Origin of the sequence: Enterobacter cloacae complex sp. S1 (assembly GCF_014930525.1) — a bacterium.
GTDB lineage: Bacteria > Pseudomonadota > Gammaproteobacteria > Enterobacterales > Enterobacteriaceae > Enterobacter > Enterobacter hormaechei_C.
In genome coordinates this window covers 115,343-308,354 of the sequence record NZ_JADBRE010000017.1, presented here as the reverse complement: position 1 = coordinate 308,354, position 193,012 = coordinate 115,343, and the positions used below count along the sequence as shown (strand labels likewise).

General features: G+C 56.8%; 180 protein-coding genes, 2 tRNA genes and 3 pseudogenes (1 of these 185 only partly in view). 102 read left to right on the top strand and 83 right to left on the bottom strand.

Annotation, left to right across the window (positions count from 1 at the left end; translation table 11 throughout):
- Nucleotides 1-100 precede the first annotated feature (100 nt).
- A tRNA-Gln gene (locus tag IM290_RS13180) sits at nt 101-175 on the top strand.
- Nucleotides 176-271: 96 nt separating this feature from the next.
- On the opposite strand, the gene ubiF is transcribed toward IM290_RS13180, so the two are convergent.
- On the bottom strand, nt 272-1,447 hold the full coding sequence (gene ubiF / locus IM290_RS13175; RefSeq protein ID WP_003858670.1) for a 3-demethoxyubiquinol 3-hydroxylase: 1,176 nt from the start codon (nt 1,445-1,447) through the stop codon (nt 272-274).
- A 135-nt stretch (nt 1,448-1,582) separates the two neighbouring features.
- Here ubiF and miaB point away from each other — a divergent pair, with 135 nt between their 5' ends.
- From miaB to rihA, 10 genes are all read left to right on the top strand, one after another.
- Complete coding sequence (gene miaB, locus IM290_RS13170) at nt 1,583-3,007, top strand: tRNA (N6-isopentenyl adenosine(37)-C2)-methylthiotransferase MiaB (RefSeq protein WP_015571130.1); 1,425 nt, start codon at nt 1,583-1,585, stop codon at nt 3,005-3,007.
- A 163-nt stretch (nt 3,008-3,170) separates the two neighbouring features.
- Nucleotides 3,171-4,217, top strand: a complete 1,047-nt coding sequence (locus IM290_RS13165; RefSeq protein ID WP_003858674.1) for a PhoH family protein — start codon at nt 3,171-3,173, stop codon at nt 4,215-4,217.
- Nucleotides 4,214-4,681, top strand: coding sequence for an rRNA maturation RNase YbeY (ybeY, locus tag IM290_RS13160; RefSeq protein WP_193041715.1), 468 nt, complete (start codon nt 4,214-4,216; stop codon nt 4,679-4,681). Before IM290_RS13165 ends, ybeY begins: the two co-directional genes overlap by 4 nt.
- Before the next feature lie 84 nt (nt 4,682-4,765).
- Nucleotides 4,766-5,644, top strand: a complete 879-nt coding sequence (corC, locus tag IM290_RS13155) for a CNNM family magnesium/cobalt transport protein CorC (protein WP_003858679.1) — start codon at nt 4,766-4,768, stop codon at nt 5,642-5,644.
- Between the two features lie 5 nt (nt 5,645-5,649).
- Entirely contained in the window at nt 5,650-7,188 is a 1,539-nt protein-coding gene (gene lnt, locus IM290_RS13150) for an apolipoprotein N-acyltransferase (protein WP_193041716.1), read from the top strand.
- Nucleotides 7,189-7,571: 383 nt separating this feature from the next.
- Nucleotides 7,572-8,477, top strand: a complete 906-nt coding sequence (locus IM290_RS13145) for an amino acid ABC transporter substrate-binding protein (protein ID WP_003858681.1) — start codon at nt 7,572-7,574, stop codon at nt 8,475-8,477.
- 155 nt (nt 8,478-8,632) lie between these two features.
- The gene (gltJ, locus tag IM290_RS13140) at nt 8,633-9,373 is read left to right on the top strand and encodes a glutamate/aspartate ABC transporter permease GltJ (RefSeq protein ID WP_063855159.1); all 741 of its coding nucleotides are present in this window, start codon (nt 8,633-8,635) and stop codon (nt 9,371-9,373) included.
- Nucleotides 9,374-10,048, top strand: coding sequence for a glutamate/aspartate ABC transporter permease GltK (gene gltK, locus IM290_RS13135; protein WP_003858686.1), 675 nt, complete (start codon nt 9,374-9,376; stop codon nt 10,046-10,048).
- Complete coding sequence (locus IM290_RS13130; protein WP_017382465.1) at nt 10,048-10,773, top strand: amino acid ABC transporter ATP-binding protein; 726 nt, start codon at nt 10,048-10,050, stop codon at nt 10,771-10,773. Before gltK ends, IM290_RS13130 begins: the two co-directional genes overlap by 1 nt.
- 119 nt (nt 10,774-10,892) lie before the next feature.
- Nucleotides 10,893-11,834 (top strand): pyrimidine-specific ribonucleoside hydrolase RihA, encoded by a 942-nt coding sequence (rihA, locus tag IM290_RS13125; protein WP_045142398.1) that lies wholly within the window; start codon nt 10,893-10,895, stop codon nt 11,832-11,834.
- 56 nt (nt 11,835-11,890) lie between these two features.
- Here rihA and IM290_RS13120 read toward each other — a convergent pair whose 3' ends face one another.
- Entirely contained in the window at nt 11,891-12,373 is a 483-nt protein-coding gene (locus tag IM290_RS13120; protein WP_003858689.1) for a zinc ribbon-containing protein, read from the bottom strand.
- 214 nt (nt 12,374-12,587) lie between these two features.
- Here IM290_RS13120 and leuS point away from each other — a divergent pair, with 214 nt between their 5' ends.
- The 14 genes from leuS to lipA all read left to right on the top strand — a co-directional run bounded on the left by leuS (nt 12,588) and on the right by lipA (nt 27,532).
- Entirely contained in the window at nt 12,588-15,170 is a 2,583-nt protein-coding gene (gene leuS / locus IM290_RS13115) for a leucine--tRNA ligase (RefSeq protein ID WP_193041717.1), read from the top strand.
- A 14-nt stretch (nt 15,171-15,184) separates the two neighbouring features.
- Nucleotides 15,185-15,754 (top strand): LPS assembly lipoprotein LptE, encoded by a 570-nt coding sequence (gene lptE, locus IM290_RS13110; RefSeq protein ID WP_006809628.1) that lies wholly within the window; start codon nt 15,185-15,187, stop codon nt 15,752-15,754.
- A complete protein-coding gene (gene holA, locus IM290_RS13105) occupies nt 15,754-16,785 on the top strand; it encodes a DNA polymerase III subunit delta (protein WP_015571137.1) in 1,032 nt (343 codons plus the stop codon). The genes lptE and holA overlap by 1 nt, the downstream gene beginning before the upstream one ends.
- Nucleotides 16,778-17,443 (top strand): nicotinate-nucleotide adenylyltransferase, encoded by a 666-nt coding sequence (gene nadD, locus IM290_RS13100; protein ID WP_193041718.1) that lies wholly within the window; start codon nt 16,778-16,780, stop codon nt 17,441-17,443. The genes holA and nadD overlap by 8 nt, the downstream gene beginning before the upstream one ends.
- A gap of 268 nt (nt 17,444-17,711) precedes the next feature.
- Entirely contained in the window at nt 17,712-18,029 is a 318-nt protein-coding gene (gene rsfS, locus IM290_RS13095; protein ID WP_003858696.1) for a ribosome silencing factor, read from the top strand.
- A gap of 3 nt (nt 18,030-18,032) precedes the next feature.
- Nucleotides 18,033-18,500 carry a 23S rRNA (pseudouridine(1915)-N(3))-methyltransferase RlmH gene (gene rlmH, locus IM290_RS13090; protein WP_003858701.1) on the top strand — a complete coding sequence of 156 codons (468 nt, stop codon included), beginning with the start codon at nt 18,033-18,035 and terminating at the stop codon, nt 18,498-18,500.
- 28 nt (nt 18,501-18,528) lie between these two features.
- Nucleotides 18,529-20,430 carry a peptidoglycan DD-transpeptidase MrdA gene (gene mrdA, locus IM290_RS13085; RefSeq protein WP_193041719.1) on the top strand — a complete coding sequence of 634 codons (1,902 nt, stop codon included), beginning with the start codon at nt 18,529-18,531 and terminating at the stop codon, nt 20,428-20,430.
- Nucleotides 20,431-20,432: 2 nt separating this feature from the next.
- Entirely contained in the window at nt 20,433-21,545 is a 1,113-nt protein-coding gene (gene mrdB, locus IM290_RS13080) for a peptidoglycan glycosyltransferase MrdB (RefSeq protein WP_015571139.1), read from the top strand.
- Nucleotides 21,546-21,561: 16 nt separating this feature from the next.
- Complete coding sequence (gene rlpA / locus IM290_RS13075; protein WP_193041720.1) at nt 21,562-22,656, top strand: endolytic peptidoglycan transglycosylase RlpA; 1,095 nt, start codon at nt 21,562-21,564, stop codon at nt 22,654-22,656.
- A 139-nt stretch (nt 22,657-22,795) separates the two neighbouring features.
- Nucleotides 22,796-24,007 (top strand): D-alanyl-D-alanine carboxypeptidase DacA, encoded by a 1,212-nt coding sequence (dacA, locus tag IM290_RS13070; protein WP_003858714.1) that lies wholly within the window; start codon nt 22,796-22,798, stop codon nt 24,005-24,007.
- A 107-nt stretch (nt 24,008-24,114) separates the two neighbouring features.
- A complete protein-coding gene (gene ybeD, locus IM290_RS13065) occupies nt 24,115-24,378 on the top strand; it encodes a DUF493 family protein YbeD (protein ID WP_003858718.1) in 264 nt (87 codons plus the stop codon).
- 94 nt (nt 24,379-24,472) lie between these two features.
- Entirely contained in the window at nt 24,473-25,114 is a 642-nt protein-coding gene (lipB, locus tag IM290_RS13060) for a lipoyl(octanoyl) transferase LipB (protein ID WP_017382471.1), read from the top strand.
- Between the two features lie 291 nt (nt 25,115-25,405).
- Nucleotides 25,406-26,359, top strand: coding sequence for a YbeF family transcriptional regulator (locus IM290_RS13055; RefSeq protein ID WP_047746789.1), 954 nt, complete (start codon nt 25,406-25,408; stop codon nt 26,357-26,359).
- Between the two features lie 207 nt (nt 26,360-26,566).
- Nucleotides 26,567-27,532 carry a lipoyl synthase gene (gene lipA, locus IM290_RS13050; RefSeq protein ID WP_006809637.1) on the top strand — a complete coding sequence of 322 codons (966 nt, stop codon included), beginning with the start codon at nt 26,567-26,569 and terminating at the stop codon, nt 27,530-27,532.
- A gap of 80 nt (nt 27,533-27,612) precedes the next feature.
- Here lipA and tatE read toward each other — a convergent pair whose 3' ends face one another.
- Both tatE and IM290_RS13040 read right to left on the bottom strand, forming a co-directional pair.
- Nucleotides 27,613-27,816 (bottom strand): twin-arginine translocase subunit TatE, encoded by a 204-nt coding sequence (gene tatE / locus IM290_RS13045; protein WP_003858723.1) that lies wholly within the window; start codon nt 27,814-27,816, stop codon nt 27,613-27,615.
- 125 nt (nt 27,817-27,941) lie between these two features.
- On the bottom strand, nt 27,942-28,730 hold the full coding sequence (locus tag IM290_RS13040; protein WP_047717940.1) for a deaminated glutathione amidase: 789 nt from the start codon (nt 28,728-28,730) through the stop codon (nt 27,942-27,944).
- 67 nt (nt 28,731-28,797) lie between these two features.
- Here IM290_RS13040 and crcB point away from each other — a divergent pair, with 67 nt between their 5' ends.
- A complete protein-coding gene (crcB, locus tag IM290_RS13035) occupies nt 28,798-29,181 on the top strand; it encodes a fluoride efflux transporter CrcB (protein ID WP_017382474.1) in 384 nt (127 codons plus the stop codon).
- Between the two features lie 219 nt (nt 29,182-29,400).
- Here the strand turns inward: crcB and cspE are convergent, their stop codons facing one another.
- The 7 genes from cspE to IM290_RS13000 all read right to left on the bottom strand — a co-directional run bounded on the left by cspE (nt 29,401) and on the right by IM290_RS13000 (nt 36,864).
- On the bottom strand, nt 29,401-29,610 hold the full coding sequence (gene cspE / locus IM290_RS13030; RefSeq protein ID WP_002439184.1) for a transcription antiterminator/RNA stability regulator CspE: 210 nt from the start codon (nt 29,608-29,610) through the stop codon (nt 29,401-29,403).
- A gap of 190 nt (nt 29,611-29,800) precedes the next feature.
- Complete coding sequence (gene pagP, locus IM290_RS13025) at nt 29,801-30,376, bottom strand: lipid IV(A) palmitoyltransferase PagP (protein ID WP_032647688.1); 576 nt, start codon at nt 30,374-30,376, stop codon at nt 29,801-29,803.
- Between the two features lie 161 nt (nt 30,377-30,537).
- Nucleotides 30,538-33,654, bottom strand: coding sequence for an efflux RND transporter permease subunit (locus IM290_RS13020; protein WP_193041721.1), 3,117 nt, complete (start codon nt 33,652-33,654; stop codon nt 30,538-30,540).
- Nucleotides 33,651-34,850 carry an efflux RND transporter periplasmic adaptor subunit gene (locus IM290_RS13015; protein ID WP_193041722.1) on the bottom strand — a complete coding sequence of 400 codons (1,200 nt, stop codon included), beginning with the start codon at nt 34,848-34,850 and terminating at the stop codon, nt 33,651-33,653. Before IM290_RS13015 ends, IM290_RS13020 begins: the two co-directional genes overlap by 4 nt.
- The gene (locus tag IM290_RS13010) at nt 34,847-36,103 is read right to left on the bottom strand and encodes a TolC family protein (protein WP_193041723.1); all 1,257 of its coding nucleotides are present in this window, start codon (nt 36,101-36,103) and stop codon (nt 34,847-34,849) included. The genes IM290_RS13015 and IM290_RS13010 overlap by 4 nt, the downstream gene beginning before the upstream one ends.
- Before the next feature lie 11 nt (nt 36,104-36,114).
- The gene (locus IM290_RS13005) at nt 36,115-36,408 is read right to left on the bottom strand and encodes a copper-binding protein (RefSeq protein WP_017694319.1); all 294 of its coding nucleotides are present in this window, start codon (nt 36,406-36,408) and stop codon (nt 36,115-36,117) included.
- 54 nt (nt 36,409-36,462) lie between these two features.
- Entirely contained in the window at nt 36,463-36,864 is a 402-nt protein-coding gene (locus IM290_RS13000) for a hypothetical protein (RefSeq protein ID WP_063136445.1), read from the bottom strand.
- A gap of 340 nt (nt 36,865-37,204) precedes the next feature.
- Between IM290_RS13000 and dcuC the strand changes: the two genes are divergently transcribed.
- The 7 genes from dcuC (at nt 37,205) to ptsP (ending at nt 45,906) form a co-directional block, all read left to right on the top strand.
- Nucleotides 37,205-38,572, top strand: a complete 1,368-nt coding sequence (gene dcuC, locus IM290_RS12995) for an anaerobic C4-dicarboxylate transporter DcuC (protein ID WP_017382481.1) — start codon at nt 37,205-37,207, stop codon at nt 38,570-38,572.
- Between the two features lie 94 nt (nt 38,573-38,666).
- Nucleotides 38,667-39,476, top strand: a complete 810-nt coding sequence (gene rna / locus IM290_RS12990; protein ID WP_032103114.1) for a ribonuclease I — start codon at nt 38,667-38,669, stop codon at nt 39,474-39,476.
- A gap of 173 nt (nt 39,477-39,649) precedes the next feature.
- Complete coding sequence (locus IM290_RS12985) at nt 39,650-39,973, top strand: PTS fructose transporter subunit IIB (protein ID WP_017382483.1); 324 nt, start codon at nt 39,650-39,652, stop codon at nt 39,971-39,973.
- 27 nt (nt 39,974-40,000) lie between these two features.
- Nucleotides 40,001-41,251, top strand: coding sequence for a PTS fructose transporter subunit IIC (locus IM290_RS12980; RefSeq protein ID WP_017382484.1), 1,251 nt, complete (start codon nt 40,001-40,003; stop codon nt 41,249-41,251).
- Between the two features lie 11 nt (nt 41,252-41,262).
- Nucleotides 41,263-42,375 carry an aminopeptidase gene (gene ypdF, locus IM290_RS12975; RefSeq protein ID WP_193041724.1) on the top strand — a complete coding sequence of 371 codons (1,113 nt, stop codon included), beginning with the start codon at nt 41,263-41,265 and terminating at the stop codon, nt 42,373-42,375.
- Entirely contained in the window at nt 42,348-43,388 is a 1,041-nt protein-coding gene (ypdE, locus tag IM290_RS12970; RefSeq protein ID WP_193041725.1) for an aminopeptidase, read from the top strand. The genes ypdF and ypdE overlap by 28 nt, the downstream gene beginning before the upstream one ends.
- Nucleotides 43,389-43,410: 22 nt before the next feature.
- Nucleotides 43,411-45,906, top strand: coding sequence for a phosphoenolpyruvate--protein phosphotransferase (ptsP, locus tag IM290_RS12965; protein ID WP_193041726.1), 2,496 nt, complete (start codon nt 43,411-43,413; stop codon nt 45,904-45,906).
- 3 nt (nt 45,907-45,909) lie between these two features.
- Here ptsP and IM290_RS12960 read toward each other — a convergent pair whose 3' ends face one another.
- Both IM290_RS12960 and IM290_RS12955 read right to left on the bottom strand, forming a co-directional pair.
- Nucleotides 45,910-46,764: an AraC family transcriptional regulator gene (locus tag IM290_RS12960; protein WP_063136447.1), complete on the bottom strand. Its 855-nt coding sequence runs from the start codon at nt 46,762-46,764 to the stop codon at nt 45,910-45,912.
- Nucleotide 46,765: 1 nt separating this feature from the next.
- Nucleotides 46,766-47,386, bottom strand: a complete 621-nt coding sequence (locus tag IM290_RS12955; RefSeq protein WP_193041727.1) for a flavin reductase family protein — start codon at nt 47,384-47,386, stop codon at nt 46,766-46,768.
- A gap of 262 nt (nt 47,387-47,648) precedes the next feature.
- Here IM290_RS12955 and rnk point away from each other — a divergent pair, with 262 nt between their 5' ends.
- Nucleotides 47,649-48,059, top strand: coding sequence for a nucleoside diphosphate kinase regulator (gene rnk, locus IM290_RS12950; protein WP_006809650.1), 411 nt, complete (start codon nt 47,649-47,651; stop codon nt 48,057-48,059).
- A 137-nt stretch (nt 48,060-48,196) separates the two neighbouring features.
- Entirely contained in the window at nt 48,197-48,286 is a 90-nt protein-coding gene (gene yldA / locus IM290_RS21775; protein ID WP_015571155.1) for a small membrane protein YldA, read from the top strand.
- A 10-nt stretch (nt 48,287-48,296) separates the two neighbouring features.
- Here the strand turns inward: yldA and IM290_RS12945 are convergent, their stop codons facing one another.
- Entirely contained in the window at nt 48,297-49,535 is a 1,239-nt protein-coding gene (locus IM290_RS12945) for a zinc-dependent alcohol dehydrogenase (RefSeq protein WP_193041728.1), read from the bottom strand.
- A gap of 181 nt (nt 49,536-49,716) precedes the next feature.
- Between IM290_RS12945 and uspG the strand changes: the two genes are divergently transcribed.
- A complete protein-coding gene (gene uspG / locus IM290_RS12940; protein ID WP_006809652.1) occupies nt 49,717-50,145 on the top strand; it encodes a universal stress protein UspG in 429 nt (142 codons plus the stop codon).
- 59 nt (nt 50,146-50,204) lie between these two features.
- Here the strand turns inward: uspG and ahpF are convergent, their stop codons facing one another.
- The gene (gene ahpF, locus IM290_RS12935) at nt 50,205-51,770 is read right to left on the bottom strand and encodes an alkyl hydroperoxide reductase subunit F (protein WP_017382489.1); all 1,566 of its coding nucleotides are present in this window, start codon (nt 51,768-51,770) and stop codon (nt 50,205-50,207) included.
- Nucleotides 51,771-51,958: 188 nt separating this feature from the next.
- A complete protein-coding gene (ahpC, locus tag IM290_RS12930) occupies nt 51,959-52,522 on the bottom strand; it encodes an alkyl hydroperoxide reductase subunit C (protein ID WP_014882974.1) in 564 nt (187 codons plus the stop codon).
- A 621-nt stretch (nt 52,523-53,143) separates the two neighbouring features.
- Here ahpC and IM290_RS12925 point away from each other — a divergent pair.
- From IM290_RS12925 to IM290_RS12915, 3 genes are all read left to right on the top strand, one after another.
- Nucleotides 53,144-54,064, top strand: coding sequence for a LysR substrate-binding domain-containing protein (locus IM290_RS12925; protein ID WP_193041729.1), 921 nt, complete (start codon nt 53,144-53,146; stop codon nt 54,062-54,064).
- A gap of 126 nt (nt 54,065-54,190) precedes the next feature.
- Nucleotides 54,191-55,414 (top strand): phosphoadenosine phosphosulfate reductase, encoded by a 1,224-nt coding sequence (locus IM290_RS12920; RefSeq protein ID WP_193041730.1) that lies wholly within the window; start codon nt 54,191-54,193, stop codon nt 55,412-55,414.
- Complete coding sequence (locus IM290_RS12915; protein ID WP_193041731.1) at nt 55,399-56,025, top strand: ParB/RepB/Spo0J family partition protein; 627 nt, start codon at nt 55,399-55,401, stop codon at nt 56,023-56,025. Before IM290_RS12920 ends, IM290_RS12915 begins: the two co-directional genes overlap by 16 nt.
- Here the strand turns inward: IM290_RS12915 and IM290_RS12910 are convergent, their stop codons facing one another.
- Nucleotides 56,026-57,186, bottom strand: coding sequence for a pyridoxal phosphate-dependent aminotransferase (locus IM290_RS12910; RefSeq protein ID WP_193041732.1), 1,161 nt, complete (start codon nt 57,184-57,186; stop codon nt 56,026-56,028).
- 122 nt (nt 57,187-57,308) lie between these two features.
- Between IM290_RS12910 and IM290_RS12905 the strand changes: the two genes are divergently transcribed.
- From IM290_RS12905 to IM290_RS12895, 3 genes are read left to right on the top strand one after another with little or no spacing between them, the layout of a single operon-like run.
- Nucleotides 57,309-57,923 carry a methylthioribulose 1-phosphate dehydratase gene (locus tag IM290_RS12905; protein WP_058689213.1) on the top strand — a complete coding sequence of 205 codons (615 nt, stop codon included), beginning with the start codon at nt 57,309-57,311 and terminating at the stop codon, nt 57,921-57,923.
- Complete coding sequence (mtnC, locus tag IM290_RS12900) at nt 57,920-58,609, top strand: acireductone synthase (RefSeq protein ID WP_193041733.1); 690 nt, start codon at nt 57,920-57,922, stop codon at nt 58,607-58,609. Before IM290_RS12905 ends, mtnC begins: the two co-directional genes overlap by 4 nt.
- Nucleotides 58,606-59,148, top strand: coding sequence for an acireductone dioxygenase (locus IM290_RS12895; RefSeq protein WP_193041734.1), 543 nt, complete (start codon nt 58,606-58,608; stop codon nt 59,146-59,148). Before mtnC ends, IM290_RS12895 begins: the two co-directional genes overlap by 4 nt.
- An 85-nt stretch (nt 59,149-59,233) precedes the next feature.
- On the opposite strand, the gene IM290_RS12890 is transcribed toward IM290_RS12895, so the two are convergent.
- Nucleotides 59,234-59,458, bottom strand: coding sequence for a helix-turn-helix transcriptional regulator (locus IM290_RS12890; RefSeq protein ID WP_032652941.1), 225 nt, complete (start codon nt 59,456-59,458; stop codon nt 59,234-59,236).
- A gap of 106 nt (nt 59,459-59,564) precedes the next feature.
- Here IM290_RS12890 and IM290_RS12885 point away from each other — a divergent pair, with 106 nt between their 5' ends.
- Nucleotides 59,565-59,831 (top strand): helix-turn-helix transcriptional regulator, encoded by a 267-nt coding sequence (locus IM290_RS12885; protein WP_032652939.1) that lies wholly within the window; start codon nt 59,565-59,567, stop codon nt 59,829-59,831.
- Nucleotides 59,832-59,867: 36 nt separating this feature from the next.
- Here IM290_RS12885 and mtnA read toward each other — a convergent pair whose 3' ends face one another.
- Nucleotides 59,868-60,896 (bottom strand): S-methyl-5-thioribose-1-phosphate isomerase, encoded by a 1,029-nt coding sequence (mtnA, locus tag IM290_RS12880; protein ID WP_193041735.1) that lies wholly within the window; start codon nt 60,894-60,896, stop codon nt 59,868-59,870.
- Between the two features lie 104 nt (nt 60,897-61,000).
- On the opposite strand from mtnA, the gene mtnK reads away from it, so the two are divergent.
- Nucleotides 61,001-62,200, top strand: coding sequence for an S-methyl-5-thioribose kinase (mtnK, locus tag IM290_RS12875; protein ID WP_193041736.1), 1,200 nt, complete (start codon nt 61,001-61,003; stop codon nt 62,198-62,200).
- 52 nt (nt 62,201-62,252) lie between these two features.
- Here the strand turns inward: mtnK and IM290_RS12870 are convergent, their stop codons facing one another.
- The 4 genes from IM290_RS12870 to IM290_RS12855 form a co-directional block, all read right to left on the bottom strand.
- A complete protein-coding gene (locus tag IM290_RS12870) occupies nt 62,253-63,494 on the bottom strand; it encodes an LVIVD repeat-containing protein (RefSeq protein WP_193041737.1) in 1,242 nt (413 codons plus the stop codon).
- Between the two features lie 92 nt (nt 63,495-63,586).
- Complete coding sequence (locus tag IM290_RS12865) at nt 63,587-64,651, bottom strand: sugar ABC transporter substrate-binding protein (protein WP_193041738.1); 1,065 nt, start codon at nt 64,649-64,651, stop codon at nt 63,587-63,589.
- 19 nt (nt 64,652-64,670) lie between these two features.
- Nucleotides 64,671-65,666, bottom strand: coding sequence for an ABC transporter permease (locus IM290_RS12860; RefSeq protein ID WP_193041739.1), 996 nt, complete (start codon nt 65,664-65,666; stop codon nt 64,671-64,673).
- On the bottom strand, nt 65,663-67,165 hold the full coding sequence (locus IM290_RS12855; RefSeq protein WP_193041740.1) for a sugar ABC transporter ATP-binding protein: 1,503 nt from the start codon (nt 67,163-67,165) through the stop codon (nt 65,663-65,665). Before IM290_RS12855 ends, IM290_RS12860 begins: the two co-directional genes overlap by 4 nt.
- Before the next feature lie 159 nt (nt 67,166-67,324).
- On the opposite strand from IM290_RS12855, the gene IM290_RS12850 reads away from it, so the two are divergent.
- From IM290_RS12850 to IM290_RS12840, 3 genes are all read left to right on the top strand, one after another.
- Entirely contained in the window at nt 67,325-68,413 is a 1,089-nt protein-coding gene (locus tag IM290_RS12850) for an oxidoreductase (RefSeq protein WP_032652934.1), read from the top strand.
- A 356-nt stretch (nt 68,414-68,769) separates the two neighbouring features.
- Nucleotides 68,770-69,072 (top strand): type II toxin-antitoxin system RelE/ParE family toxin, encoded by a 303-nt coding sequence (locus IM290_RS12845; RefSeq protein ID WP_022647393.1) that lies wholly within the window; start codon nt 68,770-68,772, stop codon nt 69,070-69,072.
- On the top strand, nt 69,047-69,451 hold the full coding sequence (locus tag IM290_RS12840; RefSeq protein ID WP_193041741.1) for a helix-turn-helix transcriptional regulator: 405 nt from the start codon (nt 69,047-69,049) through the stop codon (nt 69,449-69,451). Before IM290_RS12845 ends, IM290_RS12840 begins: the two co-directional genes overlap by 26 nt.
- On the opposite strand, the gene IM290_RS12835 is transcribed toward IM290_RS12840, so the two are convergent.
- The 7 genes from IM290_RS12835 to entC form a co-directional block, all read right to left on the bottom strand.
- Nucleotides 69,448-69,645 (bottom strand): YbdD/YjiX family protein, encoded by a 198-nt coding sequence (locus IM290_RS12835; RefSeq protein WP_006809671.1) that lies wholly within the window; start codon nt 69,643-69,645, stop codon nt 69,448-69,450. The two genes, IM290_RS12840 and IM290_RS12835, sit on opposite strands and share 4 nt — an antisense overlap.
- Before the next feature lie 114 nt (nt 69,646-69,759).
- Nucleotides 69,760-71,865 (bottom strand): pyruvate/proton symporter CstA, encoded by a 2,106-nt coding sequence (gene cstA / locus IM290_RS12830; protein ID WP_015571172.1) that lies wholly within the window; start codon nt 71,863-71,865, stop codon nt 69,760-69,762.
- Between the two features lie 149 nt (nt 71,866-72,014).
- Complete coding sequence (entH, locus tag IM290_RS12825; protein WP_015571173.1) at nt 72,015-72,428, bottom strand: proofreading thioesterase EntH; 414 nt, start codon at nt 72,426-72,428, stop codon at nt 72,015-72,017.
- The gene (entA, locus tag IM290_RS12820) at nt 72,428-73,180 is read right to left on the bottom strand and encodes a 2,3-dihydro-2,3-dihydroxybenzoate dehydrogenase EntA (RefSeq protein ID WP_193041742.1); all 753 of its coding nucleotides are present in this window, start codon (nt 73,178-73,180) and stop codon (nt 72,428-72,430) included. The genes entH and entA overlap by 1 nt, the downstream gene beginning before the upstream one ends.
- Nucleotides 73,180-74,034: an isochorismatase gene (locus tag IM290_RS12815; protein WP_193041743.1), complete on the bottom strand. Its 855-nt coding sequence runs from the start codon at nt 74,032-74,034 to the stop codon at nt 73,180-73,182. The genes entA and IM290_RS12815 overlap by 1 nt, the downstream gene beginning before the upstream one ends.
- 10 nt (nt 74,035-74,044) lie before the next feature.
- Nucleotides 74,045-75,655: a (2,3-dihydroxybenzoyl)adenylate synthase EntE gene (gene entE, locus IM290_RS12810; RefSeq protein ID WP_193041744.1), complete on the bottom strand. Its 1,611-nt coding sequence runs from the start codon at nt 75,653-75,655 to the stop codon at nt 74,045-74,047.
- Nucleotides 75,656-75,664: 9 nt separating this feature from the next.
- Nucleotides 75,665-76,840: an isochorismate synthase EntC gene (gene entC / locus IM290_RS12805; RefSeq protein ID WP_193041745.1), complete on the bottom strand. Its 1,176-nt coding sequence runs from the start codon at nt 76,838-76,840 to the stop codon at nt 75,665-75,667.
- A 187-nt stretch (nt 76,841-77,027) separates the two neighbouring features.
- Here entC and fepB point away from each other — a divergent pair, with 187 nt between their 5' ends.
- Nucleotides 77,028-77,987, top strand: a complete 960-nt coding sequence (gene fepB, locus IM290_RS12800) for a Fe2+-enterobactin ABC transporter substrate-binding protein (RefSeq protein WP_193041746.1) — start codon at nt 77,028-77,030, stop codon at nt 77,985-77,987.
- Nucleotides 77,988-78,064: 77 nt separating this feature from the next.
- On the opposite strand, the gene entS is transcribed toward fepB, so the two are convergent.
- Complete coding sequence (gene entS / locus IM290_RS12795) at nt 78,065-79,291, bottom strand: enterobactin transporter EntS (protein WP_017382514.1); 1,227 nt, start codon at nt 79,289-79,291, stop codon at nt 78,065-78,067.
- Nucleotides 79,292-79,400: 109 nt separating this feature from the next.
- Here entS and fepD point away from each other — a divergent pair, with 109 nt between their 5' ends.
- The 3 genes from fepD to fepC are packed head-to-tail and all read left to right on the top strand — an operon-like array spanning nt 79,401 to nt 82,191.
- Complete coding sequence (fepD, locus tag IM290_RS12790) at nt 79,401-80,405, top strand: Fe(3+)-siderophore ABC transporter permease (RefSeq protein WP_193041747.1); 1,005 nt, start codon at nt 79,401-79,403, stop codon at nt 80,403-80,405.
- On the top strand, nt 80,405-81,394 hold the full coding sequence (gene fepG / locus IM290_RS12785) for an iron-enterobactin ABC transporter permease (protein WP_074135033.1): 990 nt from the start codon (nt 80,405-80,407) through the stop codon (nt 81,392-81,394). The genes fepD and fepG overlap by 1 nt, the downstream gene beginning before the upstream one ends.
- Entirely contained in the window at nt 81,391-82,191 is an 801-nt protein-coding gene (gene fepC, locus IM290_RS12780; RefSeq protein ID WP_032647637.1) for an iron-enterobactin ABC transporter ATP-binding protein, read from the top strand. Before fepG ends, fepC begins: the two co-directional genes overlap by 4 nt.
- 89 nt (nt 82,192-82,280) lie before the next feature.
- On the opposite strand, the gene entF is transcribed toward fepC, so the two are convergent.
- From entF to fes, 3 genes are read right to left on the bottom strand one after another with little or no spacing between them, the layout of a single operon-like run.
- Nucleotides 82,281-86,138, bottom strand: a complete 3,858-nt coding sequence (entF, locus tag IM290_RS12775) for an enterobactin non-ribosomal peptide synthetase EntF (protein WP_193041748.1) — start codon at nt 86,136-86,138, stop codon at nt 82,281-82,283.
- Nucleotides 86,135-86,347: an MbtH family NRPS accessory protein gene (locus IM290_RS12770; protein ID WP_015571182.1), complete on the bottom strand. Its 213-nt coding sequence runs from the start codon at nt 86,345-86,347 to the stop codon at nt 86,135-86,137. Before IM290_RS12770 ends, entF begins: the two co-directional genes overlap by 4 nt.
- 10 nt (nt 86,348-86,357) lie before the next feature.
- The gene (gene fes / locus IM290_RS12765; RefSeq protein ID WP_193041749.1) at nt 86,358-87,557 is read right to left on the bottom strand and encodes an enterochelin esterase; all 1,200 of its coding nucleotides are present in this window, start codon (nt 87,555-87,557) and stop codon (nt 86,358-86,360) included.
- Nucleotides 87,558-87,703: 146 nt separating this feature from the next.
- On the opposite strand from fes, the gene IM290_RS12760 reads away from it, so the two are divergent.
- Nucleotides 87,704-89,953 (top strand): TonB-dependent siderophore receptor, encoded by a 2,250-nt coding sequence (locus IM290_RS12760; RefSeq protein WP_017382520.1) that lies wholly within the window; start codon nt 87,704-87,706, stop codon nt 89,951-89,953.
- An 81-nt stretch (nt 89,954-90,034) separates the two neighbouring features.
- The gene (entD, locus tag IM290_RS12755; protein WP_193041750.1) at nt 90,035-90,724 is read left to right on the top strand and encodes an enterobactin synthase subunit EntD; all 690 of its coding nucleotides are present in this window, start codon (nt 90,035-90,037) and stop codon (nt 90,722-90,724) included.
- Here entD and IM290_RS12750 read toward each other — a convergent pair.
- The 4 genes from IM290_RS12750 to sitA are packed head-to-tail and all read right to left on the bottom strand — an operon-like array spanning nt 90,660 to nt 94,061.
- Nucleotides 90,660-91,499, bottom strand: a complete 840-nt coding sequence (locus IM290_RS12750; RefSeq protein ID WP_023303259.1) for a metal ABC transporter permease — start codon at nt 91,497-91,499, stop codon at nt 90,660-90,662. The genes entD and IM290_RS12750 overlap by 65 nt on opposite strands.
- Nucleotides 91,493-92,344: an iron/manganese ABC transporter permease subunit SitC gene (sitC, locus tag IM290_RS12745; protein ID WP_015571185.1), complete on the bottom strand. Its 852-nt coding sequence runs from the start codon at nt 92,342-92,344 to the stop codon at nt 91,493-91,495. Before sitC ends, IM290_RS12750 begins: the two co-directional genes overlap by 7 nt.
- Nucleotides 92,341-93,147, bottom strand: a complete 807-nt coding sequence (sitB, locus tag IM290_RS12740) for an iron/manganese ABC transporter ATP-binding protein SitB (protein ID WP_017382524.1) — start codon at nt 93,145-93,147, stop codon at nt 92,341-92,343. The genes sitC and sitB overlap by 4 nt, the downstream gene beginning before the upstream one ends.
- A 2-nt stretch (nt 93,148-93,149) precedes the next feature.
- The gene (gene sitA / locus IM290_RS12735; protein WP_193041751.1) at nt 93,150-94,061 is read right to left on the bottom strand and encodes an iron/manganese ABC transporter substrate-binding protein SitA; all 912 of its coding nucleotides are present in this window, start codon (nt 94,059-94,061) and stop codon (nt 93,150-93,152) included.
- A 212-nt stretch (nt 94,062-94,273) separates the two neighbouring features.
- Here sitA and IM290_RS12730 point away from each other — a divergent pair, with 212 nt between their 5' ends.
- Genes IM290_RS12730 through IM290_RS12720 form a run of 3 tightly spaced genes read left to right on the top strand, consistent with a single transcriptional unit; the run spans nt 94,274 to nt 95,687 of the window.
- Nucleotides 94,274-94,834: a type IV secretion protein Rhs gene (locus IM290_RS12730; RefSeq protein WP_193041781.1), complete on the top strand. Its 561-nt coding sequence runs from the start codon at nt 94,274-94,276 to the stop codon at nt 94,832-94,834.
- On the top strand, nt 94,831-95,187 hold the full coding sequence (locus tag IM290_RS12725) for a putative T6SS immunity periplasmic lipoprotein (RefSeq protein ID WP_193041752.1): 357 nt from the start codon (nt 94,831-94,833) through the stop codon (nt 95,185-95,187). Before IM290_RS12730 ends, IM290_RS12725 begins: the two co-directional genes overlap by 4 nt.
- Nucleotides 95,187-95,687, top strand: coding sequence for a type VI secretion system tube protein Hcp (locus tag IM290_RS12720; RefSeq protein ID WP_193041753.1), 501 nt, complete (start codon nt 95,187-95,189; stop codon nt 95,685-95,687). The genes IM290_RS12725 and IM290_RS12720 overlap by 1 nt, the downstream gene beginning before the upstream one ends.
- 90 nt (nt 95,688-95,777) lie before the next feature.
- Here IM290_RS12720 and IM290_RS12715 read toward each other — a convergent pair whose 3' ends face one another.
- Nucleotides 95,778-96,224, bottom strand: coding sequence for a SymE family type I addiction module toxin (locus IM290_RS12715; RefSeq protein ID WP_193041754.1), 447 nt, complete (start codon nt 96,222-96,224; stop codon nt 95,778-95,780).
- A gap of 384 nt (nt 96,225-96,608) precedes the next feature.
- Entirely contained in the window at nt 96,609-98,642 is a 2,034-nt protein-coding gene (betT, locus tag IM290_RS12710) for a choline BCCT transporter BetT (protein ID WP_023296083.1), read from the bottom strand.
- A gap of 128 nt (nt 98,643-98,770) precedes the next feature.
- Between betT and betI the strand changes: the two genes are divergently transcribed.
- From betI to betA, 3 genes are read left to right on the top strand one after another with little or no spacing between them, the layout of a single operon-like run.
- Entirely contained in the window at nt 98,771-99,358 is a 588-nt protein-coding gene (gene betI / locus IM290_RS12705) for a transcriptional regulator BetI (protein WP_017382531.1), read from the top strand.
- A gap of 13 nt (nt 99,359-99,371) precedes the next feature.
- Nucleotides 99,372-100,844 (top strand): betaine-aldehyde dehydrogenase, encoded by a 1,473-nt coding sequence (betB, locus tag IM290_RS12700; protein ID WP_193041755.1) that lies wholly within the window; start codon nt 99,372-99,374, stop codon nt 100,842-100,844.
- A gap of 13 nt (nt 100,845-100,857) precedes the next feature.
- On the top strand, nt 100,858-102,522 hold the full coding sequence (betA, locus tag IM290_RS12695) for a choline dehydrogenase (RefSeq protein WP_047063308.1): 1,665 nt from the start codon (nt 100,858-100,860) through the stop codon (nt 102,520-102,522).
- Nucleotides 102,523-102,646: 124 nt separating this feature from the next.
- Here the strand turns inward: betA and IM290_RS12690 are convergent, their stop codons facing one another.
- Nucleotides 102,647-103,345 carry a GNAT family N-acetyltransferase gene (locus IM290_RS12690; protein ID WP_193041756.1) on the bottom strand — a complete coding sequence of 233 codons (699 nt, stop codon included), beginning with the start codon at nt 103,343-103,345 and terminating at the stop codon, nt 102,647-102,649.
- 200 nt (nt 103,346-103,545) lie between these two features.
- Here IM290_RS12690 and IM290_RS12685 point away from each other — a divergent pair, with 200 nt between their 5' ends.
- From IM290_RS12685 to IM290_RS12665, 5 genes are all read left to right on the top strand, one after another.
- Nucleotides 103,546-105,114 carry an ABC transporter substrate-binding protein gene (locus tag IM290_RS12685; RefSeq protein WP_193041757.1) on the top strand — a complete coding sequence of 523 codons (1,569 nt, stop codon included), beginning with the start codon at nt 103,546-103,548 and terminating at the stop codon, nt 105,112-105,114.
- Nucleotides 105,115-105,212: 98 nt separating this feature from the next.
- Nucleotides 105,213-106,226, top strand: coding sequence for an ABC transporter permease (locus IM290_RS12680; RefSeq protein ID WP_023303249.1), 1,014 nt, complete (start codon nt 105,213-105,215; stop codon nt 106,224-106,226).
- Nucleotides 106,226-107,059, top strand: coding sequence for an ABC transporter permease (locus tag IM290_RS12675; protein WP_193041758.1), 834 nt, complete (start codon nt 106,226-106,228; stop codon nt 107,057-107,059). The genes IM290_RS12680 and IM290_RS12675 overlap by 1 nt, the downstream gene beginning before the upstream one ends.
- Nucleotides 107,052-107,888, top strand: coding sequence for an ABC transporter ATP-binding protein (locus IM290_RS12670; protein WP_193041759.1), 837 nt, complete (start codon nt 107,052-107,054; stop codon nt 107,886-107,888). The genes IM290_RS12675 and IM290_RS12670 overlap by 8 nt, the downstream gene beginning before the upstream one ends.
- Nucleotides 107,875-108,579 carry an ABC transporter ATP-binding protein gene (locus IM290_RS12665; RefSeq protein ID WP_193041760.1) on the top strand — a complete coding sequence of 235 codons (705 nt, stop codon included), beginning with the start codon at nt 107,875-107,877 and terminating at the stop codon, nt 108,577-108,579. Before IM290_RS12670 ends, IM290_RS12665 begins: the two co-directional genes overlap by 14 nt.
- Nucleotides 108,580-108,720: 141 nt before the next feature.
- On the opposite strand, the gene IM290_RS12660 is transcribed toward IM290_RS12665, so the two are convergent.
- From IM290_RS12660 to budA, 4 genes are all read right to left on the bottom strand, one after another.
- Nucleotides 108,721-109,194 carry a cold-shock protein gene (locus IM290_RS12660; protein WP_017382537.1) on the bottom strand — a complete coding sequence of 158 codons (474 nt, stop codon included), beginning with the start codon at nt 109,192-109,194 and terminating at the stop codon, nt 108,721-108,723.
- Nucleotides 109,195-109,331: 137 nt separating this feature from the next.
- On the bottom strand, nt 109,332-110,102 hold the full coding sequence (locus tag IM290_RS12655) for a (S)-acetoin forming diacetyl reductase (protein WP_193041761.1): 771 nt from the start codon (nt 110,100-110,102) through the stop codon (nt 109,332-109,334).
- Nucleotides 110,103-110,122: 20 nt separating this feature from the next.
- On the bottom strand, nt 110,123-111,844 hold the full coding sequence (gene alsS, locus IM290_RS12650; RefSeq protein ID WP_154123198.1) for an acetolactate synthase AlsS: 1,722 nt from the start codon (nt 111,842-111,844) through the stop codon (nt 110,123-110,125).
- Complete coding sequence (gene budA, locus IM290_RS12645) at nt 111,816-112,595, bottom strand: acetolactate decarboxylase (RefSeq protein ID WP_026080550.1); 780 nt, start codon at nt 112,593-112,595, stop codon at nt 111,816-111,818. Before budA ends, alsS begins: the two co-directional genes overlap by 29 nt.
- A gap of 105 nt (nt 112,596-112,700) precedes the next feature.
- Here budA and IM290_RS12640 point away from each other — a divergent pair, with 105 nt between their 5' ends.
- Nucleotides 112,701-113,582, top strand: coding sequence for a LysR family transcriptional regulator (locus tag IM290_RS12640; RefSeq protein ID WP_003858850.1), 882 nt, complete (start codon nt 112,701-112,703; stop codon nt 113,580-113,582).
- A 548-nt stretch (nt 113,583-114,130) separates the two neighbouring features.
- On the opposite strand, the gene IM290_RS12635 is transcribed toward IM290_RS12640, so the two are convergent.
- Together IM290_RS12635 and IM290_RS12630 are read right to left on the bottom strand one after the other, a co-directional pair.
- A complete protein-coding gene (locus IM290_RS12635) occupies nt 114,131-114,799 on the bottom strand; it encodes an epoxyqueuosine reductase QueH (RefSeq protein ID WP_023296073.1) in 669 nt (222 codons plus the stop codon).
- 136 nt (nt 114,800-114,935) lie between these two features.
- Nucleotides 114,936-115,538 carry a site-specific integrase gene (locus IM290_RS12630; RefSeq protein WP_023320086.1) on the bottom strand — a complete coding sequence of 201 codons (603 nt, stop codon included), beginning with the start codon at nt 115,536-115,538 and terminating at the stop codon, nt 114,936-114,938.
- A gap of 409 nt (nt 115,539-115,947) precedes the next feature.
- On the opposite strand from IM290_RS12630, the gene IM290_RS12625 reads away from it, so the two are divergent.
- Both IM290_RS12625 and IM290_RS12620 read left to right on the top strand, forming a co-directional pair.
- Complete coding sequence (locus tag IM290_RS12625; protein WP_049157769.1) at nt 115,948-116,451, top strand: DUF1543 domain-containing protein; 504 nt, start codon at nt 115,948-115,950, stop codon at nt 116,449-116,451.
- A 182-nt stretch (nt 116,452-116,633) separates the two neighbouring features.
- Entirely contained in the window at nt 116,634-116,924 is a 291-nt protein-coding gene (locus tag IM290_RS12620; RefSeq protein ID WP_193041762.1) for a DUF2623 family protein, read from the top strand.
- Nucleotides 116,925-116,971: 47 nt separating this feature from the next.
- Here the strand turns inward: IM290_RS12620 and IM290_RS12615 are convergent, their stop codons facing one another.
- Complete coding sequence (locus tag IM290_RS12615; RefSeq protein WP_080895896.1) at nt 116,972-117,403, bottom strand: molybdopterin-binding protein; 432 nt, start codon at nt 117,401-117,403, stop codon at nt 116,972-116,974.
- A gap of 383 nt (nt 117,404-117,786) precedes the next feature.
- Between IM290_RS12615 and IM290_RS12610 the strand changes: the two genes are divergently transcribed.
- The gene (locus IM290_RS12610; protein WP_033486526.1) at nt 117,787-118,098 is read left to right on the top strand and encodes a type II toxin-antitoxin system HigB family toxin; all 312 of its coding nucleotides are present in this window, start codon (nt 117,787-117,789) and stop codon (nt 118,096-118,098) included.
- Nucleotides 118,095-118,514, top strand: a complete 420-nt coding sequence (locus IM290_RS12605; protein WP_045349893.1) for a type II toxin-antitoxin system HigA family antitoxin — start codon at nt 118,095-118,097, stop codon at nt 118,512-118,514. The genes IM290_RS12610 and IM290_RS12605 overlap by 4 nt, the downstream gene beginning before the upstream one ends.
- Nucleotides 118,515-118,566: 52 nt before the next feature.
- Here IM290_RS12605 and IM290_RS12600 read toward each other — a convergent pair whose 3' ends face one another.
- On the bottom strand, nt 118,567-119,457 hold the full coding sequence (locus IM290_RS12600) for an oxidoreductase (protein WP_193041763.1): 891 nt from the start codon (nt 119,455-119,457) through the stop codon (nt 118,567-118,569).
- Between the two features lie 105 nt (nt 119,458-119,562).
- On the opposite strand from IM290_RS12600, the gene IM290_RS12595 reads away from it, so the two are divergent.
- The gene (locus IM290_RS12595; RefSeq protein WP_015571201.1) at nt 119,563-120,684 is read left to right on the top strand and encodes a YbdK family carboxylate-amine ligase; all 1,122 of its coding nucleotides are present in this window, start codon (nt 119,563-119,565) and stop codon (nt 120,682-120,684) included.
- Here the strand turns inward: IM290_RS12595 and IM290_RS12590 are convergent.
- The 3 genes from IM290_RS12590 to IM290_RS12580 form a co-directional block, all read right to left on the bottom strand.
- The gene (locus IM290_RS12590) at nt 120,614-123,769 is read right to left on the bottom strand and encodes an efflux RND transporter permease subunit (protein ID WP_193041764.1); all 3,156 of its coding nucleotides are present in this window, start codon (nt 123,767-123,769) and stop codon (nt 120,614-120,616) included. The two genes, IM290_RS12595 and IM290_RS12590, sit on opposite strands and share 71 nt — an antisense overlap.
- A 9-nt stretch (nt 123,770-123,778) precedes the next feature.
- The gene (locus tag IM290_RS12585) at nt 123,779-124,843 is read right to left on the bottom strand and encodes an efflux RND transporter periplasmic adaptor subunit (RefSeq protein ID WP_193041765.1); all 1,065 of its coding nucleotides are present in this window, start codon (nt 124,841-124,843) and stop codon (nt 123,779-123,781) included.
- A gap of 106 nt (nt 124,844-124,949) precedes the next feature.
- Nucleotides 124,950-127,658 carry a cation-transporting P-type ATPase gene (locus IM290_RS12580; protein WP_015571204.1) on the bottom strand — a complete coding sequence of 903 codons (2,709 nt, stop codon included), beginning with the start codon at nt 127,656-127,658 and terminating at the stop codon, nt 124,950-124,952.
- Nucleotides 127,659-128,146: 488 nt separating this feature from the next.
- Here IM290_RS12580 and IM290_RS12575 point away from each other — a divergent pair, with 488 nt between their 5' ends.
- A complete protein-coding gene (locus IM290_RS12575) occupies nt 128,147-128,395 on the top strand; it encodes a DUF1158 domain-containing protein (protein ID WP_003858875.1) in 249 nt (82 codons plus the stop codon).
- Here the strand turns inward: IM290_RS12575 and IM290_RS12570 are convergent.
- Nucleotides 128,381-129,949 carry an alpha/beta hydrolase-fold protein gene (locus IM290_RS12570; RefSeq protein WP_193041766.1) on the bottom strand — a complete coding sequence of 523 codons (1,569 nt, stop codon included), beginning with the start codon at nt 129,947-129,949 and terminating at the stop codon, nt 128,381-128,383. The two genes, IM290_RS12575 and IM290_RS12570, sit on opposite strands and share 15 nt — an antisense overlap.
- Nucleotides 129,950-130,072: 123 nt before the next feature.
- Between IM290_RS12570 and IM290_RS12565 the strand changes: the two genes are divergently transcribed.
- Nucleotides 130,073-132,217, top strand: coding sequence for a TonB-dependent siderophore receptor (locus IM290_RS12565; RefSeq protein ID WP_193041767.1), 2,145 nt, complete (start codon nt 130,073-130,075; stop codon nt 132,215-132,217).
- A gap of 106 nt (nt 132,218-132,323) precedes the next feature.
- Here the strand turns inward: IM290_RS12565 and IM290_RS12560 are convergent, their stop codons facing one another.
- Together IM290_RS12560 and IM290_RS12555 are read right to left on the bottom strand one after the other, a co-directional pair.
- Nucleotides 132,324-132,665 carry a RamA family antibiotic efflux transcriptional regulator gene (locus tag IM290_RS12560; protein WP_003858880.1) on the bottom strand — a complete coding sequence of 114 codons (342 nt, stop codon included), beginning with the start codon at nt 132,663-132,665 and terminating at the stop codon, nt 132,324-132,326.
- 32 nt (nt 132,666-132,697) lie between these two features.
- Entirely contained in the window at nt 132,698-133,801 is a 1,104-nt protein-coding gene (locus tag IM290_RS12555) for a RomA family MBL fold metallo-hydrolase (protein ID WP_193041768.1), read from the bottom strand.
- A gap of 191 nt (nt 133,802-133,992) precedes the next feature.
- On the opposite strand from IM290_RS12555, the gene IM290_RS12550 reads away from it, so the two are divergent.
- From IM290_RS12550 to nfsB, 3 genes are all read left to right on the top strand, one after another.
- Nucleotides 133,993-134,583 (top strand): TetR/AcrR family transcriptional regulator, encoded by a 591-nt coding sequence (locus tag IM290_RS12550; protein ID WP_003858882.1) that lies wholly within the window; start codon nt 133,993-133,995, stop codon nt 134,581-134,583.
- Entirely contained in the window at nt 134,573-134,941 is a 369-nt protein-coding gene (locus tag IM290_RS12545) for an MmcQ/YjbR family DNA-binding protein (RefSeq protein ID WP_003858883.1), read from the top strand. Before IM290_RS12550 ends, IM290_RS12545 begins: the two co-directional genes overlap by 11 nt.
- A 120-nt stretch (nt 134,942-135,061) precedes the next feature.
- The gene (nfsB, locus tag IM290_RS12540; RefSeq protein ID WP_003858884.1) at nt 135,062-135,715 is read left to right on the top strand and encodes an oxygen-insensitive NAD(P)H nitroreductase; all 654 of its coding nucleotides are present in this window, start codon (nt 135,062-135,064) and stop codon (nt 135,713-135,715) included.
- A gap of 36 nt (nt 135,716-135,751) precedes the next feature.
- On the opposite strand, the gene IM290_RS12535 is transcribed toward nfsB, so the two are convergent.
- The 3 genes from IM290_RS12535 to IM290_RS12525 form a co-directional block, all read right to left on the bottom strand.
- On the bottom strand, nt 135,752-136,039 hold the full coding sequence (locus IM290_RS12535; RefSeq protein ID WP_015571209.1) for a helix-turn-helix transcriptional regulator: 288 nt from the start codon (nt 136,037-136,039) through the stop codon (nt 135,752-135,754).
- Nucleotides 136,020-136,376, bottom strand: a complete 357-nt coding sequence (locus IM290_RS12530; RefSeq protein ID WP_193041769.1) for a type II toxin-antitoxin system RelE/ParE family toxin — start codon at nt 136,374-136,376, stop codon at nt 136,020-136,022. The genes IM290_RS12535 and IM290_RS12530 overlap by 20 nt, the downstream gene beginning before the upstream one ends.
- A 138-nt stretch (nt 136,377-136,514) precedes the next feature.
- A complete protein-coding gene (locus tag IM290_RS12525; RefSeq protein ID WP_017382554.1) occupies nt 136,515-137,384 on the bottom strand; it encodes a helix-turn-helix transcriptional regulator in 870 nt (289 codons plus the stop codon).
- 107 nt (nt 137,385-137,491) lie between these two features.
- Here IM290_RS12525 and IM290_RS12520 point away from each other — a divergent pair, with 107 nt between their 5' ends.
- On the top strand, nt 137,492-138,928 hold the full coding sequence (locus tag IM290_RS12520) for an MFS transporter (RefSeq protein WP_193041770.1): 1,437 nt from the start codon (nt 137,492-137,494) through the stop codon (nt 138,926-138,928).
- 67 nt (nt 138,929-138,995) lie between these two features.
- A complete protein-coding gene (locus tag IM290_RS12515; RefSeq protein WP_015571212.1) occupies nt 138,996-140,240 on the top strand; it encodes a mechanosensitive ion channel family protein in 1,245 nt (414 codons plus the stop codon).
- Here IM290_RS12515 and IM290_RS12510 read toward each other — a convergent pair whose 3' ends face one another.
- The 9 genes from IM290_RS12510 to IM290_RS12470 all read right to left on the bottom strand — a co-directional run bounded on the left by IM290_RS12510 (nt 140,241) and on the right by IM290_RS12470 (nt 151,541).
- Complete coding sequence (locus IM290_RS12510) at nt 140,241-141,212, bottom strand: LacI family DNA-binding transcriptional regulator (RefSeq protein ID WP_015571213.1); 972 nt, start codon at nt 141,210-141,212, stop codon at nt 140,241-140,243.
- Nucleotides 141,213-141,287: 75 nt separating this feature from the next.
- On the bottom strand, nt 141,288-142,430 hold the full coding sequence (locus IM290_RS12505; protein ID WP_193041771.1) for a Gfo/Idh/MocA family protein: 1,143 nt from the start codon (nt 142,428-142,430) through the stop codon (nt 141,288-141,290).
- Complete coding sequence (locus IM290_RS12500) at nt 142,423-143,448, bottom strand: sugar phosphate isomerase/epimerase (protein WP_017382558.1); 1,026 nt, start codon at nt 143,446-143,448, stop codon at nt 142,423-142,425. Before IM290_RS12500 ends, IM290_RS12505 begins: the two co-directional genes overlap by 8 nt.
- A 15-nt stretch (nt 143,449-143,463) precedes the next feature.
- Nucleotides 143,464-144,699 carry an MFS transporter gene (locus tag IM290_RS12495; protein WP_063138404.1) on the bottom strand — a complete coding sequence of 412 codons (1,236 nt, stop codon included), beginning with the start codon at nt 144,697-144,699 and terminating at the stop codon, nt 143,464-143,466.
- 288 nt (nt 144,700-144,987) lie between these two features.
- A complete protein-coding gene (gene pheP, locus IM290_RS12490) occupies nt 144,988-146,376 on the bottom strand; it encodes a phenylalanine transporter (RefSeq protein ID WP_193041772.1) in 1,389 nt (462 codons plus the stop codon).
- Between the two features lie 102 nt (nt 146,377-146,478).
- A complete protein-coding gene (locus IM290_RS12485; protein WP_193041773.1) occupies nt 146,479-148,452 on the bottom strand; it encodes a PhoX family phosphatase in 1,974 nt (657 codons plus the stop codon).
- Between the two features lie 127 nt (nt 148,453-148,579).
- Nucleotides 148,580-150,763: a TonB-dependent siderophore receptor gene (locus tag IM290_RS12480; protein ID WP_017382561.1), complete on the bottom strand. Its 2,184-nt coding sequence runs from the start codon at nt 150,761-150,763 to the stop codon at nt 148,580-148,582.
- 200 nt (nt 150,764-150,963) lie between these two features.
- Nucleotides 150,964-151,239, bottom strand: coding sequence for a DUF1471 family periplasmic protein YahO (gene yahO, locus IM290_RS12475; RefSeq protein WP_015571217.1), 276 nt, complete (start codon nt 151,237-151,239; stop codon nt 150,964-150,966).
- A 225-nt stretch (nt 151,240-151,464) separates the two neighbouring features.
- Nucleotides 151,465-151,541 (bottom strand) — tRNA-Arg (locus IM290_RS12470).
- 303 nt (nt 151,542-151,844) lie between these two features.
- On the opposite strand from IM290_RS12470, the gene IM290_RS12465 reads away from it, so the two are divergent.
- From IM290_RS12465 to fimZ, 3 genes are all read left to right on the top strand, one after another.
- Nucleotides 151,845-152,507: an EAL domain-containing protein gene (locus IM290_RS12465; protein ID WP_193041774.1), complete on the top strand. Its 663-nt coding sequence runs from the start codon at nt 151,845-151,847 to the stop codon at nt 152,505-152,507.
- A 24-nt stretch (nt 152,508-152,531) separates the two neighbouring features.
- Nucleotides 152,532-153,248 (top strand): response regulator transcription factor, encoded by a 717-nt coding sequence (locus tag IM290_RS12460; RefSeq protein ID WP_017383240.1) that lies wholly within the window; start codon nt 152,532-152,534, stop codon nt 153,246-153,248.
- A gap of 809 nt (nt 153,249-154,057) precedes the next feature.
- Entirely contained in the window at nt 154,058-154,690 is a 633-nt protein-coding gene (fimZ, locus tag IM290_RS12455; protein ID WP_003858901.1) for a fimbria biosynthesis transcriptional regulator FimZ, read from the top strand.
- A 50-nt stretch (nt 154,691-154,740) separates the two neighbouring features.
- Here fimZ and sfmF read toward each other — a convergent pair whose 3' ends face one another.
- The 6 genes from sfmF to fimA form a co-directional block, all read right to left on the bottom strand.
- On the bottom strand, nt 154,741-155,262 hold the full coding sequence (gene sfmF / locus IM290_RS12450) for a fimbria assembly protein (RefSeq protein ID WP_193041775.1): 522 nt from the start codon (nt 155,260-155,262) through the stop codon (nt 154,741-154,743).
- A 9-nt stretch (nt 155,263-155,271) separates the two neighbouring features.
- Nucleotides 155,272-156,279: a type 1 fimbria D-mannose specific adhesin FimH gene (gene fimH, locus IM290_RS12445; protein WP_017383238.1), complete on the bottom strand. Its 1,008-nt coding sequence runs from the start codon at nt 156,277-156,279 to the stop codon at nt 155,272-155,274.
- Nucleotides 156,272-158,830 carry a fimbrial biogenesis usher protein gene (locus IM290_RS12440; protein ID WP_015571221.1) on the bottom strand — a complete coding sequence of 853 codons (2,559 nt, stop codon included), beginning with the start codon at nt 158,828-158,830 and terminating at the stop codon, nt 156,272-156,274. Before IM290_RS12440 ends, fimH begins: the two co-directional genes overlap by 8 nt.
- Before the next feature lie 14 nt (nt 158,831-158,844).
- Complete coding sequence (gene fimC / locus IM290_RS12435; RefSeq protein WP_015571222.1) at nt 158,845-159,537, bottom strand: type 1 fimbria chaperone FimC; 693 nt, start codon at nt 159,535-159,537, stop codon at nt 158,845-158,847.
- A gap of 34 nt (nt 159,538-159,571) precedes the next feature.
- Nucleotides 159,572-160,114: a type 1 fimbrial protein subunit FimI gene (fimI, locus tag IM290_RS12430; RefSeq protein ID WP_017383235.1), complete on the bottom strand. Its 543-nt coding sequence runs from the start codon at nt 160,112-160,114 to the stop codon at nt 159,572-159,574.
- A gap of 69 nt (nt 160,115-160,183) precedes the next feature.
- Complete coding sequence (gene fimA, locus IM290_RS12425; protein ID WP_015571223.1) at nt 160,184-160,747, bottom strand: type 1 fimbrial major subunit FimA; 564 nt, start codon at nt 160,745-160,747, stop codon at nt 160,184-160,186.
- A 310-nt stretch (nt 160,748-161,057) separates the two neighbouring features.
- On the opposite strand from fimA, the gene folD reads away from it, so the two are divergent.
- The 5 genes from folD to IM290_RS12400 all read left to right on the top strand — a co-directional run bounded on the left by folD (nt 161,058) and on the right by IM290_RS12400 (nt 165,622).
- Nucleotides 161,058-161,924, top strand: coding sequence for a bifunctional methylenetetrahydrofolate dehydrogenase/methenyltetrahydrofolate cyclohydrolase FolD (gene folD / locus IM290_RS12420; protein WP_006809817.1), 867 nt, complete (start codon nt 161,058-161,060; stop codon nt 161,922-161,924).
- Between the two features lie 2 nt (nt 161,925-161,926).
- Nucleotides 161,927-162,139: a ribosome-associated protein YbcJ gene (gene ybcJ, locus IM290_RS12415; protein ID WP_017694378.1), complete on the top strand. Its 213-nt coding sequence runs from the start codon at nt 161,927-161,929 to the stop codon at nt 162,137-162,139.
- Nucleotides 162,140-162,421: 282 nt separating this feature from the next.
- Complete coding sequence (locus tag IM290_RS12410) at nt 162,422-163,921, top strand: PTS transporter subunit EIIC (protein ID WP_003858916.1); 1,500 nt, start codon at nt 162,422-162,424, stop codon at nt 163,919-163,921.
- 83 nt (nt 163,922-164,004) lie between these two features.
- Nucleotides 164,005-165,021 (top strand): Mal regulon transcriptional regulator MalI, encoded by a 1,017-nt coding sequence (gene malI, locus IM290_RS12405; protein ID WP_023303216.1) that lies wholly within the window; start codon nt 164,005-164,007, stop codon nt 165,019-165,021.
- A gap of 73 nt (nt 165,022-165,094) precedes the next feature.
- A complete protein-coding gene (locus tag IM290_RS12400) occupies nt 165,095-165,622 on the top strand; it encodes a metal-dependent hydrolase (RefSeq protein WP_059294740.1) in 528 nt (175 codons plus the stop codon).
- An 89-nt stretch (nt 165,623-165,711) separates the two neighbouring features.
- On the opposite strand, the gene cysS is transcribed toward IM290_RS12400, so the two are convergent.
- Nucleotides 165,712-167,097, bottom strand: coding sequence for a cysteine--tRNA ligase (gene cysS, locus IM290_RS12395; RefSeq protein ID WP_193041776.1), 1,386 nt, complete (start codon nt 167,095-167,097; stop codon nt 165,712-165,714).
- 175 nt (nt 167,098-167,272) lie between these two features.
- Between cysS and ppiB the strand changes: the two genes are divergently transcribed.
- The 5 genes from ppiB to mnmH all read left to right on the top strand — a co-directional run bounded on the left by ppiB (nt 167,273) and on the right by mnmH (nt 171,341).
- Nucleotides 167,273-167,767, top strand: coding sequence for a peptidylprolyl isomerase B (gene ppiB / locus IM290_RS12390; protein ID WP_000256009.1), 495 nt, complete (start codon nt 167,273-167,275; stop codon nt 167,765-167,767).
- Nucleotides 167,768-167,770: 3 nt separating this feature from the next.
- On the top strand, nt 167,771-168,493 hold the full coding sequence (lpxH, locus tag IM290_RS12385) for a UDP-2,3-diacylglucosamine diphosphatase (RefSeq protein WP_047637546.1): 723 nt from the start codon (nt 167,771-167,773) through the stop codon (nt 168,491-168,493).
- A 119-nt stretch (nt 168,494-168,612) separates the two neighbouring features.
- On the top strand, nt 168,613-169,122 hold the full coding sequence (gene purE / locus IM290_RS12380; protein ID WP_006809824.1) for a 5-(carboxyamino)imidazole ribonucleotide mutase: 510 nt from the start codon (nt 168,613-168,615) through the stop codon (nt 169,120-169,122).
- Nucleotides 169,119-170,186: a 5-(carboxyamino)imidazole ribonucleotide synthase gene (purK, locus tag IM290_RS12375; protein ID WP_003858922.1), complete on the top strand. Its 1,068-nt coding sequence runs from the start codon at nt 169,119-169,121 to the stop codon at nt 170,184-170,186. Before purE ends, purK begins: the two co-directional genes overlap by 4 nt.
- Before the next feature lie 84 nt (nt 170,187-170,270).
- On the top strand, nt 170,271-171,341 hold the full coding sequence (gene mnmH / locus IM290_RS12370; RefSeq protein WP_015571228.1) for a tRNA 2-selenouridine(34) synthase MnmH: 1,071 nt from the start codon (nt 170,271-170,273) through the stop codon (nt 171,339-171,341).
- A 125-nt stretch (nt 171,342-171,466) separates the two neighbouring features.
- Here the strand turns inward: mnmH and IM290_RS12365 are convergent, their stop codons facing one another.
- The 3 genes from IM290_RS12365 to ybbA form a co-directional block, all read right to left on the bottom strand.
- Nucleotides 171,467-172,612: a porin gene (locus IM290_RS12365; RefSeq protein ID WP_193041777.1), complete on the bottom strand. Its 1,146-nt coding sequence runs from the start codon at nt 172,610-172,612 to the stop codon at nt 171,467-171,469.
- Nucleotides 172,613-172,794: 182 nt separating this feature from the next.
- The gene (gene ybbP, locus IM290_RS12360; RefSeq protein ID WP_193041778.1) at nt 172,795-175,209 is read right to left on the bottom strand and encodes a putative ABC transporter permease subunit YbbP; all 2,415 of its coding nucleotides are present in this window, start codon (nt 175,207-175,209) and stop codon (nt 172,795-172,797) included.
- Nucleotides 175,206-175,892, bottom strand: a complete 687-nt coding sequence (ybbA, locus tag IM290_RS12355; RefSeq protein ID WP_017383226.1) for a putative ABC transporter ATP-binding protein YbbA — start codon at nt 175,890-175,892, stop codon at nt 175,206-175,208. The genes ybbP and ybbA overlap by 4 nt, the downstream gene beginning before the upstream one ends.
- Between ybbA and tesA the strand changes: the two genes are divergently transcribed.
- From tesA to IM290_RS12340, 3 genes are read left to right on the top strand one after another with little or no spacing between them, the layout of a single operon-like run.
- Nucleotides 175,863-176,495: a multifunctional acyl-CoA thioesterase I/protease I/lysophospholipase L1 gene (gene tesA / locus IM290_RS12350; RefSeq protein ID WP_003858933.1), complete on the top strand. Its 633-nt coding sequence runs from the start codon at nt 175,863-175,865 to the stop codon at nt 176,493-176,495. The genes ybbA and tesA overlap by 30 nt on opposite strands.
- Nucleotides 176,476-177,285, top strand: a complete 810-nt coding sequence (locus tag IM290_RS12345; protein WP_006809829.1) for an SDR family oxidoreductase — start codon at nt 176,476-176,478, stop codon at nt 177,283-177,285. The genes tesA and IM290_RS12345 overlap by 20 nt, the downstream gene beginning before the upstream one ends.
- Nucleotides 177,286-177,343: 58 nt before the next feature.
- On the top strand, nt 177,344-178,198 hold the full coding sequence (locus tag IM290_RS12340) for a co-chaperone YbbN (RefSeq protein WP_003858935.1): 855 nt from the start codon (nt 177,344-177,346) through the stop codon (nt 178,196-178,198).
- Between the two features lie 51 nt (nt 178,199-178,249).
- On the opposite strand, the gene fetB is transcribed toward IM290_RS12340, so the two are convergent.
- Nucleotides 178,250-179,032, bottom strand: coding sequence for an iron export ABC transporter permease subunit FetB (gene fetB, locus IM290_RS12335; RefSeq protein ID WP_017383223.1), 783 nt, complete (start codon nt 179,030-179,032; stop codon nt 178,250-178,252).
- Complete coding sequence (gene fetA / locus IM290_RS12330) at nt 179,025-179,696, bottom strand: iron ABC transporter ATP-binding protein FetA (RefSeq protein WP_015571235.1); 672 nt, start codon at nt 179,694-179,696, stop codon at nt 179,025-179,027. Before fetA ends, fetB begins: the two co-directional genes overlap by 8 nt.
- A gap of 142 nt (nt 179,697-179,838) precedes the next feature.
- Between fetA and IM290_RS12325 the strand changes: the two genes are divergently transcribed.
- The 3 genes from IM290_RS12325 (at nt 179,839) to IM290_RS12315 (ending at nt 182,211) form a co-directional block, all read left to right on the top strand.
- Entirely contained in the window at nt 179,839-180,693 is an 855-nt protein-coding gene (locus IM290_RS12325; RefSeq protein ID WP_015571236.1) for a hypothetical protein, read from the top strand.
- 154 nt (nt 180,694-180,847) lie between these two features.
- On the top strand, nt 180,848-181,762 hold the full coding sequence (locus IM290_RS12320; RefSeq protein ID WP_003858941.1) for an SPFH domain-containing protein: 915 nt from the start codon (nt 180,848-180,850) through the stop codon (nt 181,760-181,762).
- The gene (locus IM290_RS12315; RefSeq protein ID WP_015571238.1) at nt 181,759-182,211 is read left to right on the top strand and encodes an NfeD family protein; all 453 of its coding nucleotides are present in this window, start codon (nt 181,759-181,761) and stop codon (nt 182,209-182,211) included. The genes IM290_RS12320 and IM290_RS12315 overlap by 4 nt, the downstream gene beginning before the upstream one ends.
- On the opposite strand, the gene cueR is transcribed toward IM290_RS12315, so the two are convergent.
- Both cueR and IM290_RS21805 read right to left on the bottom strand, forming a co-directional pair.
- Complete coding sequence (gene cueR, locus IM290_RS12310; protein ID WP_017694388.1) at nt 182,208-182,618, bottom strand: Cu(I)-responsive transcriptional regulator; 411 nt, start codon at nt 182,616-182,618, stop codon at nt 182,208-182,210. The two genes, IM290_RS12315 and cueR, sit on opposite strands and share 4 nt — an antisense overlap.
- Before the next feature lie 86 nt (nt 182,619-182,704).
- A pseudogene (locus IM290_RS21805) lies at nt 182,705-183,171 on the bottom strand (tyrosine-type recombinase/integrase); the annotation flags it as partial.
- On the opposite strand from IM290_RS21805, the gene IM290_RS12305 reads away from it, so the two are divergent.
- Nucleotides 183,166-183,375 carry a replication endonuclease gene (locus IM290_RS12305; RefSeq protein WP_129259051.1) on the top strand — a complete coding sequence of 70 codons (210 nt, stop codon included), beginning with the start codon at nt 183,166-183,168 and terminating at the stop codon, nt 183,373-183,375. The pseudogene IM290_RS21805 and the gene IM290_RS12305 sit on opposite strands and share 6 nt — an antisense overlap.
- 1,636 nt (nt 183,376-185,011) lie before the next feature.
- Here the strand turns inward: IM290_RS12305 and IM290_RS12300 are convergent.
- Both IM290_RS12300 and IM290_RS21630 read right to left on the bottom strand, forming a co-directional pair.
- A complete protein-coding gene (locus tag IM290_RS12300; protein WP_129259053.1) occupies nt 185,012-186,784 on the bottom strand; it encodes a DUF262 domain-containing protein in 1,773 nt (590 codons plus the stop codon).
- Between the two features lie 430 nt (nt 186,785-187,214).
- Nucleotides 187,215-187,463 (bottom strand): annotated as a pseudogene (locus tag IM290_RS21630) (hypothetical protein); the annotation flags it as partial.
- Nucleotides 187,464-187,638: 175 nt separating this feature from the next.
- On the opposite strand from IM290_RS21630, the pseudogene IM290_RS21625 reads away from it, so the two are divergent.
- The 5 genes and pseudogenes from IM290_RS21625 to ybaK form a co-directional block, all read left to right on the top strand.
- Nucleotides 187,639-187,970 (top strand): annotated as a pseudogene (locus IM290_RS21625) (hypothetical protein).
- Between the two features lie 4 nt (nt 187,971-187,974).
- Nucleotides 187,975-188,859 carry a type VI secretion system-associated protein TagO gene (locus IM290_RS12295; protein ID WP_193041793.1) on the top strand — a complete coding sequence of 295 codons (885 nt, stop codon included), beginning with the start codon at nt 187,975-187,977 and terminating at the stop codon, nt 188,857-188,859.
- 275 nt (nt 188,860-189,134) lie between these two features.
- On the top strand, nt 189,135-191,633 hold the full coding sequence (gene copA, locus IM290_RS12290; RefSeq protein ID WP_193041794.1) for a copper-exporting P-type ATPase CopA: 2,499 nt from the start codon (nt 189,135-189,137) through the stop codon (nt 191,631-191,633).
- Between the two features lie 50 nt (nt 191,634-191,683).
- Complete coding sequence (locus IM290_RS12285; RefSeq protein ID WP_017383220.1) at nt 191,684-192,478, top strand: TraB/GumN family protein; 795 nt, start codon at nt 191,684-191,686, stop codon at nt 192,476-192,478.
- Nucleotides 192,479-192,676: 198 nt separating this feature from the next.
- Nucleotides 192,677-193,012, top strand: the 5' portion of a protein-coding gene (gene ybaK, locus IM290_RS12280) for a Cys-tRNA(Pro)/Cys-tRNA(Cys) deacylase YbaK (protein ID WP_010428207.1). It continues 144 nt past the right edge of the window; 336 of the gene's 480 nt are visible here — the first part of the coding sequence; it begins with the start codon at nt 192,677-192,679; its stop codon lies beyond the right edge, outside the window.

The following is a 193,012-nucleotide window of genomic DNA, read 5'->3' as shown; positions in this document are numbered from 1 at the left end:
GCCAAGCGGTAAGGCACCGGATTCTGATTCCGGCATTCCGAGGTTCGAATCCTCGTACCCCAGCCACTTTAAAGTCGTTAAGCAGTTTGTTTAACGCAATTGGGGTGTCGCCAAGCGGTAAGGCTCTGGTTTCTGATACCAGCATTCCGGGGTTCGAATCCCTGCACCCCAGCCACTTAAAACAAACAAGCCCGCTCTGCGGGCTTTTTTGTTTTTGTTGTTCAGAATAGTGCGGCCTGATGCCCTCTCCCACGGGGAGAGGGAATAAAGATCAGAGTCCGAGGGCATATTTCAGGGCCTGACGCTTCAGACCACCGGCGCGTTCCGCTGCCATCAATCCAATATTGCGCACTATACGCACCGGACCAACATCGTTGCTGAACCCAGCATAGAACAGATCCATCCCCGACTGCATAATGAAGTTATCCGCCATACGGCGCGTCTGGTAGCGCTTCAGTACCTGATGGCTGGCCCAGGCTTCCGCGTGGGCGCGAGCGTTACCCAGCACATCCAGTAACGCATCGACGTCACGGTATCCCAGATTCACCCCCTGCCCCGCCAGCGGATGAATGGTGTGCGCCGCGTCCCCCACCAGCACCAGTCCTTCACGGGCATACTGCAACGCATGGCGTCGCATCAGCGGGAATGCGCCGGCGGCAACCGGGGTCACGTTGCCCAGACGGCTCGGGAAGTGCTGGCGGATTTCGCGCTGCAACTGATCCATGGACAGCCCCTGCAACTGTCGAATGCGCGCCGGTTTGTCGTACCACACCAGCGAAGCCCAGTTATCAAACAGCGGTAAGAATGCATGCGGGCCGTTCGGCGTAAAATGCTGCCAGGTGCTTTCGCCCGGCGCGTTTTCTGACTGCACGGTGATCAGCATGCAGGACTGCTGGTACTGCCAGGCATGGATCCCAATGCCTGCCATCTGCCTGACCTGCGAGTTCGCGCCATCCGCCCCCACCACCAGTTTCACGGCCAGCTCATCGTCGTTGTCCAGCGTCAGGAGATACCCGCCCTCATGACGATGCAGGCCTTTCAGCGAGTCCGGAACGCGCAGCGTCACCTTCGGGTGCGCCTCCAGCGCCTGCCAGAGTGCCTGCTGGAGCACGTTGTTTTCCACCATATAGCCCAGGCGCGGCAGTTTCAGCTCGGCGGCATCAAACGACACGTGAGCATTTTCCCACTCCCAGGTTTCAAGACGGCTGTATGGGTGCGCGCGCATCGCCAGCACCGCCTCCCAGACGCCCAGCCCGCGAAGCAGATCAACAGAGGCCGCGCTGATGGCGGAAATACGCACGTCCGGTTGGCTGGCAGGATCGAATGCCGGCGGAGCCGCCTGTTCAATAACGGTTACGTCAAATCCCTGCTGCGCCAGCCCCAGCGCCAGTGCGCCGCCGACCATACCGCCGCCAACAACGGCAACTTCGGTGTTCAGGAGTGTCATGGTCACTATTCCTTATTGGAGAATACCTTAAGTTTACCGGATTTTTGCGGCCCTGAGGTTGACAACCTTCATACTGGTCACAACCGCACCAAAGCATTACAATACGCGGCTTGCAATCCTGAGCTGAGCAAGTCGATGACTAAAAAACTCCATATAAAAACCTGGGGCTGTCAGATGAACGAATACGATTCATCGAAGATGGCCGATCTGCTGGATACCACCCACGGATACCAGCTGACTGAAAATGCGAAAGAAGCCGATGTGCTGCTGCTGAACACCTGTTCAATTCGTGAAAAAGCACAGGAAAAAGTTTTTCATGTGTTAGGCCGCTGGAAGCTTCTCAAACGGAAAAATCCGGACCTGATTATTGGCGTGGGTGGCTGCGTCGCATCGCAGGAAGGTAAGCTGATCCGCCAGAGAGCCCCCTATGTGGATATCGTTTTTGGCCCTCAGACCCTGCACCGCCTGCCAGAGATGATTAATCAGGTTCGCGGCAGCCGTAGCCCGGTGGTTGACGTGAGCTTCCCGGAGATCGAGAAATTTGACCGTCTGCCTGAGCCGCGCGCTGATGGCCCGACCGCCTTCGTCTCCATCATGGAAGGCTGCAACAAATACTGTACTTACTGCGTGGTGCCTTACACCCGCGGTGAAGAAGTGAGCCGCCCGGCAGACGATATTCTGTTTGAAATCGCGCAGCTTGCCGCGCAGGGCGTTCGTGAAGTGAACCTGCTGGGTCAGAACGTAAACGCCTGGCGCGGGGAAAACTACGACGGCACCACCGGCAGCTTTGCTGAACTGCTGCGTCTGGTGGCGGCGATTGACGGCATCGACCGCATTCGCTTTACCACCAGCCATCCGATGGAATTTACCGACGACATTATTGACGTCTATCGCGATACGCCAGAGCTGGTGAGCTTCCTGCACCTGCCGATCCAGTGCGGTTCTGACCGCGTGCTGAACCTGATGGGTCGTCCACATACGGTGCTCGAGTATAAGTCCACCATCCGCAAGCTGCGTGAAGCGCGCCCGGATATCCAGATTAGCTCCGACTTTATCGTCGGCTTCCCTGGCGAAACCGCTGATGACTTCGAGCGCACCATGAAGCTTATCGGCGAGGTGAATTTCGACGTCAGCTACAGCTTTATCTTCTCTGCGCGCCCGGGCACCCCTGCGGCCGATATGGTTGACGATGTGCCGGAAGAAGAGAAAAAGCAGCGTCTGTATATTCTACAGGAGCGTATCAACCAGCAGGCCAACGCCTGGAGTCGTCGTATGCTCGGCACTGTCCAGCGTATTCTGGTGGAAGGCACCTCCCGTAAGAGCGTCATGGAACTGTCTGGTCGAACCGAAAATAACCGCGTGGTGAATTTTGAAGGCACCCCGGACATGATCGGTAAGTTTGTGGACGTCGAGATTGTCGAAGTACTCACGAACTCGCTGCGCGGGAAGGTGGTACGCACTGAGGACGAAATGGGTCTGCGAATTGCACAGACTCCGGAATCCGTTATCTCTCGCACCCGCAAAGTCAACGATTCTGGCGTGGGTATTTACCAGCCTTGATCCTTCTGGCCTGCCTGTCCGGCAGGCCTTGTATTTCCTCTCATCGCCCCCAATATCTACCGCAACGCTTGCGCCTTTATTCTGTGGCGTGAATAATTTCGGTAATGACCGTTTTATTACGCCGTGTGGCCACAGGTCAGTTAACCAATTAAAGAGGAACAGTTTGAACATAGATACGCGTGAAATTAGCCTTGAGCCCGCAGACAACGCTCGCCTGCTGAGCCTGTGCGGGCCGTTTGATGACAACATCAAACAACTGGAGCGACGTCTGGGTATCGAAATCAATCGTCGCGATAACCATTTCAAACTCACCGGACGCCCAATCTGCGTCAACGCCGCGGCGGATATTCTCCGCAGCCTGTATGTTGATACCGCCCCGATGCGCGGTGAGATCCAGGATATTGAACCTGAACAGATCCACCTGGCCATTAAAGAGGCACGCGTGCTTGAGCAGAGCGCGGAGAGCGTGCCGGACTATGGCAAAGCCATCAACATCAAAACTAAACGCGGCGTGATTAAGCCTCGTACCCCGAACCAGGCGCAGTACATCGCCAACATTCTCGACCACGACATCACCTTCGGCGTGGGTCCGGCGGGTACGGGTAAAACCTATCTGGCCGTTGCCGCTGCGGTCGATGCGCTCGAGCGTCAGGAGATCCGCCGTATCCTGCTGACCCGGCCTGCTGTTGAAGCCGGTGAAAAACTGGGCTTCCTGCCGGGCGATTTGAGTCAGAAAGTAGATCCCTACCTGCGCCCGCTGTATGACGCGCTGTTCGAAATGCTCGGCTTCGAGAAAGTTGAAAAGCTCATCGAGCGTAACGTGATTGAAGTTGCTCCGCTGGCCTACATGCGTGGCCGTACGCTTAACGACGCGTTCATCATTCTGGATGAGAGCCAGAACACCACCATCGAACAGATGAAGATGTTCCTGACGCGTATTGGCTTTAACTCGAAAGCGGTTATCACCGGTGACGTCACCCAGATTGACCTGCCGCGTAACACCAAATCGGGTCTGCGTCACGCCATCGAAGTCCTGGCCGAGGTAGAGGAAATCAGCTTTAACTTCTTCCACAGTGAAGACGTGGTACGCCATCCGGTCGTTGCGCGTATCGTTAACGCTTATGAGGCCTGGGAAGAGGCAGATCAGAAGCGCAGGGCCGAACTGGCCGCAGAACGTAAGCGCGAAGCGCAGGAGCATGAACAGAAATGAGTCAGGTGATCCTCGATTTACAGCTGGCCTGTGATGATAATACCGGCATGCCAGAAGAGGCACAGTTTCAGAAATGGCTGGATGCCGTTATCCCCCAGTTTCAGGAAGAATCAGAGATCACGATTCGCCTGGTGGATGAAGCAGAAAGCCATGAGCTCAACCTGACCTACCGCGGGAAAGATAAGCCGACCAACGTGCTCTCTTTCCCGTTCGAAGCCCCTCCGGGCATTGAGATGCCGCTGCTGGGCGATCTGATCATCTGCCGTCAGGTGGTTGAGCAGGAAGCCAAAGAGCAGCAAAAGCCGCTGGAAGCGCACTGGGCACACATGGTGGTGCACGGTAGCCTGCATCTTCTGGGTTACGACCATATTGAAGATGACGAAGCGGAAGAGATGGAATCCCTCGAGACAGAGATAATGCTTGCTCTGGGCTATGAGGATCCGTACATTGCCGAGAAAGAATAGTCAGTCACTGACTACCATGCCGCCGCGCAGGGACATAGCGCGGCGGTTAATATTGAACTAACAAGAGAACCCTTAACAAACGCCATGAGCGACGACAATTCACACAGTAGCGACACGACAACCACTAAAAAGGGATTTTTCTCCCTCATTCTGAACCAGCTTTTCCACGGCGAACCGAAAAACCGTGATGAACTGCTGGAGCTGATTCGTGATTCCGGGCAGAACGACCTTATCGACGAAGATACGCGCGAAATGCTCGAAGGGGTGATGGACATCGCCGACCAGCGCGTCCGCGACATCATGATCCCCCGCTCGCAGATGATTACCCTGAAACGCAACCAGACGCTGGACGAGTGCCTCGATGTGATTATCGAATCGGCTCACTCACGTTTCCCGGTCATCAGCGAAGATAAAGATCACATTGAAGGGATTTTGATGGCGAAAGATCTGCTGCCGTTTATGCGCAGCGATGCCGAAGCCTTCAGTATGGAAAAGGTGTTACGCCCGGCCGTGGTTGTGCCGGAAAGTAAACGTGTGGATCGGATGCTGAAGGAGTTTCGCTCCCAGCGCTATCACATGGCGATTGTTATTGATGAATTTGGTGGCGTTTCCGGTCTGGTCACAATCGAAGACATCCTTGAGCTGATCGTGGGCGAAATCGAAGATGAGTATGACGAAGAAGAGGATATCGACTTCCGTCAGCTGAGCCGCCACACCTGGACCGTGCGCGCGCTGGCCTCCATTGAAGACTTCAACGATACCTTTGGCACCAGCTTCAGCGATGAAGAAGTGGACACCATTGGTGGTCTGGTGATGCAGGCCTTCGGCCATCTTCCGGCCCGCGGAGAAACCGTTGACATCGATGGTTACCAGTTCAAGGTCGCAATGGCTGACAGCCGACGTATTATTCAGGTTCACGTCAGAATGCCGGACGACTCACCGGTGCCAAAACTGGAAGATTAATGTAAATGGCATTTGCCCCACTCTTTGAACGCCAGCGCGTCCGTTTGCTGCTGGCGCTGTTACTCGGAGCCAGCGGTACGCTGGCTTTTTCTCCTTACGATATCTGGCCGGCCGCTATTCTCTCCCTGATGGGGCTACAGGGTCTTACCCTGAACCGTCGTCCGGTACAGGCCGCGGCCATTGGCTACGTCTGGGGGCTGGGGCTGTTCGGCTCTGGTATCAACTGGGTCTACGTCAGTATCGCGCAATTTGGCGGAATGCCGGGGCCGGTTAACGTCTTCCTGGTTGTGCTGCTCGCCGCCTATCTCTCGCTCTACACCGGCCTGTTCGCGGGCATCCTGTCTCGCCTGTGGCCAAAAACGACCTGGCTGCGCGTGGCGATAGCGGCGCCCGTTGTCTGGCAAATCACCGAATTTCTGCGCGGCTGGGTACTGACCGGCTTCCCGTGGTTGCAGTTCGGCTATAGCCAGGTAGACGGCCCGCTGAAAGGCCTGGCCCCGGTCATGGGCGTGGAGGCGATCAACTTCCTGCTCATGGCGGTCAGCGGCCTGCTGGTGCTGGCTCTGGTGACACGTAACTGGAAGCCGCTGGTTGCCGCGTTAATCCTGTTTGCCCTGCCCTTCCCGCTGCGTTATATCCAGTGGTTTACGCTGGAGCCCGCGCGCGCCACGCAGGTTTCTCTGGTCCAGGGCGATATCCCACAGTCCCTGAAATGGGATGAGAATCAGCTGCTGAACACGCTGAAAATCTACGCCAACGCCACTGAAAAGGTGATGGGCAAATCGCAGCTCATCATCTGGCCTGAGTCTGCGATCCCGGACCTGGAGATCAATCAGCAGCCCTTCCTGAAGATGATGGATGATCTGCTGCGCGCGCGCGGCAGTACGCTGATCACCGGAATTGTGGATGCGCGTCTCAATCAGCAGAACCGCTATGACACGTACAACACGATCATTACGCTCGGTAAGGACAGCGAATACAGCTATACCTCCACCAATCGCTACAACAAAAACCACCTTGTACCGTTTGGCGAATTTGTTCCGCTGGAGTCTATTCTGCGCCCACTGGCACCGTTCTTTGATTTGCCGATGTCCTCATTCAGCCGGGGCCCTTACGTTCAGCCGCAGCTGCATGCGCACGGTTTTGCCCTGACGGCCGCCATTTGCTACGAGATTATCCTCGGCGAGCAGGTGCGCGATAATTTCCGCCCGGACACCGACTATCTGCTGACCATCTCAAACGATGCGTGGTTCGGTAAATCGATTGGCCCGTGGCAGCACTTCCAGATGGCGCGAATGCGCTCTCTGGAGCTGGCGCGTCCGTTGCTGCGCAGCACCAATAACGGCATTACCGCCGTGATTGGTCCGCAGGGTGAAATCCAGGCCATGATCCCGCAATTTACCCGTGAGGTGCTGACTACTAACGTCACGCCAACTACCGGGCTTACGCCTTACGCGCGCACCGGGAACTGGCCGCTGTGGATTTTGACCTTGCTGTTCGGCTTTGGCGCAGTACTGATGAGCCTGCGTCAGCGTCGTAAATAACCTTACCTTCTGTTGCCGGGTAGCGGCTACGCCTTACCCGGCCTACTCTCCAGCGCCGCCACCACCCGACAATTTTCTCCCAAACTTCAATTCTGGCACGCCTGTTGCTTTGTTTATTCACATCAACGCTGTCTGGCTTAACGTGCAACTTTGTCGCACCAGCGTAGATCATCGGTAGCACCGAAACGGTGCAACGAGGGATTATTGCCTCTGAATGGTGCGGCGCGCTTCGCAAAAATAAACAATAACGCAGCAAAATCTTTACATTAAGCCAGACTAAATGTTAACAAGCTTGCATAACACTGCACTCGCATTGCGCGAGATATAACAACATCACAATGGGTATCTATGCGTCACTGGCGCTGATAAGAAAGGAGTTGGGTATGCAATTACGTAAACTGGCCACAGCAATGCTGGTTATGGGAATGTCTGCGGGGGTTGTCCACGCTGAAGACGCTCCGGCAGCAGGAAGCACTCTCGACAAGATTGCCAAAAACGGCGTGATCGTGGTCGGCCACCGTGAATCTTCTGTCCCGTTCTCTTACTACGACAACACGCAAAAAGTCGTGGGCTATTCACAGGATTACTCCAACGCCATCGTTGAAGCCGTGAAGAAAAAGCTGAACAAACCTGACCTGCAAGTGAAGCTGATCCCCATCACTTCACAAAACCGTATTCCTCTGCTGCAAAACGGCACATTTGATTTTGAATGTGGCTCAACCACCAACAACCTTGAGCGTCAGAAACAGGCCGCTTTCTCGGACACCATCTTCGTTGTGGGCACCCGCCTGCTGACGAAGAAAGGCGGCGACATCAAAGATTTTGCTGACCTGAAAGGCAAAGCGGTTGTCGTGACCTCCGGTACCACGTCCGAAGTGCTGCTGCACAAGCTGAACGACGAGAAGAAAATGGACATGCGCATCATCAGCGCGAAAGACCATGGCGACTCCTTCCGTACCCTGGAAAGCGGCCGTGCTGTCGCGTTTATGATGGATGACGCCCTGCTGGCGGGCGAACGCGCGAAAGCGAAGAAACCAGACAACTGGGAAATCGTCGGTACCGCCCAGTCGAAAGAAGCCTACGGCTGTATGCTGCGTAAAGGTGACGAGGACTTCAAGAAACTGATCGATGACACCATCGCTCAGGCGCAAACCTCCGGCGAAGCGGCAAAATGGTTCGACAAATGGTTCAAGAACCCAATTCCACCAAAAAACCTGAACATGAACTTTGAACTGTCTGACGACATGAAAGCGCTGTTCAAATCACCAAACGACAAAGCTCTTAACTAATTAGAACGACAGGGGCGGGATCTCCTGCCCTCTCGATTGTCGGGAAGCATGGACAGACTATACGTTGAGTGGTCGTTCCCCACTCAGCGCAAAAATTGAGCTTCTCACCAATCTTCGAGGGTAGCGCTGCTACCCTTTTTTTTCTGGAGTTTACTATGTCAATTGACTGGAACTGGGGCATCTTTCTGCAACAAGCCCCGTTCGGCAACACCACCTATCTCGGCTGGCTGTGGAGCGGCTTTCAGGTTACCGTTGCGTTATCGATAACGGCGTGGATTATCGCGTTTCTTGTCGGTTCGCTGTTCGGTATTCTGCGTACCGTCCCTAACCGTTTTCTCTCTTCGATTGGCACGCTCTATGTGGAACTGTTCCGTAACGTTCCGCTGATCGTGCAGTTCTTTACGTGGTATCTGGTGATCCCGGAACTGCTGCCGGAAGATCTTGGCATGTGGTTTAAGGCCGAGCTGGATCCTAACGTACAATTTTTTGTCTCCTCTATGCTGTGTCTGGGGCTGTTCACCGCTGCGCGCGTCTGCGAGCAGGTACGTGCCGCCATACAGTCACTGCCGCGCGGGCAAAAGAATGCGGCACTGGCAATGGGCCTGACTCTGCCCCAGACCTACCGTTACGTACTGCTGCCTAACGCTTACCGCGTCATCGTTCCGCCGATGACGTCCGAGATGATGAACCTGGTAAAAAACTCGGCTATCGCCTCAACCATCGGTCTGGTGGATATGGCGGCACAGGCGGGCAAACTGCTGGATTACTCCGCTCACGCCTGGGAATCCTTCACGGCGATTACGCTCGCCTATGTTCTGATTAACGCTTTCATCATGCTGGTGATGAACCTGGTTGAACGCAAAGTACGCCTGCCGGGCAATCTGGGGGGCAAATAAATGTACGATTTTGACTGGAGTTCCATTGTTCCCTCCATGCCCTATCTGCTGGATGGACTGGCAATCACCTTAAAGATCACCGTTATCGCCATTATCGTCGGTATCGTCTGGGGCACCCTGCTGGCAGTGATGCGCCTGTCGAGCTTTAAGCCGCTCGCCTGGTTTGCCACGGCTTACGTTAACGTATTCCGCTCCATTCCACTGGTCATGGTGCTGCTGTGGTTTTATCTGATTGTTCCCGGCTTTTTACAGAACGTACTGGGACTGTCGCCAAAGACCGATATCCGCCTGATCTCTGCCATGGTGGCGTTTTCCATGTTTGAAGCCGCCTACTACTCAGAGATCATCCGCGCAGGTATTCAGAGTATCTCTCGCGGGCAGTCCAGCGCTGCGCTGGCGCTCGGTATGACGCACTGGCAGTCCATGAAGCTCATTATTTTGCCGCAGGCGTTTCGCGCCATGGTTCCGCTGCTGCTGACGCAGGGCATCGTCCTGTTCCAGGATACCTCCCTGGTCTACGTGCTGAGTCTGGCAGACTTCTTCCGTACCGCCTCCACCATTGGCGAACGTGACGGAACGCAGGTTGAGATGATCCTCTTCGCGGGCGGGGTCTATTTTGTGATTAGTTTAAGCGCATCGCTGTTGGTCAGTTGGCTGAAGAAAAGGACGGTATAATGATTTCCCTGAAAAATGTTTCTAAATGGTATGGGCACTTTCAGGTGCTGACCGACTGCTCAACAGAAGTAAAAAAAGGCGATGTGGTAGTGGTATGCGGCCCGTCCGGTTCCGGTAAGTCCACGCTTATCAAAACCGTTAATGGGCTGGAACCTGTCCAGCAGGGCGAGATTGTCGTTAACGGCACCAAAGTAAATGACAGGAAAACCAACCTTGCCCAGCTTCGCTCCCACGTAGGGATGGTGTTCCAGCATTTTGAGCTGTTCCCTCACCTGTCCATCATTGAGAACCTGACGCTGGCGCAGGTCAAGGTGCTGAAACGCGACAAAAAAGCGGCGCGCGAAAAGGGGCTGAAGCTGCTGGAACGCGTCGGGCTGTCTGCGCATGCGAATAAGTTCCCGGCCCAGCTTTCGGGCGGCCAACAGCAGCGTGTGGCAATCGCGCGTGCGCTGTGCATGGATCCGGTGGCAATGCTGTTTGATGAGCCGACGTCCGCGCTCGACCCTGAGATGATCAACGAAGTGCTGGACGTCATGGTGGAGCTGGCGCACGAAGGGATGACCATGATGGTGGTGACGCACGAAATGGGCTTCGCCCGTAAAGTGGCCAACCGCGTGATCTTCATGGATGAAGGGAAAATTGTTGAAGACTCACCAAAAGAAGAGTTCTTCGCAAATCCTAAATCTGAACGTGCAAAAGACTTCCTCGCCAAAATCCTGCATTAATCTTTTTAGTGCGCAATCTGCGGATTGCGCACTGCTTCACGCTTTAGATCTCTTTTTCTATTCGGCGTCACATCGCAGCGTTAACCTTGTCACAAATAATGCTGAGAATGGAGAACGCTATGGCACAGCCAATTATTCTCGACTGCGATCCGGGTCATGATGACGCGATCGCACTCGTCCTTGCTCTTGCTTCCCCTGAACTGGACGTAAAAGCTGTCACCTCCTCCGCCGGGAACCAGACGCCGGATAAAACCTTACGAAACGTGTTGCGGATGTTGACGCTGCTGAAACGCACCGATATTCCGGTCGCAGGTGGCGCCGTTAAGCCACTGATGCGCGAGCTGATCATTGCGGATAATGTTCACGGTGAGAGTGGGCTGGATGGCCCGGCGCTACCGGAGCCGAATTTCGCACCGCAAAACTGCACTGCCGTCGAGCTCATGGCGAAGGTGCTGCGTGAGAGCGCAGAGCCCGTGACGCTGGTGGCGACCGGCCCGCAGACCAACGTAGCGCTGCTGCTGAACAGCCATCCTGAACTGCACAGCAACATCGCCCGTATCGTCATCATGGGCGGGGCAATGGGGCTGGGGAACTGGACGCCAGCAGCAGAGTTCAACATCTTCGTTGACCCGGAAGCCGCGGAAATCGTCTTCCAGTCGGGCCTGCCGATTGTGATGGCGGGGCTGGACGTGACGCATCGGGCACAGATTATGACAGACGATATTGAACGCTTCCGCGCCGTGGGCAACCCGGTTGCAACGACCGTGGCCGAGCTGCTCGACTTCTTTATGGAGTATCACAAAGCCGAGAAGTGGGGCTTCCACGGCGCCCCGCTGCATGACCCATGCACCATCGCCTGGCTGCTGAAGCCGGAAATGTTTACCACGGTCGAGCGTTGGGTTGGTGTGGAAACACAGGGGAAATATACCCAGGGAATGACGGTGGTGGACTATTACTCATTGACGGGAAACAAGCCGAATACGACGGTAATGGTGGATATCGATCGGGAAGCGTTTGTGGATTTACTGGCGGAGCGGCTGGCTTATTATTCTGCGGCCTGATGCCCTCACCCCGACCCTCTCCGACAGGGAGAGGGTGCAAACAGTTTTGCTTTTACCTACGGCTCAAACGGCCGACGCTGGAACTGGTCGTGCCCGCACTTCGGACACAGCGACAGCACCTCCGGCGTATAAACGGCGATATGGTGGTGGCACTTCTCACACACCAGGTTCCCCAACCCCACTACTTCGCCGCTGTGATAGACACCGTGGTGGTTTAAATCCTGAAACACCTCACGCCATTCCAGCTGAGTTTTATCGGTAATATCCGCCAGCTCCTGCCACAGGCTCTCTTTGATGACCCGCATAAAAACGCTGTCGGCGATCTCGTCCTGGCTCTCTTCATAGCTTCGCGCGAACTCCTCCAGGTCACGGCGCACGGCGCGCGTCACCTCTTCCACTTCGGTTCGCGTTAACTCACCCGTTTGCGTCACGCGTGCGCGTGCCTGTTCGACCAGCGCGTCGATATCACGCTCGCCGTTACGCAGCCGTTCCGTCAGAGTCGCTACCAGTTCACGGTAAAATTGAGCAACCTTGTTCATCATTTTGCCTCCCGGGTAAGTAACTGTCTCTAATAATAGACCTTATTTCGCCGCCGCTTTGTCAGGTGAAGCACAGACCCGGTAAATTCCTGCAAAGTGCATTTGCGTGAAAGGCTGTTTTGACGCGGGCGTTTGGGCTATGCTATGCGGATCTGAATTACCACATCCATTGGCTACATTTGTAGCTGTATTGAACACAGGACCACTGGCTGCCATGCAAGAGCAATACCGCCCGGAAGAGATAGAATCAAAAGTCCAGCAACACTGGGACGAGAAGCGCACCTTTGAAGTAACCGAAGACGAGAGCAAAGAGAAGTATTACTGCCTGTCGATGCTTCCCTATCCTTCTGGTCGACTACACATGGGCCACGTGCGTAACTACACCATCGGTGACGTGATTGCGCGCTACCAGCGTATGCTGGGCAAAAACGTTCTTCAGCCTATCGGCTGGGATGCGTTCGGCCTGCCTGCTGAAGGCGCGGCGGTGAAAAACAACACGGCACCGGCTCCGTGGACGTACGACAACATTGCGTACATGAAAAACCAGCTGAAAATGCTGGGCTTTGGCTATGACTGGAGCCGCGAGCTGGCAACCTGTACCCCGGAATACTACCGCTGGGAGCAGAAATTCTTCACCGAGCTGTATAAAAAAGGCCTGGTGTACAAGAAGACCTCTGCCGTTAACTGGTGTCCGAATGACCAGACCGTTCTCGCGAACGAGCAGGTTATCGACGGCTGCTGCTGGCGCTGCGACACCAAAGTAGAGCGTAAAGAGATCCCACAGTGGTTTATCAAAATCACCGCCTACGCTGACGAACTGCTGAACGATCTGGATAATCTGGACCACTGGCCAGATACCGTTAAGACCATGCAGCGCAACTGGATCGGCCGTTCCGAAGGTGTGGAAATTACCTTCAACGTTGAGAACTACGACCAGACCCTGACCGTCTATACCACCCGTCCGGACACCTTCATGGGCGCGACCTACCTGGCCGTGGCCGCAGGTCACCCGCTGGCGCAGAAAGCGGCAGAAAACAATCCGGAACTGGCGACCTTCATCAACGAATGCCGCAATACTAAAGTGGCCGAAGCCGACATGGCGACGATGGAAAAAAAAGGCGTTGATACCGGCTTTAAAGCCATTCACCCGCTGACGGGCGAAGCGATCCCTGTCTGGGCAGCCAACTTCGTACTGATGGAATACGGCACAGGCGCAGTGATGGCCGTGCCGGGTCACGACCAGCGCGACTACGAATTTGCCACCAAATACGGCCTGACCATCAAGCCTGTTATTCTTGCCGCTGACGGCTCTGAGCCCGATCTCTCTGAGCAAGCGCTGACTGAAAAAGGCACCCTGTTTAACTCCGGTGAGTTCAGCGGCCTGAGCTTCGAAGAAGGCTTCAACGCCATCGCCGACAAGCTGGCCTCCCTGGGCGTGGGCGAGCGTAAAGTGAACTACCGTCTGCGCGACTGGGGCGTTTCCCGTCAGCGTTACTGGGGTGCGCCAATCCCAATGGTGACTCTGGAAGATGGCACCGTGATGCCAACGCCGGAAGATCAGCTGCCGGTGATCCTGCCGGAAGACGTGGTCATGGACGGCATCACCAGCCCGATCAAAGCCGATCCTGAGTGGGCGAAAACCACCGTCAACGGTCAGCCAGCGCTGCGTGAAACCGACACCTTCGACACCTTTATGGAATCCTCCTGGTACTATGCGCGCTACACCTGCCCGCAGTACAAAGAAGGCATGCTGGATTCCGATGCAGCAAACTACTGGCTGCCGGTAGACATCTACATCGGTGGCATTGAACACGCCATCATGCACCTGCTCTACTTCCGCTTCTTCCACAAACTGATGCGTGACGCAGGCCTCGTCAACTCCGACGAGCCGGCAAAACAGCTGCTGTGTCAGGGTATGGTGCTGGCAGATGCGTTCTACTACGTTGGCGCGAACGGCGAGCGTAACTGGGTTTCTCCGGTTGATGCGATTGTGGAGCGCGACGAGAAAGGCCGTATCGTGAAGGCGAAAGACGCCGAAGGTCATGAACTGGTGTATACCGGCATGAGCAAGATGTCCAAGTCGAAAAATAACGGTATCGACCCGCAGGTAATGGTTGAGCGTTACGGCGCTGACACCGTGCGTCTGTTCATGATGTTCGCCTCCCCGGCAGATATGACGCTGGAATGGCAGGAATCCGGCGTTGAAGGGGCAAACCGCTTCCTGAAACGCGTCTGGAAACTGGTGTACGAGCACACCTCTCAGGGTGATGCGCCAGCGCTGAACGTGGCTGCACTGAGCGAAGATCAGCAGGCGCTGCGTCGTGATGTTCATAAAACCATTGCGAAAGTCACCGATGATATTGGTCGTCGTCAGACCTTCAATACCGCAATTGCGGCTATTATGGAACTGATGAACAAGCTGGCGAAAGCCCCGCAGGACGGCGAGCAGGATCGCGCCTTAATGCGTGAAGCGCTGCTGGCGGTCGTTCGCATGCTTAACCCGTTCACGCCGCACGTTAGCTTCACCCTGTGGCAGGAGCTGAAAGGCGAAGGCGATATCGACAACGCGCCGTGGCCAGTGGCGGATGAATCCGCTATGGTGGAAAACACCACGCTGGTGGTGGTGCAGGTTAACGGTAAAGTGCGCGGTAAAATTACCGTCGCGGTCGACGCAACCGAAGAACAGGTTCGCGAGCGCGCAAGCCAGGAGCATCTGGTCGCGAAATACCTTGAGGGCGTTACCGTACGTAAAGTGATCTACGTACCTGGTAAACTGCTGAATCTGGTCGTTGGCTAAGCGCGGGAGGAAACGTGCGACAACTGGCAACAATACTCTTATCTCTGGCGGTGCTGGTCACCGCTGGCTGCGGCTGGCACCTGCGCAACACCACGGCAGTGCCTGCTCAGATGAAAACAATGATCTTCGACTCATCCGATCCGAACGGACCGCTGAGCCGGGCCATTCGTAACCAGCTGCGTTTGAACGATGTTGAGCTGATCGAGAAGGGAACCCTGCGTCAGGATGTTCCTTCGCTTCGCGTCCTGAAATCAACGCTGTCACAAGATACGGCCTCGATCTTCCAGGATGGGCGGACGGCGGAATATCAGATGGTGCTTACCGTTGATGCGGCCGTCTTGATGCCAGGTAAAGATATTTACCCTATCAATACCAAAGTCTACCGCTCGTTCTTCGATAACCCGCAGACGGCGCTGGCAAAAGACGCCGAACAGCAGATTATCATCAAAGAGATGTACGATAAGGCCGCGGAACAGCTGATCCGCAGACTGCCTGCCATTGCCGCGTCGACGAAAAAAGGCGCTGACGTCATCGAAACACCGGATGCCAGCACGCCGGATATGCCAACGTCTCTGGGTAACTGATGATCAGGTTGTATCCTGAACAACTCCGCGCGCAGCTCAACGAAGGGCTGCGCGCGGCCTATCTGCTACTCGGCAATGACCCCCTGTTACTTCAGGAAAGCCTTGATGCGGTTCGCCATGCGGCAGCCGCGCAGGGTTTCGATGAGCATCATACGTTCCAGATCGATAACAGTACCGACTGGAACGCTATCTTCTCGCTTTGTCAGGCCATGAGCCTGTTTGCCTCTCGTCAGACAATCCAGATCCTGCTGCCAGAGAATGGACCTAACGCTGCTATCAATGAACAGCTGGCCATGCTGGTAAGTTTGTTACACGACGATCTGCTGCTTATCGTACGCGGCAACAAACTCACAAAAGCGCAGGAAAACGCGGCCTGGTTTACCCGGCTAGCCCCCAGTGCGGTGCTGGTCACCTGCCAGACGCCAGAGCAGGCGCATCTGCCAAAATGGGTTGCCGCGCGAGCAAAGCAGCACAATTTGCAGCTGGATGAGGCCGCCAGTCAGCTCCTGTGCTACTGCTACGAAGGCAACCTTCTGGCACTGGCGCAGGCGCTGGACAGGCTCGCCCTGCTGTGGCCCGATGGTAAGCTGACGCTGCCGCGCGTGGAACAGGCGGTGAATGATGCCGCGCACTTTACCCCCTTCCACTGGGTTGATGCGCTGCTGTCGGCGAAAAGTAAGCGTGCCCTGCACATCCTGCAACAGCTGCGCCTGGAAGGGAGTGAGCCGGTCATCCTGCTCCGTACGCTCCAGCGCGAATTACTGCTGCTGAACAACCTTAAACGCCAGTCAGCACACACGCCCCTGCGCGCCTTATTCGACAAACATCGCGTCTGGCAAAACCGTCGGGCGATGACCACGGAGGCGATAAACCGCCTGAGCCAGGAGCAGTTGCGTCAGGCAGTACAACTTCTGATGCGCGCCGAACTGACGTTAAAACAGGATTACGGCCAGTCTGTCTGGGCGGAGCTGGAGAGCCTCTCTTTGCTGCTCTGCCATAAGGCGCTGGCAGACGTATTTATCGATGGGTGATATGCATTCTTTACAGGCAATGTATGGCGGGACCTTCGACCCGGTACACTATGGGCATCTTAAGCCGGTAGAAATCCTCGCGAATTTGATTGGGTTGCAGCGGGTAATCATCATGCCCAACAATGTTCCGCCGCACCGTCCTCAGCCAGAAGCAACCAGCGAGCAGCGTAAAGCGATGCTCGCGCTGGCTATCGCCAATAAGCCTCTCTTCACGCTGGATGAGCGTGAACTGCGCAGGGATACCCCTTCCTGGACATCGCAAACGCTGCGGGAGTGGCGCGCTGAGCAAGGGCCCATGAAACCGCTGGCGTTTATTATCGGCCAGGATTCCTTGCTCAACTTTCCCAGCTGGTACCAGTACGAAACCATTCTGGAAAACAGTCATCTGCTGGTCTGCCGCCGTCCGGGCTACCCGCTGACCATGCGCGACGCACAGCATCAGCAGTGGCTTGACGCACATCTGACGGACAATATAGAAGACCTGCACAGTCTCCCCGCCGGGAAAATTTACCTCGCTGAAACGCCGTGGTTCAATATTTCCGCAACCCTCATCCGCGAGCGTCTCCAGCAGGGTTTAGACTGTGACGATCTCCTCCCCTCGCCCGTGCTGGCCTATATCCATGCGCACGGTCTGTATCAGAAAAGTACAGATGTCTGAGCATCGCCGGCGAAATTGTCCGTTAATGATTATCCTGCCTTGACAGGCTAAGCCATACTGATATCCTCCGCTGCCAGACTTTCCCGCCGATCGCTGCTTTACAGAAATTGTTTTACAAAAATGGCGATGCAATATCTGGCGGAGGGTGGGATGATACCCGCCTTCAAAAGCCGGGCGGTGACATTTGTCCCGCGACTGGCGTCAGTTCAGGTATACTGACTGACCACGAATTCATAGTTGTACAATCTCATACACCCAGGGGGAAAACTTGCAGGGTAAAGCACTCCAGGATTTTGTTATCGACAAAATTGATGACCTGAAAGGTCAGGACATCATCGCTATCGACGTTAAGGGTAAATCCAGCATCACCGACTGCATGATCATCTGCACCGGGACCTCAACTCGTCACGTTGTTTCGATTGCTGACCATGTTGTTCAGGAATCGCGCGCGGCAGGGCTGCTTCCGCTGGGCGTTGAAGGTGAAGCGACCGCTGACTGGGTGGTTGTCGATCTCGGCGATGTGATTGTCCACGTCATGCAGGAAGAGAGCCGTCGCCTGTATGAGCTGGAAAAACTCTGGGGTTAATGCGTGAAGTTGCAACTGGTCGCCGTCGGCACCAAAATGCCGGACTGGGTACAAACCGGTTTTACTGAGTATCTGCGTCGTTTCCCAAAAGATATGCCGTTCGAACTGGTGGAGATCCCAGCAGGAAAGCGCGGCAAGAACGCAGATATCAAACGTATTCTCGATAAAGAGGGAGAGCTGATGCTGGCTGCCGCAGGCAAAAACCGCATCGTGACCCTCGATATCCCGGGCAAACCCTGGGATACGCCGCAGCTGGCGCACGAACTGGAGCGCTGGAAGCAGGATGGTCGGGACGTCAGTCTGTTGATTGGCGGACCAGAGGGGTTATCTCCCGCCTGCAAAGCGGCAGCAGAACAAAGTTGGTCACTCTCGGCGCTGACGCTGCCCCACCCGCTTGTACGGGTTCTCGTGGCAGAAAGTTTGTATCGCGCATGGAGCATCACTACCAACCACCCTTATCACCGCGAGTAATGACTGACCAGGGTAATTTAAGCAGCGGATGAAACTACAGAATTCTTTTCGCGACTATACGGCTGAGTCCGCGCTGTTTGTGCGCCGGGCACTGGTCGCCTTTACGGGGATTTTGCTGCTTACCGGCGTGCTGATCGCCAACCTCTATAATCTGCAAATTGTCCGCTATACCGATTACCAGACCCGCTCAAACGAAAACCGTATCAAGCTGGTGCCCATCGCGCCCAGCCGCGGCATTATCTACGATCGTAACGGCACGCCGCTGGCGCTTAATCGCACCATCTACCAGATAGAGATGATGCCCGAGAAAGTGGATAACGTGCAGGATACCCTGAACGAGCTGAGAAGCGTTGTCGACCTGACTGATGACGATATCGCTGCGTTCAAAAAAGAGCGCGCACGTTCTCACCGCTTCACCTCCATTCCGGTAAAAACCAACCTGACGGAAGTGCAGGTCGCCCGTTTTGCCGTTAACCAGTACCGTTTCCCCGGTGTGGAAGTCAAAGGCTATAAACGCCGCTACTATCCTTACGGCTCCGCGCTGACGCACGTCATTGGTTACGTCTCCAAAATCAACGATAAAGACGTCGAACGCCTTGATAAAGACGGCAAGCTGGCTAACTACGCCGCAACCCATGATATTGGCAAGCTGGGGATCGAACGTTATTACGAAGACGTGCTGCACGGTCAGACCGGGTATGAAGAGGTTGAAGTTAACAACCGTGGCCGCGTGATCCGTCAGCTGAAAGAGGTTCCCCCGCAGGCGGGGCATGACGTCTATCTGACGCTCGACCTGAAGCTACAGCAGTATATCGAGACGCTGCTGGCGGGTAGCCGTGCTGCGGTTATTGTGACCGACCCGCGTACCGGCGGCATTCTGGCGATGGTTTCGATGCCAAGCTACGATCCGAACCTGTTCGTGGATGGCATCTCCAGCAAGGATTACTCCGGCCTGCTCAACGATCCAAACACGCCGCTGGTGAATCGCGCGACGCAGGGGGTTTATCCTCCAGCTTCAACGGTTAAACCGTATGTTGCCGTGTCTGCGCTAAGCGCGGGTGTCATCACCCGTAATACCAGTCTGTTTGACCCCGGCTGGTGGCAGTTACCTGGCTCTGAGAAACGCTACCGCGACTGGAAAAAATGGGGCCACGGCCATCTGAACGTGACCAAATCACTGGAAGAGTCGGCGGATACCTTCTTCTATCAGGTTGCCTACGACATGGGTATTGACCGTCTGTCTGAATGGATGAGCAAATTCGGCTACGGGCATTACACCGGCATAGATTTGGCGGAAGAGCGTTCCGGCAACATGCCAACCCGCGAATGGAAGCTGAAGCGCTTTAAAAAACCCTGGTATCAGGGTGACACCATTCCGGTAGGGATCGGCCAGGGCTACTGGACGGCAACGCCGCTGCAAATGAACAAGGCGATGATGATCCTCATTAACGATGGCGTTGTGAAAGTGCCGCACCTGCTGCAAAGCACCGTTGAAGACGGCAAAAAAGTGCCGTGGATACAGCCGCACGAGCCGCCGGTGGGTGACATTCATTCCGGGTACTGGGAAATCGCGAAAGACGGCATGTACGGTGTAGCCAACCGCCCTAACGGGACGGCGCACAAATATTTCGCTGGCGCACCGTATAAGGTAGCCGCGAAATCAGGTACGGCTCAGGTCTTCGGTCTGAAAGCGAATGAAACTTATAATGCACATAAAATTGCCGAACGTCTGCGTGACCACAAGCTCATGACGGCGTTTGCCCCTTATGATAACCCGCAGGTTGCGGTGGCGATGATTCTTGAGAACGGCGGCGCAGGCCCGGCGGTGGGTACCATCATGCGTCAAATCCTCGACCACATCATGCTGGGTGACAACAACACCGAACTGCCAGCTGAAAACCCGGCAGCCGCTGCGGCGGAGGACCAATAATCATGACGGATAATCCGAATAAAAAATCGCTGTGGGACAAGATCCACATCGACCCTGCCATGCTGCTGATCCTGCTGGCTCTGCTGGTCTATAGCGCCCTCGTTATCTGGAGCGCCAGCGGCCAGGATATCGGCATGATGGAGCGTAAAATCGGCCAGATCGCCATGGGTCTGGTCATTATGGTGGTGATGGCGCAAATACCGCCGCGCGTGTACGAGGGCTGGGCGCCCTATCTCTATATTTTCTGTATCATTTTGTTGGTGGCAGTAGATGCTTTCGGCGCCATCTCGAAAGGGGCGCAACGCTGGCTGGATCTGGGGATTGTCCGCTTCCAGCCGTCGGAAATCGCCAAAATCGCCGTCCCGCTGATGGTGGCGCGCTTTATTAACCGCGACGTCTGCCCGCCGTCGTTGAAAAATACCGCCATTGCGCTGGTGCTGATTTTCCTGCCGACGCTGCTCGTGGCCGCACAGCCGGACCTCGGTACTTCAATTCTTATCGCCCTCTCCGGCCTGTTCGTCCTGTTCCTGTCCGGCCTGAGCTGGCGTCTGATTGGTATCGCCGTGGTGCTGGTTGCCGCGTTTATCCCCATCCTCTGGTTCTTCCTGATGCATGATTACCAGCGTCAGCGCGTTATGATGCTGCTCGATCCCGAGACCGATCCGCTGGGCGCAGGCTATCATATTATTCAGTCGAAGATTGCGATTGGCTCCGGAGGCCTGCGTGGTAAAGGCTGGCTGCACGGTACGCAGTCGCAGCTCGAATTTTTACCGGAACGCCACACCGACTTTATCTTTGCCGTTCTGGCTGAGGAGTTAGGGCTGGTTGGCATCCTGGTGCTGCTTGCACTCTACGTGCTGCTGATCATGCGAGGTTTGTGGATCGCCGCGCGCGCGCAAACCACCTTTGGTCGCGTGATGGCAGGCGGATTAATGTTGATTTTGTTCGTTTATGTCTTCGTAAATATTGGTATGGTGAGTGGTATTCTGCCGGTTGTTGGCGTACCGCTGCCGCTGGTAAGTTACGGGGGCTCGGCACTGATCGTGTTGATGGCCGGGTTTGGTATCGTCATGTCGATCCATACCCACAGGAAAATGTTGTCCAAAAGCGTATAAAAATAAGGGGATCGCAATGCGTAAGCAGTGGCTGGGGATCTGCATCGCAGCAAGTTTACTTGCCGCCTGTACAAGTGATGATGGTCAGCAACAGGCAACCGTCGCGCCGCCGCAGCCTGCGGTCTGTAATGGCCCGATTGTTGAGATTAGCGGTGCCGATCCCGTTTATGAACCGCTGAACGCCAGCGTGAATCAGGATTATCAGCGCGACGGTAAAAGCTATAAAATCGTTCAGGATCCTTCCCGTTTCAGCCAGGCTGGCTTTGCTGCCATCTATGACGCTGAGCCCGGCAGCAATCTGACCGCGTCGGGTGAAACCTTCGATCCGATGCAGATCACGGCGGCACACCCGACGTTGCCTGTCCCGAGCTATGCACGCATCACTAACCTGGCGAATGGCCGAATGATCGTGGTGCGTATCAACGATCGCGGTCCTTACGGCACCGATCGCGTGATCTCCCTGTCCCGCGCGGCTGCCGACCGTCTGAACACCTCAAACAATACTAAAGTGCGTATCGACCCGATTATCGTGGCGCAGGATGGTTCACTGTCTGGCCCGGGCACGGCCTGTACCACGGTCGCGAAACAGACCTATGCCCTGCCCGCTCGCCCGGATCTGAGCGGTGGTATGGGGGGCGCTTCAACGCCGGCAGAGCCCGCACAGCCGCAGGGTGAAGTGCGTGCTATCAGCAACGATACGCTGCAAAGTGAAGACGCGACCGGCGCCCCGGTGAAAAGCAGTGGTTTCCTTGGCGCACCCACCACGTTAGCGCCGGGCGTGATTGAATCAAATGAACCTGCGCCCGTCGCTGCTGCACCCGCTACACAACCCGCCCCGGTGACCGCGCCTGCTGCTACGCAGACTGCGGCGCCTGCGACGGCGAGCGGCAGCTACGTGGTTCAGGTTGGCGCCGTCAGCGATCGGACCCGTGCAGAGCAATATCAGCAGCGTTTAAGCAAGCAGTTTGGCGTGCCAGGCCGCGTTGAGCAAAACGGTGCGGTATGGCGTATCCAGATGGGTCCGTTTGCCAGCAAATCGCAGGCAGCGTCCCTGCAACAGCGTTTGCAGAGCGAGGCGCAGCTCCAGTCGTTTATCGCTGTTGCAAAATAATTATTCGGTGGTATCCGAAATGTCAGTTTGTGTAAAGCACGTTAACACTCTCATGATGAAAGTCGGATGCCTGCCCGTATAGCATTTGCTATAGTAAGGCACTTTTTTTAATTCCATCACGGATGTCGTAGTTCTGACCATGAAGACCACTTTTTCTGCTCGTTTTGTGCAGCGCATGGCGCTGACCACGGCCCTTTGCGCTGCTGCGTTCTCCGCAGCTCACGCGGACGACCTGAACATCAAGACCATGATCCCTGGCGTTCCGCAGATCGACGCGGAATCCTACATCCTGATTGATTACAACTCCGGCAAAGTTCTGGCAGAACAGAACGCCGATGCCCGCCGCGATCCGGCCAGCCTGACCAAAATGATGACCAGCTATGTTATCGGCCAGGCCATGAAAGCAGGCAAATTCAAAGAAACCGACCTGGTGACCATCGGTAACGATGCGTGGGCAACCGGCAACCCGGTGTTCAAAGGTTCATCGCTGATGTTCCTGAAGCCAGGCATGCAGGTTCCGGTCTCTCAGCTTATCCGTGGCATCAACTTGCAGTCCGGTAACGACGCCTGCGTGGCCATGGCCGATTTTGCAGCGGGCAGCCAGGACGCATTTGTGGGCCTGATGAACAGCTACGTCTCCGCGCTGGGCCTGAAAAACAGCCACTTCCAGACCGTTCATGGCCTGGACGCCGAGGGTCAGTACAGCTCCGCGCGTGACATGGCGCTGATCGGTCAGGCGCTGATCCGCGATGTGCCAAACGAGTACTCTATCTACAAAGAGAAAGAGTTCACCTTCAACGGCATTCGTCAGACCAACCGTAACGGCCTGCTGTGGGACAATAGCCTGAACGTCGACGGCATCAAAACTGGCCACACCGATAAAGCCGGCTATAACCTGGTGGCCTCCGCCACTGAAGGCCAGATGCGTCTGATCTCTGCCGTGATGGGGGGACGTACGTTTAAAGGACGCGAAACGGAAAGCAAAAAGCTGCTGACCTGGGGCTTCCGCTTTTTCGAAACCGTGAACCCGCTGAAAGCGGGTAAAGAATTTGCCTCTGAACCTGTCTGGTTTGGCGATAACGACCGCGCTTCCCTGGGCGTGGACAAAGATCTCTATCTGACGATCCCACGCGGTCGTATGAAAGATCTTAAAGCCAGCTACGTGCTGAATACCACAGAGCTGCACGCCCCGCTGCAAAAGAATCAAGTCGTGGGTACCATTAACTTCCAGCTGGATGGCAAAACCATCGATCAGCGCCCGCTGGTGGTGCTGGAGGAAATTCCTGAAGGCAATTTCTTCGGCAAAATCATTGATTACATTAAGCTGATGTTCCATCACTGGTTTGGTTAAAAATTGAACACTTGAAAGTGTGATTTTGATCCCCATATACTACGTATCAGTAAAACTCCCGCCCCGTGGCGGGAGTTATTATTTTTTATACACACGCCGGAGCTGACATGAAAACCAAACTTAACGAACTGCTTGAATTCCCTACCCCTTTTACTTACAAAGTAATGGGTCTGGCGAAACCTGAGCTGGTTGATCAGGTGGTTGAAGTGGTACAGCGCCATGCGCCGGGTGACTACTCTCCATCAGTCAAACCGAGCAGCAAAGGTAACTACCACTCGGTCTCAATCACCATCACTGCGACACACATTGAGCAGGTTGAGACGCTGTACGAAGAGCTCGGCAATATCGAAATTGTTCGTATGGTGCTGTAGTCCCTCTGCGGTTACCCGGTTTGCCGGGTAACCCACTTCCCCGCTGTGATATACTCCCCGTTACCTATTCTCCCTTGTCTTCGGAGACGTCCTTTTGTACCAGGATAAAATTCTTGTCCGCCATCTTGGGCTACAGCCTTACGAGCCAGTCTCTCAGGCTATGCATGACTTTACCGATATGCGCGATGACACCACCCCTGATGAAATCTGGCTGGTTGAACACCTGCCGGTGTTTACTCAAGGCCAGGCAGGAAAAGCCGAACATTTATTGATGACGGGTGATATCCCGGTGATCCAGAGCGATCGCGGTGGACAGGTAACCTACCACGGGCCGGGCCAGCAGGTCATGTATGTCCTGCTTAACCTGAAACGCAGAAAGCTGGGCGTGCGTGAGCTCGTGACCTTACTGGAACAAACCGTGGTGAACACGCTCGCTGAGTACGGTATCGATGCTCACCCTCGCGCCGATGCCCCGGGCGTCTATGTTGGAGAGATGAAGATCTGTTCGCTGGGGCTGCGTATCCGTAAAGGTTGCTCGTTCCACGGCCTGGCGCTGAATATCAATATGGATCTGACCCCTTTCCAGCGCATCAACCCATGCGGGTATGCCGGTATGGAAATGACGCAAATGCGCCAGTGGGTCGATACCGCCACCCCTGAGAATATCCGCCCCGTGCTTCTGAAGAAGTTTTTAGCGCTGCTTAACAATCCTGACTACGAATATATTGCTGCTTAACACACTTCCGGCAGTGGTTCGGTTATTTGACCAGCCACTGCTTAATTGCCGCATTTACGCTTTACAATAAACCGCATATTCTATATTTTCGAGTCGCCCATATATTAGCGTCCCATATTAATTAGAACCTTAATAGTACCATCACCGGGTATCGTGTAACGTGCGTGATAATCACCCAACTGCTTGTTTTCGATAAACAAGGGAAACTTGCGAAACACTTTACGAATCTCTGCAAGCATAATAAATAAATTCAACTATCATTCATATTGTGAATGGATACGGAGTAAGAGCGTGGAGCCTACTAATTTACCAGCCAAACGCCTGAATGAAACCAGCGGCGAAGATAAGCCGCAAATTTTCCGGACTTTACGTAATATTGATCTCAATTTATTGACTATTTTTGAGGCGGTATATGTCCACAAAGGTATCGTTAATGCTGCGAAAATTCTTAATCTCACGCCCTCCGCTATTAGCCAGTCAATTCAAAAATTGCGCGCGATATTTCCCGATCCCTTATTTATTCGTAAAGGCCAGGGCGTAACCCCCACCGCGTACGCCACCCATCTGCATGAGTACATCAGCCAGGGTCTGGAATCGATTCTGGGCGCGCTGGATCTCACCGGCAGTTACGATAAGCAACGAACCATCACCATAGGCACCTCTCCCTCTGTGGGCGTTCTGGTCATGCCCGCTATTTACCAGGCTGTTAAACAGCATGCGCCACAGCTGCTGATCCGCAACGTGCCCGTTAACGATCCGGAAACTCAGCTGGCACAATTCCAGACGGACCTGATCATCGACAGCAATAGCTTCGCGGCCAGGGCATTAGGGCATAACGTTCTCTATACCGACTCTCTGGCGCTCGTGTGTCGTCAGAGTCATCCTGCTTTGGGCGCAGCTTTGACGCCTGAAAATTTGCGTCATTACGAACATGCAACCTTTATGTCCGAGGGGCAGGGTCCGGATCCGCTGCGCCAGCGTATTGACGAACTGTTCCCGGACCGTCTGATCAGCTTCAGCAGTTACAATATGTTTACCCTTGCGGCCCTGATTGGCAGCAGCGATTTGCTCTGTATTATGCCTGTGCGTCTCTTCACTCTGCTTCAAAAATGCTGGCCGCTGGAGAGTGTTCCATTGAGTCAACTTACGACGGAATCTGTTGAAATCTCACTGCATTACAACAAGCTAAGCCTGCGCGATCCGGTGCTGGAAAACGTCATTAACGTGATCCGTCAGGCTTTCTGATCCCGCCTTTCAGCACAAGCCCCTGCCGCATGCGGGGCAAAAGGCACAAAACAACAACTATTTTACAAATTGGCGACCTGGCAGGCTGCTTTATCGCCCCTTTAAATGATATACTGCCTGTCGTTCGTTCAAAAATAGTTGATAATTACAACATTCCCTTGAATTGAAACGCTTTCCTTCGATATTCGCAACTGGAACACGCACGCTATGAGTAAACCCATTGTGATGGAACGCGGTGTTAAATACCGCGATGCCGATAAAATGGCCCTTATCCCGGTTAAAAACGTGGCTACAGAGCGCGAGGCGCTGTTAAGAAAACCGGAATGGATGAAAATCAAACTTCCGGCCGACTCTTCGCGTATCCAGGGGATCAAAGCGGCGATGCGCAAAAATGGCCTTCACTCTGTCTGTGAAGAGGCCTCCTGCCCTAACCTTGCTGAATGTTTCAATCACGGTACCGCGACATTTATGATTCTGGGTGCCATCTGCACCCGCCGCTGTCCGTTCTGTGACGTTGCCCATGGCCGACCTGTTGCGCCTGACGCAAACGAACCGCAAAAACTGGCGCAGACGATTGCCGATATGGCGCTGCGTTATGTTGTTATCACCTCCGTTGACCGTGACGATCTGCGCGATGGCGGTGCTCAGCATTTTGCTGACTGCATTACCGCCATCCGCGAAAAAAGCCCGAACATTAAGATTGAGACGCTGGTGCCAGACTTCCGTGGCCGTATGGATCGCGCGCTCGATATCCTGACCGCGACGCCACCAGACGTGTTCAACCACAACCTGGAGAACGTACCGCGTATCTACCGTCAGGTACGTCCCGGTGCAGACTACAACTGGTCGCTGAAGCTGCTGGAGCGCTTTAAAGAAGCCCATCCGCATATTCCAACCAAGTCCGGCCTGATGGTCGGCCTGGGTGAAACCAACGCTGAGATCATTGAAGTGATGCGCGATCTGCGCCGCCACGGCGTCACCATGCTGACGCTGGGCCAGTACCTCCAGCCAAGCCGTCACCACCTGCCTGTACAGCGTTACGTGAGCCCGGATGAGTTCGATGAAATGAAAGCCGAAGCGATGGCGATGGGCTTTACCCATGCCGCGTGCGGTCCGTTTGTTCGCTCCTCTTATCACGCCGATATGCAGGCGAAGGGCGAAGAAGTGAAATAAAGCTGTAAAATTTATTTACAGTAAAACAAAAAACCGGCCTCGTGAGCCGGTTTTTTTATGCAAGCCTTGCAGCATTGCCATTACTCTTTGTGTGAAAGCTTCTGTGCAGTGATGTCATCTTCGGCACTTTTCTTCGCTGCCGCGTCGTCATCGTTCATTGCTTTCTTAAAGCCCTTAATGGCAGCACCCAGGTCTCCACCCAGCGTGCGTAACTTCTTGGTACCGAACAGCAGGACGACCAGTGCGGCAACCACCAGCAGTTTGGTAATACTAATCTCACCCATAAATACCTTCTTTACATGAAACAGGCTGCATTCCGCCAAAAAAACTGAACGTATTAACGGTCATTTGGCGCGTGCACACAATAGCAATCTGTAACAAGGTGAATCAAGCATTGTTGAAAAAAACATCACATTAATTGCGGTGGCGCAAACCTGCGGTTGCGCAGAACAGGTAATTGCTGACGCGCAAGCGCTATTCGGGCGGAAATTATCTCCGTCAGCAATAACGCAGGCGTCTCCGCTGCTGCCGCAACCGTCACCCCCAGCGGATCGACAACCCTGCTCTGCCCGATATTTTTGTTACCACATTCACCCGCGGCTACCACGTAACAAGTGGTATCCAGCGCGCGTGCTGCCAGCAGCGTTGCCCAGTGATGCTCCTTAAGCGGTCCTTTGACCCACGCGGCGGGCAGAACCAGCACCTCGGCCCCCTGCAATGCCAGGTTCAGCGCCAGCTCGGGAAAACGGATATCGTAGCAGGTCATCAGGCCAATCTTAAAACCCTCGACCTCAATCAGCGGCGGAATTACACTCCCCGGATCGACCAGGCGCGACTCCTGAACGCTGAACGCATCATACAGATGAAGTTTGGCGTAGCTCGCGACGATGGCACCCTCACGTATCGCCACCAGCGTGTTTACCGCGCGCCCCGGCGAGGACGTAATATGGACCGTCAATATGGTGGTGAGCGTGTTGCCAACGCTTTCGGCCAGCAGTCGTTTCAGAAACGCCCCTTCCAGCGTTTGCGCAGACTTTACCGACAGGTCTGGATCGCCATCATCACGGGCCAGTAACGCCTCGGGAAGTACCAGCAACGACGCCCCCTTTTGCTTCGCCTGATGCATCAGGGAGACGCATTTTTCCGCGTTTTCATTCCAGTCCGGCGTCACCGCGAACTGCCCTACTGCAACATACATAATTGTCTCCCGGTTCAAAACAGCGTTACACTTGACGCACTTACACAGCAAATAGCAGGTATTGACAGTGTTACAACTACTTATAGCCGTTTTTATTGGTGGAGGCACGGGTAGCGTTGCGCGGTGGCTCTTAAGCATGCGGTTTAACCCTCTGCATCAGGCCATTCCGATGGGGACACTGGCGGCAAATCTGATCGGGGCGTTTATTATTGGGATGGGGCTGGCCTGGTTTAATCGTATGACCAACATCGACCCTATGTGGAAGGTTCTGATTACGACCGGTTTCTGCGGCGGTTTAACAACGTTTTCTACCTTCTCTGCGGAGGTGGTCTTTCTGTTTCAGGAAGGCCGGATGGGCTGGGCGCTGACCAACATTGCCGTTAACATGCTTGGCTCGTTTGCGATGACTGCGATCGCATTCTGGTTATTTTCCTCCGCCAGCGGACATTAAGCGCGGCAACCTTAATGTTGGCTTAATTTTTCTCTGCCACTCTTGGCTCAATATTGAACGAGGGTGATAGCATGAAAGAAACTCTGTCAGGCGTGGGTATGGTATTGCTAAGCGTCGCGATCGTCGCCAGCTTCCTGAAGATCCATCTTATTGGTTGATTCAGAACGAAAAAAACCCGCTCATTGAGCGGGTTTTGAAATTCTTGCTGACGCGTCTGAATTACAGAGCGATTACGTTAGCAGCAGAAGGGCCTTTGGCACCGTTAGTGATTTCGAACTCTACGCGCTGACCTTCAGCCAGAGTTTTGAAACCATTAGACTGGATTGCAGAGAAGTGTACGAACACATCTTTGCTGCCATCTTCAGGAGTAATGAAACCGAATCCTTTGGACTCATTAAACCACTTAACGTTACCTTTAATCTTAGACATCAAAATTACCTTTACATTAAAAAACGACACAAATGCTGTGTCGGGTATCAGTACAACAATTGTGAGGCGTTTTGTCCAGCGGATATTTGATAAAAAGTGACAAAAGTCGCGTTAATTTTCGCTGTACGATTTTTATCCTTTACATTTCAATGCCTGTGCGTTTTTTGGCCGATTTAACAGAAAAATTCAGTTAAAACTGAAACCGCATCCAGGCAAAGTAAACGTTACCGTTGTTATAGGTACCCGGTATGTAGGTCATCTGAAACGTTGCCGGACCATAGCCGATGGAGGCAAGCGGCAGCAGTACCGGAACAGGAATGTATTTCCAGTTATCACGCGCCGTGAACCCTGCCGTATAGCCCAGCCCCAGACGGAAGTTGTCGTCCGATAACGGACGCCAGGTTTTTTCCCAGCCATATCCGCCAATAGGCTCCCATTTATTGTAGGAGTCCTTAAACGCCATCAGGTACAGGCCATGCCAGTTACCTTTTTCATCCCAGCGAGACTGACCGAAGCCGGCCCCCCACGGACGCTCGTTATAACGGTCAGTTTTTTCTTTATCGTAGGCAAAACGTGCATGCCACGTAATGGCCGGAATATAGAGATCGTAATGCTCAGGTTCATTCCATGTTTGCGCGACGTTATCCGTGAAGGTGGTGAACCAGCCTTTATCCGCTGTGTTGCTCTCTGCATTAACAGCAGACGCAAACGATAACTGCCCAATAATAAACAACAAAATCAGGGGAAATTTAATTCTTACAATCACAATGCCATTACCATATTTAGTATTCGGTGCAGACCTTAACACAGAATACTTGAATGAACGCTTAACAGCATGGGTGTTATTCCTAATTACCATCCCGTCTCTGGGAATAATCTGAGGATACATAAACTGCATGCCTGAATAAGCACATGCAGTTGACATATTTAACGTTGATGTAACAATTTGTAGAGTGCAGGAATAACTAACATCGACAATAACGGTGCCGTTACCATGCCACCAATCATCGGTGCGGCAATACGTTGCATCACCTCCGAGCCACTCCCGCTGCCCCACATGATGGGCAGCAGTCCCGCCATAATAGTGGCGACCGTCATCACCTTCGGACGCACGCGCAGCACGGCACCTTCGTGGATCGCCCGCATCAGCACCGTATTTCCCCCTTCTGGCTCCAGCCTGTGATATTTATCGAGCGCATGATTCAAATAAAGAACCATAATTACGCCGAATTCTGCCGCCACTCCGGAAAGGGCGATAAAGCCAACGGCCCCCGCCACTGACAAATTATATTCAAGCAGCCACAGTAACCACACGCCCCCAATAAGCGCGAAAGGCAATGTCCCCATTATTATCAGGACATTTGATATCCGCCTGAAGGTTAACCATAAAAGGACGAATATAATCATCAGCGTGACAGGTAAGACTATTTTGAGCGTCGCGGTCGCCCGTTCCAGATATTCAAACTGCCCGGACCAGGAGAGAGACACGCCCTGCGGCAATACCACCTTCTCCTCCACCCGTTTTTGCATTTCATCCACGGCGGACTTCAGATCGCGCCCGCGCAAGTCCACGTAGATCCAGCTGGAAAGGCGCGCGTTTTCACTTTTTAGCATCGGTGGGCCTTCCGTCACGACGATATCGGCCAATTCCCCCAGCGCCACCTGGTTACCGCTGGCGGTCACTACCGGCAACACCCGCAACGTGCCGACGTTATCACGCAAATCGCGGGGATAACGCAGGTTGATGGGATACCGCTCGCGTCCCTGGATCACCTCGCCAATGTTTTCACCCCCGACCAGCGTGGAGACCAGGCTTTGCAGTTCATCGACGGAAACGCCGTAGCGCGCGGCTTTTTGCCGGTCGATACGAATATCCACGTAGCGTCCGCCTTCCAGACGCTCCGCCAGCGCAGAGGAGACGCCAGGAACGTCCTTCACCACCTGCTCAATCTGCCGGGACACGCGCTCAATGTCGGCAATATTATTGCCGTTCACCTTAATGCCGACCGGGCTTTTGATCCCGGTTGCCAGCATGTCCAGGCGGTTACGGACAGGCGGCACCCACACATTGGCAATACCCGGCAGCGACACGGTTTTATCAAGCTCCTCCACCAGCTTTTGCGGCGTCATTCCTGGCCGCCACTGCTCGCGGGGCTTAAAGTGAATGGTTGTTTCCAGCATGGTTAATGGCGCGGGATCGGTTGCCGACTCCGCGCGACCGGCTTTGCCAAACACGCTCGCGACCTCCGGTACGCTTTTGATCAAGCGGTCCGTCTGCTGAAGCAGCCGCGATGCCTCGCGAGCAGAGATCCCCGGCAGCGTGGAGGGCATATAGAGTAAATCCCCTTCATCCAGCGGCGGCATAAATTCGCTTCCCAGGCGGCTCAGCGGCCAGAGCGTGGCGATCAGCAGCAGACATGCCAGTGCCAGCGTCATTTTCGGGAAGGTCAGTACCTTGTCCAGCAGCGGCTCATACAGGCGGATCAGGAGGCGGTTGATCGGGTTTGCCTTCTCATCCGGGATTTTCCCGCGAATGAAAAAGCCCATTAGCACCGGCACCAGGGTGATCCCAAGCCCGGCGGCCACGGCCATCGACCAGGTTTTGGTGAACGCCATCGGCGAGAACATTCGCCCCTCCTGCGCTTCCAGCGAAAAAACCGGTATAAATGACAGCGTGATGATTAACAGGCTGCAAAACAGCGCTGGTCCCACTTCAACCGCCGCCTTTTCCGCCAGACGCCAGTATTCCCCCGGCGCGGGCTCCTTGCCCGGATTATCATGCCGCCACTGCTCCAGCACCTTGTGCATGTTTTCAATCATCACAATTGCCGCATCCACCATCGCCCCGATGGCAATGGCGATCCCGCCGAGCGACATCATATTCGCGTTAATGCCCTGATAGTGCATCACCACAAAAGCACCGAGGATCCCCAGCGGCAGAGAGACCATCGCCACCAGCGCGGAGCGCAGGTGGAACAGGAACAGCGCGCACACCAGTACCACCACGGCAAACTCTTCGAGCAGCTTGTGCGTCAGCGTTTTGACCGATTCCTCAATCAGCGTGGAACGATCGTAGACCGGAACAATCTCGACGCCCTGCGGCAGCGTTTTTTGCAGCTCGCTCAGTTTCGCTTTTACCGCACGAAGCGTTTCCAGCGCATTCTGCCCGTAGCGCATCACGATCACGCCGCCAGCGACCTCCCCTTCACCGTTAAGCTCCGCCACGCCCCGGCGGATCTCCGGGCCAATGCCAATGGTGGCGACATCTTTCAGCAGGACAGGTACGCCATCGCGGGTGGCGATCACCACATTGCGAAAATCCTCCAGCGAGCGCAAATAGCCCGTTGTCCGCACCATATACTCCGCTTCGCCCATCTCCAGCAGGGCGCCGCCGCTCTCTTTATTGGCGGCCTGCACCGCGCCCGATAGCTGGCTGTGAGTAATATTCAGCGCGCGCATCTTCGCCGGGTCCGCCACGATCTGATACTGACGCACCATTCCGCCAATGCTTGCCACTTCAGATACATTCGGTACCGTCTTAAGCTCGAACTTAAGCGTCCAGTCCTGAAGGGCCCGCAGATCTGCCAGGCTGTGTTTTCCACTACGGTCGATCAGCGCATATTCGTAGATCCAGCCCACGCCCGTCGCATCTGGCCCCAGCGACACCTTCACGCCTGGCGGAAACTGCGCCTGTACCTGGCTTAAATATTCCAGCACCCGGGATCGCGCCCAGTAGAGATCGGTGCCATCCTCAAACAGCACATACACATAAGCGTCACCAAACATTGAAAAACCACGCACGGTTTTAGCACCCGGCACGGACAACATGGAGGTTGTCAGGGGCCAGGTCACCTGATCTTCAATCACCTGCGGCGCTTTTCCGGGGTAACTCGCTTTGATAATGACCTGCACATCAGACAGATCGGGCAACGCGTCCAGCGGCGCGCGCTGCACCGCCCACCAGCCCCAGCCGGCCATCATCAGCGCGGCCAGGATCACCAGCAGGCGGTTACGCAACGAGGCGCGAATCACAGCGGCAATCATGGAGTCACCTCCGGCATCACGCTACGCAGGCTGGCTTCGGAATCAATGAGGAATTGCCCGGACGTCACCACCTTATCGCCCTCTTTGACCCCGGACAGGATCGCCGTCCAGCCCTGCGCCGTCAGGCCGGTTGTCACCGTCACAGGCTGGAAATAACCGTCCCCGGTGGCCAGCAGCAGACGCGCAGACTCTCCGCTGTTAATCACCGCCTCTTCCGGCACCGCCAGCACCGGCGGGCCTTTCATCTCTTCCGCACGCCTGACGGAGAGGTACATGCCTGGCTTAAGCTTATGTGCGGTATTTTCCAGCACGATACGGGCTTTCAGGGTTCTCGTGGTCGTCTCCATCTGCGGCAGCAATTCGCTGACCGTGCCGTGGAATTGCTCCCCCGGCCAGCTTTCTGACGTTGCTACCACGTTGCTGCCCACTGCCAGAGACTGCGCCTGCGTTTGCGGGTAGTCGACCACCAGCCAGACAGGATCGAGGCTGGCGATCTCAAACAGCGGCGCCGTTGCGGTGATTTGCGCCCCTTCCCGCACGTCCAGCTTCACCACATAGCCCGCCCGGTCAGCGCGCAGGGTGAGCGTGGTCTGCGGCTTACCGCTACGCTCCAGCAAACGAATGACCTCTTCCGGCATAAACTGCAACGCCAGCCGCTCGCGTGCGGCGCGGGTCAATGCGGCATCGCCAAGCTGACGAACTGCGAGGTACTCCTGCTGGGCGGTGGTCCATTGCGGGATCCACAGTTGCGCCAGCGCCTCTCCGGCTTTCACCTGCTGCTGTGGCGCATTAACAAACAATTTTGACACCACGCCATTGGCCGGGGCTGACACCACCGAGACGTTACGTTCATCCGTTGCAACCGTGGCAAAGGCCGAGAACGGCGAAACCAGCTGGCGCATCTCAACGTTGGCGGTTTTCATCCCCAGGTTTTGCTGCTGTTGAGTGCTGATGACCACGCCTGACGCCGCCTGTGCTTCATCGGCGTAGCGCGGGACCAGATCCATATCCATAAAGGGGGATTTACCCGGCTTATCGAAGCGCTGACCGGGCACCATAGGGTCGTACCAGTAAAGCACCTTACGTTCAGAGGGTTGTGCAGCCGCAGCCGGCTGATGCGCCTGCTTCTTTCCGACAAAATAGCCGCCAGCGGCAGCTATCGCGATGGCAATCGCCATTAACGTTGTTTTTTTCATTGCGCCAGCTCCTGCGGGATCAGCCAGTTCACGGCAGCCCAGGTTCGCGCCATTTCGCGCTCCGCCTGGTTCACCGCCAGTTCCGTATCCAGTACGCCACGACGCGCCTCCAGCAGGGCCGGAAGCGCCGACTGTCCAGAGCGATATTGCGCCGTCAGTACCGCCAGCCGTTGACGCTGCAACGGTAGTACCTCGTCCCGCTGTCGCTGCCACACCGTTTGCGCAGCCTGATACTGCGCCACCAGCGTTTGCACCTGGGCAATGTGTTCGCGTTTGAGCAGCGTGAGTTGATCCACCGCCTGCATTGAGCGGGAAACATCGGCGGCGTAATCCTTGTCCTGACGTTTTGACTGGAACAAAGGCAGATCCACGCTGAACATCACGCCAGCCATATCGTCATAGCCTTCGGCGCGGTGGGCGTAATAGACCTCCACATCCACATCGGGTATCGCCGCCACGGCAGATTGCGCTGAACGCGCTTTCGCGGTCTCGGCTTCACGTCGTGCGGCCACCACTTCCGGGTGCCTGACCATCCCCTCCTGCAACGTTTTTTCATCGGCAGGAAGACGCTGATAGCGCGGCAGCGGACCGCGAACCGCCGTAATCGCGTGCCCCGTAAGCTCCAGCAGACGGCTTTGCGCCAGCTGCACATCCCGCTGCGCCAGCGTCTCTTTGTCGCGCATGGCGCTGAGGATCATTTGCAGGGCCAGTACGCTGTCCGGCGTGGCGCTTCCCGCCCCGACGCTCGCCTTCTGCACGCCCCGCTGGCGTTCCGTTTCGCGGACCAGCGTTCTGGCCGTGTTCAGCGCCTGCTGGGCCAGCGCCAGATCCAGCCAGGCCTGGGCGGTATCACGCTGAAGCGCGGCGCGGACGGCCTCGGATTTTGCCAGCACGCTTCGCGCCTGCGCCTGAAAGGTCTGCGCTTTACGTTCCCGCTTCTCTGAGCTGACGTAGCTTTGCATGATGCCAACCTTCTGCATGGTCATCCCTTCGCGCGTCAGCCGCCGATCGTTGCTGCCCTGTACCGGCACGTTTTCGATACCGAATTTCAGTTTTGGGTCAGGTAATTGCGTGGCGGAATCCGCCATCGCATCCAGCGCCTGCGCTTCGTTACGGCTGGCAGAGAGTTCTGCCGAGTAGCGCTGGGCTTCGGTCAGGGTGTGTTCGAGCGTCCACGGCTCCGCCTGCGCGGCGGAGGTTAACAGGCCGAACAACACCCCACCGAGCCACAGGCTCAGTGTGTGTTGTTTCATGGTGACCTCGCTTAGCGCGCTGGCGTCAGCGAGATAATCTGGAAACCGTCACCCGCACGCTCAAGCGTGAAGGTCACTTCATCCCCTGGTTTGGCGTCATTCAGCGTGGCGCCGGCAGATAAAGTAAACGGCATGGTCATTGCTGGCCATTTTAGTTCCGGTATGGCCTCGTGCCGGAGCATGACGGCGCTGTCAGAGATCGACTGAACCACGCCGTGGCCCTGCCAGGTCTGGTTTGCCTGAACGGTATAAGAAGCGAAAGAGACGGACGCGCCAACCAGCGCGGAAAGGAATATAGTACGCATGAAAAAACTCCTGTTAAACGTTAAGTAAATGAAAATCAACGAATTAACAGGTTTTTACTCCCGAAACCGGCAATAGCGGATCGTTGCCGGCGGCCCCACAGCAGGAGGGGTAACGGACCACGCAGGATGGCTTGCAGACGAGCACTCTGGGGTCGTTAAGGTCAGGGTCATGGCGGCAGGCAGCGCCACCAGATGCGGCTGGGCAGGATCTTTTTGTACCTGATCCGGCACACAATGTTTTTCACACAGCGGTGAAGCACCGGCAGCATAATGCGGCCCCGGTTGCGCCATCATCTCCATATGCTGGATGGTGGCTACCTCACCGCGCAAATCCATTGAACATTGATGGGAGGCGACGGCCACCTGACTCTGGATCAACAGCCAGCCAAACGCCAGCAAAAACATCAGCAGATGTTTTTTGATAAAGCGCAGGCGATATGTCCAGCTGGCGTGCATATTCAGATCGTCGGATAGGGTAAAAGTGAACCGAGTATAAGCAGGCAAAAGAATGAAAGAGAAGTGGTTTTAAAGAGATTTACGTTTTAAATCGATTGTCGGCAAGTAATACTCAAAACCTTAACACTTCACCATCATTTTAATGACATATAATATCTATTCATCAGGTCAATAACGTCTTAATATAAATGACGCAGGGTTAGCAAAAATATCGTCATCAGTGCCTTTAGTAGTCTCTTTCTTGATTTTAATCAGCAAGGACTGGACATTTATTCGGCACATTTCAGCTTCTTTTTTATTGATTATTTGTCTCTCGGGCAGCAAGGATACAGGGGAAATCATGCTTACTTTTCTCGAACTCCTCATTGGAGTCGTGGTCATTGTTGGTGTAGCACGCTACATCATTAAAGGTTACTCAGCCACCGGCGTGCTATTTGTCGGCGGCCTGACGCTGCTGATCATTAGCGCGCTAATGGGTCATCAGGTTTTACCCGCCAGCGAAGCCAGCACCGGATATACCGCTACCGATATTGTGGAATATATAAAAATTCTGCTGATGAGCCGCGGCGGCGATCTGGGCATGATGATCATGATGCTCTGCGGATTTGCTGCCTATATGACCCATATCGGCGCGAATGATATGGTGGTAAAGCTGGCTTCTAAGCCGCTGCAATATATTAATTCCCCCTATCTGCTGATGGTCGCGGCCTATTTCCTGGCCTGTCTGATGTCATTAGCCGTTTCCTCAGCAACGGGTCTTGGCGTGCTGTTAATGGCAACGTTGTTCCCGGTAATGGTTAACGTCGGGATCAGCCGTGGCGCAGCGGCGGCTATTTGCGCCTCTCCGGCGGCGATTATTCTCTCCCCTACTTCCGGTGACGTAGTGCTGGCCGCAAAAGCCGCGGAAATGTCGTTGATTGACTTCGCCTTCAAAACCACACTGCCGATCTCCATCACCGCTATTCTCGGCATGGGCGTGGCGCATTTCTTCTGGCAGCGCTATCTCGATAAGAAAGAGAACGTCAGCCACGAAATGATGGACGTCAGCGAAATCACCACTACCGCCCCGGCGTTTTATTCCATCCTGCCCTTCACGCCGATTATTGGCGTGCTTATTTTCGACGGCAAATGGGGCCCGCAGCTGCACATCATCACTATCCTGGTGATCTGTATGCTGCTGGCGGCCATCCTGGAATTCGTTCGTGGTTTTAACACCCAGAAAGTGTTCACGGGTCTGGAAGTTGCCTTCCGCGGTATGGCGGATGCCTTCGCGGGCGTGGTGATGCTGCTGGTTGCCGCGGGGGTGTTTGCCCAGGGGCTGAGCACCATCGGCTTTATTCAGAGCCTGATCTCGATCGCTACCTCGTTCGGCTCGGCCAGCATTATCCTGATGCTGGTGCTGGTGGTGCTGACCATGCTGGCGGCGATGACCACCGGCTCCGGTAACGCGCCGTTCTACGCCTTTGTTGAGATGATCCCTAAGCTGGCGCACTCCTCCGGCATCAACCCGGCTTACCTGTCCATTCCAATGCTTCAGGCTTCCAACCTGGGTCGTACCATTTCTCCGGTATCGGGCGTGGTGGTTGCGGTTGCGGGGATGGCGAAAATCTCTCCGTTTGAAGTGGTAAAACGCACGTCAGTGCCGGTGCTGGTTGGCCTGATTATCGTTATTATCGCCACCGAAGTGCTGGTTCCCGGCGCTGCCTAAGCGAAATTCCTGATTTCCAAAAAGCGCCTGCGGGCGCTTTTTGTGCTTTAATAACCCCCAGAAATTAATCGCGCCCAACCAATCAGGAAAGCAAATGTTCAGGAAGGATATCGTTATCCCGTCTGGCGCAGTAGCGCTTGCACTCTGTGTCTTCTCAATTCAGGCAGATCCGCTTAAGCCAACCCAGTACGGCGATTTCGATCGCTACGTTCTGGCCCTTTCCTGGCAAACCGGATTTTGCCAGAGCATGGTCGAACGTAACCGTGACGAACCGGAAGAGTGTCGCCTGCAAAAAGAGAGCAGCAACAAAATCGATTTTCTGACCGTCCACGGCTTATGGCCCGCGCTGCCGAAATCTATTGCCGCTCGCGGAGTGGATGAACGCCGCTGGATGCGCTTCGGCTGTGCCACTCGTCCGGTTCCGAATATGCCGGAAGCAAAAGCCAGCCGCAAATGTGACGCCGCAGAGACCGGACTATCGCTAACCGGCGCGGCGAAGCTGAACAGCGTGATGCCCGGCGCGGGCGGCAACTCCTGCCTTGAACGTTATGAATACGCGAAACACGGCGTCTGCTTTGGTTTTGATCCCGACGCTTACTTCGGCACCATGGTGCGCATGAACCAGGAGGTGAAGCACAGCGCGGCAGGAAAATTTCTGGCGGAAAATTATGGCAAAACCGTCCGCCGCAGCGACTTCGATGCAGCCGTGGCCAAAAGCTGGGGGAAACAGAGCGTAAAAGCGTTCAAGCTTACCTGCCACGGCAATCCGGCTTATCTGACCGAGATGCAGATCTCGCTGAACGCCAGCACCATCAACAACCCGCTCTCTGCCGGCTCCTTTGCGCCACAGCCGCATCCGGGCAACTGCGGCAAACAGTTTGTCATTGATAAAGCCGGTTACTGATGCTGCGCCGGGCACCTTTTTGCCCGGTTTTTCATTGATTTCCGTGATATGACGATTAACCTCACACTTCCGCTCACACGCATCATTTTTCCAGCAAAAGCATTATTAATCCGGTAAACATCACTGAAACCTCCCCGCCATAATCATGGCGTTATCTACAGGAGGAATTTCACATGGCTAAAAAACTGATTGCACTGTGCGCCTGCCCGATGGGCCTGGCACATACCTTCATGGCAGCCCAGGCGCTGGAAGACGCGGCGACGGAAGCCGGTTATGAGGTAAAAATTGAAACCCAGGGCGCGGACGGGATCCAGAATCGCCTGACCCCGCAGGATATTGCCGACGCTGACATTATTATCCACGCCATCGCGATCACCCCGGAAGACAATGAGCGCTTCGAAACGCGCGACGTGTATGAGATTACGCTTCAGGACGCCATTAAAAACGCGGCTGGCACCCTGAAAGAGATCGAAGAGATGATTGCAGCAGAACAATAATAATCCTCACACCCAGGGGTTTTCGTCATGGCTATAAAAAAACGCAGCGCGGTTCGCCCGGACAGTCACGAGGGTGACACACTTGCCATCAAATCCGCACCGGTTGCCGCCGGTGCGTCTTTCTGGAAAGAGCTTCCACAGCACATTATGTCGGGGATATCCCGCATGGTGCCAACGCTTATCATGGGCGGGGTTATCCTCGCCATTTCACAGCTCATCGCCTACGTCTGGCTGGAGATCCCGCCTGACACCGGTATTCTCGACGCGCTTAACTCTGGCAAATTCACCGGTTTCAATCTCTCGGTATTGAAATTTGGCTATCTGACCGAATCGTTCGGCGGGCTGCTGTTCAGCTTCGCCATCCCGATGTTTGCCGCCTTTGTCGCCAACTCTATCGGCGGAAAGCTGGCCTTCCCGGCCGGGTTTATCGGTGGCCTTGTCGCCACGCAGCCGACGCTGGTGCTGAACTTTGATGCGGAAAAACTGACCTGGCTTGCCACCAAACCCGTGCCCTCCACGTTTATTGGCGCGCTGATTATCGCCATAGCCGCAGGCTATCTGGTCAAATGGCTGAATAGCCGTATTAACGTACCGCAGTATCTGCTGGCCTTTAAAAGCACCTTTCTGATCCCAATCCTCTCGGCGCTGTTTGTGATGCTGGCGATGTATTACATCATCACGCCGATTGGCGGCTGGCTGAATGCAGGTATGCGGACCGTACTGCTGGCGGCGGGTCAGGCGGGCTCCATGATGTATGCCATCGGGATGGCGGCGGCCACGGCGATTGATCTTGGCGGCCCCATTAACAAAGCGGCGGGATTTGTTGGCCTTGGGCTGACAACCGATCATGTCCTGCCCATCACCTCCCGCGCCGTGGCGATTGTTATTCCGCCCATTGGTCTGGGGCTGGCCACGCTGATTGACCATCGTCTGACCGGCAAACGCCTGTTTAGTCCGCAGCTTTATCCGCAAGGCAAAACGGCCATGTTCCTCGCCTTTATGGGCATCAGTGAAGGGGCCATCCCGTTCCTGCTGGAAAATCCGCTTGCGACGCTGCCGGCGTATATGGCGGGCGCGATTGCGGGTGCAATGACCGCCACCGCGCTCGGTGCCGTGCAGTGGTTCCCTGAATCGGCGATCTGGGCGTGGCCGCTGGTCACCAATCTGGGGGCGTACATGCTCAGTATTGTGGTCGGGGCGGCGATCACCGCGCTGTTGGTCGTGATTATTCGTAACAGTTTGCACAAGCGCGGAAAACTCGCTATCGACACGCTGTAACGGGGTGAAACATGGAACTACTGAGAAAGCTTCGTGCCTGGCTGGCTGCGGAAAAACTGGACGGCGTGCTCATCTCTTCGCGCCAGAATAAACAGCCGCACCTGGGCATTTCAACCGGTTCGGGATATGTGCTGGTGTCACAAACCGCGGCACATATCCTGGTGGATTTCCGTTACTACAGCGATATCGCTTCACGAGCGGCGGGCTATGAAATGCACCTGCTTAACACGGAGAACCCGTTTGCGCAGGCGGTGAACCAGATTATTGCGAAGGACAATCTCGCCCGTCTTGGCTTTGAGGGTGAATACGTGAGCTGGCAAACAGGCGTGCTGTGGCGCGATACGCTGAATACCACCCTTTGCAGCACCTCGCTAGACGCGCTGCGGCAGATAAAAACCGCTGACGAAATCGACCGTATCCGTGCAGCATGCGGCATTGCCGACCGCGCCGCACAGCACATCCGGCGTTTCATTCAGCCCGGTATGCGCGAGCGTGAAGTCGCTGCCGAGCTGGAGTGGTTTATGAAGCAGGAGGGTGCGGACAAGCCCTCTTTCGACACCATTGTCGCCAGCGGGCCGCGCGGTGCGCTGCCCCACGGCAAAGCCTCTGACAAAGTGATTATGCCTGGCGAGATGATCACCCTTGATTTCGGCGCCCAACACCAGGGGTATTGCTCGGATATGACAAGGACCTTTCTTGTCGCCGGGCAAAACACGCCGCCGGAGGAGCACCCTCTCTATGCGGTGTACCAGATCGTTCTGGCGGCACAACAGGCGGCCATTGATGCCATCCGCCCCGGCGTTTCCTGTCATCAGATCGATAGCGCCGCACGTTCCGTGATTGAACGTGCAGGTTACGGTCCGCAGTTCGGGCATAACACCGGTCATGCCATTGGTATTGATGTCCATGAAAATCCACGTTTTTCCCCTACCGACCGCACCCCGTTGCAGCCCGGCATGGTGCTGACCGTTGAGCCGGGGATCTACCTTGAACACCAGGGCGGGGTACGAATTGAAGATGTGGTGCTGGTGACGGAAACGGGCGCCGAGGTGCTTTATACCTTCGACAAACAGCTATTGCTGACGGGAGAACAAGAGTGGACAGAGATTTACTGCGCGCCCTGAGCGAAGCAGACGCCGTTGCGGCCTCAGAGCAAGAGGTACGCGACATCCTGCTCAGTGAGGCGCAAAAATACCATAAAGAGGTTCAGTTTGATGGGCTGGGTTCCGTGCTTATCCGCGTCAACCAGAGCCGGGGCCCGAAGGTGATGGTCTGCGCCCATATGGATGAAGTCGGTTTTATGGTGCGTAGCGTCTCGCGCGAAGGGGCCATTGATGTCCTGCCCATCGGCAACGTGCGCATGATGGCCCGCACCCTTCAGCCGGTGCGCATCACCACGCGTAACGGGGAAAAAATACCGGGACTGCTGGATGGGGATCTGAAAGGAGAAAACGTTGACAATTTGCGTGTCGACATTGGCGCGACGTCGGCGGAGGAGGTGTTCGCCGCCGGTATCGACGCAGGCGACCGCGTGACGTTCGATACACCCTTTCAGACCCTTCCTCACCATCGGGTGATGGGTAAAGCCTTCGACGATCGTCTCGGCTGTTACCTGCTGATCGCGCTGCTGCGCGAGCTGCACCAGACGCCGCTCGACTGCGAGCTGTGGCTGGTGGCCAGCTCAAGTGAAGAGGTCGGCCTGCGCGGCGGCCAGACCGCCACGCGCGCCATTCATCCTGATATCGCGCTGGTGCTGGATACCGCCTGCTGGTCAAAAAATTTCGATTATGGCAGCGCCAACCATCGCCAGATCGGTGCGGGCCCGATGCTGGTGCTGTACGACAAAACGCTCATCGCCCCAGCCAAACTGATTGCGCTGGCTGAGACGATCGCGCGCTCGCAGGGGATCCCGCTGCAAAAAGACATGTTCAGCAACGGCGGAACGGACGGCGGGGCGATCCATCTCTCCGGCACTGGCGTGCCGACTCTTGTGCTTGGTCCCCCGACCCGACACGGGCACTGCGCGGCATCCATTGCCGACGAAAAAGACATTCATCACACCCAACAACTGCTTGTCGCGCTTGTGGCAGGCATGAACCGTGAGACCGTGGATCATCTGACGGACTTCAGATGCTGATCTCACGCGGCCAGGAGGAAGTATGCTTTCAATTGAATTTTTCTGCCCACTGCCCAACGGCCTGCATGCGCGTCCGGCCTGGGCGTTAAAAGAGCAGTGCAGCGCATGGCGCAGCGACATCCGCTTTATCAACAGACGGCTTAACACTCACGCGGATGCCAAAAGCTCGCTGGCGCTGATTAGTACCGGTACGCTGTTTAATGACAGCTGCGTGCTGGAAATTAACGGCAGCGACGAGGAGCAGGCCCGACGCGTGCTGGAGGCGTATCTCACCGGCGCGTTTATCGACAGCGACAGTATTCCCTCCGGCGACGCGCCGTACGTTGCGCATCCCCTGCCCCGTTCGCTTGTAAGGCTTGCTCCCCACCTTCAGCACGGCATTACGCTCGCCAGTGGCATCGGGGCTGGCACTCTGCGAGGCTGGCAGAGCGATAACCTCAAACGTTATTGTCAGATCCCCGCCTCGCCGGAAGATATTACCCGCCTGGAACACAGCCTGGCGACGCTGGCTGAACAGCTCAACCACCGTCTGCGCGGGCTGGACGGCGAGAGTAAAACCATTCTCAGCGCGCATCTTTCGCTGATCCAGGATGAGGAGTTTGGCGGCACCATACGCCGACTGATCGCCGAGGAACGGCTAAGCCTTGCGGAGGCGATCATTCGTAATATGGAGCTGATCTGCGACAAGCTGTCGCTCTCCGCCAGCGACTACCTGCGTGAACGCGTCAGCGATATTCGCGACATCAGCGAGCAGCTTCTTACCATTACCTGGCCGGAGTTGCAGCAAACCTCCGCATTCACCCTCAGCGCCCCCACTATTCTGGTGGCGGAAGATCTGACGCCCAGCCAGTTTCTCAGCCTCGACACGCAGTACCTGAAAGGCATGGTGCTTGAAAAAACAGGCCGGACGTCGCATACGCTGATCCTGGCACGCGCGGCCTCCGTGCCTGTGCTGAGTGGTTTAACGGTCGCCTCGCTGGCGCCGTTGATGGGAAAAGAGGTCATTCTGGACGGCATCTGTAGCGTGCTGGTCGTTGAACCCAACGACGCGGTGAATGATTACTATAGCGTGGCGCAGCGCCTTGCCGACCGACGCCACCAGCAGCAGATCAAAGATGCGGGTCTTCCAGCACTCACCCGCGACAACGTACCGGTAGAGATTGCCGCCAACATCGGCAGCGCGCTGGAAGCGCCCGGGGCGTTTGCCTGCGGCGCGCAGGGTATCGGGCTGTTTCGCACTGAAATGCTGTATATGGACAGAGACTCCGCGCCGGACGAGCAGGAGCAATTCGAAGCCTATCAGCAGGTGCTGCTCTCCGCGCAGGGCAAGCCGGTCATCTTTCGCACAATGGACATCGGCGGCGATAAGCAGATCCCTTACCTGAACATTCCCCAGGAAGAAAACCCGTTCCTCGGCTATCGTGCCGTTCGTATTTATCCCGAATTTGCCGATCTCTTCCGCACCCAACTGCGCGCGATCTTACGCGCAGGCGCCAGCGGCAATGCGCTGTTGATGATCCCGATGGTGCACAGTCTCGATCAGATTTTATGGATCAAACAGGAGCTGCAAAACGTTCGTGACGCCCTGGCCTCACAGGGGTTACGTCACACCGCACACCTGCCGCTGGGGATCATGGTTGAAGTGCCTTCAGTCTGCTTTATCATCGATCACTTCTGCGAAGAGGTGGATTTCTTCAGTATCGGCTCGAACGATATGACTCAGTATCTCTACGCTGTCGATCGCAACAACCCGCGCGTTTCGGGGCTGTATAACCCCATCACACCGTCTTTTTTACGCATGGTTCGCCAGATCGTCACCGCAGCGCATCGTCACGGGAAATGGGTCGGCATTTGCGGGGAACTTGGCGGAGAGCAGCGCTACCTCCCTCTTCTGCTTGGTCTGGGCTTAGATGAGTTCAGCATGAGCGGGCCGCGCATCCCTGCGGTAAAAACCCAGCTGCGTCAGTTGGACATGGCAACCTGCCGGGCGTTGGCGGAAAAGGCCTGCGACAGCCGCAGCGCAGAGGAAATTGAAGCCCTGCTGGCGGATTTCACACCGGAAGCGCCGCCGCGTCCCTTGCTGGCCCTGGAGACTATCGTGGTCAATGAGCCGCTGACCTCAAAAGAGCAGGTACTTCAGTTCTTATGCGGAAATCTTGCGATTCATGGCAGGACCGAAAACCCGCTGGAGCTTGAAGAAGATCTCTGGCAGCGCGAAGAGATTGTCACCACCGCCGTCGGGTTTGGCGTGGCGATCCCTCACACCAAATCGCAATGGATACGCCACTCCAGCATCAGCATTGCACGCCTGGACAAGGCGATTGACTGGGAGTCGGATTTGGGCGACGTCGAGCTGGTGATCATGCTGACGCTCGGCGCTCAGGAAGGGATTAATCACGTGAAGGTCTTTTCCCAGCTGGCGCGAAAGCTGGTCAATAAAACGTTTCGCGAGTCGCTGTTTGCAGCAACGACGCCGCAAAGTATCCTGGATCTGCTGAACGCTGAAATCACGTTCTGACTGTCACTGAAAGCGTGCGCGATACTCCCCCGGCGTCAGGCCAAACTGGCGCCGGAACAGACGGCTAAAATAGTCGCTATCGGCATAGCCGCAGCGCTTCGCCACTTCCCCCACCGGCAGGTGGTATTTTTGCAGGATGGTTCTCGCCTTCGCCATACGCACCCAACGAACGTAATCCACAAAACTCATCGTCCCCTGTTGGGAGAACAGGCGTGACAGATGGTTAGCCGAAATATTAAACAGCGCGGCGACGCTGTCCCGCGACAGGGATTCAGCATAGTTTTCCTGCACCCAGTTACAAATGCTCTGATAGAGGAAATCCCCACGCGACAGTCCCGGTTCAGGCAGCGACGACACCACTTTCCGGCACCAGTGCAGCAGGCTCAGCACCAGCGGTTGAATAATGGCCTGATCCTGCGGGGAAGCGCTCAGGTGCGTCAGGGCCATCAGCATCGCAGCACATTCGCCTCGTTCAGGATGAGGAAGCTCAACGTGTCGCTGCGCAGGCACGGAGCGCCCATGACGGGTATCATGAAACACCAGCCCCAGCCACGACGGCGCAAAAAGAATGCTCAGCAGCATGACCGGTCGTTCAAACACCGGGACGCTGGCGGCCTGGGCGGGAAGAAACAGCATTTCCCCTTGGCAGAGGGTCTGGTGCCCGGTAACCAGTCTGTTGCCATATTCCCCGCGAAGAACGACATCAAGCCGTGGCCAGTCGCGGCTCACGCTTCCGACAGCGTCAGACGCGCCACGTTGAGCAAACCAGACTCGCCCCAGCTGCTGTGGGTTGAGCACCAGGCCGCTCAACAGATCGGCAAAAAACTGCTGATCGGCGGGCAACAGGGTTGCGCGCATATCACCCCCTGCGCGCATCCGGGCGTACCAGATCGAAGCGATGGCTGTCACTGATGGCGTAGTAGGTCGTCGGTCCACCCGCACGCAGAATGGGCTGCGCTTTCGCGGTCTGGTATATCCCCTCTTCCAGCAAACTCTCGGCGATATGGACGCCCACGACTTCGCCGAGCACCAGCCAGGTATCAATCGGTGTCCCATCCGCGCCGGTAAGCTGAATGCACTGTGACAATCGACACTCGAAATTAACCGGGCTTTCCGCCACGCGCGGCGAGCTCACAAGCTGGCTGGCTACGGGCGTCAGGCCGGCAAAGGTAAATTCATCCTCGCCATGAGGGAGCGTGGCGGAGGTTTCATTCATCGCCTCGGCCAGATCGCGCGTTGCGAGGTTCCAGACAAACTCCCCCGTTTCGGTAATATTCCGCACGCTATCCTTCCAGCCGTTGCTTGAAAAACCAATGATCGGTGGGCGATAGTTAAAGCAGTTAAAGAAGCTATACGGGGCAAGGTTCAGTTGACCGGCCTTATCACAGGATGAGATCCAGCCAATCGGACGTGGACCGATAATGGCGTTCAGCGGGTCGTGCGGCAGGCCGTGCCCCTGAGACGGTTGGTAAAAGTACATATCGCTCTCTCTACGCTGGGGCTGCAACGCGCATTGCCCGGGTTCAGTCTTTCCAGCGTAACGAAATTTCCGTTCAGCGTGAATCGGGACGCCGGGTTTATTGCCAAAAATTCATATGGCGCATGATTGTGACCTTCATCACTTCAAACTTACGGTTTCAGACAGTATCATCAGATAAGTTAAACCCTCGCTGCCAGACGGCGAGGGTTTTCTTTTGGATTGGTTTCTGCGTTACACGCAGCATTAACGACATGGAGTAAAAATGTCCAGACCTACGATTATCATCAATGAACTCGACGCAGAACGTATTGACCGACTGTTGGAGAAACCAGAATTCGCCTCGCTGCCGGTAGCCGATGCGCTGAACGAAGAGCTCGACCGGGCGCAGATGTGTACGCCTGAGACCATGCCGCATGATGTGGTCACCATGAACAGCCAGGTGAAGTTCCGCAACCTGACCACCGGAGAGGAGCTCACTCGTACGCTGGTCTATCCGGCGCAGATGACCGACAGCAGCACGCAACTGTCGGTGCTGGCACCCGTGGGCGCAGCGCTGCTTGGACTGCGCACGGGCGATACCATCCACTGGGAACTCCCGGGCGGCGCCTCAGCTCACCTGGAAGTGCTTGAGCTGCTCTACCAGCCCGAAGCCGCTGGCGATTACCTGCGTTAATCCCTTCTGAACAAGCGACCCCGCTTTGCACAGAGGATGCACCCGCATCCTCTTTCCGCAAATTCACCCTATTGTGCTATACCGGACAAAAACCGCTTAATCCACGCTTAGTCTGTTGTAGTGCCGTGGGGACGGTCATGGGTGAGATACTTGTTATCACACTGGTTTTTCTCATCATCCTGGCGATCCTCGTCGTGGCGGTGCTGTACCTTGAGCGCCACTGGTGAGTGAGGAACCTCACACAACGCCGCCGGGGAAGGCATTCACCAGTCCCTTCACTTTCTGCTGCGCTGCCTCCGGGGTGTCTGCGCCAGGCACCAGGATCACCTTGCGGCATTCCTCCTCCCGTTTTTCGAAGATCTTATAGGCGCGTTCCGCATCAGCCAGCGGAAGATAGTGGGTCACAATATCTTCTGGGGTAAGCAGCCCTTTTTCGATGAGCGGCAGCAGCTCTCCCAGCCAGGCATGGACGTGGGTCTGCCCCATCTTAAAGCTCAGCCCTTTATCGAAGGCATCGCCAAACAGGAAGCCGTGAATAAAACCGGCGTACACGCCCGGCACGCTGACCACGCCGCCGCGCCGCACCGCAGCAATACACTGGCGCAGGGCTTTGCCGCTGCTGCCTTCAATTTTCAGGTTACTGAGGATCGTTTCCGTGGTGCTGCCTTTGGCCTCAAACCCGACGGCATCAATCACCGCATCCACTCCTCGCTGTCCGGCCGTTTGCTCAATGATTTTCTCCGCCGCGTCGTTATCGTCATCAAAGTTAATCGGGATCGCGCCGTAGCGCTCCTGGGCAAACCGCAGTCGATAGGGATGATGGTCAACCACGAAAATCTGCTCTGCGCCTAGAAGCCGCGCGCAGGCAATGGTCAGTAACCCCACCGGCCCGGCCCCGAATACGGCGACGCTGGAGCCTTTCTGGATCTGCGCATTTTTTGCCGCCTGCCAGGCGGTAGGCAGAATATCTGACAGGAAAAGCGCTTTGTCGTCAGACAGCAGCTGGGGCACTTTAAACGGCCCCATGTTGCCTTTCGGGACGCGCACATACTCCGCCTGTCCGCCCGGCACGCCGCCGTAAAGATGGCTGTAGCCAAACAGCGCGGCAGGGGCGGGAATTTGCTTTTTGTTCAGCGCCGCGCCCTGCCCGCGGTTCGTGTTTTCGCAGGCCGCGTACTGTTGCATCTGGCAAAAGAAGCAGTCACCGCAGGCAATCACAAACGGGATCACCACCCGGTCACCTTTCTGCACGTTTTTCACTTCGCTCCCGCACTCCACCACCTCGCCCATAAATTCATGACCAAAGATATCGCCGTGCTGGACCTTGGGAATTTTTCCGCGATAAAGATGCAAATCAGAACCACAGATCGCCGTGGCCGTTACGCGCAGGATGATATCGTCAGGCTGTTCGATGCCCGGATCGGGGACATTATCGACCCGAACATGATGTGGTCCGTGATAGGTGAGAGCTTTCATGCAACCTCCGAAAGGGTGTGGGTAAGCTTATAAAAGGGTAGCTACCTCTCGGGATCTGCCCCGGAATCCGGCTGTTTTGAGATTTATCCTGGCGAGATAAAAAAGTGCTGTCGGGATTACAGAAACCTTTTATATTTTGTGGTTGAATGATTTCAGCGTTTATAAACAAGGAGAAACGGTTATGTATCAAACAATCATTATGCCGGTTGATGTTTTCGAAATGGAACTGAGTGATAAGGCTGTACGTCACGCGGAATTTCTCGCGCAGCAGGACGGAGTTATTCATCTTCTGCATGTTTTACCGGGCTCTGCCAGCCTGAGCCTGCATCGTTTCGCTGCTGATGTGCGTCGTTTTGAAGAGCATTTACAGCATGAAGCCGAGACACGCCTGCAAACCATGGTCGGGCACTTCAGCATTGATCCTTCCCGCATCAAAACCCACGTCCGGTTCGGTAGCGTGCGCGACGCCGTTAATGAGCTGGCGGGGGAATTGAATGCCGACGTGGTAGTGATTGGATCACGTAACCCTTCCATCACCACTCACCTGCTGGGGTCGAACGCCTCCAGCGTGATCCGCCACACCCACATTCCGGTGATGGTCGTGAGATAAAAAAAGAGGCCACCTTTTGGTGGCCTCTGGCATTGCAGGTGTCGTCTTGCTTTCTTTTATTATGCAGTTTTGGTGCGGATCAGATAATCAAACGAGCTCAGCGACGCTTTCGCACCTTCGCCAGTGGCGATGATGATCTGTTTGTACGGCACGGTGGTGCAGTCGCCCGCCGCAAATACGCCCTTCACGCTGGTTTCGCATTTCGCATCAATGATGATCTCGCCCATGCGGTTGCGCTCAATCGCGCCTTCCAGCCAGGTGGTGTTTGGCAGCAGGCCAATCTGAACAAAGATCCCTGCCAGCGCCACGCTGTGGATATCGCCACTCACGCGGTCACGGTATTCCAGACCGGTCACTTTGCTGCCGTCGCCTTTCACTTCTGTCGTCTGGGCATTGAGCACAATATCGACGTTATTCAGGCTACGCACCTTATCCTGCAACACCTGGTCCGCTTTCATCTCCGGGGCGAATTCCAGCAGGGTAACGTGTTCAACAATTCCCGCCAGATCGATAGCCGCTTCCACACCGGAGTTACCGCCGCCGATCACCGCTACGCGTTTACCTTTGAACAACGGGCCGTCACAGTGCGGGCAATAGGTCACGCCTTTGGTGCGATACTGATCTTCGCCCGGGACGTTCATGTTGCGCCATTTCGCGCCGGTGGCAATGATCACGCTGCGCGCCTTCAGCACCGCGCCGGAGGCCGTTTCAATCTGGTGCAAACCACCCTCGACCGCGGCCGGAACCAGTTTGCTGGCGCTCTGGCTATCAATGACATCCACGTCGTAGTCGCTGACGTGCGCTTTCAACGCCCCGGCCAGCTTCTGGCCTTCGGTTTTCGGCACGGAAATGTAGTTTTCAATGTCAACGGTATCCAGAACCTGACCACCGAAACGCTCGCCCATCAGACCGGTACGGATCCCTTTGCGTGCGGAGTAAACCGCTGCCGCCGCGCCCGCCGGGCCGGAGCCAACAATCAGTACGTCGTACGCATCACGTTGGTTCAACTCTTCCGCCGCACGTTTTTCTGCGCCGGTATCCACTTTGGCGACGATTTCGGTCAAGGTCATACGCCCCTGGCCGAACTCCTGACCATTCAGGTAAACCGCCGGAACGCCCATCACGTTGCGCTCGGTGATTTCGTTCTGGAACGTACCGCCGTCAATCGCCGTGTGCTTAATGCGTGGGTTGAGGACTGACATCAGGTTCAGCGCCTGCACCACGTCCGGACAGTTATGGCAGGAGAGTGAGTAATAGGTTTCAAACTCAAAATCACCGTCGATATCGCGTATCTGCTCCAGCAGCGCCTGCGCTTCTTTTGACGGATGACCACCGGTCCACAGCAGCGCCAGCACCAGGGACGTAAATTCGTGCCCCAGCGGAGAGCCCGCAAAACGCGGCCCCTGGTCAGACCCAGGGTTGGCGATCAGGAAAGAAGGTTTACGAACTGCCAGCGTGTTGTCTTCTTTGAAGGTCACTTTCGGCGACAGCTCAGCAATCTCTGTCAGCAGCGCTTTGATTTCTGCCGATTTCGCGCTGTCGTCCAGCGTGGCAATCAGCTCAACAGGTTTGGTCAGTTTCTCAAGGTAGGCCTTGAGCTGGGTTTTCATGTTAGCGTCGAGCATTATTCTTCCCTCTCTTAAAACGTCATCATGCAAGCCGCCTTATACGGGCTGCCTGAATGCAACTTGCATCATGGTGCTGGAATGAAATGGGCGCGGGGAGCGCCCATTGATTGCCGGGTGGCACTTCGTTTACCCGGCCTACGATACTGTAGGCCAGTGCAAGCGTAGCGCCGCCAGGCTTTACAGACTTAGATCTTGCCAACCAGGTCCAGAGATGGAGCCAGCGTCGCTTCGCCTTCTTTCCATTTCGCCGGGCACACTTCGCCTGGGTGAGAAGCAACGTACTGAGCCGCTTTCACTTTGCGCAGCAGGTCAGATGCATCACGGCCGATACCTTCAGCGGTAACTTCGATAGCCTGGATAATGCCCTGCGGGTCAACAACGAAGGTCGCGCGGTCTGCCAAGCCTTCATCTTCACGCATGTTGTCGAAGTTACGGGTCAGGGCGCCAGTCGGGTCGCCGATCATCGCGTATTTGATTTTCGCGATAGTTTCAGAGCTGCTGTGCCACGCTTTGTGGGTGAAGTGGGTATCGGTAGAAACAGAGTAAACGTCTACGCCCAGCTTTTGCAGTTCTTCGTAGTGGTCTGCCACGTCGCCCAGTTCGGTCGGGCAAACGAAGGTGAAGTCAGCCGGATAGAAGAAGAACACGCTCCAGCGGCCTTCGGTATCTTTCTCAGTTACTTCGATGAACTCACCGTTTTTGAACGCCTGGTTTTTGAAAGGTTTAATTTTGGTGTTAATCAAGGACATCTGTACTTCCTCCGTGTTTTCGTTGAGATGTAAGGTAACCAACTTTGTTCATCGGGGCTAATGCGTATGCTTTATCAAATCAATCAGCCAAACCTTACAACAGCAACAAGACAGCAAGGTGAACCTTTTACAGGAAAGCCTGAAAGTAAAAAGGCCGCCTCAACGGGCGGCCCTGATACCTGAATTCCCCGCAGGTACATTCAGTGCCAGCCGAAGCTGGCGTTGCGTTGCGCTCTACATACCTTGTATCAAGGCCGTAACAGCGGTTTGATTACAGCATCCGTGCGCGCATTGAGCAATGCATAAGAGGGATAGTCCTGCCTATGGTTGTGATAGGCTGAACCGAACAGGCTTCTGAAACGTTATAAATTTAATTTCATTATAAATTTCGCGCTATATATAAATGCCAGTTGTTATTCAAATAATTCAATCACACTTCAAAGATAAAATTATCTTAATAAGTCTTGAAGTTGTGTTTCAATAATCCAAAGCCGTGATATATTAAGATCACTTAATTTTTAAATTAAGCGAGTTACCCCCACGGATTGTTAAAGGTAACTTCCCTCTGTCGTACTCCATGATGTGATAACGACAGCAAGCACAGCACACTCAGGACGAAACATGGCCAACCTCTACGACCTAAAAAAATTCGATCTCAATCTGTTAGTCATCTTCGAATGCATTTACCAACATCTCAGTATCAGTAAGGCTGCCGAGACACTTTATATCACGCCATCCGCCGTGAGCCAGTCGCTGCAACGTCTGCGTGGCCAGCTCAATGATCCCCTTTTTATCCGTTCAGGTAAAGGGATTACGCCAACCACGGTGGGCACTAACCTGCATCATCATCTTGAACAAAATCTCAACCAGATTGAACAAACTATCAACATGATGCATCACTCTGAGATCAAGAAAAATTTCGTCATTTATTGCTCTCAAATGGTATCCCCCGGCTATATGCTCGAACCGATGAAGCTGTTAATGTCTGAGGAAAATTATGAGATAGAACAACGCGATATGCTTATCTCTCCGGAATCCGCAGAGGACCTGCTCGCCTACCGTAAAGCGGACCTGATTTTCACAATTGCCCCGGTGAAAAATCGCTCTGTGGTGTGTGTTCACTTTGCCACGGTGCCAATAACGTTAATCTGCCGGGAAAACCATCCAAGACTCACCGATACGGTCAGTCTCGAGGCGTTATACCGGGAGAAATTCACCTTTTACCAGAGTACTCACCCGGGCATTAAAGAGTTCCAGAATCGTGCCAATGACGTTTTCCCGGAAAGAAATATTGCTTTTCGCACGGACTCCATCAGCTCGCTTATCTCCATGGTCAGTTCATCTGATCTGTTAGGCTTCATACCCATATCAATCTATGAAGCCTATAAAGAGACGTTAAAATTAAAACGGGTCGCCGCCCCTTTTGAATTGCCCGAAATAAATGTCTATATGCTTTACAGCCGTTCATCTCTGAACAGCAGCGTTTTTTCAACGTTCATTGAGAAAATGCATAAACTCTGTCTTTCCACTCCGTCTGCGTAAAATCATTTACATGGTGAATATAAAAATCGCAAACTAAAAAAATGATTCCGTGAAAATAATGAAAAATGATTTCATAATATCGTCTTAATTTCTTCCAGACATTTAACACGCAGGATGCGATTAACCATGTCGATCTATAAAATCCCTTTAGAGGAAAACGTCTTAGACGCTTCTGCGGAACGCATAGACTGGACGCTAAACAATTTCCCCAGGGTATGCGTTTCCTTTTCCGGTGGAAAAGATTCTACCGTGATGTTGCATCTCGTTGCCCAAAAAGCACGGCAATTAAAGCGAAAAATAGATGTCATCTTTCTGGACTGGGAAGCACAATTCTCGTCAACCATTCAGCATGTTGACACGATGAGAACGCTGTATCGGGATGTTATCCATCAGTTCTGGTGGGTAGCGCTTCCGCTCACGACCCAGAACGCCCTGTCACAGTTTCAACCTGAATGGCAGTGCTGGGAACCCGGGACAAACTGGGTTCGCCAGCCACCGGAAGATGCCATTACCGATTATCACTATTTTGATTTTTATCAGCAGGGAATGACATTTGAAGTCTTCGTGCGCGAGTTTGCCGAATGGTATGCGCAAAAACGTCCTGCCGCCGTCATGGTGGGGATCCGCGCCGATGAATCCTACAACCGTTTTCTGGCTATCGCGTCGGCACGTAAGCAGCGCTTTTCTGACGATAAACCCTGGACGACCGTCGCGCCAGGTGGTCACTCCTGGTATATCTACCCTCTGTACGACTGGAAAACCGCCGATATCTGGACGTGGTTCGCGAAATCAAAATGTTGCTATAACCCGCTATACGATCTGATGTACAAGGCGGGGGTGCCGCCACGCTATATGCGCATCTGCGAACCGTTTGGCCCGGAACAGCGCCAGGGCTTGTGGCTCTATCATGTCATTGAACCCGAACGCTGGGCAGCGATGTGTGAACGCGCCTGCGGGGTGCGCAGCGGCGGTATTTATGCCGGGCACGACAACCATTTTTATGGCCACCGGAAGATCCTGAAACCAGACCATCTTGGCTGGCGCGAATACGCCATGCTGCTACTCGACAGCATGCCGCAAAATACGGCGGAACATTACCGCAATAAAATCGCGGTGTATCTCCACTGGTATCAAAAGCGAGGCATGAACGATATTCCTGATACGCAGGAGGGTGACATTGGCGCCAAGGATATTCCCTCATGGCGACGTATCTGTAAGGTTTTACTTAATAACGATTACTGGTGCAGGGCCCTGTCATTTAGCCCAAATAAACCAAAACACTATCAGCGCTACAGCGACAGAGTGAAGGCAAAACGCAAGGAGTGGGGCATTTTATGCGACAGCGAATAATCACCGAAATTGACATCTACCTTCAATCACTTCCCGAAGAGGATCGAATAAATGCCATTAACGCCTTCCGTCAGGCAATACATAAAAACAGTCCTTTTCGTGAGCAACCTATAGACTGTGTGCTCTGGGTTAAACAGGACGCGATTACCGCCAACGATTACAACCCCAATAACGTTGCCCCACCGGAAAAACGATTACTCAGCAAGTCACTGGAACTTGATGGATTCACCCAGCCTATCGTTGTGACCGAAAGCGAACAGCAGCAGTATGAAATCGTGGACGGTTTTCACCGCCATGAAATTGGCACAGCCCGGGCGGTTTTGAAGCGCCAGCTCAAAGGGTACTTACCCGTCACTTGCCTGCGCCAGGAGCGACAGGACAAACATAACCGAATGGCGGCCACCATTCGCCACAATCGGGCTCGTGGGCGGCATCAAATCAACGCCATGTCAGAGATTGTTCGTGAACTGGTTCAGCTCGGCTGGGACGACGAGAAGATAGGCAAGGAGCTTGGGATGGATAGCGACGAAGTGCTGCGCCTCAAACAAATCAACGGTCTGCTCGAACTCTTCGCAGACCGTCGTTTTTCTGAAGCCTGGACGGTGAAATAGTCAGAGCGCGTTTAACCGCGCTGCCGCTGCCAGCAGCGTCGATTCCTGCTTCGCAAAGCAAAGTCGGATCAGCTTATGCGGGAAGGGATCGGCGCAGAACACTGACAGCGGAATGGCCGCCACGCCCACCTCTTTCGTCAGCCACTGGCAGAAACTCACGTCGTCCAGATCGGAAATCGCGCTGTAGTCGGCCAGCAGGAAATAGGTCCCTTCACAGGGTAAAATCTCCAGACGGCTTTTGCTCAACGCAGCCACAAACCGATCCCGACGCGCACGGTAGAAATCCGGTAGCTCACGGTAGTGTCCGGGTTCGCTGCGCAGCATATCCGCCAGCGCCAGCTGAGCGGGTGTGTTCACCGCAAACGTCAGATACTGATGCACTTTACGCAGCTCAGCGCTGATGGCGGCGGGCGCCACGCAGTAACCGACCTTCCAGCCGGTCATATGGTAGGTTTTGCCAAATGACGATACCGCGATTGCACGCTCACGAAGCTGCGGATGCGCCAGCACGCTGGCATGCCCCTCTTCGGCGAAGCAGATATGCTCATACACCTCGTCGCTCAGAACATAGATTTCACGTTCGGCGATGGCCTGCCACAGGGCGGCAAAATCGCTCTTCAGCCACACCGTCGCCGATGGGTTGTGCGGCGTATTCAGGATCACCAGCCGGGTTTTATCGCTCAGCAGCGCGGCAAACGCCTGCCAGTCCGGACGAAAATGAGGCGGCTGGAGCGCCACGCGTTTCACCACGCCGCCGGCCAGTTCAATCGCCGGGGCGTAGCTATCGTAGCTTGGGTCAAAACAAATAACCTCGTCGCCGGTACGCACCAGGGCGGTTATCGCCGCATACAGCGCTTCGGTCGCCCCTGCGGTTACCGTGATATCGCTGTTCGCATCAGGTTTATAGCCATACAGCTCAGCCGTTTTATCCGCAATGGCTTCACGCAACGCCTGCACGCCTGTCATCGGCGCGTACTGGTTTGCCCCCTGCGCCACGTGGTACGCCAGACGCTCCTGCAAATAGCGCGGGCCGTCAAAATCCGGGAACCCCTGCGAGAGGTTAATGGCGTTGTGCTGCTGCGCCAGAGCGCTCATCTGCGTAAAAATCGTCGTGCCGAGATTTGGAAGTTTACTTTGCGGGATCAACGGGTTATTGCTCATTGTAGTGTGCCTGCCTGTAATACTTATGTTGCTGACACTATAACACGATGTTAGTCTTTGGCAATCAAGACGCTTAGACGTCTAAACGATATAAATATTCCTGACCGAGAGGGTAAAAGGAAATGACAGACAACCTGCAACTCACACACCTGGTCGAGGCCTGCCGCTGGATTGGCGCTAAAGGCTGGGCGCCCGCTACCGGCGGCAATATGTCCGTGCGTCAGGATGAACACCTGTGCTGGCTGAGCGAATCCGGAAAAGATAAAGGCAGCCTGACCACCGCCGATTTTCTACAGGTTGAAATCGCCACCAACCGTGCGCCGTCTGGCCGTAAACCGTCGGCAGAGACCGGGCTGCATACCCTCATCTATAGCCTGTTTCCCGAGGCTAACGCCGTCCTGCACGTTCACACCGTCAATGCCACGGTGCTGTCGCGTCTGGTCAACGAGGCCGAGCTGAAGATCACCGGTTTCGAGATGCAAAAATCCCTTACCGGGCAGACCACGCACCAGGATACGGTGGCCATCCCGGTGTTTGATAACGACCAGGACATCGACGCCCTCGCCTCGCGCATCGCCCATTACGCGCAGGAACGCCCGCTTAATTATGGTTTTCTTCTGCGCGGCCATGGCTTAACCTGCTGGGGACGCGACGTGGCCGAAGCCCGCCGTCATCTGGAAGGTTTAGAATTCTTATTTGAATGCGAAATGCGTTTACGACAATGGGAGAGAGTATGATTCGCGCGATTGTGACGGATATTGAAGGGACCACCAGCGATATCCGTTTTGTCCATGATGTTTTGTTCCCCTACGCGCGTGAGCGGCTGGCGGCCTTCGTGACCGCGCAGCAGTACGCCGAGCCGGTCAAATCGATTCTGGACAACCTGCGTGATGAAATTGGCCACCCGCACGCCAGCGTCAGCGATCTCATCAACGTGCTGTTTACCTTTATGGATGAAGACCGCAAATCGACGGCGCTCAAAGCCCTGCAAGGCATCATCTGGCAAGACGGCTACGTGAACGGCGACTTTACCGGACACCTCTATCCGGACGTGCTGCCTGCGCTGGAAAAATGGAAGGCACAAGGCATTGATCTCTATGTTTATTCCTCTGGCTCCGTCGCCGCGCAGAAACTGTTATTTGGCTACAGCGACGAAGGTGATATTACTCATCTGTTCAGCGGCTATTTTGATACCCACATCGGCGCCAAGCGCGAGGTGCAGTCTTATCAAAACATTGCGGCACAAACGGGCATCGCCCCGTCGCAGATCCTGTTCCTGTCCGATATTCATCAGGAGCTGGACGCGGCTGAACGGGCAGGTTTTCGCACCCTGCAGCTGATTCGCGGCGATGATGACGGCGCAAGCCATCATCATCAGATCCACCAGTTCGACGAGATTAATCCGGAGCAGATCCCTTCATGAGCGCATTGACCATTTATTCTGATAAAGACGCCAGCCAGCCTCAGTGGCACAGCACCGACGCCGCCGAGATCGCCCAGCAGCTCAACGCTAAAGGGGTGAGGTTCGAACGTTGGGCGGCGGATCGTGACTTAGGCCAGGATCCCGCGCCCGAAGCCGTGATCGCGGCGTATCAGCACGCGATCGACAAGCTGGTGGCCGAGAAAGGTTACCAGAGCTGGGACGTGATTAGCCTGCGCGCCGACAATCCGCAGAAAGAGGCGCTGCGCGCGAAGTTTCTGAATGAACACACTCACGGCGAAGACGAAGTGCGCTTTTTCGTGGAAGGGGCGGGATTGTTCTGCCTGCACATCGGCGATGAGGTGTATCAGGTGCTGTGCGAGAAAAACGACCTGATTTCCGTTCCCGCGAGCACGCCGCACTGGTTTGATATGGGCTCAGAGCCGAACTTTACGGCGATTCGTATTTTCGATAACCCGGAGGGTTGGGTCGCACAGTTTACCGGGGATGCGATTGCGGATGCGTATCCACGCCTGGCATGATCTTTTCCCCCTCTCCCTTGTGGGAGAGGGCTGGGGTGAGAGGAAACATACGGCTCTGGTGGTCAGTTCCATATTCAGACATTAATCAAATACTGGCGATAATCCTCTGTACATCAGCGCCAACCAGCCTCGCCAGATGCACAAACTCCACCACGTCTAACCTGCGTTCACCACTTTCCACTTTAGCGATAAACGATTGGGGTTTCCCCAAAGCCTCCGCAAGCTGGGCCTGAGTAATCCCCTTCTCTTTACGAGCTTTCTTCAACGCATTGATAACAAGCTGGTATTCTTCTGAATAAACTGAGGCCATTGTTCCGATTCCATACAAATATCCTGAAATCGAATATCCACCTATTGCCTTTTTATCCCAAAACAGGTTAATTGAGTACGTAACGCAAACCTGTAAGGAGTAAAGAATGCAACGTCAAAACTGGCATCCTGCCGATATTGTTGCGGCATTAAAGAAACAAGGAACAAGCCTGGCAGCGTTGTCACGCAAGGCCGGCCTTTCTTCATCCACATTAGCAAACACACTCTCGCGCCCGTGGCCAAAGGGCGAATTGATTATCGCTCAGGCGTTGAACATTCCACCGGATGTGATATGGCCGGAAAGATATTTTGGTAAAAATGGTGAACGCATATTCCGTCAGATGAGAGCGACCAGGAAAAAAACGTGTCTTTGACATGAACAGCGTTTTCCCCCCCTTCGGGGAAGCCCATCAGTTCATGCTGCTCACGAATTTCCCTTTCGCTACCTCGTCCGGTGTGACCACGCCTGTATCCAGCACCCAGCCGCTAATCAGCGAGGCGGGGGTGACGTCAAACGCCGGGTTATAGACCTGCGCCTCTTGCGGCGCCCACTGCACCGCGCCAAAGCTCCCCGCCACGCCCGTCACTTCACTGGCCGCGCGCTGCTCAATCGGGATTGCGTCACCGTTCGGGCAGTCCGGGTCGAGGGTCGTTTGCGGGGCAGCGACGTAGAACGGAATGCCGTGAAACTTCGCCAGCACCGCCAGGGAATAGGTGCCGATTTTGTTCGCCACGTCGCCGTTGGCAGCAATGCGGTCTGCACCCACCCACACGGCGTCCACCTGCCCTTTTGCCATCAGGCTGGCGGCCATGGAGTCGGTAATCAGCTGATACGGTACGCCCAGCTCGCCGAGTTCCCACGCGGTCAGCCTGCCGCCCTGCAATAGCGGACGGGTTTCATCCACCCAGACGTTGCTTACCTTGCCTTCCTGATGCGCGCGAGCAATCACCCCCAGCGCGGTACCGACGCCCGCCGTCGCCAGCCCGCCGGTGTTGCAGTGGGTCAGCAGACGGCTGCCGGGCTTCACCAGCGCGCTGCCCGCTTTCGCAATCGCGTCGCAAAGCCGTTTGTCTTCGTCAATCAGCCGCAGCGCTTCGGCCACCAGCGCCGAAACATAATCTTCCTGCCACAGCGCATTCTTCATGCGATCGAGGTTGTTCATCAGGTTCACCGCCGTCGGGCGGGAGGCGCGCAGGGTTTCCAGCGCCACCGCCAGCTCGTCGCGGCTTTTGCCGCTTTCCGCTAACAGCGCCAGCAGAAGGCTTGCAGAGAGACCAATCAGCGGCGCGCCGCGCACCCGCAGGGCGTGGATATGCCCGACCAGCGCCACCACCGTCGAGGCATCCAGCCAGCGTTTCTCCTGCGGAAGCGCCTGCTGGTCGAGAATAAAGAGCTGATTATTCGCCACCCGCAGGCTGGTCGTCTGTAATGTCTGCATGTCGTTAATTCCCTGTTGCGTTGTTGTATCACATTGTGTCAGGATGAAATCCAGATGTATAGACGTCTACATGTCTTTATTAGCAAACCCGTGAGGAACAGGCCATGTCGCAATACCGTACCTTTACCGCTAAGGACGCCGTGGAGTATGCCAGGCAGTTTGGCGGCCTTGATGACCCATCATCGCTGGTGGAGGCGCAGGAGGTAGGCGACGGCAACCTCAATCTGGTATTTAAAATTTTCGACGGCGCGGGCGTGAGCCGCATCATCGTTAAGCAGGCGCTGCCCTACGTGCGCTGCGTCGGGGAGTCCTGGCCGCTGACGCTGGACCGCGCCCGTCTTGAGGCGCAAACCCTGGTTGAGCACTACCAGCACAGCCCGCAGCACACCGTGAAAATCCACCACTTCGACCCGGAGCTGGCGGTGATGGTGATGGAAGATCTCTCCAGCCACCGCATCTGGCGCGGCGAGCTGATCAACAACATTTACTACCCGCAGGCGGCGCAGCAGCTGGGCGAATACCTCGCGCACGCGCTGTTCCACACCAGCGATTTCTACCTGCACCCGCACGAGAAAAAAGCGCAGGTGGCGAAATTCATCAACCCGGAGATGTGCGAGATCACCGAAGATCTGTTCTTCAACGATCCGTACCAGATCCACGAGCGCAACAGCTACCCGGCCGAGCTGGAAAATGACGTAGCGGCCCTGCGCGACGACGCTCAGCTTAAAATCGCCGTGGCCTCCCTCAAGCACCGCTTCTTCTCGCAGGCTGAAGCCCTGCTGCACGGCGATATTCACAGCGGGTCGATTTTTGTGGCCGACGGCAGCCTGAAGGCCATCGACGCTGAGTTCGGCTATTTCGGGCCGATTGGCTTTGACGTTGGCACCGCCATCGGCAACCTGCTGCTGAACTTCTGCGGCCTGCCGGGGCACCTCGGCATTCGCGATGCCGCCGCCGCGCGCGAGCAGCGCCTGACCGATATTCAGGAACTGTGGAACACCTTCGCGGAGCGCTTCCAGGCGCTGGCAAACGAGAAAGCCCGCGACGCCGCACTCAGCGCGCCGGGCTATGCCTCCGCGTTCCTGAAAAAGGTCTGGCATGACGCCATCGGGTTCTGCGGCACCGAGCTGATTCGCCGCAGCGTCGGGCTTTCCCACGTGGCGGATATCGACACCATCCAGGATGAAGCCATGCGCCACGAATGCCTGCGCCATGCAATATCCCTCGGTAAAGCGCTGATTGTCATTGCCGACCGCATCGACAGCGCGGAAGAGCTGGTGGCGCGAGTGCGGCAGTACAGCTGATTTTCTCCCTCTCCCTGTGGGAGAGGGCCGGGGTGAGGGCATCAAACCGCACTCACCCCAAATACTCAATCACCGACATCCCGCCGTTATAGTCCGTGCTGTAAATAATCCCCTGCGCATCCACAAACACGTCGCACGACTGGATCACCTGCGGGCGGTTGGGCCGCGTATCCATCATCCTCTCCGGCGCCGCGGGCACCAGCGCCCCCGTTTCTACCGGGCGATACGGATTGGAAATGTCGTACGCGCGCACGCCCGCGTTCTGGTACGTCGCGAAGATCAGCGTCGAGCTGACGAAGCTTCCCGGCCGGTTCTCGTGCAGGTTGTGCGGGCCGAAATGCGCCCCTTTCGCCACGTAGTCGGTTTCATCCGGCTGCGGGAAGGTGGCAATACTTACCGGGTTCGACGGCTCGCGGATATCAAACAGCCAGATCAGCTTTTCGCCGTCCTGCTGGTTATCCAGCACCGCCTCGTCCAGTACCACCAGCAGGTCGCGATCCGGCAGCGGCAGCGCGGTGTGCGTCCCACCACCAAACGGCGGGCTCCAGTTACGGTGGCTAATGAGCTTAGGCCGGGTGCGGTCCTTCACGTCCAGCAGCGTCAGGCCGCCGTCGCGCCAGCTGCCGTAGGCGGTATCCCCCGCGATAATCGCGTGGTGCAGCGCGTAGCGCTTCCCATCCGGCCAGTCCGGCTTCTCCCCTCCGGCCTGGTTCATCCCGGGCAGCCACCAGCGCCCCGCCACTTCAGGCTTACGCGGGTCCGCAAGATCGATGGTCAGGAAGATATAGTCGGTAAAGCCGTCGATCAGCGCTGAAACGTAGGCCCAGCGGCCGCCGACGTACCAGATGCGGTGAATGCCGATGCCGCTCAGCGACAGAAAACCGATTTCGCGCGGCCTGTCCGGCGTGGAGATATCAAAGACGCGAAGCCCGGCGCTCCAGCCTTTATCCTGCACGTCGCTGACGGTCTCCCCCACCTGGCGCGTGTAGTAGACCTTCTCATCGGCAAAACGCGCATCGGCAAACAGATCCCGGGCGTTGATCACCAGCAGCAGATCGTCGTGCGCCTGGAGGTGTACGTTCCAGGTACCCGGCGGCGCGGGCACGTAACCTGCGGCTTTTGGTTTTTTCGGATCGCGCACGTCGACAATGGAAAAGCCCTGCGACACCATATGACCGATATAGGCGAAACCACGGTGCACCATCAGCTGTACACCGTCCGGACGACCGCCCTGGTCGCTATGGCCAATCAGCCGCATATTGCGGCTGTATTCGGGAGGGGGTAATTGAGACACCTTATGCTCCTTACGCCCGGTGGCGCTGCGCTTACCGGGCCTACAGGTGCGAAATGTAGGCCGGGTAAGGCGCAGCCGCCACCCGGCTTGGTTTACTTGTTTTTAGCGGCAAGCGTCGCAAACCACGGCGCGATAAAATCTTCCGTCTGGCCCCAGCCCGGAATGATTTTCCCCAGAGACGCCACGTTCACCGCGCCCGGCTGGGCGGTCAGCAGCGCCTGCGGAATAGCCGCCGCCTTGAAATCGTAGGTGGCAGGCGTCGCTTCTCCGGCAATCTTATTGGCGATCAGGCGTACGTTGGTCGCGCCAATCAGCTTCGGATCTACCGCCACGCTCACCTTCCACGGGCTAGCCGGCTCGCGCATCAGCTGGAGATCCTGGTTGGAGATGTCGATGCTGTAGAGCTTGATCTCGGTGCGGCCGTTCTCTTTCAGCGCCTTATACGCGCCCTGACTGAAGGCATCCCATGTCCCCCAGATGGCGTCGATTTTACCTTTCGGGTATTTCGCGAGGATCGCCCCCACCTTGTTGGCGGTGTCGCCCTGCACGTCAGAGGAGACCGCGCCGATGGACTCCAGCTCTTTAATCTCCGGATACTGTTTTTGCAGTTCTTTGTAGGCCGCCTGACGGCGCTCCATCGGCGGGAAGCCCGCGACCCACAGCTTGACGATATTGGCCTTGCCGTTGAAATCTTTCGCCAGTTGACCAAAAGAGAGGTTGGTCAGGGAGGCATCGTCCTGCTGGGTAACGGTTACGCCCGGGATCTCGCCGTTCACGGCGGTATCAAATACCGCGACTTTGATCCCGGCATCCACCGCCTTCTTCACCAGCGCGGTGGAGTACGGATCGCGCCCCTGAGAGAGAATAATCCCGTCGTATTTCTGGCTGATGGCCTGGTTCACGAAATCCTGGAATCTGGCGTCGTCCCCGTTACTTAAAAACGTGCTGACCTTAAAGCCGAGCTTTTTCCCTTCCTGAATCGCCCCGGCAACAAACTGCGTGGTGTTGTCGTCCGAGCCCAGGTTGCGGATCACCGCAATGCGAATGGGTCCGTCATGGCTGGCAATGGCGGCCGGAACCGGCGCGGGCGTAGCCGCCAGGCCCGGCAGAGAAGTGAGTAACCCAAGAGCCACCAAAGAGAGCGCAATCTTTTTCATTTATTATCCCGTTGTGTTGTCAGCGTTTTTGTATGTAAGTAATCGCCAGTGCCATCGCGAGCACCAGCCCTTTTATAATGTCCATGGCGTAATACGGCACGGAGAGCATCACCAGCCCGTTCGACAGCACGCCGAGGATCACCGCCCCCACCAGCGTGCCCAGCGCGTTCGGCTTGCCGGACCCGGCCAGCGAGAACCCGATCCACGCCGCCGCCACCGCATCCATCAGGTAGCCGCCCCCCGCATTCACCTGCGATGAACCGATACGCGAAGCCAGCAAAATTCCGCCCAGTCCCGCCAGCAGCGAGGCGATCACGTAGGCCGCCACCTTGTAGCGCGTGGTGCGAATACCGGAGAGACGCGCGGCTTCCGGGTTGCCGCCAATGGCGTACATCCGGCGTCCGTGGGTGGTCAGCGACAGGCCAAGCTGCGCCAGAATCGTCACCACCAGCATGACGATCACAATGGTCGGCACCTGCCCCAGCAGGCTGAACGCCGCCGGAATGGTCCCTTCCGCCATGTCGCCGCTCGGCAGCACCATGTTCTCGGTAATCGACCCGCCGTAGCTGTAGGTCATCGCCACGCCCTGAATCACAAACAGGCTGGCAAGCGTTGCGAGCATGTCCGGAATGCGCAGAATGACGATCAGGAAGGCGTTAAACAGGCCGACCAGCGTGCAGAGCGCGAGGGTCAGCAGAATCGACTCGGTGGTGCCGAAGCCGTGCCAGACGAAGAGTGAAACCACCAGCGCGTTCGCCAGCGACGCGGTTGACCCCACCGACAGATCGAACCCGCCGACGGTCAGCGAAATCGAGACGCCGATGGCAATCACCGTTACGATGGCAATCGAGCGCAGAATGTTGATGATGTTGTTCGGATCGAGGAAGCTGTCCGACGCCAGGCCAAACACCGCCACCAGCGCGACGACGGTCAACAGCATGCCCCATTTATAAAGAAAATCGAATAGTTGCTGACGGCCAGATGCCGCCGCCGTCACTGACAGAGCCTTGCTCACGACGCCGTTCCTCCGGTTGAATAATAAAGTAGTGTCTCTTCCCGGGCCTCGGCTCCGGCGATTTCCGCCACGATGCGTCCGTCCCACAGCACGCAGATGCGGTCGCACAGCCCGACCAGCTCAGCGAACTCGCCCGAGGCGTAAATCACCCCTTTGCCCTCGCGCGCCAGGCCGTCGATCAGCTGAAACAGATCGGTTTTGGCCTTCACGTCCACGCCTTTGGTCGGCTCGTCGAATATCAGCACGCTGGCGTCATTGCGCAGCCATTTCCCGATGGCGACCTTCTGCTGGTTACCGCCGGAAAGCCGACGCAGCACCTGCCCCGGCCCGCGCGTGCGCACGCCGACGCGGGCAATCACCTCTTCTGCCCAGCGCCACGCCTGACGATGACCAAACAGGCTCCAGCGCGAGAAGCTGTTATCGGCGCACACGGCAAGGTTCATGCTCACCGGCTCGTCGATAAAAATGCCCTCTTTGCGCCGCTCCTCCGGCACCAGCGCCAGACCGCGCATTACCGAGTCTGCCGGATCGCGCGGTTTCCAGGCCTGATGGTTCAGCTCGCCGCGCGCGACGCGGCTTAAGCTGGCGCCAAACAGCGCCTTGCAGAGTTCCGTTTTCCCCGCCCCCGCCAGCCCGGCAATGCCGAGGATTTCACCTTTGCGCAGGTGCAGGGAGATATCTTTCAGCAGCGCATCGTCGTGCAGCCCTTCCACCCGCAGTAGCGTCTCCTCACCGTGCGGCGGGCGCGGGGGCGGATAGATATCGCTCAGCTCATGGCCGAGCATCTTCTCAACAATCGCTTCGCCGCTCAGATCCGCCATCGGGCCGGACTCAATCAGCCTGCCGTCGCGCAGCACCGTCAGGGTGTCGCAGATGGCCTTCAGCTCGTGAATGCGGTGAGAGATAAACACCACGCCGATACCCTGCTGTTGCAGACGTCTTACTACCGCAAACAGACGCTCACTCTCGTGCGCGTCCAGCGGCGCGGTGGGCTCATCAAGAATGAGAAAACGGCAGTGGTGCGAGAGCGCCCGCGCCAGCAAAATCTGCTGTTTTTCAGCCAGCGTGCAACTGTCGATGGAGCGGCGTACGTCGAGCGAAACATCCAGCTGCGCCAGCGCCTGCCGCGCCTGCTGACGAACCGCGCGCCAGCTGTAGCGGTGCCCCGGATAAGCCAGCTGGTCGAGCATGATGTTTTCGGCAATGCTTAACCCGGGGATGAGCGCCACATCCACCTCCTGCTGCACAAGGTGGATACCCAGCCGTTTGGCGTCCAGCGGCTCGCGGATACTTACCGGCTGGTTGTTAATGCAGATTTCGCCTTCATAACGATCGTGCGTCCCGCACAGCACCGCCATCAGCGTCGATTTCCCCGCGCCGTTGGCGCCGGTCAGCGCATGCACCGACCCGCCGTTCAGGGTGAAATCCACGCGCGACAGGGCCTGAAAGCCGGAAAAGGCCAGGCTGATACCGCGCATCTCTAGGCGACTGGAAACCATCCGCGTAAATCCTTCATTACTCTTCTGATTTAGCGAATTTTTCACAGCTCTTGTTGACTGACAACGACGGAAAAGGCATAAGTTAAAGCAAAATATTATTAGCCATCCGGATGTCCAGACATAACATCGGGTTAGCGCTTGCTAAAAAAGGACAACTTCATGAGCAACACCGATATCCGCGTCGTGCCCGGCCCGGCGAACTACTTCTCTCATCCGGGAAGCCTTGCCCACCTGGATGATTTCTTTACTCCGGAACAGCTTTCCCGCGCGGTGTGGATCTACGGCGAGCGGGCAATCGAGGGCGCACGCCCTTATCTGCCGCAGAGTTTTAACGCGACGGGGGCAAAACATCTGCTGTTTAAGGGCCATTGCAGCGAGAGTGACGTCACCCATCTGGTGAACGAGTCGGGTAGTGAAACCAGCGTGGTGATTGGCGTGGGCGGCGGTGCGGTAATGGATACCGTCAAGGCCGTGGCGCGTCGTCTGGGCGTGCCGTTCGTAGGCATTCCCACTATCGCCGCCACCTGCGCGGCGTGGACACCGCTCTCCGTCTGGTACAACGATGCCGGTCAGGCGCTACAGTTTGAGATTTTTGACGACGCCAACTTTCTGGTGCTGGTGGAGCCGCAGATCATCCTTAACGCCCCGGCGGAATACCTGCTGGCGGGCATCGGCGATACGCTGGCGAAGTGGTACGAAGCGGCGGTGCTCGCCCCTCAACCTGAGAGTCTGCCGCTGACCGTGCGTCTTGGCCTGAACGGTGCGCTGGCGATCCGCGACGTGCTGCTGGAACGCAGCGAAGAGGCGCTTGCGGATCAGCAGCGCGGCGAACAGACGCAGGCGTTCCGGGACGTGGTGGATGCGATTATTGCCGGAGGCGGAATGGTCGGCGGTCTGGGTGAGCGCTATACCCGCGTGGCGGCGGCGCACGCGGTGCACAACGGCTTAACCGTGCTGCCGCAGACGGAAAAATACCTGCACGGCACCAAGGTGGCCTACGGCATTCTGGTGCAGAGCGCCCTGCTCGGTCAGGACGACGTGCTGGCGCAGCTGGTGGCGGCGTACCAGCGCTTTAACCTGCCTACCACGCTTCGCGAGCTGGACGTCGATATTCACAACCGCGACGAGCTGGATAAGGTCATTGCCCACACCCTGCGCCCGGTGGAGTCGATTCACTATCTGCCGGTGACGTTAACGCCTGAGGTTCTGCGCGCCGCGTTTGAGAAGGTGGAATCCTTCAGCCGTTAATTGCGCCGACGGGCTATACCGAATGATGATTCTCTCCACTCTTGCAACGAGGTCATCATGCAGATCGATTTAACAGGAAAAAGGCGCGGGTTACCAGCGCCAGCCGTGGGCTGGGGCCGCGGGGCAAATTTCCGGCACCGGTCTGGATGTCGACGGCGGTCTGAACGCCTGATCGCATCTTTTTCTGCAAGCCTCTGTCGCCCGGCAGAGGCCTGTTCGAGCCGCCTCGACGATTCGCGTTTTGCCGCTTTCTCGCGGTTGTTCTCCGCTCTACAGTACCTCATTAGAAATTCGGAATTTATCTAATAGTCTTATTATTTCCTTATATTTTGCGTGGGCGTACAGTGGAGGTACGGATGAAGATTGTGTGGTCTAAAACAGCAGAGAAGCAGTTTTCTAAAATCGATCCTCGATATCAGAACCGCATTAAATTCAGGCTGGAGAAGATGGATGATAAAACATCACCTGTCGCGGATATCAAGAAATTATCTTCTCCCGAAAACCACTACAGGTTGCGATTAGGTGATTACAGGGTCATTTACACCTTCGGAGATCCGCCGGGTGATATCTGCTACGTAGTGGCAGTAAAACGCCGAACAACCACCACCTACCTTCATGAGGAGCATACGGAATATGACTATTCAGTTCATCAAGGATGAAGAAGGAAAAAAACAGTATGTTGTCATACCCTACGGTGAATATTTTCGCATGCGTTTAGCCATGCTTGAGTACGATGACGATGATGAAAACGACTGGGAAGACATCCCTTACGAATCAGACATCTACGATAACGTGGGTTTACCGGGTGAAGTGTGCGACATCATGCATAACGAGAACGTCAGCCTACAGGCCGCCTGGCGCATTTTACGCGGTATGTCCCAGCAGGAGGTGGCGGAGAAGCTCGGCATCAGCCAGTCCGCCGTGTCACAGCTTGAAGCGCTGGACTCCCGACCGCAAAAGCGCACCCGCGAAAAGCTGGCGGTAATTTACGGCTGTAAACAGGAGCAGATCAGTCTCTATTTACCAAAAGAGGGTTAACAGCACTTCGCCCCGCCCTTGCCACCGTAGCGGGCGTCCTGGCGGTCGCGGAAAAATTCTTCGTAGGTCATGGGCGTCTGGTCCGGGTGGTTGACGCGCATATGCTCGACGTAGTTGTCGTAATCCGGCACGCCAATCATCATTTTAGCGGCCTGGCCCAGGTATTTACCTGCTTTGGAAAGCGTGTCGAACATAGTCAGTTTCTCGTTTGTTTTCCCCTCACCCTGACCCTCTCCCCAAAGGGGAGAGGGAACTTTAACACCCTCTCCCCTTTGGGGAGAGGGCTGGGGTGAGGGGGTTTGGTAATGTTAATGCGCCCCTTTCGCCTGGGTGACAATCTCGTCCAGGTTCTCAGGCATTGGCTCATACGGCGTCTCTTTCGCCGTCGGTTTGTCGACTTTCAACGCCGCCAGCGCGGTTTTCAGAGAATACAACGCCAGCACCACAACCACCACCATAAAGAAGATGGTCAGCCCGGCGTCCAGACGGTTGTTAAACACCAGCTGCGACAGTTGAGATTCGGTGTACTGTGCCGGGATCTTACCGCTGTCGATCATCGCCTGGAACTTGTTGGCGATCGCCAGGAAGCCCACCTTATTGTCCGGGCTGAAGGCTTTCTGCCAGCCCGCGGTCAGGGTACAGATCAGCAGCCACGCCGTTGGCACCAGCGCCACCCATGCGTAACGCTGGCGCTTCATCTTGAACAGAACTACCGCGCAGAGCATCAGGGCCATGCCTGCCAGCATCTGGTTGGCGATACCGAACAGCGGCCACAGGGTGTTAATCCCGCCCAGCGGGTCGACCACGCCCTGATGCAGGAAGTAGCCCCACGCCAGCACGCACAGCGCCGTCGCCAGCAGGTTAGCCGGGAGTGAATCGGTACGCTTCAGGTTCGGGGAGATCACCCCCAGCAGATCCTGCAACATAAAGCGCGCCGCACGCGTACCGGCATCCACCGCCGTCAGAATAAACAGCGCCTCGAACAGAATGGCGAAGTGATACCAGAACGAGACATCCATCAGCCCGCCCAGCGCGCCGTGAAGGATGTAGGCCATGCCCACCGCCAGCGTTGGTGCCCCGCCTGCGCGGGAGATAATTGACTGCTCACCGACCTCATTAGCGATATGCGTCAACGTTTCAGGGGTAATCGCAAAGCCCCAGCCGCTGACCACCTGCGCGGCAGAGGCAACCACGTCAACGGTGCCGGCCGGTGCCAGTACCGCCATTGGGCTGTTCATCGCAAAGTAAACGCCCGGGTCAATAATACAGGCCGAAACCAGCGCCATAATCGCCACGAAGGATTCCATCAGCATGCCGCCGTAGCCAATCAGGCAGGCCTGATTTTCATTCGCCAGCATCTTCGGCGTGGTCCCGGAGGCAATCAGCGCGTGGAAGCCCGACACCGCGCCGCAGGCGATGGTGATAAACAGGAACGGGAACAGGTTGCCGGTCCAGACCGGGCCGGTGCCGTCAATAAATTTGGTCAGCGCAGGCATGGTCAGGGTCGGGCGCATAATCAGAATGCCGATCGCCAGCCCGACGATGGTGCCGATTTTCAGGAAGGTGGAGAGGTAGTCACGCGGGGCCAGCAGCAGCCACACCGGCAGCACCGCCGCCACAAAGCCATAGCCCACCAGCATCCAGGTCAGCTGCACGCCGGTGAAGTCGAAGAACGGCGCCCAGGTCGGGCTTTCCGCTACCCAGCCGCCGGAGATAATGGCAAACACCAGGAACACCAGGCCAATAACTGAAACTTCACCAATGCGCCCCGGACGCAGATAGCGGATATAGATCCCCATAAACAGCGCCAGCGGAATGGTGAAGGCGACGGTATAGGTTCCCCACGGGCTGTGGGTCAAGGCTTTCACAACGATCATCGCCAGCACCGCGAGGATGATCACCATGATCATAAAGGTCGCCACCAGCGCAATCACCCCGGCGGTTGCGCCCATCTCCTCTTTCACAAGCTCACCCAGCGAACGACCGTCGCGGCGGGTGGAGACGAACAGCACCATGAAGTCCTGCACCGCGCCCGCCAGCACCACCCCCGCGAGGATCCAGATCATCCCTGGCAGGTAGCCCATCTGCGCGGCCAGTACCGGCCCCACCAGCGGGCCTGCCCCGGCAATCGCCGCGAAATGGTGACCGAACAGCACTTTTTTATCGGTCGGCACGTAGTCCAGACCGTCGTTATGACGCACGGCCGGCGTCATGCGCGTGCCGTCTACGCCCAGTACCGTCTTAGCGATATAGCGGCCATAAAAACGGTATGCGATCAGATAAATGCAGACGGAGGCGACGACGATCCACAGCGCGTTGATCTGCTCCCCCCGGTTGAGGGCGATATAGCCCAGGGCAAAGGCTCCCACCACGGAGAGCACCGCCCACGTAAGGTATTTCCCTGAGTTGTTCATAGTTGTTGTCCGTTGTTGTGAAACAGTGAGATGTTACATTTTGTTTCTAGAACAACGGATAAAATTTAACAACTTTGAAACGCAATAATGCGTGGTCAAACCAGAGATTTACACCACAGTGTTAAGCCGATCACTTTCAGCTGAATGACTTACCCCAACACCATCGTACTCAACCGACAGGTACAGCACCGCCGCCCCTGCTCGTCGAACACCACGATCTCCCAGCTCTGGCTGGAACGGCCCAGATGCAGCGGCTGACACACGCCGCGTACCTTACCGTGAGAGACCGCGCGGTGGTGCGTGGCATTCAGTTCCGTGCCCACCACGTTCTGCCCGTCACGGGTCATCAGAAAACCGGCCATTGAGCCCAGCGTTTCCGCCAGCGCCGCCGAGGCGCCACCGTGCAGCAGGCCAAACGGCTGGTGGGTGCGGGCATCCACCGGCATCTCTGCTTCCAGCGTATCGTCCCCGAGGCGGGTATAGACGATGCCAAGGTGCCCCACCATCGTATTCAGGCTGGTGGCGTTCAGCTCCTCGAGCGTTAAATGACGTTTCCAGATCATTACGCCCCCAGCGTGGAGCCGCCGTCCACCACGATATCCTGCAAGGTGATATGGCTGGCGGCATCGGATGCCAGGAACAGCACGGTCGCAGCAATCTCCTGTGGACGGGCAATTTTACCGAGCGGAATGCCGAGCTTGAACTGCTCGCCAAAGCCGCGAATGCGCCGCTGTTCCGCATCATCGCTGGTCCACAGGGTGCGCTGCATGTCGGTATCCGTTGAACCCGGCGACACCAGGTTACAGCGTACGCCGCTGCCCGCCAGTTCCAGCCCGACGGTCAGCGCCAGGCTTTTCAGCGCCGCTTTCGACGCGCCGTAGGCGCTCATGCCGATGCGCGGCGTGTGCGCCGCGTCAGAGGCCACCGTCACAATCGCCCCCCCCTGCTGATGACGGAACTGGCCCATCGTCTGCTGGAACAGGTTGAACGCGCCGCCGACGTTGACCGCAAAGGTCTGCTGCCAGTCCTCCTGCGAGAGCTGATCCGTCACGCCCATACGTAGAATGCCCGCCGCGTTAACCAGCACATCGAGCCGCTCAAGGCTGCTGAGCAAACGCCCGCAGACGTCACTCGCCTGCGCCGCATCCGCCACGTCCAGCGTTTCGGTGGCAAACGGATATTCGCCGTGAGGGAAAGCCAGATCGAACCCGGTCACCTGCGCCCCGGCCTCCACAAATGCCAGCGCGGTCGCATAACCAATGCCCTTGCCCGCGCCCGTCACCCAGACCGTTTTACCGGTGAAATCAAAAGCCATCACTTCACCTCGCGGGAGAGCAGCGCCCACCAGGCATCGAGGGTCGGATTTTTTGCCAGCATCACGAAATCAATGTCGGCGTGCACTTTGCGCCAGCGGGCGGCCAGCGCCATCATCCTCACTGAATCCAGACCGTAGTCGATCAGGTTTTCGTCATCCATTGGCTCGTCGGACTCGTCCAGCAGCGGCAGGATCAGCTCACGCAGCGCGGCTTTCGTTGTCGGAACGGACGGCAGCAGTTCGTCGGTCATCACCACGCGGCCCGAACGTCCTGCCACATATTTCAGCGACATCAGGTGCTCGTCGCGGGTGAAATCCGCCAGCGCGTCGGCGATAAAGAACGGTTTGATGTCGCGCATAAAGGCGTCGGTGGCGGTGGTCATGCAGCCGATGTGGGCGTACACGCCGGTGATCAAAAGCTGGTTGCGCCCGGTCTCTTTAAGCATCTGCTCCAGCGGCGAGCGGTGAAACGCGCTGTAGCGCCACTTCACCAGCACGGTGTCCGCTTCGTCCGGGGTCAGCTCAGCGACGATGCGCTGCTGCTCCGGCGAGCGAGTCAGGCCCGGCCCCCACATATCGTTCAGCAGGGCGCGGTCTTCATCGCTCTGATCTTTCGGCTGCGCGGTGTAGTACACCGGAATATTGTGCTCTTTGCAGTATGCGCGCAGTTTAGCGATGTTCGCCACTACCTGCTGCATCATGTCGCTATTTTCGCCCCAAAAGTTCAGGAAGTACTCCTGCATATCGTGGATCAGCAGCGCGGCGCGCTCCGGTTCAAACGCCCAGTTCACTTTACTGGTCGGCAGTTCGGCGGCGGTTGGCAGCGCGTATGCGGTTAATTTTGGAATGGCCATTCTCTGTTCCTCAGCCCCGGGCGCGTTCAGCAAGCCACAGGCGCAACTGTTTCTTATCAACTTTGCCGACCGGCGTGAGCGGAAGCGCATCCACGCTCTCCACGCGGTCCGGCAGCTTAAATTCGGCGACGCCCTGCTCGCGCAGGAAGCGGCGCACCTCCACCGCGCGCAGGGGCTGTTTCACCACCAGGTACGCGCAGCTTTTTTCGCCCAGCAGGCTGTCCTCCATGCTCACCAGCGCGGCGTGGATCACCGCATCGTGGCGCAGCAGCAGGTTTTCGATCTCTTCGGCGGCGATCTTCTCGCCACCGCGGTTGATCTGATCTTTCTCGCGCCCCTGCACGGTGATGTAACCCTGCTCATCGATGGCGATCAGATCGCCCGAGCAGTAGAAACCGTTGGCATCAAAGGCGCTGGCGTTGTGTTCCGGGCTATTGAAATAGCCGCGGAAGGTGTAAGGGCCGCGCGTCATCAGACGCCCGACTTCCCCGCGCGGCAGCGGGTTACCGTCCTCGTCCGCCACCCACACTTCATCGTCCGGGCACATCGGGCGGCCCTGGGTATTGATGATGCGCTCCGGCGCATCGTCGAGGGCGGTGTAGTTCACCAGCCCTTCCGCCATGCCAAACACCTGCTGAAGCTGGCAGCCAATTTCCGCCGGAATACGTGCCGCAAGCGTGGAGGAGAGACGTGCGCCGCCTACCTGGAGCAGTTCGAGGGATTTCAGCTGGGCGTTCCCCGCGCCGTCGGCAATCGCCTGCAACCACAGGCTGACCGCGGGCGGCACCAGTGAGGTGACGTTTATCTGATGCTGCTCAATCAGCGGGAAGCAGAGCGTGGCGCTCGGATCGTTAGCCAGCACCACGCAGCCGCCCGCCGTGAAGACGCCTAACGATCCCGGCGAGCTCATGGCGTAGTTATGCGCCGCGGGAAGCGCGTTCAGATAGCGGGTGTGCGCAGTGATACCGCAGATTTCGTTGCTGCGACGGATGCTGTAGTCGTAGTCGTTGTGCGTACGCGGGATCAGCTTCGGCGTGCCGGTGCTGCCGCCGGAGAGCTGGAAGAACGCCACTTCGTCGGCGGGCGTCGGGTTCGGGATGAAATTGTCCGCCGGGCGTGCAATCGCCGCCTCCAGCGCGTGTTCGCCCTTATCGCCGCGTAGCAGCACAACGCGTACCGAGCGATGCGCATCCACAAAGGTATTGAGAAAATCATCACCCGCGAACAGCGTGTGGTCGCGGTCGGCAATCAGCACGGCGGGTTTGATCTGCTCCGCGTAGGTGTTGAGTTCGCTGCGCTGATGGCTAAAGAGCGCGTTGACCGGTGCGACGCCGATTTGCAGCAGCGCGAAGAAGGTGATGTAGAACTCGGCCACGTTGCCGAGCTGCACCAGCGCTGTCTCGCCGCGATGCAGCCCCTGCGCCTGAAGGGCTGACGCCAGATTCGTCACCGCCTGATTAAACGCGCGGTAGGTGATGCGGCGATCGCCGTCAATTATCGCGACCGCATCGTTGTCCGCATGGTCCGTCAGGATGTGGGTCAGCGGCAGATCCTGCCAGTAGCCTTTTTCACGGTAGCGGCGGGCAAAATCCTCAGGCCAGCGGGTAAAAGGGATGGTCATGAGTATTCCTTAGTGCAAACCAAACACGTTGAGCATGGTGGAGAGCTTCACGCCCGTCTCGCGCCACTCGCCCACCGGGGAGGAAGCAGGCACAATGCCCGCGCCGGCAAACAGGCGAACGGTATTTTGATGCAGCCGCGCGCAGCGGATAGTTACCACCCACTCGCCGTTACCTTCGCTGTCGCACCAGCCGACGATGCCGCCGAACAGCTCACGATCGAACGGCTCCAGCTCGGCAATCAGCTCTTTTGCCGCCTGATGCGGGAAGCCGCTCAGCGCTGGCGTCGGGTGCAGCAGGCAGGCCAGCGTCAGGGCGTTCTCGTTTTCACGCGCGTCACCTTCTACCGGCGTCGCCAGATGCCACAGCGTCGGGGTGGTGATGAGCTGCGGGGAAGCCGGCATGGTCAGATGATGGCTGCGCGGTTCCAGAATGGTTTTCATCGCCTGCGTTACCAGGTCGTGCTCGTGACGGTCTTTTTCGGAGGCCAGCAGCTTAGTGCCCGCTTCGCGATCCAGCACATCGTCCGGCTGACGGCGCGCAGAGCCCGCCAGCGGCAGCGAGCTAAAGTGCGCGCCCTCTTTACGCAGCAGCAGTTCCGGGCTGGCGCCCAGCAGCACGCCGCCGTCTTCCAGCGGTACGTGGAAGTTAAAGCTCGCCGGGTTCTGGGCGATAAGACGCTCCATCAGCGCGCTGCTATCAATCTGTTTGTCGGTGGCGATATCAATCAGGCGCGACAGCACCACCTTATTCACCTGCGGCGTGGCGGTGAGCGACGCGGCGCGAGCGACCATCTCCTCGAAAACCGGCTGCGGCGGGATCTCGGTGCGTTGTTGCACGTTCAGCGTCTGCGCGCCGGAGGCGTAGCGTGCGGACTGCTGACGCGCCGGGCGGGAGAAGGTTTGCCAGCGTTGCGGAATAAACAGCGATGACGATTTGCGGGTATCGAAGGGGATCGCCCCTACCATCACCGGATGGGCAATGCCGCTGTTTTTCGCATTCCGGAAAGCCTGAGCTAATTTCTGCTGAAAGGGGCCCGCCGGATCGTCACCGCCGACGGCGGGTTCAGAAAAACGGGCAAAACAGCCTGACGTGGTAAAACTGCGATAGGGCGACATAAAGAAAAAGCTGTCTGATTGCAGCGTGGTCGCGGTGTGCTGAAGGTCCTCAGCCAATGACGTATCCATATCATCCTCCTAAAATGATAAAAGCAGTAATAATGATTATCATTTATATTTTCGTCGGCTAACCTAATCCCACATCGCCCTGGTGTCAACCGCAGAGCAAACAACTTGTGCGACTAACGCTTGCATACCTTCCCCGCAATCATGAAAATGAGAAGCATTAACTTCAACAAAAACAGGATGCCGTTCTGTGAAACTCCCTGCCGTTTGCCGTAATGCCTTTCTTTTAACAGGACTTTTTGTTTTAGGACTAACCTCAGCGACGGCCGCCGACTGGCCGCGTCAGGTCACAGACAGCCGCGGCGTACATACGCTTGAGAGCAAACCGACGCGCATTGTCTCCACCAGCGTGACCCTAACCGGCTCCCTGCTGGCCATTGACGCCCCGGTTATTGCCAGCGGAGCCACCACGCCAAACAACCGCGTGGCGGATGCACAGGGCTTTTTACGTCAGTGGGGCGATATCGCGAAACAGCGTAAGGTTTCCCGGCTGTACATCGGCGAGCCGAGCGCCGAAGCCGTCGCGGCCCAGATGCCGGACCTGATTTTGATCAGCGCCACCGGCGGGGATTCCGCGCTGGCACTCTACGATCAGCTTTCCGCCATCGCCCCGACGCTTATCATTAACTACGACGACAAAAGCTGGCAGGAACTGCTGACCCAGCTGGGGACGATCACCGGGCAGGAAACACAGGCCGCAGAGCGCATCGCTGCCTTCGATAAACAGCTCGCCCAGGTGAAGCAGCAGATGAAGCTGCCGCCGCAGCCGGTGAACGCCATCGTCTACACCGCCGCGGCGCACACGGCGAACCTGTGGACGACAGACTCGGCTCAGGGCAAACTGCTGCACCAGCTGGGCTTCACGCTGGCGGCGTTACCTGATGGATTGCACACCTCGAAAAGCCAGGGCAAGCGTCACGACATTATTCAGCTGGGCGGGGAAAACCTGGCGACGGGGCTGAACGGCGAAGGGCTGTTCGTGTTTGCCGGCGACCAGAAAGACGTGGACGCGATTTACGCCAATCCGCTGCTGGCGCATCTGCCGTCGGTCAAGAACAAGCGCGTCTGGGCGCTGGGAACGGAGACGTTCCGCCTGGATTATTACAGCGCGTTGTTGGTGTTGCAGCGTTTGAATTCAATTTTTAAATAAGAGGCACGTTTCCCGTAGGCCCGGTAAGCGCAGCGCCACCGGGCGTTTTGTCGGGTGGCGGCTACGCCTTACCCGACCTACAGGTTCTGCCTGAACCGACGCAACTCCACCAAAACCGCCAATAAAATCACGCCAACCACGGCTAACACAAACCCGCTGCTGCTCGCCGACGCCACCGGGGTCATTATCGCCCCCAGCCCGCCGAGGATCGCTGCGCCAATCGCATCGCCCGTGACGTTCTGCGCCGTCCACAGGCCGTTAATGCGCCCGAGCATCCCTTCCGGCGTCTGGGTCTGGATCAGGGTGTACTGTAAAAGAGAGCTGACCGCGCTCAGCCAGCCAAAAATCACCAGACACATCACCCCCAGCGCCCACACCGGCATCAGGCTGAAGAAACCAATCGCGATAAACGAGGCCAGCGTCGCCACCAGCATGATTAACCCCGGTCTCGCGCTCTGCGCCAGGTTTCCGCTGGTCAGCGCCCCGCACGCGGCGCCGAGCGGAATGGCGGCGTACAGCACGCCAATCTCTGAGGCGCTCATCTGCCACTCGCCCGCCAGCGCCGGGTACAGCACGCGCACGGCGCTCGCCATCGTCAGCAGGCCGCCGAGCAGCGCAATGCCGCCAATCAGCGGGTTGCTGAACAGAAAACGAATCGCGGCCATCAGGGACTTCAGCGGATGCTCGCGCGGCTGCGGCGGCGGTGGCAGGAGCGGCAGACGCAGCAGCGTCAGTGTGGTGATAAAGGTTCCCGCCGCGGCAAGGCCGTAGTTCCACGCCACGTTGCCGGTCGCCAGCAGCAGGCCGCCGACCATCGGCGAAATCACCGATCCCAGACGCACGGTGAGCATGGTGATCGCCCCCGCCTGCATCAGGTTCTCGCGCCCGACCAGCGCGGGCGTGGCCGCCAGCAGCGCCGTCACGCCTAACGAGGCAAAAAAGCCGTCCCACAGGCCCAGGGCATAAATCGCCATCAGCGACGGCTCCGGCAGCATTGCGTTCAGACACAGCCCGACAAAGCCCACCCCGCAGGTGCCGCGCGCCAGCAGGATCAGTTTTTTACGCTCGTAGCGGTCCGCCAGTACGCCTCCCACCATCAGGCCGATAAACATCGCCCCGCCGGTTAAGGTGACGGATAACCCCACCAGCCAGCTGGAGTGGGTCATGGTCTGGATCTGTACCGGCACGGCGACCCCGAGCAGGCCGAGGGATAAAATGGAGATAAAGCGGGCGATAAAAACCGCTCGAAACGCCGGGTGCGTTTTCAGCAGGCTGAGGTTGAGCAGCCAGGATTTTTGATTCATGACAAGGCCTTGAGGTATCGGTCTACCATTTCCATGGGCGCACATGCTAACATAGCCAAATAAGATAGATAACGATAATTACTATCATTATCACATCATGGACGTTGCTATGTCGTTTTCCTCTTCCGCGGTGCGCGCCGTAGCCGTGCCCGTTTTATTGCTGCTGTTGATCCTTGCGATTGCACTCAGTTTGCTGGTTGGCGCGAAGCCGCTGCCCGCGTCCGTTATTGTCGATGCGCTCTCCGGTACCTGCCAGAGCGCCGACTGCATTATCGTGCTCGACGCCCGCCTGCCCCGCACCCTTGCCGGCCTGCTGGCCGGTGGCGCACTCGGGCTTGCCGGTGCCCTGATGCAAACCCTCACCCGCAACCCGCTGGCGGACCCTGGCATTCTCGGCGTGAACTCTGGTGCCAGTTTCGCCATTGTGCTCGGCGCGGCGCTGTTTGGTTTCACCTCTCCGTCTGAACAGCTGGTGATGGCCTTCTGCGGCGCGCTGGCCGCCTCGCTGGTGGTGGCCTTTACCGGCAGCCAGGGCGGCGGACAGCTCAGCCCGGTACGTCTGACACTGGCGGGCGTGGCGCTCGCGGCGGTGCTGGAAGGCTTATCGAACGGCATCGCCCTGCTCAACCCGGACGTGTATGACCAGCTGCGCTTCTGGCAGGCCGGTTCGCTGGATATCCGTACCCTTGATACCCTGAAAGTGGTGGCATTCCCGGTGTTTATCTCTGCCGCCGTAGCGCTGTGTTTAAGCCGGGCGCTCAACAGCCTGAGCCTCGGCAGCGACACCGCGACCGCCCTCGGCAACCGCGTGGCGCGTACGCAGCTGACGGGCCTGCTTGTCATCACCGTGCTGTGCGGCAGCGCGACCGCCGTCGTCGGGCCGATTGCCTTCATCGGCCTGATGATGCCGCACATGGCGCGCTGGCTGGTGGGGGCGGATCACCGCTGGTCGCTGCCGGTCACGCTGCTGGCGACCCCTGCCCTGCTGCTGTTTGCCGACGTACTGGGCCGCCTGCTGGTGCCGGGTGAATTGCGCGTCTCGGTGGTCAGCGCCTTTATCGGCGCGCCGGTGCTGATCTTCCTGGTACGACGCAGACGCGAGGGTGGCGCATGATGGCCCCGTCCCGTAGATTACTCACCAGCGTCGTCCTGCTGGTCGTCGCCAGTCTGCTGCTGGCGGTCTGGAGCCTGCAAAGCGGTGCCGTAACGCTTGATTTCGCGCAGGTCTTTCACGCTCTCACCGGCAGCGCGCCGCGTAACATCACCATGGTGGTCACCGAATGGCGACTGCCGCGCGTGGCGATGGCGATCCTGGTTGGCGCGGCGCTTGGCGTCAGCGGCGCAATATTCCAGTCGCTGATGCGTAACCCCCTCGGCAGCCCGGACGTGATGGGCCTGAATACCGGCGCGTGGAGCGGCGTGCTGGTGGCGATGGTGCTGTTCGGGCAGCATCTCATGGCCATTACCTTTACGGCGATGGCGGGCGGCATTCTCACCTCCCTGCTTATCTGGGCCCTGGCCTGGCGCAACGGCATCGACACCTTCCGCCTGATCATCATCGGGATCGGCATCCGCGCGATGCTGATGGCGTTTAACACCTGGCTTCTGCTACAGGCGTCGCTGGAAACCGCACTCTCCGCCGGGCTGTGGTACGCCGGTTCCCTCAACGGTCTGACGTGGGGAAAAACCTGGCCCGCCGCGCCGCTGATTATCCTGATGTTTATTGGCGCGTTGCTGCTGGTCAGGCGCATGCGCCTGCTGGAGATGGGCGACGACAGCGCCTGCGCGCTGGGCGTGAGCGTAGAGCGCTCGCGCCTGATGCTGATGCTGGTGGCGGTCTTGCTGACCGCAGCGTCTACCGCCATCGCCGGGCCGATCTCGTTTATTGCCCTTGTCGCGCCGCATATCGCGCGGCGACTTAGCGGCACCGCGCGCTGGGGATTAACCCAGGCAGCGCTGTGCGGCGCAGTATTACTGCTGGCCGCCGATCTCTGCGCTCAGCGGCTGTTTACGCCTTATCAACTGCCGGTGGGCGTGGTGACCGTCAGCCTCGGCGGGATTTACCTCATCGTCTTGCTCGTTCAGGAGTCACGCAAGAAATGACAGATTCAACACCCCGCTTGCGCGGCGAAAACTTGACCCTCGGCTATGGTAAAAAAATCATTGCCCGGGACTTATCCGTTGCCATTCCGGACGGCCACTTCACCGCCATCATCGGGCCAAACGGCTGCGGCAAATCGACATTGCTGCGCACGCTGAGCCGCCTGATGTCGCCGGTTGAGGGCAGCGTGTTCCTCGACGGGGAGCAGATCCAGCGCTTCGCCAGCAAAGAGGTGGCGCGCCGAATTGGGCTGCTGGCGCAAAACGCCACCACGCCGGGGGATATTACCGTGCAGGAGCTGGTCTCCCGCGGGCGCTATCCGCACCAGCCGCTGTTTACCCGCTGGCGCAAGGAGGACGACGAGGCCGTGAAGCGCGCGATGCAGGCGACGGGCATCACCGATCTGGCCCAGCAAAGCGTCGATACCCTCTCCGGCGGACAGCGCCAGCGCGCGTGGATCGCGATGGTGCTGGCGCAGGAAACCTCGATCATGCTGCTGGACGAGCCGACGACCTGGCTGGATATCAGCCATCAGATTGACCTGCTGGAGCTGCTGAGCGAACTGAACCGTACGCAGGGGTACACCCTGGCGGCAGTGCTGCACGACTTAAACCAGGCGTGCCGCTACGCGACGCATCTGATTGCGTTGCGCGACGGCGAGATTGTGGCGCAGGGCGCGCCGAAGGAGATTGTGACGCCGGATCTGATCGCGCGGATCTACGGCATGCGCTGCATGATTATTGACGATCCGGTGGCGGGTACGCCGTTGGTGGTGCCGTTGGGCAAGCGTGCGGTCTGATGCCCTCACCCCGGCCCTCTCCCACGGGGAGAGGGAGCAAACCATCCCCTCTCCCCGTGGGAGAGGGTTAGGGTGAGGGGCTTTAAACGTTACCCCAAAATTTCCTTCAGTACCGGCCCAATCTTTTCAAACGCCTGCGGTGAAATGATATCCACGTGGGCGCAGTCCTGGCTGTACACCTCCAGCTCACCCACCCACGGCGCCCATGCGGCCTGCGGATCCAGGGTTCGCGTTCGCTCGGCGACAAACAGCGTCGCTTTACCGTCAAACCGCGCGCTGTGCGCCGTGGTGAGCAGCCGCACCGCGTCCGCATAGTTGCCTTCAATGGCGTTAAACAACTCGCTGGAGCCCTGCCCCTGCTGGGCGGCAATAAACGCCTGACGTTCGCGCTCAATTTCCGCCAGCACCTCCGGATCGAGGCCGTTGGCCTCTTTCTCCGCCCAGTTCTGGGTTTCCGGTGGCCAGGTATCCAGCAGGCCGAGGAACGCTACGTCTTCACCCTGCTCGCGCAGACGCGCCGCAATGCCCTGCGCCAGCGTGCCGCCGAGGGAATAGCCGAACAGATAATACGGCCCCTGCGGCTGTTGCTTACGCAACGTGTTCAGATGATGTTCGATCACCGCATCGAGATCCGCACACTGCTGCATCGGCCCCTCAGGCCGGGGAGACTGAATGCCGACGATTGACCAGCGCGGGCTGAGGTAGCGCGCCAGGAGGCTAAACTGCCAGGCAAAGCCGGACGCCGGATGGAAGCAGAACAGCGTGGGGCCGTTGCTTTCACGCAGCGGGAGAACGGTTTCATACCCCAGACGCTGCGCCTGCTCGTCGCTCATCTGCGAGTCCAGCAGGGCGCTAAGCTTGCTCACCGTCGAGGCGACCATAATCTGCCCCGGCGTGACCTTGCGGCTGAACGCACGGCTGAGCTGAGCCGCAAGGCGCATCGCCAGCAGCGAGTGGCCGCCGAGGGCAAAGAAATCGGCCTCGATATCGTTCACCGCGCAGCCCAGCAGGGCAGAAAACGCCTGCGCCACGGTGACTTCAGTTTGCGTCTCGGGCGCGCGACCGGAAGTTTTGCTGGTCAGCTCCGGCAGCGGCAGCGCCTTGCGATCCAGCTTGCCGTTGGCGCTTAACGGCAGCGCGCTGATTTGCAGCAGCACCACCGGCACCATATGCGGCGGCAGCTGGGCTTTGAGTGATGCAAGCAGCGCGTCGCGATCCAGCGGTAAGCCGGATTCAGAGACAACGTATCCCACCAGCTGGCGGGCATCGCCGCCCGTGGCAGCCGCCTGGTTGAACACGCAGGCGTGCGCCACCGCCTGGGCCACATCCGGCAGCGCGAGCATCGCCCGGTCGATTTCGCCCAGCTCAATGCGCTGGCCGCGGATTTTCAGCTGATCGTCGCTGCGGCCCAGATATTCCACCGCGCCGTTGTCCAGCCAGCGGGCAACGTCCCCGGTGCGGTACATTCGCTCGCCGGGGGCAAACGGATCGGCGATAAAGCGGCTGGCGGTAAGGTCGGGGCGTCCCAGATACCCCTGCGCCAGCTGGATGCCGGTGAGATAGAGATCCCCCGCCACGCCGAACGGCACCGGGCGCATCATCGCGTCCAGAATGCGCAGCCCCGTATTCCACACCGGGAAGCCAATTGGCACGCTGTTGCCCTCCACCGCCGCCAGCTCGGGGCCAAACGCCGGATACCAGCTCACATCCACCGCCGCTTCGGTCGGGCCATAGAGGTTGTGCAGCGGCGCATGGGTGAGCTGTTCCCACTCGCGACACAGCGCAGTCGGCAACGCCTCGCCGCTACAGAACACCTGCTTCAGCGTCCTGCAACAGTCGACGTTTTCCGGCGTCAGCGAGGCGACGAACGCCGCCAGCATCGACGGCACGAAGTGGGTGGTGGTTACGCCATATTCTGCGAAGAAGCCCTGCATTGCCTGCGGATCGCGGTGCGCGTCCGGCTCGGCCATCACCAGCTTCGCCCCGGCGATAAACGGCCACCAGAACTCCCACACCGACACGTCAAAGCTGCACGGCGTTTTCTGCGCCACCACGTCATGCGCCGCCAGTGGATAATGATCCTGCATCCACTTCAGGCGGTTAACGATGGCGGTATGGCCGACCATCACCCCTTTTGGACGCCCCGTCGAACCGGAGGTAAAGATGATGTACGCGGTCTGCTCCGGCTTCGCCAGGCGCAGAGGTTCAGCATCGGTGGCCGGTAATAGTGTGTTGTAACTAAAGGTGGCGATCGGCAGATCGTTAAAGCGCGGAAGCTGCTCGTCGGTGGTAATGAGCAGCGACGGCTTCGCGTCCTCCAGCATCATCCGCAGACGGTCATCCGGGTAACCGGTATCCAGCGGCAGCCAGGCGGCGCCTGCTTCAACAATCCCGTGCAGCGCCAGGGTCAGGAACACCGAGCGCGGGAGCGCCACCGCCACGCTGTCGCCCGGCTTCACGCCGCGCGCGCGCAGCAGGTTTGCCAGCGCGACCACCTGCTCGCGCATCTGGCGGTAGTTCAGTTCAGTATGGGCATCCGCCAGCGCGGGGGCGTCCGGCGTTTTGCTCGCCTGCTCCGCCACAAGATCCGCCAGCGTGGTAGACGGCAGCGCCAGCCCGGTATCGTTGATGCGCGCCAGCCGGGCGTATTCCTGCTCTGATACGGTTTCCACGTCGCCACAGCGCAGGTCCGGATTGGCGGCAAACTGCGTCAGCATTGCGTTCAGGCGCGCCGCGTGCCCCTTCAGCGTCGCCTCGTCGTAACGCTGCCCGTTGGCGAGGATCTCAATGCTCAGTCCGCCCTGCTCGTCCGGGAACAGCGCCAGCTCCAGATCGTTCACCGGGCCGGTTGCCAGCGTGTGGGTAATGGCCTCCACGCCGTCGATATTCAGCTGATAATCGAACACCTTGACGTTCAGCACCGGACCAAAAAGGGCTTCGTCGCCTGCGGCACGTCCGCTGTCGCGCACGATCTGCTCGGCGTCGTAACGCTGATGGCGGCGCATCTTTTTCAGCTGGTTCGCCAGGCGCAGCGCCAGTTCCGGCAGGCTCTCGTGCGGGCGAATATTCACCGCCAGCGGCAGGACGTTGAGCACCGGTCCGGTCGCGGTCAGCGCGGCGGAGCCCATACGGCGCATAAAGATAAACCCGGCGGCGTAGTCCAGCCGTCCGGTCAGGCGGCCCAGCCACAGCGCCACCAGCGCAAGGGCCAGATCGGTACGCTGCGCCTGGCCTGCCATCTGTGCAAGCTGGCTGAACGCACGGCCGTCCATCGCAATTTTCAGGCGCAGGATATCGGTGGTGGCGGCGCGTCCCGGCAGCGGCGCGGAAGAGAGCGAGACCGGAGAAGGAAGCTGTTTGCGTTGTTCGGCCCAGAAAGCACCGTCGCGCTGATACGCCTCGCTGTCGCGATAGCGCTGATACTCCTCCACCACCTCGGCGAACGGGGTGAACGGGGAGGCCGGTGTGGATTCACCTTTCTGCCACGCAGCGTAAATGGCGGTGATCTGACGGGTAATAGCAGGGAAGCTGAAGCCATCTACCACCAGATGATGATACCGCTGATACCAGTACCAGTGGCTTTCTCCCACCTGGATCAGCTGGTGAAACGCCAGCGGCTGACCGCTGTCGACGCGCAGGTTCTGGTTGAGATCGGCCTCCATCAGCGCCACGGCGGCGTCGTGGGAGTCAACGCGCACGATGGACGGCTCCGGCAGGAGCATGGCCTCATCGATCCACTGCCACACCTCACCGTTATCTTCGGCAAAACGCATCCGCAGGGTGTCGGCCTGCATCATGCCTTCAGCGATGGCTTTTGCCAGCAATGGCGCATCGATAGCGCCTTTCAGCTCGGTGTAGTGCGCGACGCTCCAGGCGTTTGGCAGGGAGGAAAGCTGCTCTGCCATCCAGATCCCCGGCTGGGCGGCGACAAGAGGGAGACGGTTCATGCGCGCTCCCCCGCAAAACATGACGGCTCAAGCGTCTGCCACTGTTCCGCCAGCCACTGCTGGCACGCCTCCTGAGATTGCGGTTCGCAGACCACGCGCCAGCCCGCGGGCAACTCGCACTGCTGCGGCCACAGGCTGTACTGCCCCTGGTCATTTTGCAAAATGGCGAACTGTCCCTGCGGATTATCGAAAGGATTGCTGAATTCCATACAGACTCCGTTATTGAATAAGCGGCTGCCAGAGGGTCATCAGCCCCTGCGTCAGCCCACCGCGCCAGCAAAGCGCATCGTGTCCGCCGTCAACCTGACGCCAGAAAACCGGTTGCTGAGTGTATAGTTCGGCGAGGATCGCCTGGTTTGCGCGCAAAATAAGCGGCTCGTTGCGCCCGGCCTCAAGGACGATGCGCAGCCCGCGAGCGGTTTTGTCACCCGCTTTGAGTTGTTCGATGAGCAGCCCGTCCTGCTGCGCGCCGCGGTGCGGCCACCAGTAGGATCCGGACTGGCTGAGGATGCAGCCAAAACGCTGCGGCCAGTTGAGGCCCGCATAGAGGGAAGAGAGCCCGCCGAAGCTCTGACCCGCCACCACGGTATGGTCGGCGCGGTCGCTGAACGGGGCCATGCTTTTCACCTGCGGGAGAAGTTCGTCCTGCACCGCCAGCCAGAAATCAGGGTTACACGGCAGCTCGCGGCTGCGGTGTGCGGTGTCAATCACGTCGATTAAGACATAGACCGCAGGCGGCAGTTTGCCTTCATGGGTGAGCGACGCCAGCGCAGGCCAGACGGGCATGCTTTCGGCCCAGAACTGCCCGTCGAGCAGCACCGCCAGCGGGCGCTCGGGGCTTTCATCCCCGGTGGTAAAAATCCACACGCGGCGACGGTTCTTCAGACGCGCGCTGTGCCACTCAATGCAGACAGGCTTTTTGTAAGGTGTATCGGGATGGTTCCAGCCGGGCTGTACGGGCGCCTCCGGCATCTCCAGCGCCGAGACGGCGTGCCCGCGCCCGCCGCGCCAGCTCTGGGCATTCAGCGGGTCGGACACCGCGTGCGGCAATAGTTTGCGCCAGCCTTCGCGCAGCGCCATGCGGTCCGGCTGATCGCCTTCAAACACTGCGCTGGCAAAATCGTTTTCATTGTCGGAGGGGATAAAACAGTAGCTGCCGCGCCATTCCGGGCTGAACTCGCCCTGCCACTGCCAGACGTCGGTATCCGGGATACGTTCAAGGGACTGCGGACGGGCATTTTGATGGTGATCGGTCACACCGGTGACGTAGAGCCAGACGCGTTTAACCGTCGACATTTTCTGCGTTCCCGCCGGGTCCCGCCACCAGAATGTCACGCGATAGTTTTCCTGATGACGTTCCCGTTCCGGCCCGTCTTTCGCCTGCCACCACGCTTCACTTCCGGTTGTTAACGCCGTCACCCTTATAACCCCATGTTTAACAGTCTTTTTTGTTTCAGAGCAAATTTTATTGATAATATTATTGATAACTATTTGCATTTGCAATAGCGTAATGCCCGCGCTGTGGGAAGCGCGCTCATTAAATAACCATAAAAGCGGGACGTACAATGAATAAGAAGATTCACTCTCTGGCCTTGCTGGTCAATTTAGGGATTTATGGTGTCGCGCTGCCCGTCATGGCAGACGACAACACCGCCTCCGCGCAGCATGAAGACACCATGGTGATCACCGCCGCCGAGCAGAATTTGCAGGCGCCGGGCGTGTCGACCATCACCGCCGACGAGATCCGCAAAAACCCGCCCGCGCGCGACGTGGCGGAAATCATCCGCACCATGCCGGGCGTTAACCTGACCGGCAACTCCACCAGCGGCCAGCGCGGGAACAACCGTCAGATTGACATTCGCGGCATGGGCCCGGAAAACACCCTGATCCTGATCGACGGCAAGCCGGTCACCAGCCGCAACTCCATCCGTCTGGGCTGGCGCGGCGAGCGTGATACCCGCGGCGATACCGGCTGGGTCCCGCCGGAGATGATCGAGCGCATCGAAGTGATCCGTGGCCCGGCTGCTGCCCGCTACGGTAACGGTGCGGCGGGCGGCGTGGTGAACATCATCACCAAAAAATTTGACGACCAGTGGCACGGCTCCTGGAACACCTACCTGAATGCGCCAGAGCATAAAGACGAAGGTTCCACCAAACGCACTAACTTCAGCTTGAGCGGCCCGCTGGGTGGGGATTTCAGCTTCCGCATGTACGGTAACCTGGATAAAACCCAGGCCGACGCCTGGGACATTAACCAGGGCCATCAGTCTGACCGTACCGGCGCATATGCCGACACGCTGCCGGCAGGCCGTGAAGGGGTCGAGAATAAAGACATCAACGGCGTGGTGCGCTGGGACTTCGCGCCGATGCAGTCCCTGGAGTTTGAGGCGGGATACAGCCGCCAGAACAACCTTTACGCGGGCGATACCCAGAATACCAACAACGACAACAGCTCAAGCGGGCTGGTGAAGAAGAACTACGGTAAAGAGACTAACCGTATCTATCGTCAGAACTTCGCCGTGACCTGGAACGGCGGCTGGGATAACGGCATCACCACCAGCAACTGGGCGCAGTACGAGCACACCCGCAACTCTCGTCTGGGCGAAGGGCTGGCGGGCGGTCTGGAAGGATTGTTCAACAGCAATAAATTCACCGACACCGACCTGGCCGACGTGATGCTGCACAGCGAAATCAACCTGCCGATTGATTTCATTGTGAACCAGAACCTGACGCTCGGCACCGAGTGGAACCAGCAGCGCATGAAGGACTCGACCTCCTTCACGCAAACCCAGCAGGGCGGCACCATTCCGGGCATGAGCGAAGACCGTAGCCCGTACACTTCAGCGGAGATCTTCTCCCTGTTTGCCGAAAACAACATGGAGCTGACCGACAGCACCATGCTGACCCCTGCCCTGCGCTTCGACCACCACACCATTGTGGGTAATAACTGGAGCCCGTCCCTGAACCTGTCGCAGGGTCTGGGGGATGACTTCACCCTGAAGATGGGCATCGCGCGCGCCTATAAAGCGCCAAGCCTGTACCAGACCAACCCGAACTATCTGCTGTACAGTAAAGGCCAGGGCTGCTACGCCAGTTCCGACGGCGTGGGCTGCTACATGATGGGTAACGACGATCTGAAAGCGGAAACCAGCATCAACAAAGAGATTGGCCTGGAGTGGAAACGCGACGGCTGGCTGGCGGGCGTGACCTGGTTCCGCAACGACTACCGCAACAAGATTGAAGCGGGCTATGCGCCGATTGGCCAGACGTCCACCGGCAAAGTCACCACCGATATCTACCAGTGGGAAAACGTGCCGAAGGCGGTAGTAGAAGGTCTGGAAGGCTCCCTGAACGTGCCGGTCAGCGATACCATCAACTGGACCAACAACATCACTTACATGCTGCAAAGCAAGAACAAGGAGACCGGCGATCGTCTGTCGATCATTCCTGAGTACACGCTGAACTCAACCCTGAGCTGGCAGGTGCATCAGGACGTATCGCTCCAGTCGACCTTCACCTGGTACGGCAAGCAGCAGCCGAAGAAGTACAACTACAAAGGTCAGCCGGTCACCGGGTCTGAGAAAGACGAAGTCAGCCCGTACAGCATCGTGGGCCTGAGCGCGACCTGGGACGTGACCAAAAACGTCAGCCTGACCGGCGGCGTGGACAACGTCTTCGACAAGCGCCAGTGGCGTGCGGGTAACGCCCAGACCACGGGTAATACCACCACCGGCGCGTATATGTACGGTGCGGGCGCGTATACGTATAATGAACCGGGCCGTACCTGGTATATGAGCGTGAATACGAGGTTCTGATAAAGGCAGTGACTTCCCCCTCTCCCCATGGGAGAGGGCCGGGGTGAGGGCATCAGGCCGCACAATACTGAAGGGAAAACCATGCACACCACCCACAGCACATTTTCTCTCGCCGGCCACACCCTCCACCGCATCACTTTCGACCCCGCCACCTTTACCGACGCCGATCTCCTCTGGCTCCCCCATCACGCGCAGCTTGCTGACGCCGGACGCAAACGCAAGGCCGACCACCTGGCAGGCCGCATCGCCGCCGCGCACGCCTTACCTGACCACACCATGCCCGCCATCGGCCCCAGCGGGGAACCGCTCTGGCCGCAAGGTATTTCCGGCAGCATCACCCACAGCGGCACGCAGGCGATAGCCGTCGTCACGCAATACCCGGCGCTTATCGGCATCGATTGTGAAACGATCCTCTCCGAAAACGAAGCCAGGGAAATCAAAGACGGCATTATTGATACGCAGGAAGAACCTGTGTTTTCCCGCCTGGGATACCCGTTCGCCCTCGCCCTGACGCTGGTCTTCAGCGCCAAAGAGAGCCTGTTCAAGGCCCTCTTTCCGCAGGTACAGGCCTGGATGGGTTTTGACTGCGCCCGCGTTACCATGCTCGACGACAAGACGCTCACGCTGGCGTTGACCCGTCAACTTGCAGGCTTTAAGGAAGGCACCGCCTTCCCCCTGCACTGGCAGCAGCACGGCGAACAGGTCATCACCCTGCTGTCACACGCTCCTGGCGACGAGCCTTCACGCTGGTCACCACAAACGTCACGATAAACACCATCGCGAACAGGACCACAATGGTCGGCGCAGGCGCGCTGTCGAGATAAAACGACGCATAAACGCCGCTTACCGACACCAGCGCTGAAACGGCGACCGCCACCAGCAGCGCCATGTGAAAGCGTCGGGTAATCAGCACCGCCACGGCGCCGGGCGCAATCAGCAGGGAAATCGACAGAATGATCCCCACCGCTTTCAGCGTCGCAACGATGGTCAGCGAAACCATGCACAGTAAGCCGTAGTGCAGCCAGCGGGTGCGCAAGCCACTCGCCTGCGCCTGCTGATAGTCAAAGCAGAACAGCAGAAAATCGCGCCACTTCAGGCCAATCACCAGCGCAATCAGCCCCGCGACGAGACCGCTTTGCAGAATGTCCATCCCGTTAATACCCAGCATATCGCCGAACAGAATGTGGTCGAGATGCACCTCAGGTTTGACGGCGATATAGAGGATCAGCCCGGCGCCGAACATGCCGGAAAAGACGATCCCCATGACCGTATCCTGTTTGATGCGGCTGTTATCCTTCAGATATCCGGTGGCGACCGCGCAGAAAAGACCGGCTACGAACGCGCCCAGCGCCAGCGGCAGGCCCATCATCCAGGCCAGCACGACGCCGGGAAACACCGCGTGGCTCATGGCGTCGCCCATCAGCGCCCAGCCTTTCAGCACCAGAAAAACCGACAGCAGCGCGCAGGGCACGGCCACCATGAGTGAAATCAGCAGCGCGTTGTTCATAAACGCAAACTGGAACGGTTCGAGAAGCAGCGTCAACATGGGTGTGCCTCCCGCGCCCGACGGCGGCTGGCAAGCAGTCCGTGCTTCGGCGCAAAGACGAACGCCAGCAGGAACAGCAGCGTCTGGGCGACCACGATAATGCCGCCGGTGGCGCCGTCCAGGTAATAGCTGGCCCACGCGCCGAGGAAGCTGGTGATGCTGCCAATGGCGACCGCAATCATCAGCAGGCGCGGGAAGCGGTCGGTCAGCAGCCACGCGGTCGCGCCGGGCGTGACCACCAGACAGATCACCAGAAATGCGCCGACGGTTTGCAGCGCCGCCACGGTAGAGACCGCCAGCAGCGTGAAGAAGAGAATTTTCAGGCGTTCAGGACGCAGGCCGATGGCGCGGGCGTGGTTCTCATCAAAAAAGGTCACCATCAGATCTTTCCATTTGAACAGCAGGATAACTATCGACACCACGCCGATAATCGCCAGCTGGACGATATCTTCCGGGGCGATAGCCAGAATATTGCCGAGGACGATGGTCTGAATGTTCACCGAGGTCGGGTTGAGCGAGACCATAAACAGCCCCAGCCCGAAAAACGAGGAGAAGATCAGCCCGATAATGGCGTCCTCCTTCAGGCGGCTGCGCTGGTTGAGAAACAGCATGCTGCCCGCCGCCAGCCCGCCCGATAAAAACGCCCCCAGCGAGAACGGCAGCCCGAGCATGTAGGCCCCCGCTACGCCCGGCACGATGGAGTGCGACAGCGCATCGCCGATCAGCGACCAGCCTTTGAGCATCAGATAGCAGGAGAGAAACGCGCACAGCCCGCCCACCATCGCCGAGACCCACATCGCGTTGAGCATGTACTCGTAGCCGAAGGGTTCGAGAAGCACGTTCATTTGGCCTCCTGACGGTGCGTGACGAAGGGGCGTTCGTCGTCGGTAATAATGCGATCTTCCGAGCCGCTGAGCACCACGTGGCGCAGCACGCCGCTAAAGGCGCGCTCGAGATTCTCGGCGGTAAAGGTGGTTTCCGTCGGGCCGCTCGCCAGCACGGTGCCTTTGACCATCACCGTGTAATCGCAGAATTCCGTGACCGAGCCCAGGTTATGGGTCGAGACCAGCATCGTTTTGCCCTCGTCGCGCAGCTCCCGCAGCAGGCTGATGATCCTGGCTTCGGTTTTGACGTCCACGCCGGTAAACGGCTCGTCGAGCAGGATCACCTCGCCCTGCTGGGCAATCGCCCGCGCCAGAAACACGCGCTTCTTCTGCCCGCCGGACAGCTCGCCAATCTGCCGATGGCGCAGCTCGAGCATATCTACACGCTTCAGGGCGTCGGTGACGATCTGCTTATCGCATTCTTTGGGACGACGCAGAAACCCCATATGCCCGTAGCGGCCCATCATCACCACGTCCTCGACGAGCACCGGAAACGACCAGTCGACCTCTTCCGACTGCGGCACGTAGGCGACCAGGTTCTGACGCAGCGCCCGGTGAGGCGGCAGCCCCAGAATGGAGATGGTGCCGCTCGCCGCCCGCACAAACCCCATCACCGCCTTAAACAGCGTGGACTTGCCGGAACCGTTCACCCCCACCAGGGCGGCAATCGATCCGCCCGGCACGCTGAACGATGCGTCGCGCAGCGCCGTGTGGCCGTTGCGGTAGGTCACGGTCACGTCGGTTACAACAATCCCCTCGTGCATGGTTACTCCTTCATCCCGTCACGGATGCCCTGCACCAGCGTGCGGGTGGTGACGTTCAGCAGATCGATATAGGTCGGCACCGGGCCGTTTTCCGCGCTCAGAGAGTCGACGTACAGCACGCCGCCATAGTGGGCGCCGGTTTCACGCGCCACCTGACGGGCGGGCTTATCCGAGACCGTGCTTTCGCTGAACACCGCCGGAATGTGATGTTTTTTCACCAGATCGATAACCTTGCGCACCTGCTGGGGCGTGCCCTGCTGATCGGCGTTGATCGGCCACAGGTAAAGCTCCTTCAGGCCCAAATCCCGCGCCAGATAGGAGAACGCCCCTTCGCTGGTCACCATCCAGCGTTTGTCTTCCGGTATCTCCGCGACCTGCTTGCGCAGCGGTTCGAGAGTGGCGGTGATCGTCTGCTTGTAGGCTTCCGCATTGCGCTGGTAGGTCTGCGCGTTGGCCGGATCGTACTTCACCAGCGCGTCGCGGATGTTATCGACGTAAATCAGGGCGTTGTCCGGCGACATCCACGCGTGCGGATTGGGCTTGCCGTTATAGGGCCCTTCGCTGATGCCCATCGGGGTGATGCCTTTGGTGACAATCACCTCCGGCACGCCGTTCAGATGCTGATAAAAGCGCTGGAACCACAGCTCCAGATTCATGCCGTTCGCCAGGATCAGCTGTGCCTTCTGCGCGCGTTTGATATCGCCCGGAGTGGGCTGGTATTCGTGAATTTCAGCGCCCGGTTTGGTGATGGAGGTGACCTCTGCGGCATCCCCCGCCACGTTTTTCGCCATATCAGCAATAACGGTAAAAGTGGTGATGACCTGGAACTTTTCAGCCGCCAGCGCGCCGGTAGTGGTCGCGGTCATGAGCAGCGCGCCGAGCAACAGACGCTTCAATCCTTGCCGTGGATGCATCGCAGAAGTCTCCTGAGGTGATTAAAATCAAAGCAAAATTAGCCTGTGCTATAAGGTATAGCACAGGCTATGTTTAAATGAAAATAATTATCATTAAAGTTGTGTCAATGAAGGGTGTGACGGGGAAGTTTTAGGAAAAGTGCGTTCTTTTTCCTCTGCAGTTCAGGCGTATGATTGAAGACCAATACCCATATAAAAAAAATGGAATTGTTATGCCTGTTAATGAAAGGATCCACCCCACTTCGGGAACCCCAATTAATCCAGGCGGGGTCCGACAGCTCACGATCGGTGAAATCGCCCTTGCGAAGACGCTTTACGGTTACAGCATCCGTTATCATCTGGTGTGGGTACACAGGGAAAGTTATCTTCCTTTTAATTTACAACCTGTAAATGTTGCTATGACTCCCAACGGGGAAATGTGGTTTAGAGAAGACACATATTCTCCGGATTTTTCATTAGAAAAATTGTTAGATAAAAAACACCTATTCATGCATGAAATGATGCATGTCTGGCAAGCCCAAAAAGGGATGTTTGTCAGAACAAGGGGATTATTCTCTGGTATTGCTGACTACACCTATAGCTTTGATAAAGCAGATCTATTGCATTACGGATTAGAACAGCAAGCATCGATCGTAAGTGACTACTGGTTATTACAGTTTTATGGGTTTGAAAAATATACATTCCTGCCAAAATATCGAGATATTAATTCGAATGAACCCGTTTATTCTCTGCTGCAAAAATATAAAAATATTCTGAAAGGATTCCCAGGATGAAAACTATAACGCTCATCTCACCATTATGTATTCTCCTGACGGGGTGTCCTGGTTGCCCGCCGTTGTCTCATCCCAGAGCTACTTTTATTGATGGTAACCATGTTTGCTTTAGTATTAATAAAAACGATATCGTGAACTATTACACCATTGATTCCAGCAAAGGCCCCGACATTACTACCATCACAAGTTCGGGAAGGAATAAAATCAGTTGGTCTTATCCTAACAGTTGCATAGATGTGAATTGGGAGTATGGCTATACATATGTTATTAGCTATGGTTTAAATAATAAAAATTATCATCACGAATTCTTTATTGATAATGACGGACAGCTTACTAATTTAGGAGAATTATAATGTCATTACCCGCTTACTTATTTCTCTACGATGAGAACGGAATGCAGGTTCAGGGCGACTGTATGATGCCAGGCCGGGAAGGTGCTATCGAAATTATGAACAGCAGTTACGGCATAAAACAGGCAGTGGACAGCCATACCGGGAATATGACCGGAACACGGCAGCATAGTCCGGTTACCGTGCATAAGCAATTAGATAAAGTGAGCCCTTATCTTGCCGTTGCCGCCTGCGAGGGCAGACGGCTGCAAAAAGCCATTATCAAATATTATGAAATTGTTGAAGCGGGAGCAGAAAGAGAGATCTACACCATGACGCTTGATAGCGTGGTGATCTCATCTCTGGATTTCACGCACGTTTATTACCCAGGCAGCTCAGCCCCGAATATGCATGAAGTTGTTGGGCTTCGATTCCGGGGCATTCAGTGGAATTATGTGAAAGGTAATATTCTTTATGGCGATGCATGGATGAAACCAGCTCAGAAAGAGAAGAGTACCGCATAATTTACCTGGCTCATAAAGATCAATGCATGCTGCCGCTCAGAAACGGCGATCCTGGCATTCCCTGGATCGCCTCGTTAATTTTTACCGCTACTATTTTCTACTTTCGTTCACGGGCAAATCCCCCGTATCAATTAACGCTCCCGGAAACGTCTCCAGCCACTTCATCATCTTCAGTTTGTTGGTATACGTTGCGCTGACGCCTTCCAGACAGCCCCACAGCTCACGGGAATTTTGCGGCGTAATCACAATACAATCTGGCATCACGCGGATCTTCACGGCTATTCCTGCTTTAAACCCTGCGCGGGTTAACCACGCGCCGGTTAACGGCAGATAGTTGCGCTCCATTCGAGTATAAAGTTCTACACAGGCGGAATCCGCCGCTCCTCTTTCATGAAGATACGCAGAGTGAACCGGCTCGTCATGCAACGCCCGGATGCGTTTTTTGCGTAGCTTCTCGCGGTTTTCTTGCTGAATCTCTAGATCTGCATTTTCTGTTTGGGCAATAGCCCGCTCTGGCATAGAATTCTTCACAGCCATAATCAACTCCTGGTTAGTTGTTTGTGGTTAGCGGTATGGAGGTGGTCGCACACCTTTGTACCGCGATTCCTTTTCTTACCTTTTTACCTATTCTTTCAAGATCTCAGTGCTGGCTTAACTGCCGCTATTATACTGCCATGGATAAATGTACAGGGGTCGAATATTAGGGAAATGCGAGGCGGCTCGAGTAAATAAATAAAGAAAAATAAAATGGTGAATATAAAGAAAGGAAATATTGCCCTTCAGATCCAATGCTCATTAAACGCCTGATGGCGCTTCGCTTATCAGGCCTACGATAAACCGGTTTTGTAGGCCGGGTAAGGCATCGCCGCCACCCGGCATGAGGGCAGCGGCGCTGCCTTTGTAGGTTCTTCAGATCAAGCCTCAAACATCCGGGAACATCACGCTATTCCCCGGTGCTTCCCTGTGCAGATGGATAAAGTTCAGGTGCCGTTCATACTGGTCCAGAATGTCCGTGATCACCTGCTCCTTGCTGTAATCCATCAAATCATTCCCCTGGCTGCCTTCCAGCAGGAAGGTCTCCAGCCGGTAGTAGGTCGACTTCCCGCTGCGCGCCCGGTAGGTGAACCCGGGCACCGAATACTGCTGCGGCCAGATCTGATAGACAAAGTTCTGCTCGTCGCCCATGTGCACCAGCAGATCCAGGTGCCCCAGATTTTCGCCCTCTTCCGGGGGCAGGTTTTTCAGCTCCACGTAGGCGCCACGCAGCTTCAGCTCCTGGGCCACCTCTTCCATCGCCGGGAAGCAGACCGTCTCCATCATCTGGCTGGTGTAGCGCGTGCCGGGGTAGTTCATCAGGCGCGAGAGGCGTTTCTTCCAGCTCAGCCTGTCCTGCGCGCCCAGCGGACGCGGGGCGGTGTCGCGGCTGGCGCTGACGCGGCGGTAGTCTTCCACCTTAAGCGATTTATACAGCCCGGCCATCACGAAGAAGATCACGAAGCTGAACGGCAGGCCCATGATCACCGTGGTGTTCTGCAACGCCGAGATACCGTTGGTCATCAGCATGCCGAGCGTCAGCAGGCCGATGGCGACGGACCAGAAGATGCGCAGCCAGTTCGGCGCGTCGCTGTTAATGTCCTTAAGCTTCGAGGTGAAGTTCCCCAGCACCAGCGCGCCGGAGTCCGCCGAGGTGACGTAGAACAGCAGGCCGGTAATGGTCGCTACGGAAGCGCTAAAGGTAAACGCCGGATACTGCGCCAGCAGGCTGTAGAAGCCGCGCTCCGGGTGCGCCATCGCTTCCTGGGCAAAAGTCGCATTGCCGTGGATGATCTCGTGCAGCGCGCTGTTGCCGAAAATCGACAGCCACAGCAGGGTAAAGGTGAACGGGATGATCAGCGTGCCCATCACGAACTGACGAATGGTGCGGCCACGCGAAATGCGCGCGAGGAAAAGGCCGACAAACGGCGACCACGCCACCCACCACGCCCAGAAGAAGAGCGTCCAGTTGTTCATCCACTCTGTCGGACGGTCAAAGGCGAAGCTGTTCAGCGTCATGCCCATAAAGCGGTTCACGTAATCACCCACGTTCAGCACTAAGGCATTGAGCAGGAACGAGGTGTCGCCCATAAACAGCACGAACAGGATCAGCCCCAGCGCCAGCGCGACGTTCAGCTCGGAGAGCACGCGAATCCCTTTATCCACGCCGGAGGTCACCGAGATGGTGGCGATAATCACCGACAGCGCAATCAGCGCCGCCTTCGCCGCCATCGAATCCGGGATATCAAACAGCACGCTCAGGCCGTAGTTGAGCTGCACCACGCCGATGCCGAGCGTTGTCGCGATACCAAAGATGGTGCCGATCACCGCCGCAATGTCGACGCTGTGGCCTATCGGGCCGTTAATCTTTTTACCGAAGATCGGGTAGAGCGCGGAGCGGATGGTGAGGGGCAAATTATAACGATAGCTAAAGTATCCGAGCGCCATGCCCATCAGGGCGTACATCGACCAGCCCGTCAGGCCGTAGTGGAAGAGCGTCCAGACCATCGCCTGGCGCGCGGCCTCCATCGTCTGCCCTGCCCCTTCCGGCGGCTGCATATACTGCGTGACCGGTTCCGCCACGGAGAAGAACATCAGGTCGATGCCGATGCCGGCGGCAAACAGCATCGCGGCCCAGCTCAGCAGGCTGAACTCGGGCTTGGACTGCTCTGGCCCGAGCTTCACCGAACCGAAGCGCGAGCAGGCAATGCAGACCACGAAGACGATATAGAGCGTCGCGGCCAGCAGATAGTACCAGCCGAAGGTCTTCGACACCCAGTTCAGGGTGCGCCCAATCCACTCGGCAGAAAAATCACGAAAGAAGATGGTCGTCAGGGAAAACAACAAAATCAGCCCGGCGGACGTATAAAAAACGACCGGGTTGATTTTGTCTTTTTCTCTGTCTTGTGAAAGGTCTGTCATCCAGTATCCCCACTGTTTTTGCAACTATTGAAATCCAAAATCGCAACAATTAAGACACATTTTATATTGAACGTCCAATCAAAAACCGCTTTAATAGATTACCAACGCTGATGAATGGAGTGGCAAAAATGCCCAAAGTGGGGATGCAGCCGATCCGGCGCAGGCAGCTAATCGATGCCACGCTGGAAGCAATTAATGAAGTGGGAATGCATGACGCAACCATCGCGCAGATCGCCCGTCGGGCGGGCGTATCCACGGGGATCATCAGCCACTATTTCAAAGATAAAAACGGTCTGCTGGAAGCGACCATGCGTGACATCACCGGTCAGCTGCGCGACGCGGTATTAAGCCGTTTACGCGCCCTGCCGGACGGCAGCGCAGAGCAGCGCTTGCAGGCGATTGTCGGCGGCAATTTTGATGAAACCCAGATCAGCGGCGCGGCGATGAAGGCCTGGCTGGCCTTCTGGGCCAGCAGCATGCATCAGCCGATGCTCTACCGTTTGCAGCAGGTCAGCAGCCGCCGATTGCTCTCTAACCTGGTGTACGAGTTCCGCCGCGAGCTGCCGCGTGAACAGGCTGAAGAGGCGGGCTACGGGCTTGCCGCACTGATTGACGGGCTGTGGCTGCGCGCCGCGCTGAGCGGCAAGCCGCTGGATAAAACCCTGGCCCAGTCGCTTACCAGCCACTTTATCAGCCAGCATTTACCGACCGATTAACCGAGGAGAATTTATGTCCCGAATGGCAGAACAGCAGCTTTATATCAATGGTGGTTACACATCGGCCACCAGCGGTCGCACCTTCGAGACCATCAACCCGGCGAACGGTGAAGTTCTGGCAACCGTGCAGGCCGCCGGGCGCGAAGACGTGGACCGCGCCGTGGAAAGCGCACAGCGCGGGCAGAAGATCTGGGCGGCGATGACCGCCATGGAGCGCTCGCGCATCCTGCGCCGCGCCGTCGATATCCTGCGCGAGCGCAACGACGAGCTGGCAACGTTGGAAACCCTCGACACCGGTAAAGCGTATTCCGAAACCTCGACCGTCGACATCGTTACCGGCGCGGACGTGCTGGAGTACTACGCGGGGCTGATCCCGGCGCTGGAAGGCAGCCAGATCCCGCTGCGCGACACCTCGTTCGTCTACACCCGCCGCGAGCCGCTGGGCGTGGTGGCGGGCATCGGCGCGTGGAACTACCCGATCCAGATCGCCCTGTGGAAATCTGCCCCGGCGCTGGCGGCGGGCAACGCGATGATCTTCAAGCCGAGCGAAGTGACGCCGCTTACCGCCCTGAAACTGGCGGAGATCTACACCGAAGCAGGCGTGCCGGACGGCGTGTTTAACGTCCTGCCGGGCGTGGGCGCAGAGACCGGCCAGTTCCTGACCGAGCATCCGGGCATCGCCAAAGTCTCCTTCACCGGTGGCGTGGCCAGCGGCAAAAAGGTGATGTCGAACTCGGCGGCCTCGTCCCTGAAAGAGGTGACGATGGAGCTGGGCGGTAAATCTCCGCTGATAGTATTTGACGATGCGGATCTGGATCTCGCGGCAGATATCGCCATGATGGCGAACTTCTTCAGCTCCGGTCAGGTGTGCACCAACGGCACCCGCGTGTTCGTGCCCGCGAAGGTCAAAGCCGCGTTTGAGCAAAAAATCGTTGAGCGCGTGGGCCGCATCCGCGCGGGCGACCTGTTCGATGAAAACACCAACTTTGGCCCGATGGTCAGCTTCCCGCACCGCGACAGCGTGCTGCGCTACATCGCCAAAGGCAAAGAGGAAGGCGCGCGCGTGCTGTGCGGCGGCGACGTGCTGAAGGGTGACGGCTTTGACAACGGCGCGTGGGTGGCCCCGACCGTGTTCACCGACTGCACCGACGAAATGACCATCGTGCGCGAAGAGATCTTCGGCCCGGTGATGTCCATTCTTACCTATGACACTGACGAAGAGGCCATTCGCCGCGCCAATGATACCGACTACGGTCTGGCGGCGGGCATCGTCACCGCCGATCTGAACCGCGCCCACGGCGCTATTCATCAGCTCGAAGCGGGCATCTGCTGGATCAACACCTGGGGTGAATCCGCCGCAGAGATGCCGGTCGGCGGCTACAAACACTCCGGCATTGGCCGTGAGAACGGCGTCATGACGCTTCAGAGTTACACCCAGGTGAAGTCCATCCAGGTTGAGATGGGTAAATTCCAGTCCATATTTTAACCGGGAGGTTTATTTGCAATTTGACTACATCATTATCGGAGCCGGCTCTGCCGGCAACGTACTGGCAACACGACTGACTGAAGATCCGAACACCACCGTCCTGCTGCTTGAGGCGGGCGGGCCGGACTACCGCTTTGACTTCCGCACCCAGATGCCTGCCGCGCTGGCCTTCCCGTTGCAGGGCAAGCGCTACAACTGGGCGTATGAAACCGAGCCTGAGCCTTTCATGAACAATCGCCGCATGGAATGCGGACGGGGTAAAGGGCTGGGCGGCTCGTCGCTGATCAACGGCATGTGCTACGTGCGCGGTAACGCGATGGATCTGGACAACTGGGCGAAACAATCGGGTCTGGAGCACTGGAGCTACCTCAACTGCCTGCCCTACTACCGCAAGGCAGAGACCCGCGACGTGGGGCCGAACGACTACCACGGCGGCGACGGTCCGGTGAGCGTCACCACCTCTAAGCCGGGCGTGAACCCGCTGTTTGAAGCGATGGTAGAGGCGGGCGTGCAGGCGGGCTACCCGCGCACCGACGACCTTAACGGCTATCAGCAGGAAGGCTTTGGCCCGATGGACCGTACGGTCACGCCGCAGGGCCGACGCGCCAGCACCGCGCGCGGCTATCTGGACCAGGCCAAACCGCGCCCGAATCTGACCATCCGCACCCACGCCATGACCGATCACATTATCTTTGACGGCAAGCGCGCGGTGGGCGTCGAGTGGCTGGAAGGCGAAAGCACCATTCCGTCAAAAGCGACGGCGAAGAAAGAGGTGCTGCTGTGCGCGGGCGCCATCGCGTCTCCGCAGATCCTCCAGCGCTCCGGCGTGGGCAACGCTGAACTGCTGAAGCAGTTTGATATCCCGCTGGTACATGATTTACCCGGGGTGGGTGAAAACTTGCAGGATCACCTGGAGATGTACCTTCAGTATGAATGTAAGGAGCCGGTCTCCCTCTACCCTGCCCTGCAATGGTGGAACCAGCCGAAGATTGGCGCGGAGTGGCTGTTTGGCGGCACAGGCGTGGGCGCGAGCAACCACTTCGAAGCGGGCGGGTTTATCCGCAGCCGCGAGGAGTTCGAGTGGCCGAACATTCAGTATCACTTCCTGCCGGTGGCGATTAACTACAACGGCTCGAACGCGGTGAAAGAACATGGCTTCCAGTGCCACGTTGGCTCCATGCGCTCGCCGAGCCGCGGCCACGTGCGCATCAAGTCGCGCGATCCGCACCAGCATCCGGCGATCCTGTTCAACTACATGTCCCACGAGCAGGACTGGCAGGAGTTCCGCGACGCGATCCGCATCACCCGCGAGATCATGCACCAGCCTGCGCTGGACAAGTATCGCGGTCGTGAAATCAGCCCGGGCATCGAATGCCAGACCGACGAACAGCTGGACGAGTTCGTGCGCAACCACGCCGAAACCGCCTTCCACCCGTGCGGCACCTGCAAAATGGGCTACGATGAAATGGCGGTGGTTGACGGCGAAGGCCGGGTTCACGGGCTGGAAGGGTTACGCGTAGTGGATGCGTCGATTATGCCTCAGATTATCACCGGCAACCTGAACGCCACCACCATCATGATTGGCGAAAAGATTGCCGACGCCATTCGCGGGCGCGAGCCGCTGGCGAAGAGCACGGCGGCGTATTATGTGGCGGATGGGGCGCCGGTTCGCCGCTGAGTGCGAACTTCTCCCCTCACCCCGGCCCTCTCCCAAAGGGAGAGGGTGTCATCGTCCCCTCTCCCTTTGGGAGAGGGTGTCATCGTCCCCTCTCCCTCTGGGAGAGGGTTAGGGTGAGGGGAAATTATTGCCGAAATGCTTCAAGCCGCTTAACCTGCCGTCCTTCCCCGTCAAAATTCTCCGCCGCCAGCCAGGCGCGCAGCTCTGCATCGCGCTGCGGCCATTCGCCGTCAATAATCGAAAGCATATCGCTGTCGCGGTTGCGTCCTTTACGCACCAGCTTCTGGCGCAGGCGCCCTTCCCAGACAAACCCCAGCCGCTCCGCCGCGTTGCGTGAGGCGATGTTCATCGAATCGCACTTCCACTCCAGCCGGCGATATTGATGCTCAAAGGCATTTTTCAGCAGCAGCCACACCGCTTCGGTACCCACGCGGGTGCCCTTCATTCTGCGCGACCAGGTGACGTGGCCGATCTCAACCGAGCCCTGAAAGCGTTCTATCGCCATATAGCTGACCAGCCCTACGGCCTTTTCGGTGCGCAGATCGATAACGGCAAAGGGCACCAGGTCGTCATCCAGCACCTTTCCCAGCACCCAGTGCGCAGTGGCCTCAACGCTCACAGGCTGGGTGCTGGCAAGCCACGTCCAGTCGCTGTCGTCACCCAGCGCATAGGCTTCAAACAAATCAGCCGAATGGCGGTCAGCATCCAGCGGCTCCAGGCGGCAATACTGCCCGGTGAGCAGGGTACGGGTTAACGCGCGGGCGCATTTCCAGTCCGGGACAATATCATTAACGATTTGACCATGTTGATTGATTTCGGGCACGGCGCTGGCTCCCTGAAAGGTAAGGAGTTTGTTATAGCAGGTTAAAAAGCGAACGAAAAGAGAGGTGACTCATAACCAGACCGAATGCGTTATTCCCGGAGGGCATAAGCAAAGCAGAATTTCGACTTTGAGGAAATCCTCAGCCAGCCTACCGTAACGGTGCATAAAACAATCACAATATATTTTCTTCAGGGATCGCTATGAATAAAAAACTGCTGCCGTTACTGGTGCTGGCTGCGCTCTCAAGCGCTGCTCACGCCGCTACCCCGCCCAACACGCTGGTTGTCGCCCAGGGTCTGGATGATATCGTGAGCCTTGACCCGGCCGAAGCCAACGAGCTTTCCAGCATCCAGACCGTGCCGAGCCTGTATCAGCGTCTGGTTCAGCCGGACCGCGATAATCCGGAAAAAATCACCCCGGTTCTGGCGGAAAGCTGGGACGCGGACGCGGCAGCAAAAACCCTGACCATCAAACTTAAGCCCGATGCGAAATTCGCCTCCGGCAACCCGCTGCGCCCGGAAGACGTGATTTTCTCATACACCCGCGCCGTGACGCTGAACAAATCTCCGGCGTTTATTCTCAACGTGCTGGGCTGGGACGCGAGCAACATCGCAAGCCAGCTTAAAAAAGTGGACGACCATACCCTCCAGCTTCACTGGACGGCGGACGTCAGCCCGTCGGTGGCGCTGAATATTCTCTCCACGCCGATTGCCTCCATCGTCGATGAGAAGCAGGTTGCGGCGAATGTTAAGGATAACGACTTCGGTAACGCCTGGCTGAAAATGCACTCGGCGGGCAGCGGCGCGTTCAAAATGCGCGTCTATCAGCCGCATCAGGCCATCGTGCTGGAAGCCAACGAATCCGCCCCCGGCGGCGCGCCGAAGCTGAAGAGCATCATCATCAAAAACGTTCCCGACCCGGCCTCCCGCCGCCTGCTGATCCAGCAGGGTGACGCGGACGTGGCGCGCGACCTGGGTGCAGACCAGATTAGCGCCCTGGACGGCAAGCCGGGCGTGAAGGTGCTGAGCATTCCGTCCGCCGAGCAAAATTACCTGGTGTTTAACACCGGCAACAGCGCTAACCCGCTGCTGAATAATCCAGCGTTTTGGGAAGCCTCGCGCTGGCTGGTGGATTATGAAGGCATCACCAAAAACCTGCTGAAAGGCCAGTATTTTGTTCATCAGAGCTTCCTGCCGGTCGGCCTGCCGGGCGCGCTGGAGGACAATCCGTTCACGTTTGACCCGGCAAAAGCAAAAGCGATCCTCGCCAAAGCGGGCATCAAAGACGCGCATTTCACGCTGGACGTAGAGAATAAACCGCCGTTCATCACCATCGCGCAATCCATGCAGGCGAGCTTCGCTCAGGGCGGCGTGAAGGTGGATCTGCTGCCCGCGGCGGGTAGCCAGGTGTACGCCCGCGTGCGTGCGAAACAGCATCAGGCGGCCATACGTCTGTGGATCCCGGACTACTTCGATGCACACTCCAACGCCAGCGCCTTCGCATGGAATGACGGGAAATCCAGCACCGTGGCCGGGCTTAACGGCTGGAAAATTCCGGAGCTGAACAACGCTACGCTGGCGGCGGTTGCCGAGCCGGATCCGGCAAAACGTCTGGATCTGTATAAGAAGATGCAGGAACAGTTACAGCATAACTCGCCGTATGTGTTCGTTGACCAGGGCAAAACCCAGATCGTGGTGCGCGATAACGTGAAGGGGTATCAGCAGGGGCTCAACGCGGATATGGTCTGGTACGATCGCGTTACGAAGTAGCCCTTGTTGCCGGGTGGCGCTGCGCTTACCCGGCCTACGTTCCTGGTTTTTGTAGGCCGGGTAAGGCGAAGCCGCCACCCGGCATAAAGAGATTTCCCATGCCACATCTTTCCACCCGCGTGCTTCAGGGTCTGCTGACTCTCCTGCTCACGCTGTTCGGGCTACTGCTGGTCACGTTTGCGCTCTCTGCCTTTTCCCCGGTCGATCGCGTATTGCAGATCGTCGGCGATCACGCCAGCCAGTCCACTTACGATCAGGTTCGCCACCAGCTTGGGCTGGATCGGCCCCTGCCCGTGCAGTTCTGGCACTACCTGCAAAACCTCGCTCACGGGGATTTAGGCACCGCCAGCGCTACCGGTCAGCCGGTATTGCAGGACCTGCTGCACGCTTTTCCCGCCACGCTGGAACTGGCAACGCTGGCGCTAATTATCGGCACAGTACTCGGCGTGATTGCGGGTGTACTGTGCGCCCGCTACGCCGGTTCGCCACTGGACTTAGCGATCAGAACGCTCACCCTGCTCGGCAATTCGGTGCCAATATTCTGGCTCGGACTGCTGATGCTGGCTCTGTTCTACGCGAAACTACAGTGGAGCGCTGGCCCCGGCAGGCTGGACGACATCTGGCAATTCACCGTCGAACCACGAACCGGATTTGCGCTGGTTGATACCTGGCTTTCCGGCGACCGCGAGGCGTTCCGCAACGCCATCAGCCACCTGGTGCTGCCGGTGCTGCTGCTGGCCTACTACTCGCTGGCAAGTATCACCCGCCTGACGCGCTCCGCCTGTCTGAGCGAGATGAACAAAGAGTACATATTGCTCGCCCGCGCCAAAGGCGCCGGAGAGATGACCATCCTGCTGCGTCACGTGCTGCCGAACATTCGCAGCACCCTATTGACGGTGATTGCCCTGGCCTACACCAGCATGCTGGAGGGCGCGGTATTAACCGAAACCGTCTTCTCGTGGCCGGGCATCGGGCGCTACCTCACCACCGCCCTGTTCGCTGGTGACACCACCGCGGTGATGGGCGGCACGCTGCTGATTGGCGTCTGCTTTGTTCTGATCAATAACCTTACCGACCTGCTTGTGCGGGCGACCGATCCCAGGGTGCGCTAATGCCGTTTTATCTCTTCTTACGCCGCCTGCGCCGCTCTCCTGCTGCGTTTTGCGGGCTGATCGCCATCGCGCTGCTGGTGCTTATTGCCCTGTTCGCGCCGTGGCTTGCATCGCATGATCCCAACTGGCAGGACGCCGCCGCGCGTCTGCAACCGCCCAACGCGCAGCACTGGCTGGGTACCGACAGCTATGGGCGGGATCTGCTCTCCCGATTAATCTACGGCACCCGTCCGGCACTGGGGCTGGTGGCCTTAGTCACCGTTATTACCCTCCCCGCCGGTCTGCTGGTGGGGATTTTGTCAGGCTACTACGGCGGCTGGATGGAGCGCATCCTGATGCGCTTTACCGACGTGGTGATGTCGATGCCGCGCCTGATCCTCGCCTTCGCGTTTGTCGCGATGCTCGGCCCCGGTCTGGTGAACGGCGCGCTGGCGCTGGCCTTAACGACCTGGCCTGCCTATGCGCGCCAGGCGCGCAGTGAAATCCAGCGTCTGCGCCACAGCGATTATCTGGCCGCCGCGGAGATGATGGGCATTCGCGGCCCGCGCCTGCTGGTCGGCCATATTCTGCCCCTGTGCCTGCCCTCCGCGATTGTACGGCTGGCGCTGGATCTGGCCGGGATCATTCTGGCCGCCGCCGGGCTAGGCTTCCTTGGCCTGGGCGCGCGTCCACCGATGGCGGAATGGGGCGCGATGATAGCCGACGGCATGCAGGTCATTTTTGACCAGTGGTGGATTGCCGCCATTCCAGGCGGGGCGATTCTGTTTGCCAGCCTGGCCTTTAACCTGCTGGGCGATGGCCTGCGCGACGTACTGGAGCCACAGCATGACTGAACACCGCATCATCGTCGATGCGCTGAATATCGACTACCCCGCCGCGCGCGTGGTCAACAACCTGAGCTTTACGTTAGGCAACGAGCGGCTGGCGCTGGTGGGAGAATCCGGCTCCGGCAAGTCCATGTCTGCCCGCGCCCTGATGGGGCTGGTGCGCAAGCCCGGCATCGTGAGCGCTAAGCGGCTTAACGTGCTTGGCAACGACCTGCTGACCCTGAACAGCCGCCGCTGGCAGGCGCTGCGCGGCAACGGCATTGCGATGGTTCTACAGGACCCGCGCTACGCGCTAAACCCGGTGAAAACCGTCGCCGCCCAGCTTGATGAAGCGCTGACCCTCCATCAGCGCCTGCCCCGCGCCGAACGCCTGGCGCGCATTCACGATATCATCCGCGCCGTGGGGCTGAACGAGCACGTGCTCCAGCGCTATCCCGGCGAACTCTCCGGCGGCATGGGCCAGCGCGTGATGATCGCCATTGCACTCATCAACAACCCGCAGGTGCTGATCGCCGACGAACCCACCTCCGCGCTGGACGCCCGCCTGCGCAACCAGATCCTGGAGCTGCTGGTGGAGCAGTGCGAGGCGCGGCAGATGGCGATGCTGTTAATCAGCCACGATTTGCCGCTCGTCGCGGAACACTGTGACCGCGTGCTGGTGATGTATCAGGGTGAGAACGTTGATGAAATGGCGGCGAGCCAGTTGCCGCAGGCAACCCATCCCTACACGCGCACGCTATGGACCTGCCGCCCGAACGCCGGGACGTTTGGCCAGATGCTGCCGACGCTCGACCGTTCGCAACCGTGGAAGGAGGCCGACAATGGCACTCGTTGAGGTTAACCAGCTCCGGGTGAGTTTTGGTGAAAAAACGGCGGTTTCCGCCGCCAGTTTTGCGATCGAAAAAGGCGAAACCTTCAGCCTGATCGGTGAATCCGGCTGCGGCAAATCGACTCTTCTGCGCGTGCTGGCGGGGCTGCTGCGCGAGTGGCATGGCCACATTTCCGTCCTCGGGGAAAATTTACGGCCAGGACGACGTTTTGAAGGCGCGCTTCGCCGTAACGTGCAGATGGTGTTCCAGGATCCGTGGGCGTCTTTGCACCCGAACCACACCATTGCCCGCACCCTGTCGGAGCCGTTAAACATCCACGGCGAAACCCAGGTTGCCGAAAAGGTGGCGGATGCGCTGCAACAGGTGGGTCTGGCTGCCGACGCCGGCAGGCGTTACCCGCATCAGCTTTCCGGCGGACAGCGTCAGCGCGTGGCCATCGCCCGCGCGCTGCTGCTGCGCCCGCAGCTTCTGTTGCTGGATGAACCGACCTCGGCGCTGGATATGTCGGTGCAGGCGGAAATTCTCAATCTTTTGAACCGCCTGAAAGCCGAGCACGGCATGACCTACCTGCTGGTGAGCCACGATGCGGACGTGATTGCGCATATGTCCGACCGGGCGGCATTTATGGCGCACGGGGAGATCCAGCGGGTATTTGACCGTGAAGCAATGTTGCGGGGAGAGCACAGGATGGGGTAAGTGCGCGCGGCGGTGCCCGGTGGCGCTACGCTTACCGGGCCTACGTTTCGTGCCGCGTTGATATGTTGCGTATAAATCCGACGGCGCGTGCCGCACGCATTTCGTAGGCCGGGTAAGGCGTAGCCGCCACCCGGCAAAACGTTACTTCAGCAGCTTCACCGTGGCATCAATGTCGATCTCATCTTCAGTGAAGATCATCGTCGTGTTCTGGAAGGTGGTGATCGCCAGCTTCTTCACCGTGCGCATTTCGCCCGGCTTTTTCTCGGTTTTTGGTTTGATGCTGTTCATCAGCAGCCCCACCGACAGCACCGCATTCTCTTTGTCGATTTTGGTCTCAACGGGCTCTTCCTCGCTGAACACCACGAAGGATTTAATTGAGGTGAGCTTCACGCGCTCGCCCGCAATATAGAGATGCTTACTCTCCGGGATCACCTTCACCGCATACGCGGAAAGGCCTTTGCTGTTGGTGGTTGGCTCGAAGGTCACCGCCGCATCTTTTTTAATCAGATCAGGGTTGGCGACCTTAATCACATGAAAATAGCGGTTGTCGCCGTTTTCATCTTTGATAAATCCAAAGCCTTTATCTTTAAACCACGTTGTGATTGTACCGTTCATCGCTGTTACCGCCTGTCAGATCTTAAGACTAAAGTTTTGCAGCGCGCAGTGTAATGCACAATGGCTGACGAGACAAAAAAAAGCCCCTGCACGGGAGCAGGGGAAAGTTCATGTCAGAGCTTTTTAGTATTGTGTATTTAGTTGAACACCATCCCACCATCAATCAGCAGCGACTGACCGGTCATGTAGTCGGAATCCGGCCCGGCGAGGTAAGAGACGCAGGCGGCCACGTCTTCCGGCTCGGACAAACGGCCAAGCGTGATGCGTTTGGCAAAGGTTTCCGTCCCGTAGCCAAGCGGTTTACCCGCCGCCTCGGAGACCTGACGGTCGATTTCCGCCCACATCGGCGTTTTGACGATCCCCGGGCAGTAGGCGTTAACGGTGATCCCCAGCGGCGCGAGATCCCGCGCGGCGGTCTGGGTTAAGCCACGCACCGCGAACTTGCTGGAGCTGTAGACCGCCAGCTCCGGGTTGCCGGTATGGCCCGCCTGAGAGCAGGCGTTGATAATTTTGCCGCCGTGCCCCTCTTTGCGAAAGGCGTCAATCGCGGCCTGAATGCCCCAGATCACCCCTTTCACGTTGATGTTGTAGACCTTGTCGACAATTTCCGGCGTGATGGATTCGATGGGCGTGGACGGTGCCACCCCGGCGTTATTGACGATGACGTTAAAACCGCCCAGCGCGGTGCGGGCTTTTTCCACCGCCGCGAACACCTGCTCGCGGTCAGAGACGTCCACCTTCACGGCGACGGTCTTCCCGCCGTTACGGGTGATCTCATCCGCGACCGCTTTCGCCGTCTCTTCGTTGTAATCCGCAATAGCAACGGCAAAACCATCCTTCACCAGGCGAAGCGCGATCGCTTTGCCAATCCCCTGGCCGGAGCCGGTTACGAGAGCCACTTTTTGCATTTCTCTGTCCTTATATTGATTCACAAAATCTGGCTGAGATGGAGCTGGCCCATCAGCAGCGGGTTATCGCTGTAGTCGACGGGAATGGCCACCACGGCCGGGCCATCGACATCCATTGCCGCACGCAGCGTCGGTTCGAGCGCATCCGCGCTCTCGACGGCAAAGCCTTTCGCACCGAACGCGTCGGCATAGACTTTGAAATCGACCGGGCCGAACTCGACGCCGGAAAGCCTCTGGTATTTTTTCTCTTCCTGGATGGCCACCATGTTGTAGGCGTTATCCACCCAGATGATGTGCAGCACGTTGGCGTTGAGGCGTACGGCGGTTTCCAGCTCCATGCTCGACTGCAAAAAGCCGCCGTCCCCGGAGACCGAGACCACCTTGCGCCCCGGGTTGACCAGCCACGCGCCAATCGCCCACGGCAGCGCCACGCCCATGGTCTGCTGACCGTTGGAGATCATCACCTGACGCGCCCGGAAGCTGTAGAGGTAGCGGGCGATCCAGATATGGAAGCTGCCCATGTCGACGGTGAGCGTCACGTCGTTGTTCACGATGTCCTGCATGGCGCGCACGATGCGCAGCGGATGCAGGGCAAACTGGTTAAGCGATGCGCCGCGACGGTCGAGGAGGTCCCGCTGATGCTGGCGATCGACAAGAATTTCCGAGGCGCGCTGGCTGAGTTCAAGTTTGTGCTCGATTCGGCTGGCAAGCAGATTCAGCGTGGCGGCAATATCCCCGACCAGTTCCAGATCGGGAACATACTTGCGCTCCTCATAGGCGGGCAGCACGTCAATGTGCACCAGCGTCGCGTCGCCGCTGTTCCACATGGACGGCTCGTATTCCACCGGACTGTAACCGATACAGATGATCAGATCCGCCAGATGCAGCAGCCGATCGCCCGCCTGGTTGTTAAACAGACCGACGCGTCCGGCGAAGCGGGTGAAGTGTTCCTGATTCACCGCCCCGGCGGCCTGATAGGTGCTGGTGACCGGAATACGGCTTCTCTCCAGCAGCTTATGCAGCGCGGCGCTGTTGGCGGGCTGGCTGGCCATCAGGCCGAGTAAGATGACCGGGTTTTTGGCCTTCGCGATAAGCTTCGCCACGTCGTTGATGGCTGACTCCGGCGCCGGGCCCATCAGCGCCGCGGTGCTGGCGGGTAAAATCGCCCCCGTGGTGGGCTGGTCGACAATATCCTGCGGCAGGCTGACAAACGCCCCGCCCGGCCTGCCCTGCTCGGCAGCGCGAAACGCGTTCGACACCACCTCGGCAATCGCGTCCGGTGAATTGACTTCGACGGCGTATTTGGTCACCGGGCTGAACATGGCGACGGTATCCATGCTCTGGTGCACCAGTTTCGCTTTATCTGCCCGCTTCACCGCCCCGCCCAGCGCCACCACCGGGTCACCTTCGCTGTTGGCGGTGGCGATGCCGGTGATCAGGTTGGAGCAGCCCGGCCCGGAGGTGACCAGCGCGACCCCGGCCTTACCGGTTAGCCGCCCTACCGCTGCCGCCATAAACGCCGCGTTCGCCTCGTGACGCACCGGGATAATCTCGATGGAGGAGTCCAGCAGGGAGTCAAAGACCTTGTCGATTTTTGCGCCCGGTATGCCGAACACCTGCTTCACACCCTGCGCTTCCAGCTGGCCGACAACCATATCGGCGCCGTGCGCCCACTGACGTGACTGTTTCTCACTGTTCACGGTAGTTCTCCTGTTAGTTTTCGACGGCGCGGATAGCCGCATCAAGGTTGCTGGGGTGCAGGTTGGCCTGTAAAAACGCGCTGTCGGCGGGCAGGTCAATCATCAGCTTGTGGATTTCGCCGAAGGTGAGCACGCCGTTCTCCAGCTGATAGTCGAGCAGGTGGCCCCCGCCCTGACGGTCGTCGGTGATAAAGTGTTCGTGATAGCCCGCCACGTTAATGCCCTGCATATGCTGCGGGGTGCGGAACCCGACCAGCACGCCCTCGCGCTGGTTAAAGCGGAACACCGGCTGGTCATCCAGCACGTCGGTCATCGCCCGGTACGGCGGTGTCTGGCGCGGTACGGTGCGGGTGTGCGCGTGGCGGAAATTGCCGTCGATGCGCAGCGCACAGAACAGGTTATCGGAGGGGATTTGCTGGTCGATCACGTCGTGGATCTGCTGACGGCTGACCGGCCCGTCGAAGGCTTTGCGGTACTGCGGCTGGAACCAGGTCATCACCGCGAACGGCGTTTTTTGCTCCGGCTTCGCGGCGCGGGCGCTGCCGTCGGCGCGCAGCTGGTACACCTGGCTGCTGAAGGCAATCATTTCACCGTCCAGCTCGTTAAAGGTACCGAGACCAAAATCACCGTGTGCCAGCAGGTCGGCGATGGTCGTCTCCCCTTCGTAGACGCCGCTTAGCAGGGCGCTCATTAGCGATGTCTGATAGATCACGCTGTCAGGATGCTGAGCCGAGAACCCACGCAGGGTCTCGCATAAACTCGCCTCACAGTCGCATGCAGATGAATGCATCATCATGCCCGTCCTCTTCAACTTTATTTATAAAGGTTAAATAAATGTTGACCCGATTCAGCAGAGAGTTCCAATATAGAATCCATGCTGGTTTGAGACGTTTTTGATATGGAACTTCGTTATCTGCGCTATTTTGTCGCGGTAGCACGCGAGCGACACTTCACCAGGGCGGCCAAAGCGCTGGGTATTTCACAGCCTCCTCTGAGTCAGCAGATCAAACGGCTCGAAGAGGAAGTGGGCACGCCGCTGTTCAGGCGCCTGACGCGGGGCGTGGAGCTGACCGAAGCGGGAGAGGCCTTCTATGAGGACGCCTGTAAGATCCTGGCGCTGAGCGATGCCGCGCTGGAGAAAGCCAGGGGCATCGCGCGCGGGCTGAACGGCAGCCTGTCGATTGGCATCACCAGTTCAGATGCTTTTCATCCCAAAATCTTCGCCCTGATACGTCAGTTTCAGGTGCAGAACATGGCGGTGCAGGTTCACCAGGTGGAAGCCAATATGTCGTCGCTGACGACGATGCTGGCGGAGGGTGAGCTGGATATCGCCTTTGTGCGCCTGCCGTGCGAGAGCAGCAAGGTGTTTGAGTTAAAAATCCTCGATCGGGAGCCGATGGTGGTGGCGCTGCATCGCGATCATCCTCTGGCGGCATGTGGCGATCTGGCGCTGGATGAGCTGCGGGATACGCCGGTGGTGCTGTTCCCCCAGGAGGTAGCACCGGGGCTGTATGACCGCGTTTACGGCAGCTGCGAGCGGGCCGGGATCGATATGCAACACACGCTGCAATCCTCACAACTTTCCTCTTCCCTGAGCATGGTCTCCGCTGGCGGCGGGTTCGCGCTGGTGCCGAAATCCATGGCCGCTATTTCTCCGCCGAATGTCACCTACCATGCGCTGCGCTCACCGGAGCTTTATACCGATATCGCGCTCTGCTGGCGGCGTTTTGAGCGTTCGCGGACGGTGAAGCGGTTTCTGGCGATGATGAGCGAGGGGTAGCTACGGTGTGGCTGTGCCCGGCGGCGCTGCGCTTGCGCGGGCCTACGGTTCGTGTCGCGGGTTGGTTGGCTTGTTGGCGGTTTTGTAGGCCGGGTAAGGCGCAGCCGCCACCCGGCAATGCCCTTTGGAAGCCGCCTCGCAAACTTTTAAGCAACCTTATGTAATTCAGGGGCATCCCTTTTCATCCCTTCTTCACCTGCAACTTCCCGATTCTGCGGATCTCTTTGAACTGTCTGGCACCTGTGCGGCGTACGTGAGCGTACTGGTGGAAATGGACGATGCGGTGACATTTTCTACGCTCTGTAAGCAACTGCTGGGTTGTTAGCGGAGTTTGTGAAGGAGCCTTATATAACGGCTCACTGAGTCGGCCTTACACAAAGGACAACGTTGTTTGATGAATGACGGTTAAGAGCGTTCAGCAGGCTTCGATGCCAGATCGACTTTCAGCCATCTCATGACTAAAAATTACTGTTCGTGCCGGGTGGGGCATGCAATTGTTAGAGGAATGCACAGGAAGGCGGTCACGCCACAGAGGGCGTGACATAAAATCAGGCCTGGTCGTCTTCTTTACCGTAGTAAAGCTTACCGATCTGAATGAGAGGACGGCCCTGGGATTTGCGGTGCAGGTTGCTGTCACGCAGTGAATAAACGCAGCCGCAGTATTCCTGCTGGTAGAACTGCTCGCGCTTGCTGATTTCAATCATGCGCGACGAACCGCCCTGTTTCCGCCAGTTATAGTCCCAATAGACCATACCCGGATAGTGGGCGGCGGCTCGCTGACCGCAGTCGTTGATTTGCTGCATATTTTTCCAGCGAGAGATGCCCAGTGAGCTGCTAATCACGTTGAAGCCATTTTCAGCGGCGTAAAGCGCAGTCCGCTCAAAGCGCATGTCAAAACACATGGTGCAGCGAATGCCGCGCTCGGGTTCCCATTCCATGCCTTTGGCGCGCTCAAACCAGTTATCTGTATCGTAATCCGCATCGATAAACGGTACGCCGTGCTGTTCGGCAAAGCGAATATTCTCATCCTTACGAATCAGATACTCTTTCTGCGGATGAATGTTCGGATTGTAGAAGAAGATGGTGTAGTCGATCCCTGAGGCCTGGATCGCCTCCATTACCTCACCAGAACACGGAGCGCAACAGGAGTGCAGCAGCAGTTTATCAGCCCCGTTTGGGAGTTCTAGTTTAGGGCGTTTGAAATCAGCGGTAGTCATAAATTTATTTGATGAGGTAATGAGGACTGAAAACAGTGTAGCATCAGAGCTGTGCTATCGGGAATGGCGGCCAGTCTCATACATATCCCGCAATGCCTGTTATTGACACAGGGCTGCTGTTGCAGCCCTGACAACCTTAGACTTCAATCGATTCAGAGATCTCTAACGCATCATCGACTTCGATGCCTAGATAACGGACAGTGCTTTCCAGTTTCTTATGGCCCAACAGAAGTTGGATCACCCGGAGATTCTTGGTTTTCTTGTATATCAGGTAAGGTTTTGTTCTTCTCATGGAATGTGTGCTGTAAAGCGAAGCTTCGAGACCAAGCTTTTCTACCCACCCATGAAAAATTCGGCTGTATTGTCGGGTTGATATGTGCCGGTTAGTTCCGATCCGAGACCGAAACAAGAAGTCTTTACTGTGCAAATTGCCAAGCTTTATCAATGCAGCAACAGCTTCTCTTGTCCCTTTGGTTATCTCAAATTGCACAGGGCTACCGGTTTTCTGTTGCAGCACCGTTGCTCTGCTTGAAACCGAGCTACCATATGCAACATCAGATACTTTCAGGTTCACCAGATCGCAGCCTCGTAGCTTACTGTCTAAGGCCATATTGAACAGAGCTAAATCACGCGTTTTACCTTCCAGTTCAAGCCGGATTCGGATCCCCCAGATATGAGATATCTGAAGTGGTCTTTTTTGGCCTATGATACGGTCTTTATTCCACGGTGACGTGTTCATACTCAAATCTCCTGCAATGTGGGAGATTTGAGTATGGTTGTCTCTTATGAGCGAAGAACGGAATTTCAAGTGAGCTTTTTATTACCTTGTGCGATTCGTCTTCCGGGACCAAAGCAGACCATCGACAGGTGAGTGTCACGGTAGCAGCCAGCACCAGCGTAGCACCAGCAGGGAAAGCTAGTGGAGGCGTCAGCAGAGGTATCATCACCAGTCTTTCACCCATCAACCGTTTATAGCCGATGGCTCGCGTCTGCCGCCATACCACCGGCATTCCGATAAAAATGATAATTCTGAGCGCCAACCCTCATACCAGAATCTTGAATTTATCGTCATCAAAACCTGTCGTACAGTTGTAGTCTAATTCGTTGTATAGTTAAATATATAGCGAAATTATTATTCCAGAGGATGTATGAATTTGTATATGTTTTATGTCGGCGGCAACGCCGGTAAATCAAATATTGAAGTGCATGACATTCAGTTTGTTGCAGCCAGCGCTCCTGAGGATGCATGGCCAGCGTTGCGCGAAGCATGGTTTGGCGATAGTGATAAAATTCATATTGATGGTTATAGCCGTGTTACCTGGGCCGACGGGTTTTCGATCTCGCTTTCTCCGGAGCCTCCCCAAACCACGCAGAGATTATTTTTCGTCAATGCGGGCGGTTACAGGCCGGATACACTTGCCGAACTGCATGAATACGATCTATTCGTCGCCGAAAATGCCCGCCAGGCTAAAGAAAAAGCGTTGCAGACGCTCCTCTGCGATGTCGAACAACAGCATAAGGACAATTTAAAAGAAGTTGACGACTGCCTGTTGCTTGAAAAGGTCGGAGAATTGTTTATTCATCTGACACCCTGTGAAACAGGATGTCGCGATCTTCCGGAGTGGCAGGGATATCTACCTATAGGAGCCTGACACTGCTACAAGAGACGCTTCACTTCGTCCCTTATCAGTATTGCTCAGGACACCTTTCAATGGTGTGTTCGTAAAGTCTCTAAGGTAATTCTAAAGCAACATTGCTGGGGAAGTTCTTACGAGGTACTTCAAAAAAAAACCAATCGTTATATAATTTATTATATGACGATTGAGGGGATGGTATGAATAATCATTTTGGAAAAGGCCTGATGAAGGGTGTGAACATGGCTAGTCCCTGTTCTGAAACGATGCCTGGGAAATTTTGTAATGACTATATACGTGGGTTTGTAATCGGCTATTGCTATCAGCTGGAACAGAAAACTGGGGAGAAAAGCGTTGCAGCTCTTGAAGCGGGAAGACTGACGAGACAGTACAATCTTGACAGGGAGATCATGGCAGAATTCTTTCTGGAATTCAGGACGGATAAATTTTTACACTATTTTAACATTGGGTATTCTGGTGGCTCGAATTAGGACGCTTGCAATGAAACGTCCAGTGTAGCATTTTTACCTGTTGGTTTTTAGGTTTTTTTCACCGCAAGCAGTACAGAAGAAGCTTTAATCAGGGCAATAATTCTTTTGCCTTCGCTGATATCCATCTCCTTCATGCTTTCGTTCGTAATGACTGCGGTAAGATTTGAGCCGTCATCTGTCAGAATATGAACGGTTGCGTTTACTGCGCCTTTTTCAAGTGAGGTGACCTGGCCTGAAAACTGGTTACGGGCTGAAAACAATAATCCGTTATCCTCAGAAGCAAGAATAATCCATGGGGCTTTAATCAGTGCAACTACCTCTTTTCCTTGCTCCAGACCGAGCCTGATTCTACTGTTACTGGTTACCACAGAAACAAGAGTTCCCCCTTCATTAAGGGAGATTTCAATTTCATCGTTAACGGAGCCGGAATGGACTGCGGATACTGTGCCGGACAATTGATTACGTGCAGAAACTGACATGCCATTCTCCTTAATGTAGGAAGGTGATAGTCATGTGTAGTGTATATGAAATCCGACACATCACGTATGATAAAATGTCCGCTTCTGGCACATAGCGGACGCATCTTTCACACGCTTCTAAATAACCTGGTTAGCAAAACTATCTCCACGGAACTCCTTCCCAGCAAGCAATTCCTGAATACGCTTCGCAAATCACATAAATACTTCAGGCCGAGATACTTCTGGCACTTTAATGGCATACCACTCCAACTTAAAGTGCTCGCACTCAATGCAAAGTTCAATTGTCACGATCATGTAGAAACTGCAATTTCATCGAAGTTTCCGCATTGTCAACCCACCAACCACCATCTATAATATTTCCAACCTGGAAACAAGGGGCAAGGATGCACATAGTCTCAAGAGCGCCTTTCGACACAGCGGCCAGACATTATCCCAATCAAGCACAAGCCCTGGACGATCTTTACCGGGTACTAAAAAAGGAACACTACCCCTCACCAGACGAGATGCGAAAGCGCTTTCCTAGCCTGGACCGGATGAAATACCGGGAAAAATGGTGGGTCATTGATGTGGGTGGCGGGCATCTAAGAGTGATGTTTTTTGCTGATTTTGAGCGTGGAAAGATCTTCATCAAACACATCAGCACTCACGCAGACTATGACAAGCTCACGGACTACTACCGGAGAACGAAAGAATGAATTATGCAGCAGCCATCAAAGCGGCAAACGCTCTGACAAACGAGCTCCCTTTCCTGGGTTCAAGCCCGTCGCGGCAAGACTACGAGGATGCGCTGGCGCTGGTGGAGTATCTTATCGAGCACGACCCCGATAACCCGCTGGTAGATATGCTCACTGCCAAAATCGATAAGTATGAAAACGCGTCCCCGGAGTTTGCAGAATTTAACGCGCGTATTGCCAGCATTCCGTCAGGCGTTGCGTTACTGCGAACGCTAATGGATCAGTACCAGCTCACTCAGAGTGATTTCGAGAACGAGATTGGTAAGAAGTCTCTGGTAAGTCGGATCCTTAACGGACAGCGCACGTTAACGCTAGATCATATGCGAGCGCTGGCGAAGCGTTTCGGTTTGCCGGTGAGCGCATTTGTGGGGAACTGATGCGAAGTTTTCACCCAGACCAATTCCCCAGACGTTAATACCACTATATCTCTCACCCCGGCCCCTCGCTCCCCGCCGCCAGCAGCGGCACCACCACATCGCTGATGGGCACCGCAATCCCGTGCCTGCGGCCATAGCGCTGGATCACGCCGTTGCGTATGTCCCACTCCATCGGGCGATCCGCCTGACGGTCGGCAAGGATCGAGGTGCCCAGGTCCTCAGGCGCGCGCTGGAAGTTCGCCAGAATCTCCTGGGCCACCGCATCGTCCAGCTTCGCCCCTTCGGCGCGGGCGACGGTAAGCCCCTCGCGCAGGTAGCCCAGCGCCAGCTCGCTGATATCCTCGCGCCTGAACATTCCGGCGCGGCGATTGGCCAGCACCATCAGCCCGGCGACCGCGTTTTGCAGCAGCTTGCGCCAGGCGACGGTAGTGAAATCTGTCGAGAGCTCAACGTCACAGCGCGTGCCGCGAAGCGCCGCCACCACCCGCTGCGCCTGCGGCACGTCCGGCAGCGTAAGGCGCGGTTTTGCGCGCAGCCAGACGGAGGCATCCGGCTCGCGCTGGGCAGGGAACCAGACCACCGAGGGCAGCACCGTTGCGCCATTGACCAAAGGCGCAAGCTGGGCTTTCTGCTCCACGCCGTTTTGCAGCGCGCAGACCACGGTGTTTTCATCGCACAGAGCGCGCAGCCACCCGGCGCTGTCGGCATTTTGCGTCGTTTTGACCGCCAAAAAAACGAGGTCAACGGGGCGCGTAATGACGCTGGGATCGGTGAGTACCGGACCGGGCACCACAATTTCACCCTCATCATGACGCAGGCGCAGTTCCGGATGCGCGGTGCGCCCACACAGCAGCGGCGTGCGGCCCGCTTCATGCAGCACCGCGGCGATGGTGGTCCCTATCGCACCGGGTCCTGTCAGCGCAATGGTTGGATAGTCAGACATGGATCACTCCCCCTTTTCTAAGCCTGCTATCAGTTATACCACCCTGAGACGAGCGCGCCACGCCCATTGTCTATACTCAACTCATAACAGACAACGGAGTGCGCCATGCCTTTACCCGACTTCAAATCCTCTGAACCTTATACCCTCGGCATTGAGCTCGAACTCCAGGTGGTTAACCCGCCGGGTTACGATCTGAGCCAGGACTCCTCTGCCCTCATCGCCGCCGTCAAAGACGACATCAAAGGGGGGGAAGTCAAACACGACATCACCGAAAGCATGCTCGAAATCGCCACCGGCGTGTGCCAGACCATCGACCAGGCAGCGGCGCAGTTTTCAGTGATGCAGCAGAGCATCCTGCGCGCGGCGGAAGATCAGCATATCCAGATCTGCGGCGGTGGGACGCATCCGTTCCAGAAATGGCAGCGGCAGGAAGTGTGCGACGACGAGCGCTATAACGTCACGCTGGAGCGCTTTGGCTATCTGATTTTGCAGGCGACGGTGTTCGGCCAGCACGTACACGTCGGCTGTCGGACCGGGGACGACGCCATTTACCTGCTGCACGGCCTGTCGCGCTTTGTGCCGCACTTTATCGCCCTGGCCGCCGCATCACCGTATATGCAGGGCACGGACACGAAGTTCGCCTCATCGCGTCTCAACATCTTCTCGGGCTTCCCGGATAACGGTCAGATGCCGTGGGTCAACAGCTGGCAGGAGTTCGAGGGGCTGTTCCGCCGCCTGAGCTCCACCAGCATGATCGACAGCATTAAGGATCTGCACTGGGACATCCGCCCCAGCCCGCACTTCGGCACCGTCGAGGTGCGGGTGATGGATACGCCGCTGACGCTCAGCCACGCCATTAACATCGCCGGGCTTATTCAGGCGACGTCGCACTGGCTGCTGACCGCGCGGCCGTATAAGCATCAGGAGCGGGATTTTCTGCTCTATCGCTTTAACCGTTTTCAGGCCTGTCGCTACGGGCTGGAAGGCATTCTGACGGACGTACATACCGGCGAGCACAAAACCGTGGCGGAAGATATCGCCTGGCTGCTCGAGCAGGTTGCGCCGTCGGCCGAGAAGCTCGGCGCGACAAGCGCAATCAATGAGATTGCCCTGCTGTTAAAGCAGGGCAAGAGCGAGGCGCAGCGCATGCGGGACTTTATCGCCGATGGCGGCTCGCTGATTTCTCTGGTGCAGAAGCACTGTGAGCTGTGGGCGACAAGTCCGTAAGGCCGTGGCCCCACTCGCGCAGGCGCTGGAACAGCACGAACAGCGCCGGGATGAACACTATCCCCACCACGGTCGCCACCAGCATGCCGCTGAACACCGTAGTGCCGATGATGCGGCGGCTCTGGGCACCCGCCCCGGTCGCCAGCATCATCGGCAGGACGCCGATGATGAACGACACGGCGGTCATCATTACCGCGCGGAAGCGGCGCGATGCCCCCTCCCGTGCGGCATCGACAATCGCCATTCCATCCATGCGCCGGGCGCGGGCAAACTCCACGATAAGAATTGCGTTCTTGGCGGCGAGGGCTATCAGTAGCACCAGACCAATCTGCACATACACGTCGTTGGCGTAGCCCGCCAGCCACAGCCAGACCAGCGCCCCGCCGATGGCGAACAGCACCGAGAGCATCACGCTCGCCGGCAGCGTCCAGCTCTCATACTGGGCGACGAGAAACAGCCACGCCATCACCACCGCCGCCAGCACAATCCATATCGCCTGATTGCCGGTCTGCTGCTCCTGATACGACATGCCGCTCCAGGCGTAGTCGTACCCGGCTGGCAGGTTTTCCGCCAGAATCTCGCCCATCGCCGCCATTGCGGTGCTGCTGCTCACCCCTTCCGCTGCCGAGCCGCTCACCGATACCGACGGGAACTGGTTGTACTGCTGTATAAATGGCGCGCCGACGGTCGGCGTGATGGTGATGAGGTTGCTCAGACGCACCCGCTCGCCGCTGTTGCTGCGCACGAACAGCTCGCTGATTTGCTCCGCGCGCTCGCGCCACTGCATCTCGTTCTGCATCACTACGTGGTAGACGCGGTTGTTGACGCTGAAATCCCCGGCGCGCGTGCCGCCAAAGGCGGTTTGCAGGCTGCTGAAGATGCGTGACACCGGCACGTCGAGGCGGGCCGCGCGCTCGCGGTCAACGGTGAGCGTCATCTGCGGTACGTTGCTGCTCCAGGTGGTGAACACGCGGCTCAGCTGCGGGTGCTGGTTGGCTTTCGCCAGCACCACACGCGTCACGCGCTCCAGCTCCGCCGGGCTTTGCCCCGCCTGCGCCTGAATGCGCAGGTCGAAGCCGGAGGCGTTGCCCAGCCCCGGCAGCGTCGGCGGCGCAAAGGTCATGATGGTGGCTTCCGGCAGGGCCAGCAGCTGGCGCTGAAGGATGCCCATCACCTCATCCAGCGGCGGACGCTCGCTCCAGTCTTTGAGCATGATGGAGATAAACCCGCCGTTCGATGCGCTGGTGCCGTTGAGGATGTTAAACCCGGAGACCTGAATCACGTCTTCTACCGCCGGGTTGTTAGCGATCAGCTCGCGCGCGGTGGTCATCACCGCTTCGGTGCGCTCCAGCGAGGCTGCCTCCGGCAGCTGGACGCTGGCGAAGAAGTAGCCCTGATCCTCCTGCGGCAGGAAGCCCTTTGGCATCGACATGAAGCTGAATACCACCACCGCCGCCGCACCCGCGGTGGCCAGCAGCGCCAGCCACGGGCGCAGGTTTAAAACGTTCACGATGCGGGTGTAGAAACCGCGCGTGGCGTCCAGCCCGTGGTTAAAGGCGCGATAGAGTGCCGCAGGTTTCTCCGGTCGCGGGCGCAGCAACAGCGCGCACAGGGCGGGCGTAAGAGTCAACGCCACCAGGCTTGAGAGCGTGACGGCAGTCGAGAGCGTCACCGCGAACTGGCGGTACAGCTCGCCGACAATCCCCGGCAGGAGCGCCACCGGCACAAACACCGCCAGCAGCACCAGCGTGGTGGCAATCACTGGCCCGGCAATCTGGCGCAGCGCCAGCGCGGTCGCCGCCGTCCGGCTCTGCCCTTCCGCCATCAGCGTTTCGACGCTCTCCACCACCACGATGGCGTCATCCACCACCATGGTCAGCGCCAGAATGATAGCGAACAGGCTCAGCGTATTGGCGGAGTAGCCGAGCGTATAGAGCACCGCGAAGGTGCCCACCAGCGACACCGGAATGGCAAGGGCAACAATCAGCGTCGCGCGCCAGCTTTGCAGGAACAGGGACACCACGACCACCACCGCCAGCATCGTCAGCGCCAGCGAGACGCCAATCTCTTTGATGGTGGCGGCCACAAACGAGGTGGTGTCGAATTTGACTTCATAGACCAGATCGTCCGGGAAGCGCGTGGATAACCGTTCCAGCTCCGCGCGCACCGCATCGGCCACGCGCAGGGCGTTAGCGGACGGCGTCGGGTAGATGCCGAGGTAGGCGGAGTCGTGCCCGTTCAGCTGCGCGCCAGAGCTGTAGCTACGCGAGCCAAGCTCGATGGTGGCGACGTCCTTCAGGCGCACCAGCTGCCCCATCTCCCCGGCGCGGATAATGATGTTGGCAAAGTCGTCGGCCTGGTTTAAGCGCCCCAGCCCGTTAATGGTCAGGGTCTGCTGCTGGCCGTTAAACACCGGCGGCGTGCCGACCTGGCCTGCCGCCCCCTGCACGTTCTGCTCGCGCAGCGCCTGCGCCACGTCATCGCTGGTCACGTTCAGGGCGTTCATGCGGTCCGGACGCAGCCAGATGCGCATGCTGTAGTCCCGTGCGCCAAACATCTGTACCTGCCCGACGCCCGGCAGACGCGACAGCGCCTCGCGCACCTGGGTGCTGGCGTAGTTGCTGACGAACAGCGGCGTGTGGGTGTTGTTCGGTGAGTAAAGGCTTACCCCCATCATCAGGTTGGTGGCGCGCTTGCGCACCTGCACGCCGTTTTGCTGTGCCTCGGTCGGTAGCTGCGCCACGGCCTGCGCCACGCGGTTCTGCACGTCGATGGCGGCGAGATCCGGGTCGGTACCTGCCGCAAAGGTAATGTTCAGGCTATAGCTACCCTCGTCCGAACTGGTGGACTCCATATAGAGCATATGATCCACTCCGTTCAGCTGGGTTTCCAGCGGCGTGGCGATGGCCTCCGCCACGTCAGCCGAGCTGGCGCCCGGCCATGACGCTGACACATTCACGACCGGCGGGGTGATCTGCGGGTACTGCTCCACCGGAATAATCCTCAGCGCGATGGCCCCCAGCAGAGTGATGACCAGCGCAATCACCATCGCAAAGCGCGGGCGTTTGATGAAAAACGTCAGCATGATGGCTCCTTAATTCAGTATCTGGACGGCAACGCCTGGCTGCACGCGCTGCGCACCGTCAGTAATCGCTCGCTCACCGGGCTTCAGGCCGGAGGCAATCTGGAACTGCTGGCCGATCTGTCCGGCGACCTTCAGCGGACGCATTTCGGCTTTATCCTCGGCGTTAACCACCCATGCGAAGAACCCGTGGCCATTCTGCTGTACGGCAGCGGCGGGCAGAGTCAGCACTGGTTGCTCACTTGACGGACGCAGGTAGACGTTCACGTTGCCGCCGGGCAGCAGCTGATGGCGCGGGTTGGCGAACTCGGCGCGCAGCATCACGCTGGCGGTTCGCGGGTCGATGCGGTTGTCCACGGAGGTGAGTTCCCCGCTGATGCGCTGGCCGTTGCTGTCAATCAGCGCCTGCCAGGCCTGCTTCATGGCGCTGATATCCGCATGCTGTCCGGCTTTAGTGGCAAACGTGCCCTCTTCCAGCGCAAAGGCAATGCGGATGGGATCGAGCTGCACCACCTCCACCAGCACACCGCTGGCAGGATTCACCAGGCTGCCGACGTGAAAGTTGCTGTGCCCCACGCGCCCGTCAATCGGTGAGGTAATGCGCGTGTAGTTGAGGGTGACGCTGCGGGTGTCGAGCCGGGCTTTCGCCTGCTCCAGCGCGGCGCTCGCTACGTCGCGCTGCATGCGGGCGTTGTCCACGTCGTGGCGGCTGATGGCGTTGCTGCTGCCCAGGCTTTCGAAGCGTGACAGCTGCTGCTGCGCCTGACGCAGCGTGGCTTCGGCGCTTCTCACTTCGGCCTGCGCCAGACGCAGGGCGGCGCGCGGCTCGGCGTCGTCCAGTTCGAACAACACGTCGCCTTTTTTCACGTACTGCCCGTCGCGGAAGTGGATTCTGGTGATGACGCCTTCCGTGCGGGCGCGCAGTTCAACGGTGTGGATAGCTTCGATGCGACCCGGGATCTGACGCTCGGCGGCGTGGGCGGCCTGCTCCACGGTGGCGACACGCACGGGAATGGCCGCGGCGAATGCGGGTGGCAGGGTGCAGGTGAGGAGCGCGAACAGGAGTGGGAATTTCATGGGAGTACCTCGGCGTTGTTTTCCCTCACCCCGGCCCTCTCCCACAGGGAGAGGGAGGTCAGAGTTCCCTCTCCCTGTGGGAGAGGGTTAGGGTGAGGGCAAAAGGTTATGCAGCCTTACGGAACCTGCGGGTCAGTCGCTTCTCGATTTCGACGACGAAGAACATCACGCCCGCCACCGCCAGCGTCACGAACCAGTAGCGCAGCGGCAGCGCTTCGGTGCCGAACAGCATCTGCATAAACGGCAGGTAGATGATCGCCGCCTGGAGCAGGAACAGTACGCCCGTTACCAGCCAGATCCCTTTGTTCGCCAGCAGGCCGCGGTTCAGGGAGAACCCGTCGGTGTTGCGGCAGTTAATCATGTATACCCACTGGGCACAGACCAGCATCTGCAACAGCACGGTGCGGATGAACTCCGCGCTGTGGCCGCGCGGGGCCAGCCAGGCTTCCAGCGCAAAGGCGGCGATGGCAATCATGGTGCCGACGAAGGCCACGCGCCAGACGGCGTAGGCGTCCATCACGTGCTGCCCGGTCTGACGCGGCGGGCGGCGCATAATGTTGCGCTCGGCGGCCTCGAAGGCCAGGCCGAAGGAGAGCGTGGCGGAGGTCGCCATGTTCATCCACAGGATCAGCACTGGCGTCAGCGGAATGATGTTCCCCGCCAGCAGCGCAATCACAATCAATAGCCCCTGCGCCAGGTTGGTCGGCATGATGAACAGGATGGTCTTCTTCAGGTTGTCGTAAACGCGACGCCCCTCTTTTACCGCGCTGGCGATGGTGGCGAAGTTATCGTCCGTCAGGACCATGTCCGCCGCCTCTTTGGTCACTTCCGTGCCTTTGATGCCCATCGCGATACCCACGTCCGCCTGGCGCAGCGCCGGGGCATCGTTCACGCCGTCACCGGTCATGCCGACGATTTCGCCTTTGTCCTGCAACGCTTTCACCAGGCGCAGCTTATGCTCCGGGCTGGTACGGGCGAAGATGTCATACTTCACCGCCGCTTCCGCCAGCTCGGCGTCGTCCATCTTCTCCAGCTGGTAGCCGGTAACCGCCTGCTCGCTGTTGGTGATCCCCAGCATCTGGCCGATGCTCATCGCCGTCTGCGGGTGATCCCCGGTGATCATCTTCACGCGGATCCCCGCCTGCTGGCAGGCGTTAATCGCTTCAATCGCTTCCGGACGCGGCGGATCCATCATCCCGGCAATGCCGAGGAAGATCAGACCGTGGCTCAGGTCGTCGTGAGTTAATGCCTGCTCGCCGTTCGCTGGCTTGAACGCCGCGGCGACCATGCGCAGCCCCTGACGCGCATAGCGCTCCATCTCCGTTTCCCAGTACGCGCGGTCAAAGGCTTGCGCACCGTTGCGGGTCTGCTGCTGCTCACACAGGGCGAAAATCACGTCCGGCGCGCCGGTAATCAAAATCTGCTCCTCACTGCCAATCTGGTAGTGGGTGCTCATGTACTTGTACTGAGAGTCGAACGGGATCTTGTTAACCAGCGTGGTCACGACCGGCTCGAGGTGGGCCTTGGCCGCCAGCACCTTCAGCGCGCCCTCGGTTGGCCCGCCGGTGATGCCCCACAGGCCACGCTCGTCCTGAATCAGCTGGCTGTCGTTACACAGGTCGATGGTGCGCAGGTACTGCTCCAGCACGGTGCCCGGCTGGATCTGCACCGGCTCGTCGCTGCCTTCGAGGTAGATGTTGCCCACCGGCTCGTAGCTGTTGCCGTCCACGCGATAGCAGGTGTCGGCGGTGATGATGGCTTTCACCGTCATCTCGTTCATGGTCAGGGTGCCGGTTTTATCCGAGCAGACCACGGTCATCGCGCCCAGGGTTTCAACCGTCGGCAGCTTGCGGATAATCGCCCGCTTGCGCGCCATCGCCTGCACACCCAGGGAGAGGATAATGGAGATAATCGCTGGCAGACCTTCCGGTACGGAGGCTACCGCCAGGCTAATCAGGGAGAGCAGCAGCTCGCCCATCGGGATCTCGCGGAACACCAGGCTGAAGACAAACAGCGCGGCCATCATCGCCAGAATGATGGCGAAGATCGCTTTGCCCAGCTTGTCCATCTGCACCAGCAGCGGGGTGCGGTGTTTTTCAATGCCCGCCATCATCTGGTTGATGTGGCCGAGTTCGGTCTCCTGGCCCGTGGCAATGACCACGCCCACGCCGCCGCCCGCGCTGACCGTCGTACCGGAAAAGACCAGGTTCGTGCGGTCGCCCAGCGGTAATTCGCCGTTCAGCGGGCTCGTGTGTTTATCCACCACGGTGGATTCACCGGTCAGAATTGCCTCTTCCACGCGTAAATTATGCGCTTCGATTAAGCGCATATCCGCCGGTATACGATCTCCTGCGCGCAACACAATAATATCGCCCGGGACGATTTCCGTCGTCGGGATAGTTTCATGGTTGCCGTTACGAATAACGCGCGCCTCGCTGGAGAGCATATTGCGAATACTCTTCAGGGATTTTTCCGCGTTACTTTCCTGAATGTGGCCAATTAAGGCATTGATTACCGCCACGCCCAGAATAACCAGCGTATCAACCCAGTGTCCCATTACTGCCGTTAATACGGCGGCTGCCAGCAGGACGTAAATCAGGACATCGTTAAAATGCGCGAGAAAACGCAGCCAGCCCGGCTTGCCTTTTTTCTCCGGCAGCGCGTTCGGGCCATGCTTCTGTAAACGCGCCTGCGCCTCGGCACGGTCCAGGCCATTAGCCTGGCTCTGCGCCTGAGCAAGCACCTGCTCTACGGTCTGCTGGTACGCCTGCCCGCCTGCGGGTGGCATATTCTGCGAGAAATTTTTTTTGGTCATGGTATTTTTCCTTCAATATCCGGTGGACGGAAGCCGGAATTCCTTTCTGGCTTTAAATAATTCATTTTTAAGTCTTGCGGGTTAAATTGATCTACCGCAATATATTGACTACCCGGTTATTCAAAACTGATTAAAATTATTTCGACGCGTTGATTTTTACAAAATATTTCTAAACCAACACTAAACGAGGAGGAAGCATGTTTGGTATTTATCGCGGACGGCGTCTGGCGTTATACATTGTCGCAGCCATTGTTATTGCGACGTTAATTGGATATAGCACCTATAGCTTTGTAAAATTATTTTCGTGAGAAAGACGTTTATTTACATAACGCGATATTAATTTAATCGCCCCGAAAATATTATCTATTTTCTGTTATTAATTCGCAGAATAACGGTGGCCTTTTACCCAATTTTGCCAGCGGGGATGATATTGCTTTACGTTTCAGGATGCCGGACAATGACATTTTTAACTGACGATTAACATTACGATGAAACACCCGTTAGAATCGCTGCTCACCGCAGGGGGCATTTTGCTGATGGCCCTGCTCTCCTGCCTGCTGTTACCCGCGCCGTCGCTGGGTCTGGTGCTGGCGCAGAAGCTGGTTCAGACCTTTCATATGGTCGATCTGAATCAGCTGTACACCATTCTGTTCTGTCTGTGGTTTTTGGTGCTCGGCGCCATCGAATTCTTTATCCTGCGTTTCATCTGGCGCCGCTGGTTTTCACTGGCGTCGTAAGCCAGTGAGATCGCGCATCCCGTGGATCAGCGCTTCACACCAGGCCGCGTAGTCGTGGCCGCTGGATGAGGGGTGGAAGCTGACGCGGTAGCCTTTATTCCTCAGCACCTGTTCAAAATCCTGCGTGGTGCGATAGATGCCGCCGCCCGGCCCCGTGGTTTCAAACTTCCCGGCCTGTAACCAGAAACGCACCGGATACGGTCGAGACTGTTGGTATTGACGCGTCAGCCAGCCGGGGGCGTCACCTTCTGGAGCCCACCAGTAAGAACCGGAAAGGCTCAGCACGTTGCCAAACAGGCGCGGATAGCGCAGCGCCACCCATGAAGAGGCAATTCCCCCGTAGCTTGATCCTGCCAGTACGGTTTTCTGCCGCTGCATGCCGATGCCCTTCCCCCGCAGCCACGGCAGCAGCTCGTGCGCCATAAAGTCAGCAAAATCCGGGTTTGGTGGCAGCTCGTTGCCGCGACGGGCGTGATCGAGGCTGTCGATAAACACCACGTTAATCGGAGGCAGGTGATGTCGGGCAATCAGACCGTCCAGCACGTTGGCAAAATGGTATTCGTCCTGATAAACCTGTCCGTCGAAAAGGATGAGCGTCCAGCGTGCAGGCTGTGCGCCGCGCGGTTGGTAGATCATCACGTCGCGGGCATTGCCGAGAATGTTGCTGCTCAGCCTCTGGCGGCTCAACGTCCCGTGCACCAGCGGCTGTGCCGTAGCCCGAACGGAGCAGTAGCGCGCCGGGCTGAGATCGAGCAGAGAATAGCGATTCCAGCGATCGGTCTTCTGCTCCCCAAAGCTATTCGGGTTAAGCGGATCGGCCTGCGCGCTCACCAGGATGGCGCGGCGTTGATCGCGGGCAGAGCCTTCAACGATCGGCACATCGGGGGCGAGCTTGTACTGCATCACCGTATCAGCGGGGACCACGTAGCTGCGGAACCAGACGTCGCTGTTGCCCAGGCGGAACAGCGGATCGTGATCCCCCGCCGGCGAGCCGAGAATGAAGACGTTATCCCGCGCGCCGCGCCACAGAAAGGTCACGCGCTTATGGCTCGCATCTACCGGCTCCACCATCGGCGTTCCCTGTCGACGCTGCGCCTGCCAGAACGCCTCGGTACTTCCACCGGCAGAAATGACGTTTGCCAGCGCCTTCAGCGTCGGGCTTTCTGGCGCCAGCATCTGCACGCGTGGTAACGGAGAGGTCTCTTTCATCCGCCACTGAAAACGCCACGGCTTGCCAGCTTCGCCGTGTAGCACCAGCGAGGTGTTCTGTTTCACCGGCAGGGCAAACAGCAGCGTGTGTTCCCCGTCCGCAGGACCGTTTTCGATCAGCGTGCGGATGCGACGGTTTTGCCCATCCAGCAGGCGCGCATCCGTCACGCCATGCAGCGTGGCGGAAACGTAATTTTCATCCAGCTCGGGCAGGGAGAAGCAGACTTCGCCGCTGGCATCAAACTTTCCCTGAACATCGCCCTGCCGGGACGACTGCTCGCACGTTGCCGCCACGGCGGGCAGCGCGCCGATCCCCAACAGCAACCCACTCCATACCCTCTTCATTACCGCTTGTTCCCCAACGAAATTTGTTAACAACGCTAATGCAAATGGTAATAATTTGCAATATCATCAACGGCGTTTTACCGGTGTTTTTATGGCGATAGCAACCAAGGACGTTCAATAAAAATGTTTAAAAATAATAAGATAATGCAGCTCTGGCTGCTGAGTCTGGCGACGACCAGCGTCGCGGCTCAGGCAGAAACGAAAGAAGAAACGATTACGGTGACGCAGGGCGTGAGTGAAGAGCCCACTGCGCCCGTAAAAGGCATTGTGGCGACGAAAACGCTCTCCGCCACCAAGACCAGCGCGGAGATCGTGAAGACGCCGCAGTCGGTATCGGTGATCACCCGCGATCAGATGAACATGCAGGACGTCACCTCCGTTTCGCAGGCGCTGCGCTACTCGGCGGGCGTGTTTACCGAGTACCGGGGCTCGTCTAACCGTAACGACGAGGTGTTTGTGCGCGGCTTTAGCTACGTGCCGAAATTCCTCGACGGCTTAAGCTTTGGCGCAACGGCTTCCTCACAGACGGGCACAGTTGACCCGTGGCTGCTGGAGCGCGTGGAGCTGGTGCGCGGCCCGGCGTCGGTGCTGTTTGGACAGGTGAATCCGGGCGGATTAATCAGCATGACCAGCAAGCGCCCGACGGCGGAGGCCATTCACAACGTGCAGTTCCGCACCGGCAATAACGATCTCGCCGAAGGTGCGTTTGATTTCGGCGGCAAGCTGAGCGACGACGGCCGCGTGCTGTATCGCGTGAACGGTATCGCCCGTACGCAGCATAATCAGGTGGACGATTATAAAGAGACGCGGATGGCGATCGCCCCGGCGATCACCTGGTACCCGAACGATCAGACCCGCTTTACGCTGCTGACCAGCTACCAGAAAGATCCGGATGCCGGATACCGCAACTTCCTGCCCGCCTACGGCACGGTGAAAAGTGCCGACGGGAAGTACATCCCGCGCGACTTTAACGTCAGCGATCCGAATTACAATCAATCCTGGCGCGAGCAGACGATGATTGGCTACGAGCTGGAACACCAGTTCGCCGACAACCTCACCTTCCGCCAGAACGCCCGTTACGCCACCATCAAGCAGAAATATCGTTATCTGGTTTACGCCAACAGCGCGGCCAACAGCACGGTGTTGACCCGTCGCGCCCAGCGTGAAGAGCGCACGACCAATGAATTTGGCCTTGATAACCAGCTGGAATATCAGCTGGAGACCGGAAGCGTCAACCACACCCTGCTCGGCGGGTTTGATTACAAGACCAGTAAGGATAAACAGCTGCTGGCGCGCGGGAGCGGCTCACAGTATGACCTCGACTGGACAAACCCGGTTTACGGCGTGAACGTGGATGAAAGTACCTTCAAAACGGCCACCGACGAGCAGCAAAATCTCGACCAGATGGGCCTGTATCTTCAGGATCAGATGAGCTTGAACAACTGGGAGTGGCTGGTTTCCGGGCGCTACGACTGGAGCGAAGTGCGTACCAGCGACTTCACCGATAACAGCTTTACGCAGCAGAACGACAGCAAATTTACCTGGCGCACTGGCCTGCTGTACGCGTTTGATTCTGGCCTGTCGCCGTACGTCAGCTACAGCACCTCGTTTGAACCGAACCTGCAAACCAACCGTGCGCCGGGCGTTGCGCCATTCAAGCCTACTACCGGGGAGCAGACCGAGATTGGCGTGAAATATCAGCCGGTCGACACCACGCTGATGACTCTCGCGCTGTACGATTTAACTCAGGACAACGTAGCGACCTATAACAGCGCTGAAGGCTGGTTCGAAAATGCGGGCAAGGTGCGTTCGAAAGGCGCTGAAGCGGAAATCCACGCCACGCTGTTGGATAACATCAACCTGATTGGCTCCTACACTTACACCGATGCAAAAACCGAAAGCACCACGGTGGCGGGAACTGAAGGCAAAACGCCTGCGCGCATTCCAGCGCATATGGCATCGGCGTTCGCCAGCTATACCGTTCCGGGCGGAGCGCTGAAGAGCCTGACCGCTGGCGTGGGGATGCGCTACATCGGCACCAGCTACGGCGATGCGAAGAACACCTTCAAGGTGCCATCGGTGGATCTGTATGACGCGATGCTGCGCTACGATCTGGGCGAGATGAACCGCAGCCTGAAAGGGGCAAGCGTGCAGTTCAACGTCAATAACGTGGCAGACACGAAGTATGTGGCGTCATGCGCAAGCGATACGGCGTGCTTCTACGGGATTGGCCGGACGGTGACGGCGACGGTGAATTACAGCTGGTAAGCATGGTGCTGACTGATCCCCTCACCCCGGCCCTCTCCCCAAAGGGGCGAGGGTGTAATCGTCCCCTCTCCCCTTTGGGGAGAGGGTTAGGGTGAGGGGATGTTTTTCAGTGCGCCCGACCGTGGTTTTCTTTGCGATACGCCCCGGGCGGCTGGTTGAAGGTGCGGGTAAAGATGCGGGTAAACGTCTGCTGCGAGTCAAACCCGTAGCGCAGGCAGATATCGTACACGCGCTCGTCTGACTCACGCAGATCGCGCGCCGCCATCAGCAGCTTGCGTTCGCGGATGTAGCGCCCCAGACTTTCGCCTTTGTACTGCATAAACAGCCGCTGTAAATGCCATTTTGAGTAACCCGCATGGCGGGCAATCTCTTCGATGCGTAACGGCTGGTGTAGGTTGTCATCAATCCATTCGACAATCGTATCAATAACCTGAGCGGAAATCGTCATACTGCTCTCCCCCTCTGCTTCTCGCTTAAACATTATTCCCACCACTCGCGAAATTGTTGCGTGGTATCACTCACCCGCACGGGCTCGCCCAGCTCCGGCGTCAGCAGCCGGTAGTTTTTATCCTTACTGGCTTTCGCCAGCTGGATCAGTGGATCGTTCCAGGTATGTTTCGCCAGCACAAAACGCCCGTTATGTCCCGGTACGACCGCTTTGGCATTGAGATCTGCCGAGGCCTGCGCCGTTTCTGCCGGGTGCATATGGATGTACTTCCAGTCCTGGTCGTACTGGCCGTTTTCCATAATGGCTAAGTCCACTCCGCCAAACTGCTCGCCAATCGCTTTGAAGTGCGGGCCGTAACCGGAGTCTCCGCTGTAGTAGACCTTTCGCTCTGGGGTGACAAACATAAAGCTGCCCCACAGGGTCTGGTTACGCTTAATGCCGCGCCCGGAAAAATGGCGCGCCGGCAGAACGTGCACCGTCAGCGTATCGCTGATATGCACCGACTGGTTCCAGTCCCGCTCGTCGATAATCTCAGGGTTCATCCCCCAGTAGCGCAGATGCGACCCCACGCCCAGCGGGATGACCACGCGCTTAACCTTCGGCAGCAGCGCCTTGATGGTGGCGTAATCCAGATGGTCATAGTGATCGTGGGAGATAATCAGCAGGTCGATCTCCGGCATGCTCTCCGCACGCCACGGGTACTCCCCCGCAAACGCTTTATTGAGGAAGGAGAACGGTGCGGCGTAGCTACTCAGAACCGGATCGATCAGGATGCGTTTCCCCGCCAGCTGCATATACCAGGAGGAGTGGCCGAGCCACACCAGCGTGTCCTGTTCAGGCGACAGGCTCGCCAGATCGGTTTTCACCAGCGGCAGCGGCTGCGCAGGACGGGCGTTTTCGGTTTTACGGGTAAGGAACTGCCACCACGCCACCAGCATATTTTGTTGCCCGGTAAAGCCCGGCGTAGGGAGCGTGTTATGGAATTGCCCGTCGCGATAGTGCGGAGAGGCTTCCACTTCAGAGAGCTGCGCACCCTGCGGTGGCTGGCCAAATCCGGCATTCAGTACAAACGGTAAACTGGCAGCTGAAGCAATAATCATGACTAACACCACGCAGATGAATAGAGGCTTTTTCATTTCCTGACCCGCCTACGCGCCCCATCCGATGGTTTGCGCGGGTGACACTTGATTATGAGTGAGTAAGCACTCATTATAGATAGGATGATTACGCCGTCAAGAAGGTTTTCGTTCTTTGACATTCCGCGTTGCAGCGTATCAAGGCTCGTGTTTCAATCAGGGCTTTTACAATTGACGGGAGGAAAAATTTAGTGGCACGTCCGAAGAGTGAAGATAAAAAACAGGCCTTACTGGAAGCAGCAACGGCTGCGTTTGCGCAGTCAGGTATTGCCGCCTCAACGGCGTTAATTGCCCGTAATGCGGGCGTCGCTGAAGGGACACTGTTTCGCTACTTTGCTACCAAAGACGATCTGCTGAATGCCCTCTACCTGCATCTGAAGCAGGATCTCTGCCAGACCATGCTGGCGAATCTCGATCGCACCATCACCGAGCCAAAAGAGCATACCCGCAATATCTGGAACAGCTATGTAGACTGGGGCATTCGTAACCCCCTGGCGCATGCGGCTATCCGCCAGATTGGCGTCAGTGAAAAGCTGAACGCCGAAACCGAGCAGGCGGTGAAAGACATGTTCCCTGAACTGCATGAACTGTGTCGTCGTTCGATCCGCCCGGTGTTTATGTCTGACGAGTTTAAGACCTTCGGTGATGCAATGTTCTTATCGCTGGCTGAAACCACCATGGAGTTTGCCGCGCGCGATCCGTCCCGTGCCGTCGATTTTAAAGCGCTGGGCTTTGAAGCCATGTGGCGCGGGCTTGCTGAGGAAGATAACCATGGACAGTAAATCCTTGCAGGAACATGCCAGACGCGTCGCGCTGGAGATGCCTTTTACCGAACATTGCTGGCCGTTTGGCCCGGAGTATGACGTGTTTAAGGTGGGCGGGAAAATTTTTATGCTGATGGCGACCGCACACGGTCGGGCCCACGTCAGCCTGAAATCCGATCCGGAAAAATCGCTGCTCAATCAGCAGATCTACCGTGGCGTGGAGCCCGGTTACCATCTGAATAAAAAACACTGGATCTCACTTTATGGCACGGACGACATCACGCCTGAACTGGTCACCGACCTGATTACGGATTCGTGGAATCTGGTCGTTGATAAACTGCCGAAAAAAGATCAGAAGTGGATTCGGCCAGCCTGATTGTTCGTCTGAGACGAACAGAATAAGCGCTCGAATCGCACTTATCTTTTCCCGCTTCGCGCGGTAATCTGCTTTCCTTTCACGCCCGCCCGCGGGCGAATTTCATCACCAGGAGTTGTTATGGATATTATTTCTGTCGCCCTGAAACGCCACTCTACCAAGGCGTTCGACCCAGCCAAAAAACTGACCGCAGAAGAAGCGGAAAAAATCAAAACGCTGCTGCAATACAGCCCGTCCAGCACCAACTCCCAGCCGTGGCACTTTATTGTTGCCAGCACTGAAGAGGGTAAAGCGCGCGTGGCAAAATCCGCGGCGGGCACCTATGTGTTTAACGAACGCAAAATGCTGGATGCCTCTCACGTGGTGGTGTTCTGCGCGAAAACCGCGATGGACGATGCCTGGCTTGAGCGCGTTGTCGATCAGGAAGAGGCTGACGGCCGTTTCGCCACGCCAGAAGCAAAAGCCGCGAACCACAAAGGCCGCTGCTATTTTGCCGACATGCACCGCGTGGATCTGAAAGATGACGACCAGTGGATGGCGAAGCAGGTTTACCTGAACGTCGGCAACTTCCTGCTGGGCGTGGCCGCGATGGGCCTGGATGCGGTACCCATCGAAGGGTTTGACGCCGCGATCCTCGACGAAGAGTTTGGCCTGAAAGAGAAAGGCTTCACCAGCCTGGTGGTGGTCCCGGTCGGGCATCACAGCGTGGAAGATTTCAACGCCACGCTGCCGAAATCTCGCCTGCCGCTGAGCACGATTGTGACTGAATGCTAAGCGCTTCTGGCACGCCGGCTATCGGCGTGCCCGTTTTCAGTAAAGCGTTATCTGCGGATGCTTTACCCCGCACACCAGCGCATAACGCGTTAATGTATCGAGACTCGCCCGGGTAATATTTGCTTCCATTCGTGATACCGTCGGTGCGCTGACGCCCATCCGCTCCGCCACCTGGGCGCGCGTCAGACCAGCATGATTGCGCCATTGCGCCAGCATCTCCCGCAGGCGTTCCTTGCGCTCTTCTGCATCAAAGGAAGCCTGAACTTCTGAATCGCTTAACAGTTCAGCTCTGAGTTCGTCCCAGTCAATAATCTTTTTGCTCATCCAACATCTCCTGTTGTCGTTTCAGTGCCAGACGGAGTTCAGCAGAGGGCGTTTTTTGCGTCTTCTTGATAAACACCCGCAGCAGAAAAATGGTTCTTTCCCGCTGATAAACGTAGATCCCACGAGTATGGATCAGCCCGACGGTTCGGATTTCGAACAAACCATTGGGTAAGGGTTTGCTGTCAGGTTCACGCAATAAGGGTTTGCTGTCAGGTTCACGCAATACTGTCGGGTTGTTGCGTAATTTATCAAGCTGGCGAATCAGCTTCGCCTGTACTCCCGCAGGCAATGAGAGGATCTCCTCCCTGACTGCCGCATGAACGATAAGTCTGAACACTGTATTTCATCCCTGATAATATTAGCATGTAAGGCAATTTGCATTAAAGGCTAATTTTGCCTTTCGTGATTCACCTTACCAGCTTATTCCAGGCAGGACCGGATCCGCGTTGATTCCCTGAAAGCCCCTCGCAAAAACTTATTTCCCCTGCTCCGCCAGCCACGCCATCGCCCTCTCCCCTGCCTCATCCACGGGTAAATAGACCAGCAGCCGCGATCCGTTTCGCGGCGCAGAGTACCAGTACATCTGCTGGAGATGAAAATCCCCCAGCTCGGGATGGGTGAACAGCTTGAGCTGGTTCTCCACGCCGCGCACGTCGTTACGCTGGTGCCACAGGGTTTTGAACTCTTCGGACACCGCAAAAAAACGCGCCAGCTTCGCTTCCCAGAGCGGGTCGCCCCGGTGCTCAGCCATGGCCGCGCGGAAGTAGGAGACGAAAATCGGCAGCACGTCGTCACGTTTGCCGAGCCGCGCGCGCCACGCCGGATGGGTGAGGAACAGGTAAATACAGTTGCGATCTTCCGGCGGGATGGCGTTGAAATCGACGCCCATCAGGTGGCCGAAGCTGTCGTTCCACGCCACGATATCGAAATTCGGTTTCTGAATACTGGCAGGTTTCGGCATCAAGGTATCCAGCAGGCGACGCGTGCCTTCGCTGATCCCCTCGCAGCACACCGCCTGCGGGGCTTCGCCCGGCGGCAAACCGGCGAGCACAAAAAGATGCCGGGCTTCGGTCGGGGTGCATTGCAGCGCTTTTGCGATGGCGGCCATCACCGCGCTGGACGGATTGACGTCCCGGCCCTGCTCCAACCAGGTGTACCAGGTCACCCCCACGTCGGCGAGCATCGCCACCTCTTCCCGGCGCAGGCCCGGCGTGCGGCGGCGGCCGCTGCGCGGTAAGCCGAGCCGCTGCGGATCGAGGCTTTCGCGCCGGGCTCGCAAAAACGCGCCCAACTGCTTGCGGGTGTCATCCTGGAGAGAGGTGACAGGTTCAGACATCAGCGCCATAACATCTCCTGCATGGTAGTGTCAGTACCAGTATAAGCAAGAACTGGTACCCGTTTATCAGATGGTTGATGCTACGACTCTACGCTGTTTGACGCAATGGAGTCACCATGAATACGTCAGTTGTTTCACCGGGTCGTGCGGGCCTGATATTGCTGTTAACCGGCCAGATGCTGCCGCTGATTGATACCTCAATCACCAACGTGGCGCTGGATTCCATCACCCATTCGTTACACGCCACCGCCACCGAACTGGAGCTGATCGTCGCCCTCTACGGCGTGGCCTTTGCCGTCTGCCTGGCCCCCGGCAGCAAGCTGGGTGATAACCTTGGCCGCCGTCGCCTGTTTATGTGGGGCGTGGCGTGTTTTGGCCTGGCCTCGCTGCTGTGCGGCATGGCGGGCAATATCGAACAGTTGCTTGGCGCGCGCATTATGCAGGGTGCGGGCGCCGCGCTGATCATGCCGCAAATTCTCGCGACGTTGCATGTGACGTTAAAAGGAACGGCACACGCCAGAGCGATCAGCCTGTTCGGGGGTATCGGCGGAATTGCGTTTATCGTCGGCCAGATGGGTGGCGGCTGGCTGGTGTCGGCGGACATCGCCGGGCTGGGCTGGCGCAACGCCTTCTTTATCAACGTGCCGATTTGTCTGGTGGTGCTGGCGCTGAGCCGTCGCTACGTTCCGGAAACCCGCCGCGACTCGCCGTCGCGCATTGACTGGACCGGGACTGTCCTGCTGACGGCAATACTGTGCTGTCTGCTGTTCCCGATGGCGCTCGGCCCGCAGTGGCACTGGTCGTGGCCGCTGAAGGCCGCACTGCTGGCGATTGTGCCGCTGGCCTGTTTGATGGTGCTGAACGCGCGCAAAAAAGAGCGTGAGAATGCCCACCCGCTCATCGCGCCGCGCCTGTTGCAGTTGCGCAGCATCCGCTTTGGCGTGCTGATCGGGATACTCTTTTTCAGCGTCTGGTCCGGGTTCATGTTCTGTATGGCGCTGACCATGCAAAGCGGTCTGGGGATGGCGCCGTGGCAGTCCGGGAACAGCTTTATCGCGCTTGGCGTCACCTATTTTATTTCTGCCTGGTTCGCCCCACGCCTGATTGCCCGCTACAGCACCAGCGCCATCCTGCTGACCGGGCTTGCGATTCAGCTTGTCGGCCTGGTGGCGTTGATCGCCACGTTCCGTCACTGGGGAATGCAGAATACCGCGCTGACGCTGGCCCCGGCCACCGGGCTGGTGGGTTACGGGCAGGCGCTGATTGTAAACAGCTTCTACCGTATCGGGATGCGCGATATTCAGCCTGACGACGCGGGGGCCGCGAGCGCGATTTTAAGCACGCTGCAACAGGCTGCGCTGGGGCTTGGCCCGGCCATTTTCGGCGCGATTTTGCTGCACGGGCTGCAAAATCATCACGGAGATTATACCCAGGCGGTCAACGTCTTCCTGATGGTGGAAACGGCCATGATGGTGGTGCTGGCGCTGGTCACGCTGCGTATGCGTCATCGTCTGTGTTTACCGGTCGTCAAGGCCTGTCCGGCGACAAAATAAAACTGCCTGAATTTGCATAATAGATCCGCAGCCGCCATTATGGGGCTGCATCAATACAGGAGACGTTATGCAGGAATTAATTGCTCAGGTTGAAGAGTTAGGGATTGAAATTAATCACACCACCTCTTTAGTGATTATCTTTGGTATTATTTTTCTTACGGCCATTATCGTTCATTTTATTCTGCACAAAGTGGTGCTGCGCGCATTCGAGAAACGCGCCCAGGCCAGCAGTCATTTATGGTTGCAGATCATTACGCAGAACAAATTATTTCACCGTCTGGCGTTTACCCTCCAGGGGATAATCGTCAACGTTCAGGCGGTTCTGTGGCTGCAAAAAGGCAGCGAAGCGGCGGAATTACTCACCACCTGCGCGAAATTGTGGGTGATGGTTTATGCCCTGCTCTCCTTCTTCTCGTTGCTGGACGTGATTTTCAATCTGTCGCAGAAAATGGCTACCGCCTCGCAGCTGCCGCTGAAGGGGATATTCCAGGGCGTTAAGCTGGTGAGTGCCATTCTGGTGGGGATACTGATTATCTCCCTGCTGATCGGTCAGTCACCCGCCATTCTGATAAGCGGCCTGGGTGCGATGGCTGCCGTTCTGATGCTGGTCTTTAAAGACCCGATACTGGGCTTAGTGGCGGGCATTCAGCTCTCCGCCAACGACATGCTCAAGCTCGGCGACTGGCTGGAGATGCCGAAGTACGGCGCCAACGGCACGGTGACCGACATCGGCCTGACCACCGTTAAAGTGCGCAACTTCGATAACACCATCACCACCATCCCGACCTGGGCGCTGGTGTCCGATGCGTTCATCAACTGGAGCGGCATGTCCGCCTCCGGTGGTCGCCGCATCAAGCGTAGCCTGAATATCGATACCACCAGCATTCATTTCCTCGACGAGCAGGAGCAGCAGAAACTGATTCAGGCGAAACTGCTGAAGCCGTATCTGGCGGCGCGTCATGAGGAAATTAACCTGTGGAATCAGCAGAACGGCGAAGGGGAATCGGTATTAAACCTGCGCAAGATGACCAATATCGGCACCTTCCGTGCCTACCTGAATGAATATCTGCGTAACCACCCGCGCATTCGCAAAGATATGACGCTGATGGTGCGCCAGCTCGCGCCGGATGCCAACGGGCTGCCGATTGAAATATATGCCTTTACCAACACGGTGATCTGGGCGGAATACGAAGATATTCAGGCCGACATCTTCGATCATATTTTCGCGGTGGTAGATGAATTTGGCCTACGTATTCACCAGTCGCCAACCGGAAACGATATTCGCTCGCTGGCTGGCGTCATCGCCAGATAATCAGGAGCTGGCGCGGGAAATAAAGCGCCAGTCCATCATGACCCTTTCCGTGGGCGCATCCGGGTTGTCGATCTTATTTAACAGCAGATTGACCGCCTTGCGCCCGATATCCCGCGACGGCTGTTCAATAGTGGTGAGTGAAATCATCTCCGCCAGCTCAGTGCCGTCAAAGCCGACCACCGCGATATCTTCTGGCACCCGCAGCCCTGCCTGCTGAATGGCGCGCAGCGCCCCCGCCGCCAGCGTATCGGAAACGGCAAACACCGCATCCGGCGGGTTTGCTTTTAACAGGTTTTGCATCGCCGCCATGCCCGCACCAGAGCTGAGCTCACTGGCGTACTCCACCGCCTGATAGTCCAGATCCCGCAGGTGTATGACGCTCTTATAGCCGCGCTCGCGCAGACGGGCATATTTGTAGCTGAGGTCGTGGTTGATCAGCGCAATGCGTTTGCGTCCCCCGTCCGCAAGCTGGCTGACAACGTGCTGGGAGGCATCAACATCATTAATCCCCACGCAGGAGACCGCGCCCGCATCGGCGTATTCAGCGCACTGCACCCACGGCGCGTTGCCAATCAGCGCGGCCAGCTCCGGCAGTTTCGAGAATGCATCCATGGTGATAATGCCGTCGACGATTTTGCCGGAGAGCAGGCTTAAGCCCGAGCGGGAGCGCTCAATATCCGAGCCGGAGTTGCACAGCAGAATGCGATAGCCGTTCTTTTCTGCCTCGGCTTCGATGCCCTTCACCACTTCGGCGCAGAACGGGTTGGCGATGTTCGAGACCATCACCAGGATCATATAGCTGCGGGCGGTGCGCAGCTGACGCGCCAGCAGATTGGGCTGATAGTTACTCTCCTGGATCGCCTGCAAAACGCGCTCGCGGTTTTTCGCCTTCACGGTATCGCTGTTATTCAGTACGCGGGAGACCGTTGCCACGGATACCCCGGCCAGTTGAGCGATTTTCTGAATTGACATAGCGACGATACATCCTGCGGTTAGCGTTTTGTGCAGGCTACCATAAATTGATTGCCCGGCGAACCGGGCAATACGTCAGTATTCCACGCGCACCCAGCGCTGCTGCTGATGACTTTTCACAATCGCATCAATGATATACATCACACAGGCGCCATCGTGGAAGGTGGCAAACTGCGGATTATCCGGCATCGCGCCCGCCTGCACGGCACGGTAAAACTGCGCCATCATATTTTTAAAGGCATCCGGCCAGCCTTCAATGTGCCCGCCGGGGAAGTGGGCGCTGTCGGCCACGTCACGGTTCATCAGGCCCGGATCGTCGCTGAGTATCTGGTTTGCCCGGGCGCGATGGCCGACCCACAGCTGCTGCGGGATTTCCTGATCCCACGCCACCGACTGCCCGCTACCGTTAATTTCAAAGGTCAGGCGATTTTTTCGCCCCGCGCTCACCTGCGAGACGCTAAAGCTGCCCTTGCTGCCGTCGTCAAAGCGGAACAGCACCGAGCCAAAGTCTTCGGTGGTGACCGGTTTGTCTTCATACTCCGCCTGTTCGTCATGGGAGAAGGTCTGATGACCGCCCGCGCTGGCCTTGCGCGTTGGCCAGACGGTGGATAAATCAGCCATCACCTCGGTAATGCGCCTGCCGGTCACATACTGTACCGTATCGCACCAGTGGGAGCCGATATCCGCCACCGCCCGTGACGCGCCGCCGAGCGCGGCATCCACCCGCCAGTTGTAGTCGGTTTCCAGCAGCATCCAGTCCTGCAGGTAGCTGCCGTGCGCGGCGAACAGCCGCCCGACGCTGCCCGCGCGCATCATGCTCGCCGCCTGGCGCACCATCGCAAACTGGCGATAGACAAAACTCACGCCATGCACCACGCCTGCCTGCTCCGCCAGCGCCACCAGCTCGCGCGCCTCGTCCGGCGTCATGCACAGCGGCTTTTCGGAAAACACGTGCTTGCCCGCGCGCAGGATCTGGCGGTTAATCTCCGCGTGCAGGTGGTTCGGCGTGCAGTTGTGCACCGCGTGCAGATTAGGGAGCGCGAGCAGTTCCTCCACGCTGGCACAGGCGTGCGGCACATTGAGCTGGCGCGCCTTTTCCTGCGCCTTAACGAGCGAGCCGTCACAGAGCGCGACCACCTGCACAAACCCGAGACGCCTGAGCGCCTCGATATGCGCCGGGCCAATAAACCCGCTACCGATAATCCCGACGTTAATCATGGCTGCCCCCTGCGGCGAAATCATCAAACGCCCGTCCGGAAACCGGGATGATATGACGGCGGATAAATTCACTGCCCTCACTCGCGCCGGTATCGCCATCCTTCAGGCAGCACTCCCACTCCAGCACCGCCCAGCCGTCGTAGTCGTACTGGGTCAGCTTGCTGAAAATGCCCTTAAAGTCGATCTGTCCGTCGCCGGGCGAGCGGAAGCGTCCGGCGCGGTTGATCCACGGCTGGTAGCCGCCGTAGACGCCGCTGCGCCCGCTGGGGCGGAACTCGGCGTCCTTCACGTGGAACGCTTTAATGCGCGCATGGTAGATATCAATAAAGGTCAGATAGTCCATCTGCTGGAGCAGCATATGGCTTGGATCGTAGAGAATATTACAGCGCGGATGGTTATCGACCAGCGCCAGAAAACGCTCGAAGGTGACGCCGTCGTGCAGATCTTCCCCCGGATGCAGCTCAAAGCAGACGTCCACGCCCTGCTCGTCGAAGGTATCCAGAATCGGCCGCCAGCGGGCTGCCAGCTCCCCGAATGCATCCTGAAAACGCTGCTCGTTGTGCGGCGGCCACGGGTAGAAAAACGGCCAGGCCAGCGATCCGGAGAAGGTGGCGTGTGCTTTGAGGCCTAATCGGGCCGAGGCGACCGCCGCCTGCTTCAGCTTTTCCGTCGCCCACGCCTGACGCGCCGCCTCGTTACCCCGCACGGAAGCAGGGGCGAAGTGGTCAAACGCCTCGCTGTAAACCGGGTTTACCGCAACAAGCTGCCCTTCCAGATGGGTCGACAGCTCGCTGATGACCAGCCCATGCGCGGCCAGCCTGGCGGTGATGTCGTCGCAGTAGGCCTGACTCTCTGCGGCTTTCTCCACATCAAAAATATGCGGATGGTTGCAGGGGATCTGCACCGCTTTGTAACCCTTCCCCGCCGCCCATCCTGCCAGCCCGTCGAGCGTGTTGAAGGGCGCTTCCCCGCCAATAAACTGCGACAGAAAAATGCCCGGTCCTTTCATTGTCCTCATACCACCTCCTGAACGTTACGCCTTGTCATCGTCATACTTAAACGTGAGAAGGAAAATCAGCGCGATCGCCGCGGCAGCCACCGCCGGGATCCACCAGAATGTGACCCACGCCTGCGGCACGGTCTGTCCTGCCACCAGGCGGTTGTAGAGCGCGCCGGAAATCTGAGAGCCGAGCAGCATGCCGATGCCGTAGGTGAACATCACGATCATGCTCTGGGCCTGGCCTTTCACCTTTTCGCCCGCCACGCGGTCGGTGTAGATAAAGCCGACGACAAAGAAGAAATCGTAGCAGACGCCGTGCAGCAGAATGCCGAGATACAGCAGGATGCGCCCCTCCTCGCTGACGCCCAGCGCGAACATGGCATAACGTACGAACCACGCCAGCATGCCGATCAGCAGCATATATTTCACGCCCAGACGGCGGAACAGCAGAGGAATAACCAGCATGAAGACGATCTCAGACATCTGCCCGAATGACATGGCGGTGCTGACGTCGGCAATGCCGGCATCCGCCAGATACGAGGCGGTGTAGGCGTAATAGGTGCCGAGCGGGACGGAGATCAGCATCGCGCAGACGGAGAAGACGAAGAAGTGGCGGGTTTTAAGCAGCGCGAAGGCGTCCGCGCAGAAGAGATCCCGCACCTTAACCGGCAGGCCTTTTGCCGGCGCTGGCGTGTGCGGCAGCGTCAGGCTGTAGACCGCCAGCAGCACGGAGCTGACCGCCGCCACCTGGAAGATGGTGACGCTGGACGCCACGCCGGTGACGCCGATGAAAATACCCGCCGCGATCCAGCCGATGGTGCCGAACACGCGCACTACCGGGAAGGTTTTATCCACGTTCGCCAGGCTGTGAAACGCAATGTTGTTGGTCAGCGCCAGCGTCGGCATATAGCAGAGCGTGTAGCCAAACAGCAGGCCAATCAGCAGCGCGCCGTTCTCAGCAATCAACGCCCCCGGCACGAACCAGAGGATCGCCGCGCCCGCGAGGTGCATCACCGCCATCACCTTCTGCGAGGCAAAGAAGCGGTCCACCAGCATCCCGAGCACGAACGGCGAAAGAATGGAAGCGATGGGTCCGGCAGAGAACGCGTCGCCAATCAGCAAAGACATGTTGTGCCGGGTCATCACCAGGCCAAGCGTGACCGACCAGCTACCCCAGATAAAAAATTGCAGAAACATCATCAGCGACAGACGCGGCACCAGCAGCCGGTGCTGCGTTATCGCCTTTTCACTACTCTCAGTTGACACCATGATAAGCCTCACCCGGAAAAAGTAATCGATTACAAATTCGCTCAAATGAAAAGTAATCGATTACAAAATAAAGATCCTGTGGATCAAAACAGAATTGGGAGGGGAGTCACGATAAAGGTGAAGGGGAGGTGCCGGGTGACGGCTGCGCCTTACCCGGCCTCCGAACATGTAGGCCCGGTAAGCGCAGCGCCACCGGGCGTGAAGGCGGGCAGTGTGGTGCGGTCTGGTTTGGTGCGGTCTGGTGCCCTCACCCCGGCCCTCTCCCACAGGGAGAGGGAGAAAACCGCGCTACTTTTTGCGTGAAAGCTTAAACGCGATAAACAGGAACACCACCCACACCGGCAGCAGCATCGCTGACAGGCGCATCTCATCCATGGTGCACATCAGCACCAGAATCAGGACGAGGAAGGCGATACAGAGGTAGTTCCCCGCCGGATAGAGCAGCGCTTTAAACTGCGTCTCGCGCCCCTTGCGTCGCATCGCCGCGCGGAAGCGAAGGTGCGCCAGGCAGATCATGATCCAGTTCAGCAGCAGCGTGGCGACAACCAGCGCCATCAGCAGGCCAAACGCCTCTTTCGGCAGCAGATAGTTAATCAGCACCACCAGCGAGGTGATAGCGCCAGAAAGGAACAGCGAATTGATCGGCACGCCGCGACGGCTGACGCGGGTGAGGAACTTCGGCGCGTTGCCCTGTACGGAGAGGCCAAACAGCATGCGGCTGTTGGAGTAAACCCCGCTGTTGTAAACCGACAATGACGCCACGAGAATGACGAAGTTGAGCGCCGAAGCCACCACGTTGCTGTTCAAATCGTGGAAGATCATCACGAACGGGCTACTGTCAGATTTCACTTCTACCCACGGATAGAGCGCCAGCAGCACCACCAGCGAGCCGATATAGAACAGCAGGATACGGTACACCACCTGGTTGACCGCTTTCGGAATGCTTTTGTGCGGATCGCGCGCTTCAGCCGCGGTGATGCCAATCAGCTCCAGCCCGCCGAAGGAGAACATAATGACCGCCAGCGACAGGATCAGCCCTTTCCAGCCGGTCGCCAGAAAGCCGCCGTGCTGCCACAGGTTGTCGATGCTTGCACGCTCGCCGCCGTGACCGGAGAACAGCAGCCACAGGCCAAAGCCGATCATGCCAATAATCGCCAGCACCTTGATCAGCGCAAACCAGAACTCGGTCTCGCCATACAGGCGCACGTTCACAAGGTTAACGGCGTTAATGATGATGAAGAAGGCCGCGGCCCAAATCCACGTCGGCACGTCCGGGAGCCAGTACTGCATATAGATGCCGGCGGCGGTCAGCTCTGCCATGCCCACCAGCACGAACATCACCCAGTAGTTCCAGCCGGAGAGGAAGCCTGCGAACGGCCCCCAGTATTTATAGGCAAAGTGTGCGAAGGAGCCGGACACCGGCTCTTCAACGACCATCTCGCCGAGCTGGCGCATGATCAAGAAGGCGATAATCCCGGCGATAGCGTAACCCAGCAGAACCGCCGGGCCAGCCATTTGAATGGCGGGGCCGATGCCGAGAAACAGCCCGGTACCGATCGCGCCGCCAAGGGCAATTAACTGAATATGTCGATTTTGCAAACCACGTTGCAGCGTCGGACTCTGATCCGACGAAGCTTCAGCGCTACCATGGCCTGAAGCGGATGACGCGTCTTTCACGCCCTACCCCTGTCTCTTTTTTAGAAGGGGCACGTTTTAACACTTCATGCTGGTGGTAGCAAGCTTAACGCCGGGCCAGCGCATGCGCCCGGCGGATAAACGTCACGACCCGATGATCCCGCCGTCAGCTTTGGTAATCACCACCGTTGACGATCGCGGACGCCCGTTCGGGCTGGTGTCTGGCCAGTTGGAAACAGCGCGCGGATTGGCCGGGTCGGTAATATCATCCCCGCCCTCCCCCGGATGCTGAATGTTGATAAACAGCGTGCGGTTGTCCGGCGTAAACGCAATGCCGGTGATTTCACATCCGCGCGGCCCGGTCAGAAAACGGCGATACTCGTTGGTGCCCGGAATGGTGGCGACCATCTGGTTATTGCCCATCCCCTCGTACGCTTTCTTATTGATGGTGCTGGAGGAGACGTCGGTCTGGATCCACAGGACGCCCTGGTGATCGAACGACAACCCATCCGGGCTGCCGAATGCCGCGCCCTGCATGGAGCCTTTGGCCTTCGGATCGTCGCCGTCGGTACGCCCGGCCATAACCAGAATATCCCACTTAAAGCGTGCGGCGGCAGGATCGGCACCCTCTTCGTGCCAGTGCATGATGTGACCAAACACGTTATTGGCGCGCGGGTTGGCGGCATCGACCGGCGCCTTCCCCTCCTTCCCGCGATCGCTGTTGTTGGTGAGCGTACAGTAGACGCTGCCGCTGGCGTGCGGATCGACGGCAATCCACTCGGGACGATCCATTTTCGTTGCCCCCACCGCGTCGGCCGCCAGGCGGGTTTTGATCAGCAGATCGCCCTGGCTTTCAAAACCGTTGCTTTTATCCAGGCCATTTTGCCCGAAGTTCAGCGGCAGCCAGTCGCCGCTCCCGTCTTCGTTGAACCTGGCGACGTACAGCGTGCCGGACGTCAGCAGCTGCATATTGGCTTCCCGGTTCGCGGGATCGTATTTTTTGTCGGAGACAAACTTATAGATGTACTCAAACTTCTGGTCGTCGCCCATGTAGACCACCACGCGATTATCGGCGGCGAGCGTGACGGCGGCCCCCTCATGCTTGAAGCGGCCCAGCGCGGTGTGCTTGCGCGGCGTGGAGGTCGGGTTGTAGGGATCGATCTCCACCACCCAGCCGAAACGGTTGGGTTCGTTAGGGGTTTTATCGACGCTGAACCGCTCATCCACCTCGTTCCAGCGGTAGGACTCATCGCTGTCGCTAATGCCGTAGCGTTTTTCCAGCGGATTGAGATCGGCTTTTTTCACAAAAATGTCCGACCAGTTCTCCTCGCAGGTGAGATAGGTGCCCCAAGGCGTGTGGCCGTTGGCGCAGTTCTGCATGGTGCCCAGAACGCGTTCCCCCTGCGGATCGGCGGCGGTTTTCATTAAATCCTGATGCCGCGCCGGGCCGGTAAGCTGCATCGGCGTATTGACGGTAATACGCCGGGCGAAGGAAGACGGACGCACCACCTCCCAGCCGCTGCCCGTTTTTTTCACTTCCACCACCGACACGCCCATCGCGTTCTGCCCCTTGCGGGCTTTGTCGAGGCTCCAGTTCGCCGTACCGTCGATAAACAGCATCCCGTTATCGATGTATTCATGGTTCAGCGCCAGCAGGCCATGCTCCGGGTTTTGCGCCCCCTGCGGCAGACTAAACCACGCCATGCCGTCGTGGTGCATGCCCGCCTGCACAGCCTGTTCGTCTGAGGTATTGCTGGCGTCCGGCTTAAATGCCGGCATGTTGTCTTTGATCCCCGTCGGATCACCCCAGCGATAGAACGGGCGGGCAATATAGCCTTCTGGCACCCTGACCGTGTCTTCCGTGGAGACGTCGATGCTGGTAAAGCCCAGGGAAACTGCTTTTGCCAGCGCGGAAGGCTTCGATACCGCGGCAATGGCATTTTCGGGTGTGATCAGATACGGGAATGATACGGCGGCCCCCGCTACGGCCCCCATCTGGAGAAAACGGCGGCGGGAGAGGAACACCTCTGCAACCTCGGAGAATACCGGGTTAGCGCTGCGGTTACTGATATCGTCGCGATGTTCTTTTTTAAATACGGATTTGAGGGGTCTGCCCATAGCGGCTTCCTGTCATTGGCCAAGAGGTAAGGATGTGGCGACCAGTGTAAGAAGCTTTTATTACAATTTTATAACACGACAACGAAGGGATTGGGGCGTCCCTGCCCCGGATAACGAGGTGGAACGCTTAGAACTCGTAGCCAACCGAGACCTTAAAGGTACGCGGCTCGCCCTGAGTGATGTAAGTACCGGAATCGTCCACGCTTGACCAGTAGTTCTCGTTGGTCACGTTGTCGATGCCTGCCCGCACGGTCATCTGGTTTTCATTGTGGTTCACCGCGAAGCGATAGCGCATGCCCAGATCCAGCGTGGTGTAGCTGTCCAGCTTTTTGGTGTTCGCAAGATCGGCATACTGCGTGCCGGAGTGGTTAACGCGCGCGGTAGCCGTCAGGCCTTCAATCGGCTTGATATCGTACTCTGCGCCCAGCACGGCGTAGAAGCTCGGAATACCGATCGCATCGTTGCCCTGATTGACGCCGTTTTTGGTTTTGGTCAGCTCGGCCTGCAACCAGGTGGCGCTGGCGTTCAGGCGCATCCCAAGCATTGGCTCGCCGAAGACGTTCAGCTCCACGCCGCGGTTACGCTGTTCTGCATCCAGGCCGTAGTGACCGCTGTCGTCAAGGATCGCCGACGGCATTTTGATCTCAAACAGTGCCAGGGAGCCGCCCACGCGGCCAAAGTCCGCCTTTACGCCCACTTCGTTCTGCTTAGAGTGCACGATACCGGTGCTCTGGCCGTAGTTAGTAGCAGTGTTCGGCGCAGTTTCACCGGGCTGTAACGCCTCGGTGTGGTTGGCGTAGAGGGAAATTTCCTCCCACGGTTTATAGACTACGCCGTAGGTTGGCATCCAGCGGCTGCCGTCGAAACCGTCCGCGTCGTTTTCCGCGCCGGTGATTTTGTTGTACCCGCGGATGACAACTTTCTGATGACGTGCGCCTGCGGTGAACAGCAGCTTGTCGTCCAGTACGCCCAGCGTATCGCTCAGCAGCCAGCCCTGGGTACGGGTGCGCCCGCTGGTCAGCGGATCGCTGTATTTCCCGCCTAAGCCGTTGAAGTTAGTGCTGTCCGGCATATCAACGCCGGTGTTGTGATAGATGTTGGTGGTCGGGTTATCCGCCGCGGCTGACATCTTCCACGCAATTTTTTCGTTTTTGGTCATCGCCGAATACCCGACGTTGACCTTGTGCGAGACAAAACCGGTGTCAAAGTTACCGCGAATGCCCGCCATGCCGCTGACGGAATCGCTGATGCGGTTGGTATCAAGGCGGCTGACCGTCGCATTACCGCTCTTATCGAGGAGCTTCGGCGCGCTGTAGATCCCTTCTTCGTGCGCGTGCTGCGCGCCGAGACCGGTATACGCCGTCCAGCTATCGGTGATGTCATACTCGCTGCGCCACATCCCGAACTCGTTTTCGATATCGCTGTAGGCCCACTTCTGTGAGAAGTTACGATCGTTCTTCGGCGGTTCAGGCACAAAGTCCACCGCCGAGATGTTGACGCTGGTTGGGCTGCCGTGGAAGGTTTTTTTCTGGTAGCCCAGGTCCAGCGAGGTGCGGAAGCGGTCGCCTTTGTAATCCAGGCCGGTGGAGAGCAGCGTGGTGCGTCGGCGGTCGTTCGGCACGCCGGTTTCCCCTTCGCGATGCACGAGGTTCACGCGCGCGCCAAACTGGTCGTTATCGCCAAAGCGACGACCCGCATCCAGCGTGGTGCCAATCTGGGAATCCGAGGTGTAGTCAACGCCCACTTTCGCCTGCGGGGTGTCGCCCGCGTGTTTTGGCTCAAGGTTGATCATCCCGCCCACGCCGGAGCTTGCGGCGCCGTTCATCAGGGAGTTGGCCCCTTTGAAAATCTCGATACGGTCGACCATCTGGGCATCCACCACCTGACGCGGCAGCACCCCGGACAATCCGCCAAAGGTCATATCGTCGCCGTCAAACTTCAGGCCGCGAATGCGGAAGGTTTCCGCGCTGTTGCCGTAACCCTGAACAAATTGTACGCCCGCGTCGTTGGCAACCACGTCAGCAATGGTTTTTGCCTGCTGATCTTCCACCAGCTTCGAGGTGTAGCTGATGATGTTGAACGGCACGTCCATGGCGTTCTGCTGACCGAGCATCCCCATGCGCCCGCCGTTCGCCACCTGGCCGTCGAGGAAGGCTGGAAGCAGCTGGTCACCACCGGGTTTGAAATCACTCCCCGCCGTGGACTGGACCACGATGGTGTCCTCTTTTTTCTCATCCGCCGCAAAGGCGGAGTGTGTAACCGCGCCGATGGCAATCGCCAGCAGCGTTTTGTGCATTGTGGTGTTGTTCATAATGAGCTCTTAACGTGCGCGCAAAAATGACCCGTTGTCGGGCCTTAAAAGTTATTAAAAGAAATGCAAATGAGAACTATACGCATTATGAATACGTAATCAAGTGTCAACGGACATCTCTGAGCGAGAAGAGACAAGAAACAAGGCTGGCGGGAGGTGTGGCGCGCAACCACCCCGAAACAGGGGTGGTTGCTAAGGCATTATTTTTTCTTGAAAATATCGGCGGTACCGTGAATTTTGTTGTTGGTATTACCGGAAGTCAGCACCAGCACATCAGCACCTTCTTTATCGGCTTTCTCGATCAGCTCTTTTTTCGCGTCGTCTACCGAGACTTCATTGGAAGTGCTAACCGTACCGATTTTTTCATACTGTGATTCCACTTTCTCAAACTCGTTTTTCGTCAGCAGTTCAGCCGCAAAGGTATTGGTGGTAAACAGAAATGCAGCGCCCATCAAAATAGCAGTCGTTTTTTTCATAACCTTTTTCCTTGAGATTAATCAGCAACTACAAAAAGCCCCACGAGTAAGAGTGAGGTGATATGAGCATGGTAGAGGAATAGCAAAATTGCCACAGTGTAAAAAAAATACTGTTATAACAGTCAATTGTGCTGTGAAAAATGTGCGTTAACGCTACTTTCGGAATGGGTGTTTCATGGGGAAAATCAGCAGGGCGTCACGCAGGCGGCAATCTGTGAAATTTAATGGCACGCCCTGTAGGATTCGAACCTACGACCTACGGCTTAGAAGGCCGTTGCTCTATCCAACTGAGCTAAGGGCGCACGGAGAAGAGTGTACTTCGCGGTGGTGAAACGCCTGGAATTATACGGTCAATGCGTAGTGAGTCAATGCCTTTTCCGCCTTCTCTGGCGATAATGACTAGCTGATTGTAAATACGGCTGTTTTTTCAACATTTATCCCTCTTTTACGGGCTGCGAAAAGGCTTAGCCGCTTTTAAGTAACGCCTGCTGTTTTCCTGTTTACTTCACCTTCACACTGTCCAGCGGTAACCCGGCCGCCTGGAGGCTGGAAGTGAACAGGACGACGGAGTGACAGCGCCAGACCAGACAGGTTTTCCCTCGTGCGTGCAGCACATCTCACACGATATTACAGGCATTAAGCTTGAACCCATTGTCGCCCTCTCCTCTTCGCACACGGTGGGGGCCGAAGTGCTCAGCGTGCTGTCGCCGCATCAGCAAAGCGAAAGCTTTTTCCAGGACTGGTCCGCCGCCCGGGCGCTTATGCTGCTGGAAGCACAGATCGCCGCGTTAAAAAACCCCTTCCCCTGTGACAACCTTTTCATAAATTTGCCGATAACCGTTCTGACCATACCGGAAATGTTCCAGCGTTTACTGCAACTTAACAGCCCACCGCTGAACATTGAACTCGTGGAGCCTGCCTCGTTCTTTACACTCTCAGACCCGGCGCGTCTGAGGGTGAGTTGTGCGCTTCAGCAGTTGACCGCGCGAGGACACCGGATCTGGCTGGATGATATTGATGAAGCGTCAGGACAAGCATTTTTATCCTGCCGCCTGCCATTAAGCGGAATAAAAATCGATAAGATCGCTTTCTGGCGTTTACGTGAAACGCCGGCGCTGACACAGCTGGTCACCCTTTGTTCAAAAATCGCTGCGAATGTGCTTATTGAAGGCATTGAAACAGAACGGGACCGTACTTGCGCGCTTCATGCTGGCGCGCGCTTCGGTCAGGGATATTATTGGCCATCCTGGAGATGGCAGGAGGACTGAACGGTCATCGCCAAGAGGGAAGCTATGCGAATGACAGTGCGCCGTTACCGGCGTCGTCGGACAGGAAGTGATTCACTGGGTTCTACGCACTCGCCTTTTGCTCTCCCATTTTTTGATCGTCTCGAATATTTGAGCCAGTCAATCAACCAGACCCGCAAAACCGATGCTCCCTTTATCATTCTGGTCACACAGGATAATTTTTTCCGTTCCGGTTTACTGAGCGGGCAGTCGCCCCTGAGCAATTGCTGCGACTATTCCACGCTGGAAGCCGCCCTCAGTGATTTAAATCACTGGCCTTCATCGCGTCTGGTAATAGACATTGAGAGCCGCGCCTCGCCGCTCATCGACCTGCTGGACCGATTACGCCGCCACAGCCTGTTCGCCCCCTACCTGACACCCTACCTGCTCGTCCGCGCCGATGATTATGATGCTCGCCTGTTTTGTAAAGCGGCTGGCCCTTTTCATGTGCTTGAACGCCAGCTAACGGCGCTGGCTATGCAACAAACCTTGCTGGAAGCACCGTCACCCGCCGGCAACCGCAAAGAGTGGTTTTCACGGGATGAATGGCCGATCTTACAGGCGCTGTCGCAGGGGAGCTCCTTGCGGCAGATCGCGCAGTTACAGAACCGCCCCTACAGCCGCATTATTTACCGTCTCAGCTGCATCCTGGCGAAACTTGGGCTGAATCATCGTCATGAGTTGCTACATCTTCTCAACAACCTCTCAGATTTCACGTATTAACGTATTCAGTAACTTCTTAATTCCTAAAGACCTTTAGGAAATTACTTAGGATGTATGTTAAATTTTTGTGTTTTTTAACAAAACTTTCGATTTTATAACTATTCCTAATTCCAGGTCTTAAACCATGCGAAATGCTGCCGGTACGCTCAACGAGAGTGATTTTATCCATGCGTTAAGGTTCTGGCGCTTCAGTTAACAGGATGATAATGGTGTAAAAACAAGCGATTCACCTGTAAAAGAATGCGATGAGAGGTGAAGAAAACAGCAGATAGTACTGTTCTGTTGTTGGGAACGGCAATTTGCCATGAGGCGTTTGAAACGGAGAGATGACGCACGAAATGGCGGATTTCAGGGATGGCAGGCAGGCGGGATACTGGTTGTCACAGCCTGCTCGCTGTTAACATTCATTTAACATACAGTAAAATCGTTTATTTTTTGTTATTACATAAAGATGAAAGTGTGTGGTAAATGCAATATCAGGACATTTTTGCTAATTTTAAAAAGTTAGTGATTCAGATCCAGAACATAATAATCAGCAATATATGGATATTAATTTACAGGCTTTTCGGACAATACTTAAACGGTATAATAAGACGTGTTTGACACGCGAATAAGAAAAATCATTTTGCCATAACCAGCCTTATGAGATAACTGCGCTGAGGCATTGATATCACCACTACGTAAACAAGGATGCTTTCGCTCTTCCCAGGGACATTTACCGTACAAGGATCTGCGCAATTATCCTTCCGGCTTTTCGAGAGTTTTAACAAAACTCAGCATAACGCTTTTAACAATCTGAGGCATAAAAAATGAAACCGGCATCCGTTATCATTATGGACGAACACCCTATCGTCAGAATGTCGATAGAAGTCCTGCTACAGAAAAATAAAAACATCCAGGTCAAACTGAAGTCAGGCGACAGCCACGAGGTGCTTGACTGTATACGCAACCACCCCATTGACCTGGTCATTCTCGATATTGAAATGACGGGCACGGATGGGTTCGTATTACTGAAAAGAATCAGGAACTTAAATAAAGACATTAAGGTTCTTTTCCTCTCTTCGAAATCTGAAGCCTTCTACGCAGGACGCGCCATCCGCGCCGGGGCAAATGGTTTTGTCAGTAAGCGAAAAGATCTGGGGGAAATTTATAACGCGGTGGAAATGATCCTGACGGGCTATTCCTTCTTCCCCTCAGAAACATTGAGTTTTATAAACCACCTGGGCTCGCGGACGGGCGCCGCCGTGGATATGCCATTATCGAATCGTGAAGTGACGGTTCTGCGATATCTGGCGAACGGATTATCTAATAAGGAGATTGCGGATCAATTATTACTTAGCAACAAAACAATTAGCGCCCATAAGTCTAATATCTTTTCCAAGCTGGGCGTGCAAAGTATCGTTGAATTAATTGATTACGCGAAAGCGCACGAATTACTATAATCCGACCCTCTCCCTGCAACATATAACCGTTACAGGGAGAGTGGATACGATTAATTATAATTAATCATGAAAGTTGCATCGGCGTCAGCCCGTCCCGGCTGCGGGTTATCCGCCGTGGCGATATAATTGGCATAAAACGACAGTTCGGCATTTCCCTGCGCATCTACCGCCACCATCTGGCTGGTCTGCTGCAACGCGAGGCGCGTTTTATCCCGGTCGAGGATCTCCACGGCCACGTTGCTGGCCGCGCTGGCATCATTCAGCGCCAGCAGGCTATTATCATGCCCGTCCATCTTCCCCGTAAATGTGACCGAAGCCGCCCCCGGCGGACATCCGGTCAGCTTCAGGGTGAACGGTACAGGCTGCGTCCGGCTCCCCGTTGTGCGAAGCTGTTTCGTGGGCCAGGTGCCGAGCGTGACGGTTTTATTGCTGTCGTCCCCCTCCGCCACGCAGGTAAAATCCACGATATTGCCGTAGAGCTGAATGTTAATTTCCCCAAGCGCCGTCTCTGCGTGTGCAGGGGAGCAAAGCGCAAAGAGCGCGACGGCTAAATACCGCATTCCGTTTCGCATACCTGCTCCTTAGTCGTAGTCGACGCGTAAATAGCCGCGAGAGGTAAAACGCCCCTCGGCAGGTTTTTTACCGGTTACGCTGACGGGCCACGCGCGGATCCCCACCTGCGCCTGAGCGCTGTCGTCCAGACGGAACGGGATTTTGCTGGTCAGGTTGTTGGGCGTCAGCGGCACGCCATTACTGTTGGCAATCACAAAACCCACATCCGCGTTATCGGAAACCAGCGTACTGCCTGAAACCTTCTCCGCTTCAACACGCATCGTGAGCATGGCGTTCGCCTCGACGTTGGTGCATTTGATGCCGATGGTTTTGCTTTGCGCTGAGATCCCCTCCGGCTTATTCCCGATGCCCGCTTTACTGAACAGGGAGGCGCCGATGTCTCCGAAATCGAACTCCACCACATTCCCGGCATTAATTTCACAGCTCTGAGGTACCTGAATAGTCCCGCTGTAGCTGATGGTATAAACCGGCGTGGTGAGCGGATCCGAGGAGGTCGTGGTGACGTAAACCCGGAACATGGTCGCCCGAGGGATCACCACCATATTGATAAAGCGTCGGGTCACTTTAAGCCGGAAGACGAGGCTGGAATCCTGTACGCCAAACGGTTTGTTTTTAGACACATTCGGGTGGCTCCCCATCTGAATGTAGCTTTTGGGCGGATAAAACGTGCCAGCGTAGCTGTCGGTGATTTTCATCGCCCCGTCCAGATAGTCGTTTAGCTTCAGATACTGGTAGCCATCGCTGGTGCCCGTAACAGGGAAATCGGTAACATAGCTGCGCTTGGTGGTGTTCCCGGACGTTCCCTTAGGGCAGACGGCGTTGACGCCCACCCACTGGGACTTCTCGCTGAGCGTGACAATCTGTCCCACCTGGTTATTGGAGCTGTTAAATTTATCCGTCAGGTCGTAATACACCTCCGTCGGCACGCCATTTTCATTGACGCAGACCGTGGCGAACGCCTCAGATAGCGGCAAAAACGCCAGCAGGGATAGCCCCAGATAATGGATTTTATTCACAGCGGATCCCCTTAAGTGTGATCGCCTGTTGCAGGCTTTGTTCTGGCAGGCTGTAGGGCGCACGACACTGGGACTGTTTCCCGTCTCCCCACTGAATCAGCAGTTCTCCGCTCAGCGGCAGCCCGCTCAGGTAAATCTGACCGTCATCTCCCACCATGCTGGTTACGCCGCTCTGAGTCTCACGCACCACCGCCCCAAACGGTACAGGCTGGTTATCACGCTTCACGGTGAGCAGCGCACGCACGCCGATGCGGGTGTCAAAACTGGCGCGCACCAGCGCACCGTTCGTCGGCACGACGCTGGAAACGTTATTTTCAATGTCGGTGTTGTTGCTCATGGTGTTGGTGTCGAGCGCCACGCGGTTGTAACGGTACACCGTGGCGTAAGGCATCACCGCATAGCCACGCCAGTCTGTTTTGACGCCGGTCTGGTTTTCGACGCTCACGCCTGACGCGCCCGGCGCTTTGATCAAGACGTTGGTATCGCCCAGCGGCTGACTGAATGTGATGCCGTCTGAATGCCCTACCACGCCGCCGGAGAGCTGCCAGTTGAGGTCGTGCTGATCCCGGGCGTAGTTGTAGCCCACGCCCAACGTGCCGTACGTTGCCTGCCAGTTAGCGCTGGCGCTGCCGCTGGCACCGTTATTGCTGGTGTGACCCTGCGTGACGCTGTAGTTCAGGTTACGATCCTGGAGCAGCGTTCCGCTGATCCCGGTCTGCCAGCTGGTATCACCGTCGCTGTTGCGGCTGGCTGAGGCCGTGGCATAGGCCCGGTCGATCGCGTTATCGCGACGGTAGCCGTGACGGGTGAACAGGCTGAACGGGACGGAGACGTTGAACGAGGCGATCCGGTCGGTTCCGTCAATGCCGACGGCCTTGTTCCACGACCAGGATAAGGCGTAGCTGACCCCTTTCACCCCGCCCGCGTAGCCAAGCTGATACCAGACGTTGGATTCGCTGGTGCCCCAGTAACTCTGCTGGCTGCCCGACACGTACACCGAGCCGTAATCGCCGAGAGACTGGGAGATATTGAGCTGGAAACGCCCTTTTTTATTCAGCGTCAGGTTGTGATAGCTCTGCACGTCCGGCACGCCGTCATCGTCCTGATCGTCGCCATACTGGTAGCCTTCCATTGTGCGCCAGGCCACATCGTCGAGGGTGTAGAAGCCTTTGGTCGAGTAGCGATAGCCCAGCAGCTGGAAGTTGGTGCCGAATCCGTTAAGGGATTTTGCGTACAGGAACCGCAGGGACTGCCCTTCATGGCGGCTGTCATCGGCAAGCTGGCTGCGGGCATGGGTGAGATCAAGTGAAACCGCCCCCCAGTCACCGAGGTTTTTACCCGCGCCAATGGCGATGGCGGTATAGCGCGAGGCCAGCTGCGTTCCGCCGTACAGCGTGTAGCCGTCGGCAAGACCCGCAATCATCGTACCCTGAGTAAAGAACGGCGTGTCCTGCTCGCTGTTGCCGCTGCGATAGTCCCCTGCCACCAGATCGTATTTCCAGCGTCCTTCACGCTGGAGCAGCGGAACGGTGGAATACGGGACGGTGTAGCGCTGCTGGCTGCCGTCCTTCTCTTCCACCGTCACCTCCAGGTCACCGCTTGAGGAGGTCGGGTTAAGATCAGTTATCGCAAAAGCCCCCGGCTGCACATAGCTCTGGTAAATCACGTATCCGTTCTGGCGGATCACCACTTTGGCAGGGGTGCGGGCGATTCCGCGCACGGTAGGCGCGTAACCTTGCAGGCTGTCCGGGTACATACTGTCGGACGAATAGAGGCGACCACCGCGAAAACCAACGCTGTCGAAGACATCGTTACCGGTGTTGCTGTCGCCAAGCACCAGCTCGCTTTTCAGCGGGATGATCGTACGCTGCGCCCAGGTACCAATATTTTGCCAGCTGCTGTGCCGCTGGCCGTTGCTTTCGGTATAACGCCACGCGCCGTTATTGCGTAATCGCCAGGCGCCATAGTTCAACCCGCTTTGCAGGTTCAGATAGTAGCTGTCGTCGTCGCTGCCCCGGTTGCCGGTAAAGCTGTAGTTCAGCAGCGCGGCGGGGATGCCTTCATCCCACTGTTCAGGCGGAATATACCCGCGGGCGCTGTTTTGCATCGCCACCTGAGGCAGGCTGACGTTCAGGCGCAACGAGGCGAAGTTGAACGCCGTTTCGCTGCCCGGAATAGCCGTGGTGAGCGGAACGCAGGTATCGCCCTGCACGTTGCTCAGTTCCGGGAAGGCGGCGATATTGACGCCAAAGCGATCGAGCATCGCGCGCGTAATGCACGGCGACAAACCGCCCGCGACCGGCGGCGTGTTGTCAGCTTGCTCAAACCGCACGTCCTGCGTGCCGATAAACTCATCGTTACGCCAGATATCGACGCGATAGACGCCCGGTGCCTGCTGGTGGCCTTTTTCAAAACGCGACAAATCCGCCACGTTCGCCGTGTCATCGGAGAGAAACGCCGGGTTAAAGTAGCTTTCGCCCCAGCCAGCGAGTGGCCAGAGCGTTGCCATCAGTGCCAGCGCAACCGGGCAGTAACGCCATTGAGTGTTCATCGCCCTGTCTCTGCTCACAGGCTGACGCTACGCGCCGGCGTAATGGCGCCATAGTCATTCACACTCTGCCAGGAGAGCGTGCCGCTCGCAGCGGCAGGCAGCACCTGCTGTGCCGAGCTTTTAGGGGCAACCATCAGGTTATCCAGCGTCTGACCGCCGAGCTTCAGATTGACCAGCGTGACGTAATACGGCGAGGCATTGCTCACCTTAAGATGGTTGCCGACGCGCTCAAAGCGCAGCTGTGAGAGCGCCTCTTCCGGCGGCATCGCCAGGTTAGCCGGGCGAACAAACAGCTTGATACGTGACAGAATAGCCAGTTGCAGGACGTTGTTGCCGTCCTGATGTTTTTTGCTGACGGAGGGAATCGCTTTGACGTTCATGTAAAAGAGTGATTCGCGATCGGCAGGCAGCGCCGGGCCTGCGTAGATAATGCGCAGGGTGTTTTCGCTGGCCGGCTCGCTGACAAACAGCGGCGGCGTGACGGCAAAGGTTTTTTCCTTTTGCCCGTTGGCATTTTCTATCCACGCGTTAATTAAATAGCGCTCTTGTTTATTGCTGTTGGTGATCGCCAGCGACGTTTGTTTGGCATCGGCCGGATAAATAACGCGCGTCGCGCCCAGCGCAATCCCGCCGGACGCATTCGCGCTGGCAGAAACCATCATCAAAATAAAAGCTAAAAACAGTCCAGGTTTAATCAGGGTGTTCATCACAACCGTACCTTTAATAATTAGTTCGCAGGCGTCAGGGATAAATCAACGTAAACCAGACATTCGACTGAATAGTGCCTGGTACAAGGTGTTCGGAAATTGCCCGGTAGCGGGCGCTGAAATGAAATACCAGCTCGCGGGTGTCAATGGGTAACCAGCTCACCGCCGTCGCGTTCGGGATGATCTGACGTTGCTGTTCGTCAAAAAGCGCCAGCCCGACACCGCTGCTGACCGCATTTTCCCCCGGCCGCGATGTCGCCAGGAAAACCTGCGGGTCTTCTGCCGGTGTCACTCCCTGGAACTGGATCCCCACGGTGCGGGAGACGTCCACGCTGCAATCCAGCAGACGTACGGTGAAAGGCACATTAACCGTGGAAAAGCTGCCGACGCCGGAAAAGGCGTTTGTGCGGTATTGCCCCATATCCACGCGCATATTCTGGCTGTCCGGGGCCACGGCGCAGCCGCCGTTAACCAGCTCTCCCCTGAGGTGTACTTTGCCGCCGTCTATGACCACGGTATGTGCGTTTACCGCTGAGGCAATCGCAAGGGCACACAGCAGTATCCCAGTCCTTGTCATCCTTCGCTCCCGGTATAGGCGATCAAAAGACCTCTTCCCTGAGGCCAGCCACATCCCTGTACTCAGGCATTACTCGTATTTCATTACGAATGTTGCGTCCGCGTTTGCCTGGCCTGGCTCGGTGGTCGCCGCCGTGGCTTTATAGCGCGCGGTGAAGTTCAGGGTGTTAGTCCCTTCAATCAGGTTCTGCGCCGCAGAGAAGGTGGCGCCGTCCGGGGTCAGCGTGGAGGATTTGCTGTCGAGGATCTCAATACCTACGCCCTTCGCGGAGTTGTCGTTATTACCGGAGCTTACCGCCAGCAGCGTTTTGTCGGTGGCATCGATCTGGCCGGTAAACGCGACAGCAGCGGTTTTCGCTACCGCAGGATCGCAGTCGTTCAGTTCGATGGTGAACGGAATATTGGAGGTGGTGTCACCTACTTTAGTGAATTTCGCGGTACGGTACTGGCCAAGATTAACCGTCTGCTCTGAAGAGTCAGTATTCACTGAACACGCGGCATTCACTAATTCACCTTTAAAATGCACCGTACCACCGTTTACAGATACAGGCGTGGTAGTATCTTCTGCGTGAGCGGCACCCGCGACCAGGGCCAGAGTTGCAATAACAGTAGAAGCAATGTTGCTGAGTTTCATGTCTATTCCTTTAAAATGTAAATAACCCTTCCCGCGCATATTCGGGAATAAGAAATACGATCAATTAAAAAATTGAAGGCTTATTTCGGAGAGGACAAAGTAGCTCAGGAATTTATTTTGTAATATGTCAAAACGCTGCCATTTTGCCAGGTCACATCCTAATCACCTCTAAGAAATTGACCATGCCCTGAGAAGGGATTTTGCGGGACATCGATGAAATCTCGTAAAGGGTGACTGACAGCGGCGCTCGCTTCTGACAAAATACAGGCAATCCCCCCTTTCTAACGTTACAGACGGAATCTTCTCTCTGATGGCAGCAAAGATTATTGACGGTAAAACGATTGCGCAGCAGGTGCGCTCTGAGGTTGCGGAAAAAGTGAAGGCGCGTAAAGCCGCCGGATTTCGCGCCCCCGGGCTGGCCGTTGTGCTGGTTGGCAGCAACCCGGCTTCGCAAATTTATGTCGGCAGCAAACGCAAAGCGTGTGAAGAGGTGGGGTTCGTCTCCCGCTCTTACGATCTGCCGGAAACCACCAGCGAAGCGGAACTGCTGGAACTGATCGACACTCTGAATGCCGATAAAGAGATCGACGGCATCCTGGTTCAGCTGCCGCTGCCTGCGGGCATTGACAACGTGAAGGTGCTGGAGCGCATCGCGCCGGACAAAGACGTTGACGGTTTCCATCCGTATAACGTAGGCCGACTGTGCCAGCGCGCGCCGCGCCTGCGTCCGTGCACCCCGCGCGGCATCGTGACGCTGCTGGAGCGTTATAACATTGATACCTACGGCCTCAACGCCGTGGTGATTGGCGCCTCCAACATCGTGGGCCGCCCGATGAGCATGGAGCTGCTGCTGGCGGGCTGTACCACCACCGTTACCCACCGCTTCACTAAAAACCTGCGTCACCACGTCGAAAACGCCGATCTGCTGATCGTTGCGGTCGGCAAGCCGGGCTTTATTCCGGGCGAGTGGATCAAAGAGGGCGCAATCGTCGTGGACGTGGGTATTAACCGTCTGGAAAACGGCAAAGTGGTCGGCGACGTGGTGTATGAAGATGCCGCAGCGCGCGCATCCTATATCACTCCGGTCCCGGGCGGCGTAGGCCCGATGACGGTCGCAACACTGATTCAGAATACCTTGCAGGCGTGCGAGGAGTATCACGACGTAGAGGACGCGTAATCATGGCAACTTTTTCTTTGGGTAAACACCCGCACGTTGAGCTGTGCGATCTGCTGAAGCTGGAAGGCTGGAGCGAAAGCGGCGCGCAGGCGAAGATCGTCATCGCCGACGGGCAGGTAAAAGTAGACGGCGCAGTGGAAACCCGCAAGCGCTGCAAAATTGTCGCGGGTCAGACCGTGAGCTTCGCAGGACAGAGCGTGACCGTGACGGCCTGAGCTGTCTGATGCCCGGTGGCGCTGCACTTACCGGGCCTACGTACTGTCTCCATTTGTAGGCCGGGTAAGGCGAAGCCGCCACCCGGCAATTTCTCTCACAATCCCCTCACACCCATCACGGTTAATTATCGATCAACTTCAAATAATCACTATTCCCTCTGGCGAAATGTGAAAATTAAGTTGCGCGATTTTCAGACTTTCCCCACGATAAGTAGAACGTTCTACTAAAACGTTCTACTTACAATAACAGCGTGAAAAAAGCGCTATTCGGGGGAAATCAGCATGAGCCTGATATCAGGGTTTGTTAAATCGCTGTCTAAGTTATCGATGATTGGTCGCGCCTTAATGCTGCCAATTTCACTGCTTCCCGCTGCGGGCCTGCTGCTGGCCTTCGGCGATAAGTTCCATCTGCCGCTGATGATGAACGCCGGCGGGGTTATCTTTGATAACCTGCCGATGCTGTTCGCCATCGGCTCTGCCGTCGGACTGGCTTCGGAATCCGGCATTGCCGCACTCTCTGCGGCGGTCTCCGTGTTTGTCACCAACATCACCATCAGCACCGTGCTGAGCATCACGCCGGAAATGGCCTCTCAGGGCGGGAAATATGCCATGGTCGTTGGCATTCCGACGTTGCAGATGGGCGTCTTTGGCGGCCTGATCTGCGGTATTCTTGCGGCCTGGTGCTACAACCGCTTCCACACCATGCAGCTGCCGGAGTTCCTCGGCTTCTTCTCCGGCAAGCGCTTTGTGGCGATTGCGACGGCGTTTCTGTCGTTCCTGCTCGGCCTGCTGCTGCCGTACGTCTGGCAGCATATTCAATCCGGGATCGACGCCCTGTCCGTGGTGGTGAACGGCGATAACCAGGCGGCCTCGACCTTTATCTTCGGGCTGGTGGAGCGCGCGTTGATCCCGCTCGGCCTGCACCATATCTGGTATCCCTCCTTCTGGTATTCGTTCGGGGATTACACTACCCAGGCGGGTCAGGTGATCCACGGTGACCAGACCATCTGGTTCAAGATGCTGGAAGAGGGAGTGAAATCCTTCAGCAGCGACACCTACCAGAACGCCGGGAAATTCATGCAGGGCGAGTTCCCGCTGATGCTGTTCGCACTGCCCGCGGCGTGTCTGGCGATGTACCACGAAGCGCACACGAAGAATAAGAAAATCGCGGCCGGTATTCTGTTCTCTGCGGCCCTCACCTGCTTCCTGACGGGCATCACCGAGCCGGTAGAGTTCACCTTTATCTTCGTGGCGCCGATCCTTTACGTCTTCAACGCCATCATGGCGGGCCTGGCGTACATGACCATGTACCTGCTGCATGCGCACATCGCCAAGTCGTTCTCGGCGGGCTTTATCGACTACCTGTCGTTCGGGATCCTGCCGTCGTTTAACGGCTATCAGACCAACTTCCTGAGCGCCATTATCATCGGCATTCCGATGGCATTGATCTACTACTTCACCTTCCGCTTCGTGATCCGTCGCTTCGACGTGAAAACGCCGGGCCGCACCGAAGTGACCGCCAGCGCGAATGACAAGTCCGATTCCGAACTTGCCACCGAAATCATCGGCCTGCTGGGCGGTGCGCAGAACATTGATTCCGTCGGCTCCTGCATCACACGTCTGCGTCTGGAAGTGGCGAAGAGCGAAGCGGTGGACCGGGACGGGCTGAACGGGCTTGGCGCGCGCGGCGTGGTGTTCGTTGGCGATAACGGAATACAGGTGATTTTCGGGGCCAGAGCACAGTTTATCGCCCAGACCATGTCCACGATGATTGGCAAATAATAAGATGCCTGAAGGAGGCGTCTCCTGTACGCTGGGGGACGTCTCTTATCTGGCTGATAATCGGGAAATTTCAGGGAGCGGTTTTGAAGAAAGTCAGCATTATTGATGTCGCAAAGCATGCGGGCGTGTCGGTTTCTACCGTTTCGCTGGTGCTGCGCCAGAAAGGGAAGATCTCAGAGGCGACGATCGGGAAGGTCAATGCCGCCATCACAACGCTGGGCTATGTTCATAACGTCGCCGCTGCCAATCTTCGCGCCAACACCTCCAACTTAATCGGCCTGATCCTGCGCGACTTCAGCGACAGCTTTTCCATCAAGGTGATGGCGAGCATCGTTCAGGAGCTGGAGAAACAGGGTTATATGGTATTTCTCGGTCAGCCGCTGAACGACGGCGAACATCTTGAGCGTACCCTGCTCTCGTTTAAGCAGCAGGGCGTGGCGGGCGTCATCTACCTGGCGTCGGACACCCGCGCCGCCTCTCTTCCGGAACACATTCGTCACTGCCCGCTGCCGCTTGTGGCGGTTTCGCAGTCGTTGCTGGAAGAGAAATGCAACCTGGTGATGCGCGATAACCGCCAGGCGGCGAACCTGGCCGCGCGTTATCTTATCGAGCGCGGGCACCGTAACATCGCCTACATTGGCGGGCGCGACGGGTGCCGTATCCGCGAGCAGCGCCTGCTTGGTTTTCGCAGCGCGATGACGCAGAGCGGCCTGGTCTGGCGTGAGGAATATTCTCCCGCCTGTACCGATGACACGCAGGCGGCGGCCATGGCGACTCGTCAGCTGCTGGAGAAGAACAACACGATTACCGCCCTGCTCTGCCATTCACCGGACGCGATGATCGGTTCAATCTCAGGTATTCACCAGGTGGGGCGCACGGTGGGTAAAGACGTGTTTTTAACCCAGCAGGTGGCGCTGATTGGTTTTGAAGATATGCTCCACGTTAATCTCACGTCGCCGTCACTGACTTACGTTTCGTCTGCCAGCGAAGAGACCGGCCGCCAGGCGGCAGGGCTGATGATCCGCAGGCTGAAAGAGCCGGATCTGCAAACGCAGCGCATTACCCTCTCCGGGCAGCTTATCGCGCGGGAATCGGCGTAAAATCAGAATTTAGCACAGGTTTGCTGCGGCGGATCTGCTGCTATATTCCCATGATTTGCCATGGATAAATGCAATGCCTACCGTTATCACCCACGCTGCCGTACCTCTGTGTCTGGGCTTAGGGCTCGGAACCAACGTCATCCCACCCCGCCTGCTGTTTGCCGGGATCGTCCTCGCCATGCTGCCCGATGCCGACGTACTGGCGTTTAAATTCGGTGTTGCCTACGGGAATATTTTCGGCCACCGCGGTTTCACTCATTCGCTACTGTTTGCCCTGGTGGTGCCGATACTCTGCGTGCTGGCAGGCCGACGTTGGTTCAGGGCCAGCCTGACGCGGTGCTGGCTGTTTTTAACCGTGTCATTGCTGTCGCACAGCCTGCTGGATTCAATAACGACAGGCGGGAAAGGCGTCGGCTGGCTGTGGCCATGGTCTGATGAACGCTTCTTTGCGCCGTGGCAGGTGATCAAGGTCGCGCCGTTTGCGCTGTCGCGCTATACCACGCCGTACGGGCATCAGGTAATCATTTCAGAACTACTGTGGGTGTGGCTGCCGGGGATGGTGCTGATGGGGTTGCTGTGGTGGAGAAAACGTGCGCGCTGATGCCCTCACCCCGGCCCTCTCCCACGGGGAGAGGGAGAAAACCTAACAATTCCCTCTCCCTGCGGGAGAGGGTTAGGGTGAGGGGAAAATTACTTACGACGCCAGGTGGTTCCCTGCGGGCCATCTTCCAGAATAATACCCATCTCGGTCAGACGGTTACGCGCCGCATCCGCCGCCGCCCAGTCTTTCGCCTGACGCGCTTCGAGACGTGCTTTGATCAGTGCTTCAATTTCCGCCACTTCACCGTCGTCCGCCTGCGCGCCGCTTTGCAGGAACAGGTCCGGCTCCTGCTCCAGCAGGCCGAGCACGGAAGAGAGCTTACGCAGATGAGACGCCAGCGCATTGGCCACCGCCATATCTTCTGACTTCAGGCGGTTCACCTCACGCGCCATGTCGAACAGCACGGAGTAGGCTTCCGGGGTGTTGAAGTCGTCGTTCATGACCTCAACGAAGCGGGCCTCGAACGCCTCACCGCCTGCGGCCGGAACAGATTTATCGGTGCCGCGCAAGGCGGTATACAGACGCTCCAGCGCAGCGCGAGCCTGCTTCAGGTTCTCTTCGCTGTAGTTCAGCTGGCTGCGATAGTGGCCAGACATCAGGAAGTAGCGCACGGTTTCCGCGTCGTAATACTTCAGCACGTCGCGCACGGTAAAGAAGTTGCCCAGCGATTTCGACATCTTCTCGCGGTCAACCATCACCATCCCGGAGTGCATCCAGTAGTTCACGTACTCGCCGCCGTGAGCGCAGGTGGACTGCGCGATTTCGTTTTCGTGGTGCGGGAACATCAGATCCGAACCGCCGCCATGGATGTCGAAATGGTTGCCCAGCTGCTTGCAGTTCATCGCGGAACATTCAATGTGCCAGCCCGGACGCCCTTCGCCCCACGGGGATGGCCAGCTCGGTTCGCCCGCTTTGGACATCTTCCACAGCACGAAGTCCATCGGATTGCGCTTCACGTCAACCACGTCCACGCGCGCACCGGCCTGGAGCTGGTCCAGATCCTGGCGGGAAAGCGCACCGTAGGTTGGGTCCGTCGGCACCGAGAACATCACGTCGCCGTTGTCCGCCACATAGGCGTGACCGCGCTCGATCAGCTTTTGGGTGATATCAATGATTTCATGGATATGGTGGGTCGCACGCGGCTCGCTGTCCGGGCGCAGAATATTTAAGGCATCAAAATCCTTGTGCATTTCGGCGATCATGCGATCCACCAGCGCGACAAAGCTTTCGCCATTTTCATTAGCACGTTTAATGATTTTGTCGTCGATGTCGGTGATGTTGCGCACGTACTTCAGGTTATAGCCCAGGAAGCGCAGGTAGCGTGACACCACGTCGAACGCGACAAAGGTACGGCCATGGCCGATATGACAGAGATCGTAAACCGTAATACCACACACGTACATGCCGACTTCCCCGGCATGGATAGGTTTAAATTCCTCTTTTTGGCGCGTCATTGTATTAAAGATTTTTAACATCGAAGATTCCATGTAAACACGTGTGTGGATTGTTTGTTCCTTATAATACCCATAATTCGGAGTACGGTCAGCACACAATGCAAGGTGATCGTGTCCTGTGGTTATGCTATAACAAGCCCCTATATGTGACCCGAGCACGGGTCGACGCACCACAATAACGGAACAGGATGCAAAAATGGTTACTTTCCACACTAATCATGGCGATATCGTAATCAAAACCTTTGATGACAAAGCGCCTGAAACAGTTAAAAACTTCCTGGACTACTGCCGCGAAGGTTTCTACAACAACACTATTTTCCACCGTGTGATCAACGGCTTTATGATCCAGGGCGGCGGTTTCGAGCCTGGCATGCGCCAGAAAGAGACGAAAGAAGCGATCAAAAACGAAGCGAACAACGGCCTGAAAAACACCCGTGGTACGCTGGCAATGGCCCGTACTCAGGCGCCACACTCTGCGACCGCACAGTTCTTCATCAACGTAGCGGACAACGACTTCCTGAACTTCTCTGGCGAAAGTCTGCAAGGCTGGGGCTACTGCGTATTCGCAGAAGTGGTTGAAGGGATGGACGTGGTCGACAAGATCAAAGCCGTTTCTACTGGCCGCAGCGGTATGCACCAGGACGTTCCTAAAGAAGACGTTGTGATCACAAGCGTGACCGTCAGCGAGTAATTCGTGGCGACACTCTTTATTGCGGATCTGCATCTGCAAACAGAAGAACCGGCGATAACCGCCGGTTTTCTGCGTTTTTTACGCGGTGAAGCGAAAAGCGCCGACGCGCTGTACATTCTGGGCGACCTGTTTGAGGCCTGGATAGGCGACGACGATCCGAACCCGCTGCACCGTGAGATGGCTGCGGCCATTAAAGTGCTGGTGGATTCCGGCGTCCCCTGCTATTTCATTCACGGCAACCGTGATTTCCTGATCGGCCAGCGCTACGCCCGCGAGAGCGGTATGACGCTGCTGCCGGAAGAGCAGGTGCTCAACCTCTATGGCCGCAATATTCTGATCATGCACGGCGACACGCTCTGCACTGACGATACCGGCTACCTGGCGTTTCGCGCCAAAGTTCACACCCCGTGGATCCAGAAAGTGTTCCTCGCCCTGCCGCTGTTTATCCGCAACCGCATCGCCGCCAGAATGCGCGCGGGCAGCAAGGCCGCCAACAGCAGCAAATCGATGACCATCATGGACGTCAATCCGCAGGCGGTGGTGAAGGTGATGGAGAAGCATCGCGTTCAGTGGTTGATCCACGGCCATACCCATCGTCCCGATGTGCATTCCCTTATCGCCAACGGCGAGCCCGCCCATCGCGTGGTTTTAGGCGCCTGGCACAGCGAAGGATCGATGGTCAAAGTTACGCCGGAAGGTGTCGAACTGATCGCCTTCCCGTTTTAACGCCTCCCCGTCTTTTCGCTCATTCCCCGACCACGCAACCGTTTTCCTTGCCGGTATTACATGCTATTCTCTGTGCCCTCGAAAGCAGTGTGTTCCGCACCACAGGAGTTTTAAGACGCATGTCTTCCCGCAATAATCCGGCGCGTGTCGCCATCGTGATGGGGTCCAAAAGCGACTGGGCTACCATGCAGTTCGCCGCCGAAATCTTTGAAATCCTGAATGTTCCGCACCACGTCGAAGTGGTTTCCGCGCACCGTACGCCGGATAAACTGTTCAGCTTCGCCGAAAGCGCCGAAGAGAACGGTTACGAGGTGATCATTGCCGGTGCGGGCGGCGCAGCACATCTGCCGGGCATGATTGCCGCCAAAACGCTGGTGCCGGTACTCGGTGTTCCCGTGCAAAGCGCCGCGTTAAGCGGGGTGGATAGCCTTTACTCTATTGTCCAGATGCCGCGCGGTATTCCTGTCGGTACCCTGGCGATTGGTAAAGCAGGTGCGGCAAATGCCGCTCTGCTGGCCGCGCAGATCCTGGCGACGCATGATAAAGATTTGCACCAGCGTCTGGCGGAGTGGCGTAAAGCCCAGACCGATGAGGTGCTGGATAACCCGGATCCGCGGGGTGCAGCATGAAGCAGGTTTGCGTTCTTGGTAATGGTCAGCTTGGCCGGATGCTGCGTCAGGCCGGTGAGCCGCTGGGTATTGCCGTCTGGCCCGTCGGGCTGGATGCCGAGCCGGAAGCCGTGCCGTTCCATCAGAGCGTGATCACCGCCGAAATTGAACGCTGGCCGGAAACCGCCCTGACCCGCGAGCTGGCGCGCCATAACGCCTTTGTGAACCGCGACGTCTTCCCGATCATTGCCGACCGTCTCACGCAAAAACAGCTTTTCGACAAGCTCGGCCTCGCGACCGCGCCGTGGCAGCTGCTTTCCGATAAGCGCGAGTGGGATGACGTGTTTGCGATGCTGGGAGACCTGGCGATTGTGAAGCGTCGCGTCGGCGGCTACGACGGCCGCGGGCAGTGGCGCCTGCGCGCGAACGACACCGCCGAGCTGCCGGACGACTGCTACGGCGAGTGCATTGTTGAGCAGGGCATTAACTTTAGCGGTGAAGTGTCGCTGGTTGGCGCGCGCGGGCATGACGGGCACACCGTTTTTTACCCGCTAACGCATAACCTGCATCAGGACGGGATTCTGCGCACCAGCGTCGCCTTCCCGCAGGCCAATGCTGACCAGCAGGCGCAGGCGGAAGAGATGCTCTCTGCCATTATGCATGAGCTGGGCTATGTGGGCGTGATGGCGATGGAGTGTTTCGTCACGCCGTCGGGTCTGCTGATCAACGAACTTGCGCCGCGCGTGCACAACAGCGGCCACTGGACGCAAAACGGCGCCTCCATCAGCCAGTTCGAGCTGCACCTGCGCGCCATCACCGATCTGCCGCTGCCGCAGCCGGTGGTGACCAGCCCGTCGGTGATGATCAACCTGATCGGCACCGATCTGAACTACAACTGGCTGAAGCTGCCGCTGGTGCACCTGCACTGGTACGACAAAGAGGTGCGTCCGGGGCGTAAGGTCGGCCATCTGAACCTGAACGATACCGACACGGACCGCCTGAGCGCCACGCTGGAAGCGATTGTTCCCCTGCTGCCGCCAGAATATGCGAGCGGTATTGTCTGGGCGCAGTCAAAACTGAAGTAAGTATCCCTCGCCGGGGAGTTGACCTTCCCCTTCCCCGGCGTACAATCCCCGCCCATTGCTGCTCAGTTTTCTTCTGGAACCACCATGAACGATGGAACGGACTATCGCGCGATCCTCGCGTCCGATACCCCTTTAATCGACGTTCGCGCGCCGATCGAATTTGCCCAGGGTGCGATGCCCGCCGCACTCAACCTGCCCTTAATGAACGACGACGAGCGTGCCGCCGTCGGCACCTGCTATAAACGCCAGGGTCCGGACGCCGCGCTGGCGCTCGGCCATAGCCTGGTCAACGGCGAGACGCGCGAGGCGCGCATCAGCGCCTGGCGGGAAGCCAGCCTTGCCCATCCTGAGGGCTACCTTTGCTGCGCGCGCGGTGGCCAGCGCTCACACATCTCCCAGGCCTGGCTGAAAGAGGCGGGCATCGACTACCCGCTGATCCGCGGCGGCTATAAGGCCCTGCGTCAGACGGCGATTCAGGTGACCATTGAGCAGTCACAAAAGCCGATGGTGCTTATCGGCGGCTGTACCGGTAACGGTAAAACGCTGCTGGTTAAGCAGCATGCGCAGGGCATCGATCTGGAAGGGCTGGCGCACCATCGCGGCTCGTCGTTTGGCCGCACGCTCACCCCGCAGCTTTCTCAGGCGAGCTTCGAGAATCACCTTGCGGTTGAGCTATTGAAAAAAGACGCCGCGCGCTGGGTGCTGGAAGATGAAGGCCGGATGATTGGCTCTAACCACCTGCCGGAGTGCCTGCGCGACCGCATGGCTGAAGCGCCTGTCGTGGTGGTTGAAGATCCGTTTGAGATCCGTCTTGAGCGCCTGCGCGAAGAGTATTTCGTCCACATGTGGGCCGACTTTTCTGCCGCCTGCGGTGAAGAGGCGGGCTGGAAAGCGTACAGCGAATATCTGCATCACGGCCTGTACGCCATTCGTCGCCGTCTGGGGCTGCAACGCTTTGCGGAATTTACCGCCCTGCTGGATGCCGCGCTTGTCGAGCAACAGCGTACTGGCAGCACTGACGCGCACTTCAGCTGGCTTGTGCCGCTGCTGAAGGACTATTACGACCCGATGTACGGCTATCAGCTGGAGAAAAAGGCGGAGAAGATTGTGTATCGCGGGACGTACGAAGAAATTGCTGAGTGGCTCGATCGCTGAAAAATAAAGCCGGGTGGCGAGGTAAAAGCAAAACGGCAACCTGGGTTGCCGTTTTTAATGTTTTTTCCCTCTCCCCGTGGGAGAGGGTCAGGGTGAGGGCATCAGGCCGCACCCTACATGACAACTTAGAAGTCGTAACGCAGACGCACCAGGTTCATATCGCCCAGGTTGTCGGTGCTGGAGGTGAACACGTGTTCGTAATCCACGCGGAAACCGTAATCCAGCTGGAAGCTGATACCCACACCGTTGTCGATGCGCTGGTAGTTACGGCCATTCACGTACTCAATACGGTCGCCCATGAAGTACGGCTGGATGGATTTCACCGCATACTGACCAACCAGGAACTTGTAACCCGCAAAGTATTCAATACCCCATGCATCACCGGCGAAGTAGTCGTTAACGGACACTTTTTTGGTGGTCAGGAAGTTTTGATACCAGCCGCCGCCTGCGGAGAAGGTCCAGTTATCCGGCGTCCAGCTCAGGGCGGTACCAAGGATATTCTGGTCGTAGGATTTGCTGTCGCCGTTGTCCGGGTTACGCATGTCCGCGCGGGTGTAGTTCCACGCTGCGCCCCAGGTCAGATCGGTAGTCAGGTGATAATCGATACCCAGTGAACCGCCGCCTTTACGTTTGTAACGCAGGCCGTTGCCCGGCAGGTATTCGCTGTCTTCAAACAGGTAAGAGGCGTAGATGTCAGCATCGCCCACGGTTTTCTTGTACTTCAGCATCTGGCGTGAACGGTAAGAGCCGTCATAGTCGCCGTTGATCCCGTTACCTGGCGCCTGACCGATCATGTCGTAGTCCCAGATATCGGTTTTTGCGCCCACTACGTCATAGTACACGCTGTTCTGCTGGCCGAAGGTCAGCGTACCCCAGGTGTCGCTCTTCAGACCGGTGTAGAGCATACGACGAGAGGTGTCGTGCGCGCCGTCGGCGTAGTGATGATCCCAGTTGAACTGCGCCGGAATATTCACACCCAGCTCGTAGTAGCTGATCCAGCTGATGTCATCGAACAGGTAGTAATCCGCAGCGAAACGGAAGCGGGTGCCGCCGTCAAAGCCGTTGCGCTTGTAGCTGTTTTTGCCGTCATCACCGGTCATATTCTGGAACTGAGGACGAATACTGCCGCCAACGGTAAAGTTCAGGCGGCTCAGCGGGTTACCCGCCTGCGGATCCTGTTTCAGAAGGGTGATTTCCGCCTGAGATGCGAAAGAAGCCAATGCCACTGCTGCGCCGATCGTTGTCGCCAGCGCTGTTTTTCTTATAGTCATTCTTTTTCCTTGATAGACACGCTGCTAAATATTTAGCTGGTGAATATTAACCGGAAAAATTCGGGCTGTGTGGGCGGGTTTTTAATGTTTTGTGCTACTAAATGCAGGGGCATTAACGATTTGTGCCGTTAAGCAATGACGCACCAGCAGAAATGCCGGTGCGTCATCATCACGTCAGTAAACTAGCTGACAAACTGGCGGAATAGCGCTTTACCTTTCAACAGCCGGGTTCCGAGCCAGCCGCCGCACAGGGACAGCAGCACGGCGCCGCAGACGGGCAGCGTGAGCCACAGCCGCCAGTCGGGCTCCCACGGGAAGTCGAAGACCTTGCTCTGGAGTACCGCCAGCGCGGTTTCAGCCCCGATGGCCGCCACCAGGCCCGCCACCAGCCCGAGCAGGGCAAATTCGCTCCACAGCGTGGCGCGCAGCAGCCGTTTACTGGCTCCCAGCGTGCGGTAGACCACCAGCTCCTGATGACGCTGACGCATGCCCACCTGCACCTGCGCCAGCAGCAACAGCACGCCGCAGACGGTCACCAGCACTACCATCACCTCCAGCGCGCGGCTCACCTGCTCCAGCACCTGCCCGACCTGTTTGAGGATCGCGCCGATATCCAGCAGGCTCACCGTCGGAAATTCCCGGTTAAGCTGCGTCAGCATGCCGTTGCCGTTTTCCCAGCGGAAGCTGGTGAGCCAGCTCTGGGGCTGTCCGTCCAGCGCACCCGGCGGGAAGATGAAGAAGAAGTTTGGTCGCAGGCTTTCCCAGTCCACTTTACGCAGGCTGGTAACTTTGGCGGTGAAATCCTGGGTATCACCGGTGAAGGTCACGCTGTCGCCGAGGTTCACGTTCAGGCGTGTTGCCAGCCCCTCCTCCATCGACACTTCCCCCGCTTTCGGCGGCCAGGTGCCGGCAACGATCGGGTTATGGTCCGGACGTTTCGCCTGCCAGGTCAGGTTGAGTTCGCGATTGAGCGCTTCATCCTTATTTCCCTCCGTCGACTGGCCGTTGATCTGCGTCAGGCGGGCGCGCACGATCGGATAGAACGATTCCGGAATAATGTGATGCTCAGACAGGAAACCCTTCAGCGGCGTCACCTGTTCGGGAGCAATGTTGATCAGGAAATAGTTCGGGCTTTCCGGCGGAAGCTGTTGCTGCCAGCGATCCAGCAGATCCCCGCGCAGCACCAGCAGAAGCGCCAGCAGCATAAACGACAGCGAAAATGCCGAGAGCTGGCTGAGGGTAGACCACGGCTGGTGCAGCAGTCGGTTAACCGCTAACCGTATGGGGAGTGATTTAACTGTCAGCTTTCTCAGGACATTAAGCAGTATCCAGCCCACTACGCCGCACAGCAGCGCCAGCACCACCGCGCCCGCCAGCACCGCCCACAGCAGCGTACTGCCGCCCATCAGCCAGGCCAACAGCCCGACCGCCACCGCAATAATCACCGGCAGATAGAACTTCAGCGGCCAGACGCTGGCCACCACATCGCGGCGCAGCACGCGCAGCGGCTGGGTGGCGAGCAGCAGCCGGTACGGGCGTAACCCCACCAGCAGGGAGATCGTCGTCATCGCGCCGATGGCCCACAGCCACGGCCAGAGGCTGGCAGGCGGTAATGCGGCGGGCAATACCGGTTTGAGCAGCACCATCAGCAGCTTTTCAAACAGCAGCCCGATGGCTCCGCCGGTCAGAGCCGACAGCGCCAGCACCATCAGCCACTGGCCGACAATCAGCTTGCGCAGCTGCGCGCGGCCCGCGCCGAGGGTTTTGAGGATCGCCACCAGATCGTAACGGCTGCGGCAGTAGTGCCCCATCGCCACGGCAACCGCCGCAATGGCAAGCAGCAGAGTTAACAGCGCCGACAGCAGCAGGAACTGCTGGGAACGTTCGAGGGATTTGCCGAGCGCCCCGTCATCCTGCTCCAGCCCGTACCAGCGGTGTTCCGGCTTGAGCTGCGGCAGGAGCCATTTTTCGTACGCCTCCAGCTGCGCAGGCGTCCCGCCAAACTTATACCGCCAGGTGACACGGCTTCCCGGCTGGACGGCGTTGGTTTTCGCCACATCAGCGGTGTTCATCAGCAGGCGCGGCGCAAGCTGGAACGGATTAAATCCAGAGTCGGGCTCCTGCACCACTTCCCCGGCAATTTTGAGTGTCGCGTCGCCGACGTCGATACTGTCGCCGGGTTTCAGGTTCAGCAGCGCCATCAGTCGCGATGCCAGCAGGACCGTACCGGCCGTCGGTTTTAGCCCCGGCGGGCTGGTTTGTAAGTCACCGTACATCGGGTAGATGTCATCCACGGCTTTTACGCTTGCAAGCTGCGGCGTGTCGCCCGCAAAGGTCATAGTCTGAAAGGTGATCTGCTCCCCTACCTTCAGCCCCTCTTTGCGCGCTTCCTCAATCCAGCCCGGCGGCACGGGGCGAGAACTTTGCAGAGCCCGGTCCCCGGCCATAAATTCCCGACTCTGCTGGCTAAGCCCTTTCTCCATACGATCGCTGACGCTGCCGAGCGCCAGCACGCAGGCCACCGCCAGGCTCAACGCCAGCCAGACAATCAGCAGCGAGGGCGAGCGCCACTCGCGCCAGAACCAGCGGGCAATCATGCTTCCTCCTGAAGAATACCGTTCACCAGCCGCAGGCGGCGGTCGCAGCGGGCGGCCAGCTGCGGATCGTGGGTAACCAGAATCAGCGTGGTGCCGTGCTCGCGGTTGAGGGAAAACAGCAGATCGGCAATCTTGTCTCCGGTTTTACGGTCAAGGTTACCAGTGGGTTCATCGGCAAACAGCACTTCAGGGCGCCCGTTAAACGCCCGCGCCAGCGCCACGCGCTGCTGCTCACCGCCGGAAAGCTGTGCCGGAAGATGGTCGAGACGTTTGCCTAGCCCCAGCTGTTCCAGCAACGCCTTCGCGTGATCGCGGCTTTCACGAGTATTGTCACCACGCAGCAGGCCGGGCAGCTCAACGTTTTCCAGCGCGTTCAGCGTCGGGATCAGCATGAATGACTGAAAGACAAACCCGATATGCCGGGCACGCAGCGCGGCGCGGGCCTCTTCATCAAGCGCGTGGAGGGGCTGGCCGACCAGGTTCACTTCACCACTACTGCCATCGTCCAGACCAGCGAGAATGGCCAGCAGTGTGGACTTACCGGAACCGGATTCACCAATCAGGGCGATGGTTTCGGCACGTTTGACAACGAGTTCAACTCCGGTGAGGATGGAAAGCTCGTGTTCTCCCTGACCGACGGACTTCTTAAGACGATGAACTTCAACAATGTTTTCCGCTGGCATTTGCCCTTCCTGTTTTTGATGCTGATGACCTTCCGCGCGGCGGCTGCGGACACGTTATTGATTCTGGGCGACAGCCTGAGCGCGGGCTATCGTATGGCCGCCAGTGCGGCCTGGCCCGCCCTGCTCAATGATAAATGGCAGTCCCGGGCGTCTGTCGTGAACGGCAGCATCAGCGGCGATACGTCGCAGCAAGGCTTATCGCGCCTGCCTGCCCTGCTTAAGCAGCATCAACCGCGTTGGGTGCTGGTTGAACTGGGCGGTAATGATGGTTTGCGCGGCTTCCAGCCTCAGCAAACGGAGCAAACGCTGCGGACCATTTTGCAGACCATTAAGGCCGCCAATGCCCAGCCGCTGCTGATGCAAATTCGCCTGCCCGCCAACTACGGCCGTCGGTATAATGAGGCGTTTAGCGCGATCTATCCTAAGCTTGCCAAAGAGTTTGATATTCCGCTGCTGCCATTTTTCATGGAAGAGGTCTATCTGAAACCCCAGTGGATGCAGGATGATGGCATTCACCCCAATCGCGATGCCCAGCCGTTCATTGCCGACTGGATGGCAACCCGGCTGGCTCCTTTAGTAAAACATGACTCGTCAAACAGCTGAGAACCTGACAGGTAAAGTTATGCAAAAATCGGTCTTAATAACAGGATGTTCCAGCGGAATTGGCCTTGAAAGCGCCCTTGAACTGAAACGCCAGGGGTTTTGGGTACTGGCAGCCTGCCGCAAACCCGAGGATGTCGAACGCATGCGAGGGCTGGGATTTACCGGCATTCTGCTGGATCTCGATTCGCCAGAGAGCGTAGAGCAGGCCGCCGATGAGGTTATCGCCCTGACCAACAACCGTCTTTACGGTCTGTTCAACAATGCGGGCTACGGCGTGTACGGCCCGCTACAGACTCTCTCACGGGAACAGCTGGAGCAGCAGTTCTCCGCAAACTTTTTCGGGGCGCATCAGCTTACCATGCGCCTTCTCCCCGCCATGCTGCCGCACGGCGAAGGGCGCATCGTGATGACCTCCTCGGTCATGGGCCTGATCTCCACGCCGGGCCGCGGGGCTTACGCCGCCAGCAAATATGCGCTTGAAGCCTGGTCCGATGCGTTGCGCATGGAGCTGCGCCACAGCGGTATTAAGGTCAGCCTGATTGAACCGGGCCCGATCCGCACCCGCTTTACGGAAAACGTTAACCAGACGCAGGCGGACAAACCGGTCGAAAACCCCGGCATCGCGGCGCGTTTTACGCTTGGGCCAGAAGCCGTCGTTGCCAAAGTGCGCCACGCGTTTGAGAGCGATACCCCTAAAATGCGCTATCCGGTCACGCTGGTAACCCATGCCGTCGGCTGGTTGAAACGCCTGCTGCCGGGGCGGATGATGGACAAAATTTTGCAGGGTTGAGTTGAAGCGACGACGCTTACCCCCATGTAAAGAGTAAACCGATAAAAGAGAATGCCGCATGTCCGTACAGAATATCGTCAACATAACTGAAGCTAACCTGCAACAGACGCTCGAACAGTCAATGACTAAACCGGTGCTGTTCTACTTCTGGTCTGAACGCAGCCAACACTGCCTGCAACTGACGCCGGTCCTGGAAAGCCTTGCCGCGCAGTACAACGGTCAGTTCATTCTGGCGAAGCTGGATTGTGACGCCGAACCAATGGTGGCTTCCCAGTTTGGCCTGCGCGCGATCCCAACCGTCTACCTGTTCCAGAACGGTCAGCCGGTGGATGGCTTCCAGGGTCCGCAGCCGGAAGAGGCGATCCGCGCCCTGCTGGATAAAGTTCTGCCGCGCGAAGAAGAGCTGAAAGCGCAGGAAGCCATGGCGCTGATGCAGGAAGGCAAGTACGACGAGGCGCTGCCGCTGTTAAAAGACGCGTGGCAGCTGTCGAACCAGAACAGCCAGATTGGTCTGCTGCTGGCAGAGACCCAGATTGCGCTGCACCGCCCTGAAGACGCGGAAGCCGTGCTGAAAACGGTGCCGATGCAGGATCAGGATACCCGTTATCAGGGTCTGGTGGCGCAGATTGACCTGCTGAAACAGGCGGCCGATACCCCTGAAATTCAACAGCTTCAGCAGCAGGTTGCGGACAACCCGCAGGATGCCGCGCTGGCAAGCCAGCTGGCGCTTCAGCTTCATCAGGTGGGGCGTAACGAAGAGGCGCTGGAGCTGCTGTTTAGCCATCTTCAGAAGGACCTGGGCGCCGCAGACGGACAGGCGCGGAAGATGTTCCAGGAGATCCTGGCCGCGCTGGGTACCGGTGACGCGCTGGCGTCGAAATATCGTCGTCAGCTGTACGCGTTGCTCTACTAGTAAAAAAATGCCCGGTGGCGCTAACGCTTACCGGGCCTACAAAAGCCGATATTACCCCGTCTTTTTCAACTGCGTCACCACCAGCTGGTGGCGCGCGTTGTAAAACTTCCGATAGGTCAGGTAGCAGGCAATGATGGTGGACAGGCTCGCCGTAGAGAGCAGCATAAACGTCACCATAATCTGGTATTTAATGGCTTTTACCGGATCGATACCGGCAAAAATCAGCCCCGACATCATGCCCGGCAGGCTCACCAGACCCACCGTTTTGGCGGAATCCACCGTTGGGATCAGCGAAGAGCGAATGCTGTCGCGGATCAACCTCGCCGAGGCCACCTTCGGCGTCGCGCCCAGGCTTAGCTTCTCCTGAAGCTGCTGCTGTTCACTGCTGAACCGTTGCCCCAGATTGTTGTAGCACAACCCGACCGCCACCATCGCATTGCCCGCAATCATCCCGGAAATGGGGATCACCTGCATCGGCGTAAATTCTATCGAGCCGGAGAGTACCAGTACCGCCAGCGTTAACGCGGTCCCGGTAGTGATGGCGATCAACGACGAAATGAACGCTTTATCGATGTATTTACTGCGTTTCTGCGCGTTCCATGCCGCGTTAAAGCAGATAAACAGCACCATCAACAGGGTCAGCACGGCATGATTGACGTTGAAGATGTATTTCAGCACATAGCCGACGATGATGAGCTGAATGACCGCGCGGGCGATACTCCAAAGAATATCTTTTTCCAGCCCCAGCTTTTCCCGGTAGCTGACCACAATCGCCACCAGCACCAGGACCATCGACAGCGCCAGCGATTCGTTGGTTATGTTATGTTCACCCACGGTGAGCCTCCTCCATTTTCCCGCCCTGCGGCCTGAGCGTGATGACATCATCCGCATGGGTAATTTCATTTGAATCATGCGTCACCCACAGCACGGCAATATTCTGCTCCCGGGCGTAGCGATGGATAATGTCATTGACGTTGCGCTTGTTAGCGTCATCCAGCGCGCTGGTGATTTCGTCCAGCAACAGCGCCTTCGGCAAGAATTGCAGGTTACGGATCAGCGAGACGCGCTGCTTTTCCCCTCCCGACAGTTCGGCGATCGATTTGGTCAGCGTCTCCGGCGAAAGCCCGAACCGGGTCAGATCGTCGGTAAACTTTTTCGGATCAGGCGTTTGGTTGCGGATGTGCCAGGGGAAAACCAGATTGTCGTACACCGTGTCGCCAAACAGGGACGGCGTTTGCACGCAGTATGACACCTGCTGGCGATAGCTTTCCGGTGAAAGCGTGGCGATATCTTTTCCTGCAAACAGGATGGTTCCCTCCGTTGGGCTCAGTAGCGAAGCCACGATTTTCAGGAGGGTGCTTTTGCCGCAGCCGGAGGGGCCAGTTATCAGTTTAAATTCGCCCGGAGAGAGACAAAAATCAACGTGCTGAAGGATGGTGTTATCACCCACACGAAAGCCAACATCCCTGATATCCAGAAGATTTTTTTTATTATTCATTCCGATTCCGTTAACCGCTGTAATAAGAACAGCCTTTAGCATAATCCTTTCCGCTACGCAGCGCGAATAGCCTTAACCTATAGCAAGTGTTAAACTTTTTGCTCGCTAATTGTCACCTCTATAACTACAGGAAGTCAGCAACATGACACATATCTTTTATGAGTTCTCTTCCCTGAAGCCTGGTGTTCCTGATGTGGAAACATTAATGGAAGTCATCAATTCTTCTGAACTCACGCGTTTTGTCATGGGTGCAGAGGTGGTCGATTTTGTTAAGAAGGCGCTCATCGTTAACACCACAATCGGTAGCTTTAAAAACTGCTATTTTGCATTCGATGATGGAGCGTACTTTCTCGAGTTTGACGGCAAGGGTAAATCCAGACGCTTTACTGAGGTGCCGGACTGGTTCGTTTCCCCCGCGGAATTTGCCCGCTCGCAATGGCTGATTAACCATGATCTGGCCGATGTGAAGGCGACGGCGTTTATTGACGTGCTGATGTCCTATCCGCTTAAAGAGCGCCGGGCGCACTGCAATCTGCTGTTTGGTCTGGATCTGCATAAGGTCAATGTGGTTCCGGCGCCTACAGCCCCTGCCGGAAAAATGGGCAATAAAAACGGAAAAACCACCAAGCCTCGCGTCACAGACCTCGGCTCTTTTGAGCTTTTTACCGCGTTCTTTGCGCGTATGAAAACCGCCGTCAATGCTAATGAATTCCCTACCCTACAGGTACTGACCGGCCAGGAGGATCTTACAAAAGCGCCGCACAGCTTAAAGCAAGGGATCAGAACCTGGTTTAAAGCGATTACCGGCGATCTGCCGCCGAACAACAAACGTGTCGGGGCGGGCAATGCGGTATTGTTCTGCGCTCCCGTTCGCGAGCAGATCCAGCAGATAGAGGCCATCGGCCTGGAAAAATACTATCAGGGCTTATCAAAAGCCATCGCTGACGCCGGGGATGGGTTTATCACTGACTTCAGCTATACCTGGTCTGAAAAGTAACGCTTTGCGCCCCGCATCCCGAACGGGGCGTTTTATTTCTGCCAGTCCGGTTCCCACCTCTTTACAGGGGCGAAATCCTGTTCGTTAGCCGATATACTTACGTTCAACAAATACGCAGTTTTTCTCGTTACGGCATGCAAAACAGGAGGTTTTTATGCTCATCGTTGTTCCTGTCCTTATATTCGTTGCGCTGGTTATCGTGGGCGCAGGCGTCAAAATTGTCCCGCAGGGTTACCAGTGGACCGTCGAACGCTTCGGTCGCTACACCAATACTCTTCAGCCGGGTTTAAGCCTGATCGTCCCGTTCATGGACAGAATTGGGCGTAAGATCAATATGATGGAGCAGGTGCTGGATATCCCTTCCCAGGAAGTCATCTCCAAGGATAACGCCAACGTCACCATCGATGCGGTGTGCTTTATTCAGGTGATTGATGCGCCGAAAGCGGCCTATGAGGTGAGCAACCTGGAGCTGGCGATCGTCAACCTGACCATGACCAACATCCGTACCGTGCTTGGCTCAATGGAGCTGGACGAAATGCTCTCCCAGCGCGACAGCATTAATACCCGCCTGCTGCACATTGTGGATGAAGCCACCAATCCGTGGGGGATCAAAGTGACACGCATTGAGATCCGCGACGTGCGCCCACCGGCAGAGCTGATTGCTTCCATGAACGCGCAGATGAAGGCCGAGCGTACCAAGCGTGCCTATATTCTTGAAGCCGAAGGGGTGCGTCAGGCTGAAATCCTGAAAGCGGAAGGGGAAAAACAGTCGCAGATCCTGAAAGCCGAGGGCGACCGTCAGTCTGCCTTCCTCCAGGCGGAAGCGCGTGAACGTTCGGCAGAAGCGGAAGCCCGCGCGACGCAAATGGTCTCCGAGGCGATTGCCGCGGGGGATATCCAGGCCGTGAACTACTTCGTCGCGCAAAAATATACCGATGCGCTGAAGGAGATCGGCTCCGCGAACAACAGCAAGGTGGTAATGATGCCGCTGGATGCCAGCAGTCTGATGGGATCTATCGCCGGAATTGCCGAGTTGATCAAAGACGGCGGAAACGAGCGTAAAAAATGATTGAGCTCATCGTTGCACATCCTCATGCGTTCTGGCTAAGCCTTGGCGGCTTACTGCTGGCCGCCGAGATGCTTGGCGGCAACGGTTATCTGCTGTGGAGCGGGGTTGCCGCGGTGATTACAGGGCTGGTCGTCTGGCTGCTGCCTGTCGGCTGGGAGTGGCAGGGCGCGCTGTTTGCCGTGCTGACGCTGCTGGCCGCCTGGCTGTGGTGGCGCTGGCTGAACAAACGGGTGAAGGCGCAGAAGCCGGTCGACGCGCACCTCAACCAGCGTGGGCAGCAGATCGTGGGTAGACGCTTTACGCTTGATAACGCGCTGATCAACGGACGCGGTCATATGCGCGTGGGGGACAGTTCGTGGCCGGTGGTGGCCGACGATGACCTCAGCGCCGGCACGCGGGTTGAGGTCATTGCGGTGGAAGGCATTACCCTGCGGGTTAAAGCCTGTTAGACGTGGGTTTTACGGTGGCAGCAGCCGGAAAGATTGTCGATAATCGGGCACTCGGCGCTGTCATCTCCCGGGCAGGATTCTGCCAGCTGTAACAGTTGCTCACGCATCGCCTGTAATTCGATGATATGGCGTTCGATCTCCGCCACTTTTTCCAGCGTACGTTTTTTCACGTCGGCACTGTGGCGTTTCGGATCGTTAAACAGGTTAACCAGCTCGCCGCACTCTTCAAGGTTAAATCCTACCTGTCTTGCCTGGCGCAGTAACGTCAGTTCATCAAGATGCAGCTGCGTATAGCTGCGGTAGCCGTTCTCACTGCGCAACGGTGGCGTCACCAGCCCTTTTTCCTCATAAAAGCGAATCGCTTTGCTGGTTAAGCCGGTTTTTTTCGCAACATCGCTGATATTCACATTTCCCCCTTGACCTTCCCCTTGATGGTGGGATTCTGACAGGCGCATCTCCGTAAGCTACTGCGCCAAATCAGTATTTGGCAGACTTAACTAACCCGTCCCCCCGCTTTGCCTCCAGAGTGTGGACACAATGTGGACATTCCGCTGAGAGGATTATAGCTCACAGCGTCCAGTAAATAATCTGGTGCGAAGTGTGCATAAACCATCGTTTGAGAAATATACGCATGACCCAAGATTCGCTGTAAAGCAATGATGTTGCCCCCTTCATCATAAAGTGCGTTGCGAACGTGTGCCGTAAAGCATGGGCCGCCTGTGCATCTGGCAAATTGGGTTTTGCTTCTTTCATCCTCAAGCGGAACGTTTTATAACTTACCCGAAAAAGCCGCCCTGATTCCCTGTCTTTGATTTTCCTGGCGATATCATCCGATAGCGGAACAACGCGTCTTTCACCGTTCTTTGTCAGGGTAAACATAACCCTAATACCGACAATATTTTCCGCTTTCAGACTGTATGCTTCCCCCCTAGCCATCAGTAGAATCGCAATGCGGTGGTAAGCCCACGCCGATCACAGCGGTATCTCGATCAAATATGGCATCAAATTTGTGCTGAACTCGCACTCCGCGAACTTCCTGTTTTCGGTCTTTGCGTCGCTGAATCCCATTATGACGGTACTCAGTACTGGCATGGCCTGTTGTTTACAGCACCAGAGCACAATGCGGAGTTGAAAGAGGTTCATGGAAGACTACGCAACGCTTGAGGATGCGGAATAGTAAACTGTTTAGTATGGTAAACAGCCCGGCTGTGAACTCAAGTCGTTTGATCCGGCGTTGGGTAGCACTACGGGTAATGTCGTCAAATACATCTAAAAAAACAGTGATGTTTACGCTCTGGACGGCAACAGCGATCACGAAAATGGACGCCCTATGAAGGAAACCTCTAAGTACGCAACGGCCTAGGCGTCATGTTGGGGTATACGCCAATTCCAGTTTTTATGGGGAGCGCAATTATCAGTCTGGCTTTAACTGCGTCGCCTGAGAAATCAGGAGTTAGCTGACAAAGTTAGCGCTATCTTTGGCGAGTTGCATCGCGCCACTCACGCGTGAGATTGGCAGGGTTACATCACTTTGCAGGGTGGCCCTTTTGTTTCCCTCTCCAAACTTGTTCTCCGCGCCTGGTAACAATACAAAAACGAGCCGACCAGCTACGGCGAATATCAGTAGGCTATTAAGGTCCTGGTTATACCTGCGTCCAGCATTTCATTCGTAGAAATGGGTCCCCATTCTTATCGCATTGTGAGGTTGAAACTCAAATCTTCAGACCGCATAGATACGGGTTTTGACCTTAAGGGCGCGTCTGCGTCCTCTTGGACTCGTGTCAAAAACTGTACAGAATATGAAAAATATACAAATAGAGCGGGCTAAATTCACCACAAGAAGAACCAGAGCAGTATGAAATTGGTCAAATTAGCCGTGAACAGAAAAAGCGGCTTAATGAAAGTATTAGAAACTACAAACCAGAACGGCAGAAATTACCTGCTGATGAATTAGAGACGCTTGCAAATCATATGTCCGCTTCAGATTGCGATAAATCAGACCAAAATTACATGAAAGTGTCGTCGGCTATCCGCGATGAGTTAGCAACTCAGCGCAGTAGTGTTGTGAGGGCTGCGTTAATAACTGATCATCGTCGTTATCAGCTTTCCTCATTTGGGGATTAAGTCCATACCTGATATTGATGCACTTCGGCGCGGGGCCTCGCTTTCTTTTAGGAGCATCTTGTTTACCTGAACGATGGTTATTTAGTGGAAAAGACTAAAGCGATGTACTGTAAGGCAAGTGATTGTGATGCAGAGTTAAGTAACCTATGGCGATGTAAAGCTCTGCCAAGCTTGTACAGCGAAGCTGAAGGCGAAGGAGTTCTCGAACCAGTGCCGCGATGAAGTTAAGCATAGAGTAAAAGCGCAAAGGAAACGGGAGAATAACGTCCTCCTTGAAAGACTAAGGATTGCGCACATAATTGGGGGTAGACGTGGGCAAGTACTTTAATGATTATGAGCCAGAAGCTGACTATCAAAACTGACTTTATTATCACGTGTCGTCTCATGAAGAACGCGATTCGCAAAGTCAGTATATACCTCCACGTGAAGAGCAAAAAGATAGCGTTCCTAAACCTGAGGTTATACAAGCCGAATGGTAAGTAGTTAATGTGTTTAGTGATTACACTGAACAGAAGGCATAAGTTTAAGCAGCGGAGCTAAATTATTTCAACTCTATAGATAATATTTGTACTAAATCATTAAAAGAATGATAGCGATAAAATGCAAGGAAAAAATAATTGACGTTTTTAAAAAATGCACTACGGAGGCATGTGACACCTTCATAGTGCTTAAATGATTATGAGTAGTATGATCTATGCAAATTACTGATTGCTTCACCTTCAGTAATTAAATGCGTAGCTGATCCTTGTCTTATATAATAACTATTTTCAAAGTGGCAGACTTCTCCAACACTTTTTATTTCGATTTTCAAAACATGCAACCCTTCGTATGAACATAATGAAATATCTTTCAGTATTTGCTGTTTTAATGCATCACTAAATTTAAACGATTCGATTTTTTGTTTTATGAACAGGAAGTAATTATCTATGTTTTTTGAATGAATTATGGCTTCATGATCAATTCCATTGATGAAGTATCCATTAGACTCAATAGGTGTAACACCATATAATTTTTTAACTCTTTCTGCCGTAGCTTTGGTGTCGGATATGCCTACCAAGATATAACCATTTGCTTCCCTACCGATATTATTAATTGCTACAGCCGTTTGAACAATATTAATAAAACAATCTTCATCTATTTTGTTTTCGCCTGACAGGATGAATAAACCCTGTTTAAAATCATAATTTGGCTGTTCTGTTCTTGAATTATTAAGTAGGGTTCTTATCAGCGTTTGCCATGCATGATTGATAAATTTACGTTCTGACTCTTTAAAATATCGTTTAATTAAAGCGCATAAGTCTTCGACACTTTTCTGACGAGCGCTAGCTGCCCAGCGACCACCTTCTGTTTGTACCATTGAACGTTGTACACTGTCCCCGAGCTGTGCGATAAATTTCTGTTCATCATCAAGTTGCATGTTTTCATTTATTACTAATTCATACAAAGCAAGAAAAACCGCTTGATAGTAACGTGGGCATTCTTGAGATGAAGACGTATTGCCTAGAATATGTGTTCTGAAATTCAAATCGTTATCATCAAATAGCTTTTGAATCATCTCATATACGATGAGATAATTATTTATAATTTTCTCCGCACTATTTGTCTGAATATAATTCTCTAATTGGGTTCGTGTATGGATTGCATGAGTCGTCGAACCTTCACCGTAAAATGTATCAAGTGATGATGACCCCGATGTAGGCTTGTCATCTAAGAAAATATAACCTAAGATGTTTGCGACTAACTCTTCGTCGTCAGAATCCCTGATACTAGGCCTACTAATTATATGATTTCTAATATAGAAATGGTTATCAATATTTATTCCATAATCAAGACCGTCATTGCAAATGGATATGTTATGTATTTTATTAAGTCCCATTATATCGCTATGAGTAGTATCACCTCTTATAATGGTTGAGATTTTTCTCACTAATTCTGAAAAATTACTTACGCAACCCGCGCTCCGTAGTTCTTGTTTCGATAAAATCTTACCATTGGAATTTATACGGCGAAATACTTCGTCAATGTGATCCTCAGTTGAGGAGTATTCCGATATGGCAAATCTATAGCGAGCAATTAATGCGGAGCTTTCACGAGATAACACTGGTTCTTTTTGTTGAATTTTGCCACTATCTTTTAGTTCTTTTGTTAATGCAATAGCATCTAAATCAAAGTATTTGCCATTTAACGAGAATCGCTGTTCAATAAAACTCATTAAAGCTTCTAGTCTTTGCATACCATCGAGAATTTCTCTTTTGTTGTCAATGGAAACGAATAATAGCAAAGGGATAGGATACTGTTGAGTCATTGATGAGATCAATGCGGTTTTCTCGTTAAGGGACCATACTAACTTTCTTTGGTATCTTCGATTTATAATTAATTTATCTTCTAAATACCATTCATATAATTCTTCTGCTGTCTTGGAGTCAATATCTAAGTTTTCATTAGCCATTTGATGTATCTCGAATATTTAGTAAAGAAACAGATAGGACACGTATTGGATTAAAATACATTGAATTTGTAACTGAAGTCAATCTGATGGACAAACTTCCAACTGCACAATTATGCATAAAACTGCACAATAAAATTGGTCGTCTTTTGGTCCTATAGCGACAGTATCTCCTCTATCTAGCGGTGAATCTGCAAATGCACATAAACACGCAAGTTTGTCAGGCGCAGGTGACGGGGGAACAGCCCACGCGAAAGAGGTGAGGGAGGAGATGCATTTAAATGCCATTTTTCGGCCTTTCCTGCCTTTTACGCTTCTAGGTGTACGCGGGGTCAATTGCAGTTTGCGGCTGCCAGTGTGGCGCTTATGGGTTCAGTGTGAGGGGCGATAAATTTAGTGCAGAACGGTTGGTCGGTTATGCGGTGATTGAAAATTACTCAAGGAGAACTGCCGCAGGATGCGCGGCGGGTAGAATGGGTCCCTCGTCTTTGAGCAGAGCGTAGGAATTGAAGCGTATCACTTCCTGACCGAGCCAGTCATGAATGCCTTCATTGCTTCCATCACCGAGCGATCCATTGCCTTCTGGTATTGCGCCCATCAACTGCGGCGGAATGAAGCGAGCGGCGCTCAAATCGTTGCACGTTGCCGATTTGATGTTAAGAAACTCATCCTTTGCTGATATCCCACGCGATGCCTTTCCCTCCTTGCACTATGGAAATAATCAATTCAACCTGATTATTTAACAAAAACCCTGCGCTGTAATGATGCTTTTCTCTTGTCAATGCGCCCAAATCCGATAAAATCAAAATTATTTGTAACAAAAAGACAATATTTTATTAATCATAGAAGATAGGTTTATGGCATTGGTTAGCTGCCCAGAGTATCTTAAGGATGTAAGTGATACAGCATTGCGTTGCCGTCATGTGGGAAGCAACTTAAAAAGCCACGACGTTCACTTTTTGGAAAAGTCATCAAGTGGTCTTTTATATTGTTCAACTTATTTATAATCTACTGCCTCTTCGCAGGATTAGTTGGTAGTGGTGATGTAATAAATCACGCAACTTCCGATGCAGAAAGATCTGGGGCTGCAATTGGTACAGGTCTAGGTTTAATGGCAATCGTTAGTGTTTGGGTTATAGGCAACATAATCATCGGTAACCTTGTATTCCTGATAAGACCAAAAGGATGATTAAATGAAAAAGCTTTTTTTAAATTTAATAGCATCATTTGTGGCACTCAATGCAGCGTCTGTGTACGCAGGAAGTGAACATAAAAACTTCAATGCAGTCCTTGAATGTCGGGGTATGGAAAATAATGCTGAACGACTTTCTTGTTACGACAAATCAATACCGCCATCACGAACACAAAATGCTGAGAAATTCGAGAGTAGGGATCAATGCCCCGAGGAGAAAGGCGACGGTAAACGACTATCTTGTTACGATCGCTTCTTCTCACCAACGTTTAAAACTACAACAAGCTCGATAAACACGTCAGCAAAAAATGATTATCAGCAACCTGACCGAGCGAAGTTGTTAGAGTGCCAAAGTGAAATTAATGGCACTAAAAGGCTGGCATGTTTCGACAAGTTATTCCCGCAGACTACATCCGCAGAAACTGAGGCTGCGCAAGATACTGTTTCTAACCCTGGCAAGTGGCAAACATCGATTAGCACCTCACCGGTAGACGACTCAAAAAACATAATCCTCTCACTTAACAGTAATGATTACATTCGAACACCTTTTGGTGAAAGTGTGATTCCAACAATGTATGTAGCCTGCCGCGAAAAGAAAACGGAGGTATTCATTAACTGGGATGTGTACCTGGGCCTTGAGCAAACGAGCATGCTCTACCGCCTGGATAAGCAGAAAGCAGTTGAAAAAGAATGGTCTATCTCAACTGATACCAAAGCGGTTTTTTACAAGGGTAGTGACATTGATTTCATTAAATCTCTAGCTAAAGCAGACAAAATGTTCACCAGAATCACCCCATACAATGAAGCCCCGGTGAGTGCAACCTTCGATCTGAAGGGCCTTTCAGATGCAATGAAACCGCTTCAAAAAGCTTGTGGTTGGAAGTAAACCAAGTTTATGTCATTAAACAGAGCTACCTTCAGACGATGAAGAGTAACTTGTTATGAAAAAAGCCCCGCTCAATAAGCGGGGCTTTGTCATTGTAATGTGGACACTTTTGTCGAAGTGTGGACGCTATGTGGACGCTGATTTTAAAAATCCCTTTCAATCAGCAATTTAAATTCTTGACCTTCCCCTTGATGGAAGGTTTAACCTTCATAACAGTTAGCGAAAAGCAGAGTGAAGGTCAACAATTGACCAGAACATTATACGGGAGTTTTGTTATGTCTCACACTATTGACCTGACACTGGACGGCCTCTCCTGCGGCCACTGTGTCAAACGCGTTAAAGAAAGCCTGGAGCAGCGTCCTGACGTGGAAAGCGCTGAGGTGACTATCGATCATGCCGCCGTGACCGGCAGCGCCAGCGCCGACGCGCTGATTGATACCATTAAACAGGCCGGTTACGGGGCGGAGTTAAGCCACCCAAAGGCTAAACCGCTGGCAGAGTCATCATCCCCGTCGGAAGCACTGACAGCGGCCACTCCTGAGCTTCCGGTAGCTGATGACATTGATGACAGCCAACAGCTGCTGATCAACGGCATGAGCTGCGCCAGCTGCGTCTCCCGGGTACAGAACGCCTTACAGGCGGTACCGGGCGTCGCACAGGCACGGGTAAACCTGGCGGAGCGTACTGCGCTGGTGATGGGCAGCGCCTCCGCCGCAGAGTTAGTGCAGGCCGTGGAGAAAGCGGGCTACGGGGCGGAGGCCATCGAAGATGATGCCGAGCGCCGCGAGCGCCAGCAGGAAACGGCTGTCGCCACTATGAAGCGTTTCCGCTGGCAGGCGATTGTCGCCCTGCTGGTCGGTATTCCGGTGATGGTGTGGGGCATGATGGGTGACAACATGATGGTCACCGCTGACAACCGCACCCTGTGGCTGGTGATTGGTCTGATTACCCTTGCGGTGATGGTGTTTGCTGGCGGACATTTCTATACCAGCGCCTGGAAGAGCCTGAAAAACCGCACCGCGACGATGGACACGCTGGTCGCGCTCGGTACCGGCGCGGCGTGGCTGTATTCGATGAGCGTGAACGTCTGGCCGCAGTGGTTCCCGATGGAGGCGCGCCATCTCTATTATGAAGCGAGTGCGATGATTATCGGTCTGATTAACTTAGGCCATATGCTCGAAGCCCGCGCGCGTCAGCGCTCGTCGAAAGCGCTGGAAAGATTACTCGATTTAACCCCGCCGACGGCCCGCGTGGTCACGGATGACGGGGAAAAAAGCGTTCCGCTCTCAGAGGTACAGCCGGGAATGACGCTGCGCCTGACCACCGGCGACCGCGTGCCCGTCGACGGTGAAATCACCCAGAGCGATGCCTGGCTGGATGAAGCGATGCTGACCGGCGAGCCGATACCCCAGCAGAAATCTCAGGGCGATGCGGTGCATGCGGGTACGGTGGTACAGGACGGCAGCGTACTGTTCCGCGCCAGCGCGGTCGGGAGCCATACCACGCTGTCACGCATCATTCGCATGGTCCGCCAGGCGCAGAGCAGTAAGCCGGAGATTGGTCAGCTTGCCGATAAAATCTCCGCCATTTTTGTGCCGGTGGTCGTTGGTATTGCCCTGCTGAGCGCGGCGATCTGGTATTTCTTCGGCCCGGCGCCGCAGATTGTCTACACCCTGGTGATCGCCACCACGGTGCTGATCATCGCCTGCCCTTGTGCCCTTGGCCTGGCCACGCCGATGTCGATTATCTCTGGCGTCGGACGCGCCGCCGAATTTGGCGTACTGGTCCGTGATGCTGACGCCCTGCAACGGGCAAGCACGCTGGACACCCTTGTCTTTGATAAAACCGGCACGCTCACCGAGGGCAAACCGCAGGTGGTGGCCGTCAGTACCGTTGGCTGTACGGAGACGGACGCCCTGCGCCTTGCCGCCGCGCTGGAACAAGGTTCCAGCCACCCGCTGGGGCGCGCCATCCTGGAGAAAGCCGGTGATGGCCGTCTGCCGCAGGTCAGCAACTTCCGCACCCTGCGCGGTTTAGGGGTCAGCGGTGAAGCCGAAGGCCATACGCTGCTGCTGGGCAACCAGGCACTGCTGACTGAACAAGGCGTTGATACGTCCGCGCTGGACGCAGAGCTAAACGCGCAGGCCTCTCAGGGCGCGACGCCGGTTCTGCTGGCGAGGGATGGTCAGGTGGCGGCGCTGCTGGCCGTGCGCGATCCGTTACGCCAGGACAGCGTAGATGCCTTACAGCGCCTGCACCGCGCGGGCTATCGTCTGGTGATGCTGACCGGGGACAACCCGACCACCGCCAATGCCATTGCGAAAGAAGCCGGTATTGATGAGGTGATCGCGGGCGTGCTGCCGGACGGCAAAGCGGACGCCATCAAGAACCTGCAAAGTCAGGGTCGCCAGGTGGCGATGGTGGGCGACGGCATCAACGACGCCCCGGCGCTGGCGCAGGCTGACGTAGGCATTGCGATGGGCGGCGGGAGCGATGTCGCCATTGAAACCGCGGCGATCACCCTGATGCGCCACAGCCTGATGGGGGTGGCGGATGCGCTGGCGATTTCGAAAGCCACGTTGCGCAACATGAAGCAGAACCTGCTGGGGGCCTTCGTCTATAACTCGCTCGGCATTCCGATTGCCGCCGGGATTTTGTGGCCGCTGACCGGCACCCTGCTGAACCCGGTTGTTGCGGGTGCGGCGATGGCGCTCTCGTCAATTACCGTGGTGAGCAACGCTAACCGTCTGCTGCGGTTTAAACCGAAGGATTGAACCTTGTACCCGTACGCGCTAGCATGAACCTTTCCGATCATGGAGCGCGTATGGGTCTGTTTAATCGTCTAAAAACATCGTTTCGCGCCCTTTTTCCCCGCCGTTATGCCTGGCCCGGTATGGATATTTCGCTTCCGGGCGGGCAGCATCTGCACCTGGTGGGAAGCATTCATATGGGCACGCAGGACATGTCCCCCCTGCCCTCCGGCCTGATTAAACTGCTGAAGCGCGCCGACGCGCTGATCGTCGAAGCCGACATCTCCGGCCATGAATCGCCGTTTGCCGGGCTGGAAAGCGATCGCCCCCTGGCGGAACGTCTTAACGGGACGCAGCTGGCTGAGCTTACCCGTCTTGCGGATGAGACCGGCGTCTCGCTCTCAATGCTCGACACTCTGCCCCTGTGGCAAATTGCCATGGTGCTACAGGCCACCCAGGCGCAGCGCCTGGGGCTGCGCGGCGATTACGGTATCGATTATCAACTGCTGAATGCGGCAAGGGCGCGCAACCTGTCCGTCATTGAACTGGAAGGCACGGACAGCCAGATTGCGCTTCTTCGCCAGCTTCCCGATGACGGCCTGATGCTGCTGGATGATACCCTGACCCACTGGCACACCAACGCGCGTCTGCTGCAAACGATGATTGGCTGGTGGCTGGATGCGCCGCCCGCAGACGGTAAGCTGGCGTTACCGTCGACGTTCAGTGAATCGTTGTATGATGTGCTGATGAACGCGCGCAACCAGGCGTGGCGGGAGACACTATATGCCCTGCCTGCCGGTCGTTATGTTGTCGCGGTTGGCGCGTTGCATTTGTACGGAGAAGGGAATTTGCCGTCGCTGCTGAAATAAAAAAATGGCCAATATCTCTATTGGCCCGTCAAAGAGGAATTTCATCGTTTTTATTATACCGAAGTGACCTTCGGCTACGCCGATTGTCGCTCAAAGTAACCATCACTGCCAATACTATTGCGCAAGATGGTGCTATTTTTTAGACAAACGTCAGGCGTATGCTGCTGGTATGAATCGTCTGTCGTAAGAAGGATAGCCATGACTCCCGCCGTTAAATTACTCGAAAAAAACAAAATTTCTTTCCGGATCCACACCTACGATCACGATCCGAACGAAACCAACTTTGGTGATGAAGTGGTGCGCAAGCTGGGGCTGAACGCGGACCAGGTCTACAAAACGCTGCTGGTCGCGGTGAACGGCGATATGAAGCACCTCGCCGTGGCAGTGACACCCGTCGCCGGACAGCTTGATCTGAAGAAAGTGGCCAAAGCGCTGGGAGCGAAAAAGGTCGATATGGCAGACCCGATGGTTGCGCAACGCACAACGGGTTATCTGGTCGGCGGGATCAGCCCGCTCGGCCAAAAAAAGCGTCTG

Coding starts and splice junctions, on each gene's coding strand:
- ybeY (WP_193041715.1), top strand. CDS start 4,214: ATGAGTCAGGTGATCCTCGATTTACAGCTGGCCTGTGATGATAATACC.
- IM290_RS12410 (WP_003858916.1), top strand. CDS start 162,422: ATGAGCCTGATATCAGGGTTTGTTAAATCGCTGTCTAAGTTATCGATG.
- entE (WP_193041744.1), bottom strand. CDS start 75,655: ATGACCATCCCTTTTACCCGCTGGCCTGAGGATTTTGCCCGCCGCTAC.
- folD (WP_006809817.1), top strand. CDS start 161,058: ATGGCAGCAAAGATTATTGACGGTAAAACGATTGCGCAGCAGGTGCGC.
- IM290_RS12915 (WP_193041731.1), top strand. CDS start 55,399: ATGCGACAGCGAATAATCACCGAAATTGACATCTACCTTCAATCACTT.
- IM290_RS12945 (WP_193041728.1), bottom strand. CDS start 49,535: ATGAAAGCTCTCACCTATCACGGACCACATCATGTTCGGGTCGATAAT.
- IM290_RS12560 (WP_003858880.1), bottom strand. CDS start 132,665: ATGACGATTTCCGCTCAGGTTATTGATACGATTGTCGAATGGATTGAT.
- IM290_RS12615 (WP_080895896.1), bottom strand. CDS start 117,403: ATGTCAGTTTCTGCACGTAATCAATTGTCCGGCACAGTATCCGCAGTC.
- IM290_RS13145 (WP_003858681.1), top strand. CDS start 7,572: ATGCAATTACGTAAACTGGCCACAGCAATGCTGGTTATGGGAATGTCT.
- betT (WP_023296083.1), bottom strand. CDS start 98,642: ATGACAGACCTTTCACAAGACAGAGAAAAAGACAAAATCAACCCGGTC.
- entS (WP_017382514.1), bottom strand. CDS start 79,291: ATGAATCAAAAATCCTGGCTGCTCAACCTCAGCCTGCTGAAAACGCAC.
- IM290_RS12340 (WP_003858935.1), top strand. CDS start 177,344: ATGTCCGTACAGAATATCGTCAACATAACTGAAGCTAACCTGCAACAG.
- IM290_RS12920 (WP_193041730.1), top strand. CDS start 54,191: ATGTCGATCTATAAAATCCCTTTAGAGGAAAACGTCTTAGACGCTTCT.
- IM290_RS12670 (WP_193041759.1), top strand. CDS start 107,052: ATGACTGAACACCGCATCATCGTCGATGCGCTGAATATCGACTACCCC.
- sitC (WP_015571185.1), bottom strand. CDS start 92,344: ATGAACGTGCTTCTCGAACCCTTCGGCTACGAGTACATGCTCAACGCG.
- dcuC (WP_017382481.1), top strand. CDS start 37,205: ATGCTTACTTTTCTCGAACTCCTCATTGGAGTCGTGGTCATTGTTGGT.
- IM290_RS12885 (WP_032652939.1), top strand. CDS start 59,565: ATGCAACGTCAAAACTGGCATCCTGCCGATATTGTTGCGGCATTAAAG.
- fimZ (WP_003858901.1), top strand. CDS start 154,058: ATGAAACCGGCATCCGTTATCATTATGGACGAACACCCTATCGTCAGA.
- IM290_RS12985 (WP_017382483.1), top strand. CDS start 39,650: ATGGCTAAAAAACTGATTGCACTGTGCGCCTGCCCGATGGGCCTGGCA.
- dacA (WP_003858714.1), top strand. CDS start 22,796: ATGAAGACCACTTTTTCTGCTCGTTTTGTGCAGCGCATGGCGCTGACC.
- IM290_RS12895 (WP_193041734.1), top strand. CDS start 58,606: ATGAGCGCATTGACCATTTATTCTGATAAAGACGCCAGCCAGCCTCAG.
- IM290_RS12630 (WP_023320086.1), bottom strand. CDS start 115,538: ATGAACACGTCACCGTGGAATAAAGACCGTATCATAGGCCAAAAAAGA.
- miaB (WP_015571130.1), top strand. CDS start 1,583: ATGACTAAAAAACTCCATATAAAAACCTGGGGCTGTCAGATGAACGAA.
- IM290_RS12315 (WP_015571238.1), top strand. CDS start 181,759: ATGATTGAGCTCATCGTTGCACATCCTCATGCGTTCTGGCTAAGCCTT.
- ppiB (WP_000256009.1), top strand. CDS start 167,273: ATGGTTACTTTCCACACTAATCATGGCGATATCGTAATCAAAACCTTT.
- IM290_RS12685 (WP_193041757.1), top strand. CDS start 103,546: ATGAATAAAAAACTGCTGCCGTTACTGGTGCTGGCTGCGCTCTCAAGC.
- fimI (WP_017383235.1), bottom strand. CDS start 160,114: ATGACAAGGACTGGGATACTGCTGTGTGCCCTTGCGATTGCCTCAGCG.
- IM290_RS12505 (WP_193041771.1), bottom strand. CDS start 142,430: ATGATTAACGTCGGGATTATCGGTAGCGGGTTTATTGGCCCGGCGCAT.
- IM290_RS12910 (WP_193041732.1), bottom strand. CDS start 57,186: ATGAGCAATAACCCGTTGATCCCGCAAAGTAAACTTCCAAATCTCGGC.
- IM290_RS12480 (WP_017382561.1), bottom strand. CDS start 150,763: ATGAACAACACCACAATGCACAAAACGCTGCTGGCGATTGCCATCGGC.
- IM290_RS12610 (WP_033486526.1), top strand. CDS start 117,787: ATGCACATAGTCTCAAGAGCGCCTTTCGACACAGCGGCCAGACATTAT.
- IM290_RS12925 (WP_193041729.1), top strand. CDS start 53,144: ATGGCCAACCTCTACGACCTAAAAAAATTCGATCTCAATCTGTTAGTC.
- mtnK (WP_193041736.1), top strand. CDS start 61,001: ATGTCGCAATACCGTACCTTTACCGCTAAGGACGCCGTGGAGTATGCC.
- ubiF (WP_003858670.1), bottom strand. CDS start 1,447: ATGACACTCCTGAACACCGAAGTTGCCGTTGTTGGCGGCGGTATGGTC.
- IM290_RS12635 (WP_023296073.1), bottom strand. CDS start 114,799: ATGACTACCGCTGATTTCAAACGCCCTAAACTAGAACTCCCAAACGGG.
- fimA (WP_015571223.1), bottom strand. CDS start 160,747: ATGAAACTCAGCAACATTGCTTCTACTGTTATTGCAACTCTGGCCCTG.
- ybcJ (WP_017694378.1), top strand. CDS start 161,927: ATGGCAACTTTTTCTTTGGGTAAACACCCGCACGTTGAGCTGTGCGAT.
- IM290_RS13015 (WP_193041722.1), bottom strand. CDS start 34,850: ATGAAAAAAACAACGTTAATGGCGATTGCCATCGCGATAGCTGCCGCT.
- gltK (WP_003858686.1), top strand. CDS start 9,374: ATGTACGATTTTGACTGGAGTTCCATTGTTCCCTCCATGCCCTATCTG.
- rnk (WP_006809650.1), top strand. CDS start 47,649: ATGTCCAGACCTACGATTATCATCAATGAACTCGACGCAGAACGTATT.
- nadD (WP_193041718.1), top strand. CDS start 16,778: ATGGGTGATATGCATTCTTTACAGGCAATGTATGGCGGGACCTTCGAC.
- IM290_RS12545 (WP_003858883.1), top strand. CDS start 134,573: ATGGACAGTAAATCCTTGCAGGAACATGCCAGACGCGTCGCGCTGGAG.
- fimC (WP_015571222.1), bottom strand. CDS start 159,537: ATGAACACCCTGATTAAACCTGGACTGTTTTTAGCTTTTATTTTGATG.
- IM290_RS12300 (WP_129259053.1), bottom strand. CDS start 186,784: ATGGCTAATGAAAACTTAGATATTGACTCCAAGACAGCAGAAGAATTA.
- IM290_RS12520 (WP_193041770.1), top strand. CDS start 137,492: ATGAATACGTCAGTTGTTTCACCGGGTCGTGCGGGCCTGATATTGCTG.
- IM290_RS12620 (WP_193041762.1), top strand. CDS start 116,634: ATGAATAATCATTTTGGAAAAGGCCTGATGAAGGGTGTGAACATGGCT.
- IM290_RS12565 (WP_193041767.1), top strand. CDS start 130,073: ATGTTTAAAAATAATAAGATAATGCAGCTCTGGCTGCTGAGTCTGGCG.
- IM290_RS12770 (WP_015571182.1), bottom strand. CDS start 86,347: ATGGAATTCAGCAATCCTTTCGATAATCCGCAGGGACAGTTCGCCATT.
- ahpF (WP_017382489.1), bottom strand. CDS start 51,770: ATGCTCGACGCTAACATGAAAACCCAGCTCAAGGCCTACCTTGAGAAA.
- IM290_RS12325 (WP_015571236.1), top strand. CDS start 179,839: ATGACACATATCTTTTATGAGTTCTCTTCCCTGAAGCCTGGTGTTCCT.
- IM290_RS12515 (WP_015571212.1), top strand. CDS start 138,996: ATGCAGGAATTAATTGCTCAGGTTGAAGAGTTAGGGATTGAAATTAAT.
- IM290_RS12845 (WP_022647393.1), top strand. CDS start 68,770: ATGAAGATTGTGTGGTCTAAAACAGCAGAGAAGCAGTTTTCTAAAATC.
- holA (WP_015571137.1), top strand. CDS start 15,754: ATGATCAGGTTGTATCCTGAACAACTCCGCGCGCAGCTCAACGAAGGG.
- fepD (WP_193041747.1), top strand. CDS start 79,401: ATGTCGTTTTCCTCTTCCGCGGTGCGCGCCGTAGCCGTGCCCGTTTTA.
- IM290_RS12295 (WP_193041793.1), top strand. CDS start 187,975: ATGAAAAAGCTTTTTTTAAATTTAATAGCATCATTTGTGGCACTCAAT.
- gltJ (WP_063855159.1), top strand. CDS start 8,633: ATGTCAATTGACTGGAACTGGGGCATCTTTCTGCAACAAGCCCCGTTC.
- alsS (WP_154123198.1), bottom strand. CDS start 111,844: ATGCGGCTATCCGCGCCGTCGAAAACTAACAGGAGAACTACCGTGAAC.
- IM290_RS12720 (WP_193041753.1), top strand. CDS start 95,187: ATGTCATTACCCGCTTACTTATTTCTCTACGATGAGAACGGAATGCAG.
- IM290_RS12495 (WP_063138404.1), bottom strand. CDS start 144,699: ATGGTGTCAACTGAGAGTAGTGAAAAGGCGATAACGCAGCACCGGCTG.
- fetA (WP_015571235.1), bottom strand. CDS start 179,696: ATGAATAATAAAAAAAATCTTCTGGATATCAGGGATGTTGGCTTTCGT.
- IM290_RS12980 (WP_017382484.1), top strand. CDS start 40,001: ATGGCTATAAAAAAACGCAGCGCGGTTCGCCCGGACAGTCACGAGGGT.
- IM290_RS12460 (WP_017383240.1), top strand. CDS start 152,532: ATGCGAATGACAGTGCGCCGTTACCGGCGTCGTCGGACAGGAAGTGAT.
- IM290_RS12680 (WP_023303249.1), top strand. CDS start 105,213: ATGCCACATCTTTCCACCCGCGTGCTTCAGGGTCTGCTGACTCTCCTG.
- IM290_RS12555 (WP_193041768.1), bottom strand. CDS start 133,801: ATGAAAAAGCCTCTATTCATCTGCGTGGTGTTAGTCATGATTATTGCT.
- IM290_RS12585 (WP_193041765.1), bottom strand. CDS start 124,843: ATGAAATTCCCACTCCTGTTCGCGCTCCTCACCTGCACCCTGCCACCC.
- mtnC (WP_193041733.1), top strand. CDS start 57,920: ATGATTCGCGCGATTGTGACGGATATTGAAGGGACCACCAGCGATATC.
- IM290_RS12855 (WP_193041740.1), bottom strand. CDS start 67,165: ATGGTTTCCAGTCGCCTAGAGATGCGCGGTATCAGCCTGGCCTTTTCC.
- fepC (WP_032647637.1), top strand. CDS start 81,391: ATGACAGATTCAACACCCCGCTTGCGCGGCGAAAACTTGACCCTCGGC.
- mnmH (WP_015571228.1), top strand. CDS start 170,271: ATGAACGATGGAACGGACTATCGCGCGATCCTCGCGTCCGATACCCCT.
- mrdA (WP_193041719.1), top strand. CDS start 18,529: ATGAAACTACAGAATTCTTTTCGCGACTATACGGCTGAGTCCGCGCTG.
- rna (WP_032103114.1), top strand. CDS start 38,667: ATGTTCAGGAAGGATATCGTTATCCCGTCTGGCGCAGTAGCGCTTGCA.
- IM290_RS12655 (WP_193041761.1), bottom strand. CDS start 110,102: ATGCAAAAAGTGGCTCTCGTAACCGGCTCCGGCCAGGGGATTGGCAAA.
- corC (WP_003858679.1), top strand. CDS start 4,766: ATGAGCGACGACAATTCACACAGTAGCGACACGACAACCACTAAAAAG.
- ybbA (WP_017383226.1), bottom strand. CDS start 175,892: ATGCCAGCGGAAAACATTGTTGAAGTTCATCGTCTTAAGAAGTCCGTC.
- IM290_RS13120 (WP_003858689.1), bottom strand. CDS start 12,373: ATGAACAAGGTTGCTCAATTTTACCGTGAACTGGTAGCGACTCTGACG.
- entF (WP_193041748.1), bottom strand. CDS start 86,138: ATGAACCGTCTCCCTCTTGTCGCCGCCCAGCCGGGGATCTGGATGGCA.
- IM290_RS12590 (WP_193041764.1), bottom strand. CDS start 123,769: ATGCTGACGTTTTTCATCAAACGCCCGCGCTTTGCGATGGTGATTGCG.
- IM290_RS12865 (WP_193041738.1), bottom strand. CDS start 64,651: ATGAAAAAGATTGCGCTCTCTTTGGTGGCTCTTGGGTTACTCACTTCT.
- ybeD (WP_003858718.1), top strand. CDS start 24,115: ATGAAAACCAAACTTAACGAACTGCTTGAATTCCCTACCCCTTTTACT.
- IM290_RS12485 (WP_193041773.1), bottom strand. CDS start 148,452: ATGGGCAGACCCCTCAAATCCGTATTTAAAAAAGAACATCGCGACGAT.
- cspE (WP_002439184.1), bottom strand. CDS start 29,610: ATGTCTAAGATTAAAGGTAACGTTAAGTGGTTTAATGAGTCCAAAGGA.
- IM290_RS12600 (WP_193041763.1), bottom strand. CDS start 119,457: ATGTCTGACTATCCAACCATTGCGCTGACAGGACCCGGTGCGATAGGG.
- IM290_RS13020 (WP_193041721.1), bottom strand. CDS start 33,654: ATGATTGCCGCTGTGATTCGCGCCTCGTTGCGTAACCGCCTGCTGGTG.
- purK (WP_003858922.1), top strand. CDS start 169,119: ATGAAGCAGGTTTGCGTTCTTGGTAATGGTCAGCTTGGCCGGATGCTG.
- IM290_RS12625 (WP_049157769.1), top strand. CDS start 115,948: ATGAATTTGTATATGTTTTATGTCGGCGGCAACGCCGGTAAATCAAAT.
- IM290_RS12535 (WP_015571209.1), bottom strand. CDS start 136,039: ATGAGCAAAAAGATTATTGACTGGGACGAACTCAGAGCTGAACTGTTA.
- rlpA (WP_193041720.1), top strand. CDS start 21,562: ATGCGTAAGCAGTGGCTGGGGATCTGCATCGCAGCAAGTTTACTTGCC.
- IM290_RS12440 (WP_015571221.1), bottom strand. CDS start 158,830: ATGAACACTCAATGGCGTTACTGCCCGGTTGCGCTGGCACTGATGGCA.
- rihA (WP_045142398.1), top strand. CDS start 10,893: ATGGCACAGCCAATTATTCTCGACTGCGATCCGGGTCATGATGACGCG.
- entH (WP_015571173.1), bottom strand. CDS start 72,428: ATGATCTGGAAACGTCATTTAACGCTCGAGGAGCTGAACGCCACCAGC.
- IM290_RS12605 (WP_045349893.1), top strand. CDS start 118,095: ATGAATTATGCAGCAGCCATCAAAGCGGCAAACGCTCTGACAAACGAG.
- mrdB (WP_015571139.1), top strand. CDS start 20,433: ATGACGGATAATCCGAATAAAAAATCGCTGTGGGACAAGATCCACATC.
- IM290_RS12955 (WP_193041727.1), bottom strand. CDS start 47,386: ATGTACTTTTACCAACCGTCTCAGGGGCACGGCCTGCCGCACGACCCG.
- IM290_RS12905 (WP_058689213.1), top strand. CDS start 57,309: ATGACAGACAACCTGCAACTCACACACCTGGTCGAGGCCTGCCGCTGG.
- fepG (WP_074135033.1), top strand. CDS start 80,405: ATGGCCCCGTCCCGTAGATTACTCACCAGCGTCGTCCTGCTGGTCGTC.
- IM290_RS12365 (WP_193041777.1), bottom strand. CDS start 172,612: ATGACTATAAGAAAAACAGCGCTGGCGACAACGATCGGCGCAGCAGTG.
- IM290_RS13040 (WP_047717940.1), bottom strand. CDS start 28,730: ATGTATGTTGCAGTAGGGCAGTTCGCGGTGACGCCGGACTGGAATGAA.
- IM290_RS12665 (WP_193041760.1), top strand. CDS start 107,875: ATGGCACTCGTTGAGGTTAACCAGCTCCGGGTGAGTTTTGGTGAAAAA.
- IM290_RS12760 (WP_017382520.1), top strand. CDS start 87,704: ATGAATAAGAAGATTCACTCTCTGGCCTTGCTGGTCAATTTAGGGATT.
- purE (WP_006809824.1), top strand. CDS start 168,613: ATGTCTTCCCGCAATAATCCGGCGCGTGTCGCCATCGTGATGGGGTCC.
- IM290_RS12400 (WP_059294740.1), top strand. CDS start 165,095: ATGCCTACCGTTATCACCCACGCTGCCGTACCTCTGTGTCTGGGCTTA.
- lnt (WP_193041716.1), top strand. CDS start 5,650: ATGGCATTTGCCCCACTCTTTGAACGCCAGCGCGTCCGTTTGCTGCTG.
- IM290_RS12640 (WP_003858850.1), top strand. CDS start 112,701: ATGGAACTTCGTTATCTGCGCTATTTTGTCGCGGTAGCACGCGAGCGA.
- sfmF (WP_193041775.1), bottom strand. CDS start 155,262: ATGCGAAACGGAATGCGGTATTTAGCCGTCGCGCTCTTTGCGCTTTGC.
- yahO (WP_015571217.1), bottom strand. CDS start 151,239: ATGAAAAAAACGACTGCTATTTTGATGGGCGCTGCATTTCTGTTTACC.
- sitA (WP_193041751.1), bottom strand. CDS start 94,061: ATGCATCCACGGCAAGGATTGAAGCGTCTGTTGCTCGGCGCGCTGCTC.
- IM290_RS12660 (WP_017382537.1), bottom strand. CDS start 109,194: ATGAACGGTACAATCACAACGTGGTTTAAAGATAAAGGCTTTGGATTT.
- sitB (WP_017382524.1), bottom strand. CDS start 93,147: ATGCACGAGGGGATTGTTGTAACCGACGTGACCGTGACCTACCGCAAC.
- IM290_RS12890 (WP_032652941.1), bottom strand. CDS start 59,458: ATGGCCTCAGTTTATTCAGAAGAATACCAGCTTGTTATCAATGCGTTG.
- IM290_RS12500 (WP_017382558.1), bottom strand. CDS start 143,448: ATGAGGACAATGAAAGGACCGGGCATTTTTCTGTCGCAGTTTATTGGC.
- ptsP (WP_193041726.1), top strand. CDS start 43,411: ATGCTTTCAATTGAATTTTTCTGCCCACTGCCCAACGGCCTGCATGCG.
- IM290_RS12730 (WP_193041781.1), top strand. CDS start 94,274: ATGCCTGTTAATGAAAGGATCCACCCCACTTCGGGAACCCCAATTAAT.
- IM290_RS12815 (WP_193041743.1), bottom strand. CDS start 74,034: ATGGCCATTCCAAAATTAACCGCATACGCGCTGCCAACCGCCGCCGAA.
- budA (WP_026080550.1), bottom strand. CDS start 112,595: ATGATGCATTCATCTGCATGCGACTGTGAGGCGAGTTTATGCGAGACC.
- cstA (WP_015571172.1), bottom strand. CDS start 71,865: ATGAACAACTCAGGGAAATACCTTACGTGGGCGGTGCTCTCCGTGGTG.
- IM290_RS12510 (WP_015571213.1), bottom strand. CDS start 141,212: ATGTCAATTCAGAAAATCGCTCAACTGGCCGGGGTATCCGTGGCAACG.
- IM290_RS12960 (WP_063136447.1), bottom strand. CDS start 46,764: ATGCGCGCAACCCTGTTGCCCGCCGATCAGCAGTTTTTTGCCGATCTG.
- IM290_RS12750 (WP_023303259.1), bottom strand. CDS start 91,499: ATGTTGACGCTGCTTCTCGAACCGTTCCAGTTTGCGTTTATGAACAAC.
- mtnA (WP_193041735.1), bottom strand. CDS start 60,896: ATGCAGACATTACAGACGACCAGCCTGCGGGTGGCGAATAATCAGCTC.
- lipA (WP_006809637.1), top strand. CDS start 26,567: ATGAGTAAACCCATTGTGATGGAACGCGGTGTTAAATACCGCGATGCC.
- IM290_RS12575 (WP_003858875.1), top strand. CDS start 128,147: ATGAAACACCCGTTAGAATCGCTGCTCACCGCAGGGGGCATTTTGCTG.
- nfsB (WP_003858884.1), top strand. CDS start 135,062: ATGGATATTATTTCTGTCGCCCTGAAACGCCACTCTACCAAGGCGTTC.
- entA (WP_193041742.1), bottom strand. CDS start 73,180: ATGGCTTTTGATTTCACCGGTAAAACGGTCTGGGTGACGGGCGCGGGC.
- betI (WP_017382531.1), top strand. CDS start 98,771: ATGCCCAAAGTGGGGATGCAGCCGATCCGGCGCAGGCAGCTAATCGAT.
- betB (WP_193041755.1), top strand. CDS start 99,372: ATGTCCCGAATGGCAGAACAGCAGCTTTATATCAATGGTGGTTACACA.
- IM290_RS12525 (WP_017382554.1), bottom strand. CDS start 137,384: ATGGCGCTGATGTCTGAACCTGTCACCTCTCTCCAGGATGACACCCGC.
- IM290_RS13130 (WP_017382465.1), top strand. CDS start 10,048: ATGATTTCCCTGAAAAATGTTTCTAAATGGTATGGGCACTTTCAGGTG.
- IM290_RS13005 (WP_017694319.1), bottom strand. CDS start 36,408: ATGCGTACTATATTCCTTTCCGCGCTGGTTGGCGCGTCCGTCTCTTTC.
- IM290_RS12850 (WP_032652934.1), top strand. CDS start 67,325: ATGAGCAACACCGATATCCGCGTCGTGCCCGGCCCGGCGAACTACTTC.
- IM290_RS12725 (WP_193041752.1), top strand. CDS start 94,831: ATGAAAACTATAACGCTCATCTCACCATTATGTATTCTCCTGACGGGG.
- entD (WP_193041750.1), top strand. CDS start 90,035: ATGCACACCACCCACAGCACATTTTCTCTCGCCGGCCACACCCTCCAC.
- IM290_RS12285 (WP_017383220.1), top strand. CDS start 191,684: ATGGGTCTGTTTAATCGTCTAAAAACATCGTTTCGCGCCCTTTTTCCC.
- leuS (WP_193041717.1), top strand. CDS start 12,588: ATGCAAGAGCAATACCGCCCGGAAGAGATAGAATCAAAAGTCCAGCAA.
- copA (WP_193041794.1), top strand. CDS start 189,135: ATGTCTCACACTATTGACCTGACACTGGACGGCCTCTCCTGCGGCCAC.
- IM290_RS12595 (WP_015571201.1), top strand. CDS start 119,563: ATGCCTTTACCCGACTTCAAATCCTCTGAACCTTATACCCTCGGCATT.
- cysS (WP_193041776.1), bottom strand. CDS start 167,097: ATGTTAAAAATCTTTAATACAATGACGCGCCAAAAAGAGGAATTTAAA.
- IM290_RS13010 (WP_193041723.1), bottom strand. CDS start 36,103: ATGAAACAACACACACTGAGCCTGTGGCTCGGTGGGGTGTTGTTCGGC.
- yldA (WP_015571155.1), top strand. CDS start 48,197: ATGGGTGAGATACTTGTTATCACACTGGTTTTTCTCATCATCCTGGCG.
- IM290_RS12840 (WP_193041741.1), top strand. CDS start 69,047: ATGACTATTCAGTTCATCAAGGATGAAGAAGGAAAAAAACAGTATGTT.
- tesA (WP_003858933.1), top strand. CDS start 175,863: ATGAACTTCAACAATGTTTTCCGCTGGCATTTGCCCTTCCTGTTTTTG.
- IM290_RS13000 (WP_063136445.1), bottom strand. CDS start 36,864: ATGCACGCCAGCTGGACATATCGCCTGCGCTTTATCAAAAAACATCTG.
- IM290_RS12835 (WP_006809671.1), bottom strand. CDS start 69,645: ATGTTCGACACGCTTTCCAAAGCAGGTAAATACCTGGGCCAGGCCGCT.
- tatE (WP_003858723.1), bottom strand. CDS start 27,816: ATGGGTGAGATTAGTATTACCAAACTGCTGGTGGTTGCCGCACTGGTC.
- IM290_RS12715 (WP_193041754.1), bottom strand. CDS start 96,224: ATGGCTGTGAAGAATTCTATGCCAGAGCGGGCTATTGCCCAAACAGAA.
- IM290_RS12675 (WP_193041758.1), top strand. CDS start 106,226: ATGCCGTTTTATCTCTTCTTACGCCGCCTGCGCCGCTCTCCTGCTGCG.
- uspG (WP_006809652.1), top strand. CDS start 49,717: ATGTATCAAACAATCATTATGCCGGTTGATGTTTTCGAAATGGAACTG.
- IM290_RS12570 (WP_193041766.1), bottom strand. CDS start 129,949: ATGAAGAGGGTATGGAGTGGGTTGCTGTTGGGGATCGGCGCGCTGCCC.
- ybbP (WP_193041778.1), bottom strand. CDS start 175,209: ATGATTGCCCGCTGGTTCTGGCGCGAGTGGCGCTCGCCCTCGCTGCTG.
- ypdF (WP_193041724.1), top strand. CDS start 41,263: ATGGAACTACTGAGAAAGCTTCGTGCCTGGCTGGCTGCGGAAAAACTG.
- entC (WP_193041745.1), bottom strand. CDS start 76,840: ATGGATACGTCATTGGCTGAGGACCTTCAGCACACCGCGACCACGCTG.
- IM290_RS12580 (WP_015571204.1), bottom strand. CDS start 127,658: ATGACCAAAAAAAATTTCTCGCAGAATATGCCACCCGCAGGCGGGCAG.
- ahpC (WP_014882974.1), bottom strand. CDS start 52,522: ATGTCCTTGATTAACACCAAAATTAAACCTTTCAAAAACCAGGCGTTC.
- IM290_RS12320 (WP_003858941.1), top strand. CDS start 180,848: ATGCTCATCGTTGTTCCTGTCCTTATATTCGTTGCGCTGGTTATCGTG.
- IM290_RS12345 (WP_006809829.1), top strand. CDS start 176,476: ATGACTCGTCAAACAGCTGAGAACCTGACAGGTAAAGTTATGCAAAAA.